Origin of the sequence: Erwinia phyllosphaerae (genome assembly GCF_019132875.1) — a bacterium.
Classification (GTDB): Bacteria; Pseudomonadota; Gammaproteobacteria; order Enterobacterales; family Enterobacteriaceae; genus Erwinia; species Erwinia phyllosphaerae.
Genome location: NZ_JAHSPF010000004.1, coordinates 57,112 through 287,797 on the forward strand (window position 1 = coordinate 57,112; position 230,686 = coordinate 287,797).

Genomic DNA, 230,686 nt, shown 5'->3' on the forward strand with positions numbered 1-230,686 from the left:
CGCGATGAATGGCGTCATAGGTTGCCAGCATGCGTTTAGGGTTTACGGTATTACCGTAGTGGTGCACCAGCGCCAGCGAGGCATCCAGCCGGTCGTCACTGCCGACATAAAACAGATAGGCCTGGCGCTCTTCGGACCAGCAGTGCTCTTCAATCCAGTCGCGGATTCGATCGCGCTCGCGCTGCCAGCGATCAACCCAGGTCGGTTCGATATGTTTGCCATCGGCCATCGCTACGGCCCGATCCAGCGCCAGCCAGCAGGCCATTTTCGAATGGGTATAGTGCTGCTCTTCCGGCAGTTCCCAGATGCCGGAATCCTTCTGGCGCCAGCTGTCGGCGCAGCAGTTTGCCAGCTCGCCAAGCATGCGCGAGGTGGCGATATCCAGCACGTGACCCGCTTCGATAAACAGGAGCGCGGTGGCGAGCATGTCGCCGTACATACTGAGCTGAACCTGATCGCGCGCATTATTACCCACGCGTACGGGCAGCGAATCCTCATAGCCACGCAGCGGCAAATAAGTCTCTTCCGGCACTACGTCACCTTCGAGCGTGTAGCAGGCGCGCAGTTTGACGCCGTGGCGAATAATGGTGTGGGTCAGCCACGAGAAGGCGGCTTTACAATCCTCCAGTGCGCCAAGATAGACGAAGGATTTAATAATCAGGCAGGCGTCGCGTACCCAGGCATAGCGGTAGTCGTAATTTTTTTCGCCGCCAATACCTTCGGGCAGTGAGGTGGTCGCCGCCGCAGCCAGCGCGCCGGTTGGTGAATACCAGAGGAACTTGAGTGACAGGGCGGAACGTTTTACATGCGGCGTAAAAAGGCCTTTATAAGAGAGGTGACCAACCCAGTCGCGCCAGGCGGCATGGCTGGTTTCAATCCTGTCGTCAATGTCGGCCAGATTAGGCACGGCCAGCGGCTCTTTCTCGCTTGCCAGTAGCGCTACCATCGAATGTGAACCGGGCGAGGTGGTTAACCGGCCGCTGATAGCTTCATCGGAACGATGGGTAATCTTAACGTCCTCGCTGGTTCGCAGCATGGTCATCAGATCGCCAATATGGAAAACCGTACCCTGATTCGTATCTGCTGCCCATGGCGAACGGGTTTCCGCTACGGTACCAAGCTTAAGATGCAGCTTCAGCTTAACTTTGCCATCAATGCCGTCAATGCGACGTGCCAGCTCGCTCCAGGGCAGACGCCCGGCCGCCGAACTGTTCAGCGATTCAGTGAGCCGCACCGAGCCGGTTTCAGTAGTAAAAACCGTTTCCAGCACGTTGCTGTCTTCGCGATAATGACGCTTAACGCTGTAGTCGTCCTCAGGTTCCAGCTGAAAAAAGCCACCGATCCCGGGATCCAGAATACGATCGAAAAGCGGTGGCGAATCAAGGTTAGGCGCACACCACCAGTCAATAGAACCGTCTGGCGCAATTAAGGCAACAGATCGTCCTTCACCGATGGCGGCATAGTCGCCCAGACCAGCAAAACCTTCTTTGCGCACGGGGGAATGGTAGGTTTTATTTTTCACTCAACGTCCCTTGTTATATATGGAAAGACGTAGCCTGAATCGATTAATCAGGCTGCTGACTGAAAAGTATAGATAAAGTTTGGCGTTACGCAGGGAAGGAGAAGAATGCGTTAAAGAATGACAGGCCGTAAAGGAGCAAAAATAAGAATTTCCGCAGAACAAAGCTGGCCGTTAAAACACCACAGGCGGACGAGAAACTAACATTTCAATCGGGACATCCAGCGCATTAGCCAGATTATTTAGCGTCAGCAGGCTGATATTCCGTTTACCGTTTTCAATATCGCTGAGGTAGGTTCGATCAATGCCGCTGCGTTCGCTGAGAGCAACCTGGCTCAGCTGTTTACGTTTACGATAGAGGCGAACGCGTTCGCCAACGCTGATGAGCAGACCGTCTTGCAAGGGCGTTCCTCCAGTTTTTACGGTCAGATTATTCCCGAATTTATATAATAACCGGCTGATTTAAAAGCTCTGTTACTTTTTTAAGACTATTCCTGGTAAGGGCGGGCTTTTTATATTGTTACAACAGTTTATTTTACATTGCAGAAAATGTACCCATATTTTCAGCGGTAATAATTTTAAAAGCGACGTTACCATCCTGATAAAGGTCGGGCTGATAACCCACTTCAAGATGACGAAGTAATAAATCCAGCGCCAGTCTTGCATGCGCGGGCGCATTCTGATCAAGGGTATAAGAAACCATATCGGCCTGAAGCATCTGCCGGGTGACGGAATAAAGTTCGTGCGTAATAACCGTGCTGCGTAAATTATGACGTTGTAGCAAAGCTTTAATTTCGCTATTGCCGACCCCCGTATTATAAATACCCACCACGTTTTGCGTTTTACGCAATGCCTGTTCAAACAAAACGCGAATAACTTCGCGCCGATCGTGGCCGGAAAGCACTTCTTTCAACTGAATTTGCGGCGCGCGTTGCGCCATAGCCTGGCGAAAGCCTTCAATACGCTGGCGATGGGCGCGATAATCAATACGGCCGCTAAGCATAATGACTTCTCCGGCGTCGTGCAGCGATTTACTCATCAGCAAACCTGCGGTTCTGCCTGCTTGATACTGATCGATACCAACATGACAAAGGCGCTGCGCCTGCGGAATATCGGTTGCTAACGTGATTACCGGTACGCCTTTGGCACGGCAGCAGGCCAGCGCATCGTGGATCGCCGGATAATCGTGCCCAAAAACAATCAGGCCGTCGCGGTTTTCACAGGCGTCCATCATACGCTGCGCCAGCCTTTCAGGCTGTGATTCTGCGATATAGGTACGGTGTAGCGTCAGGCGCTGATAGCCCAGCTGGCTTGCTACCGTAGAGAAATCGCTGGCCAGCGTATCGAAGAAAAAAGAGGGATTGCCGCTGAGAAAGACCTCAATTTGCCAGGGCTGGCGATACTCTTCCGGTAATAGCCGCTTCAGGCCAGCCTCACGCGCAGCTTGTAAAACTTTGCGCGTGGTAGCAGGCGATACGCCGCCACGATCGTTGAGTACCCGATCGACGGTGGCAACGCCAACGCCCGCCAGCTCGGCCAGCATCTGTAATGTTAACTTCTTCATCGTCCACCCATCAGCGGTTCCTGTCCGCACGCTGCGGAAGGCGGCATAGTATGCGCAGCCTGACGCTTCTGGCAAGCTGGAAAAAACCGGAAGCGGACTCCGTTTATTGTCACTAACGCACCGGACGGAATGCAGGCAGGGCGCGGTTCTTTGCGCTATTACGGTGAAGAAAACGACGCTTTGCTGAAAAATAAGACGCTCATCTTAATATGATGTAAAACCATCAACGCAATCCTTTTCTGGGCTGCTGCAAAAAATTATCCTGCCGCCGATGTTAATTATTTATTAAATACATTCTTGTCGTGTAAACAAAAAGCCTCTGATTTGATAATTACATTAAGCAATTATCAAAAAAAATTATTCTAAAAACGATATCGCAATGTGATCAACTTATCCGCAGGGAATTTATGAAAAGAAGAGAGTTCCTTACCTCAGTGGTTGCGCTGGGTGTAGCCTCATCTATACCTCGCGCGCAGGCCGAGGTGATTAGCGGCGGCCAACCGTGGCAGCCGGGCAAAGTTCACACTCCGCCAACCCCGCCAAAACAGGGGGGCCTGCAATACTTTACTCCGCACGAGTTCGCTACCGTGGGCGCTATTGCTGAACGCTTTATTCCTGCAGACGAAAGCAGCCTGAGCGGAAAGGATGCGGGCTGCGCTACCTTTATCGACAGGCAGCTGGCCGGTGATTACGGTCGTGCCGCCGCGCTTTATCGGCTTGGGCGCTTTGTCAAAGGAACGCCGGAACAGGGGACGCAGTCACCGCTGACGCCTGCGGAACGTTATCGTCAGGGGCTTGCTGCTCTGGATAGCGCAACGCAAAAGCAGTACGGCAAAAACTTTATCGATCTTGCGCCGGATATGCAGGAAACCGTTCTGCACGCGATGGAAGCGGACAAGTTCGATATGGGAAAAGAGGTGGATACTAAAGTCTTTTTTGAACTGCTGCTGCAAAACGTTCGGGAAGGTTTTCTTTCCGATCCGATTTACGGCGGAAATAAAGAGATGACCAGCTGGAAGATGATCGGCTTTCCCGGCGCGCGCTATGATTTCCGCGACATGCTGAGCAAGAAAGGCAAGAAGCTGAATATTATTCCCACCAGCCTGATTGATAACACCCTCTGAATTAAGAGTTAATAAATGAATAATGTACGTCCAAAAGCTGATGTTGTTATCGTCGGCCTGGGCTGGTGCGGCTCTTTGATCGCTGAAGAGCTGACCCGCGCCGGATTAAATGTGGTAGCCATTGAGCGCGGCCCGTGGTTTGAAACCGCGACCGATTTCCCGCCTTCTGTAGATACAGATGAACTGCGCTGGGATACTCGTCGCAGCATGCTACTGCCGCCTGCCGTAGAAACCACTACTTTCCGTAATAATCGTACTCAGCAAGCGCTACCGACCCGCGACTGGAACCTGAACGAGCTGGGTTACAACGTTGGCGGCTCCGGTACGCACTGGGCAGGTATGGCATGGCGCTTTACGCCATGGGACTTTCAGCCCTATAGCCAGACCGTCGAGCGCTACGGTAAACAACAGATTGCCGAAGGGTTAATCCTGCAGGACTGGGGCGTCACCTATGACGAGCTGGAACCTTTCTACGATCGCTTTGAAAAAATCGCCGGCGTTTCCGGAAAAGCGGGCAAGCTGAACGGCGAGATCGTGCCGGACGGTAACCCGTTTGAAGGCAACCGCAGCAGTGATTACCCGCTGCCGCCGCTGGAAAGCATGCGCCTGACGGATATTTTCCGCGACGCGGCTAAATCCCTCGGCCAGCATCCTTTTATGGTACCGGCCGGGCAGGCTTCCCGCGCCTACGTCAATCCGCTTGGCGTGCGGATGGGGCCCTGTACCTATTGTGGCTACTGCCTTTATTACGGCTGCGGCAACTTTTCCAAATCCAGCCCGAACGCCTGCGTCATCCCGGCGCTGATGCAGCGTGAAAACTTTACCGTGCTGACCGATTCTGCGGTCGTGCGCGTCAATAAAGCGGAAGATGGCAAAACGGTAACGGGCGTAACCTATATCGATCGTAATAAAAAAGAGTGGGAGCAGCCAGCCGGTATTGTGGTGCTGTCCGCTTTCCAGATGCAGAACGTGCGCCTGCTGCTGCTTTCTAAAATCGGCAAGCCTTACGATCCGGTGAGCAAAACCGGCGTGGTAGGACGTGCCTACAGTTTCCAGACCGTTTCTGGTGCAAGTCTGTTTTTTGAAAATGAGTATCTGAATCAGTATATCGGTGCCGGTGCGCTTTCTCAGCAGGTTGACGATTTCAACGGCGACAACTTTGACCATAGCGGTATGGGCTTTATCGGCGGCGCGGGCATTCTGGTAGTAGCACGCGGGGCTCGTCCGATCGGTAACGCCGACGTGCTGCCGCCAGGTACGCCGCGCTGGGGCAAAGAGTGGAAAAAAGCCTATACGCATGCTTTCCAGAACGGCACCTTCATTTTTGGCCAGGGAACCAGTTTTTCTCATGAAGATTACTACCTGGACCTGGATCCGGAATACGTTGATGACAACGGTAATCCGCTGCTGCGCGTGACCTTCGATTACAACGAGAACGACCGCCGTTCCGCGAAGTTTATCGAAGAGAAAAGCGTGGAGCTGGGTAAAGCGATGGGCGCCAAAACGGTGATCGGCACCAATTCCGCCTCCGGCAACTATTCGCCGTATAACTTCGCCAGCGACCATACCATCGGCGGCGCGGTCATGGGCACCGATCCGAAAACCAGCGTACTGAATCGCTACCAGCAGAGCTGGGACATGCACAATCTGTTTGTGCTGGGTGCTTCCTCGTTCCCGAACAACGCGGGCTACAACCCGACGGGCACCATAGGCGCGCTAAGCCTGTGGACGGCAAAAGCGATTATTGAACAGTATTTGAAAAATCCAGGCCCGCTGGTAAAGGTGTGAGATGAAAAAGACAACAATGCTGGGCGGCGTGGCGTTTATCGCCGCTGCCGTGGCGGCCGGCCTGCTGTGGCAGAACGGGGACGCCAGTGCGGATGATGTGGCAGATAACCAGACGTTGACCAGCCAGCCGCCGGGCGCGGCCGATGCTGACGCAGTGGCGCGTGGGAAGTATATCGCTATTGCCGGTGACTGTGTTGCCTGCCATACCGCACCGGAAAGTAAAGATGCGTTTGCCGGAGGCTACGCAATCAGTACGCCTTTTGGCGGCATTTTCGCCAGTAACATTACGCCGGATAAGGAAACGGGGATCGGCAACTGGACCGAGCGTGATTTCTATCGCGCCGTGCGCCACGGGAAGGGCAAAGAGGGCGAGAATCTTTATCCTGCTATGCCTTATAACGCCTATGTAAAGGTCAGCGACCGGGACATGCACGATCTGTGGATGTATATGCGTTCTGTTAAGCCGGTTCACTATGCGGTGCCGGAAACCGATCTGGGCTTTCCATATAATATTCGTCTGGCAATGATGGGCTGGAACCTGCTGTTTTATAAGAACAGCGGCTTTAAGCCTGATGCGGGCCGTTCGGCACAGTGGAATCGCGGCGCTTATCTGGTCGAAGGACTGGAACACTGCGGTGCCTGCCATACGCCGAAAAACCTGCTTGGCGGCGACCGTGATGCCTGGCTACAGGGCAGTAACCTGTCAGAGTGGCATGCGCCGGATATTACGTCCAACAGGTATACCGGCATTGGCGGCTGGAGTGTCGATCAGATTACCGATTACCTTAAGCTGGGCAGCAACCATGTCGCTGTCGCTTCCGGGCCCATGGCAGAGGCGGTAACCAATTCGACGCAGCATTTGACGAGGGAAGATCTGCAGGCGATAGCGGTTTACCTGAAGTCGCAGCCAGATTCAGGGACGCAAAAACCTCAGCCGCTGGCGGCTGACGATGCGCAAATGAAGATGGGCGCGAACGTCTACTCTGCCAACTGTGCGGCATGTCATAACAGCGATGGAAAAGGTATTCCGAATCTGGCCGCCAGCCTTGCCGGAAACCCTGGGTTGCAGGCGGAAGATGCCTCTTCAATCATTTCTACCATCCTGCAGGGCGGGCGTGGCGCGGTGACCGAGGGCAACCCGACCAGCGGCGCGATGCCGGCGTTTGCGTGGAAGCTGTCGGACGAGCAGGTAGCAGCCGCGGCGACATATCTGCGTAACAGCTGGGGCAATGCGGCATCGGTTGTGAAACCGGAAGCCGTGGCTGGAAAACGGAAAGTATTAAATATGCCAGCGCAGATGCCAGCGCATTGAGGGCGACGTTGAAAGTTACTGTGGGCCTGGCGTAAGGCATCAAGGGCAGCTCGAAACAGGGAGACGTTGTAAAATCATTCCTGACGGCTCGGTGAAGCAATCATGCGCCAAACGGTCCGCCTGTTCGAGCAGCCCTTGCTATTACTAAGCAGCTGATAAAGACGCCGGAGGCGGTGAAGGCTGGCGAAAAACCGCGCGTCCGGCGGGCTTCGGCCCGCAAATTCTCCGTGAGTTGTTACACTCAATACTGGTGTATCAACAGGAGAAATCATGAAACTGGGCTTTGCTTGTAAATTTTTTAACGCTGATGCTAAACAGCCTTTTCCATTCAGAGCCACCACGCGCACCCGATTTTTGAGCCTGAATAAAGAAGAGCGGCTCAGGCTTATCAGCGAGATTTCGCATAATAATTTAAACCATCTTTATCTGACGCTGGAAGCGCTGCAGCAGCAGCCGGAGGCGTTGAGAATGATGCGTCTGGGGAGCGATCTGCTGCCTTTATATACGGTCCCGGAAGCCGGGGAACTGTATGAAGCGTTTTTGCCGGATCTGTATCCGCTGTTTAAAAAGTGTGGCGACTTTGCCAGGAATAATGCTATCAGACTCTCTTTCCATCCCGGCCAATATTCCGTGCTGGCGTCCGATAATCCGCTGGTGGTGGAGCGCGCTATTGAAGATGTGGAATACCACGCCTTGTGCGCCAGCCTGATGGGGTACGGTAAGCATTTTCAGGATTTCAAAATCAATATCCATATGAATGGCAAAGGGGGCTTTGAAGGTTTTAAAGCCGCTTTCCAGCAGCTTAGCCCGCAGGCTAAAAATATGCTGACGGTGGAAAACGATGAAATTTCCTGTTCGCTGGATGATGTTTTACAGGCAAAAGATCTCTGTCCGATAGTGCTGGATATTCATCACCATTGGGTAAAAGAGAATGAGTTTATCAAGCCGGACGATCCGCGCATTGCGCAAATCATCGCTTCCTGGCGCGGCGTTCGCCCGGTATTACACTATTCCGTCTCGCAGGAAGGTATTATTCCTGAGACGGGATTTCCCGATCAACATGAATTAAGCGTAGCGCGGACTAAACTGCGCGCGCATTCTGATTACTATTTTAACGACACGCTGAACGACTGGGCTTTGTCTTTTCGCGATTTCGATATTATGTGTGAAGTAAAAATGAAAAACCTGGCCAGAGATAAACTTTATCAGCATGCCGGGAAGAAACTTTAATGGCGGGTGGATCTCTTTAATAATCCTCAGCGCTGGCCACTATTTCTAATGGCCAGCATATCATTCAGAGCTTGCCGCTGCGGGTCTGTTCCGAAGTGGTAAAACGCGTCTCTCCGTGTGCAATATCGCCCCCGCCTTTAACGCTTTTTAACTGTACTGTGTCACCTTTTTCCCAGGCATTGGCACCGGCGGCCACCGGATGCGCAATAATATCTTTGCGCGATTCCCGAATTTTTTTGCTATCCACATCAAAGCGCTTATCGCGATCGGTTAGCAAACGCGGATCCATCTGCCCATCGGCGGTAAAGCCCATCATCAGCGCCGGAATGCCGAGCGGCAGCGTTTTGTCGCGATCCGTATGCCATGTATGCCAGGTTTTGCCGTAGGTATTAACGATACGCTTCATCAGCGCTTTCTCCGCAACCGGCGGCAGGCCGGGCGCTATCAGCGTGCCTGATTTCACCTCATACTGATGACTGTGCCAGTACTTTTTCTCTTCCGGCGGCAGCGTCTTAAACAGCCTTTCGCTGATGATATATTCAACGCCCATAAGTTTTGCATCACGGGTATTGCCATCATAAATAACCGCCTGCATCACATCATCGTTTAAAATAGTCACGTAGTGGTGCGCTTCCATCTGGCCATTATGATCGCCATTGTAAAAGTGAAAACCATCCAGATAAGCATTAATGGCGTCAATGGGCGGCCGGGATTGTAGCGCTGCCGCGCCGGTATCCAGCAATTGCTTTTGCGGAGAGGTGGGTGCGCCAGGCGCGGTAACTTTGGAAGGGGAATTATGTGCGCCGCAGCCGCACAGCAGCAGCGCCAGCAGAGGTAAAGTTCCTTTCATCATGACTCCAGGTTGTCTGAAATTGTGTCGTACTGATACAAAATAGTAACAACAGCCTGGCAGCTGACGATGAATTCGTCATGGAAGAAGGCGTAATCTCGTCAACTTACTGCGACAGAACCTATACTGTTTTGCAGTCTTATATAAAGGAGGTAACGTGTCGGAACACAATAAATCCAGGCAAGAGATTGAATCTTCAATGCTGCTGCAAACCAGCGAGGCCTGGAACGGGACGCCCTACGAGGCGTATCCCGAAGGAAAGCCGCAGCTGACGGTAATGAAAATGACCATACCGCCACATTCTTTCTTGCCGTGGCACTCGCATCCGATGCCTAATATCGCTTATCTTCTTTCTGGCGAGCTGACCGTTGAGGATCGAGAAACGGGCAGGAAGCACCTCGTCAGCGCTGGCGAAGCGCTAAACGAATCCACAGGCGATATCCATCGCGGCTACACCACAGAGCAGGCGGCGGAGATGGTTATCTTTTATGCGGGTGCGGAAGGTATGCCGCTTTCTGAACCGCTGCCGGGCGAACCCTCGGAGTTTTAATAATGAAAAAAATTGGTTTTCTCTCTTTCGGACACTGGACGCCTTCCGCCCAGTCAGCCACGCGTTCGGCGGCAGACGCGCTGCTGCAATCAATCGAACTGGCCGTTGCGGCGGAAGAACTGGGCGCGGATGGCGCTTATTTTCGCATACACCACTTTGCCCGCCAGCTTAGCGCGCCTTTCCCGCTATTAGCGGCGGTCGCTGCTCGCACCAGCAAAATTGAAATCGGCACTGGCGTGATCGATATGCGCTATGAGAACCCGCTTTATATGGCGGAAGAGGCGAGCGTAGCCGACCTGATTAGCGGTGGGCGACTGCAGTTAGGCATCAGTCGAGGTTCACCTGAGCAGGTGATTGAGGGCTGGCGCTATTTTGGCTATAACCCGCAAGAAGGCGAGAGCGACGCGGACATGGGCCGCCGGCATACCGAAGCGTTGCTGGAAGTGCTGCGTGGTGAAGGTTTTGCAAAGCCGAATCCGCAGCCAATGTTTCCTAACCCGCCGGGTTTATTAAGGCCAGAGCCTTTTTCTCAGGGATTGCGCGAGCGTATCTGGTGGGGATCGGGTTCTGACGCCACGGCCGTTTGGGCGGCGAAGCTGGGGATGAATCTGCAAAGCTCCACGCTGAAAGATGATGAAACCGGCGAGCCTTTCCATATTCAGCAGGCAAAGCAGATCCGCGCTTATCGTGCGGCCTGGCAAGAGGCAGGGCATCAGCATCAGCCGCGGGTTTCGGTCAGCCGCAGCATTTTTGCTCTGGTTAACGAGCAGGATCGCGCATGGTTTGGCGGTAGCGGGCAGGGTGGCGATCAGATTGGTTATCTGGACGAAAAGACGCGCGCGATTTTTGGGCGCAGCTATGCGGCGGAACCGTCCAGGCTGATTGAGCAGCTGGCAAAAGATGAAGCCATCGCCGAAGCAGATACGCTGCTGTTGACCATACCTAACCAGCTTGGCGTGGATTACTGCGCGCATGTTCTGGAAGCAATTCTGAAGCACGTCGCACCAGAACTGGGCTGGCGCTAGTCGACTCACGCTATAAAACAGGAAACCGCAGAGGCTTTCGGTTTCCTGTTTCTATAACTAATAATAGTTACAACATGCAATAAGTTAAACTAACATTCTGACTTTTGGCAACGGTTACTTTATGGTCCAGCAGGAAAATTCTGGTGACCTCTGACCGAAAGGGAAGGGGAGACAGGCCCGGTTAAGGGCCTGAAAGGGAACTATTTTTTCGGGCGCCAGCGGTTCTGAAGATAGTGTACTGCTTCGGCCGTTTGCGGCTGGTTCAGAAAGCCCTGGCGAAAAAGAATGGTGCCTTTCACTTCTGGCAAGGCATCGTTAATGTCCAGTTGCCTCTGCAGTTCAGGTACGCCACCTGCAATCGTCCAGTCCGGTTCAGCGGCTGAAGGCATACCAATCTTATACAGGGCGACACCGATATATAATTTGGTATCGGTATTTTTCACCACATCTGCCCACCAGTGGGCCAGCACGTCATAGCGAACAATTTTCCTGGCGACCGGCCAGTAAAGCTGGGGGGCGATATAATCCAGCAGCCCCAGCTTTACCCACTGACGTGTATCGGCGTAAGACGCATCATAAGCTGTGCCACCTCGGGTAGCAGAGCCAAGCGGATCCTCACCCTTATTACGCCAGACGCCTGCCGGGCTGATACCAAATTCAATATCCGGTTTTAATTTTTTAATTGCGGCAGAAATTTGTTTGACCAGTAACAGCGTGTTATTTCTTCGCCAGCGGGCCTTGTCGGCGAATCCGCTGCCATATTGTCGCCAGGTAGCGTTATCTTTTAGCGGGGAGTCGGGCGTTTCGTAATAGAAATAATCATCAAACTGCACGCCATCAATATCGTAATTATTCACCAGCTCGGTGACAACGTTCGTAATCCAGTCACGTACTTCAGGCAATCCCGGGTCGAGAACAAAGCGATCGCTGGCCGTGCGTATCCAGTCAGGATGTAGCACAAATACGCTGGCTGGCGATGAGGAAAGGGTAGCGTGCAGCGCCCTGACTGTTTCTGGCTTTGTATTCATCGAAACCCGGTAAGGATTAAGCCATGCATGTACCTTAATTCCACGGCGGTGCGCCTCCTGCAGCACAAAAGCTAAAGGATCATAACCGGGATCTGCGCCGATAACGCCCGTCAGCATATCTGACCAGGGCAAAATAGCGGAGTGCCACAACGCCGTGCCATCCGGCTTCACCTGAAAGAACAGGGTGTTAATTCCGCTCTCCTTCAGCTCATCCAGTGCCTTTATCAAAGATTCCTTTTGTAGACGGATTCGCTCGATTTCTGATGATGCCTGAAGAGAGGCCTGCGGCGGCCAGTCGAGTCTGGATACCGTAGCCAGCCAGATCCCTCGCATGGGTTCCGTAACTATGGGTTCTGTTATCGGTTTCTTTACTACCGGCACCAGCTGATGCCTTATCTCGGGCTCCTGCTTATGTGAACAGCTGGCCAGACCCAGCGAGCAAATTACTGCCAGTAACCAACCGTTCATTGTTCTTCCTGACCGCATCCACAGCTCCTTTAATTAAAATCCTTGTTCACTAAACGGTATTTTTCTACCAGCGCGGCATAGTGTAATACAACAAACCTTTAGTCTCGCAACAAGGATTGTTCGCCAACCGTTTAATCAAAAATTGCGTGCTAAATGGCATAACAAAACCCTTACGTATCGATGCCTGTCAACGCTGGCATGGTCACTATTTTCTTCCAGCTCCTTGCTACGCCCATTTTTTCGCTTCGCTTACTCGACCCGCGCGCCTTTCTGACAAAATCTACCATAAAATTAGTGCGTTTCAGCGCAACGGTAAGTACGCATCGGCAGATTTATACTTTTTTATACACAGGTAATCCCCATTTTCTGTGGATAAGATGGTTGGGCGTCAGGTTGTGATGGTCAAAATAACGACCATGCTTTTGGTAAGCTAGCTTACTTGTTAACTAATTGATTATAAATATAAATAATTGGTTAAAGCGTAAGTGTCAGGGTTTGTTAGCAAGGTTGATGACGCCATATGGACAAAACAGCTGAGGCCTCTCTTATTGTTGGGCATTCTTCCAAAAAACGGCTCTTTGGGCAATTAATTGGCTAAAAAAAGAGGAATAAAGAGTAAGCGTTTCCGTCCGGTAAAACGTTATTTAGATATGGTAAGCAGTTATCAGCATAATTAATCCGCTTAACATTGCTTAAAATAATAAGATAATGTTTGTACGGGATTTTGTATGTGGTTTGTAAAAGAAGCTGTCCAGGCAGGCTTAGCTCGTAATTTACTTTTAATTCAGCATGCCGGATGAAATGGCGCGCGTAGAGTTGAATCATTATTCAGGGGAATAGATTGTGATGAGAGCGGTATTGGTGCTGTTGGCGGCAAGTTGGGTGGTGCAGGCGGATGATAGTGTAGTGTTAAAAATCGCCGATCAAAAAGGCAATATGCATGCCCAGCTGGAGGCTGCAGGGCTACTGAATAATTTACCTTACCGTATTGAGTGGACCGAATTTCCTGCCGCCGCGCCGCTGGCGGAAGCGCTCAATGCGGGTGCCGTCGATGCGGGTATTATAGGTGATGCACCGCTACTGTTTTCAATCGCAGCGGGTTCCCGGGTAAAAGCCATTGCCGTAGATAAATCCGATCCGGTTGGTACCGCGATAGTAGTGAATAAAGACTCTCCGTTAAAAACCGCTGGCGATTTAAAAGGCAAAAGTATTGGCACCGGTCGCGGTTCAATTGGGCATTTTATTGCTTTGAAGGCGCTGGAGCAGGCAGGGGTTAAAGCGGATCGGGTTCATTTTCGCTATTTAACGCCCGGCGATGCGAAAATTGCTTTAGCAAGTGGCGCAATCGATGCCTGGGCAACCTGGGATCCTTATACCGCGCTGGCGGAAACTTCCGGCACGGGGCGCGTGCTGATAAATGGACGAGGGCTGATATCGGGCAACAGCTTTCTGGCCGCTACCGATAGCGCGCTTGGCGACGATAAAAAACGGCAAGCCCTGCAGGATTATGTTAATCGACTGGCTCGAGCAGAGCGGCAGGCCTATGCCAGTCCCGATGCTTATTCCCTGGTACTGGCAAAGATTATCGGTTTCCCTCAGCAGGCGGTCAAACTTGCCTTTGGCCGCAGAAAATCGCACTGGCAGGCCATCGATCGGGAAACGATAGCCCAGCAGCAGGCTACGGCCGATTTTTATCACCAGCAGGGTCTAATCGCCAGCCCTTTGCAGGTTGAACCTACCTTTTATCGTGGCGTAGCAATTAAACCGGCTGATTAAAAAGAGCCGGAAAAAACGGGGAAAGGCAGCGTTTTACTGCAAAGCTGCTGTAAATGTCTTTCCCCTGTATCTGTTTCTTCACGCAGCAGCTCGATTAATTCGCTTAGTCCCTGCGGCATTGTCCGGTTTTTGGGATAGTACAAATGCAGGGCAGGTTCAACCGGCGACCAGTCGGAAAGAACGGTACGCAAGCTCCCTTCCGCCAGATGCTGAGAAACCTGTTGTTCAAGACACCATGCGATGCCCGTTCCGGCAAGAGCCAGCGCTATCGCCAGCGTCGCGTCATTGACGCAGATCTGTCCCGGTACATCAATAATCCGGCGCTCGCCGTCTTTGCTGAAGTGCCATTTACGAATAATGCCCTGGCCCGTACGTAGCCGAATACAGGCGTGGGTTCTCAAATCTTCTGGTTGTTCAGGCTGCGAGTGGTAATAAAGATAGCGGGGCGAAGCGACTGCAACTCTTCTCCATGCTTTCTCCAGCTTTATCGCCACCATATTTCCCGGCATGTTACTGCCAGAACGAATATCTGCGTCAAAGCCTTCCGTTACGCTATCGGTCATGTGGTCGCTGACGCTAATGTCGACCTCCATTTCAGGATACCGCCGTAAAAATTCAGGTAAATGACGCGCAATAATCAGGCTTGCGCCATCCCTTTGTACGTTAAGACGCAGGCGGCCGGCAGGGCGAACGCGTAAGTGGTTAACGTTATCCAGCGCTTCACTGATTTCTCTGAAACCAATATTTAGCCGCAAGGCCAGGCTTGCTCCCGCTTCCGTCGGTGAAACGGTGCGGCTGGTCCTGTTCAATAGCCTGACGCCAAGGCGCGTTTCAAGATTACGTATGGCATGGCTAAGGGCAGAAGTGGTAATGCCAAGCTCTACGGCCGCTTTAGTAAAGCTGCGCTGACGCTCAACCGCGCGAAAGGCATTTAAATCAGCCAGATCGCTACGGGAAAGGTGGGCTGCGGAATGAGTTGTCACGACGAATACTCATAGTTGAGTAAAATTCAATGTTCTCTAAAACTCTCTGCTATGTCAACAGGTTAAAAAACTTGTCGTAATAAAATGATATTGCTACGCACGGTATCCCGAAGGCTCTGCTGCCCATGGAATTACCGTAACGGAGTGTTTTAAGGAGGAGGAGGATACTCAATTTCAGGGTTGTGCTATATGTTGGTAAATGGCCGCAGGCGCGGCCATTTCAGGGAGTTGTTGAGTGCTATACCGTGCTTACGGCAAAAATGTCCGCAATCAACTTTATACGCGGTTATATTACAGCTGCTCCCATTCCGGAAGGTCGTTGGCTTTTTTCCGCCAGCGCTGGAAAGCGGCCATCGCGATGCCAAAAACAAAACCGGCAATCCCTGCTGTTACCAGAGCGTAAATAGCGCTTTCACCCTGGGATTTCCAGAAAATAAACCACATTACCGCGCCCCAGAATGGCGTATAGATAGCGGCAAAGCTGAAAAAGTTCGTCCAGAAATGAGAAAAAGGCGGCGGTGGAACGTGGATGCCCATTTTCCATAAGAACACATGGCACGGCGGGGCGTAATTGCTGCGCCACATGCCTTTTCCCGCCATGATCTCTATCGCGCGGTTTTTTTTACGTTCAAAAATTGGGTCCTTAGTCATTTGGGCATCCCCCTCTTTTTTCCTGTAGCGTAATTATAACGGAAGGGAAGGAAAAATTATTTTTTTCGGATTTATTTGGAAATTTAATGAAACAGGCGTGCTTATTTTACCGTCAGAAAAATCCTGTGAATGATTCATGCAGGTAAAAGCAGAGACAGCCATCGGTAACAAGCGAACCGGCAAGCGCATCGTGCCGCTCGCCTTTTTATAAAGGTTGTTTAAAGCCGAATCCAGCGGCGCCCTGTCAGTATGGTAACCACAATCAGGGTTACGCCCGCCGCCAGGTGCATGGCAAAATCGAGCAGATGAAGATGTGTGTCGTGGCATAACGAAAGCAGCATAGAAGACATAAAGGCTATGCCACATCCTGCCAGCGCCAAACTTTTTGCAGGCCAGAGTGAACGCGAGCGCCGCAGGCCGATAAGAGAAATCACCACCATCGGTAAGCCAGCGGAAAGCATAAACAGGTAGCAGTGAATGCCTTCGCCGAACTGATGCGAACCCGCAGGCGAGCTGGTAAATGACATATTATTCAGGTTGAGTATCAGCCAGGCCAGCGACAGCCATAAAGACCATTTCAGGCTGGCAGGCTGGCGACCCGCTATGCTTAAAGTAAACGCAGCGGCAATAGCACCGCTGCCAATAATAAAAGCCAGCAGGAGCGTAACCAGCGCGGACAAGGCGCCCGGCTGGGACCAGTCGGTGAACCGGCCATGGAGAGCCCAACTGCTTAGCATGCCGCTCGGCAGCACGGCCGCCACCCACGCAATAACGCGCCAGGTCGTTGGCCAGAGACGCTTTACCGGCTGCGCGGATGCGCTGAGCCGGTCTATAAACTGGTCATGATTTCTCATGATTACCGCTTCCATATTTACGAAGGTTAAGCATCGCACGATGCAAAAGGGATTTAACGGCGGCAACGGACAGGTTAGTTTCCGCTGCCGCCTGCGCCAGACTTTGCTCGCGCAGGTGAACTGTTTCCACAATCTCGCGCTGGCGCGCCGGTAAACTTTCCAGGTAACCTGTTATTTCAGCCTGGCTATCTGAATCGTCGTTTCTGGCAGGATGCAAATTCAGCGCAAAGTCGTCCTGAACTTCCTGGTTTCGACCGCGCTGCCGTAAAGCATCAATTGCCCTGGCAGAAGTAATGGCTGCTACCCACGGCAGCATCGGACGCTGGGGATCGTAGGTATGCCGCACGCGATGAATTGCCAGTAGCGTCTCCTGCACGACGTCATCGATCAGCGCTTCATCACTGATTTTTTTACGCGCAAAAGCCCGAATGGCTGGCACCATCGCTTTCAGAAGCTGGTTATAAGCTTGTCGATCGCCAGCCTGCGCACGGGCCATCAGCGCGGGCCAGCGTTCGTTTGCTTCAGCGCCGGTCATTATCTGTGTAAAGCATGGCAAAGAGAGTCACGTTGTCTGTTCACGTTTTTTTTCCGGTTGCGCGATCGAGCGCGGCAATAACGATTTGTGGTGTTAAAACCTGCGGCAGCACCGTTGGCTTGCCGCCGTTAGCCGGGTAAACCACATATAACGGCAGGCCACCACGGCCGAAATCGCTCAGTGCCTGCTCGACATCAGGATTATATTTGGTGGAATCCGCTACCATATAAATGGTGTTGGTACGCGCCATCGCCGCCTTAACCGCCTGTGTTGACAGTGAAGTACGATCGTTAACCTGACAGGTAATGCACCACGATGCGGTAAAATTCACCAAAATCGGTTTACCCTGGCCTTTAATGGCATCCACGTTTTGCGGTGTCCAGGCGACCGCCGCCGCGGCCGTTACAGCTTCTGCTGTTTCCGATGAACCGGAGGTAGCTTTAAGGTTTGCCAGCGGTACCAGTACCGGCAGCAGAAAAGCTATGGTAGCAACATGTAAAGCCAGATGGCGTTTGCCCATCATACGGCGTTTTTGCGCCATGCCATACAGCCATGCGGAAAAACTTAACAGCAGGCAGCAGGCCAGAATGGCCGCCAGCGCAGCTGAACCTGCCTGACGCTCCAGCACCCAAATCAGCCAGCCAACGGCACCGAGCATCGGGAACGCCAGACCATGTTTCAGCGTGTTCATCCAGGCCCCGGGCGCAGGCAGCACGCGTGCCAGAATCGGGAAAAAAGCAATCAGGGTAAAAGGTGCCGCAAACCCTAACGCCAGGGAAATAAAGATTACCAGGCTGATGGCAGGCGGTTGGGTAAGCGCATAACCGATGGCGCTGGCCATAAATGGCGCGCTGCACGGCGTGGCAACGATGATGGCTAAAGCGCCAGTCAACGCAGAACCGACCAGGCCGTCTCGTTGACTGCCCACGCCGCCGATTCGCTGGGCAAAAAGGCCAAATTCGAAGAGGCCCAGCAGATTCAGTGCCGACGCGAGCATCACCAGGATCAGCAAAGCAATAACCAACGGCGACTGTAGCTGGAACCCCCAGCCGACCGACGTGCCGCCAGCTCGGGCAAGCAGCAGCGCGCCTGCCAGCACAACCATTGTTACCACTACCCCAAACAGAAACGCCAGGCCTTCAGCGCGGGCATGGGCAGTTTTATCATGATGGCGGATCAGACTCAGCGCCTTAAGTGAAATAACCGGAAATACACACGGCATCAGGTTAAGAATGATACCGCCCAGAAAAGCGGCAGCAATAGCAGTCAACATAATAAACCTGCCTGATTAAAAAGATTGCGGGAAATGCCGACCGGCGAGGCGGTCAGCATTATAAGCCTGACGGATTCAAATCAAGCCGGATTGGCCTGGCGATATTTTTTTACCGCGTCCATTGCTTTTTGAATGTGGGCATCCGGATTTTTATCGGTATAGCTAAGAAGAATTTTGCCGTCTGGCGCAATTACATAGGAGGTGCGGTCAGAATAAGTTTTCCCTTTCATTTGCAGCGTGTTTTTATATTCGGCAGCGACTTTGGCACCCGGATCGGCCGCGACGGTAAACTTATCGCGACATTCAAGCTGCGAGAATTTAGCAATCTGATCGGTATTGCCGGCCGTTACGCCGATCACGGTCGCGCCTTGTTTTTTAAATTCATCGGTAGCTTCGGCAAAATCGTGTGCTTCCAGCGTACAGCCTGCGCTAAATGCCGCCGGGAAGAAATAAAGTACTACCGGACCTTTCTGTAACGCCTGCTGTAGTGAAAAAGTGGTCGCTTTTCCGGCCAGCGCGGCTGAAAGCTGGAAGTCGGGCGCTTTTTCGCCGATCTGAAGCGCAGCGAAGGCGCTGGTGGCGGGCAGACTGAGAGCCAGAAGAGTTGCAGCAGCCAAAGTTTTCAGATTTTTTTTCATACGCATTCATTTCTCCATTAGGCGACGAGTACAGTAATTTTATTCGTTCAATGAGAAGTTCGCCGAATGCGTGGCAAAAGTTTCGGTCCCGTAAAAAAATAATTTGGGTTTTTATTGCGATTTCTTTTTTGCCCCCGGTTTCCCGGAGGCAGGCGGGGCAATTAATGGTGAATCTGTGCCAGCTCTTCTTCCGTCAGGCGGGTAGCTTCCAGCACGGTTTCGCGTGAGATACCCATTTTTAACAGGCTACGAGCCACGTCCAGACGACCTTCGACATGGCCTTTGACCAGCCCTTGTTCGATGCCTTGCTCGATGCCTTTTTCCATCCCTTGCTGAATACCTTTTGCTAAGCCTGTTTCCATCCCTCTACGCTCAAGCTGTTGTGCAATAGTCATCAGTTCCTCCTTATGCTTTGGCACCTGCTGTGCCAGTCTGTTGACAAAGGCGTATGCATTTGGGGTTTCTCCCATAAGCACCAGATATTCTAACAATGAAAGCATTTGCTGTCTCGTTAACTGCCCGGCGTTTAATATTATCGCAAGCCTGTCCACAAATTTGGTCATATCGCGCTGGTAAATATGTTTTTGTAACAGCGTCAGTGCCGCCATACTGCGATGATGCATAATCTCATCATCGGGAATAACGGAGACGTCTACCAGAAGGAAAGGCCCTGCGTAAAGCTCTTCGGCCAGAGCCGGATTGACGAAGCTATCCAGCCAGCAGGTAGAATAGGGGTACGGACTTCGCTTACCGGCATAAAACAGAATTGGAATGACCAGCGGTAGCTTTTTATATCCGGCGTCTATATGGCGCTGCATTGACGCTATCGCATAACGCAACAGTCGAAAAGCCATATGTTCATCCGGCGAGGACTGATGTTCAATCAGCACGTGAATAAAGCCGTCTCCCTCCGACGTTTTCAGGCTGTAAAGCACGTCGCTGTAATAGGGCCGCAAACTTTCTTCAACAAAACTGCCCGACTCCAGTTTAAGCGTGGTGAGATCGCAAATAGCCTGTAGCTTTGGCGGCAGGTGTATCTGCAAAAAGTCGCGGGCAGTTTCCGGGTGCGTCAAAAATTGTTTAAACACAGAATCGTGCGGCGTGACGATCTGACTTCCGTGATGAGTTCCCTCTGTTTCCATACGTATTTTCCTTGCCATCCAGGCAATAATTAAGGACAGAGGGATTTTATGGAAAAATCAGGCTGAAAAGTTTTAAAAGCTTCACAAAATAGGTAAAAACCTATGATGACTCATATCAGAATGTGTAATTCAGCGACAGCCAGTAATTCCGCCCGGGCGTTATATATCCTGTGGTAGACGCAAGCGTCTGAAAATAATCGCCAGCGTAAATCGAACTACTACCCGCGCGGTACAGCGATACTTTAGAAAAGTCTTTGTCCAGTACATTATTAATGGTGCCGTTAAGCGTCAGCTGTGACGTGAGTTTCAACGATGCGCCCATGTTAACGACCGTCCATGCTTTGAGATAAGTGCCGCGCTCGTCCGCCACAACTTTTTCAATTGCGCTCAAATTATTATAGCTGGTGATATACCTTGGGGTTTTACCATGGTATTCCACTGCCATCCAGCTACTCAAATCTGGCGTCATGTTCCAGTTCAGGCGAGCATTAGCCATTTGACGCGCAGTGTTAGTTAATGGCGCTCCCGGGTTATCGCCGCCGCGCTGTTTGCTATCGGTATAGGTGTAATTCAGATTAAGGGCGACATTGGCCGCCAGCGGCAGTGAAGTCGCCAGCTCAATCCCCTGCGTAATCGCTTTACCAACATTGCGATAAGAATTTGTTGAATCATCAATTGCCTCTGATTCAATCGCATTACGGTAATCATTGATAAAACCAGTAACGTTCGCCTTAACGCCGTCACGATTATCATAGTAGAGACCTGTTTCATAATTGACGCTCGTTTCCGGTTTAAGGTCTGAATTACCAATAGTGGTAACCAAACCGTTGCCTGCAACGCCGCTGACGCCGTTATGTAACTGGCTGAGCGAAGGCGTTTTATAGCCGGTACTCACGCCGCCTTTCATCGTCCAGCCGTCGTTAATACTCCATACCAGGTAAGCGCGTGGGCTGATATGACCGCTGAAGCTATCATGTTTTTCATAACGCGCCCCCCAGGTTAACGATAGCGGATCCAGCAGCTGCCAGTCGTCCTCGGCAAATAGCGCCCAGGTTTGCTGCTGAAAGGTTTCACCGCTGTTGGCCAGAACGACGCCGTCTTTTAACCGCGCGTCCCAGTATTGTCCGCCAACCTGCAACAGATGATCTTCGTTCAGCGGCGTGACCAGACTGGTATCCAGAATCGTATTCGTATTTTTTAATATACGATCTTTACCGCTCAGGTTCTGATTAGCGCTTGATAGAGTACGAGGCGTCAGAATCCGGCCTTTATTTTCCGTTTCTGCCCATGACAGGCTGGAGCTCCAGCGACCAAAAGTTAAATCGGTATCATGACCTATAACTACTTTGTTGCGCTGATAGCGAAGTTCATTGCGATAGCCACCACCGCTGGTGCCAACTGGCCCAAGCTGGCCATTTCTGTTGTCATAGGTTTGACGAGAAACTTCACCGTCAATCCATAACGTATTTTGTTCGCTGGTTTGGTAGTTAAGACGACCGCCAAGAGTGTAATTCTCCGTTCTGGTCGGATAGGGTATGCGCGTATTGCTGCCGCTATCGCTAAGACTGGTAACGCTGGAACCCTGCGTATGCTGAATATTGCCACGCAAAGCCAGACTCAGCTTTTTATCGATTAACGGTCCGCTGGTATTAAAGCCAAGCGTAGAGCTATCGCCCCATTTGCTGTGTTCCTGCACGGAATGAGAGAGATTCAAACCGCCGTGCCAGGCGTTCGTATTTTTTCTGGTAATGATATTAATTACGCCGCCCATCGCATCTGAGCCATAAAGCGTAGACATGGGGCCGCGAATAACTTCTATATGGTCAATAGCCGATAGCGGCGGCATCATGGCCGTATTCAACGTATCAAATCCGTTTGGCGTGGCGTCTGCACTGGCATTCTGGCGCACGCCGTCAATCAGAATTAGCGTATAGCTACCTGGCATACCGCGAATACTGATATCCAGCCCGCCGGTTTTACCGGTTCCGCCACGCACGTCAACACCTTCTACACCGCTTAATGCCTGACCCAGGTCAGTATAATTTTTCTCCTGCAGCTCTTTGTCATTAATGACGGAAACGGAAGCAGGCGCATGAGTAAGCTTTTGTTCATAGCCGCTGGCTGTTACCACCATGTCATCCTGGGCGAAAGCAGAAGCGGTAAAGGTTGAAAGAAGCGCCAGGGTGATTGCGTTGATATTCACTATTATTTTCCGTTTTAAAGTTATCGTTGTTAACGGATGGTAACAATAGACAACGCTATCTAAACCGCATCTAAACGATAATAAATATTATTATTATTTCTATTATCAATAAAGATCCCGTTCGTATTCAATAATTTCCCTGATTTTTATCAGCGCGAGCCGCAGCTTCTCCGTACTCACCGAGCCCAGCGCAAGCCGTATTGCATGAGGGACATTTTGCGTAGTGCAAAACGGTTCAGCCGTAGAGACCGAGATGCCTTCCTCTGCCAGTTTACGGACGATATTTTCGGCTCTTATTTCGTCTGGTAAAGGAAGCCAGAGGAACCAGGCTCCGGGATGGCTTATAAACTTGAGCGGGCTTAATAGCTCTCGTGCTACAGCCTGACGCCGGCGCGCCTCCCGACGTTTAAGTCCTTCCAGCCTTTTAACTGTGCCATCCTGTAGCCAGCCGCATACAATTGACGTCATTACAGAAGGTGTATTCCAGGTAGTTGCCCTGATCGCACGCTCCAGTGATTGCCGGAAGGGCGCTGGGGAGACAACCGCACCAACCCTGAGACCCGTCGCAATATTTTTGGCGTAATAAGAGGAGGTGAAAGGCTGCCTGTGGCATTCTGGATTTTTTCCTGTACAGGTAGCCTGTTGGTCGTCGAATTTGCGCTGACGCAAAATGTGTCGTTATCTTTTACGGGAGATATATTGATGCTGACAGCCGTAGCGGTCTGCGGCCTTGGTTATGCAGAAGGCGCCAGGCTGTCGCGGGAACTGGGCGGATGGCCGGTAATCGGCTGGGCGTTGGTTGGTTCGCTGCCTCTTATGCTGATTGCCTCTTTCATTACCTTACCGCCAGCATTGAATAATGTCGGTCTTCCCGCCTGGATAGCGCTCGGCTACGTTTCACTTTTCAGCATGCTGATTGGCTTTATTTTCTGGTACAAAGCACTGGCGAAAGGCGGGGTCGCGACCGTTAGCCAGTTGCAGCTATTACAGCCGTTTTCAGGCCTGGCACTTTCTGCGCTGTTTTTGCACGAAGCCGTCAGTTCGTTAACGGTAGCAACCACGTTTGGCGTCATTTTGTGCGTGGCAGGCTCACGCAAATTTGCCCGTTAAATTCACCTGTTACGCTGTTCTACTAAAGGAATAATCATGTTTAAAGGTCTTAGCGCTTTTCCTCTTACACCCATGATAAATGGAGAAGTTGATGAAAAATCGTTTATTACACTCCTTGACCGCCTGGTCGATGCAGGTGTTGATTCCATTGGCGCGCTGGGTTCAACGGGAAGCTACGCTTATCTGACGCGTCAACAGCGTTACCGCACAACGCAACTGGTGGTACAGACCACCGCAGGCATTCCGGTGATGACCAGCATTGGCGCAGTACGGAGCGAAGAGGTGCTAAAGCTGGCAGAGGATGCTCAGAAGGCTGGCGTCAGCGCGGTTCTTCTCGCACCGGTCTCTTACCAGCGGTTAAATAGCGAAGAAGTTTACGATCTCTATGAGCGTATAATGCGCGAGCTGTCGGTGCCTCTCTGTATTTATGACAATGCCATCACCACTGGCTTTCAATTTACCGACGAGCTGCTAATCGCCTTATCCCATCTTCCGGGCACGGGGGCAATCAAACTCGGCGCTCTCTCGCCGGTTCCTTCCGAAGCCGCAGCAAGAATCACAAAACTGAAAGATAACCTGCCTGAAGGCGTAAGCCTGGGAATCAGCGGCGATACCCAGGCGCTGCATGGATTGCTTGCTGGCTGTGAAGGCTGGTATTCCGTGCTCGGTGGGCTTTTCCCACATTTTTCTCTGGCGCTGGCAAAAACGGCCCTGTCGGGGGATAAAGAAGCAACGCTTGAGCATGATGCTGCCCTTAGTCCGCTATGGGATTTCTTCCGTCGTCACGGTAGCCTCAGAACGATCGCCACCATGGCAGAGCTTATGGGCACCATCTCTTCGCCTTCACTGCCGTTTCCCCTGCGGACGATAAGCGGAGAAGAAAGAAAGCAGGTAGAGCGGATGATAAGCGATCTTAACTGGATCGATTGACGGCCTGCGTTGGGGGGCACCTGTACAGATAATGGCGCGGATTTCTCTGCGCCATTTGCAAGCTTTATCAGATCGTTTTTTATGCCGCAGATGCCAGCTTCGTACTCGCTGCCAGCGCCAGGTTTGCCAGATAGAGAGCCGCAGGTAACAGCGCCTCATCGTCAACGCGAAACTGGGGATGGTGTAAAGGCCACGGGCCGCCAGAGCCGACCATGACAAAAGCGCCGGGAACCTGCTGTTGGTAAAAGGCAAAATCTTCCCCGATTGGGCTGGCCTCTACCGTTCGCGCTTCCAGTCCGCTGGCGCTGGCCTGCTCAAGAGCAAAAGCGGCCCAGCGTTCATCGTTACATACGGAAGGTGGCCCGGCCTGCCAGTCGAGCGTCACAGAGGCGTTAAAAGAGATGGCCAGGCCGTCCAGTAACTGGCGCAGTCGTTTTTCCAGAAGATCCCGGCTTGCCGCATTAAAGGTACGCACGGTGCCTTCCAGCCAGGCTTCCTCGGGAATGACGTTCCAGGTTGTGCCGCTATGAACCTGAGTTATGGATACCACCGCGTTTTGATCGGAAGGCAGATTACGCGCAATAAGCGTTTGCAGTGAGGCGATAAGCTGTCCGGCAATGATAATAGGATCGTTACCTTCATGAGGACGCGCGGCGTGAGTGCCGGTGCCTTTAATACGAATAGCAAAGCGATCGACGCCTGCCGTTAACGCGCCTGCTTTACTGCCGACTACGCCAACGGGTAAACCCGGGTCGTTATGCAGACCGAATATGACGCTGGCATTCTGTAACGCGCCGCTTGCCAGTACCGCTGGCGCGCCGTTGCCATTTTCTTCGGCAGGCTGAAACAGAATACGTACTCGTCCTGCCAGTTCTGCGCGCTGCCGCTGAAGAAAAATTGCCGCACCCAACGCGGCCGATGCATGAAAATCATGGCCGCAGGCGTGCATGACGCCTGGATTTTGCGAACTAAACGCCACGCCGGACTGTTCTTCAATAGGAAGGGCATCGATATCGGCGCGCAGCACCACCAGTGGACCGGGTTTACCGCCGGTAATTTCCGCGACCAGGCCAGTAGCCAACTGTAGATCCAGGATGGCAATATCTTCTCGCGCCAGCTGTTCACGAAGATAAGCCGTAGTGGCAAATTCCTGATTAGAAAGTTCAGGAAAACGGTGCAGATGGTGACGAACTTCACGCAGATAGGCCGTTAGTTGTGGAATATGTTTAGTCATAGTTTTGATCCTGAGACAGGCTTTGATAATAAGGATGCTATCAGGATTAATGAAAGAGCTATATCTGCATTCCAGTAATCCTTGTGCGAAAAAGGTAATTAAAAAAGTAACTTAGAGGATTGTCAGCCACAATGGCGAGGGATCTGCTTTTTGTATGGCTGAAGGGGGCAAAGCAACAACAGCTTTATGCAGATAAAATCGTTTTTCCTGAAGCTTTGTTAGAGGTAAAGGTGCCGCTGCGTTTGGCAACGGCATAGAAAATCAAAATTCCTTGCTGGCGCGCCTTCAAAAATGGGCAATGCCTGGGTAATTAAAGGTGACAATGTTCGGAATGATTAAAGCGGCCAGTCATCATAAGCCAGACTGTCATTGATATTATAAAGTGTGGCGGTGGCAGCGAGTACTGACTGCTCATCGTTGCCTGGCTTATGGGATTCCACGTTAGTGATGTGGTAGCCGACGGCACCTGCGGCTAGTGCCTTTTGAACCAGTGCATCGTGCAGCTCTTCGAGCGAAGTCGCCCAGCTGACAGACATAATACCGACAGGCTGGATTGAGGCTTTTTCACGATGAGACAGCCCGGAACGAACCAGTACCGGCTCGATCGACTTAGGTGAAAATATAGATAAAACATCCTGAACCAGTGCTTTCATCGTTTCACTCCTCATAAACAGAAACCGTCCCGGCTGCCGCAGCTGGCCGGTTCGCTTGTTGATAATTATCATCAGTTGTTAAATAAAAGTAACAACCACGAGGTAATAAAATACCTTTTTGCGCCCGGGCTTTTAGCTTTTACTGCTAATTCGGCCCGAAGAAAACTTCAGTCACATTTGAAAGGCGAGAAGGGAAAAATATCGCATTTGATTACATTTGTAGAAGTTTTGATATTTCTATACGGCTGAAGATGTTGCCTGATAGGGTGTTTACATTTATTTTACATTAATGATATATAAGAAATGCCCGTGGACTGGTCGGTTTTTCACAGGTTTTTACTCTGGTTATCGCTGGCCCGATCGCTGACTGCTGCTATCTGATGCAGAGTCAAACTTATCCTTTGCATACCTGGTTGATCGGCCCAGCATCAAAGGGCATAGCCTCGGTCATAAAAATAATCTTAAGGAAAAGCAGTGACTATTTTTTCCCGCTTCTCTATTTAATCATGGGCTGGTTTATCGGCAAAACGACGCAGGATATTAAGACGAGCCGTTCGGCGCGTACAATTTCCTGCGGTACCTGTATCAGCATTATTGCTATTGCTCTGTATGCCTTTGCGATTATGGCGAGCCGCTTAATTTGAAAATGCTATGGCTGTTTTAGCGCGCTGGTGGGCAACCCATCCGGAGCGAGGGAAGATGATGCAGTTATGGAATACTTTAATTCATTGTCGTAATGTGCGGCCAACGCCTTTTTTCCGGCACCCGTGAAAACAGCGTCATCCTGCGGCGTATGAATGCGGCCGCACAATACATTGCGTAAGTGTCGTTCGAGCGGGTTAGCTCGCGTTAACGCGTGGTTACCAATATGCTTCACCATTAGCTCAACGCTGCGAATAGCATTGTTCGTTACAACCTGCTTTAACTTTGGGGCGTCTTCTGCGGAAATCAGGCCAGCTTGCGCTCCATCCAGCATTGTCTGGCTGGTGAACAGCAGCGTCTCGATCTGGCCGACCAGTTCCTGAAAGCGCGGCAAGGTCGCCAGCGGTTGTCCCAGGTTTGCAGGCGTACGCTGTTGTAAAAAGGTAATTAACCAGCGCTGGGCCGCACGTGCAATAGCATCGTAGAGCGCCGCAAGAAGCACGTTTGTCCACAAAATATCTTCATCATCGGGCGTCGGGCGTGGCTCACTCCACGGGCTTACCTTGACGGCATTTTCCCGAGGGACCCAGACATCCTCCAGCACTACGCGATGGCTACAGGTGGCGCGCATACCAAGATGATCCCATTCCTCAACAATGCGGATGCCGGGGGCGGAAGCGGGTACCAGATAGCTACCCACCAGCGGATCGGCATCGTCGCTGCGCGCCCAGACCAGAAACCAGCTCAGGCCAACGCTGCCGGTAGAGTAAATTTTTTCGCCGCTGATGCGCCAGCCGTCAACTTCTCTACGCGCTATGGTTTTTGGCAGGCCGCCGCGTGCTGGCGTACCAAGCTCTGGCTCCACGCGTAAAGCATTAATCAGCGCGCCATCCTCCCGCACGCTTCGTGCGACACGCTCATAAACGGCGGTAGGCCAGCCAGAATTCTTATCAAGACGGCGTGAGTTAAGATACTGCATGACCAGAATCAGCGCGGTGGACGGCTCGCTTTGCGCGATAGCGCTGATAATAGCGCGGCATTCTGCCAGACTGCTTCCAAAGCCGCTGGCGGCAACGGGCAGGGCGCGGCTTAACAAACCGTGCTGATGCAACAGAGCAAAATTGCGCCAGGGAAATTTGCCCAGCCGGTCGACCTCTGCCGCATTTTCCGCCAGCGCCTGACTAACAGCAGGCAAAAGCTCATCCAGAAATAGCGTAAGCGCCATATTCTTTCTCCAGTTAATGCGCGATAACTACGCGCCAGCACGTTTTTGACTGCCATGATTTTTCATTGTTGGCCCTCTAATGTAAAAGCAATAAAGCAGATATCTTCAGACGAAATCGGCATAGTTTACCGACCGGTTACCGTGTTAATTACTATTACTCAGCTTTCGCCTCATTCCTTATTTTTTTAAAAAGAATATTTATTTCAGGGGGTAGTGTGACTCTATATTCAGGTTTATCACGTCGTCGGTTTCTTCATTATTCTGCCGCCGCTCTGGCGACAGGCGCATTTTCTCCAGCTCTGTTTGCAAATGCGATGCCGGATATGACGATGCCGCGCGATTTAGTACAGGGAGGGGCGGGAAAATGGGCTTTGGCGCAGCCAACAAAAGTGCGGCTTGCGGTTAACCTGAACGCTATTTGCCTCGCGCCCGTTATCGTAGCTGACCAACATCAGTTTTTTAAAGCGCACAATCTTGACGTGGAGTTTGTGAATTTTGGCAATTCCACCGAATTACTGCTGGAGGCTATCGCCACCGGCAAAGCGGAAGCGGCGGTTGGCATGGCGCTACGCTGGCTCAAGGCGCTGGAGCAGGGATTTGACGTGAAGCTTACCGCCGGCACGCACGGCGGCTGTATGCGGCTGGTAACGCTTGATAACGGCCCCGCTACGCTGGAGGCGCTGAAAGGTAGAACAATTGGCGTCACCGATATGGCTGGCGCAGATAAGAACTTTTTTTCGCTGTTATTAAAGCGGCACGGTCTCGATCCCAATAGCGATGTTAGCTGGCGCGTTTATCCGCAGGATTTACTGCCGATGGTGCTAAAAAAAGGAGAAATACAGGCAGCGAGCGGGTCGGATCCGGTGATGTGGCGATTGACGCAGCAGCCGGGCTATCGTGAGGTTGCTACTAATCTTTCCGATACCTACGCGCACCTTAGCTGCTGCGTTATTGGCGCACGCGGCAGCTTAATTCGCGACAGGCCGGAAGTAGCGGCGGCCATCACCCACGCTATTTTGCAGGCGCACGCCTTTGCTGCTCAGCATCCTGACGCGATCGGCCAGGAATTTAACAGTAAAGCGCTCAATACAAATCCACAGGAGATAGCCAGCGTGTTGAAAACGCATACGCATGGCCACTATTCGGTGGGCGAAGCTTTTGTAAAAGAGATTGATATTTACGCACATGACCTGAAAGCCATTAACGTACTGCGCCCGGAAACCGACCCGCTGCTGTTTGCCAAAGGCATTACTGCGGATGTGCTGGTGTAACAGCTGTTCAGTCAGGCAGTAATGGAAGGCCTGGCGCATGGACGCGCCAGACTAATCATCAGGAAAGGGTTATAAAAGCTGCTGAGAGGTTTGCACAGCGGTGGCATTTTTCAGCTCTTCCACAGGCTGCTGATGGTTAAACAGATCGGTGGAAAGGTAGTTTGCGCCGCCGTCGGCCAGCAGCAGAACAATCCGCTTACCGTGATTTTCTGGCCTTGCCGCCAGCTGTTGCCCGGCCCAGAGCACCGCACCGGAAGAGTCGCCAACCAGCACGCCTTCCGCCAGCGCAAACTGCCGTGCTGCCTGATAAGCCTGCCAGGTTTCCACTGCAATAACTTCATCACAGATCTGCGTATCCAGATTAGGCGGAACGCGTTCTGGCGGCTGATTACTGAAGGCGTGGACGCCGGTTATTTCCAGCGGCTCCGGCTGCCGCTCGCTCGGCTGCGAATCAACTCCCGGTTCCACTGCCACAACGCGGATCGCCGGATTTTGCGCTTTCAGATAGCGGCTGGTGCCGGAAAGCGTGCCGCCAGTACCGACAGACGCGACAAAAATATCCAGTTCACCGTCGGTATCACGCCAGATTTCTGGCCCGGTGGTCAGTTCGTGTATCCGTGGATTTGCCGGGTTTTGTAGCTGCTGCAAAAAATGAACGTGCGGTTCGGCCTCTGTTACCTGGGCGACCAGCCAGCGCGTGCCGGCAACAAAGTCGCCATCACTGGCCTCATAGAATTCGGCAAAGCCCGGCACGGTGCTGAAAGGTACGACTTCGGCACCGTAAGCCTGAATGATTTTGCTGCGTTCAATGCTGACAAAATCGTTAATATAAACGCGAAAACGGTAGCCTTTGGCCGCCGCAAATGCCGCCACGCCAATACCGGTATTGCCACTGGTGGTTTCGGCAATAATATCGCCAGGCTTAAGCAGGCCATCGCGTTCAGCCTGTTCAATCATGGCCAGCGCAATTCGGTCTTTTACGCTGTGGTTAGGATTAAACAACTCAAGCTTGCCGATTAAGTCAGCCTTAAGATGTTGTTGCTGGCTAAAGCGCGACAGGCGTAACAGCGGCGTCTGGCCGATCAGTTCAGCAATCGAGCCATAGATAGATGCGGCCATAAGCGATACCTCTAAAAAAGGCGGGCGGTCTGCCCACAAGAAAGGGAATTACCATTTCACCGCGTTGCGCTGCCAGGCGAGCGTACGGTCACGCAAAATAAACAGCAGCGTAATCAGCGACGAGAACAGCACGGCCATGACAATCAATGCGGCATACATATTGGCGTAAGCTGCCCAACCTTGCGCCCACTGCAAATACCAGCCAAGCCCGGACTTCACGCCCATCATCTCTGCCGCAACCAGCACGGAGAAGGAGGCACCCAGTCCCATAAACAGCCCGACAAACAGATGCGGTAGCGAAGCGGGAACGGCCACGCGCAGAACCAGAAACAGTGAATTTGCGCCCAGCGTTCTCGCCACGTCGTAATAGCGATTATCCACGCTGGACACGCCTGACCAGGTCAATACCGTTACCGGAAACCAGGTTGCCAGCGCAATCAGAAATATTGCGGCGGAAAAGCTCGAAGGGAAGAAATAGAGCGACAGCGGTAGCAGTGCGGTAGAGGGCACCGGGCCAAGAAACCGCAGGACCGGATGAACCCAGTAACCTAAACCGCGCGACCAGCCAATCACCACACCGGTGATAAATCCCGCCAGGCTGCCAAACAGAAAACCGAACGCCAGCAGGCGAAGAGAATTAAGTACGCTGTCCAGCAGCCGCGGCCAGTCGGTCGCGTAAGCTTCTATCAGCGCGCGAGGTGGAGCAAAGAAGGGGGCGGGCAGCAGCGCCAGCTTGGCGGTAACGTATTCCCAAAGACCGATCAATATCGCCAGCGCAATCAGCCAGCGCCCGCTGCGTTTTAGCGGCTGCCACACGGCCAGATTTGGCGTCAGGCTGGAACCCAGTGCCAGTACGCTAAGCAGCGTAGCCAGGCCAGCAAAAAGCTCGTGGGTTTGTTGTACAAAGCGTGGTGCGGCAAAACCTTGCGGCTTATCCGGTACGATAACCATCAGCGCGACCAGCGCCCACCAGAAAAATATTGCTCCCCACAGCGCAGGCGCAATACGACGCGCGGCGCCAGAACGGCGTAATAACAGAACTTCACTGGCCATGCTTGTCTCCCTGCCCGAATTTTATGGCACTATCGCAAAGAGGCTTCATACGGCCAAATAACAAATGCGTATGAGTTCATGCAGTATTTACTTATGTCTTTTAGCGAAATTGGTTGCCGCTATTCGCATATTTCCTTTTATCGCTGCGTGTTATTTATGAGTATAAATTGCAGTTTTTAAGGAGGATAAAACCATGAGTAGAGACGTTGGTGTCAATATTGCCATTGAAAATGTCAGTCACCATTTCACTTTAGAAGGCAGTGAACTTGCCGTACTGGAAAATATTAATTTGCAGGTGGAGGCAGGTGAATTTGTCGCATTGCTGGGGCCATCCGGCTGCGGTAAATCCACGCTACTGCGCCTGCTGGCAGGCCTGGAGCAACCGGCAACCGGCGCGCTGGTCGAAGAAGGCCAGGCTATAACCGCGCCGCATCCTTCACGCGTGGTGGTTTTCCAGGATCCGACGCTTTATCCGTGGCGTACGGTTTACGACAATGTGGGGCTGGGATTACAAATTCGTGGCGAAAGCAAAAAAGCGGCAGAAGGGCAAATTCATGCCATGCTCGACCGTGTTGGGCTGCGCGAGTTTGCCCGTGCATGGCCGCATCAGCTCTCCGGCGGTATGGCTCAGCGCGCTGCGCTGGCTCGGGCCTTAATTAACCATCCGCGCCTGCTGATACTTGATGAGCCGCTGGGTAAGCTGGATTCATTAACGCGCCTGCGCATGCAGCAGGAAATTGTCGATTTATGGCAGGAAAAACGTTTCACCACGCTAATGGTGACGCACGACGTCGAGGAAGCGCTGATAATGGCGAACCGCGTGGTGGTCTTTAGTCCACGCCCGGCACGCGTGCTGGATATTATTACCGTCAATTCGGCTTACCCACGTCGCCGCGATGACGCCCTGCTTATTGCATTACGCAGTCGTATTCTGGCGCTATTAGAGCATGACCGTGCGGTGGCGTAGGGCATTACAGCCAGGAAATATGCTGGCGGCATTACCTGGTTCAGTTTTATGACGTTCGATGCCTCTTTACGCGCACTATTTGCTCTCGTCACGCAAAGGGGAACGGCCGTTCTGTGCAATAACCTGTTCATTTAACGTGTTGATGTATAAGTAAAATTTATTGATCGCCGCTCTTTTCTGTGTCAGCATCTGGTCGTTGATAATAACCAAGGCACAGGAAGGCCCACGATGAAAACCAGTACCCCTACGCCGCACGACGCGGTGTTTAAAACGTTTCTTTCGCACCCGCAAACCGCGCGAGATTTTCTTGAATTACATCTTCAGCCTGACCTGCTGAAAATCTGCGACCTCAATACGTTAAAGCTGGAGTCAGGCAGCTTCATTGAGGAGGATTTGCGGCCTTACTATAGTGATGTGCTCTATTCGTTACGTACGACGAAAGGCGATGGCTATATTTACGTTCTGATTGAGCACCAGAGCAAGCCGGATAAGTTAATGGCTTTTCGCCTGATGCGTTATTCTGTTGCCGCAATGCAACGCCATCTGGATAGCGGGCATGACTTTTTACCGCTGGTAGTGCCCGTACTGTTTTATCAGGGAGGGAAAAGCCCTTATCCTTATAGCCTGAACTGGCTGGATCTGTTTAGCGAACCCGAGCTGGCCGCCCGCCTGTACGGTGGCGCTTTTCCTCTTGTTGATATCACGACTATCTCTGATGATGAAATCATGAAGCATCGCACTATGGCCGTGCTGACATATTTGCAAAAGCACATTCGACAGCGTGATATGCAGGAGTTAAAAGATCGCCTGATCACGCTATTACTGTCGGAATTTATTACCGGACAACAGTTAACCGCACTGATAAACTATATGCTTCAGGCGGGGGAAACGCCGAATGTGAAAGGCTTTATTCACGAACTGGCACGGCAAATGCCGCAGCATAAGGATGAACTGATGACAATGGCAAAAAGACTGGAGCAGATAGGCCGGGAACAGGGCCTGAAAAAAGGCATGGCGGAAGGCATGGCTCAGGGCATGGTTCAGGGCATAGAGAAAGGACGCGAACAAGGCGTCCAGCTTGGCGAGCGCGAAGCCAGCGCGAAAATTGCCCGCAACATGCTGGCTAAGGGCTTCGAAATCGCTGCGGTGAGAGAATTAACCGGCCTGTCCGAGCAAGATCTGCAGCAGATCTGTCATTAGCTACGCAGCCAACGGGCGGCCTGATGCTGCCGCCCGTTGGCATCTTCTGGAATACCGACTTCATACTCTACCAGGCTTCAACCTTTTCAGGCCAGGCGACCGCAGGAATACCGTTCAGCTCCGGTGCGGCAAATAATGCCCCCTGGAAGTGACAGACGCCTGCTGACTCCAGCCACATCCACTCTTCCGGTTTCGTTACGCCTTCGGCAATCACGGTAATTTGCAGGGAAGAGCAGCACTTAAGAATAGCCTGGACGATAGCCTGCTTCGGGCCGCTTTTATGCACATCATGGATGATATTGCGGTCAATTTTAATTTTGTCCGGCTGAAACTGCGCCAGCAGCAGCAGGCCAGCAGAGCCAGCGCCAAAGTCGTCAATGGCGAGGCTAATACCGGAGGCCTTTAGCTTCCTGATGGCGGCGGCAAACTCGTCGGCGCGGGCAATTGCGCCATTTTCCGTTACTTCAACCACAATTTGTTCCGGTACCAGACCGTTAGCGTGGATCTCCTGCAGCAGGAAATCGACCGCTTCTGGCACTACTACCAGCGACATCGGCAGCAGATTGATTGACAGCGTCAGGCCATCAATGCCCAATTTTTTCGCCAGCGCGAAAGCCAGTTTCTTCGACTTAAGATCGACTTCATAGCGTTCTTCACGCGGAAGTTGCGCCAGATACTCAGACGATGAAACGCCGCTGGCAGGCTGCATCACGGCTTCCAGTGATACTACCTGACGAGAGAGCGGGTCGATAATAGGCTGAAAGACGAAACTGTAATCATCCGTGGCCGCAACGGCTTCTTTCAGGCTCCTTTTGCTGCTTTCGGCGATAAACTCCCAGGCATCACCAGGCGGGATTTCAAAATAATTTTCCCTTTCCGTCGCTTCAGCGAAAACGCGTAAAAATTGCAGAGCCCGGTCATCATAAGTTAGCTGATATTTTGAAGTTCCTTTATCCAGCACGGCCTGTAGCACTTTCGCCTGGTCATACTCACGCAGATCGAAAAGCTCCATGCCTACGTTGCCGAAGCGGCGGGCCGGAGCGTAATCGCGCATGAGTTCAACCAGGTTGTGATGGCGCGGATCGCGGCAAATACCGTCATAGATTGCGAGCACGGCGTCTTCTGGCCCTTCCAGTAGCTGAAAGAAGTGCGTGCCGTTAAACAGCAAAATACCGGTAACGTTGTGCGATTCGTTGACTTTATTGGCCTCAACTGCCAGCTTCGCCAGCGTCTTCAGAGGGACTTCATCAGAGATATGGCTACGATAGATGATTGTTGACAGCATCGAGGTTTCCAGAATATGTGCTAATTGTTGCATACCTTACCAGAAGAGTTTGCAGGGTTGTCCAGCGTATTTTCAAATCAACGGTAAAGTCAGTGCAAATACTCACTGAATTTCAGCCGTATAGTCATCAACCGGCGTGATTTTCTTGATCAGCCTGTTGGTAAACAGAAACTGCTCATAGTGCTGATAGCGCTGCCGATCCAGACGGGCCGGATCGCGGGCAAACAGCGGTAGTGTTTTCACCCATGCCTGTCTGTTTAGCTCGGTATCAAGTTCAGGGTGCGCTTTGGCAAAAGCCAGCCAGCTCTCCTGCGGATGCGCCTGCAAATAGTCGCTACCTTGCTTTAAAGCTGCCAGAAACTTTTTGATCGCGGGCCTTGCGACCTCATCACGCCTTGCAACGATAATCAGCTCGTCGTAGGCCGGCACACCGTAATCTTCTACGTTAAACACATGCGGTTCGTGACCCTGTAACTTTACCTCCAGTGCTTCTATATTGCGGTAGCCGCCAATTACTGCATCGACTTTGCCCGTCAGCAGCGCGCTGGTTAGCTGGAAATTTACGTTCACCAGCTTTACGTCGTCTGCTTTCAGGTGCTCGTGCTCAAGCATAGTGGCGAGCGTAGCTTGTTCAATGCCGCTTACGGAGTAACCCACGGATTTTCCTTTAAGATCTGACAGTGAGTGAACATTTTTATCCAGCGTCATCAACGTATTAAGCGGTGAGTTTATTAATGTTGCTACTCGTACCAGCCCCAGCCCCTGGTCGGCAAAAAAATGCAGCTGCGGCTGATAGGTAACGGCAAGATCGGCCTTATGCGCTACCACCAACCGGGGCGGCAAGGCCGGATCCGAAGGCGGTATAATATCAATATCCAGCCCCTGAGCTTTAAAAGCTCCGATTTGCTGTGCGACCATAATCGGTGCATGGTCAGGATTAACGTACCAGTCGAGCATTAGCGTGAGTTTTTCCGCCGCGTTTGCCTGAGCGATGCACGCGAAACCGGGCAATAGTAAAGACAGAACGATTTTTTTCATCATTGTTTCCCTTAGCGTTTAATTATGTTCGGGCGTCCAGTCAATCAGCCGCCGCAATAAAGCATCCGTTGCCGCCCAAAGCGAAAGCGTCATCACAATCAAAATCAGCAGCGCCGCAAAGCAGAGATCGCTTTGCATACGAGCATTGGCATTCAGCATCACAAAACCCAGCCCCTGCGCGGAACCTACCCATTCGCCAATAATGGCACCAATCGGCGCTACCGCCGCGGCCATGCGCAAGCCGGAACCGAAAGCGGGTAGTGCCGCCATGAGTCGGACATGGCGCAGTATCGCCCAGCGGGAAGCGCCCATGGTGCTGGCCAGATCGAGGTAGTCCTGGCTGACCCGCCGCAAGCCGTCAAAAAAGGCAGAGGTGACCGGAAAAAAAATCACCAGCACGGCCATTACTACTTTGGCGCTCATACCAAAACCGAACCAGAGTACCAACAGCGGCGCGAGCGCAAAGACGGGGATGGCCTGGCTGGTTAACACCAGCGGCATCAGCCAGCGCTGCAGACGAGGCGAGAAGATCATTAATAACGCCAGCAGAGAGCCAAGGACGACGCCCACTGCCATGCCGCAGGCGATCTCCGCTGCGGTAGTCATGGTGTGATAAGCCAGATAGTCCCGATTAATCCATAGCGCCCGGGCCACGGAGGCTGGCGAAGGCAGTAAAAAAGCGGGAATAGTGCCGAGCGTGATCAGCCACCACAGGGTTATCAAGCCGACAAATACCGTCAGGGTGCGACGCAATGAGGCTTTCATCTGGTCGTCTCTGTTAACTGCTGCATAAGCGCGGCCTGACTTTGTAATAAAGCAGGATTATCAAGTGAACGGGGGAGTTCGTCGGCGCTCAGCAGTACCTCGTTAAGGCCGGAGGTGGAAAGCACCAGCAGGCGATGGCTGAGTCGACAGGCTTCGGCAGGATCGTGCGTAATTAGCAGAACGGTATGCTGCGCGAGAAGCTCGACAGCCAGCTCCTGAACGGCAGCCCGGGTAATGGCATCCAGTGAGGAAAAAGGCTCATCCATCAGCACAACTGGCCTGCGCTCATACAGCGTGCGGGCGATCGCGGCCCGCTGGCGCATTCCGCCGGAAAGCGTCGCGGGTCGGGCGTGGTGAAGGTTTGCCAGGCCTACGCGCTCCAGCAAATGCTCAGCCCATTGCCGATCGGCTTTTTCACCGCGCAGACGTGCGCCCACGGTCACGTTATCGATAACGTTCAGCCATGGATAGAGCAGATCTTTTTGCCCCATCCAGGCAATGCGTTTAACAATGGGCTGACCGTCGCTACCCATCACCGTTCCGGCTGTTGGCGCGGTAAGTCCGGCTATTACCCGCAGCAGACTGGTTTTTCCCACGCCGCTGGCACCCAGCAGCGACACGAAACTTCCGCCAGCGACAGTAAAATTCAGATTGCTAAAGACGGTTTTCCCTGCAAAGGCCAAGCTAAGGTCGTTTACGATGATGCCGGGCGTCATGGCTGCTCCGGCGAAGCGCAGGCGTTCAGGCCCATTTGCCAGAACGCCGCTTCCAGACGGGTTGCCGTGGTAAAAATCTCTGCCAGCGCCGGAAAGCGGCTTTCCCCTCCACGCTCAACGGCCAGTTTCTCAAACAGCGCCAGCGAGGCCTGTACGCCGTTCAGATACTCGACGTCGCCATAATTCTTAATCCATGGCGCATAAGGATTATCAATAAGGACGGTTTTTTTGTCGTTCAGTAAACCAGCGCCGATCTCTGCATAGCCCGCCACGCAGGGTAGCAGCGCGGTAAGTAGCTCTAGCGCATCACCAGAATGGCCGATATCAAGCACATAACGGGTGTAGTTAAGCGTTTCCGGCGCTTCGGTTTCCTGCGCCATTTCTTCCTCAGGAATTCCCCAGCTCGCACAATAGCTTACATGTAAGGGCAGCTCGCTAATAATGGCATTAAGAGAACGGCTGGCAGCACGCAGTTCGGGTAGCGAATGGCATTTACTGGCCAGCAAAGCATAAGCGCGCGCAAAGTGGATGAGAAACAGATAATCCTGAGACAGATAGCGGCGAAACGCGGTGGCGGGAAGCGTGCCGTCAGCCAGCTGACGGAGGAAAGGATGAGCGACATAGTGCTGCCAGTGAGCACCAGCCTGCTGGCGTAATCGTTGGTATAAATCCACGGAACCTCCTTAAACATGGAGATCCGGGCAGGCGCGGGAACAGGCGTTGTCTGGCGATGTGGAGACCAGTCCGTCCCTTCGCTGGCATGACCCAGATCAGGTTCAAAGGGTTCGGCTTGCGCCATCTCAGCCCGTTAAAGGACACCCCTCGGTGGTGAGTGTTATACGTCATTTACTTTTGATTTACAACGCAGCGCCACAAAGAGGGCAAGCTTTGCGATAATGTCCGCGCAGGAAAAAATATTAATTAAATTTTCACTGATGTGCTTAAAAGATAATAAAGAAAAGGCTGTAAGATTTTAAGTTATGCTGTGACGATCGGGCTGAAGTTATTTTTGTCTTTATAAGTATGCGCGTTTAATTTTTTAATTAAATATAATCGCTATCTTAAGTCGTATTGAAAATATCAGAAAATAAAAACTTCATTTAAATTATAAAGCTAAAGATTAAAATTATAGACATTAACCCTCTTTTCAAAGAAGCTAATACCACAATAGATATCACCCAAGCAGTAATACAACTGCGTTTCAGCTGGCTGGAAAGCCAGAGGCCGGAGATTAAAGCAGACAATAAAAAATATTGTCGTTTCTGTGCTTCGGGATTCAGTGTTGCACAGATTCTCGCGCGGCATTAGCAATTATCCGGCCAGACATTTGCCATCAACTCATATCTGGAAAAAAGAAAATGGATAACACCCAACATAAACTGGGAAAAGCACGGCCTCCGCGAGTGCAAATCACCTATGACGTAGAAACTGGCGGCGCGCAATCGCAAAAAGAGCTGCCGCTGGTGATTGGTGTCGTTGGCGAGTTTTCGCAGGATGAAACACCGCTGCGTGACCGGCGATTTGTTCATATTGATAAAGATAATTTTGACGAGGTGATGGCTGGCATGACGTTAAGTCTGGAAATGCTGGTGGATAATGAACTTAATGACCAGGAAGGCAAGCTCGCCGTCGCGCTTAATATTAATTCAATGGAAGACTTCTCTCCGGAAAGCGTTGCCATGCAGGTTGAACCTCTCAGGAAATTACTGGCGCTGCGTGAGCAATTAAGCGATTTACGCAACCGTACGGCCAGCAACGATCGCCTGAAGGAACAGCTGGCGGAATTGTTGGCGAGCCGGGCGGCAGAGCAACCGGAAAACCTGGATAATAAAGAAGGACAAGAGTAATGAGCGTTCAGGAAATGCAGGAAAGCGCCGCTGCTGCGGGCAATGCCGATTATCTCGATCAAATTATCGACCGTACCCAGGCCGTTCGCCGTGAAGCTGACCGCGATAAATTGAAAACGCAGCTTGATAGCTTTTTGACGGAAGTTGCTTCAGGCGCCGTGATTGTCAGTAACGATCTGGTTGGCAGCATTGAAAGCCGTATTGCAGCCATTGATGACATATTGTCGGCGCAGATCAGCAAGATTATGCAGCACAGCGCGTTCCAAAAACTGGAGTCTTCCTGGCGTGGCTTACATAAGCTGGTACAAACCAGCGTAACGGAAAATACGCGTATCCGCTTATTTAACTGTTCAAAAAAGGAGCTACTTAAGGATTTCAAAACAGCTTCAGATTTCGACCAGTCCGTTTTATTTAAAAGTATTTACGAAAGCGAGTACGGTACCTTTGGCGGCGAACCTTATTCGGCTTTTGTCGGTGATTTTGAATTTGATGCCATGCCGGAAGATCTCTATCTGCTGGAGCAAATTTCACACGTGGCGGCAGCCGCCCATGCTCCTTTTCTGACGGCGGTTTCCAGCGGCATGTTTGGCATGAACTCCTTCCAGGAGATGCCTCGTCCGCGCGATCTTGGCAAAATGTTTGATACTTCGGACTATATTCGCTGGCGTTCTTTCCGGCAAAGCGATGATGCTCGCTACGTCGGACTTACGCTGCCTCGTGTTATCGGACGACTGCCTTACGGGGCTAAAACTACGCCGGTTGAAACGTTTTGTTTTGAGGAGCGAATTGATGAAGAGAGTCAGGGAGCCAGCTATCTTTGGGTAAATGCCGCCTACGAACTGGCGGGCCGCATTGTTTGCGCCTTTGAAGAGTATGGCTGGTCAGCGGCGATTCGCGGCGTAGAAGGCGGTGGCCTGGTGAAGTCCATGCCGGTTTATAATTATGTTTCCCGTACCGGAGAAAAAATTACCCACTGTCCGACGGAGGTCGCTATTTCCGACCGCCGGGAAAAAGAGCTGGCGGAGTTAGGTTTCATTCCGTTGGTTTACTGCAAAGGAACCGATTACGCTGCTTTCTTTGCCGTACAGTCGGCTAACAAACCGCGCAAATATGATTCCGATCTGGCAAACGCTAATGCGCGTCTTTCAAGCCAGCTTCAGTATATTTTAACCACTTCACGCTTTGCCCATTACTTAAAAGCAATAGTAAGGGACAAAGTGGGGAGCTTTATGTCCCGAACGGAATGTCAGCAATTTTTACAAACCTGGATAAACCAGTATGTTGTTGGTTCTGACAATGTTGGTATGAATATTAAAGCCAGCCATCCATTACGCGAAGCCAGAATAGACGTGGTTGAAGTGCCTGGCAGTCCGGGAACTTATCGAGCAATCGCTTATCTGCGTCCCCATTTCCAGCTGGAAGGTTTGGGCATGTCTCTTCGTCTGGTTGCAGAGTTGCCTGCTTCCGCTGGCGGTTAAACTGTTTTAATCAGGTAGTATCCGTATCCCTGTCCGCAGGTAGTTAATAATCTTTAAAAGGAAAATGCGATGTCAGAAGTTAATCATTTATTTATGCAGGTTGACGGTATTAAAGGATCTTGTAGCGATAAGGATTACAAAGAGTGGATTGTTATTGAAAACTTCAGCATTCAGTCAATGAATGAATCTAATATTGAGTCGGCCAGTGGTCAAATGAAGGGGAGTAACCCTTATTTTTCGCCAATCAGCATCAGTAAAGGGATTGATGCGACGTCAACTTCCTTTTTTACCAGTGTCCCTAAAGGTACAAATATTAAAAAGATCGTCTTTGTACACACCGAGGTAATCAATGAGAAACGCAGTGAAAGCATGCGTATTACCATTGAAAATTGTGTTATATGCTCTCACAACATTGACGTGGGAAATACGGGAAGAACAGGTTCTGAGTCACTGGTTTTTGCCTACGGCACCATTAAATATGAAACCAACATGGCAAAATCAGACGGTAAGATTGGCAAGCAGGGACCTGTAGGCTGGGACCGCGTAGCGAATACTTCATTATAATTAACGGCTGAGAGCACAAAAGGCATTCTATGTTGTTAAGTATGCTGGCGGATAACGATCCTAAAAATCAGAGTACGCATGAACCCGGTCCAAAGCTGGATTTAGCAGAAGAAATTCTGATGCTTTTATCGAGCCGCCCGCGTGATTATCACGTCAATGATTTGCCTGAAGTGTGCCGTTCAGTCATTAATTATGGTATTAGCGATATTTTCCCTGATGGCCTGTCAAAAACAGAACGTGTTGCAATAATGCAGGCCCGTCTGCTTAAAACGCTACGGCTTTTTGAACCAAGGTTTAAAAATATTTCCGTAACTCAGGGAGATGAAAACCAGGGCTGTAGCGTTTTTATTATTACTGCAGAAATGAATGGTGACGGCGTTTACTTACCTCTTGAGTGGGACGATCTGCTCGGCAACTTTTCAATACGTGCATAACAGGAAGAAAGATGCTGGCGAAAAAACTGCTTTCGTATTATCAAAACGAACTGAGCTATCTGCGCAAATATGGTGAACGCTTTGCCAGCCATTTTCCGAAGATTGCGCGCAGGCTTGGTTTGTCCGGCGGCTATTCTGAAGATCCTCACGTTGAGCGCATCATTGAATCTTTTGCGTTAGTGACCGCGCAAATTCAGCAGAAGCTGGATGAGGATATGCCGGAGGTAACGGAAGCGCTTTTAACCGCCCTGGCTCCGCAGTTTCTGCGTCCCTGGCCGTCTGTCTGTATTGTGCAAATGAACGCGGACAGCAAAACCAGCGGTCTGAAAACCGGTAGCGAGCTAGCCGCCGGAACTCCGTTGTATTCACGTGATACGAGCGGCCACACCTGTCGTTTTAAAACGTTATATCCCGTTATGCTGCAACCGCTAACGACCGAAGCGGCGGCGTTACAGTATGATACCCATACTATGCAGTGGCATCTGACGCTGCGTCTTAAAGTCTGGCCCGGCGCAACTTTTAACGCATCCTCTTTTCGTCTTTTTTTGCATGGCGGCAATATGGCCGTCAGCCTTCTTTATAGTCTGCTGTGCGATGGCGTAGAGCATTTTTCTTTGCTGTGTGCTGAGCGTTATTTTCCACTTGGCGCGGCGGATATTCAGCCCGTGGGTTTTCAAAAAGGCGAGGGTATTCTTGAAGCCGATCCGGGCATTTCACCGGTTTATACATTATTGCAGGACTATTTTTTATATCCGCAAAAATTTCATTTTCTGGATTTCAGGTTACCCTCTGGTTTCTCTGCCGGCAGTCAGGAAACGATAACGCTGTCATTTCGCTTTCGCCAGGACGCGATGCGCCATAAGCCAGAAAATATTGCGCCCGCGATCGATAAAACCTTTTTCCGCCTGCACTGTACGCCAGCCGTCAACCTTTTCTCCTTGCGTGCTGAACCGATTATTCCGCATCTACAGAATGCTGAATATCCCGTTATTCCCGATGTACGCTGTGCCGATAAAGTTGCCGTGTGGTCAATCGATAACGTTTCCGCCATGCATAAAGAGGGCAATGAAAGTCTGCCTCGACGCATCGCACCGTTATATGGCCTGGATCGTTCTGCCAGCGACAGGGAACCAGACATTTTCTGGCAAAGCATCCAGCGTCAGACGTTGACGAACAGAGGCGAAGCTTCGGCAATGTTTATCGCCTTTTCCGACCGCAGCGAGCGTCCGCTTGCGCCGCAAAGCGATTTAATTGGGCTGGAATTAACCTGTTATGACCAGGATATTCCCGCCAGCATGAAAAATGGACATCCGCAGGGCGATTTTGATGCTGAGCTGCCGGTGGCGGCAGTTAAAATTGTCGCCTTAACCCGGCCTACGCTTTCTGTTCCCCGGCCGTTAAAGCAGGCTTCGCGCTGGCGGTTAATTTCACATTTATCACTCAACCATATGCTGATCAGCGGCCCAAACGGCGTAGCGGTGCTGAAAGAAACGCTGTCGCTCTACAGCGCCGGTGCCAATCCCGATAACGATCGGCTCATTGACCTGATTAAGCAGATAGAAGTTACGCCGGTGATGGCTCGGCTAATCAGTCACGATCCGCGATCGCTGGCCCGTGGGATTGAAATCGAAGTTACTTTCTACCGAGCGGCAGCGGATGAGCTGGGATATTTCCTGTTTTGCCGTTTTATTGAGCATTTCCTGGCTCTCTACGCGCCGGTCAATAGCTTTTCTAAAGTCATTACCACTATCGAACATCATGAAGATTTCCGGCGCTGCTGGCCCGTACGTGCAGGGAGGCTTTCGTGGATTTAAGCCAGGTCTTAAGTAAGCACCACTTTTGCCAGCAGGTGCGCCTGATGTTACGCCAGCTTTCTCCCTGTGCAGGTTCGCAACGCCTGGCGGCACTAAAAAGCCGCCTCTGGTTTACGTCGCCGCTGTCGCTGGATGCGCCGGAAGGTGAAACAGGCGCAATAACGAAAACAGCGGATGGTCTGTGGCAGATTGAAGTGCAGGTTCACGGGCTGACTGGCGCGCTGGGCGCATTGCCTGCGGTTTATACCGAATGGCTGATCGGACGTTATTACCGCTACGGCGACACGGCGGCTAAAGCCTTCCTGGATATGTTCAATAACCGCCTGTACCAGCTGCGTTATCAGGCCTGGCTGAAATATCACTTTTGCGCGAGCTACGAAAACAGCGATCGGCTGCCGTTAAGCGAAGCGATCCGCGGGCTGGCTGGCGTTATGCAGTCTGCGCCAACGCTTCAGCAGGAGGCCTTTGCCGGTTTTTTTGCTAATCCGCTGCGTTCGCTGGTTCATCTGGAAAACTGGCTAAGCACGCGTTATGCCGTGCCGGTCAGCGTGACGCCTTTTACCGGTGGCTGGCAAGAAATGTCGCCAGAGCAGTGCTGCTGCCTGGGCCGTCCTGAGCAAACGCTGGGGCAGGCCCCGATGATCGGCAGAGTGTGTCTGGATATGGCGGCCAGCTTCACCGTCACGCTGGGACCGCTACGCGATGCGGACAGGTTTTTACCGGAAGGTGACCGCTACAACAGTCTGTGGCAGAGCATCCGGGACTACGTCGGTCCGGGACTGAAAATTATTATCGACGTGCTGATTGAAGGTGGAAGGCAAAACAGCATCGGGCCGGGAAACGGACAACTCGGACGGGATCTCTGCCTGGGCCAGCCCGGCGCAGGCTATCACCGTATTCGCTTACCTGCCTGGCAGGAAAAGGAGCAAAAATGTCATTAATGGCAAAAGATCGTTTTCTGCGCTTTTGCAGCGCTAAGGCACAGTCACTGGTCATTCTCTCTGCGGAAGGAGAAGAGCGGCTTGCAACGCCTTATCAGTGGCGAATCAGTTTTTATTCCGCCTTGTCGCTGGAAGAGACTAAAGCGCTTTTAGGCACCGAACTGGCTTGTCAGATCGGCGAAGGCAACCACTCCCGCTATCTGCATGGTGTGCTTACCGATCTGGCGATGGTTACCGATGATGAGGCGGCCTGTTTGTATAGCGCAACGCTACAGCCGCATTTAGCATTGTTGCAGCATGGCTGCAATCTGGCCGTGTTTCAGCATATCAGCGTGCCCGACCTGGTTTGCCAGATATTGCGCCGCAATAATATTAAAAATATTGAGCTACGCCTGCAGGCAAGCTATCAGCCCCGCGAATATTGTATTCAATATCGTGAATCCGATTTTGCTTTTATCAGCCGCTTACTGGAATCGGAAGGGATCTATTACTTCTTCAGCCATACGGCCAGCCAACATACCTTAATTCTGGTCGATCACCCCTCCGGCCATCACGCCGCGGCCATCGCCGCATTGCCCTGGCATCAACTCGCAGGGAGCGAGAATAACGGCGGTATCCTTAGCTGGAAAGGCGCAATGTCGCTAACGGCGGCTTGTGTACAGTACAAATCTTTTAATGTCGAGCAGGCAAAAGCGGTAGAGGGCGAATGCCAGGGCAATAAAAACGGCGTTGACGGCGTCAGCTTTATTGATGCCCATGGTTTGAGCAAACGCGATGAGCTGCAGGCCGCCGCACGTTTGAAGATGGAACAGCTTGAGGCGCAAACCCAGCACAGCGAAGTCCAGCTTCAGGCCTGGTGGCTGAGCTGCGGTGAAAAAATCTCCCCGGTCGGACATCCCTCTGTCAAAGGCGAATTCAACATCAGCAGCCTTTGGCTGTCGGTCAGCAATAATCTGGAAAACCAGACCCACAGACTGCACTGTCACGCCACGGTTTTTGACAGCTCGCTGACCTGGCGTCCACCTTGCCAGACGCCCGTGCCGCAAATCGCTGGCGTGCTTACCGCGACCGTGGTGGGCCCGGCGGCAGAAGAGATTCATACTGATAAATATGGCCGCATCAAAATTCAGTTTCCCTGGGACGCTGATAACAACTATGACGACAGCAGCTCCTGCTGGGTTCGCGTATCTCAGCCCTGGAGCGGCAGCGGCTTTGGGGCATTGTTTATTCCGCGTATCGGCAGCGAAGTGCTGATCGGTTTTATACACGGTAATCCGGATTACCCGGTGGTGACCGGCACGGTTTACAACGGCAAAAACCAGCCGCCTCTGGCGCTACCGCAGGAGAAAAACCAGGCCGGCTTCATCTCACGTAGTTCCCTGGACGGCAATGCAGAAGAGGGACATCAGTTGCGCTTTGATGACAGCAAAGGTGAGGAAAAGCTGCTGATCGTTTCGCAAAAAGATCTGCTGTTAAAGATCAAAAACGATCTGATCGCAGAAATCGCTAACGAGGTCAAAAACACTATCGGTGCGGGCCGTACTACGGAGATCAGCAAGGGCGATGAAAGCCTGACGCTATGTCAGGGAAACCATCAGCTGACGCTCGAACAGGGGAATCTCTCGACCGAGATCAAGCAAGGAAAGATGGTCCTGAAGCTGGATAAGGGGGACTACAGCCTGGAGGTGAAAGGCAACCAGAAAGAGAGCCTGAGCGGCGGCAATCATAGTCTGAACGTTAGCGGCGGCGGCAGCACCGTTAAAGCAGATAAAAGCTGCGTGATTGAATCAACGCAGTCCATCGAGTTAAAAGTCGGCAGTAACAAGATATCTATTACGCCCGCGGGCATTACGCTGAGCGGCACCGTACTCAAAATTGAAGGCAAAGGCACGGCGGAGCTTGGGGGAGCTATGGTCACGGTGAAAGGAAGCGGCATGACTCAGGTCAAAGGCGGCGTGGTCATGATTGGTTAAGGAGAGCGTGATGACGATGATATCACCCGGAGGGCTTGCTCTCCTTGAGCATGCGGCCGGTTTTAAAGGAAACATTGCCATGCTGCTTTCGACCCGGCGCTGGGAAGATGCGCTGGCATACTGGGTTGAGAATGTGCCTGTACAGGAGCTGCTCGAAAAAGTCTTGCCCATTATTGTGGATGGCGCAGATAGCGAAGAGCAGACCTGCGTCAACGCTATTCGCGGCTGGCTGAAGGAGCGCAATGATGCTGCTCGCCGTCATATTTTTGAGCAGGCTGAATCGTTAGGTTTTGCGACGCCTCTGGGCGCCATCGGCCTGGCGCTGTTCTGGATGGACGGTAGCCTGACGCCACCGGAATGCGAACCGGTCTATGCCGAAAAGCACCTTGCGCCGCTAATGTTGTGCACCGCAGTCAAACTACTCAGCGTTTCACTTGCCGCAGATAATCCACCGGTTGCAGGAGCAAAACTGCTTTTTTCCCGTGGCTATAACATGGAGGTGGCGTAATGGGACTTCCTGCAGCCAGAGTCGGCGATATGCACGTTTGCCCTATGATGACGCCAGGCGTCCCGCCCATTCCGCACGTCGGCGGGCCCATTCTCGCCCCGGCGTCGCCGACCGTGCTGATAGGCGGTGTACCGGCAGCGGGTATGGGATCGGCCGCGGTTTGCGTTGGGCCGCCCGATAGCGTTGTTGTCGGAAGCGCTAAGGTGCTTATCGGTGGCAAACCCGCAGCCCGCATGGGCGATAGCTGTGCGCACGGCGGCACCATTGTCGCTGGCTGCCCAACCGTACTGATCTCCTGATGGACCGCTAATGAATAACGATTTGGATTTACTGTTGGCCCCCGTTTCGGGCAGTGCGCCGGCAGGGATAAATGTTGAATACGAGCAGGTATACGAAGACATTCGCCAGGCGCGCGAAAGCGATCCCGATTATTTACCGCAGGATGAGTGGAGCACCACCTTGCGTAAGGCGGACTGGCCAAAAGTTATCAGGCTCAGCAGCCAGGTGTTGCGCGACAGCAGCAAGGATATGCAGGTGGCCTGCTGGCTGGTTGAAGGGCTGGCGCAACAAAACGGGATTGCCGGCGCGGCGCGCGGCTTTTACTTTTTAGCGCGTTTTATCGAAGGCTACTGGGAGAGCGGCTGGCCGGAAAACAGCGAGGATAACATGGCGATACGCCACGCTATTTTCAGTCGGCTGGACCGGCAGCTGGCGCAAATGCTGGTCACCAGACCACTGCTGGAAAAGCCAGAAAGCTCGCTCGAGTACTGGCAGAAGGTCCTGGCCCACGAGCATCTGATGACGCTGAAAGAGGCAAGTGACGAGGAGGAGGATGATGATTATACGATGGAGAATTACCAGCGGTGGGTAAGCCAGCTTTCGCCGGAAAGGATTGCCGCGCTGGATGCAGATCTTCACCAGCTTGATGATGGGCTGCACCATTTTATCGCCAGTTATCAGCATGTCGGCAGGCTGGAACACGCCGCCATGCCGCACATGTGCCAGATCCTTGAAGAGTTACAGGCGCTGACGGGACGACTCTATAAGCATGTTGCCCCCGTTACCGATGACGCTGACATTGACGACATCATGCAGCAGAACGTACTGGCTGCCAGCGGTGAAGAGAATTGCGCGGTACCGCTGGCCGGGAGCGTTGCCAGCCAGAAAATGTCTCGCGATCTTGCTATCACACAAATGTTAACCATCGCCCATTTTTTTCGCCAGACGGAGCCTTCCAGTCCCGTTCCTTTTTTAATGGAGCGTGCGGCGCGCTGGGCAAATATGACGCTGACCGAATGGTTAGAGGAGATGCTGCGGGACGACGGCACGCTGCAAACTATTCATAACGTTTTAACCGGGCCGGAAAAAGAATGAGCATTAACTTCCCGCTGAACATTTTACTGCTGCTGGCGCTGTCCGGCTGTGCCAGTAAGCCGGAGCCTACGCCGCCGGTCGCAGACGCCGTTTTTGCCAGCAGTGCTATTACGATAAAACTAAACGCTCGCCCCGATTTAAATAAGGTTAACGAGCTGGCCACCAGCTGTACCGTTCTGGTTCTGCAAGCGGCAGATGAACCAGCCTTACATAAGTTACTGGAAAACCCCGCCATGCTGAAAGGGCTGTTTATGGGCTCCGATGCCGGTGAGGCTCTGCTGAACATTGACCGCTACGTCATGATGCCGGGCCAGACCGCCACCTTGCATATCGACAGGGTAATGAACGCCCGGCATATTGCGCTGGTCGCAGGCTATTACCCGTTTCCCGACAGGCAGCACGCCGTCACTTTTACTCTTCCCGAGCGCATTTACACCACGGGCTGGTGGCAAAAAGTGAAGCATGCCGAACTCTTGCCGCTTACCGTTTCTGTCACGTTGGGCAGCCGCAGCATTCTGCGTAATGAAATAATCAGCCCGGCGGGCCACGGCAAGGAGCAGTAATGTATCCGGAACAGCAGCAAATTTACTGGCACTCAGGCCTTTATTTACAGCCACAGCATTTTCAGTCTTTAGACCTGCATAATGCCTGGCTGCATGCCCGCTACAACCAGCTGGCCCGACCCTATAACGTGGGGATTATCGAGGTGACTATAAATAGTGTAGCGCTGGAAGACGCCGTCCTGAGCGTTGATAATCTTCGGTTTTTGATGCCTGGCGGCGATTATCTACAGTATCCGGGCAACTGTCAGATAGCAAAAAGGGACTTCCGCGACCTGTGGCAACATCGCGATCGGCCGCTGACCTTCTGGCTGGCCCTGAAGCGTTTTGATCCCGTGCATCGCAACGTAACCCTGCCGGGAAAGGAGGGCGAACGTGCCGGTACGCGCTGGCTGAGCGGTGGCGAAGCCACGATGATGAAGGATGTTTACGATCACGCGCCTGACGCGGCAGTTACCCGGCTGAGCTATAACGTGCAGCTGCTGACGGATGCGGAAAAAGAGAGCGCGGTGGACTGCGAATATCTGCCGCTGATCCGTCTCAGCCACGATGGTGAAAAAGTGATTTGCGATCCCGACTTTTCGGCCCCGGCCGTTACGCTACGCGGATCGCCCACGCTCGCCTACCTGATCGATTCACTCTATTTTGAAATTAGCGCCCGCACCAAAAAGCTGGAGGAGTATAAGCGTACCGCGCATCTCAATAGCCGCCGTGAAAGCGGTAATCAGCTAATCCAGCTGCTCGCCATCCGTTCACTGAACCGGGCGCTGCCGATATTAAAAAACTATATTGAGGCGCAGCAGGTTCATCCGTGGCAAATCTACAACCTGCTTTGCCAGCTGACGGGCGATCTCTCTTCTTTCAGCGACAGCTGCTCCTGCCTGGGAGAATGGCGGGGAGAAGAGCACGCAGCGCTGCGCTACGATCACTATCAGCTTTGTCATAGCTTCAGCCGCGTGCGGCAGACGTTGCTTGCGCTGATCAACGATCTGGTACTGGAAAACAACACTTATATCAGGCTGGGTCACGAAAAAGGCATTTACAGCAGCGCGCTGGAAGAGGTCGCAGCAGGTAAAAAAGGCCAAATTTTGCTGATGCTGCGATCCTCGCAGATTGCTTTTGATGATAAACGATTCAGCCAGACGGGCAATTTCAAGCTTGCTGCACGAGAAGCCATTGACGATCTCATCCAGCATGCGCTACCGGGTATTCCGATTACGCGCTGCGCGGAAATCCCTCATGGCGTGCCAAACCGTAACGATACCGCCTGCTATTTTATCCGGCGCGATGGCGAACTCTGGCAGCAGGTCGAAACGAACCGCAGCATTGCCTTTTACTCCCCCGATATGCCTGATGATTTGCTGGTACAGCTTGTCTGTATGGAGGGCGAATGAAATCGTTACTGAACTGCTATTTGCCGGTTTTTAAAACGGGCGTAAGTTTTAAATTAGCGCCGGAAAAACATCCTGAATTTACTCTTTTCCAGCAGCAGATAATGACGGATATTTCCCGCTCCATGGCTGCGGCTGAGCAATATTTTGCTCAGGGTGATTGCCGCAGTGCCTGTTTTGCCGTGGTGGTTTGGTTTGATGAGCTGGTATTGCAGTCATCGCCAGAATGGATTGACAGCTGGCGAAGGAATCTTCTGCAAACGCGATTATTTGATACGGCCATTGGCGGCAGTGATTTTTTTTCCCGCTTTGAAAAAATCAATAAAAAAAACTGGCCGCTGCGCCAGGTTTATCTTTTTTGCCTGTTGCTGGGGTTTAAAGGCATCTATGCCTGGCAAGATAAAAACCTGTTGCAACAGCGCATTGCGGCAGAGCGTGACTGTTTTCCTGAGGAGTGGCAAGACGCCGGCGCAACCCGACTGATAAATGTTACCGCCAGCGAAGGTGAGTCACGCCTGACGCGTTATGCTTTTTTTCTGAACAAGCCCGTTCTCGCGGGCAGCGTTATTTTTATTTACCTGATAATGGTGATGTCAGGCTTATATCTGTTGAAGGGAGTCTGATCTTTTGAAAAAAGCACTCTGTTTATTAGCGTGGGCTTTTTTTCTGTGCCTGCTTTTTTCTCTTTGCTTTTATTTTGCGCTCTGGTCTGGAAAGGGCCTGCTTAAAGCAGCGTTGCTCTGGCTTTTCTTTATTGTGATCCTTTGCCTGTTCTTTTTAATTCGAGCAGCGCTAACGGTTGTTAATGAAAAAAAATTGCTTGGTAAGCTACTGCCCCGGCACGCGTTTACCCGCACGGAACACCTGCTGTTTGGGCAGTGGAAGAAAGGCCTGCACCTGGTAAAGCGGGTTTATAAGAAAAAACAGCTTCCCTGGCTGATATTAACCGGCTCCGCCAGCGGTAAATCAACGCTGATGACCCACGCCGGCATGGCGCAGTGTCTGGACAACCTCGAAAACAACGTGCTGCCTACGCGCACGGTGCGATGGTGGCACTTTCGTCACGCGGCTTTTCTGGAGCTATCCAGCCGCTTTCTGATTGCTGGCAATCCGTTAGCGACCAGCTGGCCGCGCCTGGTGGACTGGCTTCGTTCGGCACCTACGCCCGCCGGTATCGTCGTGACGGTTTCCGCCGGGGAGCTGTTCAGCGGCGAGCCGCAGCCGGAAAGGCTGGCCCAGCTGGTACGGATGCAGCTGGCACCGCTATTGAAAAAGTTACAAAGGAGACTGCCGGTTTATGTGATCGTGACCGGTTGCGATGGGCTTGCTGGTTTTAGCTCATGGGTAAAAAAACTCTCTACGCTACAGCAACAGCAGGCGTTGGGACGCCACTGGCGGCAGTCACCGTTGCCAGACGAGAAAGACCCGGGCCTGCTGGATTCGCTGTTTCTGCCGCTTAAAGAGGGGCTGGACAGAGCGCGTCTCGGTCACTTGTCGGGGCAGGTTGCCGATGAAAGCCTGCCCGATCTGCTGGCGTTTCCTGAGGAAATGATGCGCCTGCAGCAGCCCGTGCAGCGTTATGTCGCCACGCTTTGCGCCACGGACTCCTTCTCAGCGTCAGGGCAGCTGGCAGGGATCTGGTTTACCGCCGCACTGCCGGACGGCCCAAACCGCCTGCGCGGTTACTTTATGGATGAACTGCTGACGCTGATACCTGAATTAAGCCAGCAGCGGGAGCCGGTATACAGTGGTTACTACCGACGCTATGCCCGCTGGGGAGGCCTGGCCGCTACCGCTTTGGTGCTGACACTGTTACTGGCCAGCGCTGGCAGTACGCTACAGCTGATTACTGGCGACAGCAACAGCCTGACGGATGACGTTAGCCGACTTTTGCGCATCGAGACCAGTGCCGATCGTTTCCGCTATTTGCCGTTCCGTATGGTGCTCAGCCACTATCAGCAGCGTCTTGCAGAAAAGCTTGTGGCTGCCGCTGCTGTACGGCCCATTGATATTAACAAAGCGACAGAGCAGTACACGTCCTTGTTTGACAAAGCCAGTGCCGAACAACAGCGTAAGCTGATTATCGCGCTGGCTGAGGCGATAGCCAGCAAACAAGCGATGCGTAACAACGCTCCGCTGGCTTCTCTTGCGCCGGTTTTACCTTCGCTGACGATGTTTGCAAGCTCTGGTCCGCTCTCACCCACACATAGCCTTATTGTACAGCGTGCTTTACTGAACGGGCCACAGGGCGCCGCGCAGCTTCAGCATCTGCGTCAGCTGTTGCAGCTGTTGGTTAATCGCGATCCGCAATGGCAGTGGCTGCTTGCTCCCGTCGCTGAGCTACCGGCTATTCGGCTGGCGGATTTTTTACCCGCAACTACGAATGCGATAGTTATTGAAAGTAGCTGGACAGTGCAGGGACGCCAGCAGCTGCAGGCCTGGCTGGAGCAAATCCGCATGGCGGCGGGTGAACGGCTTCCCGCGCTGGACAAGTTTGAACAGCACTATAACGCGCTGAGACAGGCGGCCTGGCAGAAATTTATGGTTGAGCTGTCCCGACAGGCAATCCCTTTTTATAGCGCCGGGCAATGGACAGATATCCTGCTGGCGATTGGTGATGAAAAAGGGCCAGCGCTGCGCTTTGTTACCCTTGCAGAACAGCAGCTTAGCGATATCAGCGCGCAGGAGGCCGCGCCCTGGCTGAGGCAGCTTCGTCGGCTGAGTAAGGTGCAGACCACGGCGAAATTGCAAAAATGGCTGCGGCAGAAAAGCCTGCTGGAGAGCGAGCTACGTCAAAAGATCGCCGGACCGCAAGCCAGTCCAGGGATTTCCATTGCGCAAGTGGAGGCCTGGCATGCCTGGCGCAAAAGCGCTCAGCTTGCCGTGTCTGCTGCGCTGGGTGCGCCTGCAAACACACTGCTGACGGCAGGACTTTTCCAGAGTGCTACAGATAAGGCCGAAAACCCATTGCGGGCGCTTCGTCTGCCGCAAAACAGCCTGCGCAAAGAACTCCTGATTGCTGACCCGGCTACCGACAGGTTCTGGCTTCTGTATGCACTGGAAGAGCGGCTGCTGGTGGCGCATGCCATGCAGCAAACCGGCTGTTGGCTACAGCAGCAGTGGGAAAAAACCGTGCTTTGGCCGCTCGATAAGCTGAAGTCGCGCTTGTCGTACGATGAACTACAAGACCGTTCCCGGCTTTACCTGTCAGCCTTTATGCGTGGCCCGGCGAAAGAGGTGCTGGTAGCCGACAGTCGCGGGGTGACAAGCGGGACTTATGCAGAACAGCAGGTACCGCTAACCCCCTCGTTTTTACTGTTAGTCAACGAAATGCTACGACCCGATGATCTGCTGGCGCTGCCTGAACGTCAGTCTCTCCAGCTGGATGCAAGGCTGTCGCGGCTGCGGGAACAACAGCAAGTGTTAAAAGAAGAAAAGGCGACGCTGGAGGCCCGCTCGGCCGAACTGACGTTACAAAGCCTGCCGGCGACTATTCCCGGCGGCGCACGTCTGATGCCGACAGGTACCACGCTGACGCTCTTTTGCGGCGATCGACAATGGTCGCTGGACAGTATGAATTTCAGCGACCGGGCGACTTTTCTCTGGCGTCCCGGCCATTGTCAGCGGGTCACGCAAACTATCAAATTCCCCGGCTTTCAGCTTGCTTATCACTATAAAGGCGACGGCGCATGGCCGGAATTTTTAAACGCTATCGCTAATGGGCAGCATAGCTACAGTGCCGACGACTTTCCTGAGCAGGCCGATTTTTTACGGGCGCAAAACATTCATACCGTGCTGGTGCGCTACCAGGCCGGGCCGCTGGATGAAGTATTAGATCTCTGGCAGCAATGGCAGGAAACGGCGCAGGCTTTACGTGACAACGTCACCGATCGGTACGATCTTGCTCAAGAAACTTTTGATGATGAAAACCAAAAAGAAGATTTATCCGCTTTGCCGGTGACCATTGCAGCTTGTCACCAGCACTCTTTCTCCTCTGTTCGCCAGGAAACACCATGAGTCACTATCTGAAGAAAATTGTCGAATTACTTACCAGCGATGGCCGCCAGTGTCTGGATGCTGCGATCAGCCTGGCCGTTAGCCATAACCACCATGAGGTCGGCATTGAACATCTGTTGCTTAGCACCCTTGCGGCACAGCCCATGCTGGTCGAGGAGCTTTGCCTTAAAGCCGGACTGCGCGGCGATCGGCTGGTTGACGCGCTGCAGCTTACGCTGCAACAGCAGCGCCGTGGTAACACCAGCGGGCCGGTTTTTTCGCTCTCATTAGTTAACTATCTGGAAATGGCCTGGCTGCATGCCAGCGTTGTCTGGCAGCACGAGCGGCTTGCCGCCTCCGCTTTTATTGCCTGCCTGCTGGCCCACAGATCCGATCATGCCTTTGCACAGGCGCAGGCTATGAGCACGGCCCTGCAATGCGATGCTGAGCTGGCCGACGAGCTGCTCTCTGCCGCCGCGAAAAGCACCGGCGTCGGTCAGATTGCCGTCAATGCATCTCAGGAGAATACGGCGTTAAAAAAATATACCCACAACCTTACCGAGCGCGCGCGTGAAGGAAAGCTCGATCCGGTATCGGGGCGCGAATATGAAATTCGCCAGATGACCGATGTGCTGTTGCGTCGTCGGCAGAATAACCCGGTACTGGTTGGCGATCCTGGCGTCGGTAAAACCGCGCTGGTGGAAGGCCTCGCCCAGCTTATCGTTAGCGGCAATGTGCCGCCACGGCTGCAAAATATGGCGGTACTGGCGCTGGACTTAACATTACTGCAGGCGGGTGCCAGCGTGAAGGGCGAATTTGAAAAGCGCCTGCAGGCCGTACTGAAAGAGGTAAGGACTTATGCTTCACCGGTTATTTTATTTGTCGATGAAGCCCACATGCTGATTGGCGCGGGCGGGCAGGCTGGACAGAATGATGCGGCCAACCTGTTAAAACCGGCGCTGGCGCGTGGCGAAATTCGTCTGATTGGGGCCACCACGTGGGCTGAATATAAAAAGTACTTTGAAAAAGATGCCGCGCTGGCGCGGCGTTTTCAGCGTATTCAGGTTGAAGAGCCGGATACGCCAACGGCCATCACCATGTTGCGTTCTCTGGCGGGCCGCATCAGCCAGCATCACGGCGTACCGATACCGGACAGCGCTATTGTCGCGGCGGTAGAGCTGTCGCAGCGTTATATCACCGGAAGGCAGCTTCCCGACAAGGCTATAAGCCTGCTGGATACGGCCTGCGCCAGAGTGTCGCTATCGCAGTGCCATCAACCGCCGGAAATTGAAAATCTTAATACCCTGCTGCACAACATCGCGCTGGAACGTCAGAGTATCGCCGACGAGCCGCAAAGCGCGACGCGGCTTGATGAGCTTGCAGAACACGAGGCGCAAATAAGGCAAGATCTGGCCGCGCTGGCACCCGTCTGGCAAAACCAGCACGAGCTGGTCAGGCAGATCCTCGCCTGTGAAGATCAAACAGAAAAACGCAGCCTGCGTCAGCAGCTAACGGCAATGCATCAGGACAGCACGCTGGTGTACGAACGGGTCGATCCGCCTTGCGTGGCGGAGATCATAACCGGCTGGACAGGGATCCCGGCCAAAAATATGCTCGGCAAAGCGTCGCAACAGCTCGACTGCCTGACGGCGCAGCTTGAACAGCGCGTTATCGGGCAATCGCACGTTATCGAGTCCATCGTGCAGCAGATCCGTATTAGTAAAGCCGATTTGAGCGACCCGGAAAAACCTTGTGGCGTATTTATGCTTGCCGGGCCGTCAGGCGTGGGGAAAACAGAAACGGCGCTGGCGCTGGCCGATCTGCTGTATGGCGGCAGGAGCAATATGATCGCCATAAATATGTCTGAATATCAGGAAGCGCATTCGGTCGCAGGACTCAAAGGATCGCCTCCGGGTTACGTGGGCTACGGTCAGGGAGGCGTACTGACCGAGGCGGTGCGCCGTCAGCCTTATAGCGTGGTGCTGCTGGACGAAGCGGAAAAGGCCCATCCGGACGTCATGGAGCTGTTTTATCAGATTTTTGATAAGGGCATGATTGAAGACAGCGAAGGGCAAAAAATAAATTTCCGCAACACGCTGATTATTTTAACCAGCAATCTGGGAAGCGAGCTGCTGATGGCCGCACCGGATAACCAGGATAGCGTGGCGCTCACCAGACTTATTCGCCCTGAGTTTGAACGCGTGTTTCGTCCTGCGCTGATGGGCCGACTCACTTTGCTTCCCTGCCTGCCATTACAGGGTGAAACGCTGAAGCGGATTATTGAGCTTAAGCTGGGCAAACTTTGCCAGCGCTTCGCCGGTGCCCGCCGCCATCGCTCGCTGAGCTATAGCCGTAGCGTCATCAGCTATGTGGCCGATCGTTGCCACGTTCAGCAGAGCGGAGCGCGCGACATTGATGCGGTGCTGGCGAGAGAACTGTTGCCGTTACTCACCGATCGGGTGCTCAGTGCAGGCGATGATGACCTGCATCTTCGCGCAACGGTTTCCGGGCAGCAGCTGGTCCTGAATAAGCGTGCATAAAGGGGCAAGGATGAATGAGCTTTTCAATAAAAAAACGTTAAGGATCAACGGCAACGATCCACGCAGGAGCAGAGCTTTTCTGGCGCTAAGCGAGGTAATGAATATGCCGGATCGGCTCCCGTCTGGCGAAAAAGACTGGCAGGCGCTGGAAAAAACGTACCAGCAGCATCTTCGCCACTACGGGTTTGACCTGCAAAGCGGCTGCTGGTTTTGCCTGATTAATTTACAGCAGCATGGCTGGCAAGGGCTGGCCCAGGCTTTATCTCTGCTGGTCTGGGCCTGGAGTGAGCCGGACGGCAGAAGCTGCTGGCCTGCGGGTGATGACATGCGTGTCTTGCTGCTGGAGTGGTTTAACAGCCATGTCGTGACCCGTATTTACACGCTGGAGAGCGAGGTTGCAGGTGGCGAACTGAAGCTGATTGCCCAGGATATTGCGCAGCTTCAGGCACAGGCAGAGAAAGCCAACGCCCGCTGTCGCCATGCTTTGCGCAACATTCACTACTTTCTGCAAATTCGAGGGCAGCGGCCTGTGGCGGAAGCCGCGCCAGCCGTGCAACCTGAACAGCCAGCGGTAAAAGAGGATGCCAGCAAGCCTCGACGACGACGTGACGCCCTGGTCTGGTCTCTTGCTGGTGCGGCCAGCGGCGTAGCGATAACGTTGCTGACCGTTACGCTAATGCATAAACCCGTGAAGGGGCTACAGGACAATGCGCTTGCTCAGCGCCCGGCGCTGATCTGGCCAAACAATGAAGCCAGCCAGCGGTGGCAACAATTGTTACAGGAGAGAGCGGCCAGCCTGCCTTCTACGGCAGGTTACGGCCGGGTTCTCGCCAGGCTGGATGAGCTGGATGCGCAGCTTCTGGCCGCAGAACAGCGAAAGGGAAGTTATCTCACCATTTCAGAACTGAAAAGCATCTCCTGGACTTTGCGTCGTGAACTGGAAAGCGCCGGGCCGCTGCCGGAGCAGCTGTTACAACAGGCAGGATCCCTGGCCCAGCTGCAACAGATAGCAGAGCGTCTGGATGCGCTGACCGCGTTCTATTTGCTCAGGCAGCAACAAATACTGGCACAGGAAAACGGTGCAAGTCCTTCGTAAGTTGTCGACAAACAGATTGCCTTACATTTGTTACCGCGCAACCGCCGGAGCCTGTTCTAAGCTAAAAGCTGGATTAAGCAAATGTGACGCGGAGTGGTATGAAACAGGAAAATAAAACAATCGGTATTGCGCCCTATGGCGGTTCAGCCGGCGGCTGGGGTGCACTGAAAGCCGTTGCCGACGCGCTGCGTGGCCAGATGTCTGTAAAGCAGGATGTCATTGCTCTTTTTAAAGTTAACCAGCCGCAGGGGTTTGACTGTCCGGGCTGTGCATGGCCCGATCCTCGCCACGGCTCCTCTTTCGAATTTTGTGAAAATGGCGCGAAGGCCGTCTCCTGGGAAGCCACCAGCAAGCGCACCACGCCCGAATTTTTCTCTGCCCATACCGTCAGTGAACTGTGGCACCGCAACGCTTTTGAGCTGGAAGGCGAAGGCCGCCTGACGCATCCTATGAAATATGATGCGGCAACCGACACTTATCAGCCTATCGAATGGGAAACCGCCTTTCGTGAAATAGGCGAAAAGCTGCAAAGCTATGACGATCCGGACAGCGTGGAGTTTTATACCTCTGGCAGGGCTTCCAACGAAGCGGCCTTCCTGTGGCAGCTCTTTGCGCGCGAATACGGCACCAATAACTTCCCGGACTGTTCCAACATGTGCCACGAGCCGACCAGCGTGGGCCTGCCGCAGTCAATCGGCATCGGTAAAGGTACCATTGAGCTGGAAGATTTTGACCATTGCGATCTAGTTATCTGCATTGGCCACAATCCCGGTACCAACCATCCAAGGATGCTGGGCACGCTACGGGAAGTCTCTAAGCGTGGCGCAACTATCGTCGCAATTAATCCGCTGCGCGAGCGCGGTCTGGAACGTTTCACCTCGCCGCAAAGCCCGGTTGAAATGCTTTCGCTCAGCTCCACCGAGCTGGCTTCCACCTACTATAAAGTGCGGGTAGGTGGCGATGCGGCGATGCTGAAAGGCGTCATGAAATGCCTGCTTAGCATGCACGATAAAGCACTGGCAGCCGGTCAGCCTGGCGTGCTGGATGAAGCGTTTATCAATGAGCACACGCAGGACTTTGAAGCGCTAAAAGCCGATCTGGAGAGCACCGACTGGCAGCATATCTTCAAAGTTTCCGGGATGTCGTTTGAAGAAATTCAAAAAATTGCGCGGCTCTATGCCGCTTCTGAGAGAACCATCATCTGCTACGGCATGGGGATTACGCAGCATCAGTACGGCACGCAAAACGTTCAGCAGATTGCTAACCTGCTGCTGATGCGCGGCAATATCGGAAAAAAAGGCGCCGGAATTTGCCCGCTGCGCGGTCATTCTAACGTGCAGGGCGATCGTACCGTCGGCATTACCGAAATTCCGCCGCAGACGCTGCTGGACAGCCTTGAGAAGGTCTTCGGCTTTAAGCCGCCACAGCACCATGGTCACGGTGCCGTGCAGGCGATTCAGGCGATTCGTGACGGTCATTCGAAAGCGCTGCTTTGTCTGGGCGGTAACCTGGCGGAAGCCATCTCCGATCCGCAGCAGACTTTCGAAGCGATGCGCAAGCTCGACCTGGTGGTGCATATGGCGACCAAGCTGAATCGTTCACATCTGCTGCTGGGCAAACACAACTATCTGCTGCCGGTGCTTGGCCGTACCGAAATTGACCGACAGGCTTCTGGCGAACAAAGCGTCACCGTCGAAGATTCTATGTCAATGGTGCATGCTTCCCGCGGATCGCTGAAACCCGCCTCGCCATGGCTGAAGTCAGAACCCGCTATCGTGGCCGGGCTGGCGAAGGCAACGCTGCCTGACACTAAGGTGAACTGGGACAGAATGATCGGCGATTACAGTTTTATTCGCGAAGCCATTGAAGCAGTATTTCCGGCGTTTAAGGACTTTAATCGCAAGATCCTGCAACCGGGTGGTTTTAGGCTTTATAACGCGGCGTCCGAACGTAAATGGCTGACGCCATCCGGACGGGCGGAGTTTAAGGTGATGCAGGGCATTAATGAAGATCCTCGCTCGCTGAAATGCCACGATCTGGTGCTGACCACGCTGCGCAGCCACGACCAGTACAACACGACGCTCTATGGTTTAAACGATCGCTATCGTGGGGTAACCGGCAGGCGAGATGTTCTGTTTATTTCTGCTGAAGAGGCGGAAAGCCGTCAGCTGCGCGTGGGGGATAAGGTAAATATGGTTGCGCTCGATCCGGAAGGCAACAAAACTTCGCGACGGCTGGATAACCTGACGATAGTGGTGTACGACATGGCACCGGGTTCGGTCGCCGCCTACTATCCGGAAGCTAACGTGATGGTGCCGCTGGACAGCTTTGACACCGAAAGCGGGATCCCGGCCTATAAAAGCATTCCGATTGTGCTGGAGCATGCAGAGGCAACGGAAACGTCGGGGACGCTACGCTAAGAGAACAGAGGTAACCGCGTTGTTGGGCGGAACATTTTCTATACAGGGGGATCGTTTCAGACGCGGGTGCAAAAGAAAAAGGGCGGCTACCAGCCGCCCTTTATTTTTAGCTTTCTCACGTATAAAGCGAAGCTTACAGCGCCATATCGTGTTTGGCCGGGGTTTTCTCCGCCTGGCCGGTAATGGTTGACTGTGCAGGTTCCTGAGCAGGCATGTTAATGACCGGTGGTTTGGTCAGCTGTAAGGTTTCTGCCGTGTCATCCCAGACTTTCTGCGTCAGCGCGGTGTTGCCGTTCAGCGTCTGGCCGTAAGTCGGCACAACTTTATGGATCTTTTCCTGCCATTCAGGTGAGTTAAACTGCTCCGGGAACAGCTTCTTCATCACGTTAATAGCGATAGGGGCCGCGGTAGAAGCACCCGGCGAGGCGCCAAGCAGGGCCGCAACGGTTTTCTGCTGGTCGGTAACGATTTCCGTTCCCAGCTTCAGCACGCCGCCTTTATCCGCGTCTTTCTTGATAATCTGTACGCGTTGACCTGCCTGAATCAGCTTCCAGTCTTCTTTCTTCGCGTCCGGATAGTACTCTTTCAGCGAAGCGAAACGGTCGTCGTCGCTCAGCATAACCTGACCGATCAGGTATTTCACCAGGTCAAAGTTATCCAGGCCAACGTGCGTCATCGGCATAAAGTTGCTGGTGGTAGTGGTGCCCAGCAGATCGAACAGCGAACCATTTTTCAGGAATTTGGTAGAGAAGGTCGCGAACGGCCCAAACAGCACTACACGCTTACCGTCCAGGTTACGCGCATCCAGATGCGGTACGGACATTGGCGGCGCGCCTACGGAAGCCTGACCGTAAACTTTTTCCAGGTGACGGCTGGTAATGGCCGGGTTTTCAGTGACCAGGAACGAACCGCCAACCGGGAAGCCCGCATAGTTGTCTGCTTCCGGAATACCGGTTTTCTGTAACAGCTTCAGCGCGCCGCCGCCAGCGCCGATAAAGACATATTTCGCGTCGATAGCGCGCTCGCTGCCGTTTTTCACGTCTTTGATCGTGACGTGCCAGGAGTTGTCGCCGTTACGTTTGAAATCGGTCACTTCTGACGACGTTTCCAGCTTAAAGTTGCTGTTTTTCTGCAGGCTGGCGGTCAGCTGACGAGTGATTTCACCGTAGTTTACGTCGGTGCCGACTGGCGTCCAGGTCGCGGCAACTTTCTGCTTAGGATCGCGGCCTTCGATAATCAGCGGTGCCCACTGCTTGATCTGATCCTGATCGGTAGAGAATTTCATGCCCTGGAACAGGGTGGTTTTTTGCAGCGCGGCGTAGCGCTTGCTGAGATAGTTAACGTTGTCGTCGCCCCAGACAAAGCTCATGTGTGGCGTCGAGTTAATGAAAGAGTGCGGGTTGTTCAGCACGCCGCTTTTTACCTGAGAAGTCCAGAACTGGCGGGAAATCATAAAGGCTTCGTTGATTTCCAGCGCTTTGCTGACGTCGATAGTCCCGTCGGCGCGCTCAGGCGTATAGTTCAGTTCCATGTTGGCGGAGTGGCCAGTACCGGCGTTGTTCCAGCCGTTGGAAGACTCAAGCGCCACGGCATCCAGTTTTTCCACCATGATCTGTTTCCAGTCTGGCTGCACGTCTTCCAGCATCGTACCCAGCGAGGCGCTCATGATGCCGCCGCCGATCAGCAGGACGTCGGTTTTCTCTGGTGTAGTTTCAGCGTGGATCGCTGAAGAAATCAGTAAAGTTGACAGCGAAAGCGATGTAAGAAGCTTTTTTGATTTATTCATGGCAGGTCACAAGTCGGAATTTGACATTAGTTAAAAAGTGGTTGTAAATATTAAAATATTGTTATGCCGAATGGCACCTGTTTTTAGTTACAAAACTAAAAAATGTCATATTTAAGTTAATTTAGTTACAAATGACGGGTGGCTGGCGGGTTGATTGTTACATAACTTACCAAAAATAGTGCTTTCACTCTCTGCGCACGGATGCCAGCAATAACTACAGAGGGCAGTATTGTTAAATTACTTCGCTATGTTGAAAGGCAAAAAGCGGGGTCGGACGTGCGGTAAAATGACGCCGGTCTGCAAAGACCGGCATCTGAGTTAACGACTAAGCAAAATCAGCGGCGAGCGGCAGTCGAGACCGTTCAGATTAATGCTGCTTTCCAGCGCCAGTTCTTCGCCGCTGAGAACATTGTAATAGCGGCGATGGGCAAGCTGTGACGGTAACGCGATGTCGGTATCCTTCCAGTGGCCTTGCTGCATTAAATCCAGCACAAGCCTTGGCGTAATAACGATTAACGCGGCATCATCACCCGTTCGCGCATACGCCACCACATTCTTAGCTCGGATGCCGCTTACCGTCAGCGGCAGATAAGCGCCTTTGCGAAACAGTTCCGGCTGCTGATGACGTAAAGGCAGCACGCTGGCAATAAGATGCTGCTTCAAACGGCCATCCAGCCAGTGCTCTTCGCGGCTGAAGTCTACGGATGCGGTATCTTGCAGCAACTTCTCCAGCGCGGCGAAATCGGGTTCGCGACGGTTGTCAGGATCGACCAGGCTGAAATCCAGCGTTTCGCTTCCCTGATAAATATCCGGCACGCCAGGCGCCGTCAGCTTTATGGCTGTCTGGGCAAGGCTGTTAACCAGGCCCGCGTGAATAAACGGCTGTAGCGCCGATGTGAAATCCAGCAGAAAAGCCTTATTTTCCGGCGAGAGCAGGTGACGGACATAGTCCAGCACGGCATTCTCGTAAATTTCGTTGCTGTCTGCCCAGTCTGTACGCAGCTTCGCTTCGCGTAGCGCTTTCTCGACAAAGCCCAGGAATCGCTCCTCCAGCGCTTTTAATCCTGCGGCGTCATCGGGCTGAAGCTGAGGTGGCCAGACGCCGGCCAGCGCCTGATACAGCATCCATTCTACCGCCGGTTTAGGCGCCGGGCCGTCCGTCAGCTTCATCACCTTAACGTGATTCATCTGCCGCCAGCGGTTAACGTGTTCAGCCCACTTCTCCGGCGCTTCGGTCAGCGTATAAAGCCGTGCGCGGGCATCTTCGCCGCGCTTGGTATCGTGGGTGGTGGTGCCGGAAAGCCCATCCGGCTGCCGTTCCAGTCGCGTTTGCATTTCCGCATGGAAGCGTGCCAGCGAAAAGGTATCCGGCATCGGTTCGGCACCCACTTCGTTCAGCGCCAGCGCAAGATGCAAACGGAAGAACAGCGTGTCTTCGACCGATTTTGCCATCAGCGGCCCGGTCAGCTGCTGGAAGCGCGTACGGAAAACGGCGGCTTCCTGCTGTGCCGCCGCTGAAACTTCGCCAGCCAGCACGCGCGTCAGGAAGCCCAGCGTTTCACGATCGGCCGTCTGTACTTTTTCCACGACTTTCAGCAGAAGATCGGCATCGGCCGCCGGTAACCCTTCGGCTGTACCATAAGTACGATAAACAGGGAAGGCCACCAGCAGCTCACGCAGCGCTGAGAGCAAGGCTTTTTCATCCGTGTTTTCGTTATCGCGACGGGCAATGGAAAGCGCCAGCTGTAATAGCCTGTTTGCCTCTCCGGCAAAATTGCGTGTCGCCATCAACATTTTGGCCGCGCGCAGTTCAGCATCGACATCTACCGGCTTGCCCAGGATCTCTTCATAGGTTTTGCGCAGCGTCCGGATTTTGTCGCCATCCACCAGCGCTTCCGCCAGAGTGGCGATAAACTCGTAGCCGGTGGTGCCGGAAACGGGCCAGTCCGCCGGCAGCTGCTCATCTTTGGCCAGAATTTTTTCGACCGTAAGGTAGCAATTTGGGCCCACGGCCTGACGTAAACGCTCCAGATACCCTTTGGGATCGGCAAGGCCATCGACGTGATCGAGACGCAGCCCGTCAACCGCCCCGGAATGCACCAGCTCTAGCGCCAGACGATGCGCATCGTTGAACACGGCTTCGTCTTCAACCCGCACGCCAGCCAGCCCGGTTATTTCAAAAAAGCGGCGATAAGAAAGATCGCGCGGCGCGTCACGCCAGCTCATCAACTGATAGGGCTGCTGCTCGTGCAGCTCCGCTATTTTTGCGCTGTCGGTCAGCTGAAGCACTTCTTCTTCACGACCCTGCCAGCTGTCGGGCGTCAGTGGATAAAACGTTTCGTAATAGGCCAGCGCCGGTTTGCCGGTTTGCGGATCGGGCCGAACGGTGATCGCACCATTTTCCAGCTCGGTGGCAAAGTCATCGCCAAGGAACGGCAGCGTCAGGCGGCGCGACCAGTCGATATCAAAGTAACGGGCGTAACGGCTTTTTTCACCATACTCAACCACGTCGCGCCACCAGGCGTTTTCCAGCGAAGAAGCCATATGGTTTGGCACAATATCTAAAATCAGGCCCAGCCCGGCGTCCTTCAGGGCTTTTACCATGCGCTCAAAGCCCTGACGGCCACCGATGGCGGGGTCGATCTCGTTGGCGTCGGTGACATCGTACCCGTGCGTGGAGCCGGAAAGCGCCGTAAAGATGGGTGAAGCATAAAGATGACTGATGCCAAGCGCCTTAAAATAAGGCACCAGCGCGGCGGCACGATCAAAGGTCATACCGTTACGAAACTGAATGCGGTAGGTCGCTGCGGGAATATTCACTTTGGCTCTCTCGTGGCAAGACGAACAATAATAGAATTTTGCACCAGCTCTTTAGCTTCCTGCGGCCAGCTGAACAGAGTCTCGCCCGGCAATTGAGGCTGCGGCTGCGTTTTTTCACCGATATTCAGCGCAAGAGAAAGCGTACCATCGGGGAAAGTCCAGCTGACGGCGAAGAAGCCCGGCGCGGTATTAATTACCTTACCGCTGTGGCCGCCAGCGTTTGCCAGCAGCGGAACGATATGTTGCTGGCGCAGCGTCAACAGGCTTTTGCTGAAGGCCAGCCAGGCTTTGCCTTCTTCGCTTTGCAGTTTGTTCCAGTCCAGCTTTGAGATATGAAAAGTGTTTTCCGCGTTCGGATCGGGCACGCTTTCATCTTCATGTCCCGCATGGCCCTGAAACTCTCTGGCCCGGCCTTCACGTACCGCTCTGGCAAGATCGCCATGGAAGTCAGTGAAGAACAGGAAAGGGTTGGTTTCGCCATACTCTTCGCCCATAAACAGCAGCGGAATATGCGGCGAGCACAGCAGCGTGGCCAGCAACACTCTGGTACGTTCTGCACCGGCGAGCTGAATCAGCCTTTCCCCCTGCGCGCGGTTACCGACCTGATCGTGATTCTGGATAAAATCGACGAAGGCGACCGGCGGCTGGCCCGCGCTGGCTACGCCGCGTTTTTCGCCGGACTGCGCCGAGACTTCGCCCTGATAAGCAAAACCTTCCGTCAGGATACGGGCAATCAGTTTTTCCGGCTCTCTGGCAAAGTCCTGATAGTAGGCATGCGTTTCGCCAGTCGCGAAAACGTGTATAGCGTTATGAAAATCATCATTCCATTCGCCGGTAAACAGCGGCGCAGAACCATCTTCCTTACGCGGATGCAGGAAAATGACGTTGCGGCTGTCTTCGGTGGTCAGGTGCGCTGGCCGGTCGGTAATTTCGCTGCGGATGCGCTCGGCGATTTCAATCAGCGCGTGTTTTGCTGAAATATCTTCAATCTGATCGATAGCGTCAAAGCGCAGTCCGTCCAGGTTGAACTCTTTTAGCCAGTAGAGCGGGGCTTCCACAATATATTGGCGGGCCGCTGCGACATCGTAAGCGATACCCGCTCCCCAGGGCGTGACGCGCTCCTTATGGAAAAAGTCGGGCGACAGCAGCGGCAGATAGTTGCCTTCCGGTCCGAAGTGGTTGAGCACGATATCCAGCACCACCGACAGGCCATGACCGTGCGCGGCGTCAATAAAGGCTTTAAAGTCATCCGGCGTGCCGTAGACGGAATGCGGTGCGTAAAGCAGCACGCCATCGTAACCCCAGCCACGGTTGCCACCAAACTGCGAGACGGGCAGCACTTCCAGCATCGTAACGCCAAGCCCGGCCAGATAAGGTAATTTCTCAATGGCAGCCTTAAAAGTGCCTTCCGGCGTGAAGGTGCCGATATGCATTTCATAAACGACGGACTCTTCCCACGCGCGACCTTGCCACGGGTGCTGCCAGCTATAACTTTCCGGGTTAATGACTAACGAGGGGCCATTAACATCCGCTTTCTGGCCACGCGAGGCCGGATCGGGTATCACCAGGCCGTCAGGAAGCACAAAGTTATACTCGGTGCCCGGCGCAATGCCGCTTATTTCTGCTGTGAACCAGCCGTCTTCATCCCGGGTCATCTCGCGATCGTGGCCAGCGAGCCGTAGCTTTACGCTTTGTTGTCCCGTTGCCCATAAACGAAAACGGACCGTGTCGGCGGCCACGTACTCCGCGCCCCAGGTTTTGCTAAATGTTGATCCCATTCCATAGCCTCGTTTATCACAGCGTGAGGCACCGCGCGGCCTTTCCGGCGATGCAAGCTTTTGATGAAATCATAGACTATTGCGCGGGGAGCGTTGCCTCTGTGGGGCAACGCACTGAAGCTTGATGCTAATCAACCTGTTTCCACCTGAGTCGAATAATATCAAACGTCCTTTTTTATATTTAAGCGACACACGCAGCGGGAAATAAATTTGAAAAAGAATTCTTATACATTAAAGCATAATAAAACGCCGGATGACATTAAGAAACATAAAGCATTACGCGGTTTGCGATGCTATGTTTCTTCATATTTCCACCATAAGCACAGGATACACCCTGACAGTAATACCTGTGAGCGCATTACGGAGGTGATAAATAAAATGTCTTCATCAGGAAAAAACGTCGCCCTGTTAAGTTATTGTAAAGCAAGGCATAGTGCAATAATATTTTGCGAGAGAGATACCTGGAGTATTGTTTCGGCATATGGCGATGGGGTGGTATATTATGGTGATTTATGCCATGAACAGCTGGTGGATATAATATACAGGGAATCGACCGGCTGGAAAGACACAATAAAAATGTCAAATGTGGTTTATATCGGCGGTCTGAATATTATCAGCATGGAACAATATATTAATGAATTTGCATCGGTAAATAAATTTAAGATTTTCACTAATAATTGCTCACGATTTGCCGCGAATGTTTTGATTGCAGGAAGCGGTCAGCAAAAAGGTTTTTTTACACATGACAGACCCTGCCAGATGCCTGCAAATACCTTAGAGTTAGCAAAGGAAATAGACCGCTTCTTACAAAAAAGAAGGGGCATCGTCCGCTAAGAGAGTAAACCGCTTCTTTTGAGGGGTGCCGGGGCGGCCCTTCAGGGCGCAAGGACCAGCGTCCAGCTTCCATCGCCCAGCGCTTCCTGGGCCGCCTTACCAAGCTGGGTATCGGTGATAATGCTGTCAAAGCAGCTCAGCGGCAGCGCCAGAAAGGTAGCAATTTTATTGAATTTGGAGCTGTCACTAAGCAGCACGCGTTTGCTGCTTACCTCACAGACTGTTTGTTTCACCGTCACTTTATCTTCGTCCGGTGTAAAAAGCCCGCGCGGCCCCCAGCAGGAGGCGGAGATAAAGGCGATGTCGATCGCCAGATTGCGCAGGCTGCGTGCGGCATTTTCACCTACGCAGGAGCGATTCTCACGGCAGACTGTACCGCCGGTATGAATAATTCGGCAACCGCTGGATTCCATCAGTAAATTAGCCACCATAAAGTCATTGGTCACTACCAGCAGATCCTCTCTGTCAACCAGCTCACGCGCCAGCGCCAGCGTCGTTGTTCCTGCATCAATATAGATACAGCTGTTGCGCGGGATCTGCTGTGCGGCATAACGGCCAATCGCATTCTTTTCCGCATTGTACAGGGCAGTTTTGGTCAGATGCGAAGGTTCCGATGCCAGCCTTTCAGCAGAGCGTACGCCCCCTGAGACGGAAAGAAGCGCGCCTTGTTCTTCCAGTTTCTGTACATCACGGCGAATGGTCATATGGGAAACGCCGAGCCGTTCCGTCAGTTCACTAAAGCTCACTACGCCGCGCTCGGCAACCAGCGCCAGGATCTGTTGATGTCGTTCGACCGGGATCACAATCACTCCTGTGAAATTTATCAATTTTTCACATTGTAATGGAAATGCAGCAGCAGGCGAATAAAAAAAAGCGTGCGTAGCGTGGCGAAACGCGTGCCGTTTCAGGACTGGTGAGGATGTGAAAATTTGTTCGCTATCACACGCAGAATCATTTTTGTGATGCGTGGCACATTTATTCAGCAGCCAGGCTGGCAAGATTAACAACATCGAACAAATAATCACTTAATTTAACACCGGAGGCCAGCGTGCCACTTTCAAACGTTTGTGTGATTGGTTTAGGTTCTATGGGTATGGGCGCGGCGACGTCGTGCATTCGTGCAGGTCTGAATACCTGGGGAGTGGATCTCAATCCCGCCGCGCTGGAAACGCTGCGTCAGGCTGGCGCACGTGATGCGCAGACGTCTGCCGACAGCTTTGTCGGTAACCTTGAAGCCGTGCTGCTGCTGGTGGTGAATGCCGCTCAGGTGAACGCAATCCTGTTCGGCGATAACGGCCTGGCCGCGAAACTGAAGCCGGGCACGGTAGTGATGGTGTCTTCAACTATCTCCGCCCGGGATGCGCAGCAGATTGAGCAGAAATTAGCGCAGCACCAGCTGCTGATGCTGGACGCGCCAGTTTCCGGCGGTGCGGCAAAAGCGGCTACCGGTGATATGACGGTCATGGCCTCCGGCAGCGACGCCGCATTTGAACGTTTACAGCCGGTGCTGGATGCGGTTGCCGCCAAAGTCTATCGCGTAGGTAGCGAAATCGGGTTAGGTTCTACCGTAAAAATTATTCATCAGCTGCTGGCCGGCGTGCATATCGCAGTGGGCGCAGAAGCGATGGCGCTGGCGGCCCGTGCCGGTATCCCGCTGGAGACGATGTATGACGTTGTCACCAACGCGGCAGGCAATTCATGGATGTTTGAAAACCGCATGCGGCACGTTGTGGATGGTGACTACAGTCCAAAATCTGCCGTCGATATTTTTGTTAAAGACCTCAACCTGGTCAGCGAAACGGCAAAATCACTGCATTTCCCGCTGCCGCTGGCTTCAACCGCGCTGAATATGTTTACCGAAGCCAGCAACGCAGGCTATGGCCGGGAAGACGATAGCGCAGTGATCAAAATTTTTAGCGGTATCACGCTGCCGGAAGGCAAGGAGCAAGCATGACGCGTTTAGGTGTTATCGCCGACGACTTCACCGGCGCGACCGATATCGCCAGTTTTCTGGTGCAAAACGGGCTGGCGACTATTCAGTTCAACGGCGTGCCTCAGCAGCAGGAGACGCCGGGCGCGCAGGCAATCGTGGTCAGCCTGAAATCCCGCTCCTGTCCGGTGGATCAGGCCATCGACCTGTCGCTGGCCGCGCTGCGCTGGCTACAGGAGCAGGGCTGCGATCGTTTTTACTTTAAATATTGCTCAACCTTTGACAGTACGGAACAGGGCAATATCGGCCCGGTAACCGACGCGCTGCTGGCTGAGCTTGGCGAAACGCAAACGGTTATTTGTCCGGCGCTGCCGGTAAACGGCCGAACCGTTTATCTGGGCCATCTGTTTGTCGGCGAGCAGCTGCTGTCAGATTCCGGTATGCGTCACCATCCTGTTACGCCGATGACGGACAGCAACCTGCTGCGTCTGATGGAGCGACAATCGCAGGGGAAAGCGGGCCTGATTGCCGCTTCGGTACAGGATCAAGGCGCGGAGGCTATCCGTACAAAACTGAATGAGCTTGCCAGTCAGGGTGTGAATTACGTGGTGCTGGATGCGCTTAACGAGCAGCATTTACTCATCCAGGGCGAAGCGCTGCGCGATATGCGTCTGGTGACCGGCGGTTCCGGGCTGGCGACAGGACTGGCGCGGCAGTGGTCAACATCCGCTACGCAAGAAGATGCCGAAACAAAAGGGCGGCCGCGTGGCGATCGCGCAATCATTATCTCCGGTTCCTGTTCGCAAATGACTAACCGGCAGGTTAACGCTTATCGCCAGCTGGCACCATCTTGTGAAGTGGAAGTGACGCGCTGTCTGGAGAATGTGCAGGCGTATGCAGGGCAGCTATGCGACTGGGTGGCTGATAACAGCGACCAGCCGCTGGCCCCGCTGCTTTATGCCACTGCCGACGCGCAACAGTTACAGGCTATTCAGCAGAAATATGGCGCACAGCGTAGTAGCGCAGCGGTGGAAGAGTTGTTCGCGCTGGTTACTCGTGAACTTAAAGCGCGTGGCTGGCAGCGCTTTATCGTAGCGGGCGGCGAAACGTCCGGCGTGGTGGCGCAAAGCCTTGAGGTAACCGCTTTTCATATTGGGCCGACCATTTCGCCCGGCGTTCCGTGGGTGCGCGATATCCACCAGCCGTTATCGCTGGCGCTGAAGTCAGGCAACTTCGGTGACGAACAGTTCTTTCGCCGTGCACAGGAGTTTTCATGATGACTGAACAGCAAGCACGGCAGGAGATGGTAAAGCTGGGCGCTTCATTTTTTACACGCGGCTATGCAACCGGCTCGGCGGGTAACCTTTCCCTGCTGCTAGAAGACGGCAATCTGTTGGCCACGCCTACCGGCTCTTGTCTGGGCGAACTGGATGGTGACCGTCTGTCGAAAGTGACGCCGGAAGGCGAATGGCTTTCCGGTGATAAACCTTCTAAAGAGATCGCTTTTCATCGCGCGCTCTATCTAAACGATCCTGAGTGTAAAGCGGTAGTCCATCTGCACAGCCACTACCTTACCGCGCTTTCCTGTCTGCAAGGGCTGGATACGCAGAACTGCATTCGTCCCTTCACGCCTTACGTGGTGATGCGCGTCGGTGATGTACCTGTGGTGCCTTATTACAAACCTGGCGATATGCGCCTGGCGGAAGATCTGGCTAAGCTGGCCGGTCGCTATCGCGGCTTTTTGCTGGCTAACCACGGCTCGGTCGTCGTCGGGAAATCACTGCGGGAAGCGGCCGATAACACGGAAGAGCTGGAAGAAACGGCTCGTCTGATTTTTACGCTTGGCGATCGCTCCATTCGTTACCTCAGCGATGCCGAAGTTACAGAATTAAGGAGTCGATAATGCCGAAGTTTGCCGCAAATTTGTCTACCCAGTTTAACGAAGTGCCTTTTCTGGAGCGCTTTGCCGCTGCGGCTAGCGCCGGTTTTACAGCGGTAGAGTTTCTGTTTCCTTATGACTATCCCGCGGCGCAGCTGAAACAACTGCTGGATGATAATCAGCTTAAGCTGGTGCTGTTTAATACGGCGGCGCGTAACGTTCAGGCCGGTGAGTGGGGCGTTAGCGCCATTCCGGGCCGTGAAGCGGATGCACGGGCAGATATTGACAGCGCGCTGGAATACGCGCTGGCGCTGAACGTGCCGCAGGTCCATATCATGGCCGGTGTGGTACAGGAAGGGATGGATCGTCAGGCCTGCGTGGATACTTTTATCAGCAATATTCACTATGCAGCAGATCGTTTTGCACCGCACGGCATCAATATCTTGCTGGAGGCGCTTGGCCCGAAGATCAAACCAAACTACCTCTATGCCAGTCAGCATCAGACGCTGGAGATGATGCAGCAAATCGATCGGCCAAACGTCTTTACGCAGCTCGATCTTTTTCACGCGCAGCTGGTTGACGGCAACCTTAGTCAGCTAATCCGCGACAATGTCGGTCGCTATCGTCATGTGCAGATTGCCTCTGCGCCAGACCGACACGAACCTGATGAAGGCGAAATCAACTATCCATGGTTATTTAACCTGCTGGACGAAGTGGGCTACGACGGCTGGATCGGCTGCGAATATATTCCGCGCAACGGTACGCTGGAAGGCCTTGGCTGGTTTAAACCCTGGGCTAAACACGCCTGATCCTGTTTCCGGTGCTGTGGCACCGGCTTTACCTGCACCCTCCCGATAAAAAGATAAAAACTATCCGAGGCTTACTATGTCCACCGCTTTGCTGTTAGCTATCGCGACCGCCAGCATTGTTATTTTGCTGCTGCTGGTTATTAAAGCCAAAGTCCATCCGTTTGTTGCGCTATTGATTGTCAGTCTGCTGGTCGCGGTGGCTACCGGTATTCCGTCCGAAAAAATCATGGAAGTGATTATGAGCGGGATGGGCAGCCTGCTTGGCCATATCGCCATTATTATCGTGCTGGGCGCTATGCTGGGCGCGGTTATCGAAGCTTCCGGCGGCGCGGAGTCGCTGGCCCAGCGCTTCAGCAAAACGCTGGGCCTGAAGCGTACCGTTGCGGCGCTAACGATGGCGGCGTTTATTCTCGGGATCCCGGTATTTTTTGAAGTCGGCTTTATTATCGTGATCCCGCTGATTTATGGTTTTACTAAAGTTGCCCGCGTTTCGCCGATAAAGTTTGGCCTGCCGATGGCGGGCGTGATGTTAACGGTGCATGTGGCACTGCCTACTCATCCGGGGCCAGCGGCGGCGGCGGGCATTCTGCATAGCGATATGGGCTGGCTGATGCTGCTGGGCCTGGTGATTTCCGTACCGGTCAGCGTGGTGGGCTACTATGTGGCGAAAGTAATGAATAAGCGTCGCTACCAGCTTTCGGTAGAGGTGCTGGAAAGCTTACAGATGGCGAAGCCGGAAGGCACAGAGAAGAAGAACGAACCTGCACCGCCGGGCGCGCTCACCATTTCCGGCCTGATCATCGTACCTATTGCGTTAATCGTTCTGGGGACGCTGGCGCATTCGCTGCTGGCGGAAGAGAGCGTGCTGCGCAAAATCATGATGGTTATCGGCACGCCGCCAATTGCGTTACTGATTGCGCTTGGACTGGCCGCGTGGCTGCTGGGCGTACGTCGCGGCTGGAGCAAGGATAAGCTGGAAGATCTGACTGGCCGGGCGATCCCCGGCTCGGCAAGCGTGATTCTGGTAGCCGGAGCGGGCGGCGCGTTCGGTAAAGTGCTGGTGGAATCCGGCGTGGGTAAAGCTTTGGCAACCGCGCTGGAAACGCTCCATCTGCCGCTGGTTCCGGCCGCGTTTATTCTGTCGCTGGCGCTGCGTGCATCACAGGGTTCTGCTACCGTAGCGATTCTGACGACCAGCGGTTTACTTACTTCTGCTGTTGGCGGAGCAGGTGACATCCAGCGCGTGTTAGTTACGCTGGCTGCCTGTTTTGGCTCGTTAGGGCTGTCGCACGTTAACGATGCAGGCTTTTGGGTAGTAACGCGCTATCTTGGCTTGTCGGTAGCCGACGGACTGAAAACCTGGACCGTGCTGACCACCATTATGGGCCTGACCGGCTTTGCGCTAATCTGGCTGATTTGGGCGCTGGTGTAAGAGAGGGATTCAGGCCAGCCGGAGCAGATACGGGCCGGCTGGCCTGAGGCGTTTAGCGACGGTGGGCCAGGCGACGAACCAGCCTATCGCCCGACTTTTGTACCAGAAACACCAGCAGCAGCAAAACAACAACCGTGGCTACCATAATTTGATTATCAAAACGCTGATAGCCATAGCGGATCGCCAAATCACCCAGCCCGCCGCCGCCAATAACGCCCGCCATGGCAGAAAAACCGATCAACATCACGATGGTCAACGTGACGCCAGCAAGCAGTGCTGGTAACGCTTCTGGCAACAGCACCCGGCTAATAATGTGCCAGCTGGTGCCGCCCATCGATACGACAGCCTCCACGCGACCGTTATCAACCTCTGCCAGTGCGCTTTCAACAATCCTGGCAAAGAAAGGAAAAGCACCAAGCGTCACCGGCACGATAGCGGCAGTGCTACCCAGCGTAGTGCCAACGAGCAAACGGGTGAAAGGGATGGCGATAATCAGTAACACCACGAAAGGTAACGCTCGTCCAATATTGACCAGCGCGTTTAACACACCAGAGACGGCACGGTTAGGAAAAAGCCCCTGCTGGCGGCAGACAAACAGCGCAACGCCAACAGGCAAACCAATTAATGTGGTAAACACCGCGGCTATTGACACCATATAAAGCGTCTCAAGCGTAGCGTTAACCATTAATTCCTGAAAGCTCGTCCATGCTACGCCACGCATTTTGTCTGCCCCACGCTATATTTTTGCATAAAAATGCGCTCGGTCTCACCGTCCTCAATCAGCAGCTGTCGCAAGGATGAACGAGGGTTGGCCATAATGTTTGCCAGACTGCCGCTTTCAATCAGTTCCCCTTTATCCAATAGCGCTGCGCCGTGGCAGACTCTTTTTACCACGGCCATATCGTGCGTAATCACCACCACGGTGATAGCCAAATCCTGCTGCAGTTCGACCAGTAAATCCAGGATAGCGAGGGTTGTTTCTGGATCAAGCGCACTGGTCGCTTCATCGCATAGCAAATAACGTGGTTCAGCGGCCAGCGCACGTGCAATACCCACACGTTGTTTTTGCCCGCCGGAAAGCTGTGAGGGCCAGGCGTTTGCTTTGTCGGCCAGTCCCACGCGTTCCAGCAATTGCACTACCCGCAGCCGACGCCGGGCGGCCGGGATACCGGCAATATCCAGCGACAGCTGAATATTCTCCGCAACCGTGCGCGAATGAAGCAGATTGAAATGCTGAAATATCATACCCATTTGCTGGCGCTGACGGCGTAACTGGCCGGGTGCGAGCGCAGTGATATCCTGCCCATCAATCCAGATATGTCCTGAAGAAGGACGTTCCAGCAGATTCAGTGAACGCAGCAGCGTACTTTTCCCGGCACCGCTACGGCCAAGGATACCGAAGATTTCACCCTGAGGGATGGTCAGAGAAACGTTGTTCAGGGCGGGAGACGAAGCGCCCGGGTAACTTTTAGTGAGCTTTTCAATTTTAATCATGTCGCTTATCCGTAACAGGTATCACCGAACCGTGGTATTGCTGGCGAATGAAGCTGGCAACCTGAGGCGAGGTCAGATCTTTGGCGAGGCGTAAAATACGAGGATCTTTTGCCAGCGCAGGCGTCGTGACCAGCAGGTTTGCATAAGGATTATGCAGTGCGACCTCCAGACCCAGCGCATCTTTCGCCGGTTCCAGTCCCGCTTCCAGCGCGTAGTTGCCGTTAATCACTGCTGCATCTACATCATCAAGCGAGCGGGGAATTTGCGGTGATTCCACCTCAATAATCTTGATTTTTTTCGGGTTGCTGCTGATATCGGCTGGCGTGACCAGCGTAGATTCGGCGGAGCGAGTGCCGTTCAGCTTAATCAGTCCCTGGTCTTGCAGTAACCAAAGCGCCCGACTCAGATTTGTAACATTATTGGGCACGGCAATCGTTGCTGCCTGCGGCAAGTCATTCAGCGTTTTGAACTTATGAGAATAAATGCCCAGCGGTTCAATGTGCACAGCTGCCGCCACGACAAATTCTTTATGCAACGCTTTTTCCTGGTCATGCAAATAGGGCAGGTGCTGAAAATAATTCGCCTCGACATCGCCAGCCGCCAGCAGTTCATTCGCATTTACGCCGCTGGTAAGCTCGACGATGTTCAAATCAAGTCCCGGATCTATTTTCTTCACATAATTGAGTATTTCGGCATGAGGTACCGGATCGGCAGCAACGCGTAGCGGGGCGGCCAGCAGTGAATGTGAGACCAACAGAGACAGCCCGGCCAAAAATAGTGCAGATTTACGCATTTAATGCTCCCTTTTTCGGATGGAATTAAAGATCGGCATAAAAACGCCGGGCAACGTCTGGATGAGAACGTAGTCGTCCTTTCAGATAATTAAATCCAACGTCACGCAGCAAAGGATTGAGCGGATCGCTCGCCGGGCCGTGTGCCAGCTGGGCCAGTTCTGGCGGCAATGGATAAACGGGTACCGTAGCGCTGAGATCGGCCCCCAGGAAAAAGGCAATGGAAAGTCGCTCAGTACCGGGCGGCGGCGAGAGCACACGGTGCACGGTCGCGCGCAGATAACCATTGGTAGCCAGCTCCAGTAGTTCGCCAATATTTACGACCAGCGAACCGGGCAGAGGCAGCGCATCTACCCAGCGATTGGGCTGGACTTCCACCTGTAGACCACGCTGCTTATCCTGCAACAAGAAACTGAGAAAACCGGAGTCTTTATGCGAACCTACTCCCTGGCGTGTACCTTCCGTTGGCTGACCGGGATAACGGATCAGCTTCACATGCTCGTTAGGCAGCTCGCCGTATAGCGGATCGAAAGCCGTGGCTGGCAATTGCAAAGATTCAGCAAATGCTCTTAATAGCGTCAGCGCTACCTGATTCATCTGCTGCTGCCAGCGAGTTATCACCACCTTGAGTTCCGGCAGCGCGTCAGGCCACTGGTTAGGCCCTTGTAAACGTTGCCAGGGGAGAGCAGGGTCAACGGGGAGCGGTGGCCGATCTGCGCCGATATCGAACTGCTCACGATAATCCGGTGCGTTACGGGTAATTTCTGAACCGGCAACGTTATAACCACGAAAATGCGGCGAATTCTCCATTCTGACCTGCCACTTTTCCTGCTCTGGCAAGGCGAAAAACTGATGCGCAACACGTTGCACATCATCCAGCAAGCCCTGTTCAATACTGTGGTTAATCAAATAAAAGAAGCCGGTTTCGCGCGCCGCTTCATTAAGCTTATCCAGGGTAGCGTGGCGCAGCGGACTGCTTTCCCGTAATCCGGCGCAATCTATGACGGGTAAAGAGAGCGTTGGTGAAGCGGACATAGGAGATACCTTTTTTTATCAGATATCAAAACCCTGCCAGCGATGATGATGGATGGCTACTAACTAAAATCACTGTGAAATTGCAGAAAGCGCATTAGCTGAGGGGATAAGAGAAAGGACGGACTCACTCTGGATAAAAAATAGAGCGACTTCTTATCGAACACGAGCGCTTATAGTTACAACATACAATATTAAATCATATAAACAAAGATTACATCTGCATTGGCAAATAAATATCAGGCTTAACAGGGTTAAAGATGTTTATATCGCCCGGAAGGCAAGGGGAACCTTAGCGCTCCCCCGTTCCGGTTGTTAGACATCCAGCCGATGGATCACGCTGACAAACTGATGCACACCGCTGTTGATTTCCCGCAGGCTGCGCGAAAGCTCGCTAATTTTGTCCTGTTCGGAAACCACAAACTGTTTTACCGCATCCAGCTGCTCGTGCATTTGCTGAATCAACTGCGTATTGACCTCTACCACAGAGGTAATTTTTTGCGTAGCGGTGGCGGTGGAGGCAGCCAGACGGCGAACTTCCGCCGCCACTACGCTAAATCCGCGTCCGGCCTCGCCAGCGCGGGCTGATTCTATCGCTGCGTTTAGCGCCAGGATATTGGTTTGTGAAGCAATGACGTTAATAGTTTCAACGACTTCCCGGATACTTTTTGCCGACGCGTTCAGCTGCTCGCCAATCGCCGCCGCGGTGGTTACCTGACCGGAAACCAGCCCGGAATTGCGTACGGTTTCATCCAGGACTTCATTGGCATTATGGGTAATTTGCGACGTTTCTTCCGAAGTGGTGACCGCAATATCCGCCACGCGTTTGGCTGCCTCAACGCGTGCAGTAATATCAGAAGCAATTTTGATGACTTTGCAAACTCTGCCATCGGCATCGTAAACCGGGTTATAGCTGGCTTCGAGCCAGATACGTTCGCCGCTGGCGGTTTTGCGTTCAAAGCGGCCCACAAAGTGCTGGCCCTTGCTGATTTTCTGCCAGAAGTCGGGATTTTCACGATAGAAGGTGTCATAGCAGAAAATGCGATGGTGCTGCCCGACAATATCAGATAACGCATAGCCCATATGGGTCAGGAAATTATTGTTTGCAGTAATAATTTTGCCGTCGGTGGTGAATTCGATAACCGCCATCGAACGATCCAGGGCGGTAATCACGGCTTCTTTACTCTCCAGCTCCTGATGGCGCTCGGTGATATCAGTAGCGATCTTGATAACCTTATAAACCTTGCCTTTATCGTCGCAGACCGGGAAGTAGGTGGCACTAAGATAGAAACGCTGATGGTTTTTGCTAAAGCGCTCAAAAATGCCCGTCACCGATTCGCCGGTAGCCAGCGTCTGCCAAAAACTGCTGTAGGCAGCCGTGCGGCAATATTCCGGATCGCAGAAGATCCGATGATGCTTGCCCTGAATCTCACTGAGCGAATAGCCCGTCACATCCAGAAACTGCTGATTGGCGCTGAGAATCTCTCCATCAGGCAAAAATTCAATCCATGCCACATGTTGTTTAATGGCATTGATATCCTTAACGATGCCGTTGCCTTTGGATAAAGGCAGAGAAAGATTCGATTTTTTCACACCAAACATAGAAACCTCAGGAAGTTATCACTCTCTCATTGATTCAACGACGGGCAGCTTTTCGCTCTGAGCCACGACAGCTGAATTTGTACAGTAACCCTGACGGGCCGCATAATTTCTCCGGCTGTGGACGCTTTATCATCCGCGTACGGATGACAGCCTCTCTTTACGCATTCGAGTGCGCGGGCCGGGAACTGTCTTTAACTTACCTGATGTATAAAAAATAAAGGGACAGGCCAATCAGCCCGTCCATATTCCAGATATCGGCAAAAAAGCCAAAAGTTTGAGAGAAATATGTAAATGTGTGACCGCGTGTAAACGCGTCCGTAAGGCAGGTTATTCAGATGATTGATTACACAGGCTAAAGCCTGACGGAGCAAAAGGATGCCAGTGGCCCGGTGCTAAAATGCAGCACGGCATTGTGCGCAGCATCGTGTATCCGTATCGCCCAGCACGCGTCGCAGGAAATCCTGAGTACGCGCTTCCCGAGGCTGCAACAGGATCTGCTCAGCGGGGCCTTGCTCTACTATCTGCCCACTGTGTAAAAAGCAGACGCGATCGGCAACCTGGCGAGCAAACTGCATCTCATGCGTCACCACAATCATCGTCATGCCTTCATCCGCCAGGTTACGCATTACCTGAAGCACTTCACCAACCAGTTCCGGGTCGAGGGCAGAAGTAGGTTCATCAAACAGGATTGCCTTCGGCTGTAGCGCCAGCGTGCGCGCAATCGCCACGCGCTGCTGCTGCCCACCAGAGAGCTGCCCCGGCCATGCGTTAACCTTATCCGCCAGACCGACCAGCGCCAGCAGGGATTTGGCGCGCTTTTCAGCCTGGCTGCGCGGCTCGCCGTTAACGTGGATAGCACCTTCCATCACGTTTTCCAGCACGCTACGATGCGGAAAAAGGTTAAAGCGCTGAAAGACCATGCCGATCTGCCGACGCAAATCGTTAATGTTTTTATGGCGATTGTTCACGCGCTGGCCCAGCACTTCAATCTCTCCGCCTTCGTAGGTTTCCAGGCCATTAATGCAGCGTAAAATCGTCGATTTACCAGAGCCTGACGGTCCGATCAGGCAAACCACTTCGCCAGGCTCAACGCTGAAGCTGACGCCTTTTAGCACTTCAACTCGCCCAAATTTTTTATGTACGTCGCGGATCTCAATCATCTCAGGCTCCTTTAATCTGGCGTTTTTCCAGCTTTTTGGTCAGGGCCATTAGTGGCATACACAACAGCAGATAAAGCATGGCCACCAGGGTATACACAGTGGTGTTATCAAAGGTAGAGGCGGCGATAAGCTGCCCCTGACGGGTCATTTCCGTTACGGCGATGGTTGAGGCAAGCGCGGAATCCTTCAGCATCATCAATAGCGTGTTGCTGTAAGGCGGCAACGCAACATGAAAAGCCTGCGGCAGAATGATGCGGCGCATAGCCTTAGTGAAACTCATCCCCATGGAGCGCGCTGCCTCAAGCTGGCCGCGATCGACGGATTCAATCCCGGATCGAAAAATTTCTGCGATATAGGTCGAAAAACAGAAGGCGATACCCGTCACGCTGGCCTGAAAAGAACTCAGCGTGATGCCAATATCAGGAAATACAAAGTAAATATAAAAAAGCACCACGATCATCGGCAGGCCACGCGTAATGTTAATAATTACCGCAACGGGCCAGGAAATAATTTTCCATGGGCACATTTTTGCCGCCGCAAATAACAGACCCAGCGGGGTGCTGATGACCAGTGATAATAGCGTGATAACAATTGTCATTTCGGCCCCTTTAAGCAAAAAGGGCAGATAGGTATGAATGCTGCTCCAGTCCATCTTAAGCTCCTCATCAGGCCGCGCAACGCAGATCGGGGCGGGGAATTTCATTATAATGAATATCTTTAATGGCGAAGCCTTGTCAATAATTACCATGACGACAAAGATAGCGAATAGTTATTACCGGCATAAGCATTTATTATTGCTGCGCGCTCAATGAAAAGGAGAGTTAATCAATTATAAATAAATTGAGGTGATTTAAAATTAAATATTGACAGCTGCCGCGTTAATTTCATTATAGTGAAAACACCGTTCGCCCTTTTCTGACTGATACAGGAGTGAATTATGTCCTTTGCCCGTAGCAAACTCTTTTTAAATCTCTCTCTGACGATGATGTTGACGACAGCTTTTGCCGCGCAAACGCAGGCGGCGATGCTGACGGCCGGTTCGCCACCTTCCAGCGCACCGACCACTTTTCTGAACACACAAAACGGAAAAATTGAAGGCTTTATGCCTGACGTGGCGGCAGAAGTCGCGAAACGTCAGCATCTGGGCGTCAATTTTACCGCCGTACCGTTCGCCACTCTCATCCAGTCGGTGATTGCCGGAAAGATCGACATGATTGTGGCGGGCATGACGCCTACCCCTGAACGTGCCAAACGCATTGGCTTTTCGCAGGAAGTAACCGCTTTCGGCGCGGGCCTGGTCGTGCGTGACGACAACAAGAAACCTTATCACTCCTGGCAAGATCTCAAGGGGGAGGTCGTTGGCTCTATGGCAGGCACGGACTATACGCAAAGCCTGATGCAGAGCGGCATCGCCAAAGAGGTTAAGGTTTACGACAGTCCGGCGGATATGACGCGCGATCTGTCGCTGGGGCGTATCGCAGCGGGCATGAATGATTATCCTATCCTCATGGCCCAGCAAAAGGCGGGCGGGATGAAAGGAATGCACGTCGTTGAAGGCTACCGTCCGGAACATGTTTCACCGATGGCGTTCGGCGTCAAAAAGGGCAACGATAAACTTCTGGCGGAGATTAACAGCGCCTTAACGTCCATGAAACAGGACGGGACGCTGCAGACCATTAAAACCAAGTGGGGAATGCCGTGAGCCGCACGGCAGCCGCGATAGCAAAGGAACAGCCTGTGAAAAAAGGAGCAGTAAACAAGGCGGAGCAAGACATCGCCGAAACGGATATCGGATCGCGCCTGAAAACGCTGCGTAAAGCGCGCAAGCTGACCATTACCGAGCTGGCGCTGCTGGCAAACGTTTCTGCTGGCGCTATCAGCCAGATAGAGCGGAACCTGACCAATCCCACCGTGCGGATGCTGGAGCAGCTCCGGCTCGTGCTAAAAGTACCGCTGTCGGCCTTTCTGGAAGAGGATCGCTTCTTATTGCGCGGCGCTGAGCACTATGTACGTCGGCGTGAGGAAAGACCGCATTTTAATGTGGGCAAGCGTGGCATTGCCAAAGAGATGCTGTCGCCTTCGGGCGATCATGATATGCAGTTTATGTATATCCGCATTCCGCCCGGCGTTCGCTCCGACGAGATGCTGATTGGTCAGGGAGAGAAGGCCGGCCTCGTGATTGAAGGCGAGCTGACGCTGGAAGTCGGGGGGGAAACGCTCTCCCTGGCAACCGGCGACAGCTTTCAGTTTAAAAGCCATCTGCCGCACACTATTTTTAACCATACGGATAACGACGTCAGGGTGCTGTGGATCATGCATATTTCGCCCGGGCAGCATCTTTGAATACTCTGTCATTTAAAAGGTTTTCTCTATGCGCATAAAAATTAACAGCGTTATCGACAGCCCCACGTTACCCGAACAGGTTGATGTCATTATCATCGGCGGCGGCATTATCGGTACGTCGGTGGCTTATGAGCTGGCGAAGCAGGGGGTGACCGTCGCGCTGCTTGAAAAAGGCGTTATCGGCGGCGAGCAGTCCGGGCGCAACTGGGGCTGGGTAAGACAGCAAAACCGCGATCTCTATGAGCTACCGCTGGCCATGCGCAGTCTGCAACGCTGGGAAGAGCTGGGTAGTGAGATCGGCATGGATCTTGGCTTTCGCCGCAGCGGCATTTTGTACGGCTCACAAAACGAAGCAGACGTGGCGCGCTGGGAAAAGTGGGGGAAGCAGGCAAAACAGGTGGGTTTTACCAGTCATCTGCTTTCGGCTAAAGAAGCGCAGGAGCGGCTGGGAAACGGCACGCGCTGGACGGGTGGCGTCTGGTCGCCAACGGATGGACGAGCGGAGCCAGGCCTGGCCGCACCGGCCATTGCTACCGGCGCACAAAAACTTGGTGCTTCCATCCATCAGCAGTGCGCCGTACGGGGCCTGGATATCAGTGCCGGCAGAATAACCGGCGTCTGGAGCGAACGCGGACGCGTGCGGGCAAACCGGGTAATCTGCTGTGGCGGCGCGTGGAGCTCACGTTTCTGTAAGCAGTACGGTATTGACCTGCCCAGCGCCAACATTCTTGGTACCGCCTTTAAAACCACGGCCGCACCGGAAGTGATCAAAGGCTGCCTGAGCATACCGGAACTCTGCATACGCCGCAGGCTGGATGGGAGCTATACCGTCGCCGTTCCCGGACTGGGCAGGCTCGACCTTGCACCGCAAAACATCCGCTACGCCGCGAAGTTTTACCCGATGTACCGCAGCAAAATCGCCAAAAAGCTAAAGATTCGTCTCAACGGCTCTTTTTTTAACGGGCCGGAAGCGGCAGGCCGCTGGTCCGTTGATGCGGTTTCGCCATTTGAAAAAATCCGCGTGCTCGATCCCAATCCAGAGCAGCAGATTGTGGATAATGCACTGCGCACGCTGGTCACTGCTTTTCCGGCATTGAAAGGGATTGCGGTCGATCATGCGTGGGGCGGCTGGATTGATACCACACCGGATCTAGTGCCGATCATTGATGAAATGGCGACGTTGCCCGGCTTATTTATTGCCTCAGGCTTTAGCGGGCACGGGTTTGGCATTGGCCCCGGCGCGGGTATGCTCTGTGCGCAGCTGGTTAACAACCACCAGCCGTTTACCGATGTTACGCCTTATCGCCTGGCGCGTTTTGCCAAAGGCAATGCCATTCGTGAACCACAGATGATGTAAAGCGCCCGTGCATAAAACAGGCGGGAAAGATAAAACCTTTCCCGCCTTGTCACTTAAACAGAACCGATCAAACCACCATCCACGCGGATCACGCTGCCGGTGATATAGCTGGCAGGTTGACCAGCCAGGAAGGCTGCGGTAGCGCCATACTCTCGCGCTTCGCCGTAGCGTCCGGCAGGAATAGCCTGGCGGCTTTTGTTCGCGACCTCTTCGGCACTGCTGTTTTCGCGCGTAGCCTTGATAGCATCCAGCTGGCTAACACGATCGGTGGCGATGCGTCCGGGCACCAGCACATTGACGGTGATCCCGTCTGCCGCAACCTCTGCCGCCAGCGTTTTTGACCAGCCGAGCAGGCTCATCCGCAGCGCGTTAGACAACGCCAGATTAGCTATCGGCGCGATAACCCCGGAGGAGGTTGACGTAATAATCCGTCCCCAGCCTCGCTGGCGCATAGTGGGCAATACTTTGTCGGCCAGTTGAATAAGCGACGCCACCATCACGGAAAACTGCTGCTGCCAGACGGCACTCTCCGTCCCCTGGGCCTGAGCAGGCGGCGGCCCGCCTGAGTTGTTCACCAGAATATCCACATCGCCCCAGTGCAGGCGAATAGCGTTGAGCACCGCATCAAAAGTTTGCGGCGCGGCCAGATCCAGCTGAAAAGCCTGCGCTTCGCCGCCCTGGGTTTCGATCAACGCAACCGTGGCCAGCAGTTTTTCCATGTTCCGCCCGGTAACCGCCACCCGGCATCCTTCCTGCGCCAGCGCAACGGCCATCGCCCGACCTAATCCGCTGCCGGCACCGCATACCAGCGCCACCCGACCTTCTATTTGCAAATCCATTCTTTTCTCCTGATTGTATTTTCAGGATCTGAATGTGCAAAAACGGTGCCGACTATGCACCGGGTTTACGGATGTGCACCTGATCGAAGGCGGATTGCAGGTGCGCGGTCATTAAATTTGCGGCCCGCTGCGCATCGTTTTCGCGCAGTGCATCAATGATGGCGACATGCTCTTCGCACCATTCCTTAACACGACGCTTATTGTGATAGCTGCCGAACTCCAGCAGGCGGCGCAGGCGATTCTGCTGCACAATCGCCTGTAGTACAAAAAGGTTGCCGCTGGCCTCGGCCAGGACTTCATGGAATGCCGCGTCGGTTTCGAAAATTTCCTTCGCCGGAACCTGAGTAATATCCGTATGGGTAATTAACCGCAGATGCTGCGCGCGCAGACGCTTTAACAGCTGGCGATCGACGCGCAGCTGCGGGCTAAGCAGCGCCGCAGGCTCAATCATCAGCCGAAAACCGTAGCTGTTGCGCAGCGCCACCGTGGAATTAAGCGTCTGCTGAAAACGCCAGCCGTGCCCGGCATTACGCGCGATTAAGCCATCTTCCGACAGCTTTACCAGCGTACGCGTCAGCACGCCGCGATCCACATCGTAGCGCTGGCTGATTTCTGTCTGGGTAAACGATTCCGCCAGGACGCCAGCAATGCGATCGCGCACCAGCAGTTCATACAGCGTTTGATCGTTGCTCTGGGGCGGCTCTATCTCAAGGTGCCGCAGCTCTTCAACGCTTTTCAGCATAAAGAAGCCCTGATTGGGCCGTGCCTCTACCGCGCCAAGCCGGGTAAGTTCCAGCAGTCCGGCACGCACTGGCGTACGCGAAACGCCAAGGGCGTCGGCCAGATGTTGTTCACGTAAATGGTGACCTGGATCGAATCTTGCTTCAAAGATAAGGTCAAGCAGTCGACGCGCGATGCGGCGGCGGCTGGCAGAAGAGTCAGTCTGCATAGGGAAGGATTCTCTGAAAGTATTATTGTGAGCTAAATATACAATAACACGTACTGCAGATTGCCGCGATACCAGGCAAAAGTTGCACGTTGACCGGGCAGGATGCACCAGAAGGGAGCAATTTTCCATTTTCATTATTGTATTTTTTGATTCAAAAAAATCAATTTAACTCAAACCAGGAGAGCCAGATGATCAGTCATTCCCTGCGCATGTTTCGCTTATTGGGCGTGGTTTCCACCCTTGCCGCTATGCCATTTGCCAGCGAGGCGGCTCCGACAGGCGTTGAGGCCGGCAAGCTAACCTATGGCACCGCCGCCACCTTTATGCCGTTTGAGTTTGTTAAGGACGGCAAGCTGACCGGGTTTGATATCGACCTGATTACCGCGCTCAGTAAAGCTATCGACCTGCAACCGGCTCCGATGCCGATGGAGTTCAAAGGGCTGATTCCGGCGCTGCAAAGTAAACGTCTCGACATCATTAACTCGGCAATGTACGTCAATCCAACCCGCGCTTCCCAGGTGGACTTTGTGCCGTATCTGAAAATCGGCAGCCGCGTGGTTGTGCGCAAGGGTAACCCGGAAGGCATTACCGGGCGCGATCTGTCTCTGTGCGGCAAAAACGTAGCGGTAACGCTGGGCGGCATTGAAGAGAGCCAGGCGCGTGCTGACAACCAGAAGTGCCTCGCGGCCAAAAAGACCGCTATCAACGTGCTGACCTTTCCAGCGGCGACCGATTCTGCCGTCGCCGTTGCACAGGGCCGGGCTGACGCTGAATTCCTTTCCACGCCGGGCGCCGTAGCGCTGTTTAGTGAAAAACCCGGCCTGTTCGAAGCGGCAGGCGCAGAGTTTGAAGCGGACACCCATATCGCCTTCGCGGTACGTAAAGGCGATAGCGAAACCAAAGCACAGCTGGAGAAAGGGCTGCAAAGCCTGGTGAAAGACGGCACCTACCGGCAACTGATTGAGAAATGGAATTTCCCGGCCTCCGTTGCCCTTTTTTAACCTGCTGACCGGAGAAAGCTATGTCGATCGATTTAATGTGGCAGTACGTCATCTCACCCGAGTTCCTGCAAGGCGCATGGATGACGCTGCTTATCACACTGTGCTCGCTGTTGTGCGGCGTGGTGCTGGGACTGGTGCTGGCGCTATTACAGGAAGCGCCATTCCGTGCCGGTAAAGGACTGGCGTTCGTTTACCTGTGGCTCTTTCGCGGTACGCCCGTGCTGTTCCAGATCATCTTTGTTTACAACGTGTTGCCCGGTTTCGGTCTGCGCTTTTCCGCATTTACCTGTGCCGTGATGGCGCTTTCACTCAATGAAGGTGCCTATATGGCCGAGATTTTGCGCTCCGGTTTGCAGGCGGTAAAAAGCGGGCAGCGCACCGCGGGAATGGCGTTAGGCATGACCAATTCGCAGATCATGCGCAGAATCGTACTGCCGCAGGCTGCGCGCATCGTCCTGCCGCCGATGGGTAACCAGATGATCAGCATGCTGAAATCCAGCGCGCTGGTCTCGGTGATTGCCGTACAGGAGCTGTTGCTGGTCGCGAATCAGACCGCCAGCGCCAGCTTTCGCTACTTCGAAGCGCTCTGTGCTGCGGGCATTTATTACCTGCTGCTGACCAGTCTGTTTATGGTCTTCCAGTCATGGCTGGAGCGCTCGCTGGATCCAAAAATGCGCCGCAGCAAATTTCAGAAAGTCCGCTCGCGCCAGGGCAAGCTGGCCAAACCGGGGAAAGCCGCAGGAGACCTGTCATGAACGATAAGAAAAATCGCCTGCTGGAGATGATCGGCATCGACAAAAGCTTTGGGCGGCAGCAGGTACTGAAAAACTGCTCGCTCAGCGTGCAGCGCGGTGAAACCGTGGTGCTGATTGGCCCCTCCGGCTCTGGCAAGTCGACGCTGTTGCGCTGCGTCAATCTTCTGTCGCCCGCCGACAGCGGAGATGTGTTTTTTACGCAGCAAAATATCAGCCGTGGCGAAGTCCCGCCGCCTCTGCTGCGTCAGCGTATTGGCATGGTATTTCAAAACTACGAGCTGTTTTCTCATCTGACCGCGGCGGAAAACATCATGCTGGCACCGATGACGGTGCTGGGCGTGAACCGCATCGACGCGCGTAAACAGGCGGAAATGTTGCTGGCAAAGGTACGTATGCCGGATCGCGCTGACCATTTCCCCGATGAGCTTTCCGGCGGGCAACAGCAGCGCGTGGCGATTGCTCGTGCGCTGGCGATGAAGCCGGAGCTGATGCTGTATGACGAACCGACCTCGGCGCTCGATCCGGAAATGATCCGCGAAGTCCTCGACGTCATGGCCGAGCTGAGTGCTGAAGGCATGACCAGCATGGTCGTGACGCACGAAATGGGCTTCGCACGCCGCGCGGCCAATCAAATTTTGTTTATGGAAGAGGGCGAGATCCTTGAACGCGCCAGCGCCGACGATTTTTTTACCGGCCAGGTCAGCGAGCGCGCCAGGCGTTTTCTCGACCAAATCCTTCACTGATTGCGGAGTAGCTATGACGACTTACCCGATTGACAGCGTACGCATGAAGCGCGATCTCGCGATGCTGGTTGCTATTAACACTGAAAACCCACCGGGACAGGAGCGCCAGGCTGCCGAATGCGTGGCGGGCTGGCTGCGCGACGCGGGTTTCGATCTTTCGTTCAGCGAATATGCGCCGGGACGTACCAACGTGATTGCGGTGCTGAAAAATGGTCAAGGCCCCGTTTTTGCCTTTAATACCCATCTGGATACCGTACCGGCTGGCGGCGGCTGGAGCAGCGATCCTTTTACGCTGACCGAGCGTGAAGGGCGGCTATACGGACGCGGCGCGTGCGATGCTAAAGGGCCGCTGGTCGCGATGGTCGAAGCATTACGCCAGCTGGCGGCGCTGCGTCACGCCTGGTCCGGTACGCTAATGGGCGTCTTCACCGCCGATGAAGAGGTCGCCAGCGAGGGCGCTAAATTCTACGTCAAAGACGCCCCGCCTACGATTGATTTTGCGGTGATTGGTGAACCCACTTCCAACGCAACTTTCTCGGCGCATAAAGGCAGTCTGCGACCACGCGTCAGAGTGAAGGGCGTGAGCGCGCACTCCGGCACGCCAGAGCTGGGCGTTAATGCCATCTATCAGTCGGCGAAACTGCTGGGCCTGATTGAACAATCGCATCAGCAACAGGTGCGCTGCCGCTGTCACGCTTTGGTAGGTAACGCCAGCCTGACGGTAACGCGTATCCACGGCGGCCACGCCGACAACGTGGTGCCGGACAGCTGCGAACTGCTGCTCGATCGCCGCATGGTGCCTGGGGAAGATGAAGCCGTCGTGAAAGCAGAGCTGCAACAGCTGCTTGACCATGCGCAGGCTGCATCCGGCGTCGAGGCTGAAATCATCGCCTGGCAGCCGACTACCGGCGGCGCAACCGAAACCGACAGCGGCGAAGCGATTGTGCAGCACAGCCTGGCAGCCTGTCATCGTCACGGGCAGAGTGAACCCGGCCCGTTTGGCTTTCAGGGTGGTTGCGACCTGGTGCATTTCCGTACGCTGGGCGCAAAAGGCGTGGTCATTGGCCCCGGTAGCCTGGCCGTAGCGCATAAGCCGGATGAGTTCGTGCCGGTAGAAGAGTTTATCGCCGCCGCCGCCATCTATCTTGATATCGCGCTGGCGATGCTGCCGCAGGAGAAATCAGCGTGAAAGCAACTTTGTGGCGCGGCAGTCTGCACTACGACGGGGTGACTTTGCATACCGCCGCTTCGGGTGCGGTTAACGCGCTGGATACGCTGTGGCTACAGCTGGACGATGGCCGCTTTGAAGGTATCGGCGAAGTCCGGCTGAATATTCAGTATCTGCATGGCTACAGCGTCGAGCAGGTGCTGGATAATGTTACTGAGACGCTGGCGCGCCAGGACTGGTCGCTGCCGCCGCAGGTCATGCTCTCAGGCGTGCATACCGTTGATTCCACGCTGCTGGCCCCAACGCGCATGCTGATCGATATGGCGCTGCACGATCTGTTGGCAAAGCGCGCGGGTTCCACGCTGGCGCACTGGCTGGGCGCACCAGCTTCCACACCTGCATTTCGTACTAACCAGACGCTGTTCTGGGCCAGCGAAGCGGAAATGCTGGCACAGGCGGAAGGCTACGTCAGGCGCGGCTTTACCCACCTGAAACTGCGTACCGGCGTAGCGGATATCGCTACCGATCTGGCACGTTTGCAGAAGCTTCGTGACGCGTTTGACGACACCGTTTCGCTGGCTATTGACGTCAACGGCCAGTGGTCGCTTCAGCAGGCTCACTCTGTTTTCCCGCTGTTGCGCGAGCTTGGCCTGAGCTATGTCGAGCAGCCGCTGGCGGTGGCGGACGATGGTTTGCTGGCACAGCTCAGCGAATACGGCGTACCCATTATGCTGGATGAAAGCCTCAACAGCCCGGCGGCCATTGAACGGCTGATTACCGCTAACGGCGCGCTGTGGGGCCATCTCAAACTGGTCAAGCTTGGCGGCATTGCGCCAACCTTTGCGGCGGCACAGCGTCTCCAGGCGGCGGGCATTCCTTTTATGATCGGCCAGATGAATGAAGGGCATGCCGCGACGGCAGCGGCTCTGCAACTGTGCCGTGTGCTGCGGCCCGCGTTTGCCGAACTGTATGGCGCAGACGGCCTGATCGACGATCCGGTCAGCGGCTTAACCTATCAACACGGCGAAATTTTCGTTACTGATTCTCACGGCCTGGGCGTGCATTTCGATGCCGCGCGCGCCATTTTCCTCCAGGAGTTTAGTCATGCAACAGCTGAATAACGTTATTCAGGGCAGCGAGTCCGCCTTTCATCAGGAAGAGTACGCCGGACGCATCCATCGCACGCGTGAACGTCTCAACGCGGCGGGCGTGGATGTGATGATCGTCACCGGCCCGGAAAATATTTTCTGGCTGACCGGCCAGCAAACGCCGGGCTATTACACCTTTCAGGCGCTGCTGTTGCCGGTCGAAGGGGAGCCGGTGTTTGTTATTCGCCAGCTCGAATATTTTAACTTTATCGCCAACACCTATATTGCCGACGCCGCTATCTATCAGGACGGGGACAATCCGGTCGACTTTCTTGTCGGCATGCTGCAACAGCGCGGCTGGCTGAATAAGCGTATCGGGCTGGATAAACGCGGCTGGTTCCTGCCGGTTGCAGTATACGAAGCGCTGCAAAGCCAGCTTGGCAACATTGCCGATACCGCCGGAGTTATTGAGCCACTGCGTGCCGTGAAGTCTGCCGCAGAAGTAGAGAAGATCGCCGCCGCCGCACGCTATGTCGATGCCGGTATGCGGGCCGGTATGGCCGCAATCCGCACCGGGGCCGATGAAAATGCGCTTGTTTCTGCCATGATGGGCGCGGCAATTGCTGCCGGTTCGGAATATGTTGGCATGGAACCGCTGGTCTCCAGCGGCCCACGCAGCGGCGTGCCGCACGGCACCTGGCGTCGGCGAGTGATGCAGGATAACGATCCGGTATTCCTGGAAATGGCCGCCTCGCACGATCGCTACCATGCAGCGTTGATGCGTTCGGCGTGGATTGGCCGACCACCGGCGATTGCGCTGGAAATGGAGAAGGTATGCCAGGAAGCCTTACAGGCCGCGCTGGATGCGATTCGTCCAGGCGCAACCTGTGCGGAACCGCATATCGCCTGTCAGCGGGTCATCGATCGCGCGGGCTTCACCGATAACTTCAAAAAACGTACCGGCTACTCTATCGGCGTTTCCTTTGCGCCGGACTGGGGCGAAGGCGGCATTCTCAGCCTCTACAGCGGCGTGACTACCGAGCTACAGCCGGGCATGACCTTTCACATTCCGCCTGCGTTGCGCATCTATGGCGAATTTACCGTCGGCGTCAGCGAAACCGTTGTCGTGACCGAAACTGGCTATCGCCAGCTCGGTACCCTGGCTCGCCCTTTAACACTTTTATAAGGAAAACAGATGAAAGATATCAACGAATGTCGTGAACGCCTGCGCGGCATTTTCAACATCACCGTGACGCCGTTTACCGCAGCGGGCGAGATCGACTTCCCGGCGCTGTACGAAAATATTGAGCGCGCGATCGGGCTTGGCTACGACGGTTTGCTGATTGGCGGCACCTACGGTGAATTTCCCGTGATGTCGCTGGCCGAACGCCGCGAGCTGTTTAACGCGGTTATGGAGCGCGTGCAGGATCGCGTCGCCGTCATGCTGTGCAGCGCCAGTTCCGATCCGCGTGATGCACGGGAACTGACCCGGCTGGCAGGCAATCTCGGCGGCCTGCCGATGGTAACGGCACCGTTCGTCAGTGAAATCACCGACTCGCAGATCCTTGCCTTTTTCCGGGAAATGGCACCGCTGTCTAAAACCGGCATCCTGGTTTATAACGCGCCGGGCATTGGCATCACGCTATCACCGGCACTGCTGGAAAAGCTGGCGGAGATCCCGGGCGTGGTAGGCATTAAACAGGGCGATCTTAATCCAACCGCCATTGACCAGATCGCTAATCGGTTACGCGGCAAGCTGCGGCTGTTCTGCGCCTCCGATCTGGCTTTTCTCGGCCCGATGATGGCCGGTTTTGACGGCATCAGCACCACCAACAGCGGCGCTTTACCGGAACTGATCCTTGCTACCTATCGGGCGCTGGAGCAGGGAGACGCCGCCACCGCGCGCGATTTGCATCAGCTGTGGTTTGATTACCGCACGCTGGCACGTCAGCACGGTCAGCCGCAACTGGTAAAAGCGGCGATGGCGCTACGCGGCTTCAACGGTGGTACGGTACGTGCGCCGCTACAGCCCATCACCGAAGAGGCGCTTACGGAACTGACCAGCGTGATGCAACGGCTGGCCAGCAACAAGCGCAGCGGCGTTACCCTGGCAGCGCCTGTAAAAACGCCATAAATAGCGGGTGCGGGGCATCCGGACGCGACAGCAGTTCCGGATGTCCCTGAACACCTTGCCAGAAACGGCAGTCGGGCAGGGAAATGCCTTCGATGATGTCCTCGGTTTGCGCAGTGATCTGCACGCCGCTGGCCAGCAGCAACGGCAGCAAAGCCGGATTAAAACGGTAGCGATGGTTATAGGGCATCCGGTTAAACGGTGCGGCGGCAGGAAAGGGTAGCAAACCGCAGCGATGGCGGCGATCGGCAAAGGGAATGAAGCTGTGAATCTGCGCCTCCGGAGCCACTTCCGCCAGCATTGCCTGCTCAAACCCGGCGTGACGTTGTAACGCAGCGGTGCACATGCTTTGCATACCCAGGCACAGGCCAAGAGTGGGGATGTTACGTTGCCAGCTGGTATGCGCAACGGCAATTTGCCCCGCAACCGCCGCCATTGAAGCGCCGCCCGGCAGCACCACGCCTTGTACTTCGTCGAGTTCGTGCAAATCCGTGGACAGCTCGCCAGGCGAAAAAAAGCGGATATCGAGCGATAAATTCAGCCTGGCCGCTGCCGTGTTTAAGGCATCAAGAGTAGCCGGATAAGCGTTGCGCTGATCGTGTTCACGCGCAATTAGCCCGATTCGCAGCACATGGCCATCGGGCAGCGGATGGCTGGTATCGTGCTCGAGCAGCGTAGCTTCACCTTCCTGCAAATATAAAGGAAGGTTGTTTGAATGGCTGTACAACCGCGGGCCCGGCAGATGCGCAACCCTTGCCGCATCGGCAAGCGCCAGCACGATGACCGCATCACGAGTCGGCAGCCGATCGACGTCGCTGACCTCGTGCTGCAAAGTATCGCTGCGATACAGGCCGCTGGTTACACAATAGCCAGCCTGCGCCACGTGCTGATAGCTATCGGGAAAATCGTCCGGAAAGCTCGGGCGCAGGCTCCATAACGGCAGTGCATGCCGGTTCGCCCACAGGCTGGCGAGCAGACCGAAGCGCGCCGGAACGCGAGCATCATCGAGAATAAAAGTAGGTAACACGGCAATTTTCCTGCTGTTGTTGGGACATTAATTGTATTGGTTGAATCAATAAATACAAAAGAGGATTTATGAATAGTCAGCAACTGGCCAGACGTATGCAGCGAGTGCGGCCTTCGCCAACCGCCGCCATTTCCGATCGGGTACGCGCACTGGAGGCGGAAGGTAAACAAGTGATTAACCTGGGCGAGGGCGAGCTGGATTTCGCTACCCCGGAGGCGATTAGCTATGCAGGGATCGCCGCCATTGTGCAAAAGCAGACGAAATACACGGCGGTAGCAGGCACGCGTGAACTCAAAGCTGCGATTATCAGCAAGTTTGCGCGTGACAATCAGCTTCATTTTTCTCCGGAACAGGTTATTGCGGGAAGCGGTGCTAAGCAGCTGATTTTCAACGCGATGCTTGCCACGCTGGATGTCGGTCAGCAGGTTATTATTCCCGCGCCATACTGGGTTTCCTATCCGGATATGGTCACCCTGGCGGAAGGCGAACCGGTGATGGTTTCCTGCGAAGAGCGGCACGGCTGGAAACTGCGTCCGGAACAGCTGGCCGCGGCGTTAACGCCCGCCACGCGCTGGGTGATTCTCAACTCGCCGGGCAATCCAACCGGCGCGGTCTACAGCGAACAAGAGTTACGGGCGCTGGCAGATGTGCTGTCCGATCATCCGAATGTGCTGATTATGGCGGATGATATCTACGAGCCGCTGCGCTATGACCAGACGCCGTTCAGAACTTTTGCTCAGGTTGCACCGCAGCTGGCCGAGCGCACGCTAACGGTAAATGGGGTATCGAAAAGCCATGCGATGACCGGCTGGCGTCTTGGCTACGCGGCAGGGCCGACCTGGCTAATTGACGCTATGCAGATTCTGCAGTCGCAAAGCACTTCCAATCCGAGCAGTATTTCCCAGGCTGCCGCAATCGTCGCCTTGCAACAGCCTGCGGAATTTCTTCAGGGCTGGCTTGAAATACTGGATCGCCGGCGTCGGAAGGTACTGGCAATGATTGCCGACGGCAGTGGATTAAGCGCCAGCGCGCCACAGGGTGCATTTTATATCTTTGCTAATTGCCAGAAACTGCTGGGCCGCGAGACGCCCCAGGGAGAAATATTGTTGAACGATCAGGCGCTGGCCAGCTGGCTGCTGCAGGATGCACAGGTAGCGGTGCTGCACGGTTCGGCCTTTGGCGCGCCGGGCTATTTGCGGATTGCCTATGCGGTAGCGGACGATTTGCTGGCTCAGGCATGCCTGCGTTTGCAGGCATCTTTAGCAAAACTTGCTTAAAAGACAGGCCGCGAAAATGCGGCCTGTAAAAGATTATTCCTTTCCGTAAACACTCCCGGTTTGCACCTGAGTACGTCAGCCAGTATGGTAACGCCATTATTTTTGCTGAGAGAAAAAGAATGAGTAATCCTGGTTCAAAAGATCCGCTGCATGGCGTCACCCTGGAAGCCATTATTAACGCACTCGTCGCACGCTACGGTTGGGATGAGATGGGTAAACGCGTCAATATCAACTGTTTTAAAAGCGATCCCAGCGTTAAATCCAGCCTGAAGTTTTTGCGCCGTACGCCGTGGGCGCGTGCAGAAGTCGAGGCACTCTATATTGCATCGCTGAGCGATGCCGTGCCCGCCAAACCTGAACCTTCTGTCGACAGCCCGTGGGCCAACTGGAAAGGGAAAAGGGAGGAATAAAGCAGAAAAGGGCACGTTTATCTGTGATCGACCCTGCATGATCCGCTGCTGCGCGTAACGTGGTGTATCTGAAATGTGACCGGTAACGCATCGAAATCTCGCTTATTTACATAAAGTTAAAATTCTTGATGAAAGTTGACTTAGGGCGAGGAGAGACGGCATGAAAGCCAATAAAGTTTCAGGGAATAAATTTACGTGGTTCGTCTGTATGATGGCGGCGCTTTCGGGCCTGCTGTTTGGGCTTGATATTGGCGTTATTGCAGGCGCGCTGCCTTTTTTAGCGAAAGATTTGCATATCAGTAATCACGAGCAGGAATGGGTAGTCAGTTCGATGATGTTTGGTGCCGCCATTGGTGCGCTGGCCGCGGGCTGGATGTCATCAAAGCTGGGCCGCAAGAAAAGTATGCTGGCCGGAGCCACGCTGTTTATTATCGGCTCGCTATGGTCGGCGCTGTCGCCGGACGTGGAGTCGCTGATTTTCTCCCGCGTTCTGCTTGGCCTGGCCGTGGGCGTGGCATCCTATACCGCGCCTTTGTACCTGGCAGAAATTGCGCCGGAACGCATTCGCGGCTCCATGATCTCTATGTATCAGCTGATGCTGACGACCGGCATCGTAGTGGCTTATCTGTCTGACACCGCCTTCAGCTACAGCGGCAGCTGGCGCTGGATGCTGGGCGTTATTGCTATTCCGGCAGGGATCCTGTTTGTTGGCGTACTGTTTCTTCCCAACAGTCCGCGCTGGCTGGCTTCGCACGGGCGTTTTAACGAGGCGCAGCGCGTGCTCGATCGTTTGCGCAATACCAGCGAGCAGGCAAAGCAGGAGCTGGACGAAATCCGTGAAAGCCTGATGGTTAAACAACACGGCTGGTCGTTGTTCAGAAACAACAGCAACTTTCGCCGTGCGGTGTGGCTGGGAATGTTGCTACAGCTGATGCAGCAATTTACCGGCATGAACATCGTCATGTATTACGCGCCGAAAATTTTTGGCATCGCCGGTTTCTCCAGCACCAGCGAGCAGATGTGGGGAACCGTGATTGTCGGACTGGTCAACGTGCTGGCAACCTTAATTGCCATTGGCCTGGTCGACCGCTGGGGACGTAAACCTATGCTGACGACCAGCTTCCTGGTTATGGCGATTGGGATGGGCGTTTTAGGCACGTTACTGCATCTCGGGGTCGAAACCGATTTCCGTAAGTATTTCGCTATTGCGATGTTGCTGATCTTTATTGTTGGTTTTGCAATGGCTGCTGGTCCGGTAGTTTGGCTGCTGTGCTCTGAAATCCAGCCGCTGAAAGGGCGTGACTTTGGCATCACGGCATCTACAACTACCAACTGGGTAGGAAACATGATTGTTGGCGCAACGTTCCTGACCATGCTGGAAAAGCTGGGCAACGCCAATACGTTCTGGTTCTACGGCGCGCTAAACCTTGTGTTTATCCTGCTGACCATCTGGCTGGTACCGGAAACCAAACACGTCACGCTGGAGCATATTGAACGTAACCTTATGAAAGGAAAGGCGTTACGGGATATCGGCTCCTGATGTTGCCAGCATACTGAAGAGACAACGCTACGTGAATTCTGCAAGGCTCAGCCCTTGCTGATGCAACAGATTTCACGTAGCGCGATCGTTTTTGTTAGCGCCGGGAAGAAGAACAGGCTGCTTTTGTTAAAGTACAGCAAGGGTCAGCGCTGGACGAGTTTTGTTTACGTGGTGCCGTAGCGACAGGAGTTAGCAGGGGATGGGGCTAAGCCTGGCGAATTTGGCTCAACGTAGTGGGATCGTGGTAAGTGCTAAAGCTACTCCTGCACATTCATACTTCATTTAACATAATATACATTATGCGCACCTTTATCATAAAGGCAGCCTGAACCGGAAGCCGTATGCGTTGCTGCTAAGTGGATCTGAGTCAGATGACATTTAAGCTTTGAACCTGCCTTGTATAAGCGAATCGCCGCTACCTTGCATAAGAACATTATTGAAATTAAGCATCTTCTGAAATGAGATTAGATGATTTGCAAGCGCCTTGCTGTCTGAATTTTAACCGATATACACAAAAAGGTACTCCTGTGACCCAACGCAAACCCGTTTTCCCCGCTAACCGCCATGCTCTTTATGAGGAGCACGGCTATTCTGCCGCGATCCGTTCAGGCGATATGCTGTTTGTTTCCGGCCAGGTCGGCAGCCGCGCGGATGGCACGCCAGAGCCAGATTTTGCTGCCCAGGTGCAGCTGGCTTTTGACAATCTGAGTGCGACTCTTGCCGCGGCTGGATGTACGTTTGACGACCTGATTGACGTCACAACTTTTCATACCGATCCAGAAAACCAGTTTCCCGTCATCATGCAGGTGAAGCAGTCAATTTTCCCGCATCCCCCTTACCCAAACTGGACCGCTGTTGGCGTTACCTGGCTGGCTGGATTCGATTTTGAAATCAAGGTTATTGCACGTATCCCCGAGGAATCGCTGCAAAAAGAATGATTTATAAAGTTAATATCCCGGATGTTTCATGCAGATGACGCCATCTTACCTGCCCTTCACTTCCCGTTTCAAAAACAGCAGTTGAGAAACGCAGTGTGCCAGGCTGACCAGGAAGCTGCTGTCTTTCCTGATAAGTTACCGTTGCACCTGCGCTGCTTTCAGCAATAATCTGCATGTTCTCAATCTCAATTTCTAATCCGGCTTTTGCGCCACGTTGCGTACGAAAAAAAGTGCACAACGTGGCGTAGTTAAGCTGCGTGCCGCCTGGCATCACCATGGAATAAGCTGGACTAAAGCGAGCCAGCAGATTTTCACAAACGGCATCAGGCGTACTGGCGTCGCCCAGCCAGCGGCGGATAAGCTGGTGAGCGTCTAATATTTCCTGAAAATAGATATTCATCGTTTCTCCTGATTGATTGCGTAACGCCCGTTGCGCCTGGCGAGGCGAAAGCTGAACATAATGGGAATGACCACGCTGGCGGCCGCTAAAATAAAACAGAGTCGATAAGCCTGCCCTGGCGCAAGACCCGAATTTAAAAACACGTTGAGCAACAGACCGATAAGCGTTACGCCAAAGCAAAAGCTGAGCTGGCGGTTGATGTTCCATAAAGCGCTGGCGTCAGCCAGATCTCTGCTGTTTATTGCAATAAAGGCTGAACTCTGCGCCGTGCTGCTGCATAAGCTACTGCCGAACCCCATCAAAACAAAAGCAGCCCCGACAATCACATTGTCGCTGGCGTTGTCGATTTGTGTCAGCAAGGCTATACCTGCCCCTTGTACCAGGCTGCCGCTAATAAATAACCGGCGCGGCCCTGTGCTGTTAAACTTTTTTCCGGTCAGGCTGATAGCGACAAAGGCCGCTGCCGCCCAGGGAAACATCATTGCGCCAGCACTGGCTGCTGACATACCAAGCTGATTTTGCAGATAAAGCATGGTAATCAGGTTTACCCCGGTAAACACGCCGGGAATAAACTGGTAGATCAACATGGCCGTTTGCAGCATTGGCTCTTTAATGAGTCGTATATTCAGTAATGGCTCGGGCTTACGTAAGGCGCCGTACGTATAGAATGACGCCAGCGCTATTCCGCCCACCAGCAACAGCGCTGCTTTGCCTGGCGCATCTTCTCCCAAAGCGGTCAGCCCCAATAAAATAAGCGTCAAGGCCGAGCAGCTGGAAATCAGCCCGCTAAGGTCAAGCCGTGCAGCCCCTCTGTTTTTCAGATCCGGCTTTAACCAGCGGCCCGCCAGCAGTAATGTGATAAAAGCCACCGGCAGACTGACTAAAAACACCCAGCGCCAGCTAAGGCTGTCGGCAAGCATGCCGCCAATAGCCGGCGACAGTGCCGGAGCCAGCAGCCCCACCAGCATCACCGCAGCGGAAAGCTTCGCTCTTTCGTCGCTGTGATAAAGAGCATACGTCATTGTTTGTCCTGCCGGAATTAACAGGCCGCCACCCAATCCCTGTATCACCCGCCAGCTAATCAGCTGCTCTGTTGAGGCAGCGCTACTTACGCCAATGATAGCGATAATAAAAATAACCAGCGAAAGCATAAACAGGCGTTTCATGCCGATACGCTTCGCCAGCCAGCTGCTGAGCGGGATTACCAACGTCAGCCCCAAAACGTAACCGTTGCTTATCCAGGCCAGCTGGCTTACCGAGGCGGAAAAGTAGTGACTTATGTCAGGATAAGCCACGTTAGCGATAAACATGTTAACCAAATCGATAAAGAAGCCCAGCAGATAAATCGTGGCAACACGCATTCGATAATTCATGCTTTTTCCATAAGAAACAATATTATGGCCGCAGTATAGGGAATGAAAAACCGGCGATAAATCCCCTTTTTGTCGCTATACTGTCAAACTTATTTTGACAATAATCAGCAGGATAAAGGAATTATGTTAAATATGCAGCGGCTGGAGATGTTTGTGGCCGTGGTAAAAGCGCGGAGCTTTACGGGCGCAGCCCAGACGCTAGGTCTGACCAGAGCCGTCGTCAGTTTTAATATCAAACAGCTGGAAGAAGAGCTTGGCGTATCGTTACTGACGCGCAGCACCCGCAAAGTTGCCGTCACCGATACCGGCGAGCGCTTTTATCTGCAATGTTTGCAGCTTCTTCAGGATGCAGAAAGAGTGTTCGATGACGTACGTGGCGATCATTCAGGCCTGAGCGGTACACTGCGTATCACTACTACGCCAGAATATGGCGCTCGGGTCGTTGTCCCCGCCCTTGCCGCTTTTGCCAGCCTTCATCCACAACTGCGTATCCAGCATATTTCCTCATCCAGAAATGACGATCTGATAGCAGAACGTTTAGATGTGGCGATTCGTCTTGGTCAGCTGGCCGACTCAACTCACCATGCCAGACTTATCGACAGTTTTGATATTTTTCCCGTTGCTGCAAAGAGCTTTTTAGCGCGGCACCCGGATGGGATAGTAGACGATCCGGAACGGCTTCAGTCCGCGCGCTGGATTGCCCATAGTCGCCTGACAACGCCTTTAAGCTGGCAGATTCTGACGCCCGCAGGCGATAACTTCCTTTTCAAAGTAAGCCACCCGGCAGAGCTGATGGCAGATAGCGCCGCTTCGCTGTTAGCGTTTGTCCAGAATGGCGCTGGTGTAGCCTTGTTGCCCGCCTGGCTGGTGCAGGATGATATTGCTAAAGGCGATCTGGTTAAGCTTCTTCCTGATTACCGGTTTCCTCGCCAGGGCATTTATGCGCTCTACCCTAATACGCGTCACGTTCCCAAAAAGGTGCGATTGTTTATCGATTTTTTGCAAAGCCGTATAAAAAACCCGGATGAGGAGACAACATTACCGTTGTAGCCATGGCCGGGAATTTCGCATTTTGTTCCCGACGTAAAGACAAGCAAGCTGAATAAGGGCAATGCTATTCACTGAGTTGCGGGATCCTGTCCACAGTGCTAAAAATCGGCAGCCCCTGTTCCTTACCGATTCGTACATCGTTATCCGCGCCGTTAGATGCGCCAGGGATACGTAAAATCGCGTCGCAGCATTGCAGCAGACGATGCGCCACCGGATACAGAAAACGTTCGCTGATTTCATCACCAATCTTTTCTGAGCCTGCCGCTTCCGCCAGCGGTAAAGCCAGCCATTCACCGATAACGGGAACGTGGCCTTTGGCATAAATAGCAAGGGCAAACTGCGCCATTCTGTCCAGGTTCTGTTTGATTAACGCTTCCTCTCCATTTGTTCCGCTTCTGACCGGCCCCGCAATTAAAATCAGCATTCTTTTCATCCGTTCGTCCTTAATAGTGCATTCATTGCCAGATACTGCAGCAGCATAATGGTTTTAGCATCCTGGATTTCGCCGCTTTTCACCGCTCCCAGCGCCCGTTCGAAGGGCCATTCCAGCACTTCAATATCTTCGCCTTCATCAGCAAGTCCTCCGCCATCGTTACTGCGCTGCCGATCGGAATAGTCGGCGATAAAGAAAAAAAGCTTTTCCGTGACCGACCCGGGACTCATATAAGCTTCAAAAACTTTTTCTACAGTCGTGACTTTAAAGCCTGTTTCCTCTTCGGCTTCGGCAATAATGCGTGACTCAGGTGAGGCGTTATCCAGTAATCCGGCGGCAGCCTCAATCAGAAAACCGTTACCGTTACCAAGGTAAACAGGCAGACGAAATTGCCGGGTCAGTACCACGGTGTTTTTCACTTTGTTATACAAAAGAATGACCGCGCCGTTACCGCGATCGTACGCTTCCCTGCTCTGTTCCTGCCAGCGGCCGTCCCGGCGTAACAGTTCAAACGTATATTTTTTTAGCGTATACCAGTTGTCGGAGAGCAGCTGGTCTTTAAGATTCCTGATATGTTGTGCATGTTTATTCATGTTTTAGCCCATTCAAGGATGACAAAAAACACCATACCATGCAAAATAACGCATTAACAAGCATGTTCGTGAAGGGGAAATGATGCTTTCAGGCCAGAGAAAACAGGCAATCCTGGATATCCTTGCCCGGGAAAAACAGGTTATGTCGTCAGAATTAAGCCAGCGGTTTGCTATCTCGGAAGATTCGGTTCGTCGCGATCTCAGAGAGTTAGCGGCGGAAGGACTGTTGCAAAGAGTGCACGGCGGTGCGTTGCCGGTATCAAGCGCTATCGCCACGTTTGAAACCCGAAAAAACCTGCAAATAAGCTCAAAGCAGAGCGTGGCGCAAAAAGCGGTCAGGCTTATCCAGCCAGGTCAGGTGGTGATAATTGACGGCGGCACAACGACAGGTGAATTGATTAAGCTCCTGCCGGACAACCTGCCCTTTACCGTCGTCACCCATAGTCCGGGTATTGCCGTCGGGCTTGTTAATCTGCCTCTGGTCGACGTCATTATTATTGGTGGCCAGCTTTATAAGCATTCCGTGGTAACGGTCGGCGCTGCAATGACCGAATCTATTCGCAGAATCAATGCCGACCTCTTTTTTATGGGCGTCACCGGCGTGCACAAGAGCGCCGGGTTCACGACCGGAAATTACGAAGAAGCCTGTGTGAAAAGAGCCTTATCGGAAAGAGCCGCAGAAACGGTGGTGATGGCTTCGCAGGAAAAGATCAACTCTGCCTCGGCTTTCGCCATCGGTGAGCTCGCTTTAGCCAGTACCCTGGTAGTTGATTGCGATCTGGATGACGAAATGCACCAGTTACTGACCAGCCAGCACATCACGGTGCTTTAAACAGAGGAAAAAAAGCCCGGATTAAGCGCAATCAGACGGCAAGTGCCTGCAGAAAAAGATCAAGGATGGTATTAGAACGACGACCCTTATGCGTTACAACGGCGATATTGCTGTTGTAAAACAAACGCTGAGGCGCGATGGCCCTCATCATCTTTTTCTCGGTCCACTGGCTGGCATAGTGATCGGGAAGAAAGCCTACGAAGCGGCCGGTGAGGATCAGAAACGCAATGCCCTCGCGGTCAGACGCCGTTGCGGTGCAGTGCAGCATCTGATGCATACCGATGGTTTCAGCCGTCATGCGAAAAGACGGCGCAATCGCATCATAGTGGATAAGCTGGTCGTCATCAGGTTCGCCATCTCTGTCAAAAAGCGGGTGCTTGTTGCTGCAGTAAAGATATGATTTTTCGTCATAAAGCGTCTGATATTCCAGACCTGAAATCGGTGAGGTCAGCGGCAGAGCACCCACGTGCAGGCGTCCATCCAGCAGGCCACGCTCAATTTCTGCGGCGGTGGTCATGCTAAGGTTCAGGCGAATATCCGGCCCCTTTTCACGTAGCCGTTCCAGCGCATGGGTGATTTTCATCATCGGCTGCGTCACCAGGTTGTTAATGATGCCGATGTTAAATTCGCCGCGCAGCTGCTTGTGCATCTGGTTCACCTGCTGACGAAAAGTTTCAACCGCGGCCGTCAGCGTCTCGCTATGGCGAAGGATTTCCCTTCCTTCATCGGTTAAGGCAAACCCTGACCGCCCTCGCTGGCATAAGCGCATGCCGAGCCGTTTTTCCAGATCGCTCATGTGCAGACTGATAGCGGAACGCGTAATGCCCAGCAGGCTTTCCGCTGCGGAAAAGCTGCCGCAGTCAGCTACTGTTTTAAAAATTCGTAACAGCTTCAGGTCAAAGTCCGTTACCTGCTCTAATGATTTGGTTTTCATTCAGGTGAGTTTTTCCACAAGTAAATGTTAGTTAATTAGCATTTAACTTACCCAACGGATGAATGCAAACTCTTAACACACCGTCTGGAGGAAATATCATGTCCCAAGTCAATACTGCCGAGCTGAATCTGCAGGCGCACTGGATGCCTTTTAGCGCCAACCGAAATTTTCAGCGCGATCCGCGCTTTATCGTTGCTGCCGAAGGCCGCTGGCTGACCGATGATAAGGGCCGCCAGATTTTTGACAGCCTTTCCGGCCTGTGGACCTGCGGTGCCGGGCATACGCGCAGCGACATTCAGAGCGCCGTTTCTCGCCAGCTGGGCACGCTGGATTATTCACCGGGCTTTCAGTATGGCCATCCGCTCTCTTTCCAGCTGGCAGATAAAATCGCACAGAAAATGCCGGGCGATCTTAATCATGTATTTTTTACCGGTTCCGGTTCTGAATCGGCAGACACGGCGGTAAAAATGGCCCGCGCCTACTGGCGGATCAAAGGCCAGCCCGCCAAAACCAAACTGATTGGCCGCGCGCGTGGCTATCACGGCGTGAATATCGCGGGCACCAGCCTTGGCGGTATCGGCGGAAACCGTAAGATGTTTGGTCAGTTTATGGATGTCGACCACATTCCGCATACGCTACAGCCAGGCATGGCCTTTACGCGCGGCATGGCGGAAACCGGTGGCGTCGCGCTGGCTGATGAGATGCTCAAGCTGATTGAGCTGCATGACGCCTCGAATATTGCCGCGCTGATCGTCGAGCCGCTTTCCGGATCTGCGGGTGCAATTATTCCGCCGCAGGGCTATTTGCAGCGGCTGCGCGAGATATGCACGCAGCACAACATCCTGCTGATTTTTGATGAAGTGATTAGCGGTTTTGGCCGTATGGGTCGCTGGAGCGGCGCGGACTATTTTGACGTGACGCCGGATATCCTTAACTTTGCCAAACAGGTGACCAACGGTGCGATCCCGCTGGGTGGCGTGGTCGCCAGCAGCGAAATTTATCAGACTTTTATGGCGCAGTCGCTGCCGGAACACGCGGTAGAATTCAGTCACGGCTATACCTATTCCGCGCATCCTGTCGCCTGCGCAGCAGGTCTGGCAACGCTAAATCTGCTGGAGGAAGAATCATTGATCGAGCGGTCGGCGGCGCTGGCTCCGCATTTTGAGCGCACCCTGCACGGCCTGCAAAATTGTCCAAACGTTGTTGATATTCGCAACTGCGGGCTGGTGGGCGCCATTCAGCTGGCTCCGCGCGACGGCGACGCCACCATCCGGCCATTTGATGCTGGTATGGCGCTGTGGAAAGCCGGCTTTTACGTACGTTTTGGCGGCGATACGCTGCAGTTTGGCCCAATGTTCAACACCGAACCGGCCGAGCTGGATCGCCTGTTTGACGCCGTGGGCGAAGCGCTACACCATATTAGTTAGAGCAGATTTCTGGGCTATCGGTATCGCTATTGATAGCCCGTTTACCCCGTCTTATCGACCATCGCAACACGAATGGCGTTCAGGCTTTCATCAATACCCATCGATATTGTTATATTGGAATCTTTGCCGATCCAGCAGCCCCATTGATATTGCACCTTTCTGTTTTTTTATACTCACTTTTTTCCAGGTAAGCCCCGTTAGCGAATTCCATGCTGAGATATTGCACGCCCTAAAAAAGCCCATTACGCATATCATCAGAATGGCCAGCATAATTTTTAGTGGCCTCTTCATATACGCGGTTCTCCTCTGCCAAACGGTCACTTTAGCTTTTCTGCTTTTATAAGCTTTTCCCCGCCACAAAACATCAGATCCGCTTCATATCGATGGATGGATCAGGCCAGACAACAAGGTTGTCAATTATTAATCTATTGATTAATATGATATTTTTATCAAGGTGCGGCATCATCTGTTAATTTGATTTATCTCACAGCATTAGCCCTGATAAGGAATTGAGTATATTCCTATAATTTCCACTTAAGTCAGTTATCCGATATTAATGCGCTTACAAATCCTTTACCCTCCGCCCGCACATCGTTTACAAAAAGTTGCACTGGAGGATTAAGATGGCAACATCGCGCGGTTGGTCAAAGGAGCTGGAAGGCCTGAGAGGGCTGGCTTCACTCTGGGTTCTGCTGGGACATATCTGTATCCTGGCGGATTGTCATATTCCCCTTATTTCGTCACCGGGCATTGGCGTCGATTTGTTTATTCTTCTTTCCGGCTATTTAATGGCAAAAAACTATATCGAACGTCGGGATGTAGAGCCCTGGGATCACGCCACAACCATTAAAAAATTCTGGTTACGTCGATTTTTTCGCATTGCGCCGCTTTACTATATTTTGCTGATTGTCGCTATAGCGGCAGGCCCGTGGTTTGGCGAAATGAGAGATATCATCTCGCAGTTTTTCCCCAAAACGGCTACTGAAGCATCACGCTATTCCGACCAGTCTTTAGCCAACATTGTCAATCATGTGACCTTTGTTTATGGTTTTCTGCCCCATTATGCTTTTAATACCGTGCTGCCTGACTGGAGCATTGGGCTGGAGATGCAGTTCTATCTGCTGTTCCCCTTTATTATGTTAATAACGGCGCGTTTTGGTTATGGCAAAAGCCTGCTGGCTATTATGGTGCTGTGCTGCATCGGCAGGTTTGTTTTCCATAATTATTACGAAGCGTTCAGCATGCCGTCGCTGATTCTGATTAAGCTCAATATCTTTATTTCCGGCATGCTGCTGGCCGAGGCCGTGCGCAGAAAGTCTCTGCTCTTTATCCTTCTGGCGCAGGCTGGCCCGGCGGCGAGTTTTGTGATTGGCCTGGGGATGATGAAGTATCAAATCCCTATGGATGTGCTGATGATTTTAGGCATGGCGCTGGTACTGTGGAAATATCCGGAAGGCGGCAAAATGGCATCGTTAATCTGGTGGCCACGTAAAATGCTTAATAACCGTTTTAACGCCTGGCTGGGCGACGTTTCTTACTCGGTTTACCTGCTTCATTTGCTGATTGTTATCCCGGCGACCGCGCTGCTGCTGCAAAACTGGAACCTGATCAACTATGCGCCATTGGTACGTTTTGCCATCGTTTGCCTGCTGGTTATTCCACCTGTCTATCTGATCTCCACCCTTCTCTATAATTTTGTTGAGAAAAGCGGGATCCGCATGGGCAAAGCTGTTCTTGCCCCACGGCCACAACCGTCTAAGGCATAGTGCACCTCTCGCGCTATGGAAGGCGCGGGCCAAAGAAGCACGGAAGCTTCTGGTTTTTAGTCGCTTTACGATGACTCCAGCTTAAACGGCGCGAATAACTTTTTAACATTTGCGGTAAAAGTTGTTAAGCTCTCTTTTTTCTGCACTGGAATCCCACCTTTGCCAACGCTACATCGCCTGTCTCAACGCCGTATACCAGCCCTGATTGCCTTTCTGGCAATTATGCTGCTGTTTATCGCGCCTTGGGTATCCAGGACGCTGGAGCACAGGCAGATAGCCCAGGAGGGAACCGCGGCTGAAATGGTGATGCCGGGAATGAATATGGCGCCAGCGCATCACGGCATGCCGGATGACGGCGATCGTTCCGCCATGCATCAAGCTCCGGCGATGTCCGAAAGCATGGGAACCATGGACGATATTGCCTGCGGCTACTGCCAGCTGCTGGTGCATTTCCCGGTGCTGATATGGCTAGTCCTTGCCGTTATTCTGCTGCTGTTTACTGTTTCCCGCCCCCGGCTCGTTCGCTATGTTCCCGTCGCGCCCGTCAGGTTATTTCCCGGCGTTTCTCAGCCGCGTGCCCCACCCGTCTGTTAATTTATTTCCCTGGCCATCGTCTGGTTGTATAGCGATAACCTTTGAAAATAAATATGTGCTTTGCGCAGGGTTTGCTTCGCCTTAAATAAGGCCCTCACCTGCATAAAGCGCCATCATTTTTAACAGCAGACCGGAAATTTTATGTCATCTCATGCCGTAAATACTGCCCCTGTCACGGGCGCGGTAATGAATCTTGTTCGTCGCCTGCATTTCTATATCGGCCTTTTTATTGCTCCTTTTATTTTTGTCGCCGCGCTTACCGGGACGCTATATGTCCTGACGCCGCAAATTGAGAATGCCCTCTATGCCGATGCCCTGACGGCGCAACCAGAGGGGATAGCGAAACCCTTGTCGGCGCAAATCGATGCGGCGCGTCACCACGCGGGGGAAAGGGTCAGGATCTATGCCGTGCGCCCCGCCGCTGGCGAAACGGAAACCACGCGCGTGCAGTTTATCGATCCGGCGCTGGGCGCTTCTGAATCCCGTTCGGTGTTTATCGATCCTTATAGGCTACGGGTTAAAGGTGATATGACGGTCTACGGCACTTCCGGCGTGCTGCCGCTGAGAATGTGGCTGGATCAGCTGCATCGTGGGCTATTGCTGGGCGACCCAGGCCGTATTTACAGCGAGCTGGCGGCCTCGTGGCTGTGGGTTGCCGCACTCGGCGGCGTCGCGCTGTGGGCCGGAAAGCGTCCTCGCCGTAATAAAAAGCCGGCTGGGAAATTTGCCGTTACGCGTCACTGGCACATTACGCTGGGCCTGGTGTTGCTGGGCGGGCTGGTGTTCTTTTCCGTAACCGGCCTGACATGGTCGCAGTGGGCAGGCAGCAATATCGATAAGATGCGCAGCGAGCTTAACTGGCTGACGCCGCAGGTCAATACTTCGTTGAACGCCTCTTCTGATGCACGACCCGATCCCCATGCAGAGCATGCCGCTATGGATATGTCCGCAATGGGGGCGCATACTTCGGCAGCGGCAATGAATCCGGCGAACGGCGACTGGGACCGGGTATTGCAGACGGCAAGAGCTAACGGCATTACCGCAGCGAAAGTTGAACTGCGTCAGCCTAAAGCCGCTGGTAAGGCCTGGACGGTAACCGAGATCGACCGCAGCTGGCCGACTCGCGTGGATGCCGTTTCGGTCGATCCGCATAGCTTTGGCATTGTTGACCGGGTGCAGTTCGCCTCTTTCCCGCTGGTGGCGAAACTGACCCGCTGGGGCGTAGATGCGCATATGGGCGTGCTGTTTGGCCTGCCGAACCAGCTGATTCTGGCGGCGTTCGGGCTGGGTTTGTGTGTAATGATCGTGCTGGGCTATCGGTTATGGTGGCTGCGCCGTCCCGCCGTGACGGACTCTGCCCAAACGCTACTGGCAGCCTGGCAGGCCGTTTCGCCGACGGGTAAAATCGTCAGCGGGCTGGCGGCACTGCTGCTCGGCTATGCGCTACCGGTGATGGGCCTTAGCCTGCTCGTCTTTTTATTAATTGATGTTGTACGCGGGCAGCGCCACGCACAGCGAATGAAGCAAGGGTTTAACGCTATGAAAACATCTTCCGTGATGCGGAAAGAGAAAAAACAGTTTATCGCGGCGGTTCTTGTCGTTCTGGCAATTGCGTTGACGGTGATGTGTAAAACAATGATTGGCGGCGCTATCGACGAATACCATATTCCTCTGCACGACTGGTCGGCAGAAATGTTGGTGACGCAGTTCTTTATGATCGCCGTTTACTCCATGGTCTTTACCGGTCTGCTTTCCATTCCGCTGTGGTACTGGTTTCTGGGAGAAAACGACGCCGGGCGGCGCTAAGGTTTTACTGCAAAAAACCAAATAGCGCAGTCTGAAAGCCCGGTCAAAAACCGGGCTTTTATCTTTTACCCCTGAAAAACTGGTAGCCAGCCCAGCCAGCTGAGGAACCATGCCAGAACGTTAAGCACGCCAAACAGCATAACCAGCGCAATAGCGGCGATTTGTCTGCCAGTATGCACGGTGGGATCGGCGAATTTGTGCTGCGCTTTTAACGCCAGCAAGGCAGGAACGAAGACGGCCCACAGCGTGGCGAACAGTCCGGCAAAGCCTATCGCCGCGATAAAGCCGTTGGGAAACCAGAGAGAGGCGCACAAAGCAGGTAAAAACGTCAGGCAGGCGGTTTTGAAACGGCCCGCACGCGTGTCGGCCATCTTCAGCCGGTCCGCAATAAAATCAAACAGCCCCGCCGTTACGCCAAGGAAAGAACAGATCACCGCAAAATGCGAAAAGAGATCCATCAAAAACGCCAGCGCGCTAACGTGCAAATAGTGGCGTAGCGCGGACATTAACGCTTCGATATCGCCGCCAGCGCCAATAATGGCGGGAAACGAAGCGCGCGGCAGATTTCCCATTGTGCCGGTCATCCAGAACAGATAGATCACCAGCGCCATAAAGGTGCCCAGTATCAGCGCGCGATTAACCTGCTTTTTATCGCCGACGTAATAGCTAATCAGTCCGCTGATGTTGCCGTGATAGCCAAAAGAAGCGAGACAAAACGGCAGCACCGCAAGCGTATAGGGCCAGTAGGACTGCCCCGATACGCCGCTGTTCAGCAGCGTGGAAAGATTCAGCTGCGTCAACAGTCCGCCAAAGAGCATCACCAGCAGCAAAATTTTTGCCAGCACGCAAAACGTCATAAGCCGACTTACGCCTTTCGTACCCAGCCAGACCACTACCGCCACGCACAGCGTCAGAATGATTTTCGCTTCCGCCACGGAAAGATGCAGGCCGGCGCGATTGAGCGAGCTTTGATAAACCGGCCCGCTGGCAGAAATATAGGCATAGGTAAGGATGCCGAGAACAAACAGAATGCTCACGCCGTTGATGGCTGCCCAGGCCCGTCCCAGCAGGTCGCGCGTGATGGTATCAAAACCCGCGCCCAGCGGATAATGCTGGCTGGCCCGGGCAAAAAGCAACCCTGACAGCAGCATACAAAACCAGCTTACCAGCAGGATCAGCAACGACCAGCCATACCATGCGCCCGCCATCACCACCGGCAGCGTAAACATTCCTGCGCCAACCACGGTACCGCAAATGATCATCGCGCCCCACCAAACGGAAGGCCGACGTTGCAATGCACTATCCTTCATAATTTCCCAGCTAAACAAATGACAGAGTGCCGGCGATTCTAAAGCAATTGCCGCGCTATCACCTGATATAATTTCGTATTACTGCCGTTTTATCAGATGGCAGAAAACGGATCGCGGTGCTTATTGTTGAGCAAAATTCAAATTGCTCTTTATATATCCCCGGAAATTTTCAGACTTTGCTTTTTATCAGTTAGTTTTATTCAATACTTCCCTCTGCGGATTAGTCGGATAACACCTTATATATTCTTCGGCCCGGCCCGCAACCTGATGGTTAAATATTAATCATCCGCGTCGGCAACACGTGCCGGAAACTTTTCAACCAGCCAGTCAATAAAGACGCGCAGGCGATGCGTAACGTGACGAGTTTGTGGATAAACCAGATGAAAAGGATAAGCCGCCGGCCGCCACTCTTTTAATATTTCCACAAGCTCGCCCTTTTTTAGCGCGCTTCTGGCGGCATAGGTAAAGGTTTGCACGATGCCTAACCCGGCCAGCGCCGCTGCCAGATGCGCATTGCTTTCGTTTATGCCCAGGCGATGTTCAGTTTTAATTTCCAGCTTTTCACCGTCTTTTTGGAAGCGAAACGGAAAACCCCGGCCGCTTTGCGAAGAAAGATAGCTGACCAGCCGGTGCCCATTATTTAACTCCTGCGGGTAAGCCGGTATGCCAAAAAGCTTCAGATATTGTGGCGTGGCACAGGTAATTAACGTCGCAGAACCGATCTGGCGGGCAATCAACGAAGAATCTGAAAGCGGGCCTCCGCGAATAACGCAGTCAACGCTATCGCCGATTAAATCGATGCTGCGATCGGACACGCCCAGGTCGATACGAATATCCGGATAACGCGCCATAAAATCGGGCAGCATTGGGATCAGTACATCGCGTGCGGTCGATCCGCCAACGTCAATACGCAAATGCCCGTGCGGCTGACCGCGTACGGCGTTGAAAGAGGTATCGATATCTTCCAGATCTTTCAGGATGCGGGCGGTTTTCTCATAGTATTCCTGCCCTTCTGGCGTCACCGTAACGCGTCTGGTCGTGCGCTGTAGCAGGCGGATATGCAGATGCGCTTCCAGCTCCTGCACCAGTTTACTTAGCGTCGCATTAGGCATAGAGAGCGAGTCGGCCGCGCGCGTAAAGTTTCCTGCTTCCACTACGCGCGCAAAAGCTCTGATTGCTGCCAGCTGATCCATACATCACTCCGGTATCGTTAATTATACATGGCTGTGAATAGTCATTTCCATTTTACAGTATTTATCAACAAATGGCGTGCCGCTACAGTGAATTCATGCCCGGATACGCCGGGCCCTATCGGAGAGAAAAAATGACTTCACTTAATGGCAAAATCGCACTGGTTACCGGCGGCACATCGGGTATTGGTCTGGCAGCGGCACATGAACTGGCCGCTCAGGGCGCGAAAGTATTTATTACTGGCCGTCGCCAGCCGGAACTGGATGCTGCCGTTGAGGCTATTGGTGCGGCGGCAACAGGTATTCGGGCCGATGCCTCTGTCCTTGCCGATCTGGATACGGTCTACGCGCAAATAGCCAAAAGCGCAGGACGCCTTGATATTCTGTTTGCCAATGCGGGCGGCGGCGATATGCAGGCGCTGGGCGCGATCACCGAAGAGCATTTCGATCGCATATTCGGTACTAACGTGCGTGGCGTGCTGTTTACGGTGCAAAAAGCGCTGCCGCTGTTAAAAGATGGCGCGTCGGTCATTCTGACGGCTTCCACCACTTCCGTCCAGGGTACGGCAGGCTTCAGCGTTTATAGCGCCAGCAAAGCGGCGGTCAGAAACTTTGCACGCTCGTGGGCGCTTGACGTGAAAGATCGCGGCATCCGGATCAACGTTGTCAGCCCTGGCCCGGTGAAAACGCCAGGCCTTGGCGGTCTGGCCAGCGAAGAGGAGCGTCAGGGATTATTTGACTATCTGGCCGCGCAGGTGCCGCTGGGCCGACTGGGCGAACCGCAGGAAATTGCTAAAGTCGTGGCTTTTCTGGCCTCCGACGCTGCCAGCTTTATTAACGCAACCGAGCTGTTTGTTGATGGCGGCATGGCGCAGGTGTAACGCCGTGGGAGAATTCTTCCCCGGCGAAAGAACTTTCACATATAAAAACGACGGCGTAAAAGCCGTCGTTATAAGCTGCTGGCATCCCTGTGCTTATTTCAGCGCAATACGTACCACGCTGTCTTTGCCTTTGGTGGAATCATCTTTATTAAAGGCTTGCTTAACGGTGACGTACAGCGTCTGCCCATCTGGCGAAACCAGCAGGCTGTTCGGGTTACTGTCGAACGACCAGCTGTTTTTCACCGCGTAGCTGGTGGCGTCAAGCTGCAGCACTTTCTTCGCTTCGCGCTGGCTGATGTAGATTTCATTGCGCTTCGCGTTGAATTTTATGCCCAGCGCATCGCCTTCAATACGCTTAATCACTTTTCCGCTGCGCTCATCGAACACCAGCGTGGTTTTAGCTTTGGAATTATCGGTGACAAACAGGCGGCCTGTTGCCGGATCTTCCGCCATATTCAGCAGCAGATACTCTTTGCCGTCGCCAGCCGTCCAGCGTTTTTCGATTTTATGATTATGCGGATTGATAACCAGCACTTCGCCGCCGCCGTTGGCCGCATAAATGCGATCGGTGACCGGGGACCAGATAATGCCGGTTACCCACTTACCTGCATTTTTAATGGTTTTAACCAGCTTCATGGTGTTGGCATTCACTACCCAGATTACGCCAGGATCGCCCACGCCGCCGATGTAAAGCTGTCCTTCATGCCACAGGATCTCACGCGCGCCATAAGGCGAACCATCTTTGCCTTTTTCGCTAAATTTCAGGCGTTCCAGCACCTTACCGCTCTGCGCATCCACTTTCGAGATACCGCCATCCAGCGAGTTCGTGGTGTAAAACACCTTGCCATCCGGATCGGCAGCCATGCCAAAGTTCTTCAGATCGGTATGGGTTTCGCCAGTTGTCGCCAGCGTGGTCGGGTCAAGACGATAAAGCACCCCGCCGTTAACGTCTTTGAAAGACTGCGCGCTGGCAACGTAGAGCGCTTTTGGCGTCCAGGCCATTTCATACAGGCCGTCACCTAACTCGCGCTGGTTGAGCTGGGTGTTTGGCGTTGCCGCTGCGGCAGTGTTGACCGGGGCTTCAGGTTTTTTAGCAGGTGCCTGGCAGCCAGCCAGCCCCAGAGCAACAACAACCGCCAGGGCGGCCGGACGTAAAGATTTCATGCAGCACTCCATCAATGGATAAACGGCGCATAGCCGATAAAAAGAATGAGAATCATACGCATTAGCATGCGCGAAGTAAATCTGCATGCGCTATGCGGCAAGGCGCTGCGCTGCCGATTGCCCGGATTAATTAACAAGTTGTTACACTTTATGGCGCATACAGCAAGAGACTCGTTAAAAGCAAATACTTATCATTAACATTCTCACTGCGATCCCCTCTTGCCTGTTAATAAGCTTTTTTGGCCGGGTCGTCGAGAATGCGCGTCCTCTTCAGGACAATAACAAGAAATGCCTATTCGAGAACTTTATGTCTTTTAATCGCAGGGAAAACGGCGCGCGTGCGCCGATAAAAACATTTATCGTCTCGCTGCTGGCGCTGGCGATTCATGCTCAGTTCAATCCCGCTTTTGCCGCAGAAACCAACAAGGCAACCGAGCAGGATATGGTGGTTGACGCGACCACTGCCAGCGACGGTAACGAGCAACAGGATTACAGCGTTAAAACTACGCGGGCCGGAACCAAAATGTTGATGACGCCGCGCGACGTGCCGCAATCGCTTAGCGTGGTCAGCAAGCAGCGAATGCAGGATCAGAATCTTCAGTCGGTCAGCGAGGTGCTGGATAACACCACCGGCATCGCGTCGGAATCTTATGACAGCGAACGTTCGGCTTACTATTCCCGCGGTTTTCAGATTACCAGCTTTACCTATGACGATATCCCCACGACAGCTGGCGATGCCTGGAACTTTGGCGACGCAGCGGAAGATACGGCAATTTACGATCGTATCGAGGTCGTCCGTGGTGCCACCGGCCTGATGACCGGCGCGGGCAGTCCGGCGGCTTCCGTTAACATGGTGCGCAAGCATGCCGACAGCAAGGATTTTACCGGCAACGTTTCCGCCAGCTATGGCAGCTGGAACAAGCAGCGTTATGTCATGGATGTTTCCGGCCCGCTGAGCGAATCCGGCAACGTGCGCGGCCGGGTAATAGCGGGCTATCAGGATCAGGACAGCTGGCTGGATCGCTACCACAAAACGAAGAAATTCCTGTACGGCGTTATTGACGCTGACCTGACCGACAGCACGACGGTTTCGCTGGGCTATGACTATCAGCAAACCAATACCGGCAACCCTACCTGGGGCGGCCTGCCCACCTGGTACAGCAACGGCACACGCACCCACTACAGCCGTAACACCAGTGATGCAGCAGACTGGACGCGTTACAACGTCACTTCTCGTAAGGTGTTTGCTAACGTTACGCACAACTTTGATAACGGCTGGACGTTCCGCGTCAACGGTACACATGGTGAAGAAACCTTTAACGACAAATTACTCTATCTGGAGGACGCACCGGATGAGCAAACGGGCGAAGGTACCTTAGGTATTGGCAGCAAGGACAGGGGCAAGCGCAAGCTGGATTCGATTGATACCTATGCCAGCGGCCCGTTTGAACTGTTTGGCCGCCAGCATGAGATGGTGGCCGGCGTGAGCTACAGCCGTCAGCATAATGCTACCTATAGTTCGGATGGTGCTTATGACGAAGGCCAGATGGGCAGCTTCCACGATAGCTGGGACGGCGACGTAGCCGAACCGGAATGGGGTGACTGGTATCAGAATGCGGACGATGTAGTCCGGCAAAAAGCAGTTTACAGCGCAGCACGCTTCTCCCTGGCCGATCCGCTGTCGCTGATTGTTGGCGCACGCTATACCCAGTGGAGCACCATGGGCAGCAGCGGCAACGAGAAAAAGAATAACGTCACGCCATACGGTGGCCTGGTGTATGACATTAATGATACCTGGTCAGCCTATGCCAGCTACACCTCCATTTTCCAGCCGCAGACCTACCGCACTAAAAGCGGCGCCTATCTGGCACCGGTTACCGGTAAAAGCTATGAAACCGGGCTGAAATCCGCCTGGGACGATGGTCGTCTGACCGCCACTATCGCGGTATTCCGTATCGAGCAGGAAAACGCAGCCGAGAGCGACGGCGACAATTATGTCAATAACTCCAGCGAGCAGGCTTACGTCGCCACCAAAGGCGCGACCAGTAAAGGCGCGGAATTTGAGCTGAACGGCGCGGTCACGGATAATTTACAGATGACCTTTGGGGCAACGCGCTTTGTGGCAACGGATTCGACGGGGCGTTATAACAGCCAGATGCCGCAAACGCAGCTGAAACTGTTTACGCGCTATCGCCTGCCGATGCTGCAGCAGCTGACCGTGGGCGGCGGCGTTAACTGGCAAAACCGTACGTTCCAGGACGCGACCGCACCAGATGGAGAAACCAAACGCCTGTATCAAAGCAGCTACCCACTGGCTAATCTGTTTGCACGCTATCAGGTTACGAAGCAGCTGGCGGTACAGGCCAACGTCAACAACCTTTTCGATCGCACCTATTATACCTGGCTGAGCGATTCGGTGGTTTATGGCGCACCGCGTAATTATGAAGTGAATGTTTCTTATAATTTCTGATTAGCTGTCCCGGCCGCTGGCCGGGATTTTCTTGATCATCGATACGTTAGGGTTTATACAGATAGCTATCCTTATCCTCTTTTAGTTAACAGTGGACAGGATTTATTAAAACCACACACAGGGATAACTGGACAGCAATAAGGCGTAGCTTAATAAAAACACCTTTTTTAGTACAGGGGACTGACATCGACCATTTTCGCATGAGAAACAGAATATTCAGAAGGTCTTAGCGCTATTCTCTTCCTTGCTAAATTCGCAGCTGGTTGACTACACCCCATAAAATTCCTCGGATCTTGACCTTCTGTTATCCCACAACCTTTCCGATAATGAAAATTAAATGTTTTGGGAAAAACTCCGGAATAAAAATCATTTGAATATTCAGCTAACCCTCCCAGTGCTGTTATGAAATTAACAATTTCATTCCCTATATGACTAGTGGGCGAGGAACACCGAAGATAACTCTGCTTTCCGTCCCCACCAAAAACAGTAGCTTTGAGACTACTAATGCTTATGCCTTTTAGCTCTAGTGCGTGTTTAATGTCCATTAAGTTTTGTTGCAAACCCAATATTGAATCAAAGTGTGCACAGACAAGATAATCATGTTGCTCTGATAAAGCATAAAGTCCCAGGCAGGTTTGTATTGCTGGCATAGACAAATCAAGCCCTTCTTTTTTGAAAATGCCATACTGGCCTTGAAATATGACAACCCTCATGTAAGTAATTACCTCATTTGTTGATTGCAATTAGATATAGAGTGAAACAATACAGTTATAGAGTGAAGTGAAAGAATAATAATTGTTAATTAAGATACTTTAAAACAGAAAAATCAGTCGGTAATTTACACCGCAAACCTTTAACCCTGGTAATTCCGTCTATAACAATGGACTTAACTATACTTAAATAGTTAAATCCTTCCAGCGTTATTTTTGTTGTGAACGATATGAAATTATTTAGAATTACCTGGTCCGCCGAACCGGCAGCCTTTAACCGGTATAGAGCCTGCATGAATAGCGCCCTCAGGCGCTATTCATGCAGGCCAGCGAAATCAGAAGCTATAGCTGGCGGTCAGCGAGAAATTACGCGGTTCGCCATAGACAATATAGTTGCCGATATTAGTGTCATATTCTTTGTCGAACAGGTTATTCAGGTTACCTTGAATGGTTAGCTGTTTCGTTACCTGATAACGGCCAAACAGGTTAACCAGCGCATAGCTGCCCTGCTCTGCATGCCAGGTGCCGTTGCCTTCCGGTGCGCCAACCTCATCCCAAACTTTGGTTTGCCAGTTGACGCCGCCGCCCACGGTCAGCTGTTGCAGCATTGGCAGACGATAGCTGGTGAAAAGCTTCAGCTGGGTACGCGGCAGTTGTGGGTTAACCGCTTCGCCTTCGCTGTCTTCAGCAATATAATGCGTGCCGCCGACGGTCATCTGCCAGTTGTCGGTTAGCGCGCCGTTTACTTCAAACTCGACGCCACGGCTTACCGTTCCGTTCTTACCTACGTAGGCGGTATCGGTTGAACCCGCAACGCTGCGGCCCGTGCTTTCCGCCACGTTATCCTGTTCAATCCGGAACACGGCCAGCGTCGTGGTCAGGCGACTGTTCATCCAGTCTGACTTCAGGCCAGCCTCATAGTTTTTCCCGACAACCGGCGCCAGATAGCTACCGTTGACGTCACGATAGGACTGCGGCTGGAAAACCGAGGTATAGCTGGCATAGGCCGACCAGTTTTCATTGATATCGTAAATGAGTCCGCCATAAGGCGTAATGTTGTTCTTTTCAATATTGTCCGTAAGCGTATCGGTACTCCAGCGCGTATAGCGTGCGCCCAGGATCAGATGCAGCGGATCGGCCAGCGTCACGCGAGTGGCGAGATAGGCAGACTTCTGGCGAGTAACGTCACGCTGCGACAGCGAGCGTTCGCCCCAGTCCGTTTCGGGATACTGGCCGTTATAAGCATTGAAATCGCCCAGCTCTTCAGGCGTGATATTGGCAAAGGTACCGTAATAGGTATTTTGCTGTTTGCTGTAGCTCACGCCTGCCATTAACTCATGCTGGCGACCAAACAGCTGATAAGGCCCGCTGGCGAATGTATCAACAGAGTCGACCTTGCGCTTGCCTGTGTTGTAACCGGTGCCGCCGACGACGGGATAATCAGCGTATGGCGATACGCCAGCCCCGGTGTTTTTATCAAAGTAGCCGCTGATATAGAGCTGGCGGCTGTCGAGGAAGGTTTCGTTATGGGTGCCGTTCAGCGTGAGCTGCCAGCCGTTGTCAAAGTTCTGCTTCAGGTTAACGAACAGCTTTTTGCTTTCTTTATCGTTATAGGCCCAGTCCGGCGCGGTGTTAAAGCCGCGACGATAGCTGGTTGCGCTGCCGTCCGTGTACCAGCGCGGCAGGCCGCCCCAGGTTGGGCTGTCGGCATTGGTTTGTTGAAACTCATAGCCGACAGAAAGCGTGGTCGAGTCCGTCAAATCGGCATCAACCACGCCGTAGACGAATTTCTTCTCTGCGCTATAACGCTCAACAAAGCTGTCATTATCCTGATAGCCTGCCACGAGGCGGCCGCGCACGTTGCCGGATTCGCTTAACGGCGCAGAGAGATCGGCGACGTAGCGCTGTTTATTCCAGCTGCCGTAAGTTGCCGATACGTTACCGGTGAACTCTTTACTGTCGGCGTGCTTGCGTACCATGTTAACGGAGGCAGATGGGTTGCCCGCGCCGGTCATCAGGCCGGTTGCGCCACGCACCACCTCCACGCGTTCATAAAGAGCCGTATCTGACTGCGCATCGCCCAGGTTCCACTGTCCCTGAAAGGTGGTCGGGATGCCGTCGACCATGTAGTTATCAATCAGGAAGCCGCGTGAGTAATAGGTGCGGCGATCCATATCCGCTACGTTTTCCATAACGCCAGTCGTATTGTTCAGCACGTCGCCCAGCGATTGCAGCTGCTGATCTTCCATACGCTGTTTACTGGTGATGCTTATCGACTGAGGAATGTCACGGGAAGTCAGCGACATTTTGGTTCCCGCATTAGTCACGGGGACGCTGTAATCCGTTGCTGCCGTACTGTCAGCACTATCGGCGGTGCCGCTAACCGTCAGCGTTTGTTCTTTCGCTGCATCCGCCGCGTGAGCCTGCGGGATGTAAATGGCCAGCGCGACCAGTGCGGCAACGACCGTATAAGAAGTCTTGATATGGGCAGCGCCCTTTTCCCTGTTAAAACGTTGTGCAAAAGACATCCTGACCTCGATCTTTATGTTTTTTATGAACAGGCAACGCTGTTCAGCCACTGTTGTGATGCACTGCGGAACGCCGCCACAGGTCGCTTTTTAAGCGCTATGAAACGGCTGTATACAAATGAGAATGAGAACTATAATTTTTTTTATTTAACATGTAAAAGACTATTAATGACCTTTTCAGGATTTTGTAAGTCATGTATGAAGATGATGCGCAACGTAAAAAAATGGCCTGACCGGCTCCTCTTACGTTGGGTTGTTATGACTTTGTCGTTAGCCTTTACTTTTGGCGGCCAACGCCGTTAACATAACGTCCAGACAGCAAAGCCCGGCTTTGTTGCGTAAGCGTTAACGTCAACCAACGCACTTTCAGCAGGCCGTGCCTGCTCCGGTGCGATATCTAATGCTTATGAACCCACGCTCTCTTTTTGCCCGTTCTGGTTTTTTCCTGTTTGTATTGCTCACCACCGCTGCCAGTCTGCGCGCGCCGCTAACGGCAATCGGGCCGGTGTTGGAAGATATTCGCGCCACGTTTAACCTGTCTGCCAGCGCTGCTGGCCTGCTCAATTTTATTCCGCTTATGATGTTCGCCCTGCTTGCGCCGCCCGCAGCCTGGGCTGGTAACCGCTTTGGCCTGGAGAAAACGCTCTGGTATGCCGTCTGGCTGATTATGCTGGGATCGCTACTGCGTGTGGGCGGGGTAACGGGTCTGTGGCTGGGAACGCTGTTGTTGAGCGCAGGTATTGCGGCGGCTAACGTATTGCTACCGCCGTTGATCAAAAGAGATTTTGCCGGACATGCCGCACGCTATATTGGCCTTTATGCTGGCGTGATGGCCGTGACTGCCAGCCTGGCTTCAGGGGTTGCCGTTCCGCTGGCTCAGGCAACGAAAACCGGCTGGATTTTGTCGCTGGGCATATGGTTTCTCCCGGCTGTAGTGGCGTTAGTAGTCTGGCTACCGCTATTAAAATATTCCCGAAGCGCGAGCAATAATAAAAATGCCGCTTCCCGACTACGGTCGCCATGGCGTTCCGCGCTGGGCTGGCAGGTATCGCTGTTTATGGCATTGCAGTCAATGGTGTTCTATACGCTTATCGCCTGGTTTACGCCCTGGGCTGAGGCACAGGGTTTTAGCCAGCTGTCTGCAGGCTGGCTGCTGTTTGTTTATCAGATTGTTGCCGTGGTTTCGAACCTGAGCTGTATGGTCGCGTTAAAAAAGCTGTCCGATCAGCGCATCATCGGGTTTCTGGCTTCGCTGGCTATTTTTATCGGGCTGGGTGGTCTCTATTGTTTTCCGGCACTGGCCATACTGTGGTTGATAACGGCCGGGCTTGGCGCAGGTGCCTCAATGGTAATCTGCCTTTCGCTGTTTGGTTTACGCTCCGGCGATCATCGGCAGGCTTCGCAGCTTTCCGGCATGGGCCAGTGCGTAGGCTATGGGCTGGCCGCGCTGGGCCCGCTGGCTTTTGGCATGATCCATGAGCACTTTAATAACTGGTCAACTCCATTGCTGGTACTGATAGCAATGAGCCTGCTCCAGGTATTTATTGCGCCGCTGGCAGGCAGAAATCGGACGATTGGCTGACGCCCGCCCGCTCCTTTTGGGTAGCGAAAACAGAGGCCGGTGCATTTTTTGCTGATTGGCCAATTCTATCGCTAATGTTAAAGGTTACTTTTACTGTTAGTTTATTTAGTATGATGTAACTAAAGTGCAGCATTGCTACACCACAATACTGAATCACGTGAAACATCTCCCCCTTACGCAATCCATGCGAAATAACGCGTGGAAACATTTTTAAGATGAGACCTGACTGTTTTTGACGACCTGGAGGCGCTAAAATAGCGTATTAAAAGCCGCTTGTAGAGTGAGGTATAATGATCTGTCGTTTCACCCTGGCCGTTGCGATGGCCGCCATAACCCTGACCGGCTGTGCCGCCCATAAAAAAGACGAGCCGGCATCCACGTCGTCAATCACCGCTTCGGCCGCTAATTTATTTAAGGGCCCGGCAGAGATTTCAGCGGAAGACTTTTCGACTGGACCAACTCAGGTCAACGTGTCGCACGAGATTAGCCGCACCGACGATGGATCCCCTGTTTACGTTACCGTCGATGGTAAAGATGCGGGCGCGCTGATCCGTGGTCAAAGCTTGCAGCTTCACCTGCCGGCTGGCGAACACCAGGTGGGTGGCTACGTCCCTACCCTGCTCGGCTTTGGCCGCGTGACTATCCCGGCAGTGAAGGTGACAACTGCACCGGATAAGGTAAAACAGGTTGCCTATTCCACGGCCAAAAACAAACCGGCGTTTACCGAGACCGATGCGAAACAGGGTTAACCGTTCGCTAAAGAGTTAACGAAAAAAAGGCGACCGATGCGGTCGCCTTTTTAGTCATATCGTACTTATTACGCAAGGGAGATCGGGCCGCTTTCCTTGCAAAAAAAGCCCTGCTTTAAAAGCCAGGGCTTAGAAAATTCTGTAGCGATAAATCAGAAATCCGCTTTCAATACCACACGGTAATTAGCTTTACCGGCGCGGACATGATCCAGCGCATCGTTAATTTTCGACATGGGGAAATATTCTACTTTCGGCGCAATATCGCGGCGCGAAGCCAGTTTCAGCAGCGAACGCAGCTGGCCCGGCGATCCGGTAGAAGAACCGGTCAACGCTTTGTCGCCCATAATCAGCTGAAACGCAGATACTTCAAACGGCTTCATTACGGCACCCACGGTATGGAATTTACCTTTTGGTGCCAGCGCGTCAAAGTAAGGTTTCCAGTCCAGATCGACCGCGACGGTGCTGAGGATCAAATCGAAACGGCCAGCCTGCTTTTTCAGCTCTTCCGCATCGCGGCTGTTAACCACTTCGTCCGCACCCATTTCCAGAATGGACTGCTTTTTATCCGGCGTTGAGCTGAAAGCAACCACTTCTGCACCCATCGCGCGCAGGATTTTGATGGCGATATGGCCCAGGCCGCCGATACCGATAACGCCCACACGGCTGGTCGCCGTGATGTTGCTCATCAGTAATGGTTTAAATACGGTGATGCCACCGCACAGGAGCGGGCCCGCCGTTGAGGCATCCAGGCTTTCCGGCAGCGGGATAACCCATTGCCAGTCGGCGCGCAGCTTCTCGGCGAAGCCACCGTTGTTCAGGATAGTTGGGACAGAGCCTTGCTCACAGTTAACCTGCTCGCCATTGATGCAGGCATCACAGTGCTGGCAGCTTTTGGCCGTCCAGCCAATGCCCACGCGCTGCCCTATCGACAGCCCTTTGGTTTTTGCCGCTTCGCCCAGTGCCGATACGCGACCAATGACTTCGTGGCCTGCAATGGTCGGATAGTGCGAGATGCCCCATTCGTTATCGATCATCGACAGGTCGGAATGGCATACGCCGCAGTATTCCACTGTTACTTCGACTTCTTCCGCGCTCAGCTCAGGCGCGTCATATTCATACAGTTCCAGCGCCTTGCCGGCTTCCATTGCTGCGTAACTTTTAATTTTCATTCTTCTACCTCAGATTTCAATAACCGTCTGAGTTTAGCAAAGCTGCGTGAACACCCCGGCAGCGAAATGGGCCATCACCGTTGAGGAGTGTATCAGGATGTAAATTCTGCTCAGACCTTCTGCAATCTGCCTGTTATTAACCCAGCCTGACGAAAGCCTGTCGGCGTATGCCGTAACCTTTTGGCCTGAATAGGATATTAGTCACAAAAGTTCTGGCGGCCCGCAATTTTGAAAATTAGAGGTAAGTTTTTTCCACTGCCTGAAATTTCGCCATTTTTCCTTTGATTTTAATGTGTTCCTGACTTTTTGCCGCTTCATGGCGTAAGCAAACCCCGCTTTACCCTCTTATTTTCGCATTTGATTTAAGGCCACTCGACTACAGTAAATAGAAATTTGGATTAAAACTTATTGAATCCTGACTAAAAAGGTCTGATTTAGTGGCTAAACAATTTCTACGCAGCGGAAGCCTGGACGCGGTTCTGCCTCTGGGCGAGAACGGTCAACCCGTTTACCTGTCAGCCCTGCAGCTGCGCGAGACGCTGCGCCTGCGCAAGCAGCAGCAGATTGCTGACTGCCTGGCTATTCCTCAACCCAACGATGCTGGCGATCGCCTGGACTGGTACTCGCCCGTTTCCGGCAAAATCACCTCCTGGGCCGCCGCCAGCGACAGCGCCCGTACTCATGCATTAAATCATCTTATTGCCTGTCAGCAGACGGTTGCGGAGATCTGCCAGCGCGCGCAGCAGTCTGAAAAAACCAGTCAGAAACGATTTGGCGCACTGCTGGCCAAGGCGCTGCAGTTCCCCGATCAGAACTTTGTTTATCTGGTTGGCGGCAAGCCGGTACTGACCTTCTGGGGATTTGTTAGCCTGGATAAAAAGACGCAGCAGGATCCGCTGGATTGCCTGCGTGCGGTGGAAGAAGAGCTGCCGTTGACGCTATCGAAAATGACTGCCGCCGCGCCGCTGGTGACCGCCTCGCCTGCCATTGCGGCTTATCAGCCCGAGCCGGAGCCCGTTGCGCCGGAAGTGCCCCCGCAACCCGAGCCGGAAACTAAAGCTGAGGTTACGCCCGAACCCGTTAAGCCAGAGCCTGCACCGGTCAAAAATAGCCCTGTCAAACGCAATCTTCTGCGCTATGGCTGGATAGTCCCTGCCGCCGCGCTGCTGGTTGTTTTTGGTGTGCAGATGAAAAACTCTTTCTCTACTCCGGAGCAGAAGCCCGCTTCTTCCGCTGCGGTAACTAACCCGCAGCCAACGCCGACGCCAGCCGAACCGGTAAAAGAATCCGCATCCGCGCCGCAGGAAATGGCTAAGCCATCTGCCGCGCCGCTACAGGAAACAGCCTCTGTGGCGCATCAGGCCACTAAGCTTCCGGTAACGCCAGCCACCGTTGCTGCTGCTTCCACGGCAAATAAACCAGCCGAGGAGCCGGTAACCGAAACGTCAGCAGCAGCGCCAGCCGTTGCCGAACAACCTGCCGTTCCGGCCGGAAAAGATGATCTAGTGCTGCCAGCTGACGCCGTGAAAATTGGCTCCACGCGTTTCCTTAACGGTAACTGGCGTGTGATTGTCGGCATTAAAACGCCGTTGACCGGCAAGCCACCCGTGCTGCGCTATCAGCTGCGCAATGGTAAAGGCCAGGCGCAAATGACCCAGGGCGACGGTACCGTCTGCCGCGTGGATGTTTATGCCGGCCTGATGAAATCCGGCAACCTGGTGATTAACAGCCGTACCAGAGCGAAATGCAGCGACGGGTCACGTTACAAAATGCCGGAACTGGTTTGCGTTCAGGGTGCCGAAGGCACGGCCGCCGCCTGTAACGGCCAGTACGATGCCGAAACCGTATTACCGATGACGATGAAGCGCGAGAGTAAACAATGATGCTGGCGACTATCGCTGATTTAAAACCGACAATGACGCTGATTCAAAACAGCGGCATTCAGTTTCTCGATTTTGCCCTGACGCCGGATCCAGAGAACGATCTGCCCGGAAAATTTGTGCGCCAGACGGCTAACGGCCCGCTGCTGCGCCTGAATTTTAATGCGCAAACCGGCAAGTATCTGCTGCCCATCGCCGTGGGCGGCATGCCGGAAGTGGTCAAGCCTGAGTTCAGTTTTCCGCTGTCGCAGTCGCTGGCATTATTGAACGGCGTCTGGCTGCCGCTGCCTTTTTTACGTTTTAATCCGCCGCGCACTTTTATTGGCGGCCCCGATAACTGGGCGCGCGTGCAGATTGTCGAGCTGGATAGCCCGGATCAAAACGGCAAAACGCACCGTATTTGCCTGGCGTTTGAAACCCGCACCTGGGCCGAAGGCGAAGATGAAACGCTGGCGCTGAACGAGAGCGACGTAAAAAACGGCGTCAGCTTCGCGCTGGCTTACCGCAGCAACGAGCTGGGCGAATTTCTCGACCACACGTGGATTGACGGCTGGCTGCGGGAAGTTTTTAGCCAGCAGGCCGCCACGGTCGAACAGCGTCCGCAGGTAAACATTCGTACCGCACTGCGTGAGTTCGAGTACCAGGCGCATTATCTGAACATTTTGCACATGCTCGGCCACCAGCTGGCGCTGCCGGAACTGAAAATCAGCGCTGCTACCCTACAGGAACCCGCTATTCCCGTTGATTTGATTCTGGACGTGGGCAACTCGCACACCTGCGGCATCATGGTTGAAGATCACGTAGACGATCACCACGGCCTGAAGCATACCTATGAGCTACAGCTACGCGATCTGACTTCGCCGCAGTACCTTTACAACGAACTGTTTGAAAGTCGCGTAGAGTTTGCGCAGGCCACTTTCGGCAAGCAAAATTTCTCGGTGGAAAGCGGTCGCGATGACGCTTTTATCTGGCCATCTATTACGCGCGTCGGTCGCGAGGCCAGCCATCTGGCTCTGCAGCGACTGGGCACCGAAGGCGCAACCGGCATCTCCAGCCCGCGCCGCTATCTGTGGGATGAAGAAGCCTATACGCCAGGCTGGCGCTTTAGCCGTACGCCAGGCAACGCCGCACAGGAGCCGCTGGCTACCGCCGCGCCGCTGACCAACCTGGTTAACGATGAAGGCGAGCCGCTTTACAATCAGCCGCTGGAAGAGAGGCTGCCGGTGTTTTCCCCGCAGTACAGCCGCAGCTCCGTAATGACCTTTATGCTCGGCGAACTGTTGGCACAGGCGCTGATGCAAATGAATAGCGCAACGCAGCGCCAGAAAATGTTGCACAGCAGCGCGCCGCGTCAGCTACGCAATATTATTCTGACGTTGCCGTCCGCGATGCCCAAGCCCGAGCGCGAGATTTTTCGCCGTCGCATGATGGAGGCGATTGCTTTGATCTGGAAAGCCATGGGCTGGCATCCGGCCGATGACGATTTTACCAGCGCCAAAGACAAAGCGAAAAGCAGTGTGCCGGTGCCGGAAGTGCAGATGGAATGGGACGAGGCCACCTGCGGGCAAATGGTCTATCTCTATAACGAAACCCAGGTGAACTTTGGCGGTCGCGCCGAAGCCTTTTTTATCAGCATGGCGCGTCCGGATCGCGTTCGCGCGCCGGATGAACCCGTGGGTAAAACGCTGCGCATTGCCTCCATTGACATCGGCGGCGGCACCACCGATCTGGCGATCACCCAATACCGCCTGGATGATGGCGTCGGCAACAACGTTAAAATCATGCCGCGCCTGTTGTTCCGCGAGGGCTTTAAGCTGGCCGGTGACGATATCCTGCTGGACGTCATTCAGCTTTACGTGCTGCCCGCGCTGCAACACGCGTTTAAAGAAGCGGGCATGGTTAATCCGGAAGGCGTGATGACGCGGCTGTTTGGCCACGAAGGCAGGCTTGACGGGCACTCGACGCTGCGCCAGCAGATTACGCTGCAGATTTTTATTCCGGTCGGCCAGGCGATCCTCGAAGCCTACGAAAGATTCGACCCGCTGGAACTGAATGCCGAAGTGGATGCGCGGTTTGAAGAGCTGCTGGCGCAGGCACCCACGCAGAAGCTATTAGAGTATATCAACCGTGAAATTCAGCGCGAGTTGCCGAACGAAGCGGAAGCTTTCGATATTTTACGCGTGCCGCTGGTGGTTAAGCTCGGCAAGCTGCACGCCGAGTTCCTGTCGCCACGCATGAATATTACGCAAAGCCTGCGCTCGATGTCGGAAGTGGTCGCCGTTTACGACTGCGACGTCCTGCTGCTGACGGGTCGTCCTTCGCGTTTTCCTGGCGTGCAGGCGCTGTTCCGCCATCTGCAACCGCTGCCGGTCAGCCGTATCCTTTCGCTGGATGGCTATCATACCAACGACTGGTATCCTTTTAACAAACAGGGCCGTATTGAAAATCCGAAATCTACCGCCGCAGTGGGTGCCATGCTGTGCCTGCTGTCGCTGGATTTAAGGCTGGCTAACTTCTGGTTTAAGGCGGGCGATTTCCAGCCTTACTCCACTATTCGCTATCTGGGTATGCTGGACGGCAACGGCGCGCTCAGCGCTGAAAACGTCTGGTACGCCGATATCGATCTGGACGACGAGCGCTTCAAGCTGGACTCGCGCGAGCGCTTTCAGGTTCGCGGCGCGCTAACTTTAGGCTTCCGCCAGCTCGATAACGATCGCTGGCCCGCTTCGCCACTGTATACGCTGTCCATTGCCGATCCACAGCTGGCGCGCAGCGTTGCCGGGGACAAGGTGCTGAAAATCAGGCTGGCGGTGGCAAAAACCGAGGGTGAATTCGGACCGGAACGATTTGAAATTGCCGAGGCGACGCTGGACGACGGCAGCCGCGTTCCGCTGGAGCATCTGCGGTTAAAACTTAATACTCTGGCCAGCAGCGGCTCAGGCCTGACCCATTACTGGATTGACAGTGGGAGCGTATACAAGAAATGAAAGCATTGACGCCTAAACAGCTGTCGGGACAGTTCGGCAAAAAACTGGAGAGCGTGGTAAAAGGCATCGACCGGTCACTGCTGTGGCTGGAGAGCGCTCGCCAGAATGCGCCGCGCCTTGATATGGAAGCAGACCGTCTGCGCACCAGGCTTCAGTCTCAGCACAACAAGGCCAGCTGGCTAATTGAAGCCTCGGGCAAAGAGTGTGCCGTTGGCTTTTTTGGCCTGGCCCAGGCGGGCAAAGCGTGGCTGATTGCCGCGCTGGCCGCCAGTGAAAAAGGCCGTATGGAGCTGGCGATCGGCAATGCAACCTTCGACTATTCCCAGCTCAATCCTCAGCAGCAGAGTGCGACGCTGGTGATGCGATTTAGCGGCCAGCAAACCCGTACGGATAACGAGTGGCCCGTGCAGCTGGCGCTAATGAGTGAGGAAGAGATCGTCGGCGTCATCGCCGATATCTGGGCAAAGCGCAGCGGCAAACCGGGAATGGATGAGCAGCAGATCGCCGAGCGCATGAGAAACGTTGCCGTGTTCCGTCAGCCGCAGCCCGTTGACGGCATGAACAGTCATAACGTGGTGGCACTCTGGCAGCGTCTGAATAACGCGCAGGTTTGCCGCAGCAAGGCGCTGGAAAGCCATTTCTGGCCGCAGGCCGTGGAGCTTGCGCCGTTTTTAGGCGTGGACGATCGCGCCCGGCTTTTTTCGCTGCTGTGGAACGAAGATCGCGAGCTTTCCGCGCTTTATCGCCAGCTGGCGCACGTGCTGCATCATCTCTCTAACGTGCGTCGCGTGCTGGCACCGATTACCGTCATTGACGATGCCGGGCTTAGCGTGCTGAACAGCAGCAGCCTGCGCTATTTTAACGCCTCATCCGACCGGGTGATTCAGGTGGTGCCGCAGCATAACGGCCGCAGCCTGAAACCGGTTACGCTGGCGCTGGGCGAGCTGAACCTGCTTAGCCGTGAAGTGCTATTGCCATTTTACAGCGCGCCGAGAGAAAGCCTGTTCGAACAGGTTGATCTGCTCGATTATCCGGGTTTTGAAGAGCCGTCAATATTGCCGGACGATCCTTACCATGAACTGGCGCTGGCATTTACCACTGCCAAACGCCCTTTTCTGCTGACCCGCGCCGCCGAAAGACAGGATGTCGATCTGCTGATGGTTTGTAATGCTTCCGGCCAGCGTGCCGATGCGCAAACCGTGGGCCGCGTGCTGGATAACTGGGTAAAACAGACCCAGGGCGAAAACACCCAGCTGCGCAACGGACGCAAGCCAGGACTGATCTGGGCGTTGACGCCCTTCGACCAGCGTATTACCCGTGGTCAGAATCACGATGCCGCCGTCCAGCGTTTCGTAGGTAATCCGGGCGACACCTGGGGAACCATGCTGGCAATGGACGATAAAGGCGTCAAGCGTATGGCGGGCTGGCTAACGACCGAAGTCAAGCGCGAAGGTAAAACGGCGCGTTTGCAGGAGCAGCTTAACGAAATCCGCCGCGAGCTGAGCGACAACCTTCTGGGCCGCTGGTATCTGGCCGCCGAAAAAGAGGAGCCGCAGGCTCGCCTGCGCATTGCGGAAAGTTTGCTGAAGGCTCTACAGGCCAGAACCGGCGTGCATGGTGAACTGCTGGAGCGGCTACTGCCAACGCGCGAGACGCTGCGCCATCTTTTTATGCAGCAGCAGCATCCTGCCGAGCGACGCGCCAGCGAAGAATTTGCGCTGACGGAAGAAGATCCTTTTGGTATTGGCATCAGCATCGATCTGTTAAGCGACGAGCCGCTGCCTGCTTTGCAGACCCTTCCGCAGGATACGCAGGATGAAGAGGCAGAAGCGGGCTTTGCGCAGCTGGTTTACCGTTACTGGATTAATCTGCTGGTGCAGCTGCCTGAACAGGCCGCCTTGCTGGAGCTGTTAGGGGTCACGCGCCCTACGCTGGAAATGCTGACGGAAGAGCTGGCCACCGCCAGTATTCGCCTGAACATTGAAGACGCGCTGGTGAAGATCCTGACCGATCAGGATGCGGCCAATACGCCTGCCGAGCTGCTGGCAGATCGCCAGGTTTCCCGTGCGCTAAGCGTGCTAGGTGATTTCGTCGCGTGGCTAGGCTTTCAACATCTGCCCGAAGCCGAACGTCCGGACAGCAAAATTAATCGCGGACAGAAAATTTTTGCCCGCCCGGAAACGCAGGCGGCGAGTCTTGGGCCAACCCAGCGCCTCACCCGCCTGTCGCTGAAGCCGAATAACTATGCGGCCTGGTATATCTACGACTGGCTGGTAGGGCTGAATGAAACCATTATGCTCAACGCAGGCTATTCTGCCGCTCGTGAGATTGATGCCGAACACCGCGAGCAGCTTGCGGCTATCTTAAAGCAGCTTGGCTAACGCAGCGCCGCTTTGTCGACAGCCGTTAATCCTTATGCCAGCGAATGGCAAAGCTACAGGGAAAAATCCCGGCGATAAGCCGGGATTTTTTTGCCTGTTCCTCCCCGTTTAAACATCGCTTTTAGCGTTGGCTAAACAGCCAGTCAATAGTCGTTCAGATAAACCCATGGCTCGCCAAAAGGCGCTGAATTGGTATCTGGTGCTTTATTGATGGAATAGAAGTTCTGGCGGTAAACCTTTCTCTTATACGTTACTTTTTCACCGTAGGTACTGTAGGTTTTGGTCGCCGACCAGGCAGGATATGGCGCTTCCGGCTCTACAGGTTCATCCGGCGTTTCCGGTTCTACAGGTTCATCCGGCGTTTCTGGTTCTACTGGCTCATCCGGCGTTTCTGGTTCTACTGGCTCATCCGGCGTTTCCGGCTCTACGGGTTCAACCGGATCTACCGGCTCTATCGGCTCATCTGGATCGTCCGACAGCGTATTATGTGCCGACAGGTAAAGGTAATATTGCGCGCGTAACGTATCGCGTTGAGGGTTATCCAGAGCCATTATCGCCAGATAAAGATCGTCTTTCAGGGGGGCGTAATCGGCCTCTACCATCGCTACATTGCGCGCAACGACCTGCGCCGCGGCATCAATTCTTGCCACTAAGTCACTCTTCGGATCGTTGTTTGTCCGCTTGTTTCTCAGGCCCCAGGCGGTAATTTCATAGACGTTGCTTTTACTACTGGTATCAACCATGTCATTACTCGCAGAGGAAACGCGTAAGCGCGAAGGTTCCTGATGGATAATTTCGATTGTATCGCCTGGCGTAAAGTCAATCAGGTCTGAAAACATGGTGTTATTCGTACCCTTGATTAACTTCCTGTAGCGCTCAGCATTGCTTTTATTGCGAATAACTATCTCAACATAATTTTCATTTGGAAAATAAGAATGAGGCGTTTCATCAGTTAGCTGTACATGGATACGGCTGTTCTGGTATTCCACAGTAGCGGAACCAAACGCCTTATCGGAGATGCCTAAAAAAGTCAGCGTCTGATTTATCACGGCCGGTGCCGCTTTAGGTGTAAAGCTTATCTGTTGTAGCTTGCTATCGGTTTTGACTACCAGGTAATTGATCTGCGGCGTATATTTTTTACTTTTCCCGGTTGGCAGACGTAACGCGTATACGCCGATGGGCATATCGCTGAGCGTCACCTGCTGGCTGGTAATTTTCAGCTGGCGGACGACAGTTGCGCCATCCAGCAGCGCCAGCGTTTCGCCACGGATTTGAGCAAAGTCGTCGAGGGTAAACGACAGCGTCATTGTGCTTTTGAGCCCCGTGCTCTTCAGCTGCTGGCAATCCACCAGCGTAAGTGGACTTTGCAAGCGCAGCTGCGACTGCACGGAACTTACCTGGCTTGCACTCACCAGCTGGTTGAGCGGATAAACGGCCTTCTTACCGCTGAACTGATTCATCATGCACTGCCTTTCGGTAATCGGTAAGCCCAGCAGCTGCATATAAGGCGTAACGTCAACACCCTTTTCACCGGTCATAAAACTTTCTGACAGCAGGTCTGGCAAAACATAGTTTGAAGCTATAAAACCGTCAGTATTTGCCAGCTGGCGATAGCGCTGGTTAAAGTGGGTAAAACACTCGATCCCGCCTTTATGTATCAGCTGCATATAAAAGTAGAGTCGGCAGGCAACATCCAGCGAATTTAGCGGCGTATTGTTTTTGATCGCGTCGTTAATTCGCCCCTCAATGACGCTTTGACGGCCATAGAGCCAGCCCTCTTTATATTGCCGCTCGCCCATTCTGGTATGCTGGTACCAGGCACAATAAATATTGTTCCAGACTTCAGAAACGCTTTCATTCATAAAATGGCCCTGGTAACCATGGGCAATCTCATGCAGCCCACCCCAGCCTAATTCCCTGTACTGATTGCAATCCAGATAAAAACCCGCAATTGAAGCCGTACTTTCAGCTATCCAGTTTAAACCGTAATAACCGCCGCCTGCCCCGTTTTTATCGGCTCTGGCAAAATATCGGCTTGGTATATTACGATCTGTTGCGCTTTCAGCGTTAAACGAGATGCCGGCGATGTCATTATAAAACTCAAACAGTTCGTTATAAACCTTAATCAATTCCTCGACGGGATTGGTTGCGTAGAGCGTTCTTAAAGCTTGTTTGTCAACAGCAGGGACTAATAAATTAATATAAGGTGATTCAATTAGCGCAAATTCAGCGCTTTGGCTATCCCACAGTTTAAAGAAATCACTCTCACTATCGCCAGAGTTAAACACGGGTAAAGTTTTAGCCGAATCGTCATATTGAAACTCAATAATCGGCTCAGATCTGTCATAGAGCGTATCGATAAAGGGAACAGACGCAGCGCTTGCCGTGCAGGTTACCCAGGCATTGCCAACCGCTGCGGAAATTTCCGTACCACAGTAATCATTCATCAAACGTAAATTTACCGGTCCCGCCAGCGGGTTGTTCTGGCGGATGCGGATAGTCTGGCCTTTAGCCAGAATAATGCCCAGATGCTGTCTGTCATGCCGTATGCCCATATTCAGATTCGCCGCCTCAAACCATGTTGGTCTTTGCAGCGTATAAAGCTGTTTGCTTTTCGTTACCGTTGCCATCATTCCCTCTCTATAGATTATTTTTGTAGCGGAAAAATGCTAACAGTAAATAAGGAAGGGACACATCGTAATTATTGGTAAGGAAGATCCAAAAATTAATCTTATTACGAAAGGTAAAGAGAGGGTTCGTTTAATTATTTGGCCGCTTGAAATAAAACGCCCAAGATTGGTCGTAAATAAACACTATCAAAAGTTAATATCGCACCACGGCTTTACACCATATTTTCTGGCGCTATTTACCTGAAAGCCTCATCTTTCCTGATAAACCAGCATCGGGAAAATAATTTTTGAGATAAAATAATGTGAACTGGCAGCGAACGGCCATTGCAATAGTTTTGATAGCACCTTATTTCAGGTCCTTCAGGAAGCGTTACCGGCAGTTTACAGGCTGAAGTTTAAACGGCTCCGTGAGGAGCCGTCAGGTTTGACTAAAAGAGCTTGTCGGGATCAGATCAGCCGCGCGTGGCGCAACTCGCTCTTCAGATAAGCATAGAACACCGGGGCGGCGACCACGCCCGCCAGGCCAAACGCGGATTCAAACACCAGCATCGCCAGCAGGATTTCCCAGGTTTTGGCATTAATGCGGGTGCCGAAAATTCGTGCATTGATAAAGTATTCCAGCTTGTGTACCAGGATCAGGAAAATCAGCGCGATCAGCGCCGCCTGCAGCGAGATGGAAAGCCCGATCAGCAAAATCACCGTATTGGAGATCAGGTTGCCGATAACCGGCAGCAGTCCGGCGATAAAGGTCAGAACGATAACCGTTTTGGCGAAGGGAAAATGCAGCCCAAACATCGGCAAAATGGCATATAAAAAGCCGCAGGTCAGCAGCGTGTTAACCAGCGCCACTTTGATTTGTGCAAAAACGACATCGTGGAAAGACGCGGCCAGCCGCGACAGGCGTCGTAATAATGCCTGCTTGAGCGGCGCATCGTTATTATCGCTGTCGCTGATGCGCAATGAAATAATAGCGCCCAGCAGCATGCCTATCAGCATTGTTGCCACGGTATGCGCGGCGGTGCGGCCCAGCGTCTGTACGATAATCAGATGCTCACGCAGCCAGGCCATCGCCTGATGCTGCAATTCATCGATATCCGCTGGCAGGTAGCGGGCGACAACCGGCGAGAGCGTATTCTGCGCATCTTCCAGCAGCTTGCTGGCCGCCGCGTGAAAAGCTGCCGTGCTATGAAAATCATGCAGGAGAAAGCCGATAAGCTTGGTGATACCGGCAGCCAGCGCCAGCACGATGATAACCGCCAGGAAAAAAATAGTGATCCAGCGGGCCAGCGGGCCCTTCACCAGACGTCCCACCCACGGTGTTAACGCCAGAATGGTTTCATATACGATAAATCCGGCCAGGAAACAAGGCAGCAGGCGCAAAGGGAAAATAAGCATTAGCGCAAAAAAAATCAGCAGATAGCTGACGGCTTCGCACATATTCTGTTTTTTGAAATTCCGTAACTCCATGGGGATTCCTGTCTGTCAGACGCCAAAAAGCATTACAATTCAGACAGTATACAATCCCTTGCCCACTTTCAGGTGCGATTTACCCCACCTGTTGAGTGAAAATAGCGTTATCGGGTGTTTTTACAGCGGCTACGGCGGGCCGTTACGCCCGCTGTCGCAGCGAATTCAGGCGCTAACCTGAACCTGACGGCGCCATGCGCCCGGAGACTGGCCGAACTGACGCTTAAAGCTGCGGTTGAAAGACTGCTGGGAATCGAATCCAAATGAGATAGCCACGTCCAGAATAGGTTCACCGCCCTTCGCCAGGCGCTCAGCGGATTTTTTCAAACGACGTGCGCGGATATATTCGCCCAGCGCATGACCGGTATGCTGTTTAAACATGCGCTGCAGATGCCATTTGGAATAGCCTGCGCGGCGGGCTACGGTATCCAAATCCATCTTGCCTTCAATATGTGTATCAATCCACGTTACCAGATCGCTGATAAAATCGTCATGGCTCATTGTCTTCCCCTTAGAATTTTAACCTGCTCTTGTTGTTGACCTCTTCCGCCGCGCGGGGTAAAAGGTAACTTTAATGAGTGCACTTATTTACGGTAAAGCACCTGCCCGCTTAATGCAAGTTTAATTGTTGCATTAAATGCGATTGGTTTACGCAGGATGCTCACGAGCAGTATCAAAAAACAGGGAGAGCGGCGTAGGCTAACGCCAGGCGTTCTTACCGCTTTCGAACCAGAAGAAACCATCAATGCTGTAGAAACAAAAAAGCCGGACAGAAGTTTGCCCGGCCCGTTTGCGCTTTGCCTTATTGTTACGTATCGGCATTTTCATGCGCCTTCATGGCTTCACAGCTTCCTTCCGGATAGCGCCGGTCGCGCTCGTAAATTTCGCGCAGCGCGTCGGCTACGGTGCGCTTAGCCAGAACGCTAAGCGAAGCCTGCTCGGCCTCATGCGCCAGCTCCTTAAAGAACCAGCAGGTATTGGCGCTGACCAGGCAGCGCGCCGGCACTTCCGGACGGCCTGCCAGCAGCGGCTTATCTTCCAGTACGGAAGTGTAGATATCACAAAGCGTGATCTCTTCCGCCGGACGGCCCAGCCGGATAGTCCCGGCTCTGCCTAATGTCGATACGATAATGCCGTCGCGGGTCAGCGGCACCATCATTTTACGGACAAAGCTGGGGTTAGCTTCAAGGCCCGTAGCCAGAATTTTGCTGGTGCTGCGTTTACCTTCCCGCTCCGCCTGGGCCACGCAGAGCACCATTTGTAAGGCCGTAGGAAAACGAATATCAAGCATGTTCAGATCCTTGCTTTTAGCGATACCTCACCGTTTCAGCGGTGGTGATAAAAAGCATTAAAAATCAGTCAACTATAAAAGTACAGAGATAATTAATATAACAAATAGTGTTGCATTTTAGAAGAATAGCGTTAAGCACTTCCTGCTATTTACGCTATAACCCTGAAAAACAGAGGGATTATTCCTCTCTGTTTTCCGGTTTTTATGCTGTTTTTACTGCTTTTTATCGCTCAGGTAACGATAAATCACTGACAAATCCTTCTCACCATATCCCGCATCAACGGCTTCCTGCCACAGGCCAGCGATCTGCTGCAGACCGGGAAGATGGCTTTTTTCGGCGGCGGCAAGCGCCAGCCTGGCATCCTTCACTGCCCACGTCAGGTGCATTTGCGGCTCGTATTCACCTTCTTTGATCATACCCAGCTTCGATTTCGCATAAGGTACGGCCAGCGGGCCGCCGTCCAGCACATCCCAGAACTGATCGGGCGTGAAGCCAAACTCTTCCGCCATTTGCGTACTTTCCGCCAGGCCCTGCACCATTGAGATTAGCCAGGCGTTCACCACCAGCTTCATGCGCGATGCCGCACCGGCTTTACCTAACCATTTGGCCCCTTTCGAAATCGCAGCGAACACAGCTTCAACCTTTTCCGCCCGCTCACGATCGCCGCTGGCCAGGATTAAAATCTGCGCATTTTCCGCTGGCGCTTTGGTGCCGGACACGGGCGCGTCAAGGAACACAATATCCGGACGCTGTTCGGCAAAATCCGCTATCAGCTTTTCCGTGGCTTCCACGCCAATGGTGCCCATCTGCACAACCACCGCGCCCTGTTTCAGTTCTGCCTGAGCCTTCTGCAATACCTCCTGAGTGATTTCTGCATTGGCCAACATACTGATCACCACGTCAGCCTGTTTGACGGCCTCCTCTGGCGTATCGGCCAGTTGCAGTCCGGCGCTTTGCAAATCCTCACCTCGCGCTTTGGTACGGTTCCATCCCCAGGTGTCAAAACCGTTTTTCAGCAGGTTGGCGGCGAAAGCATGGCCCATCGCGCCCAATCCCAATACCGCTACAGAGGGACGTTGATTCATATTGGTATCCTTTTGATTAAACAGAATGGCGACCCGTGCCGCCGTCAACTTCCAGGGTAGCGCAATGTGAGGACAAATGTGTATTTTCGCGCAGCGATTACACTAAAGATTACGTAAAAAGGTATGAATATTTGCAGGAGTAAGCGATGAATCAAGCCAGAAAAGCCGACTTTCCCGTACACAACGTTCGTCATTTTCTTGAGCCTGGCCCGGTGGTGCTGGTGTCGTCTGCATACGGTGCAGAAAAGGACGTAATGACGCTGGGCTGGCATACCGTTCTGGAATTTTCGCCATCGCTGATTGGCTGTATGATTTCGGCGGGAAACCATAGCCATGCGCTGATCAAAAAAAGCCGCGAGTGCGTGATTAATCTGCCGACCTCAGATTTGCTGGATACGGTAGTCGCTATCGGCAACTGTAGCGGCGAAGAAACAGATAAATTTGAGCAATTTTCTCTGGCGACAGAACCCGCTATCAAGGTAGCCGCCCCGCTGCTGACGGCCTGCCATGCCTGCTTTGAGTGCCGGATTTATGACGACTCGCTGGTAAATAAGCTTAATTTCTTCGTTTTTGAAGTGGTCAAAGCGCACGTCGCGCCTTCGCCCCGGCACCCGGAAACGGTGCACTACTGCGGCGACGGCGAGTTTATGCTCTCCGGCAAACACCTGAGCCGCCGCTCGCAGTTTCGGCCTGACATGCTTTAATGACCGCCGCCGCGTTTGCCGGGGATAATAAGTGACAGCGTCACAAACCAGGGGGGCGAATCAACAAATCTGGCGCATCCGATAAATAGCGTTATACTCAGCAGCCGACAGATGTTTTGCTCTTAAATCAACAACCCAGAGAGGAAAGTCGAGCTGGTCGCGCTGATTGTTCTGATTTAGCAATAAACGCCGCTTTTTGATGTCATCTGCCGGATAAATAAAACACAATACGTATTCCTGGTTTCGCCTGGCGAAGAGTCTCTCTAACAACAAGTCCTTAATTCTGATGCAATCAACTACCGTTTCACGTAAGACCGCATGGCTACGCGTCGTGATGCTGGCCATCGCCGCGTTTATTTTTAACACTACCGAATTCGCGCCGGTGGGCCTGCTTTCTGATATTGCCGCCAGCTTCTCTATGCGCACGGCACAGGTCGGGCTGATGCTGACAATTTATGCCTGGGTTGTGGCATTGATGTCTCTGCCGATGATGCTGCTGACGCGCCAGGTGGAGCGGCGCTTTCTGTTAATCGCTATCTTTCTGCTGTTTATCGCCAGTCACGTGCTTTCATCCTTTGCGTGGAGCTTTAATATTCTGGTGGTTTCTCGCATCGGTATCGCGCTGTCGCACGCAATTTTCTGGTCAATCACCGCTTCCCTTGCGATTCGCGTCGCGCCAGCGGGCAAGAAGACCCAGGCACTGAGTATGCTGGCGACCGGCACCGCGCTGGCCATGGTACTGGGCTTGCCGATTGGCCGCCTGATTGGGCAATATCTTGGCTGGCGCATCACTTTTGGCGTGATTGGTGCAGTGGCGCTGATAACGATGTTAACGCTGGCCAGACTGCTGCCAAAACTGCCCAGCGAGCATACCGGCTCGCTGAAAAGCGTGCCGATGCTGTTCAGACGCCCTGCTCTGGTTTCGCTGTATCTGCTGATCGTGACTATCGTGACCGCACACTATACCGCCTACAGTTACATCGAGCCCTTCCTGCAGGTAGTGGCGACCATGGGCGGCAATTTCACCACCTTTTTGCTGCTGATTTTTGGCGCGGCGGGCATTATTGGCAGCCTGTTGTTTAGCTCGCTAGGCAATAAGTTTCCAGCCCTGTTCCTGCTCGGCGCTATTACGCTGGTTTCGGCCTGCATGCTGGCGCTGTTTGTGGCCGCAACAAACAGCCTGGCCATTTCAACGCTCTGCGTGATTTGGGGGATGGCGATGATGATTATTGGCCTGGCGGTGCAGGTACGGGTACTGACGCTGGCTCCGGATGCCACCGATGTGGCCATGTCGCTGATGTCGGGGATTTATAACCTGGGTATTGGCGCAGGCGCGCTGTTGGGCAATCAGGTCAGTCTCTTTCTCGGCATGGAGTATATCGGCTATGCGGGCGGCGCTATCGGTTTGCTGGCGCTGGCGTGGTGCGCATGGAGCATGAAGCGCTATCCGCAGCTACGTATTAACTAAGAATAAGGCTCATCGCATGATGAGCCTTTTGCTTTATTGCAGATAAAAAACTTCTTTTAGCTCCTCGCTAACCGGACTTGAGTCCGGGTTTGCGGGCATCAGTTCGCACATCGATCGCCACCAGCGCTGGCAGACCTCGGTACTGGCGATGGCATTCCAGCGCGCTTCTGACTCAATCTCTACCGTGGCAAACAGCAGATTGCGCGACGTATCCAGAAAAATGCTGTAGTGGTGTGCGCCGTGCTCTTTCAGCGTCTGCGCCAGTTCGGGCCAGATGGGATTGTGCCGCTGCTGGTATTCCTGATGCTTATCGGGATGCACCTGCATAACAAAAGCTTTACGCAACATAGGGGTGGCCTGCATCCAGCGCCGCCTGCCACGGCTTAACGTTAAAACGTTTGCCCAACGCCACCAGCTCTGCGGTAGTGATGCTCTGACGCATGCCGCCCATCGACAGCACTTTAACCACCACTTCCGAAGATTTCTCGGCGGTATCGATCAGGCCGAAGGTTTCATCCAGCGTCGGCCCGGCCCCAAAAATACCGTGGAAAGGCCACATCACCAGGCTGTGCGAGGCCATTTGTTGCGCCGTTGCCTCACCGATTTCATCCGTGCCGGGCACCATCCACGGCACAATCCCAACACCGTCCGGGAACACGACCAGACATTCCGTGCTGCCTTCCCACAGCAGACGCGTAAACAGCGCAGGATCCAGCTCGACCACGTAGCTCAACGACATAAAGTTAGTCGCATGGCAGTGCATGATGACGCGATCGGCACCGTTAGTGACCTTCATTCTTACGCTGTGGGACTGGAAATGCGAAGCCAGCTCGGAAGTAGGCAAACCGCCGTTGGCCAGGCCCCAGTAGATGCTGTAGGCGCTGCCGTCATTGCTGACGCGCAGCAGCGCCAGGCTGTCCGCCGGATCCAGCTGCACATTGCGGAAGAACTTGCCGGAACCCGTCACCAGAAACCAGCAGTTAGCCAGTTCAGGGGCGGGCTGAGTCAGCTCAACCGTTCGCGGCTCAGGGTAAAAGTCCTGCGCAAACGGCTGGACTTCTTCCTCCAGCAGGCGATAACTGACGTTGCCGCCGTTGCGCTCGTCCCATCCTTTCAGCCACATGTCAGCGGTGGCTTTGACCATTCCCTGGACGAACCATGAAGTCAGAATATGTTGCATATTGCATCCTTAGCGTTTGCTGAGAGTCTGTTTTTCGTAATGGCGTACATCTTCAAGCCAGCTGGCATCTGCGGGGACATCGTGGCGCAGGCAGTACGCTTCCCAAACCGCCTGCCACGGCAGCGACTTATGTTCTTCCAGCAGAGCCAGGCGGGCGGTATAGTCGCCTTCCTGCTCCAGCGTTTTCAGTTGCTCTACCGGCTCCAGCAGCGCGCGCAGCAGCGCTTTTTTGGCGTTGCGCGTACCGATAACCCAGGCGGCAATACGGTTGATTGAAGCATCAAAGAAGTCGAGACCAATATGCACTTTATCGAATAGCTGCTGGCGCACGATCTCATGGGCGATGGCCTGCGTTTCATCATCCAGCAGCACAACGTGATCGCTGTCCCAGCGTACCGGACGCGTAACGTGCAGCAGGAGCCTTGGTACATAAAGCATGGCGGTGGAGATTTTGTCGGAGATGGTTTCGGTTGGATGAAAATGACCGGCATCCAGGCATAGCGCCGTCTGGCGGCTGGCGGCATAGCCAAAGTAGAATTCATTGGAGCCTGCGGTATAGCTTTCCGCGCCGATGCCGAACAGTTTGCTTTCTACCGCATCGATATGGTGTGCGGGACTGAGTTTTTCGCTGATAATTTCATCCAGCGAGTTCAGCAGGCGCTGGCGAGGCGCGAAGCGGTCGATGGGCAGATCTTTCATGCCGTCAGGGATCCAGATATTCATCACGGAAGGCGTGCCCAGCTGTTCGCCGAACCAGGCGGAAACCTTGCGGCTGGCCTTGCAGTGATCGATCCAGAACTGGCGAATTTCGTCGTTGGCGCAGGCGAGCGTAAAACCGTTCTCGCTTAGCGGATGCGAAAAACAGGAAGGATTGAAATCCAGTCCCAGCCCGTTGGTTTTCGCCCATTCTACCCAGTTAGCAAAGTGCCGGGGTTCGATTTCGTTACGCCCTACCGGCGTATCGCTTTCCAGATAGATAGCGTGAAGATTCAGCCTTTTGGGGCCGGGGATCAGCAACAAAGCCTGTTCAAGATCGGCACGCAGCTCCGTGGCGTTTCTGGCTCGTCCCGGATAATTTCCCGTCGCCTGAATGCCGCCGGTCAACGCACCCTGCGGGTTTTCGAAACCGCGAACATCGTCTCCCTGCCAGCAGTGCATGGAAACAGGCAGTTTGTCCAGCCGGGCCATTGCGGCATCGACATCCACGCCGATTTCCGCAAAACGCATCCTTGCCAGTTCAAACGCTTGCTCTATTGTTCGGGTCATACGCATAGCTCCTTAGCGGTGTGGGTCAGTGACTGAAAAAGTGGCCAGCTGCGGCTGTATGCGTCACTGAAGTGGGGAGTAAAAGTTGTTAAAGGAAAGTTCTGAGCGACCAGCTGGCGGAAATGCGGCACGTCCCGCACGCAGCCGTGGGCAATCAGCTGGCTGCCAATGTTGCCAAGCGTGGAGGCTTCGACCGGACCGGCGATAACCGGAATGCCGCAGGCGTTGGCGCAAAGCTGGTTCAACAGTGGATTCTGACAGCCGCCGCCAACGATATGCAGCTGGCTGAACGGCCTGCCGCGGACTTCTGTTAGCTCTTCCAGCACAAAGCGATAGTAGAGCGCCAGGCTGTCGAAAATGCAGCGTGCAAGCGCGCTGGCCGTCGCTGGCGTCGGCATGCCTTGTGCGGCGCAGGCATCCTGAATTTCGCGTACCATATTGACCGGGTTGATAAAGCGTTCGTCGTTGGGATTGATCAGCGAACGACAGGCTGGCTCAGCCCCGGCGTCTTTTACCAGCGCGGCCAGATCGGTGATATCCAGCTCGCCGCAGATCCGCTGCAGCAACCACAGGCCCATAATGTTTTTCAGGACGCGGTAGCGCCCTTCCGCGCCGCCCTCATTGGTGATATTGGCGGCCAGCGCCGCTGCATCGTTAAAGGGGTGCGGGCTCTCAAATCCCATTAGCGACCAGGTACCGGAGCTCAGCCATGCGACATCCGCTTGCATAACCGGCGCGGCCAATACGGCGCTGGCCGTGTCGTGCGTCGCAACAGCAATAACGGGTATGGCAGTGCCGGATGCGCTTTGCCAGTCGCCCACTTTGCGGCCCGGCGCGGAAGGTTTACCAAACCAGGCAGGATCGGCCCCTGTCCACCGCAGCAGCGATTCGTCCCAGTCGCTGCTGTTGATATTCAGCAGTTGCGTGGTGGTGGCGTTGGTGTATTCCCAGTTAAGCTTGCCGGTAAGGCGATAGTGGAAGTAGTCCGGGATCAGCAAAGCGTGACGGACATCCTTCAGCCATTCGGGCTGTCCGTCGCACAGCGCGCGGAGCTGATAAAGCGTATTAAAGGGTAAAAACTGGATAGCGGTACGTTGATAAATAGTCTCACGGCCCAGTTCTGAGGCGGCTTGTTGCATCAAACCCCAGGTACGATCATCGCGATAGGCAACCGGCAGCCCTATGCGCTGGCCCTGACTATCCAGCAGAACATAATCCACACCCCAGGTATCAATTCCGATGCTGTCGGCGGCGATCCCCTTAAGCTGAAGCTTGTTTAACGAGTCCAGGATAAAGCTTTCCAACGCGTCGACATCCCAGCACTGCCGCTCTTCCTTCACCACCAGATGGTTTACGCAGCGCGCGACCTCATCCAGCCTCAGTTTGCCGCTTTGGGCATCAAAATGGGCCAGCATCACGCGTCCGCTGGATGCGCCCAGGTCAATGGCAACACAGTTCATGCTCATGGCTTTGGCTTCCTGTCAGTTTCAGGCTTCCAGTCTAAAAGCCGCTGTTTTCGGCGCCTTCCTGCCAGTGCCAGCGCCCAGAGCCTGCTGGCAATCCCGCAAAGATGAACGTGAAGCAGCTCACAAATCCCCGTTTGCTGCTGTCGGACGGGGATGTGACGCATGGCGCAATTCCCGTCTAATCCACGCATATTCTTGAAAAATAAGCGGCATCGGTGCGTTTTAATGTCGAAAAATTAAGGCAGGCGCAGAGAAGGCGGCGGTAGACTGCCCGGAAAGTTAGCAGGAGACTGGATAATGACCATATTACACAGCGTGGACTTTTTCCCCGTCGGCGGCCTGCCCGTCGCGATAGAACCGCGGCTGCCGCAGAGCGCTTTTCCTGAACACCACCACGAAGATTTCCATGAAATCGTACTGGTCGAACAGGGTGCCGGTATCCATATTTTTAATGGCGAACCCCGCACGCTATGCGGCGGTTGCGTCTGCTTCGTGCGTAACCACGACCGCCACATGTATGAAAAAACGGAACAGCTAATCCTGACTAACGTGCTGTACCGCGGGCCGGAAGCTTTCCGCTTTATCACCAATTTCCAGTCGCTGCTGCCGCAGGAAAAAAATGGTAACTACCCTTCTCACTGGCGCATCGGCACCCGGGTGATGGAGCAGGCTAAAACGTTGATTAAAGGACTGGAGCTTTCTGCTGAGCCTTCGCCTATGGAAGCGCGGGCAGAGCAGGAACTTCGTTTTATGCAGCTGCTGGTGCTGCTTCGTCGCGGATGCAGCGAACAGCCGGGCGACGATCAGGATGGCCGCATGCGCGGCCTGCTGGACTGGCTGGCAGAACACTATAGCGAGGAAATTGACTGGGAGGCTCTGGCGGATAAGTTTTCGCTGTCGCTGCGTACCCTGCATCGCCAGCTGAAGCAGCAAACGGGCAGCACGCCGCAGCGCTATCTGAACCGCTTACGCCTGCTGCAGGCGCGACATCTGTTACGCCACAGCGAGATGCGCATCACCGACATCGCTTACCACTGCGGTTTTGGTGACAGCAATCACTTTTCCACCCTCTTTAAGCGTGAATTTGGCTTATCTCCGCGTACCATCAGGCAAAATGATCTGTGAGGTGCAACGTGAGCAAGCCGCTTTGTCTGGCAAAGACCGACTATTTCCCGTCTGAACTGCTGCCGGTCGCCGTCGCCGACCGCGCACCGCAGCAAACTTTTCCATCGCATATTCACGAGTTCAACGAACTGGTGATTGTCTGGCGCGGTAACGGCCTGCACATTATGAACGATCGTCCCTGGCTCATTACCTGCGGCGATCTGTTTTATATCAGGCCGGAAGATTGCCACAGCTACGAATCGGTCAATAACCTGGTGCTGGACAATATCATCTACTGCCCCGAACGCTTCCGGCTTGGCGTGGACTGGTCACAGTTTTTGCCGCAGGAAAGCGCCGCGTGGCGTGTAACCACGCGAGGAATGGCGCTGGCGCGCAGCGTAATTCAACAGCTGACGCAGGAAAGTACGAAAAGCGACAGGCTCTCGCGCCAGCTGTCGGAAGCGCTATTTTTACAGCTGCTGATGATTTTGCAGCGCCATCGCTATGCGGCTAACGAAGCGCGGCAGCTGCCGGAAGGCGAACAGCTGGACTTACTGATGTCGGCCATTCAGGGGCAGCTGGCCAGCCATTTTGATTTAGCGGAGTTTTGTCGTCAGCATCAGCTGTCTGAACGCGCGCTCAAGCAGCTGTTTCGCCAGCAGACCGGCATGATGCCCGGCCAGTATATACGGCAGCTTCGCATGTGCAGGGCCAAATTTCTGCTGCGCAGCACGCCTTCCCTGATTGGCGACGTCGCTGCGCTATGCGGTTTTGATGACAGCAACTATTTTTCGGTGGTGTTTACCCGCGAAACCGGGCTGACGCCCAGCGCTTTCCGCCAGCAGTTTGAACAGCACAGGCAGCGGAAAACGATGACGCTATAAGGCAGAGCCACATCCCGTGGCTTTATGCATCAGAACATCATGCCCAGGCCAACGATATTGGCAGCAAGAATAATCACAAAGCACCCGCCGCACAGCACGCTGACGGGACGCTTTCCTGCATTTTTCCACTCTTTCAGCAGTAACCCCACCAGTCCGCCACACAGGACATAAAAACTCATGTGCAGCATCCAGCTGATAAAGTCATACTGCGCCGGGATACGCGCGTGACCCCATGCGTAGAAGAAGAATTGCAGATACCACATGGTGCCGCCAAGCAGCGAAAGCAGGACGTTGCTGATAAGCAATGATTTGCCCACGGAAAAATCCGCCCTGGCAGAAAGCGTTGATTTGGTTGCCAGACGGATAAAGCAGAAGCCGAGGTTAACCAGTGCGCCGCCGCCCATGATGACAACATAGCTTGGCAGCGCCGAATAGAGCGGGTTGACGCCCAGCGCCAGCGCCGCATCCTGCATAGGTTTAGCGGCGTTCATCGCAAAAGACATCCCGGCAGAAAAAACGCCACAGAAAACGGCCAGCAGCAAACCTTTTTTCAGGTTGAACTCTTCGGCCGTAATTCCCATTGCGCGCTCTTTCAGCAGGCCCGCGCGGGACACAATAGTCACGCCCGCCAGCGCCACCAGCACGCCCAGCAGCGTTAGCCTGCCGCCGGTTGAGCTAAACAGCTCGACAAAACGGCCCTGCAACAGCGGCGTCATCAGCGTACCGACCACCAGCGTGATGCCAATCGCGATGCCAATGCCCATCGACATCCCCAGATAGCGCATAGTCAGACCGTAGTTAATGTTACCGATCCCCCACATCGCGCCGAACAGGAAAACCGGCAGCAGCTGGGCAAGGGAAAAGGAGCTGTAGAAAGCCCAGAAGTTTGGCAAGAGCGCGGCGCTGACCGCCCACGGCAGGATAATCCACGACATTACGCCGCCGACGGACCACATCGTTTCCCATGACCAGTGACGTACTTTTTTAAAGGGAGCATAAAAGCAGGCTGCACTGGCCGCGCCGACCAGATGCCAGAGAATGCCTGAAAAGATGAGTTGGCTCATTTATTGTTTTCCTTCATAGGGGTTAAGGCTTGAGTCTACGAAGGAAGCTTTCAACCCCACCTTAGCCTGGCTGCCCTGCCCGGTCTTAAAATGGCAAAATTCAGCGTCTTATCCTGTTTGCGATCACAGATATCTTTTCTTCTCGCGTTCACCTTAAAACCAGCCGTAATAAAGCGCCTTAGCGCTGCCTCGCCCGACCTTTCCGGGTTGCTTCATTGTCCCGATGCTGGTTTTTTTGCCACTTTTCACCGCCCGCTGACCTTCACAGAAAGGCAGTTGCCGTGCCGTTGCAGCAGCATACACGCAACATCCTGTTAACTTAAAATCAAAATAACCTCCGGAGAAGCGACTATGTCCCTGCGCCAGTACCTTTGCTATGTAGACGGTCAATTTATTGAAAACCAGAGCGGTCGCTGGATCGACGTGATTAATCCCGCCACGGAGGAGACGCTTTACCAGATCCCGCAAGGCAGTAAAGAAGATGCCGAACGCGCTATTGCCGCCGCTAAAATCGCTCAGCCGGGCTGGGAGGCGTTGCCGGCCGTGCAGCGAGGCGGCTGGCTACATCAGCTTGCCGCAGGCATACGTAGCCGCGCGGCAGAAATTGCGGCAATAATTGTGGCGGAAGGAGGAAAAACGCAGCCGCTGGCCAAGACAGAAGTGCTGTTTACCGCAGATTATCTGGACTACATGGCTGAATGGGCGCGTCGCTATGAGGGTGAAATTCTCCAGAGCGATCGCGCCGACGAAACCATTATGGTGTTCAAAAAGGCTATCGGCGTAACGGCAGGCATTTTGCCGTGGAACTTTCCTTTCTTCCTGATTGCGCGCAAAGCCGCCCCGGCGCTGCTGACCGGCAACACTATCGTCATTAAGCCAAGCGAATTAACGCCCGCTAATGCCATGATTTTTGCCGATATCGCTCACCAGATTGGCCTACCGGCCGGCGTTTTTAATCTGGTTACCGGCTTTGGCCCGGAAGTAGGCCAGGCACTGGCCGCCAGTCCGGAAGTCGGCATGGTCAGCCTGACGGGCAGCGTCGGTGCCGGGATCGCCACGCTGGAGACGGCCGCGAAAAACGTTACTAAAGTGTCGCTGGAGCTGGGCGGCAAGGCGCCCGCTATCGTGATGAACGACGCCGATCTGGATCTGGCAGTAAAGGCCATTGTGGCTTCACGCATCATCAATACCGGTCAGGTCTGTAACTGCACCGAGCGCCTTTACGTGCAGGAAGGCGTTTACGATGAAGTGGTCCAGCGCCTTACCGCCGCTTTTCTGGCCGTCACCAGCGGCGATCCGGCCCTGCACGAGACGGTCGATATGGGGCCGCTGATTTCTGCCGACGCGCTGAAACGACTGGAGGATAAGGTTGCCCTGGCCGTGCAGCAAGGCGCGACCGTAGTGACCGGCGGCAAGCGTAAAGACAGCCGTGGCTTCTTTTTCGAACCCACCTTATTGACCAACGTTCGCCAGGAGATGGCTATCGTCCAGCAGGAAACCTTTGGGCCAGTCCTGCCGGTTATCGCTTTCCGCACGCTGGACGAAGCTATCGCTCTGGCAAACGACAGCGAATACGGTCTGACCTCTTCCCTGTTTACCGAGAATTTAAACACCGCTATGCAGGCGCTGAAAAAACTCAGGTTTGGCGAGACTTACGTTAACCGGGAAAATTTTGAAGCCATGCAGGGTTTTCATGCGGGCTGGCGCAAATCCGGAATCGGCGGTGCCGATGGCCGCCACGGGCTGGAAGAATATCTGCAAACGCACGTCGTTTATTTGCAGGCTCACTAAGCCAGCGTCCCAGGGGCGTTACGGCTGACGAATTAAGAGCCGCCTGTTCCATGCTGAAATAGTGAGGGACAGGCGGCTACACGTTTTTCAAATGATGCGCCCTACTTATGGCTCCTGTAAGCGCCGCTGGCTTTTCAACAGCGCGACTCCGCTAATTAATGCCAGCATCATCAGGTAATAGCCCGGTGCCAGGCTGCTGCCGGTGGCGCTGATAAGCAATGTACAGATCAACGGTGCAAAACCGCCGAACACCGTTACAGCGATGTTGTAACTAATAGCCATTCCGCTGGCTCGCGTGGTGATGGGAAACAGATCCGCCATCATCGACGGCACGGTTGAAAAGTAAATTGATTTTAATAGCGCCATCCAGCCTACCAGTATCAGCAGCCTTCCCGGCGTAGGATGATTAACCACCAGCGCAAAAGCCGGGTAAATGGTTAACAGCAACAGGATTAACGATCCCCACATCAGCGGTTTTCGGCCGACCTTTTCCGACCACAGCCCCATTACGGGCGTGACAAGCGTTAAGATGATCCCCGCCAGTAGCGTGGCGCTGAAGGCGGCCGAGCCGGGTAAATGCAGCGTTTTGGTGGCGTAAGTGGGCACATAGTTCAGCATATAATTGATGCCGGTAGAAATAATCATCAGGCCAATCGCCAACAGCATCAAACTTTTTTGCCTGGCGACCAGATGCTTTAACGGCGAATGCACCTTTTCTCTGGCAACGAAGCTGGCTGGCTCATGGACGTGCCGACGGATGTAAAGCCCGACCGGCCCGATCAGCAGACCAAAAGCAAAAGGGATGCGCCAGCCCCACGCCTCGGTTTGCGCCTCGGTTAAATAGTGCGTTAAGCCCAGGCCAAAAGCCGACGCCATCAGCGTGCTGGCCCCCTGCGTGGCAAACTGCCAGCTGGCGATAAAGGCGCGGCGCTGTGGGAAATGCTCTACCAGAAAAGCCGTGGAGCTGCCAAACTCGCCACCGGCAGAAAAGCCCTGAATCAGGCGCGCTAACAGGATCATTACCGGTGCGGCCAGGCCGATAGTGCTGTAAGCGGGCATAAATACGATAATGGCACCGCCCAGCATCATCAGCGAAATCGACATCAGCAACGCTTTTTTACGGCCCACGCGGTCGGCATAAGCACCTAACACAATCGCGCCCAGCGGCCGAATCAAAAACGAAACGCCGAAACTGCCAAAGGTTAGCAATAGCGAGACGGAGGGATCGGCAACCGGGAAAAAAGCGTGGGCGATATAGCTGGCGAAGAAACCGTAAACCGCGATATCAAACCACTCCAGCGCGTTGCCGATACAGGTAGCAAACAGCGTTTTGTAAAGGCTGGGCACGGTGGCGGTGGCCTGGCGTTCAATAACGGCGCTCATGGCCTGGCCCCTTTTTGCTGCTGATAGTGACGATGGCTGGCAAGCAGCTCGCTGCCCTTTTCGCCCAGCTCCCACAGCAGGCGCGTCATGATTTGCAGGCCCTCGCGCGCGATTGATATCAACAGATGCTCGTCGGCCGCATGCTGACCGCAGGCCGGGTAAGAATGCGGCACCCAAAGCGTCGGCAGATTTAAAATATGTGCAAAGACGTCGTTAGGCAGTGAACCGCCCAGGTTGGGTAATAGCGCCGGTTTTTTTCCGCTGGCCTGCTGCATGGCTTCCAGCGCCCAGCCTACCAGCGGATTACCGGGATCGAGTCTGGTTGCAGGCGTGCCGCGCAGCATCTCGACCTTCACCTGATGAAAACCGCGTTCGCCAAGGTGTGCCGTCAGGTGGTGGGCAATATTTTCCCAGTCGGTTCCCGGCACAAAACGCAGCTGGCAAACGGCCGTCGCGCTGCCCGGTATCGCATTCATCGGGCGCGCCGGATTGCCGGTTAAAAAAGAGAGAACTTCCAGCGTGTTCCAGCCATACAGGCGTTCAACCGGCGTCAGGCCCGCTTCGCCCCACTCCGCATCAATTTGCGGCCCTGTGGCGTCCGGCGGTAAAACAATTTCGCCGAGGATGGTGCGCACTTCTTCAGTCAGCGCCGGAGGCTTGAGCGCGCTGACCTGAAGCTGACCGTACTGGTTGACCAGGCTGGCAACGGCATTAGCCAGCTGCGTGCCGGGGTTGGAAAGCAGCCCGCCCCAGTTGCCGGAGTGATAATCGCGATCCCGCGCCTCAATGCTTAACCGGACGTTTACCGCACCGCGCGATCCTAAAAACAGCGTAGGCTGCTCTGCACTTAGCCTCGGGCCGTCTGAGGCGATAAAAATATCCGCGCCCAGCAGCTGCGGATTTTCACGGCAAATTTGTGCCAGGCCCGGTGAGCCAATCTCTTCGCCCATCTCAAACAGAAACTTGCAGTTGAACCCCAGCGAGCCGCCTCGCGCCGCAAAAATCTGCTCCAGTGCGGCGATGTTCACGGCGTGCTGCCCTTTATTATCGGCGCTGCCGCGACCATACCAGCGATCGCCCTCCTCCCTGAGCTGCCAGGGATCCAGGCCTGCGCGCCAGTTTTCATCATCACCAAAGACTACATCGCCATGGCCATAACACAGCAACGTCGGCAATGCGCTATTTTCAATACGCGTCGCCAGCAAAAACGGCCGCAGCGGAGCCTGGGGGTTGGCAATCTCTGTCAGTGCAAAACCCAGTGCCTGCATGGCCGGAGCAATCTCCTCGTGCAGGTAGCGCTGGATCTCGCTTTCGCGGTCGTCACGCTGGCTTTCGGAACGAATAGCGATGCGACGTGACAGAATTTGTTTGAACTCGCCGCTGTCAAACCAGGCATCCGCCCGCGTTAATACTTCGTTGATAGACATAAGATCCCCTGTGTTTGCCATTTATGTTGTTATGGCAACCATCTAAGCTAAAATCCTCCTTTGCCACAATTATAAAAATATCAAAGCCTCTTTGCTTTTAAAGCAAAGCACCGTTGCACAATTAAGCGGCATGCACCAGATAAGGGCAGACCAATGCTGAGTCCTGAAGTTCGTTATTTTCTGGCCGTTGCCAGTACCGGTTCGCTTAGCGCCGCCAGTCAGCAGCTGTTTGTGGCCGTTTCCGCCATCAGCCGCCAGATTCAGCGGCTCGAAGCGGAGATAGGCGCGCCTTTGTTTGAGCGCCACGCGCGCGGCATGACGCTTAATGAAGCCGGGAAGATTTTTGAAAGCCACGTGCGGCGTAGCCTGCTGGGTATGGAACAGGCGCGGGCGGAAATTAAGGGCTTAAAAGCGATACGGCGCACGGCGCTGCGGGTGGCCTGTACCGACGGCATGGCTTTTAGCCTGCTGCCTACGCTTTGCTCGCAGTTTCGCCAGCTTTATCCTGCGGTCAGCTTTAAAGTGATTGTAGGAAGCACTCAGGAAGTAGCGGAAACTTTGCATCAGGGAGAATGTGACGTCGCTTTGCAGTTTAGCCTGCATCCCGAACAGGGGGTTGAAGTGATGGGGTCGTGGCCCGCGCCCGTTCTACTGGTGATGCGTAGAGATCATCCTCTGGCGCAAAGGCCCGCGCAGCTGAAAGATCTCTCCGCCTACCCGATGGCGCTACCCGATAGCGGCACCACGGTTCGACAGCTTTTCGATCTCTCCTGCCAGATGAACGGTATCTTTATTGAGCCGGTGCTGACCTGCAATAACTTCAGCACGCTGTACGCTTTTTTACAGCAAAACCCGTTAGCCGTTACGCTGTGCAGCCGGTTTAGCGTGCTGTATCACCATGATGATTCTGGCCTGGCGCTGCGTTCGGCAGGCGTCGATCGGCTGACGCAGCGTACGCTACAGGTGCAAACGGTCGCAGGCCGCCAGCGCTCGGCGGCGCTGAATCTTTTTCTTCAGTTTGTTTGTGAGCAGATGGAGAAAGCGGTAACGGCGGAAGATCCGGAAAACCAGCAGCCTTCACTTTCATAAGGACTGCCGGTTAGTCTTTCGATAAGCCTATTTCAGATCGACCTGATAAAAATCATGTTTACCGAAAGGATCGATTTGATAGCCGATGACCTCTTTGCGTACCGGCTCAAAAATTGTCGAGTGCGCAATCATCACCGCTGGCGCCTGGTCATGCATTATCTGTTGCGCCTGACGATAAAGCTCGACTCGCCGGTGATGATCCTGCTCGGCCCGCGCCTGGCTAATCAGCTGGTCAAAGGGCTTGTAACACCACTTTGAAGAATTCGAGCCGCCCTCGGCCGCGGTACAGCTAAACAGCGGGCCGAAAAAATTGTCCGGATCGCCCGTAGCGGTCGTCCAGCCCATCAGCGCTGCCTGATGATCGCCCTCTTTTACCCGCTTAAGATATTCACCCCATTCATAGGTAACAATGCGCGCGTTGATACCCACCTTTTGCCAGTCGGCCTGAATCATTTCCGCCATCCGGCGCGCGTTCGGGTTGTAAGGTCTTTGCACCGGCATCGCCCAGAGATCGATGGTGGTGCCTTTGGCAATACCGGCCTGCTGCAGCAGAGCTTTGGCCTTATCGGGATCGTAACCGTAATCCTTGAGTTCACCGTCGGCGCTCCAGACATCTGGCGGCAGCAGGTTTTTAGCAACGGTGCCCGTTTCCTGAAAAATAGCCTGCATGATGGCTGGCTTGTTGATAGCCATCGTCAACGCCCGCCGTACAATCACGTTATCCAGCGGCGCTTTTTGCGTATTAAAAGCCAGAAAACCGGTATTCAGCCCCGCTTTCTGCATCACCACCAGGTTGGGGTTGGCTTTCATCCGCGGCAGATCGGCAGGATTAGGAAAAGGCATAACCTGACATTCGTTTTTTTCCAGTTTGGCAAAGCGCACCGAGGCATCCGGCGTGATAGCAAAAACCAGCCTGTCCAGCTTCGCTTTGCCTTGCCAGTAATCCGGAAAAGCCCGGTAAAGAATGCGCGCGTCTTTCTGATACTGCACCAGCGCAAACGGCCCCGTGCCGACAGGCTCTCTGTCGACTTTTTCCGGCGTTCCCGCTTTAAGCATATTATCGGCATATTCCGCCGAGAGAATAGAGGCGAAATACCAGGCCAGATCGGCAAGGAACGGCGCTTCGGCGTGGGCCAGCGTAAAACGCACCGTATTATCATCCAGCTTTTCAATATTCTTGATCAGCGAACCAAACTGGAGGCTGTCGAAATTAGCGTAGGTGCCGTTGGAGATATTATGGTAGGGATTGTGCGGATCTTTCTGGCGCATAAAAGAGAAAATGACGTCATCAGCATTGAAATTGCGCGTAGGGTGGAAATCTTTATTACTCTGGAACTTTACGCCCTTGCGTAAGTGAAAAGTATAAACCGTGCCGTCGGCGCTAATATCCCAGCTTTCGGCCAGGCTCGGGATAAGTTCTGTGGTGCCGTTCCTGAAGTCGACCAGGCGGTTATAGATCGTTACCGCGCTGGCATCAACGCTGGTACCCGACGTATAAAGCTGAGGATTAAAATTTTCTGGCGAACCTTCCGAACAATACACCAGCGTTTTTGCTGCTGCACTCATGCTCGCTGTGGCTATCAAAGCCGCAATCATTCCTTTCAATGCCCTTTGCTTCATTGCCTTCTCCTGAGTTTAAAAGAGGAGCAGCCCACCTTTTTCCGCAGAACGTGGTCGCTTGCTTTTATATTTACTCAGGATGAGTGGATTGGCAAAGATAATACCCTGCCGGACGGCAGGGTAGAATGGCAAGAAATCAGTTTAGCTTATAGTCCAGCGTAATTTCCGCGTTCATCAGCTGGGACACCGGACAACCGGCCTTGGCCTGATTAATAATTTCATCAAACTTAGCGCTGTCCGCGCCCGGTAGTTTAATCTGGCTTTGCAGCGCAATTTTAGTAATTTTAAAACCGTCGCCCGCTTTATCAAGCGAGACATCTGCGGTGGTATCAATGCTTTCCGGTACGTAACCTTCGTTACCTAACATTAGCGACAGCGCCATCGAGAAACAGGCAGCGTGCGCCGCGCCAATCAGTTCTTCCGGGTTGGTGCCAGGCTTGCCTTCAAAGCGGGTATTAAAACCGTAAGGCTGCTCTTTCAGCGCGCCGCTTTCGGTGCTGATGGTACCTTTACCCTTTTTAATATCGCCTTCCCAGTGTGCCTGACCTTTCTTATGAATAGTCATTAATATCCTCCCGTTTACTTGTGGTGTGCCTTGAGTATAGTGGCTTTTCAGCGGTTTGCTGGCGACCGGCTTGCAAATGCTTAGTTACTGACCATTAATAAAAAGGCAAAGAGGAGAAACCTATGTTTAAAACTGACGACGTTGTGCAAAGTAAAACCGGCGGGCCCAAAATGGTTGTGTTACAGGTTAAAGGCGAAATGCTGTATTGCGCCAGGGTAGATGACGTAGAGCAAAAAGAGATTGAAGTCCCTGCCAGCTCGGTCAATCTTTATCACGAAGATGGTGATTTCGGCGTCTGCTGATCTTAAAAAGCACCCACGTAAAAAGGAGCAAAAATGGATCAGCAACTGGCCAGCCAGCTTACCCACCGTTTTTTTCGCTATCTTGCCGTCACCAGCCAGAGCGATGCGGCCGCAACCAGCCTGCCCAGCACGCCGGGCCAGCACGAAATGGCGGCTCTGCTGGCAGCCGAACTGCGCGCTATGCAGCTTCAGGATGTGGTGATTGACGACTGCGCCACCGTCACGGCCACCCTGCCCGGCACCCGCGCCGGCGCACCGCGCATCGGCTTTATTACCCATATCGATACGGTTGACGTTGGGCTTTCTCACCATATTCATCCGCAGCTGTTGCGCTTTGAAGGGCAGGATCTTTGCCTTAATCCGCAGCAGGATATCTGGCTGCGGGTGGCTGACCACCCTGAAATTGTTCCTTATCAGAACGAAGAGATCGTTTTCAGCGACGGCACCAGCGTCTTAGGCGCGGATAATAAAGCCGCGGTTACCGTGGTGATGACGCTGCTGGAAAATCTTAAAGGCGATCATGGCGATATCGTGGTGGCTTTTGTACCCGATGAGGAAATCGGCCTGCGCGGCGCCAAAGCGCTGGATCTCGAGAAACGGTTTAACGTGGACTTTGCTTATACCATTGACTGCTGCGAGCTGGGCGAAGTCGTTTTCGAGAATTTTAACGCGGCGGCGGCGGAGATCGTTTTTAAAGGCGTGCCTGCCCATCCCATGTCGGGAAAAGGCGTGCTGGTCAATCCGCTACTGATGGCCTGGGATTTTATCAGCCACTTCGATCGCCAGCAGACGCCGGAACATACCGCCGGGCGAGAGGGCTATACCTGGTTTAATGAGATGACGGGCAACGCCAGCGAAGCCCGCCTGAAAGCGTCCGTCCGCGACTTTGACCTGGCCAGTTTTGGCCGCCGAAAACAGCAGATTGCTGAAGTCGCTTCGCTGATTGCCAGTCAGTATCCAACCGGCAAGGTCGAGGTCACCCTTAGCGATATCTACAGTAATATCAGCAACGCTATTGGCGAAGATCGGCGGGCAATCGATCTGCTGCTGAGCGCGCTGGAAAAGCTGGATATCGTTCCCAAAATCACGCCAATGCGTGGCGGCACCGATGGCGCAGCGCTGTCGGCCAAAGGATTACTGACGCCCAATTTCTTTACCGGCGCGCATAATTTCCATTCACGCTTTGAGTTTTTGCCGGTTTCCTCTTTTATAAAGTCTTATCAGGTTGCCCGGGAGCTGTGCCTGCTGGCCGCCTCGCAGGCATAAAAAAAGCGCCGGGTAGCGGCGCTTGAGGTCTTTAGCAAACTGACATTTAAACATCAGATCGCGTTCAGGCGGGTGAACAGCAGCAATATGAAGCGCCGGTTAGCAGCGCTTCAGATCAATTTTTCCGATTAAAAAGAAACCCAGTCATCGGCAGAGGCCGTGGCTTTTGCCGCTACCGGTCTGGCCGCAGGGGCAGCTTTGTAAGGTGCCGGCGACGGACTGGCGCTTGACGGTGACAGGCGGAATTTAGAGACGGACAGCGTCAGCTCTTCGGTCTGGCGTTCAAGCGCGCTGGCGGCGGTGGAAACTTCTTCCACCAGCGAGGCGTTCTGCTGCGTCACGCTATCCATTTCCGTAATCGCCGTACCAATTTGCGAGATGCCTTTGCTCTGCTCTTCAGAAGCGGACGCAATCTGCTTCATAATTTCGACCACTTCAGCCACGGCCTTCAGCATATCGTCCATCGTGCTGCCCGCCTCATTCACCAGCTTAGAGCCCTGGTTAACGCGCGTAACGGAATCCGCAATCAGCGTTTCGATCTCTTTGGCTGCGCCTGCGCTGCGCTGCGCCAGATTACGGACTTCGCTGGCCACCACGGCAAAACCACGGCCCTGCTCGCCAGCACGCGCTGCTTCTACCGCAGCGTTGAGTGCCAGAATATTGGTCTGGAAGGCAATGCTGTTAATGACGCTGGTGATCTCCGCAATTTTCTGTGAACTACCGGAAATACCCTGCATGGTATTCACCACGTCATTGACCAGCTTGCCGCCTTTGCTGGCCGTTGAAGAGGCGCTTTGCGCCAGGTCGCTGGCCTGACGGGCGTTGTCGGCGTTAAATTTCACCGTGGCCGTCAGCTGTTCCATACTGGCCGCCGTTTGTTCCAGCGCCGCAGCCTGCTGCTCGGTACGGGAAGAGAGATCGTTGTTGCCGGAAGAAATTTCCGCCGCGCCACGATAGATATTATCGGTGCCGCTACGAATAGCGCTAACGGCTTCACGCAGGCTGTCCTGCATGGCCCGTAACAGCGGAACCAGTCTACCGACGCAGTTACGACCAATGTCCTCCAGCGGGTGGCTGAGATCGCCTTCGGCAATACGGCGGAAATGCTCACGCATGCCGTCGAGCGGACGAACCAGCATTTTCACCAGATAACGGTCGGTAAACAGCAAAATCAGCAGGCCCGCAATGACCGCAATAACGATAATTACCTTGGTCATATTGGTCAGATGATCGACGGTGACGCGCGTGGCATCAAGCTTGTCGCCTGCCGCCGCGTTAAATTTATCGACGCTGGCACCAAAGGCACGGCTAAGCGGCGGCGTAACGTTAGCGGCATGGCGACGAAAATCGTCCAGTACCGGCTGCTGCGCCAGGCGCATCTGCGGCATAACGCCTTCATCCAGCAGCTTCTGCCAGCTTTCAATTACCGCGTTGGCATAACTGGCTTCCATCGGACCTGGCGCTTCAGCTTTAAAATCCGCCAGCAACCTGGTCATGTTATCCAGCGCTTTTTGCACGGAAGCCATATCGGCTGCGGCCGTCGGGCTGTTTGCCTGGCGTGACTCAACGGCGCGAGTCAGGCGGGTAATAAAACGAAAATATTGATCGTTACCTTTACTGAGCGTCGTCATCTGGTTAACCAGCTGACGATCGACCTCATTGCCTTTGCCCACCGAGTTCAGTGCGCAAACGCTATAGATACCGACTGCCGTCCACAACAGACAAAAAAGGCCGAGACTCCACAGCATAACGCTGCGAATGGTAAAGTTTTTTAGCACATTCATAACTACTCCGTAACGATGTGAGAATCAGTTGGCTCGTCCTGAGAGGTGGACGTCTGACTGAGTTATCGGCATCGCTGGCGGGAACATGAATAGTTATTTTCTTATTAATTCAGGATGTTACAAAAATAACACCACCTTAACCTTTTGCTCTGTAACGCTTTTTCATTAAACGCCGGTCGCTAAATGAAACTATTTTGTTAAAAACTTATTTTCTTAACCGCACCATTCCCTTCATTAACAGGCGGAAAAGCTGCATTCGCCTGCGCATAAAGTTTTTTTCAAGCTTAAGGACGGGGCCCGTTTCACCAAAGCGCATCACGTTATCCGCGCGCGGTTGCCATGCGGGCCAGTTAATCTCGCCTTCCAGCTGTTGTGAGAAAACGCTGGCGTAACGGGCAAAGTTCACCCAGTAGCCGCTGACCTTTTGCGCGAATTCGCGATCGGTAGCGGTGAAAGGACGCTTGCCCATCTGCTCGCTCAGCTCATCCAGCGTGTTTAGCGTGTAGGGAATTTCATTGCCGTGCCAGGTACCATCGGGATAAAGATCGCGGGAGTTTTCCGAAACGTAATCAAAGTAGTAGCGCCAGGCCGGTACGCCATTGCGATACTGTGACAGCGCGGCGATATAGCCCATCGCGGTGAAGGTCATGTCGCGAGCGACCTGCCTTCCCAGCTTTGCATCGTCATAGATGCCGTCATACAGCAGATGGATCATCTTCATGCGGATGCCGATCCGCTGCGTGTTACGCAGCTGTTTGATAATCGCCGCCGGTTCGACGCCAAAGTAGTTAAGCACGCTGGCTTCATCACTGTTACTGCCAATCATCAGCGGCAGCTTATGCTGCCTGACGCTGTTAAAAACGGTAAGCACCGGCAGCGGCAGCACTCTGTCACCCGCAATGGCTACCGGGCCGTTGGCCAGCGAAGTATCCAGCGGCCAGAAGGCATCCGCCGGCAAAGCGCGCAGCTGTTCTGCCGTGGCGTCAGCAAGATTAAAATGACGAGCGATTTTTATGCCGTTCTCCAGCGCCTTTTCCCGCGGAATATCAGGCAACGCATAAGGACTCTGCGCAATGCCCTTGTGAAACAGGCCAAAGGAAAGCGGCGAGGCAAACAGCGACAGTACGCTGCGCGCGCCGGAGGATTCGCCAAAGATAGTCACGTTATGGCGATCGCCGCCAAAAGCGGCAATATTGCGCTGTATCCACTGCAGCGCGGCTATCTGATCGAGTAGCGCAAAGTTATTGACCACTTCGCCAGGCGGATACTCTTTATCCAGCGCCGGATGGGCAAAAAAGCCCAGGTGGCCTAAACGATAGTTAAGCGTGACCACGATCACGCCCTGCGCGGCCAGCGGCTGACCAATATAGGGCGCAAGGCCGCCTGCGCCAATGGTAAAACCACCGCCGTGGATCCAGACCATAACCGGCAGCGGTCTTGCGGGTGCCGTTTCCGGCGTCCAGATATTCAGATAGAGGCAGTCTTCGCTGAACGCGCCGGGGTCGCCGCCGCCGACGGCCATGCAGTATTGCCGGTTTTGCCAGCTGGCCGCGCCCCAGGCTGTTGCATCCCTTTCATCCTGCCACGGCGGCACCGGTTTTGGCGGCTGCCAGCGCCTGGTGCCCGTGGGTGGTGCGGCATAGGGTATTCCCCTGAAAACAAACACGTCCTTTTCTACACTTCCGCGTACCGTTCCTTCTGCTGTCCTGATCCTCACCACACGTTCGTTTTTCATCGCTGCGTCCTGAAGAGTCTGCCCTCATTATTTGCACTGGCGCAATTTCTGTCCACTGGCGCGCTTAATTTACAGAAAATGCTTACGATTTCTTAACGATTGAAAGGAGAGAAAATAAGGCCCGCCTGGTTACTGGCCGGGAAAAGCGGCGTGGGATAAAGCGCTGCGCCTGCTGGCCCTTGTCGAAAAGCCAGCAGGCGCGGGGAAATTAAGAAGTGATGCTACTGCTGCGAGCGGCAATGACCGTAACGGAACTTGGCAACCAGCATTAGCGAAGTCAGCACGGCCGGAATAGCCAGGCTGGAGAAGACTTCCGTAATATGCCAGCCCATCGCTAACATTTGCGCACCGGCAAAAGCGCTGAGAATGGCCCCTATCCGCCCTACGCCGTGCATCCAGCTCGACCCCGTCGCACGCGCATGGGTAGGATAATAGCTGGCCGACAGCGCATTCATGCCCGTATTGGCACCGTTAAGGCAAAAACCGCTGCAGAAAGCCACCGTCCCTAAAATCAGCGTATCTGCGGGCGCGTAGCCTATCGCTACTGTGGCAATCGCCCCCGTAAAGTAGATGGCGGCCAGCGCCAGGTTGGCATTAAAGCGATCCATTATCCAGCCGGCAAACAGGGAACCAATCGTGCCGCCCGCCTGGTACATTGCCGTCACCAGCGCCGCCTGAGTTACCGTCATCCCCATGTCTTTGACTAATGACGGAAGCCAGCTGCCGATCAGGTACACCAGGAACAGCCCCATAAAATAGCTGCCCCACAGCAGAACGCTGCCGGAGAGATAAGGACGCGTCAGCACCAGCTTTACCGCCCCGTGCCGCTGCGCTTTTTCATCCATAGCAAAACGGCTGCCCTGCGGTAGCTGGCCCGGCGCCATTTTTTCGACGATGCGCCGAATTTGCTCCACGGGCGCCTGACGCGACAGCAGGAAGCGTACGGACTCGGGTAGCCATTTCAGTAACATCGGGACAATCAGCAGCGGCAGGAGTCCGCCAACCACCAGCACGGAGTGCCAGCCCAGATTAGGGATAAGCCACGAAGCCGCAAACCCCCCGCCGGCCGCACCAAAGGTAAAGCCGCAAAAAACCACCGTAATAATAAAGGCGCGTTTGCGTTCAGGAGAATATTCCGCCACCAGCGTACCGACGTTGGGCATCGCCGCGCCCAGACCCAGCCCGGTAAGAAAGCGGAACAGCAGCATTTGATCGACGCTTTGTGAAAAGGCGGTCGCCAGCGTCAGCAGGCCAAAGAAAAAGACGCTGCTGATAATAATTACGCGGCGTCCAAAGCGGTCGGCCAGCGGGCCAGCAAACATCGCCCCCAGCGCGAGGCCAATCAGCGCGGCGCTGATCACCGCGCCCAGCTGTTGGGTACTGACGCCCCAGGTTGCCTTTAGCGCTGGCGCAATAAAGCCCATCAGGGCGATATCCATGCCGTCCATGGCAACCACGGCAAAACACAGGGCAATAATACGTTGCTGATAGCGAGTAATGCCGCCTTCGTTAATTAAGGCACGCACGTCTGTCGCAGCGATACTCTCCACGTTAGCGCTCCATGGCCAGCGTTTTTTTCACAGGCTGGCATCGATTCCGAAAAAAAAGTGTCGGTTATCATAACGGATTGCCATGCGGTTGACCCAGCAAAATAGTTGCTTTTCTGTAGCGAATTTCACGGAAAAAGCAAGCATCCGCAAGGAAAATGGGGGCTTTTATCAGAAAAACTGATATCGGGCAGGCAATAGCCCAACGGAAAGTAATGGAAAAGCGGGTTAATGTTAATTAAATTTTGCAATAAGGTTAACAATTATCTTAAGCGGGGCTTGCCTGACAATAGCCTTGCTGACTACGCTGGATTATGGAAAAAAATTATCTGTTTAATCAGCGCATTCGTCTGCGTCATTTACATACTTTTGTCGCCGTGGCCCAGCAAGGTACGCTGGGGCGCGCCGCCGAAGTGCTGTCGCTTAGTCAGCCAGCGTTATCGAAAACGCTAAACGAGCTGGAAGAGATGACCGGTGCCAGGCTGTTTGAGCGAGGCCGCCTGGGTGCCCAGCTTACTACCGCTGGTGAACAGTTTATGACTCACGCGGTGCGTATTCTGGATGCGCTTAACCACGCGGGCCAGTCGCTCAGCCCCGTCGCCGAAAAGGATCCTGCCGTATTGCGCATAGGCGTACTGACTACGGTGGCGCTTGGCATGCTCCCTTCCATTCTTGAACGCTTTCACCAGCAGCAGCCAAGAACCGTGGTACAGGTTGCCACGCTGCACAATAACGTTCTGATCGCCGGGCTGCGGGCGGGCGAATTTGAAGTGGGCATTGGCCGCATGGCCGACGCCACCATGATGACCGGGCTGAATTATGAGCTGCTTTTTCTGGAGTCTTTACGGCTGGTCGTCCATCCCCAGCACCCGCTGTTAAGTGACAACGTCACTCTGTCGCGCGCGCTGACCTGGCCAGTGGTAATATCACCGGAAGGCACGGCACCCAGACGGATTGCCGATGCAATGCTGAAGGAACACGGCTGTCAGCTGCCCGATACGCTGGTGGAAACCTCAGCCACTTCGCTGGCGCGCCAGCTGGCCATGCGCTGTAACTATGTCTGGTTTGTGCCGTCCGGCGCTATTAAAGAAGATTTATTGCATAACGCTCTGGCGGCTTTACCCATTGCTTCACATGGCGCAGGCGAACCGGTAGGCATTATTACCCGCTCCGGTTCTCCCCTCAGCCGCAGCGCGGAGCTGCTGATGGCCGTGACCCGTAAGTCGCACTCCGGCTAGCGGCTGCGTTTGGCATGGCGCTCACGGTTTTCTGCCCGCGCCTGTTCGCTTTTTCTTAACGCCACGTAGCAGGCTCCGCTGCCGCCATGATGCGGCTGGGCGCTGCAAAACGCCTGTACCTGCTCAAACTGCTGCAGCCAGCGCGCCAGATAGCTGCGCACGATATTAGCGTGCGCATCATCTTCTTTACCCTTGCCGTGAATAATCAGCAGATTACGAAAGTTTTCATGCTCTGCCTGCAACATAAAGCTGTATAAGGACTGGCGGCAGGTTTCGACCGGCTGCCGCAGAAGATTCAGGCTGGCGTTCGGCTGGTACTTGCCCAGGCGCAGCTTATCCAGCACGCCCTGCTGGATCCCCTCGGCTTTATATTCCAGCGGCACTTCACGCGGAATAATCGTTAAAAAACCGCTGGTCAGCGGATTATCCAGCTGCAACTCTTCCTGACGCTGGCGTGGGGATTTGGTAGAAGGGGATTTTAGCCACAGAATATTGCTACAGTCCTTCAGCGGCGTGACGTCTTCCATCGCGTCTTTGAACAGGTCTTCATCGTTAAAGTTCATCATGCGAATTCCCCGGTGGCAGCAAAGATAATGATGTAATGGTATCTCCACCGGGCTGGTCTGGCAAAAATTCACCGGGGTTAAACGCTATTCTTCCTGTTGCAGCGCAAAACGCGCGCTGGCTTCATCCGTCACCAGGCCGCTGATCCAGCCGCCCTTTAATACGGCGGCGATAGCCTGGTGCTTTTCGTGGCCGCCCGCGAAGGCAACAATCTGCCGCCGGGTATGCGCCGTCAGCCTGACGCTGGTCAGGCGCTCGTCCAGCTCGCTTGCTGCCCGTTCCCCCTTCTTATCGATAAAGTGACCGATCATTTCTGCTGCTACCTGCTGCGACATTAATGTGGCCACCTCCGCGTCGCTGATAAAACCGTCCGCATTAAGCGGGCAGCCTGGCGCAACCTGACCGATGCCCACAAACATCACGTCAGCCTGCGCCGCTTTTTCCGTCACGGTGCGGTAGATACGATGATTGCACCAGAGATCGCGGTCTGCGGCGCTGTCGGCATAAAGCGGCGCGGGCAGAATAAAATAGCGCCCCTGGGTTTTTTCCGCCATCCATAACGGCACGTCGTAACGGGTACAGGAACCATCGCTGGCGATAGCGCCTATTAGCGAGACGCAGCTGTGCTGCGGCCGCTCAAACTCCGGCAGCTCGCTAATGGTTGCGCGTAATGTTCTGCCGGAGCCGACAGCGATAATCTGTGCCTGTGGATTTTTTAGCGTTTGCGCCATGACTTCCGCGCCCGCCACGGCGATCATCTGCTGCAGTCCGACGGCTTCTACCCCCTCAGAAGGGACAACCTGGCAAAGCGCCAGGCCAAAGCGCTGCTGTAGCTGTTGCGCCAGCGTCATGCATTCCGCTACCGGATGATTGACGGCCACGCTGACCAGCCCCTGCTCTGTGGCCAGCGCCACCAGCCGCTGCGCCACCTGGCGAGAAACGCCAAGCTTGTCGGCAATATCGTGCTGGGTTTCACCGGCAACGTAATACATCCAGGCCGCCCGCGCTGCCTGATCTAACTTTCTGTCGTGCTTGCTCATCATCCTGCCCATCTGTTTTGCACAGCTTACTGTGAATAATTGCCCGACCGGCGAGCAAAAGCAAATTTTGTGATCGCTCCCGCAGACAGTCGCGCGTAATTTCACCAGGCTGTAACACACTCAAGCAAAAGCCCTAACAAAGAGCAAAAGCCCAAATACTGGAGACCACCATGACCGCTTCTTCTGCCTCAGTCTGGCTGCACATCGGTGCAGGATCTTTCCACCGCGCGCATCAGGCCTGGTATCTGCACCGTCTGTTACAGCAGGGCGATACGCGCTGGGAAATTGCCCTTAGCAACATTCGTAACGACGCGGTGCCTTTACTGACGGCCCTTGCCGCGCAAAACGGCGAGTACGTGCTGGAGACCGTCACGCCTGAAGGCGAGCGCGAGTATGAAAAAATCACCTCGATCAAACATATTGTTCCCTGGGACGCGGAGCTGAAGGCGCTGACGGCCAGAGGCGCAGAGACGGCAACGCGGGTTATCGCCTTCACCGTTACCGAAAGCGGCTACTATCTGGACAGCGAGCACCAACTCGATCAGCAACATGCGGATATCAAGGCCGATATAAACGGCGAGACGCGTACGCTTTACGGAGCACTCAGGCGTATTTTGCAGGCGCGCGTTGAAGCGCATGGCGATCCGGTCACGCTGTTGAGCTGCGATAACCTACGGCATAACGGCGAACGTTTCCGTCAGGCTTTTCTGGCCTTTTTGCAGTTGTGCGGCGACGAAAAGCTGCTGGCGTGGGTGGCTGAGCAGACGAAATCCCCTGATACGATGGTCGATCGTATTACGCCGCGTCCTACAGCCGATATTGCCCCGCGCGTGCTGGCCGCAACCGGTTTTGCAGACAGCGCACCGGTGATGGGCGAGGCTTTTATTCAGTGGGTGGTGGAAGATGATTTTGCCGCAGGCCGTCCGGCGCTGGAAAAGGTGGGCGTCACCCTGGTCGATTCTGTCCTGCCGTGGGAAGAGGCGAAAATTCGCATCCTGAATGCCAGCCATAGCTGCATCGCCTGGGCCGGAACCCTGGTGGGGCAGGACTTTATTCATCAGAGCACCCGCACGCAGGAAATCAAAGAGATGGCCTGGGAGTATGTTACTCAGGACGTGATCCCTTCGCTTTCGCCCAGCCCGCTCGATTTGCAGGAGTATCGCGACGTCGTGCTGGCGCGCTTCGCCAACCCTTTTATCCGCGACACTAATCAACGCGTCGCGGCGGATGGTCTCTCCAAGATCCCCGGATTTATTACGCCGACCCTGACAGAAAGCTATGCGCGCGGCGATATCCCACGGGCAACCGCCGTTCTTCCTGCCCTGTTCTTTCTCTTTTTGCAGCGCTGGCATCAGGACGAACTTCCGTACGCTTACCAGGACGGCGCGCTGGACGCTGCAGGCTGGCACGCCGTAATGGCGAAGCCAGACGCCCTGGCAAACTATGCCGCTAACGAGACGCTGTTTGGCCCGCTGGCTAAAGACGCCAGGTTTGCCGCGCTATTGACCGAAACCGTTTCTGCGCTGGGCCAGTGGGCAAAAGTGCCGCAGCCGGTAAATGAATAAGGAGCAAGATATGTATCTGGGTATCGATCTTGGCACCTCTGAACTTAAAGCGCTGGTGCTTGCCGAAGGCGAAATCGTGGCAACCTGTAGCGCAAAGCTGAGCGTGCAGCGCCCGCATCCTCACTGGGCGGAGCAAGCGCCGCAGGACTGGTGGCAGGCCCTTGAGCAGACTATTGGTGAGCTGCGCCAGACGTTGGGCGAGCGCTGGTCTGCTATTCGCGCTATCGGGCTTTCTGGCCAGATGCACGGTGCCGTCCTGATGGATAGCCACCATCAGGTGCTGCGCCCCTGCATTTTATGGAACGATACCCGCAGCGCGGCGGAGTGCAGCGAACTCACTGAACGAGCCAGCGATTTACACAGCGTTTCCGGCAATCTCGCTATGCCCGGCTTCACGGCGCCGAAACTGCTGTGGGTAGCGCGTTATGAACCAGAGATTTTTGCCCGCCTCGCCACGGTGTTATTGCCCAAGGACTATCTGCGCTGGCGTATGTCCGGAGAAAAAATCGCCGACATGTCGGACGCCGCCGGGACGCTCTGGCTTGATGTTGCGCGTCGTGACTGGTCAGACAGCCTGCTGGCAGCCTGTGGCCTGACCAGAGATCAGATGCCGCGCTTAACGGAAGGTTCGCAGCCCGCAGGCAAACTGCAAAGCGACGTTGCACACCGCTGGGGCCTGCCGGAAGGCATTATTATTGCGGGCGGCGGTGGCGATAATGCGGCCAGCGCGGTTGGGCTGGGCGCGGTTGAACCCGGCGATGCCTTTATTTCACTGGGTACCTCCGGCGTGCTGTTTGCCGTCAACGATCGCTTTCGTCCTGCGCCGGCTTCAGCCGTTCATGCTTTCTGCCATGCACTGCCCGCACGCTGGCATCAGATGAGCGTAATGCTGTCGGCTGCCTCCTGCCTGCGCTGGCTTTGCGAACTGCTTAACGCGTCTGAAAGCGAATTGCTGGCGGAAGTGGCTGCTTTGAGCGAAGAGGCGCAGCGTACCGCACCGCTGTTTCTGCCCTATCTGGCTGGCGAACGCACGCCGCATAACGATCCGCAGGCCAGTGGATCTTTTCATCATCTGACTTTATCCACGCAGCGCGCCGCGCTTGCCTATGCCGTGCTGGAGGGCGTTGCCTTTGGGCTGGCAGACGGCCTGAAAGCGCTGAACGAGGCGGGGACGGAACTGGACTGCTGCTCCCTGACCGGCGGCGGCGCACGCAGTGCCTTCTGGGCGCAGCTGATTGCGGACACGCTCGATTTACCCATCGTGACCCACCAGGGAGGAGAAACCGGTGGTGCGCTGGGCGCGGCACGCCTGGGCTGGCTGGCCAATGGCGGCGAGCCGCAGCGGGTCTGTCAAAAACCGGCCGTCCTCAAACGCTACCTGCCTGACGCGACTCGCCATCACCAGCTACAGCGGCGGCTCGATTATTTCCGGCTGCTTTATCAACAGCAGCGAGAAGCGCGCGGCGCTTTCTGAAACATAAATCGGGCGCATCGGGCGTCCGTTACCTGACAACAGAGGAATTATGATGAAATCAGCCACTAACTGGTTCGGCCTCCCCTTGCCTTTACTCTGGGGCTATATCGCCATCGCCGTATTTATGAGCGGGGACGGCTTTGAAATGGCCTTCCTGTCAAAACATATTACCGATCTCGGTTTTACCCCTTCGCAATCCGCGCTGGTGTTTACGCTTTATGGCGGCGCGGCGGCGCTGGCCGCATGGAGCTCTGGCGTGGTAGCGGAAATTATCACGCCGCAGCGCGCAATGCGTATCGGCTTCATACTGTGGGTAGTTATGCATGTCCTGTTTATGACGTTGGGACTGGGTCTGCGCAACTATCCGCTGATGCTGCTGTTTTACGGCATTCGCGGTCTCGCCTATCCGCTGTTTATCTACTCTTTTGTAATGCTGGTGGTGCAAAACGTTCCCAAACAGCAGCTTTCTTCGGCTATGGGCTGGTTCTGGGCCATGTATTCCATTGGCATTGGCTGTGTGGGCAGCTATTTGCCCAGCTTTACCATCCCGTGGATGGGTGAAACCGGCACCTTGTGGTTTGCCATTGCCTGGGTTGCCGCTGGCGGCCTGATGGCGATGTTCCTGTTACGTAATGTCGGCGGCGAAAGTGAAAAAGCGCAGCTTTCGACCCGTGAAAAAATGACCGAGCTATCGCGTGCCGTTACCATTCTTTTTACCAACCGTAATATTTTTCTCGCCTGTATGATCCGCATTATCAACACGCTTTCGCTGTTTGGCTTTGCGGTGGTGATGCCAATGCTGTTCGTTGGCCGGTTAGGTTTCAGCATGTCGGAGTGGCTGCAAATCTGGGCGGTGTTCTTTTTCGTCACCATTTTTACCAATATTATGTGGGGCGTGCTGGGAGAATATATCGGCTGGATCCGTCAGGTACGCTGGTTTGGCTGCCTGGGCTGCGCGCTCTCCAGCCTGGCCTTTTATTATCTGCCGGTAACCTTTGGGCATAACTTTTGGGTCGCGCTGGTGCCAGCCGTTATGCTGGGGATTACCGTTGCCGCCTTTGTGCCTATGACAGCGGTGTTCCCGGTACTGGAGCCAAAGCATAAAGGGGCAGCAATCTCGATTTATAACCTGTCCGCAGGGCTGAGCAACTTCCTCGCACCCGCTATTGCTTCACTGGTTTTACCTTTTTTTGACATCAAAGGCGTGGTCTGGACCTACACCGCGCTCTACCTCGTTGCGGGCGTGTTAACGCTGATTATTCGGGTAGAGCAACCTTCCAGAAAAGTAGCGGAGAAAAGGATCAATCACTACGCTACGAAGCCCGCGACATCAGATAAAACGCCAGTTTGATTTTTGACGCTTTATAAACGGGAGGTCACCAAAAGTGACATCCCTGTTTTTTATGTGGCTAAATTTCTCCGCATGAGTTCCCTTCATCGCGCAAAAAATGTTAAAATTGACCTCAATCAATAATCACTCGAGCCAACACTATGATCCCGGAAAAGCGTGTTATCAACAGACGTATCCAGTCTGGCGGTTGTGCCATTCATTGTCAGGATTGCAGCATCAGTCAGCTCTGTATTCCTTTCACGCTGAACGAGCATGAACTCGATCAGCTGGACAATATTATCGAGCGCAAAAAACCTATCCAAAAGGGCCAGACGCTGTTTAAAGCAGGCGATGAGCTAAAGTCGCTCTACGCCATTCGCTCCGGGAGCATTAAGAGCTATACCATCACTGAACAGGGTGACGAGCAGATTACCGGTTTTCACCTGGCTGGCGACCTGGTAGGCTTCGACGCCATCAGCGTGGGCGAGCACCCCAGCTTCTCGCAGGCGCTGGAGACCGCAATGGTCTGCGAAATCCCTTTTGAAACTCTTGATGACCTTTCTGGTAAAATGCCCAGCCTGCGCCAGCAGATGATGCGCCTGATGAGCGGCGAAATTAAGGGCGACCAGGAGATGATCCTGCTGCTGTCGAAGAAAAATGCCGAAGAGCGGCTGGCGGCCTTTATCTATGGGCTATCACGCCGCTTTGGCGAGCGCGGCTTTTCCCCGCGCGAGTTCCGTCTGACCATGACCCGGGGCGATATCGGCAACTACTTAGGCCTGACGGTAGAAACCATCAGCCGCCTGCTGGGCCGCTTCCAGAAAAGCGGCATGCTGGCGGTAAAAGGCAAGTACATCACCATTGAAAATCATGAGGTCCTGTCGCAGCTTGCCGGTCAAAGCCGCGCTATCGCCTGATTTTTAGCTGGCCGGCTTTGTCCGGCCTTTCCTCACGTCCTTTATATGTTGCGCTTTTAATGACGCTTCTTCTGCTGTCCGCGCAGTCCCGCCGTCGTATTTGTTAAAAGGTTGATCTGGCAATAACTTTTTTCTTTTTTCCGGACGATGATTGGGCTATCTTTTAAGCTACTCAGCGTAGGAGGATCCGTTATGGCTAAGTATCAAAACATTCTTGTGGCGATCGACGCGCAACAGGACGACCAGCCAGCGCTGCGCCGTGCTGTCTATCTCAATCAGCGTCTCGGTGGCCAGATCACGGCATTTCTGCCAATCTATGATTTTTCATATGAAATGACGACGTTACTGTCGCCTGATGAACGGGTGACCATGCGTAAAGGCGTGGTCAGCCAGCGTACCGAATGGATCCGCGAACAGGCTAAAGCCTATCTTGCCGCGGGCATTAACATCAATATCAAAGTGGTCTGGCATAATCGCCCCTATGAAGCAATTATTCAGGAAGTGCTGGATGGCGGTTACGATCTGCTGCTGAAGATGGCGCACCAGCACGACAGGTTGCAGGCGGTGGTGTTTACGCCTACTGACTGGCACCTGTTGCGTAAATGCCCTTGCCCGGTGTGGATGGTTAAAGACCAGCCGTGGCCGGAAGGCGGCAAAGCCGTGGTGGCGGTGAACCTGGCCAGCGAAGAACCGCATCACGATCCGCTTAACACGCTGCTGGTGAAAGAGACGCTGGAGCTGGCCGAACAGGTAAACCACACTGAGGTGCATCTGGTCGGTGCCTATCCCATTACCCCAATCAATATCGCCATTGAACTGCCGGATTTCGATCCCGGCGTCTATAACGACGCTATTCGCGGGCAGCATCTGCTGGCGATGAAGGCGCTGCGGCAAAAATTCAGTATCGACGAAAAATACACCCATGTTGATAAAGGCTTGCCGGAAGAAGTCATTCCAAACCTGGCCGAGCAGCTTGACGCGGGTGTCGTGGTATTAGGCACCATTGGCCGTACCGGCCTCTCGGCTGCCTTCCTCGGTAATACGGCTGAGCAGGTTATTGACCATCTGCGCTGCGATCTGCTGGCCATCAAGCCGGAAGGGTTTGTCTCGCCGATTGAGCTGGATACAGACGAAGAGGATTAGCCAGAGGTCATGAACAGTAAAGGCCGGGAAATCCCGGCCTTTTTATTGCGTCGCTAAAAATTCAACGACTACAGCGCTTTCAGAATCGCATCTACGGTCGCTTTCGCATCACCGAACAGCATCTGCGTGTTCTCGCGGAAGAACAGCGGGTTCTGTACACCAGCGTAGCCGGTATTCATTGAACGCTTAAACACCACCACGTTTTGCGCTTTCCAGACTTCCAGCACCGGCATGCCCGCGATCGGACTACGCGGATCTTCCTGTGCCGCCGGGTTAACGGTGTCGTTAGCGCCAATCACCAGCACGGTATCCGTCTCGCTAAAGTCATCGTTGATTTCGTCCATTTCCAGCACGATATCGTAAGGCACCCGCGCCTCAGCCAGCAGGACGTTCATGTGGCCAGGCAGACGTCCGGCGACGGGATGGATGCCGAAACGCACCTTAATGCCTTTTGCACGCAGCTTCTCGGTGATTTCCGCAACCGGATACTGCGCCTGCGCTACCGCCATGCCATAGCCGGGGGTAATAATGACGCTGCTGGAATTTCTCAGCATCTCGGCCGTGCCCTGCACGTCAATTTCGCGGTGCTCGCCCTGCTCTGCTTCTTCGCTGCCAGAGCTGCTGTCCGTACCGAAACCACCGGCAATCACGCTGACAAAGGAGCGATTCATCGCCTTACACATAATGTAAGACAGAATTGCGCCGCTTGACCCCACCAGCGCGCCGGTCACAATCAGCAGATCGTTGCCGAGCATAAAACCAGCCGCTGCCGCTGCCCAGCCCGAGTAGGAGTTAAGCATTGAAACTACGACCGGCATATCCGCACCGCCGATAGAAGCCACCAGATGCCAGCCAAACGCCAGCGCGATAACGGTCATCAGCAGCAGCGCAAAGACCTGTGCGCCCACGCTTTCGGTACGTACAAAGATAATCAGCAGGCACAGCGACACCACCAGCGCCAGCAGATTAAGCTTGTGGCGATGCGGCAACGCCAGCGGTCGAGAAGAGATTTTCCCGCACAGTTTGCCCCAGGCGACCAGCGAGCCGGCGAAGGTCACGGCACCAATGAACACGCCGATAAAGACCTCGGTCAGATGGATATTTTCCATCACCACATCTGTACCCGGCACGTGATCGATATAGCTGTTGTAGCCAACCAGAACAGCGGCAAGCCCCACAAAGCTGTGCAGAACCGCCACCAGCTCCGGCATTTCGGTCATCTCAACCTTTTTCGCCAGACGAATACCGATAGCGCCGCCGATGACCATGGCCACCAGCACCCAGCCGATTTTGCTGCTGTCAGGCCCCATCATGGTTGCCAGCAGCGCGATGGTCATGCCGCTGATGCCAAACAGATTGCCTTGTTTAGAAGTTTCATGTTTCGACAGCCCCGCAAGGCTGCAAATAAAAAGAATTGCGGCAACAATGTATGCTGCAGTCACTAATCCGCCAGACATTGATTATCCCTCAGTTCTTACGAAACATTTTCAGCATGCGCTGAGTTACGGTGAAGCCACCAAAAATATTGATGCTGGCTATCAGCACGGCAACAAAGGAGAAGAAGCTCACCCAGCCGCCGTGACCCATTTGCAGCACCGCGCCGACCACGATAATGCCGGAGATGGCATTGGTGACCGACATCAGCGGTGTATGCAGCGCATGACTGACGTTCCAGACCACGTAGTAACCCACCACGCAGGAGAGCGCAAAAACGGTAAAGTGCGTCAGGAAAGCGGGCGGCGCGACGTTAGCCAGCCAGCCGAACAGGATAATCGCCAGCGCGAACAGCGCGTACTTACGCCACGGCGAAGCAGGTTTTTCCGGTGCTTTTTCGGGCGCTTTTGCCGCTGCCGGAGCGGCTTTCGGCGCTGCAGAAACCTGGATAGGCGGCGCAGGCCAGGTAATCTCGCCGTCGCGAATGACGGTAACGCCACGGATCACCACATCGTCAAAGTCGATAGTGATTTCGCCGTTTTTCTCTTTGCAGAGCAGTTTTAAAAGGTTGACCAGATTGGTGCCGTAGAGCTGGGAGGATTGCGTTGGCAGACGGCCCGGCAAATCGGTGTAGCCAATGATTCTTACGCCGTTTTCGGTGGTGGTGACCTTGTCCGCTACGGTTAGCTCACAGTTGCCGCCGGTTTGCGCCGCCAGATCGACAATCACGCTGCCCGGCTTCATCGAAGCCACCATCTCGGCGGTGATCAGCTTTGGTGCCGGTTTGCCGGGGATCAGGGCGGTAGTGACAATGATATCCACTTCCTGCGCCTGGGCAGCGAACAGCGCCATCTCGGCCTTGATAAAGGCTTCGGACATCACTTTGGCATAGCCGTCGCCGCTGCCCGCTTCCTCTTCAAAGTCCAGCTCGAGGAACTCCGCGCCCATGCTCTGCACTTGTTCTTTCACTTCCGGGCGGGTATCAAAGGCACGTACGATAGCGCCAAGGCTGTTGGCCGCGCCGATAGCAGCCAGACCGGCGACGCCCGCGCCAATTACCATCACTTTTGCCGGCGGTACTTTACCCGCGGCGGTAATCTGACCGGTAAAGAAGCGGCCAAACTCGTGAGCGGCCTCAACGATAGCGCGATAGCCAGCGATATTGGCCATGGAGCTTAACGCATCCAGCGACTGCGCACGGGAAATACGCGGCACCGCATCCATCGACATCACGGTAATTTTGCGTGCCGCCAGCTTTTCCAGCAGCGCCGGGTTTTGCGCAGGCCAGATAAAGCTGACCAGCGTTGTGCCCTCACGCGCCAGGTCGATTTCATCGTCCAGCGGTGCGTTAACCTTTAACACAATATCCGCCTGCCAGACGGCAGCGTTATCCACCAGCGTGGCCCCTGCGGCAGCATAAGCCGCGTCATCAAAGCTGGCCAGCTTGCCTGCGCCCTGCTCGACCGCCACGCTGAAGCCCAGCGCCAGCAGCTGCTCAACCGTTTTCGGCGTCGCGGCGACTCGCGTTTCGTTGGGCAACCGCTCTTTGGTAATTCCAATCAGCATAGTATTCCCTTTCATCAGAGGTGAGATGATCCCGTTTTTATGGCAAAAGGCCAGGCCCTTTACCCTTTATCTGTCTGCCCTATAACCTACTGAAAACAGCGCTGCCATACTACTGTTGCCAGGCCATTTTGCAGTTTTATATCTGAAAAGTTCGATACGTCTGGCAAAAATATGATTTTAAGCGTTTATCCGGCTACTGCCCGAGAATAATTCGCTAAGAAAAGGGATTAAAGCAGTGATACTTTCGCAATAAAAGTCCAAATTTAACAATCCCTTAATCCTATTATCGATAATATTTAGTGGCTTAAGTGGTAAAGCCAGCGCCAGGCGCATGATTTAACATTTCTTTAATAACCTGACACGCCGTGGCGCTTTGTCCTGCCGGACGGGGCGTAAAATGGCTGAGACAGAAACCATTATTACATGCAATAATCGACAGCTAATCTGTTACACATCAAGAGTCCAGCACGTTTTTGTACTCATTTTTTGCGCAAGGCGAAGGATTATTTTTATGAAGCTTAAGAATACCATTCTGGCATCAGCCCTGTTGTCACTGACTTCTCTCTCCGCTTATGCGGCTCAGGAACTGACGCCCGAAAAAGCGGCATCGCTGAAACCCTTTGATCGCATCAGTATTACCGGCCGTTTTAACGCCATTGGCGACGCAAACGACGCCATATCAAAACGTGCTGACGAGCTGGGGGCTAAGGCTTATTACGTACAGGGCATTAACGACAGCAATGGTAACAGCGGTAACTGGCGCGTGGTCGCCGATCTCTATCGGGACGATGCGCCGCCAGCGCCAAAGCATGAAGACCGCGTGATCAACGGCGTGCGCGAACTGACTAAAGGGGAAGCCTATAAGCTGGAGCCGTTCGATACGGTTTCCATTAGCGGTTTCTACCATAGCCAGCCGGATGTTAACGACGCCATCACTAAAAAAGCCGCAGAGAAAGGCGCGGCCTCGTTCTTTATTATTCGTCAGATTGACGCCAACAGCGGCGGCAACCAGTACATCACCGCCTATATCTACAAGGCCGATGCCAAAGAACGCAAGGTGCAGTCACCGGATCTGATCCCGGCGGATTCGCAGGCAGGTAAAGCAGCCCTGGCCGCAGGTGGCGCAGCAGCGAAAACCGTGCAGATCCCGGGCGTAGCCTCTTCCGAAACGCCGGACGCGAAAGTTGGCCGTTTCTTTGAGACGCAGTCCTCCACCGGCCAGCGCTATACGGTCAGAACGCCGGAAGGCAAAAGCGTGCAGGAAGTCAGCGCCGTTACCGCTGCGCAGATGCAGCCGTTTGACAGCGTGACCTTTACCGGTCACTTCGGCACGCCAACGGAAGTTTCTGATGCCGTCGGCCGCGCCGCCATTGAGAAAGGCGCGAAGTATTATCATATTACCCGTCAGTGGTCTAACCAGAGCGGCGGCAACCTGACCGTCTCTGCCGATCTGTTTAAGTAAGCAGCACGGAGACGGCGGTCGGCCGTCTCCTCCTTGCATAACACCCCGCCTTTCTTTGCATAGCCAATCACTTTTCGCCCTGTTACGCATTGCATCTCACCATATCACTCCGTAAAATCGCCGCCGGTTTCAGGAGATCTTTTCGAATTGCGACGTCGCAGGCGTACAAATTGCGAACAACTCACCCTGTCATGGTTTTTTATTCTGGTTTTGGGATGCTTTTTTGGACAAAAAATTAGGTCTTACCGCCCTGACGGCGCTGGTACTGAGTTCAATGCTTGGCGCAGGCGTTTTCAGCCTGCCGCAGAATATGGCGCTGGTTGCCGGTCCGGCTGCGCTGCTGATTGGCTGGGCCATTACCGGCGTCGGCATCATTATGCTGTCACTGGCGCTGTTGCTGTTAACCCGTCTTAAACCGGAACTCGACGGCGGTATTTTTACCTATGCGCGCGCCGGATTTGGCGAGCTGACAGGTTTCTGCTCCGCCTGGGGCTACTGGCTGTGCGCGGTCATTGCCAACGTGTCTTATCTGGTGATCGTGTTTTCCGTCCTGAGCTTTTTCACCGATTCACCGGGGCACGTTGTTTTCGGCAACGGTAATACCTGGCAGGCGGTTCTGGGCGCTTCCGTCCTGCTCTGGCTGGTACACTGGCTGGTGCTGCGCGGCGTACAGACGGCGGCGAGCATCAATCTGGTGGCCACTTTGGGCAAGCTGGTGCCGCTGGGCCTGTTTATCGTGCTGGCTATTGCCGCCTTTAACCTCGACCGTTTCCGCTTCGATTTTTCCGGTGTTGAGCTGGGCGTGCCGGTCTGGGAACAGGTTAAAAACACCATGTTAATCACCCTGTGGGTCTTTATTGGTGTCGAAGGCGCAGTAGTGGTTTCGGCGCGCGCGCGCAATAAAAAAGATGTGGGTAGCGCAACGCTTTTGGCCGTGGCCGCCGCGCTGATTGTCTATCTGCTGGTTACGCTGCTGTCGCTGGGCATTGTGCCAAGAGCGGAACTGGCGCAGATGCGCAATCCTTCTATGGCGGGTTTGCTGGATCGCCTGATTGGTTCATGGGGAGACGTAGTGATTGCGCTGGGCCTGATCGTTTCCGTCAGCGGCGCTTACCTTAGCTGGACGATTATGGCGGCAGAAGTGCCAATGCTGGCTGCCGAACACGGTACCTTTCCGCGCTCGCTTGCCAGACAGAACGAGCGCGGCGCGCCTTCTGCTTCACTGTGGCTGACCAATCTTAGCGTGCAGGCCTGTCTGATTATGATTTGGCTGACCGGCTCCGATTACAATACGCTGCTGACTATCGCCTCGGAAATGGTGCTGGTGCCCTATTTCCTGGTTGGCGCCTATCTGTTTAAGGTCGCGCGCAAGATGAATAAGCCAGGCGCGCTGGTCATTGCACTGGGCGCCAGCGCTTATGGCCTGTGGCTGCTGTACGCTTCCGGCCCGCTGCATCTGCTGCTTTCTGTGGTGCTTTATGCGCCGGGCATGCTGCTGTTTTTATGGGCGCGTCGCAAAAACCAGGGAAGTGGCAAGCTTAACGGCATAGAAAAGATAGGTATGGCGGCGCTAATTGCCGGTTCCGCTCCGGCAATGTGGCTACTGCTGCGCTAGTGGGAAAAGGCTAACATGCTGACGGCCAGACGGTCGTCATGCTGCTCCAGCGTCAGCGGCTTGACGTACTCTTCGCGAATCACGTCAAGCTGCTGCTGCGAAAGCGGATAAGGCAGCAAAATTTCAAAGCGTTCGATATGCTGTTGTTCAGCAAGCGTTATCAATCGGGCAATATTTATCTCGTCGCTGACCTGGGTAGAAATAATCTGAAGCGCCAGCGCTTTGAGTCTTTCTGAAGGGGCGGCCGGCAGATCCGGCGAGTTTTTAGTCACCATGCCAAAGATAGGCATTACGCCGTAAATAGCGTCAACAAAGCTCCAGCGTTTTTTGCAGGATGACGAGAGAAAATCAATGTAATTCAGACAGATATAGCTATCCCTTTCCTTCAAAGCCAGCTCTTTATCAGTCACCCTTTTCTCTCCTTTCTCCGTTAAACAACGCGCTATGCCGTCAGGTAACAACCCTGATGAACATAATGGCATATTTTACGCCATTTATACTATACATCGAGAGTTATTTAGCCCGAACTCATAGTAGTTCGCGTAAACATTCGGTAATCTTGTTTTTCCTTCGTTGAAAAATGTGGCTATGAATAAAATCGTATTCGTCGAGGACGATCAGGATGTTGGCGAACTGATTGCCGCCTATCTGAGCCGTCATGATATTGAAGTTATTGTTGAAAGCCGCGGCGACCGTGCCGAAGAAGTCATTAAAGCGACCATGCCCGACCTGGTGATGCTGGATATTATGCTGCCGGGAAAAGACGGGATGACGCTCTGCCGCGATCTGCGTACCAGCCAGCAGTGGAAAGGCCCTATCGTGCTGCTAACCTCGCTGGACAGCGATATGAACCATATTTTATCGCTGGAGATGGGCGCTAACGATTATATTTTAAAAACCACGCCGCCTGCGGTGCTGCTCGCTCGCCTGCGGCTCCATCTACGTCAGGCCGCCACGCAGAGCGGCGAAGAAGCCCCTGTGACCGCCAGCGTCAGTGCGCAAAAAGCGCTGCGCTTCGGCACGCTTTCGGTCGATCCGGTTAACCGCCAGGTTACACTGTCCGGTGAGATTATCGCCTTATCTACGGCCGATTTCGATTTACTGTGGGAGCTGGCAACGCATGCTGGTTCCATCCTGAACCGTGACGCCCTGCTGAAAACGCTGCGCGGCGTTAGTTATGACGGAATGGATCGCAGCATCGACGTAGCAATCTCGCGGCTACGCAAAAAGCTGCTGGATAGCGCGACCGAGCCTTACCGGATTAAAACTATCCGCAACAAGGGCTATTTATTCGCGCCCCATGCCTGGGAAACGTAAGCTGCGATCGGGATGTGGCTTTATGGTTTGGCGCATGGAAGCGCCAACCGAGCCATAAGAGACGATTTCACGGCGAGTCCGTGTTTCGAGCTGCCCTTGATGCTTTACGCCGTACCGATAGCGACTTTAATAGCGCCCAACAGCCCTCACTGCCTTACGCCGATCCCACAACACCCTTAACAGCGACTCAACCGCTCAGCCAGCAGCAAGGGCTGCTCGAAAAAGCGGACCGTTTGGCGCATGGACGCGCCAACCGAGCCATCAGGGATGATTTCACGGCGAGTCCGTGTTTCGAGCTGCCCTTGATGCCTTACGCCTATCCCACAGCGCTTTAAATCAGGACTCGACCCATACCGTCTGCGCGTTAGTAAATTCCCGAATGCCAAAGTGGGACAGCTCGCGACCGTAACCGCTCTGTTTTACCCCGCCAATCGGCACACGCGGATCGGAGAAGCTCGGCGTATTGATAAACATACCGCCGGTTTCCACTCTTGCTGCCAGACTGCGCGCCTTCGGCAGATCCTTACTCCACAGGCTACCGCCCAGACCGAACTCGGAATCGTTCGCCATGGCAATGGCATCGTCCGCATCTTTCGCCACGATCAATGAAGCCACCGGGCCAAACAGCTCCTGCTTAAAGCTGGTCATGCCTGGCTTCACGTTGCTCAGCACGGTGGGTGCATAAAAGTTCGCTGTGCCCTCAATCACATGACCGCCCAGCAAACATTCCGCGCCCTCGGCAATGGTTGCCTGCACCTGCGTATCCAGCTCGTCACGCAGATCGTAACGCGCCATCGGGCCAATATAGGTCGCTTCATCACGCGGATCGCCAACCACCATCTCTTTTACCGCCGCCACAAATTTATCGCGGAATTCGGCAAACACGCTCTCTTCAACAATAATACGCTTCGCCGCCAGACAAACCTGGCCGCCGTTCATAAAGCGCCCCGCAACCGCGCCTTTAACCGCTGCGTCGATATCCGCGTCGGCCAGCACGATAAAGGCATCGGAACCACCCAGCTCCAGCACGCTTTTTTTCACTGCCGCCCCGGCCAGCGCCGCAATGGCTCCGCCAGCCCGCACGCTGCCGGTCAGGGTTACGGCTGCGATACGACGATCCTTAATGAGGGTAGCGACCGCATCGTTATCCGCATTCAGAACTTTAAACAGCCCTTCCGCCACGCCAGCTTCCGCCAGCACCGACTGCAACAACAGCGCGCTACCCATAATGCTCGGCGCTGGCTTCAGCAGATAGCTGTTACCCGCCATGATAATCGGCACGGCACCGCGCAAAACCTGCCATACCGGGAAGTTCCACGGCATCACGGCCAGGATTGCGCCAATCGGCAAATAGTTAACGTAAGCTTTTTCGTTCTCAACCATGGTGGCTTCTGGCGCAAGAAACGCCGGGCCTTGCTCCGCATACCATTCACACAAACGCGCGCTTTTTTCTACTTCGGCCAGGCTCTGGGTAATCGGCTTACCCATTTCGTCGGTCATCATTTCCGCCAGCGCGCGGGCGTGTTTACGCAGGCTGCCAGCCACGTTCTGCAACAGCTGGCTGCGGGTATGGATGTCGCTATGACGCCAGTCCTGAAACGCACGGTCGGTCTGTGCCAGCGCGGTTTCTACTTCAGCCGCTGTGGCAAACGGCGTCTGACGAATAATTTCGCCGGTAAAAGGATTGCGGGAAACAGCGCCCGCCTGAGCAGCAGATAAAGTCGTCATAAATTCTCCTGTAAAGCGTTTTCGCTTAGCGTGTTATTCGTTGTTGGTAACATCATAGCCTTGCACAGCTTTCCTGAAAAATGAATAATAATGAAAATATCCTGCTCAAAAAGAGAATGTATATGGATCTGACCCAGCTGGAAGTCTTCCGCGCTATTGCTGAAGAAGGAAGTGTTACTGCCGCCGCCGGAAAGCTGCACCGCGTTCCTTCTAATATTTCCACGCGCTTGCGCCAGCTGGAGGAAGAGCTGGGCACGGAACTGTTCAGTCGGGAGAAGCTGCGGCTGCATATCACCGATGCAGGCCGCACGCTGCTCGATTATGCCCAGCGCATTCTGGCGCTGACCGAAGAAGCGCGTATCCAGGTTTCCAGCCAGCATCCGGCAGGCGTTTTTACGCTTGGCTCAATTGAAAGCACCGCCGCCGTTCGGCTTCCTCCCTTGATTGCGCGTTACCATCAGAGCTGGCCAGAGGTGGAGCTGGGTCTTTCAACCGGCCCTTCCGGCGAGATGATCGATGGGCTGCTGGCCGGCAACTACAGCGCCATCTTTATTGACGGGCCGCCGAAACATCCGCAGCTGGAAGGCATTGCCGTTTTTGCCGAAGAGCTGGTGCTGATCTCCTCGCTGAACCATCCACCCGTTACCAGCGCCAAAGCCATTTCCGGCGCGACCATTTACGCTTTTCGCGCTAACTGCTCCTACCGTCGCCTGTTCGAAAACTGGTTTGCTCGTGAAAACGCCGCGCCGGGCAAAATTTTTGAGATGGAGTCCTATCACGGCATCCTGGCCTGCGTTAGCGCCGGAGCCGGACTGGCGCTGGTCCCCAAAAGCATGCTGGAAAATATGCCGGGCAAAGACAGCGTCAGCGCCTGGCCGCTGGCGGATAGCATGGGCAAGCTGGCCATCTGGCTAATCTGGCGCAAGGGCGGCGGCTCGGCCAATCTGCGAGCGCTGGTAAACCTGTTAGAAGTGCAGGAGTAAGCGTGCTGAACTACGCTTAAGCCACCTGTTAGCAAGATGGAAAAAATTATGCTGTGGCTGTACAACACATTGATCGTGCTGGGAACTATTGCCGCGATGGAGCTTATCGCCGCGCTTTCGCATAAATATATTATGCACGGCTGGGGTTGGGGCTGGCACCTCTCCCACCATGAACCGCGCAAAGGCTGGTTTGAAGTCAACGATCTTTACGCCGTCGTCTTTGCGGTGCTTTCTGTCGTGCTGATTTATCTGGGAAGCATCGGCTACTGGCCTTTACAATGGATCGGCGCGGGCATGACGGCATACGGCCTGCTCTATTTTATGGTGCACGATGGTCTGGTTCACCAGCGCTGGCCGTTCCGCTATGTGCCGCGCAAAGGCTATCTGAAACGTTTGTATATGGCGCACCGGCTGCATCATGCCGTACGCGGCCGCGAAGGCTGCGTCTCTTTTGGTTTTCTCTATGCGCCGCCGGTCGCTAAACTTCAGGCAACGCTGCGCCAGCGACATGGCCGTCGTAAGCGCGCGGACGCTGCCACAGCGCCGCAGGACGAGGCGGAGCAGACGCAGCCAGTCGTGAAGCGATAGCCTTGCATCCTCCCGCCGCCAGCAGGCCCAGCTTTTCTGCCTTGCTGGTGCCCTGCCGCCGCTCCCAGGCGGCGGTTCCCGCTTTGCGAACCTTCACACCAATTTCCCGATAGACGCCGCGCGCGGTGGCAATAGCCCAGGCCGAACGCAGCGGCAGACCCGCCAGCCCGGCATCCGCCGAAAGATAGTAAGGTTCAGCGGCCGCCACCAGCCGATCGGCCACGCGCGCCAGCCGTTCACGGTTGACTGGCTCAGCATAGTTTTTCAACGTCAGCCCCTCTTCTTCCAGCCAGTGGATCGGCAGGTAGCAGCGACCGGTTTGGGCATCCTCAACGATATCGCGAGCGATATTGGTCAACTGAAAAGCCAGCCCTAAATCACAGGCGCGATCCAGTACCGCCTCATCGCGCACGCCCATCACCCGCGCCATCATCAGGCCAACCACGCCTGCAACGTGATAGCAGTAGCGCAAAGTATCATCCAGGCTGTAATAGAGGTCGCCGCGCACGTCCATGGCGTAACCTTCCAGATGATCGAACGCCTGCTGCTGCGGGATAGCGTGTGCCAGAGCCACTTCCTGAAAAGCGGCAAAGGCCGGATCGCTCATCGACTCGCCCATACAGGCGCGAATAGTCAGCGCCTTTAACATTTGCAGTCGTGCTTCTGGCGTGGTCTGCGCGCTGTTTTCCTGTCTGAAACCTAACTGCTGGTCGTCAATCACATCATCGCAGTGGCGACACCAGGCATAGAGCATCAGCGCGCTGCGGCGGGTTGCCGGATCGAACAGCTTCGCCGCCGTCGCAAAGCTTTTGGACCCCACCGCCATTGTTTCCGTGGCGTGACTGAGCAACGGCTCGTTCATCGTATAATATCCTCCAGGATCAGGCTGGCGGTCACTTTGGCAGAAGCAATCACGCCCGGAATGCCCGCGCCAGGATGCGTCCCCGCGCCGACCAGGTAGAGATTTTTGATTTTGCTGTCGCGGTTGTGCGGGCGGAACCAGGCGCTCTGCGTCAGCAGCGGTTCAACGGAAAAAGCGGAACCCAGATGCGCGCCCAGCTCGTCACGAAAATCAAACGGCGTGAAGATTTTTTCCATCACCAGCTGCTCGCGCAGGCCCGGCATATAGTGCTCTTCCAGATAGGCAAAAATACGCTCTTTCAGCTTTGGCCCTTCCACTTCCCAGTCGATATCGGCCACGCCCAGGTTAGGTACCGGTGCCAGCACGTAAAAGCTACCGCAGCCTGGTGGTGCCAGAGAAGGGTCGGTGACGCAGGGCGAATGCAGATAAAGCGAGAAGTCATCAGCCAGCTTGTCGTGATGAAAGATATCCTCAATCAGTTCTTTATAGCGCGGCCCAAAGCAGACCGTATGGTGCGCCAGCTGGCTGTGCGGATTGTTCAGCCCAAAGTAGATAACGAACAGAGAATTACTCATGCTTTTACGCTTGAGCGCTTTGGCCTGCGCTGCGCCGTGCGGATGGTGACCAAGCAGCTTGTCATAGGTTTGCACTACGTCAGCATTAGAGGCCACGGCTTCCACTTCAATACGCCGCCCGTCCGCGGTGCGTACTGCGGTAATACGATCGCCTTCCGTTTCCAGCTTACTGACCGGCGTGTTTAGCTCGATTTCGCCGCCCAGCTCGCGAAAAAGCTTTACCAGCCCCTGAACCATTGCGCCGGTACCGCCGCGGGCAAACCAGACGCCCCACTGGCGCTCCAGCGCATGGATCAGGGTGTAAATAGACGAGGCGGCAAAAGGATTACCGCCGACCAGCAGCGAATGAAAGGAGAAAGCCTGGCGCAAGTGCTCATCTTTAATAAACTTTGACACCATGCTGTAAACGCTGTTCCAGGCCTGTAACCGCACCAGCTGCGGCGCGGCGCGGGCCATATCGCGCACGGAAAGAAAAGGTACGCTGCCAAGCTTCAGGTAACCCTCTTTAAACACCTCGCGCGAGTAGGCGTGAAAGCGACGATAGCCCGCCACGTCGTCAGGATTGAAACGGGCGATCTGCTCTTCTAACTCCTGCTGATCGTTGTCGTAATCCATGACTTCGCCGGAGTCCCAGCACAGCCGATAGAAAGGTTTGACCGGCAGCATATCGATAAACTCGGCGGTACGTCTCCCGCCCAGCGTAAACAGTTCTTCGATTGCCGACGGATCGGTAATCACCGTTGGGCCTGCATCAAAGGTAAACCCCCGATCGTGATAGACATAAGCGCGGCCGCCGGGCTTGTCGCGCGCTTCCAGCAGCAGCACGGGAATGCCCGCGGCCTGAAGACGGATAGCCAAAGCCAGGCCGCCGATACCGGCGCCAATTACAATTGTTTTTTTCATCAGAAAGCTCGCAGCCGGGGAGTTTTTTTGAGCACGGCCAGCAATGCCTCACCGACCGGTACCGGGGGCTTGCCTGTAAGGATCCGTGCCATATCTGTAGGTTTGAGACGGCCGGCGTAAAACCTGGCGATCAGCCCGTCGTCCAGCTGATAAAAACGCTGCATAACCTGCCAGCGCCGTTCCGGGCGACCGGCAAGAAATAACATGCGGTTGAGTATGCGAAAGAATCGCTGGCGCTGCCACTCACGGGCGGCAAACTGCGCTATCAGCTCTTGCAGCTGTCGGTGCGAGGTTAAGGGCGTAGCGGCGATTTTATCGGCCAGCGTTGCCGCCAGCGGCAGTGAATAGCCGGTTGTCGCATGAAACAATCCGGCACGCAGGCCGCTATAAATGCGTTCGCCCTGCTGCTGGCGAAACGCTTTTGGCTGCCCCTGCAACGTAATCGGCAGGCTTCCCTGCTCCTCGCGCTGTAAATGTGCCAGCTTCCAGCCCTGCGCCTGCGCATAGTCGGCGATGCGCTGCCGCGCCATTTCGCTGTCCAGCACGCTGCTGTCCTGATAGTGGGTATCTTCAATCAGCAGCGTATCGGCAGAAAGCGGCAGCGTGTAGACAAAACGGTAGCTTTGCTGCTGGTCTACCGTGGCATCCATCAGGATCGGCCGCGTCAGCCCGTGCGGCTCCGCCAGCTGCCACTGCTGGCCTAAAAATGCCTGCAGGCCGACGGTTAAATAAGGGCTGGGCTGATAGCCTCGTCCGTCAATAACCGCTCTGGCATGCAGCGTCCGGCCATCGCTTAGCGTCACGCTCTGCACGCCGACCTTGCTCACTTTTATCAGCGTTTGCAGCTTGTTTCCTAATGCCTTTTCCAGCGGTGCAGCAAAGCTTTCCGCCGTCACGCTCAGATAGTCACCGGACAGCGTGCGCCGAAAGCGCGGGAAACGCACGTCGTAACCCTGCCAGCGATGCGCCACCATTGGCCGCAGCCATTCATGTTGCTCTGACGTTAAATCGTGCTGATGAAAGGACCAGGTGTGATTGCCGCCTGCCCGCTCGCCCGCTTCCAGCACCAGCACGTTTAACGAAGGCTGCTGCTGCTGTAGCCGCCAGGCGATCAGTCCATTAGCCAGGCCGCCGCCGACCAGAATGAGATCCCATTTTTTCATCCCGCTGCTCCAGGCCTGAAGGCCTTTGCGGCCAGTGCCTGCTCCACAATATCTGCCGCCTTCGGCGCGCCGCCCGCCTGCCGCAGCTGGTTTTGTGCGGTCTGCATGGCGGATGAATTGTCCTGGTTGTGCAGCAGCAGCGCCAGATTCTGCGCCATTTTTTTGCTGCTGGCGAAACGGGAAACGCGACGGCCAAGGCCGTTCCACGCCACGCGCGCCGCCACTCCGGGCTGATCGAAAGCGATTGGTACGACCAGTACGGGGGTGGATGTACTGACGGCATCCGCGACGGTATTTAATCCGCCGTGGGTAATGACCGCGTTGGCCTGCTGTAGCACGCTAAGCTGATCGGCAAAGTCTGTTACCCAGTAAGCGCCGCAGGCTTTTAACTCCGCTTCCTGTTTGGCAGATAAACCGCCGCAGTGGGCAATCAGAAGCTGTACGTGCAGACGGCTACAGGCGCGAGCGATAGTTTTAAACAGCCGAAAACGGTGTCCCTGCAGCGTGCCCAGCGAAGCAAAGACGAAAGGCCGCGCTGACCACAGCGGCCAGAAGCGATCTTCCGTTTTCCCGGGGCGCAGCGGCCCAACCTGGTAGAAATGCGCAGGCAGATGTCGACGAGGAAGATCGAGGGCAGGCACTGTCTGGCTGATTTGCGCCAGCGGCGAAAGGCATTCGTGCAGGCTCTGGCGCGGCGGCAGGCCAAATTTTGCGGCGTTGCGGGCAATCACGCGTCCGTGGCTGCGCATTATCCAGTCATAAATGCGCTGGCTGGTACGAAAGCGTTTTTGCGCCGCCTCGTCCGTGCCGTAAGAGAAAGGCATTACCGGCAGCGGTAGTCCTTCCTCGCGATTAACCGGCAGCGCGCAGGCTACCGAGACAAAAGGTAGCGCCAGCGCTTCGGCGACCAGGCCGCCGGCGGCTTCCATCTGATCCACGATTAATCCATCAACGTTGAGCTTGTCCAGCACCGCGGGTAGTTCACGGCACAGCATCTCGGTGGTGCGGGACATATCTTTTATCAGCGCCAGCAGCGAAAAACCGGCGGGCCTGGCGGCAAGTTTTAACGTGCGGGCCAGCGAGCCGGGCGGATGCGAAGCCGCGCCGACGGCATAAAAAGCGATACGCTTATCGTTGAGCAGCTCGGCCGCTTCGGCCTGATGAATAAAGGTCACCTGATGACCGCGCTCAATCAGCTCCTGCGCCAGCGCCTGTAAAGCATACCAGTGGCTGTAAAGCGGCGGCGCGATCACCGCGTAGTGACTCATCCCTCGCTCCTGGTATAGTGCAGTTTTGCCTGACGAAGCTCGCTAAGATTGGCGCTACCGGTGCAGAAACAGACGATGCGTAGCTGTTCGATTAAGGTACGAAAATGCTCGACGGCTGCCTCGGCTGACGCGCTGGCGCTGTTAAGCACGGCGGCCGCCTGGCCAACCAGGCTGGCCCCCAGCGCCAGCGCTTTAGCCGCATCAATGCCATCGGCAATACCGCCGGAAGCAATCAACGGCATCGCGGGTAACCCGGTATGAATAGCGCGTAGCGTTTCAGATGTAGGAATGCCCCAGTCGGCAAAGGCCATCGCAATACGCCGCTGCGCAGGATGTTCCGCCCTTTCCGCTTCGACCGCCGCCCAGCTGGTGCCGCCAGCGCCCGCCACGTCAATCATGGCAACCCCGGCTTCGCTCAGCTGCCGCGCCACGTTAGTTGAAATCCCTGCGCCGACTTCTTTGATCACTACCGGCACCGTAAGCCGTTTAACCAGCTGGCCAATAGCATCAAGCACGCCGCGCCAGTCGCGATCGCCGCCGGTTTGCAGGGCTTCCTGTAAGGGATTGAGATGCACGATAAGCGCGTCGGCATGGATCATCTCGACCGCACGCCGGGCATAGTCCAGCCCGCGCGCGCCGCGAATTTGCGCCGCGCCCAGATTAGCTAATAAAGGGATATCGGGTGCAATTTCCCGCAGCTCGCTGTTCAGGCCAAAGCTGGCCTCGCTTTCCAACGCCACGCGCTGCGAGCCAACGCCCATCGCCAGCCCTAACTGCTGGGCGGTTTGTGCCAGATGTCGATTGATATGGCGAGCGCGAGCGGCCCCCCCGGTCATCGAACTAATCAGCAGCGGAGCCTGCAGCTTTTTACCAAACAGCGTGCTGCTAAGATCGATGCCGTCCAGATCCAGCTCTGGCAGCGCGCAGTGCTCAAAGTGCCAGTGTTCAAACCCCGTTCGGGCTTTAGGCACGTTGAGCGCCGGGTTGAGGACAATATCAAGATGATCGTTCTTACGCTGTACAAGGTTCGCGTCCTTCATTCACTCTCCGCATCTCAACAATCAGCTAAAGGTTGCCAGCTGCTGACTGAACCAGCTATGCATAAAGCGGCGCGTTGCCAGACCGTGCTGGCAGGCCCATGAGAGATGCTGATCGGCGCTGTGCAGATGCGCATGCAGGCGCTGCTGTACTGCTTCAGCCCCCAGCAGGGCTACCAGCGTCGATTTGCCTTCATCCTTATTAAGATCTTTACCTGTACCGCTGTGACCGTCTGCTAAATCGTCGAGCAGCTGAAAGGCCTGTCCCAAATCGCGGGCGAAAAAACCGAGCTTCTGGCGTATCTCAGGCGATGCGTCTGCCGCCAGCGCCGCCATTTGCAGCGTTGCGCTGAATAACATGCTGGTTTTCAGCTCGTTAGTATCGGCTATCGCTTCTTCACTGCGCGCTACGTTGCCTTCATTCAGATCGCGGAACTGCCCCTGAACCAGCCCCTGTAGCCCAACGGCAGCGGAAAGCTCCGCTACGGCCTGGGCTCGACAGGCATCGGACAGCCCTTCGGCAGCGGCCACCACGCCAAAAGCGTTGCTGAGCAGTGCCACTGCCGCAAGGATCGCCACATCCTGCCCGAACTGGCGATGGATGGTAGGTCGGCCGCGGCGCAGCGCCGCGTTATCCATACAGGGGATATCGTCCAGCACCAGCGAGGCGGCATGCACCATTTCCACAGCACAGGCAAGATCGAGCAGGCCCGGATGGTTTTTGTCGCAGCCGAGATCGCAAGCCGCCAGCATCAGCAGCAAGGGACGAATGCGCTTGCCCGGTGCCAGCGCGCCTTCACGCATTGCCGCGCTGACCCGATCGCGCTCGCCACCAGCGGGTAACAGCTGGTCGAGCCGACGATGTAGCGCATCACGCAACGCGCGCAGTTCGCTTTCCTGACTCAATAATTCTTTAGCGTTGGTCATGGTTGCCGTCACTGGTTTTCCCATCATAACGAGTAAAAAAGAGAGGTCGCCGTTGCCGTAAAGCCTTTCTGGCTTGCTTCGCCCGGCGCAGCGCAACAGGCCGGTTGAGAGCGGTTTTACTCGTGAAAACTAACGTTGTTTCAGTTAAGCCTAGATTATCCTTAACAAAAAGACAGAAATTATGGAAATTTAACCATTAAACAATAAATTACCTTTGAGGCGGCGTTTTCAGGATGTTAATACTCGCCAGAGTGCTTCCCTGTTTTCATGTTAAAAAACATAAAGATAAAAAAAGACGCTGGCGAGGTGGCGTATCTTAATTGCGCGTTATCGGCGGGAGTTGCTCAAGGTCGGCAAGCAGTCCCGGCCCTGTCGGCCGCCACGCAAGACGTTCCCGGGTCAATACGCTTGACGCAGACATATCGTGGGCAACAAATCTACTCATCCAGCCAAAATGAGCAGAGGCTTCGACAGCGTCAAGGCGCGTGACGGGAAGATTTAAAACATGCCCAATCGTTTCGGCAATCTGCCGCAGCGTAACGCCTTCTTCTGCAACAGCATGATATCGACTTCCCGGGGTATTTTTTTCCAGAGCCAGCACGTAAAGCCGTGCCGCGTCGCTGAGATGGACAGCGGACCAGCGGTTCTGCCCCTCTGCAACCCAGGCTGAAATACCCTTCTGCCGGGCGACATCAATTAATGGCGTGATAAGTCCTTGCTTAATCGGGTTATGCACCTGCGCAAGACGAACCGTAGCAACGTTGATGCCTTTCTGTAACGCAGCCTCGCCTGCCAGTTCTGAGGCTTTACGTGGATTAGGATGCGCAGGATTAAAATGATCCTCCACGGCCAGCTGATTTGGCCCTGCCGCCCCCATCCCCACGCCTGAAGTAATGATTAAAGGCCGCTGCGAGCCTTTTAACGCGTCGCCCAGGGCCTGAATAACCAGCCTGTCCTGCTCACAGTTCGCCACGAAGGTAGAAAAGTCGTGGTTAAATGCGGTATGGATTACCCCATCGCATGCCTCCGCACCCCGCCGCAAACTATCAACATCTTCAATATCGCCAAAATGTGCCTCGGCGCCTGCTGCTTTTAACCTGTCAGCACCCTGCTGGCTTCTGGTCAGCCCGACAACCTGATGCCCGGCCACCAGTAGCTGGCTGACAATCTCTGTACCGATAAATCCGGTCGCGCCGGTAAGAAAAATACGCATAATAGAACCCTCAGAAAGTAGCGATCGCTACGGCCTTATTGAACCGCCACTGTATTGGCTTTATTGGATACGATCTATGTTGTAAAGTCGCTGTTTTATGTCCGATCGTCCGGGGTGATTATGGATCCGCTCTCGCAGTTGCTGTCGCTGCTGAAGCCTGAAAGCTATGCGTCTGGCGGCGTCCTGCTGCCTCAGGGATCAGCCGTGCAGTGGCCGTTCCATGACGGGATTAAATGTTACGCCGTGGTATCTGGAGAGTGTTGGCTATCGGTTGAGGGCGTTACCGAACCGCTGCGGCTTACTGCGGGAGATTGTTATCTGTTGCCGCCCGGCCCACCTTTCCGGCTGGCAACAGATTTGATGTCGGAACCCGTGGACTTTCAGCAGGTCCGCACGTCGATGGTGACGGATATAGCGGTAAACATGCATAGAAACCCCGGCTGCTTTCTGGTCGGCGGCCATTTTCTTCTGGCTGGCCGCCCTGCCAGCATGTTGTTAAGCTCGCTGCCGCCGGTGGTACATATTCGTAAAGAAGCCGATAAAGCCGCTATGCGCTGGGCGCTCGATCGCATGGTGCAGGAGGTGCAAACCGCCCAGCCTGGCAACGGGCTGATTATGCAGCAGCTGGCTTTTATGCTGTTGATTCAGGCTTTACGACTGCATATCAACGACACTCCCGGCACGGGCGTGGGCTGGCTTTTTGCCCTGCGGGATAAGCAGCTGAGCGCCGCGCTGGCCTGTATTCACGACCAGCCCGGCTACAGGTGGACGCTGGAAAAACTTGCTGGTCAGGCAGGAATGTCTCGCTCGGCGTTTGCAAAACATTTTAAGGTGACGGTAGGCACGGCCCCCATCGACTATCTCACTCAGTGGAGAATGCTGCTGGCCTGTGACCGCTTACAAAATTCAGGCGATTCTATTCAACAGATTTCACTCTCATCAGGTTATGAATCAGAAAGCGCGTTTGCAAAGGCATTTAAACGCGTTATCGGCTGTTCGCCCGGGCAATTATGCGCCAGAAAAAAATGAGATTGCTCTTTGTTCAGGAAACGCCTTCCTCCAGCAGCGTCTTTAACAGCGCCATTACCTGCTGATTTTCAGCCGCGGTTAATGCGCCCTCATGGGCGAAGCGTACCTTCCCCTGGCTATCCAGCACCACGACCGCCGAGCCGCCCGCTTTAAGCTGCCAGGCTTTTTTGACGCTGCCCTGACCGTCGATAATAAACTGCGCCCAGGGCGACGCCTCTTTGGCCGATTTCAGGCTGGCGCGAACAAAGATTGCGCTACCCGGGATAGCGTCGTCGGTATTAACAATAGTGGTAGTCTGATAGCGGTCATGCGGCAGATCGGCTTTGCTTAACATCTCAATCAGCGCGGCGTTTTCATCTTTTGCTGAAATTCTGCCTGCCATATGCAGCAAAACGCGAATTTTGCCGTGTAGCTGCGCGCTGTTCCAGGGCCGTGTTGAAAGGGTATGGTGATTAACAAGCAGTTCGCCCTGTACGCCGACGCCGACTGGCGGCACGCGCTGATTAATAACGAAATTGCTGGCTGAGACGTCAAGACTGACCAACAGCAGTAATAAGGAAGCAAGGCGCATTGTTTCTCCGTTGGCATAGTGTCCGGCTGGCTTACAGAGTGTATCCTGCAAATAATGACTTACCTCATTTTTACAAAAAGAGATCTTATGGCGGCCCTTGATCACCCCGTTGTTCTGCAACTGCAAACGCTTAATGAAACATTCTGGCTGAACCCTGACGCTGCCAGCGCCGAAGAAGGTTTAGCGCTGGTTGGCCTGACGCTGGCTGACGTTAACGAGGCCGCAGCAAGACTTGAGCGTTTCGCCCCGCTGCTGGCTAAGGCTTTTCCGGAAACCGCCACCGCGCACGGAATCATCGAATCGCCGACCGTTGCCATTCCCGCCATGCAGCGGTGGCTGGAAGAAGAGGATAAGCAGCCGCTTACCGGCACTTTATGGCTGAAGAAAGACAGCCATTTGCCCATTTCCGGTTCAATTAAAGCGCGCGGCGGTATTTATGAAGTGCTGACGCATGCAGAAAAACTGGCGATCGACGCTGGTTTGATCGCCAGAAATGACGATTACAGCGTGCTGCTCGCTTCCCGTTGTAAAGCATTTTTTAGCCAGCGGCGCATTGCCGTCGGTTCTACCGGCAATCTGGGCCTCTCTATCGGCATCATTAGCGCAAAGCTGGGCTTTGACGTGACCGTGCATATGTCCGCTGACGCGCGCCAGTGGAAAAAGGAGAAGTTGCGATCCCACGGCGTTAAGGTTGTTGAGTATCAAGAGGATTATGGCGTTGCCGTGGCGCAAGGACGTCGCGCGGCCGAAAGCGATCCCCACTGCTTTTTCATTGATGATGAAAATTCCCGCACGCTGTTTTTAGGTTATGCCGTGGCCGGACTACGTCTGCGCGCGCAGTTTAACGAACTGAAGATTAAGGTAGACGACGCGCACCCGCTGTTTGTTTACCTGCCGTGCGGCGTGGGCGGAGGTCCCGGCGGCGTCGCTTTCGGCCTGAAGCTCGCCTTTGGCGATAGCGTGCACTGTTTTTTTGCCGAGCCGACCCATTCTCCCTGCATGCTGCTGGGCATGAGTACGGGGCTGCACGACGCTATTGCCGTCACGGATATCGGTATTGATAATAAAACGGCGGCGGATGGCCTTGCCGTCGGTCGTGCCTCCGGTTTTGTGGGGCGGGCGATGGCAAAGCTGATTGACGGTTGCTATACGCTTAGCGACAAGACGATGTACAGAATGCTCGCCGCGCTGGATCGCAGCGAAAATATTCAGCTGGAGCCATCCGCGCTGGCCGGAATGGCCGGGCCGATGCGCATATGTTCCAGCCAGGCCTGGCAGCTAAAACACGGGCTGACGCCAGACCAAATGGCGCAGGCCACGCACCTGGTCTGGGCCACGGGCGGTGGCATGGTGCCGGAAGAAGAGATGCAGGCTTATCTGGCAGAAGGCCGACGCGCGCTATAGCTCCCGCACCGGTTTCCCGTCGAGCCAGCCGTTAATATCTTCAATCGCCTGAGTAAAATAAGTGCGGTAGTTACTGTCGCTAACGTAGCCCAGGTGCGGCGTTGCCAGCAGGTGATGAGACTGACGATACGGGGAGTCCGCTGCCAGCGGCTCCTCTTCAAAAACGTCCACCGCCGCGCCAGCGATAACGTTATTTTCCAGCGCCCGCAGCAGCACGCCCTGCTCGATCAGCGCCGCACGTGAAGTATTAATCAGGTAAGCCGAGGGCTTCATCTGTTGCAGATCGTTCCAGCCAATAATCCCCTGCGTGGCAGGCGCGCAGACCAGATGCAGCGTGACGAAGTCACTTTGGGCCAGCAACGCCGATTTTTCCGCCACGAAAGTTACGCCCGCTTCCTGCGCACGCTGCGCGGTAAGATGAGGGCTCCAGGCGTAAACGTTCATCTCAAAAGCCTGCGCGTAGCGGGCAATCCTCTGGCCAATTTTGCCCAGTCCGATAATCCCGATGTTTTTTCCGGCCAGCGTAGTGCCGAGCGAAGACTGCCACGGGCCATTACCGGTCAGATTATGCTGTTCGGGCAGCAGATTTTTTGCCAGCGCCAGCAGCAGGCTCCAGGTCAGCTCCGCCGGTGGTTCGCTGCCGCTGGCGGTACCGCAGACGGTGATGCCCTTCTCTTTCGCCGCCGCAATATCAATAGCCGCATTGCGCATCCCGCTGGTGACGATCAGCCGCAAGTCGGGAAGCTGAGCCAGCAGTTCGCGGTCAATAACGGTACGTTCGCGCATGACAACGATAACCACTGCCTGCTGTAGAGCCTCGACTAACTGGTGGCGGTCGCGGAGATGATGATGCAGGCACTCAATCGTCAGGGATTTGTCCAGCGTCTGCCAGTCGGCCATTTTTGTCGCAACGTTCTGGTAATCGTCAAGAATGATGCATTTATCCGCCATAGCTTTTCCTCTTTCAGACGACTGGACTTTGCAAAGACAAGCGTAGTGCAATCCTGCTGCGGCAAACTGATTTTGTGGCTAAAACGTTTTGCCGCTGCTGTATGCTGGCCCGGCAAATATTTTTACTTTGGGTTAGCTTTCCGTACTTATAAAATCAGGCCTGACGTTTAAAACCCTGCGATAACCAACTAAAAGGATGTTGAATGCGGCTCGCACCCCTTAGCCTTTCTCTGCTTATCTTAACTGCCAGCTTTTTCTGTCATGCCGATAACACCCGCTATCGTAACGCGGTGCAAAAAGCGCTGGATGGCGAACCAGCGCTTTGCCTGGGAGAGACCCGTTGGCCGGTAATTGTTGCGCACGGTCGCGACGGTTGGGTAACAGCCAGAATGGCTGCGCTGGCCGATGCCGGCCTGATTCATCCCCGTCGTTTTCCGGCGGAAATCCGCTGGCAGCTTACCGATTACGGTAGACGGGAGTTTCGTCAACACCATGATTTTTGCTATGGCCGCATGCGGGTAAAAACCATTCAATCGATAAGTATCAAGGAAAACGGCGATGTAGCCGTCGTTTTCACTTACGACATTGCCCGCCTGCCCCTGTGGGCCAGAAACTGCGCGGTGCGCGTTGCCAATAATGATGTAGACAATCTGATTATGGGCATCGACAAAGTACGCTGGCGAGCCGATTTTTCCGCCCGCTCACTGCAGCTAATCAATGAGCCTGAGCAGCTGGACCTGCTCTATTAGCGATTAGCGCCTGATAGTAATCAGCAGCGATTTATCCGGCCAGCGCTGTAATGGGTAGAGCGACAGGCGAATATTAAACAGATAAAACAGTGGTGCAAACACGGCTTCATCCTGTCTCGCCAGCGCTTCCAGCCTGAGCAGCAGCAGGTCCAGCTCGTCCTGCAGATCTTTATGCGGCTGGGTTTGCAGCGATTTCATACGCCGCTTCAGATACAGGCCCAGCTCGTGAAACATTTGCCCGCTATCGATGCTGTACTTTTCCAGTATTTGCCGCTGCCGAGCGTAGTAGTCATAACAGTTTGCGCCCAGCCAGGCCTCCGTTAGCAGGTTACCGCCCGACAGCAGGTCAGGGTGCGGATCGAGCCGCGTTCTGGGCAGAATAATATTTACGCGGTCCAGGGTGCGGGCGATAAACTGCTGACGAGCCAGCAGCGAAGAGCCGTTACGTTCAATTTCCTTCACCAGCCGCAGCAGATCGCGCAGCCCCGTGCGCAGCGCGCGTTTGGCCGTCCAGGCTGGACGCTTATTACGGATAATTGCGGTAATAGCCACCGCCACGATAATTCCCACCATCGATGAAATCGCCGTATTAATCAGCGAGGTCAGATTAGGCGTAAAATGGTGGCTCATGCCCAGAAAAGCGGGGATCTGCGTCGCCACGCTGATGCCGATCAGATTGGTCGACGGCCTGGCAATCACCAGACCAAGCAGCAGCAGTCCCGGCGTCAGGCAAAGCAACAGCGCTTCAAAAGTATTCGCCTGCGGGATGAGGAAAGCGATATAAAACAGGCTGATCGCCAGTGCAATTACCACGCCCTTAATAAAGCGCTTCATCGGCACCAGCGGCGTATCCATACCGGCAAAGAACGAAGCGACAATCGCCGCCATCATGGGCGCGGTGGCACCGTCTGCCCAGCCGCTGCCAATCCAGAACAGGCAGGAGATAAACGTTGCCAGAAAAGCCGTCGTGGCCGACAGCAGCAGCAGACCTTTATCAATATGGCGATGCGCTCGCGTATCTTTCGCCAGGCTGGTATCGCCGGAAAGATCGCTGACCAGCACGCTAACGCTGTGATAAGCGCCCGCAATACGCACAAAGTCCGCCAGCCGCTCCAGCAGCCCAATCAGCAAAATGCTCTCTTCGGTCGATAGCTCCCCGCTTTGCCAAATCTGCTTTAGCTGCGCCTGCGTTGCGCTAAGTCGCTGCTGCATGACCACAGGTTCGCTGATTTCCCCACCGTTCAGCCACACCAGAAACTCGCTAAAAACATCCGCCACGCATTGCGGAAAGCGAATTTGCTGTTCGCCCAGCACGCCCAGCCGCGCTTCAATCGCGGTCAGCGTGGGGATCAAATAAGAAAGGTGCTGATACTGCACGCTGACCAGCCGGATCAGTTTTCGCGCCGCGTCACCTTCATACACGCAGTGGGTAATCAACGTTTCGACGTTTAGCGGAAAATTAGCCATCTGGATCAGAATATCTTCCCGCTCCAGCGACTTATCCTTTGGCAGCACGGTAATCAGCTTGGCGCACAGTTTCCGGCCATTCTGATACCAGATGCTGACGCTCTGCTCCAGCAGGCTTTTCATCGATACCGGCAGGATCAGCTGGTGTACCAGGCTGCTACAGATTATGGCCAGGGTAATCTCTTCTATGCGTGACACGACGATGTCGGTGATCGAAAAAGGTGATACCACGCCGGGAAATCCCATAATCGCAGCGCTGTAGCCGGCCAGCATAAAGACATAGCTTTTGGGCGTGCGGTCGTGCAAAGAAAGATAAAGGCATACCGCAACCCACAGCGAGACGCACAGGCTGAACAGGAGCGGATACTGCACCGTTTCCGGATAAATCAGAAAGATAAACAGCCCGCCAAGCAGCGTGCCCATCAGGCGAAATACTGACTTGGAGATCGTTGACGCGCTATAGAGCTGCGACGCCACAAAGACGGTTGTCAGAGACCAGGCGGGTTTTTCAAAATTGAGCTCAAGTGCGATATAAAGTGCCAGAAAGGCGGCCAGACAGGTTTTAGCGGAGAAGAGTACCGCGTTTTTGGTAAACCACTTCATGGAAATTTTTAAACCAGATGCACACTGCGTGGATGCGTATCCTGCCAGAAGCCCGTTATGCGCGCCCGTCAATTAGTACTACAAATTATTAATGACCTAACTAAATGATTAACATAATAAACTTGTTTAAAAACGCCTTAAAAGCGGCCTGAAACGCGCAAACTGGTTGTATTTTAAGCAGAAAAATTATCGCCTTTTGTGCGGTATTGCTTTTTTCGCATCATGTTCTGCTTAAGTCAGGATAATTAGTAAGAAATTCTTCTCAATAATAACCATTCAACGACTATGCTTATTAGTCTGCTTTCGTTACTTTTTTGAAGGATACTTCTTATGACACATGCTATGCACGGCGTTATGCTTTTTATGTCCCTGCTCCACACCTTCTTTCTGCTGGCCGCTGGCAGGGTGGCATTCTGGCTTTTAAGATTAAATATTTTTAAGATTCCCGTCGCACTTTCCTGGCGCATCGCCCATATCCTGCATATTTTATGGGTAGCAGTCGCGGTTATGCCGATTTTTTACTGCCTGGCGGCATGGCAAACCGGCACCACCACCGATGACCAACCTTCGGCACCGGTAGCGCTGTTAGCGTTTCTGGCTTCGCCGGGTTTTGCTGCCGTTGCCGCTGCGCTTATCTTAGCGGCGGGACTGCTGTTTGCATTACGCGGCAACTTTGCATGGTCATCAGCCGAAAAAGCGCGCAATTAATCTACCTCACTCCTCAGCCCGTTTAGTCTGACGGGCTTAATCAACCTCTCTTTTTCAACTAACCTTCTATCAGTACATTCTGCCTGGCTGCGGACGCGGCGTTCAGGTCTTCCTATGCAAGGGCAAATTATGACTGATATCTATCAATGCGGCTCACGGGCTTCTTATGCCGGTCCGGCGGACTGGTTTACCGGTACTGTGCGCATCGACCCCCTTTTCCCTGCCAGTGAGCCTGCTCGTGCCAGCGGCGGTAGTGTAACGTTTGAACCTGGTGCACGTACCGCCTGGCATACGCATCCGCTTGGGCAGACGCTGATTGTGACGAGCGGATTTGGCTATGTACAAACCTGGGGTGAGCCAGCTCGTGAAATCCGTCCCGGTGATGTGGTGTGGATCCCGCCTTTCGAAAAGCACTGGCATGGCGCAAGCGCAACGACTGCGCTGACTCATATCGCTATTCAGGAAGCCCAGGATGGCAAGGTTGTGGAATGGCTGGAAAAAGTCACCGATGAACAATACGGAGAAAAAGCATGAGCAATAACGTGGCAGGAAAAGTCATTGTGATTACCGGTGCCAGTAGCGGCCTGGGCGAAGTGACCGCGCGGCATCTGAGCGCGCTGGGTGCAACAGTGGTGCTGGGCGCACGCCGTGCCGATCGGCTGGCAAAGCTGGTGGCAGAGCTGGAAAGCAACGGCGGCAAAGCGCTGGCGGTCACTACCGACGTGACGAACAAGCAGCAGGTGATAGCGCTGGTCAAAACCGCCGTTGATAAGTTTGGCCGTATAGATGTGCTGCTGAACAATGCCGGCCTGATGCAGCAGTCGCGGCTGGACAGTCTGAAAACGGATGAATGGGATAATATGATTGACGTCAACATTAAAGGCACGCTGTACGGTATCGCCGCCGCGCTGCCTTTTATGCAGGCGCAGAAAAGCGGTCATATTATTAATGTTTCTTCCGTAGCCGGCCATAAGGTTACGCCGTCCGGATCGGTTTACTGCGCGACCAAGCATGCCGTCCGCGCTATCAGTGAGGGACTGCGCTCGGAAGTGAAAGAGTGGAACCTGCGCACTACGATTATCTCGCCTGGCGCAGTAGCGACCGAGCTGACCAACCATATTTCGGATAAAGAGATTAGTACGCGTATGCAGGATTTTTATAAAACCCATGCCGTTCCCGCCGACTCTTTTGCGCGCGTGGTCGAGTTTGCTATCAACCAGCCAGCAGAAGTAGATATTAACGAAATCCTTTATCGCCCCACCAGCCAGCCACACTGATTTTTGACGCGGTGCAGGTATTTGCCTGCCCCGCTTACTCTTTTATAAATTCCAGAAAACGGTTCTTGTTCTCCACCAGCCACGCGGGTAGCTCATGTTCATTAACAGGAACAATTCTCATTTTTCTGGGACGGTTCCAGATATCAATATTGTTTTCTACGCAGCGGCGAATATGATCCGGATTATTAAACTCCGGCAGATCGTGTTCGGTATGGGAAATAGTCGACATTTTTTCACTAATCCGCGCATCCGTCATTACCCAGGAAAAATGCCAGCCGCCGTTTTTAACCACTTTGGTGCAGTATTTTAGTAAGGTCCAGCGTAGCCAGCTATCTCGGATCGGGGTCCCTTTACGTTTCACGTTTCTTAACAGCTCGGGCTGCGCAAGAAAAAATCCTTTTAAATTCTTGTACGTCACCATTTTCGGCAGCTTGCATAACCGGGGAGTGCCGTTGTCATTCATTACCTGTAAATTAAATTTAAAATTATAGAAATTTTGGTAAATCGTGGTGCAAAGATGCCAGCGGCTAAACTGCTTAATCGCATCAGGATGCGGGATCTCATCAACATCAGACACTATAATAATGTCATCATCTTTTGCGTCGGCCAGCCCCTGCATAATAAAGTTACGTGCATAGGCTTCGTTGAACCATGGATCGGTTTCACCAGCGTTTACTGTTGAACCATTTGAAAGAAATGCCTGTTGATGAATTTTCGGCTTACGATCGTTAACAACATAGATAATTTGCTCTTTAAAATGCGAAAATTTTTCAATATCAAAATGCAGGCGCTCTCGTTTTTTACCGGTAAAGGTATAAAGCGACTCAACGATAACGAATTTGTCGACGTATTTATGCAAGGTATTCAGCCGAATTTCCAGCAGCATATCTTCGTCATAGTATAAAAAGCAGTCGTAAATCAAGGCGCCAGCATCCATGTTAAAAAAAACAGGGCCATAATTTAACAGCATTTGTAACAGCCACGCAATATTTCAGCCGTTTTATGTAAGGAAAAACTAAAAAGTGTGACTAACGCTCCTCTGGCTCACCCGCGCTATCCCAGCCGCCTTTAAGCGTAAAAGAAAAAAGATCGTCGGAGGCAATGGCAGAGCCGGTATAGATCCCCAGCAGGTCTTGCTGCGCGTCGTCATAAAAAAGCACGCCGGTCAGGGCAAGGTTCGCAGCCACAAACAGATGACGAGTATCGCTAAACAACCTGTCGTAATCCGCGCTGGCAATCGTGCCGGTACTGGCCAGATGATGCGGTAGGGTTTCTGGTTCGAGGCTGCCGCGGCAAACGTTGTTATAGCCTTCAATGATGGCGCAGCGCAGCGTCTGTGGCTGCTCTGTTTCAGAAAGGGAAATTTCCGTGTTCAGCTCTGGCGGCGGCTCGGTGGTCAGAATGGCGCTAATTTTCTGCTCCATATCATCAGGAAGTTCAGGGAAATGCTTACGGAAAAGAGTAAGGATTTCATCAGCCTTAATATTTAACAGATTGCTCATACTTATCCCCTGCTGATGGAAAGAAAAGAATAGCTACCCTGAGTACAGACTATGATTTAGCTCGGAGCGAGAAAATTGTTTTATTATCACGCGGTGTCAGGGTGGGCTATAATTAAAAACAGCAGGTTAGCTTTAAAGGCTGGCCTTTTTTTAAGATTAATCCCGACAGATATTTAAAGCGAAGCGGTTATTAAACGGGCCGTTTTATCACTAAGCTTAATTAATGCCTGTCGCTTTTCCCGCTGCGCTTAAATTTGCCATTAGCCAGCGCTTATTTGGGTTTAACAGGTAGCGTTTAGCCTGTGCCATTAAAGGCTTTGGCAGTGGCCACCCGACAAAAACCCGCCTTTTTTGTGCTTTGTTGTTGAATTGTTAAAGCAATGACAGCTTTGCTGTCGCTCACAAAATCAACAACTTATTGATTATTAAAGGAAAATAGTAAGTAAATCTTAACAAAATTAATCATTGAGTCGCGGGCTGAAAAGTCCTATATTGGCCGCGCTTTTTTACAGCGCATAACTTTTTATTCAACTTATTCAACCACGGCGTTATCAACACCCCTGGTTGTAGGAGAGATATGATGACGGATAAAGTCCGTATTGATAATTTTGCTGCGAATTCATCAGGAAACAATGAAGCGTTTTTGGCCAGACAGGCTGAATATGAATCGAATGTCAGGAGCTATCCGCGCAAACTGCCGTTCGCCATTGCTAAAGCACAGGGTGTATGGATTACAGATGTTGAGAATAATCAATATCTTGATTGCCTTGCCGGTGCAGGTACGCTGGCGCTGGGCCACAACCACCCTGATATGCTGCAGAGCATCCAAAATGTCATTACCAGTGGCTTGCCGTTACATACGCTTGACCTGACAACGCCGTTAAAAGACGAGTTTTCCGCTTACCTGCTCTCTTTACTGCCGGGCCAGGGCAAAGAGTACTGCCTGCAGTTTACCGGCCCTTCCGGTGCGGATGCAGTCGAAGCCGCGCTGAAGCTGGCGAAAAAATACACCGGCCGTACCGGCGTGATCAGCTTCTCCGGCGGTTATCACGGCATGACCCACGGCGCGCTGGCGGTTACGGGCAACCTGTCGCCAAAAGAAGCGGTTAACGGCATGATGCCGGAAGTTCAGTTTATGCCTTACCCACATCTGTACCGCTGCCCGCTGGGCATCGGCGGTAAAGCGGGTGAAGACGCGCTGGCTTACTACTTTGAAAACCTGATCAACGACGTGGAAAGCGGCGTGCGTAAACCTGCGGCCGTTATTCTGGAAGCGGTTCAGGGCGAAGGCGGCGTGAACCCGGCTCCGGTCGAGTGGCTGCAGCGCATCCGTAAAGTGACTCAGGAACACGGCATTCTGCTGATCCTGGACGAAGTGCAGGCTGGCTTCGCGCGTACCGGTAAGTTCTTCGCCTTTGAACATGCGGGCATTGAGCCAGACATCATCGTGATGTCTAAAGCTGTAGGCGGTGGTCTGCCACTGGCCGTACTGGGTATCAAGAAGCAGTTTGACGCCTGGGAACCAGGTCACCATACCGGTACCTTCCGTGGTAACCAGCTGGCAATGGCTACCGGCCTGACCACGCTGCGCCACCTGAAAGATAACAACATCGCAGCCAGCGTTGCTGAAAAAGGCGAGTGGCTGAAAGGCCAGCTGGCCGAGCTGCAAAAACGTTATCCGGTTATCGGCCACATTCGCGGCCTGGGCCTGATGCTGGGTATTGAAATTGTGAAGCCAGATCAGCCACAGGACCACATGGGTTGCTACCCTGCCGATGGCGCGCTTTCTGCCCTGCTGCAGAAAAAATGCTTCGAAGCGGGTCTGATCCTGGAGCGCGGCGGTCGTCACGGCTGCGTGCTGCGTCTGCTGCCTTCACTGCTGATCAGCAAAGAAGAGCTGGGCGTGTTCCTGGATAAATTTGAAGGCGCCATGGTGGCTGCCGGCGTTAAACCTGTTTCTGCGGAGTAAGTTGATGTCCAGGTCCAACCCTATTCTGGCAGCTTCGGCGCAGAGCACCGAAGCCTACCAGCAGGCTATTGAGCAAACCAGCCAGGCCGTCGTGCAGTGGCTGCAGCAGCCTGAAATGTATCAGGGCAAAAGCGTTGCCGAGCTGCGCGAGCGCATCTCGCTGGATTTCAATGCGGAGGGCCTGGGCAACCAGGCCGCCATTGAGCGCGCGATCGAATACTTCCTGAAAGACAGCCTGTCGGTGCATCACCCGCAGTGCGTGGCGCATCTGCACTGCCCAAGCCTGGTGATTAGCCAGGCGGCGGAAGTCCTGATCAACGCCACCAACCAGAGCATGGACTCCTGGGATCAAAGCCCGTCGGCCACCATCATTGAGATGAAGCTGATCGAATGGCTGCGCGCTCAGGTTGGCTACCAGGCCGGTGACGCTGGCGTTTTCACCAGCGGCGGTACGCAAAGTAACCTGATGGGCCTGATGCTGGCGCGCGACGCTTTCTTCGCGCGTCTGGGGCATTCGGTACAGCAGGATGGCCTGCCGGGCGATTTGAGCAAGATTAAGGTATTCTGCTCTGAAAACGCGCATTTCTCCGTGCAGAAGAACATGGCGCTGATGGGTCTGGGCTACCGCTCCGTCACGCTGGTGAAAACCGATAACTTTGCGCGCATGGACGTTAACGATCTGACCGAGAAGCTGTCGCAGGCGAAAGCCAACGGCGAGCAGGTTCTGGCGATTGTCGCAACGGCTGGCACCACCGACGCAGGCGCTATCGATCCGCTGCGCGCGATTGCAAAAATTGCTGCAGAGTATGAAACCTGGCTGCACGTTGATGCAGCATGGGGCGGCGCACTGCTGCTTTCGGAAAAATATCGTGACTATCTGGACGGCATTGAACTGGTGGACTCCATTACCCTGGATTTCCACAAGCAGTTCTTCCAGACCATCAGCTGCGGCGCCTTCCTGCTGAAGGAAGCGCGTCACTACGAGCTGATGCGCTACCAGGCGGCTTACCTGAACTCCGAGTTCGACGAAGCGGCTGGCGTGCCAAACCTGGTGTCTAAATCGCTACAGACTACCCGCCGTTTCGACGCGCTGAAAATGTGGATGGGTCTGGAAGCGCTGGGCCAGAAGCAGTATGCCGAAATCATCGACCACGGCGTGACGCTGGCGCAACAGGTTGCGGCTTACGTGACCGCCCAGCCATCGCTGGAGCTGGTGATGGAGCCACAGCTGGCGAGCGTGCTGTTCCGCTTCCGTCCACAACAAGGTGACGATGCGGCGATTGCCCTGCTTAACCAGAAAATTGGTGATGCGCTGCTGGACTCCGGTCGTGCCAACGTCGGCGTGACCGAGCACAACGGCATAACCTGCCTGAAGATGACGCTGTTGAACCCAACCGTTACGCTGGAAGATATCAAGCTTCTGCTGGCGCTGGTTGAGCGCACCGCTGAATCACTCGCGTAATTTTCTTTGCGAGAACGAAAAAGCCGGTAATGAAAATTACCGGCTTTTTTATTAACTATCCTCAGCGCGTTTTCCCGCAGCCTGGCGACCTGAGTTGCATAGCGAGAACAGCAAAAAAAAAGCGCCCCGCAGGACGCCTTTTAAATACTCCTGGTCAGATGATTACATCTGTACCAGATTTTTGATTTTCACGTCCGGGTTCACATCAGCGTCATAGTCTACGCCGTTCAGGCCAAAGCCGAACAGGTGCATAAACTCAGCTTTATAGCCGACGAAATCGGTCAGTTCGTTGAGGTTTTCGTTGGTGACGGTCGGCCACAGCTTAACCACTTCGTCCTGCACTTCTGGCTGCAGCTCTTTATAGTCCGCACGCAGGCGGCCCGTTTCGTCCAGAATCGGTGAAGCGCCGTACAGGCTATCTTTAAACAGGCCGTAGACCTGCTCGATGCAGCCTTCGTGCGTGCCTTTTTGCTTCATGACTTTAAACAGCAGTGACAGGTAAAGCGGCATTACCGGAATAGCGGAGCTCGCCTGGGTCACCACGGCTTTCAGTACGGAAACGCGCGCGTCGCCGCCCTTTTCAGCCAGCGTTTCACGGATATTCAGCACGCGCTTATCCAGATCTTTCTTGGCTTCGCCGATAGAACCGTTCCAGTAAATATCGTGAGTGATCTTCTCGCCCAGATAGGTGAAGGCGGTGGTTTTCGCGCCGTCAGCCAGGACGCCTGCCGCTTTCAGATCGTCAATCCACATCTGCCAGTCTTCGCCGCCCATTACCGCTACGGTGCCGTCGATCTCTTCCTGAGAAGCAGGCTCCAGCGTGATATCGGTGATGGTTTCTTTATCGGTGTTCAGGCCGCGCGTGGTCAGGGTCTTACCCACTGGCTTCAGCGTAGAGTTAAATACTTCGCCGGTTTTTGGATGGGTACGGCGCGGCGCGGCCAGGCTGTACACGACCAGGTCAACCTGACCCAGATCCTGTTTGATCAGCTCAATAGTCTTTTGCTTAACTTCATCAGAATAGGCGTCGCCGTTGATGCTTTTCGCATACAGGCCTTTTTCTTCCGCAAACTCTTCAAAAGCCGCAGAGTTATACCAGCCAGCGGTAGCCGGTTTGGTTTCTTCACCCGCGCGCTCGAAGAACACGCCCAGCGTGTCGGCTTCGCAGCCAAAAGCAGCAGAGATACGCGCCGCCAGGCCGTAACCGGTGGAAGCACCAATCACCAGCACTTTTTTCGGGCCGTTGGCAATTTTGCCCTGACGCGTAACGTAATCAATCTGGTTTTTTACGTTAGCCTTACAACCCGCCGGATGGGCGGTAACACAGATGAAGCCACGAATGCGTGGTTTAATAATCATGTCGACCTCAATCACTGCCTTATTAAATATGGGCAGTAGAATACCTGCTTGTGGCGCTTCAGGCAAAGTTGGCAGTCGCTTATTGTCTTCGGGCGCTTTTAACACGACCGCTTTGCGCATAATTTATGCGTAATAACACGGCGACGGCCAGGCTGAAACATTTTTTGGCCGGGAGATAGCCAGGGAGAACCTGTCTCCCTGGCCTTTATTGCTAAGACTTCACGTGACACCAGTTACGCAGCTCGTTAATCCCGCCGTTCGGCGAGGTAAAACCGGCACAGCCCAGCACGCTGTCATACAGTTTTTCGTGGAAAACCGGCGTTTTATCTTTTGCCATTTCCCTGAGCTGATTAAAGGCGGCAGCATGATCGGGATGCTGTAAAAACTTATCTGATGCCCATACCATAATCGGTACCGTGCGCTGCGCCATCGGTGCCTGATTACGCGGCGTGCCGTGGAAATGCATATTTTGCGAAATCGATTCGCCATGATCGGAGGCGTAAAAGACGATGGCATTACGGTTGCGCAGCTGGTTAAAGACCTGCTCAAGCACGTAATCGGTATAGAGCAGGCTATTGTCATAGGAGTTGATCATCTGCTGCGTGGAACAGTTGTCATCAATTCCCATACATTCCGGCTGATAGCGGGCAAAAGAACGCGGATAACGTTCGGTATAAAGATAGTGTGAGCCTTTGGTATGCAGAATAATCAGGTGCTTGCCCTGCGGATGACGCTCAATAGAATCTTTTAGTTCGGCAACCAGCGCCATATCGTCAATCGGTTTGCCGACGTTGCGTTTTTCCGACTGAATGGTTTCGCGCAGCGCATAGTCATCGGCCAGCGCTTTGTTATAGAACCACGCCTCGCTCTGCATAGAGAAGAGCTCCGAGGAAAAGCCCTGCTTTTTCAGGACGGAGAAAACGTTCATCTCTTTTAACGTTCTTTCCGGCGCTTCGGACGCGCCGCCTTCCCGCACAAACATGCAGCGTAGCGAAAGCTTGGTTGAGGTATCGCAGGAGTAGCCCTGTAGCGCGGCCAGATTGGTTTCTTTATCCAGATAAGGCGTGTTGTCATGCTCATAGCCGTAAACGCCCATGTGATCGCGTCGCGCGCTTTCGCCAATCACAAAAACGACATACAGGCTGTCGGCATCCTTTGGCGGCGTGTAGGTAAAGTGCGCGGCAGGATCGAACAGATTATGGCTGTCTTCCGCCTGGCTCCAGCTGCTGTAAGCTAACAGCCCCATGCCCGACAGCCAGTTGGATGGCGAATAGGTGCCAGCCACTACGCCACCATAGCTGGCCATCATGCGGTTTTGCTGGCGGTCGAGATTATCCTGATGTTCGCCCATCACCTTTAGCGGCAGCCAGCAGCAGAGTCCGGCGGCAATCATTACGCCCGCTCTGCGCGCCATTGCCCCACGGTTACGTCTGTGCAATGCCGCTTCCGGCAGCGGTGCCAGCCACAGAATTAACAGGGGCAGCAGGCTGACCAGAACCAGCCAGAAAACAAAGTTTAACCCTACCGACTCTTTTGAGAGATCGAAGCTGTCGGTGGTCACGACGGCAGCAATAATACCGTAGCCAATATCCACGTTAAAAAAGATCATGTAATAGCTGGCCGCAACGGAAAACACTACCAGCAGCGAGGTCAGAATGCGGAACAGCAGCCGACCGGCCATCGAGGCCAGCAGCGTGGTAAACATAACCAGAGCAAAAGCCGCGACGATTTCGATCGTGACGGACAGGGCCGCATCAGAGTGAAGATGGTGAAGGCGGCGAAGGAAAACAGGCAGGTTTAATAAAATCCCCAGGTAAAAAGCGATAAAGCAGCAAACCCGATATTGCGTCAAAAAAAGCAGTTTTTTCATCTGTCTCGTCGTTATGGTGAAAGGTGAAGGTCATCTCCGGTCAAACCGGCTGTCTCATTTTTCAGGTGAGAACAGCTAGGACAAGGTAAAGAAGCGTAAGTTTACCGTTGGCACTGAAAAACATCACGTTATAATGTAACAAAAAGTGGATTTTCCGATAAATCTGGCGGCGGGCGTTCGTTTCGTGCCTGCAAATTGAAAAGTTGATCGCTTTCAAACTTTTGATAAATAAAGGCAAAAAACCCCTATTCATGAAAGGTGAATAGTTATGCGACAGCGACAACGCCTTTTTAATCTTCGCTATAAAACATTAATTATTTATGCGGTTTATTCGCATCGGCTCGCCGTAATCGGCGGTTTTTAACAATAATTTAATTAATTAAAAACAATCCGATAATGTTAGATTATTCCGCGTTCCGGTCATAAGCACTGGCTCCCTCAATATTTCTTAGCATTTCTCACTGTCAGGAAGGCATTGATATGGATAAGCTATCTTACGCTTCAGCAAACCCTGGTACCGCCTGGTCCACCTACTTGCAGCAGATCGATCGCGTTGCGCCTTATCTGGGCGAATTAAGCCGCTGGGTTGATACGCTGCGTCGTCCCAAACGCGCGCTCATCGTCGATATCCCGTTGCAGATGGATGACGGCACAATTCGCCATTTTGAAGGGTTTCGCGTGCAGCACAACCTGTCGCGCGGGCCAGGCAAAGGCGGCGTTCGTTATCATCCTGATGTCGATCTCAATGAGGTTATGGCGCTCTCGGCCTGGATGACCGTCAAATGCGCGGCCGTTAACCTTCCCTATGGCGGTGCGAAAGGCGGGATCCGCGTCGATCCCTTTAAGCTTTCCGAAGGCGAGCTGGAGCGCCTGACTCGCCGCTACACCAGCGAAATCGGTTTAATTATCGGGCCGCAAAAAGATATTCCGGCTCCGGATGTTGGCACCAATGCGAAAGTGATGGCCTGGATGATGGATACCTACTCCATGAACCAGGGCACGACCATTACCGGCGTCGTGACCGGCAAGCCCGTGCACCTTGGCGGTTCGCTGGGGCGAGAAAAAGCGACCGGACGCGGCGTCTACATTACCGGACGAGAAGTCGCCCGTCGGCTAAATATTGAAACGGACGGCGCCAGGATTGCGGTTCAGGGTTTCGGCAACGTAGGTAGCGAAGCTGCTCGTCTGTTTGTCGACGCGGGCGCGATGGTGGTGGCTATACAGGATCACTCCGCTACGCTTTATAATCCTGAAGGAATTGACCTCGTCGCCTTAACCGAATGGCAAAACGCGCATAAGAAGATTGCTGGCTTCAGCGGCGCGCGCGAAATTGGCAGCGACGAGTTCTGGCAGGTGCAGATGGATATCCTGATCCCTGCCGCGCTGGAAGGCCAGATTACGCGCGAACGCGCGGAAAAACTTAGCTGTAAGCTGGTTCTGGAAGGCGCCAACGGCCCAACCTATCCGGATGCGGACGATATGCTGGCATCGCGCGGCATTACCGTGGTGCCTGACGTTATCTGTAACGCGGGCGGCGTAACGGTCAGCTATTTTGAATGGGTTCAGGATATGGCCAGCTTTTTCTGGAGCGAAAGCGAAATCAACGAGCGTATGGACAAGATTATGTCCGAGGCGATGATTCATATCTGGGAAAAGGCGCGTGAAAAAGAGTGCAGCCTGCGTACCGCTGCCTATATCGTGGCCTGCGAGCGTATTCTGATGGCGCGCAAAGATCGCGGTATTTATCCGGGCTAGCTCGTTAGTCTTAACAAGGAACAACGCCCGGTAAGCAACACAAAGTTGCTGTATCGTGACGTGCAATCGTTACCGGCCGCGCCTGAGTTCCACACAAAAAACGCCGCTTGTTAAAAACGGCGTTTTTTTACAGTGCAAGGCATCCTGAACAGGATCGTTACCCCTGCCCGGCGATTAAATAACCGGCGCGCTGGCTAAGACGGGTTATCGATATACTTTTCTACCAGCGCTTTGGCAATCGCTTCCGTCTGCGCATCCGCCTGGCCGCTTATATTGGCTGGCCGAAAATGCATCTGAAACGCGGCAATAGTTGTTTGGGTGGCCTTATCAAAAATCCCCGTCAGCGGAATGCCGCTATAGCCATACCTGCTTAACGTTTTTTGCAGAGTAAGCACATCAGCCGCCGCTTCCGGCGATCGTCCGGCAAGATATTTATTGACCGTTTCGGCATCAGGCCATGCGCCAACGCCTTTTTCAGCCAGGCGCTGCCACGGGAAGAGTTTGCCCGGGTCCTGTTTTCTTAATGGCGCAATGTCGCTGTGTCCCAGCACGTAATTTGGCTTAATACCGTGGCGTTTTACAATATCTTTCGTTAGCCGGATAAGGGCCTCAACCTGACTTTCCGTGTAGGGGTACCAGCTTCTTACGCCATTATTATCGGTAAATCCTTTATTCACGATTTCAATACCGATGGAGCTGTCGTTAAGACTGGTTCGTTCCTGCCAGCTGCTGACGCCTGCATGCCACGCTCTGCGATCTTCAGGGACCAGCTGCGTCACCACGGGTTTTCCTTTATAGCTTTCAGGCAAGGTAGTGACCAGATAGTGCGCGCTGACGCCCTTTTTTGATAAGGTTTTCAGCGAGTCGACATCGTTTTCAACCGTATAATGCAGAATAAGAAATTTTGCACGGCTGTCCTGGCTAACGGCTGAAATTGCATTATCGGCATAATAGTCGCCTCGATCGCTCATGCTTTTTGCTGCTTCCGTTGCCACGTTCGAGCCTGAACACCCGGCAAGGATTAATATGCCAGACGCTATCGCTGTTTTTAGTCGTACAGATTTCCCTTTATTTTTTCTCATCGTATTTCCTTATTGACCCTATAAGACAGTCTCGATTATATGCGTTCAGGTTTTACCCAACGCAAAACGGAATCGCCACTCTGTTATTCCTTGGTGTTCTCGCTGTGCTTACCAAAAAATGGGCGAACGTTGCCTCTGAGCGCAAGAAGCGCAATACAGATAAAAAGATTATTAACCACGCAGCTCCAGTCAATATGCCTGACCTCTCCGGTCAAAATGCGCATCACTATCGCGGCATTGCTAAGGATCAGCATATAGGTGACAACTGCAAAGAACCAGCTGTGAGCATAATTGAACTTTTTCCTTTCGAAAATAATTAACTTAATGGCTATTATGGTGCAGATTACCGCATTAACGCTCAGCAATATGCCATCCATTCGCGTCATTTATTTACTCCCCTGAAACGAGACAAAAATGCGATTCCCTCTTTTCCACTGGCGGCCAGCAGTATTCTGACGATCATCGCGGCCGAAAACACCGCGCCAACACCGTTATGAACTTCACTCCCCGCTGGCAAGAGGGCTTTTATCAGTCCGGTGGCTTCAGGCGCGCAGATATAGCCGCTTACCAGCGCCACTGAGCCCAGCAGCACCCGCTTCAACCAGTGAAAATCGTTAGCCGATAAAACAAACACCACGGCTCCGGCAATGGCTCCCGTAAGCGTTGTGCTGTCAAGGTGGCTTAATAAGCCATACAGCCCTATGCCAATATCTTCCGTGGCCAGGTTTGCTTGTGGCGCAGCACTATCCATAGTCACCTCTTGTTATATCCATTGGGAAGGACTCATTAATTTTATGCTTTTAAAACAGGCCAGCCAGATAAATTATCGTTATCCGCAATAAAAAGAAAGGTATCATATTAAGGCATCCTGCCCTTAAAAATAATGGCTATCTTCTTAAGTAAAGGGATTAATATGCCTGAAAATTTATTTCGCAGGAAAATAAAAACCGGCACGGAGCAACCCGATGCCGGTTATCTGTTATTATTTTACTGGTTTTAATAAAACGCTTTCATTTTTTTACCACACACAACAAAGCATTTACTCATAATTAACCCAGACGGCCCCGCCATCGGCGGAACGGACACAGTTCTCTACCCAGCGCACCCCTTCCAGTCCGGCATTAATATCCGGATAAATAAGCGTGGCCAGGCCTGCTTCGTCACCTCGGTTTTTAGCATCTATAGCCAGTGCGAACCTGAGATAAATATTGGACCAGGCATCCGTTAATCCTTCCGTATGAAGTGCCCCCAGGCGATCGTCCGTCAGCGCTGTTTCACTCAGGTAGGGCATGCCGTGATGGAGTAACTGCGCGGGCTGATTCTGCACCTCATATTTCAGTTCGTTCGGCTGATAGTCTGCCCATTGCAGGCTTGCCTTAGATCCTATCACGCGGATCTGCTGAGCATTCATACAGCCTGCATTAATCGATGATGTCCACATTCTGCCCACCGCGCCACCGTGGTAGTGCATCAGCACCATGGCATTGTCTTCCAGTGGCGCGCGCGAAGGAATAAAGCTTTGCCGGTCACAGAGAAGCGACCTCAGTTTTAGCTCGGGTAAAACCAGCTGCGAAATATAAAAAGTATGGGTGGAGAGGTCGCCCAGCACAAAGCTTGGCCCGGCAATTTGCGGATCGACACGCCACTTTTGCGCCTCAAACTTGTCCGCGTTGTCGCTGGCGCTGAAGCCGTGCGTATACTGCATTTCGACCATACGCACCTCGCCAATATCGCCGCTGGCAATCATCTGCCGCATCTGTAGCAGCATCTGATGACCTGAATAACCATAGGTTACGCCGACAATACGTCCCTTCTCTGCCGCCAGCGCTTTAATTTCTTTCGCCTCCTGACTGCTAAAGAAAAGCGGCTTCTCGCAAATTACGTGCAGGCCAGCTTCCAGGGCCGCTTTGGTGATTTCATAATGCGTGCCGTTAGGCGTGGCGACTGTGACCACTTCGATTCCGTCGGCACGCTGCGCTTCATGCATAAAAAGCTGCTGGTAATTGTCATAGCAGCGCCCGGCTTCCACGCCAATGTTTACGCCAAAATCGCGACCGCGTTCAGCATCAATATCAAACGCGCCCGCCACCAGCTGAAAAGCCGTGTTATCGCGTAATGCACCGCTGCGATGCTTATAGCCCACCTGGCTTAGCCTGCCGCCGCCAACCATTGCCCAACGTAACGGGCGCGCGATTTTTCTCTCTCCATTTACCATAGCTACCTCGTGTTCAGTATTATCGGGGACCGGCATTGCAACCGGTTGCAAATTTTTTGGTAATAGCGTGAAGCTGAGGAGACTTTCAGAGAGATTTGCTCCTGCGTCAAATTGATCTAACGCTTTTTTACCCGCGAGATCACAACAATAATAATTTTTGCAACCGGTTGCATTACACGGAACATTTTATGCATTACACTCAGGGTTTTCCTGTTAGCGGTCACCAGCATGAACGAAAAATCACCCCAGCAGCCCTCATCCCGCAAGATTACCGCCAGCGACGTGGCCCAGCTGGCCGGCGTGTCTAAATGGACAGTTTCACGCGCCTTCACCGACGGCGCATCAATCTCGGCACAGGCGCTGGCCCGCGTGCAGCAGGCGGCTAAGCAGCTGGGCTATCGCCCTAACCTGTTGGCCAGAGGGCTGGCCCGCCAAAATTCAGGGCTGATCGGCGTCATGGTAGACGAGATGCAAAATCCCAACCTGCTGACCTTGCTGGATGAGGCGACCAGCCTGCTTCAGCGCCAGGGCTATACGGCGCTGCTGCTCAACATCAGTACGCAAGGCTCGGAAGAAGCGATGCTGACCATGGCCGATCAGCTCCAGGTCGATGGCCTGTTGTTTTTAGGCACGCTGCTTAGCGACAGGCTGATAGCGCTGGCACGCGATATTCATCAAATCCCGCTGGTACAGCTTTGCCGCAATGACGACAATCCCTATATCCAGACGATCAACACCGATGGCTATCAGGCTGGCCGTCAAACGGCCATGCTTTTACATCAGCAGGGTTATCAAAAGTTTGGCTATATGAAGGGCCCGGACACGGAATCGACGCAGCTCCTGCGCTACGAAGGCTACTGCGACCGCCTGCGTGAATCCGGCGTGCCGCAGCAGGATATTGTCTTACTCAAAGCCAATCACTATAACCGCGCCAGCGGCGAGCGTGCTTTCAGCGACTATCTCACGCAAACTCCCCAGGCCCACTGGCTGGATGCGCTGTTTTGCGAAAACGATATTCTGGCTGTCGGCGCGCTGGACGCCCTGGCCGCACTGGCACCGGGACATCATCCGGGGATTGTCGGCTATGACGATATTGAACTTGCCGCCTCGCCTCGCTATCAGTTAACCACGCACGCCCAGCCGCTTCGCGCCATGCTGGAAGATGCGATCCGTCGCCTGACTTCAGACGCAACAATCCAGCCCACAGAGCATCAGGATCTGCTGCGACTCAGGCAGTCCCATTTGCGCCGCTAATCCCTGGCGCACATCACTATCAAACCTGGAGGAATTGCCATGTACGCAATAGCGAATGCACCTTGTAGCTGGGGAGTAGACGATCCAAACAATCCTTACCTGCCGCCGTGGGAGAAAGTTTTGCGCGAGGCGCGTCAGGCTGGCTATCACAGCATTGAACTGGGGCCGTGGCGCTATCTGCCGACCGATGCGGACATCCTGCGGCAGACGCTGGAAAGCCACGAACTATCGCTGGTGGCGGGTACGCTATTCGACGATCTGGTATCGGAAGCCAATTTTCCCGCCATGGTAGCCATGACGCATGCTATTTGCGCTAACCTGCAAAAGGTGCCGGTTGCCGTGGCCGAAGGTGCAGTGCCGCCGCCCTACCTGGTGATTATCGATTTCGGCGACGCGGAACGCGCCCGCTGGGCAGGCCAGTCCGAGCGGGCAAAACGGCTGGATGAAACAGACTGGCAGCGCATGATCGGTCATATCCGTGAACTGAGCCGCATCGCCCGGCACGAATATGGCGTGCGGCCGGTGATCCATCCGCATGCCGGTGGATTTATCGAATTCGGCGACGAGATTGACCGGCTGGCGCAGGCTATGCCTGCCGAAGAAGCCGGTCTTTGTCTGGATACCGGCCATCTTTATTACGCCGGACTGGATCCGGTCAGCTGGCTACGGCGTCATGCTGCACGCCTGGACTACCTGCACTTTAAAGATGTAAACAAAAGCGTTTATGACGCTGCAATTGCCGGAGATCTGGATTTTTTCAGCGCCTGCGCGGCAGGCGTGATGTGCCCATTGGGTACGGGCGCTATCGATTACCCGGCTATTAAAGCCCTGCTTGCCGAGCTGAACTGGCACGGCTGGATAACCATTGAGCAAGAGCGGGATCCGCGCGACGTGGCGGGAAGCCTGGCTGACGTTACCGCCAGCCTGCGTTATCTGCGCAGCGTGGGCTTTTAATCAAAGGGCGGCGGCCTGATATTCCGCGTTGAACATCTCGTTTTCTTCCGTCAGGCGGATGGCAGCCGTAATCATCTCATTCTGCATCAGCGAAGTTGCCCCTTCGCTGGTGCGCCAGTGGATATAGAGCACGCACAGCGCCGCAACCTGCAGCTTTTCGTTTTCTGCATCGCTGCCGTCAAAACCATACTCTTCGTCGCACCAGCGATAAACGTCAGCGACGAAAGGCATGGCGCCATCTTCACTTAGCGGAGGCAGACCGGTAAACAGCTCGACCATTTCCGGCGTGGCGACGTAGCTACTGCGCCCGACCGCATCGAGCTGCTTACCGCGCGCCCGAGCGTTATTAGCCTGTTTAGCTTTGAGTTTGGCGCGCTTGTTGCGCTTGTCCTGCTTATTGCTCACCGGTTTCTCCTGGCGAAAAAAAAGAGCGCAATCATAGCAGGGAAGCGGCCAGCGAGCCGCTACATTTTGCCGAGAAACAGCGAAACCAGCCCGGCCGCAATCAGTGGCCCGACCGGCACGCCGCGAAACAGCGAAACGCCAATAATGGTGCCAATCAGCAAACCGCCGACGATAGTAGGTTGCGAACTCATCAGGCTGACGCCGCGGCCGCCTACCCACGACACGAATATCCCGACCGCGATAGCCAGCAGCGATTTCCAGTTCATAAAAGAGTGCAGTAGCGTACTGGTCGGCAGCGCGCCGCTGGCGATAGGGGCCATAACGCCGATGGTCAGAATCACGATGCCAACGGTAACGCCCTGCTTTTCTATCCAGGGAAACAGCGTATTAAGCGGCGTCATGCGTATCACAATCAGCGCGAGCAGCGCCATGGCAACGGTAAGGTTGTGGCTGAAATAGCTGAGAGCCGCCAGAAACAGCAGAATAAACAACGTCAAATCGAACATAGTGTTTTCCTGTAAGGAAAAGGCTACATCTTAAAACGCTTTGCCGTTGCGGTCTGGTTTTTTTCTGTTTACGCGTTTAAAAAATTGCGTCGATAGCGGCCTGCAGGCTGGTTTGCGGGCCGGTCAGCACCGACAGCGTGGTATTAATATATTTTTCCGCGCCCGCCATAGAGCTTTGCGCCAGCACAATACAGCCCAGCGCGCACTCATGGCGCTGCTGGATATACCCGGCAATTTGCTGGTGATAACCGACAATATCGTTCTGGTTAAAACTGGCCCAGGCACGCGGCACCAGCTCCACCGCCAGCCGACTGCCGGGAATAAAAGCCTCAAAGACGCGAGTGGTCATGGCCAGCGTTGAGTGTGCCGTACAGAGCACCAGCACCGCGCCCTGATAGTGGGAAGCCGCTTTGGCCAGCGCCGCATCCACGCGAATAACGGGTTTGCTGAACGCCTTTGTATCCAGCGCAGCCGCGCCCAAAGTGGTGCAGGTAATGATAACGGCGTCAGCATGCTGCGCCATCTCGCCAATAATAGCGCGCACCGCAGCCGTCATCTCTTCGCTGACCTCGCCCGCCTCGATGACTTCGCTCAGCAGTTTATCTTCCACGCGATGCAGCAGCTGAATTTCATCAAAATCGAGCTGCTGAAGCGCATCCTCAAAGCGGGCTATATTACTTTCTGCCGCATGCAGACAGGCTATCGTTGCCATGTTGCGTTCTCCGGAAACAGATTTGCGATCACTGTGGCAAATTCTTCCTGATATTGCCAACTTTTTAACCTGGCGGCTTCAGCTTGCTCACCAAAAAAGTGCAATGCCTCACTATGAGGCAGGCTCAGGAAGAAACTATTGTTTCACCGCGTGCCGATTGCCCGTTTCATGCCGCTCTCCGGTTATTTATTCCTGGTACAAAAGTTGCAGCACCAGTGATAAAGCTCAAGGAGAAACAGATGAAAGCGATAATCATTGGCGCAGGTATTGGTGGCATGTGTACGGCGATCGCGTTAAAGCGTTGCGGTATTAAAACCGAGGTTTTTGAGGCGGTTAAAGAGATAAAACCGGTTGGTGCCGCAATCTCCATCTGGCCTAACGGCGTAAAATGCCTTAACTATCTGGGGATGAAAGAGCCGCTGCGGGCGCTGGGCGGCCAGATGCGCTCGATGGCCTATTGCGATTTTCAGTCTGGCAGCGTGCTAACGCAGTTCAGCCTGCAACCGCTGGTAAACGAAGCCGGTGAGTATCCTTATCCCGTTGCGCGGGCCGAATTGCAGGCGATGCTGCTGGATGGCTATGGCCGGGCTGACGTGCAGTTCGGTAAGCGCGTTGCCAGCGTGGAGCAAGACGCTCACGGCGTAACGGCATACTTTACCGACGGCAGCGAGGCGCGAGGTGATTTACTGATTGCCTGTGACGGTACGCATTCGGCCATCCGTCCTTATGTGCTGGGTGAAAAGGTTGAGCGGCGCTATGCGGGCTATGTTAACTGGAACGGGCTGGTGACGATTGATGAAACTATTGCCCCTGCCAGCCAGTGGACAACCTTTGTGGGCGAAGGCAAACGCGTTTCGCTGATGCCGGTTGCCGGTAAGCGGTTCTACTTCTTTTTTGACGTGCCGCTGCCTCCAGGGCTGGCGGAAGATCGCACGACTCTCCGCGCAGATTTACAGCGCTATTTCAGCGGCTGGGCCGCGCCGGTGCAAAAGCTTATCGAACAGATCGATCCGGAAACGACCAATCGAATTGAGATCCACGATATCGAACCTTTTGCTCAGCTGGTTAAAGGCCGCGTGGCGCTACTGGGCGATGCGGCGCACAGTACCACGCCGGATATCGGCCAGGGTGGCTGCGCGGCAATGGAGGATGCCGTAGTACTGGCGCACGCGCTGCAAACCAATTCGCTGGGTATCGAAGATGCCCTGTTACGCTACCAGCACAAGCGCGCTGAACGAGTGAAAGATCTGGTCTTAAAAGCGCGCAAACGCTGCGACGTGACGCACGGGAAAGAGATGGCGGTAACCCGCCAGTGGTATCAGGAGCTGAGCAGCGAGACCGGCGAACGCATCATCCACGGCATGCTGGATACCATTCAGGGCGGGCCGCTGGCGTAAGCGGCAAGCGCGATAGCCGTGGCGCTTGCCAGCACGTCCTGACGGGATTTCGCCGCTTTCTCGTGCTGCGTAAAATAGATCGCTAAAACCAGCGTCGGCGCAGCCGGACGCCACAGCACGGCAATATCGTTGGTGGTGCCGTAGTCGCCGCTGCCGGTTTTGTCGCCCGTGGTCCAGTTCGCAGGCACGCTGGCGGCAATCGCTTTTTTACCCGTGGTGTTACCTTTTAGCCACCTTGTAAGCTGCTGGCGCTGTTCGGTTGCCAGCTCCAGAGCGTTCCCCGTCCGATTTCCATCACTCAGCGCCAGCCGCGCCAGATTGTGCATCATCTGCAACGGCGTACTGGTATCGCGCAGGTCATTTGGTATCGCCGTGTTGAGTTCTGGTTCATTTCTGTCCAGCTGCGTGACGCTGTCACCTTTTTGCCGCAGAAAAGCCGTCAGTCCGGCCGGGCCATGCAGCTCTTTTAACAGCAGGTTCGCCGCCAGATTATCGCTGTATTGCAAAGCGGCGGCGCAAAGTTCCGCCACCGTCATTCCCGTTGCGCGATGTTTAGCGGTCACCGGCATCCATGCCAGCTCCTCCGTCGCCTGCCAGCGCAGCCGCTTTTGCAGCAGTTCTGGCCGTATGGCGCACTTATGCAATACGGCTGCAACAGCCAGCACTTTAAAGGTGCTGCACAGGGGAAAACGCTCCTCACCGCGATACTGCAAAATCTTACCGTTCCCGCTATCCAGTAAAGCCAGCCCAAGGCGTCCGTTGGCTGCCTTTTCCAGCTGAGACAGCTGCTGGTGCAGGCTGGCCGTTTCTGCCCGCGCCGTAAAGGGCAACAGGCTGGTCGCCAGCGGCGAAAGCACGGCTGCTAACAGCAGCCGTCGACGTTGCAAAGAAACACTCATTCCTCTTTTAATCCCCGATTGATCAGCATCGCTTCAATTTCCGGATCCCGGCCGCGCCAGCGCGCGTACAGCGCTTTGAGATCTTCGCTGTTGCCACGTGAGAGAATTTTTTCACGGAAAATCTGGCCGTTTTCGCGCGTCAGGCCGCCGTGCTCCTCAAACCACTCAAAGCCATCATCCGCCAGCATCTGCGTCCAGAGATAGGCGTAGTAGCCTGCGGCATAGCCGCCGCCCCAGATGTGCTGGAAGTAGCTTGAGCGGTAGCGCGGCGGAACGGCAGGCAGATTAACCTTTTCTGCCGCCAGCGCCTGCTGTTCAAAACTCGCCACGTCCTGCTCCGGCTGGTCGGCGGCAAGGCTGTGCCAGCGCATATCCAGCAGCGCCGCCGCCAGCAGCTCGGTCATGTCATAACCTTTATTAAATTTGTTGGCGTTAATGATTTTATCGTGCAGCTCGGTGGGCATTGGCTCGCCGCTCTGATAGTGGCGGGCGAAGTTTTTGAACACCAGCGTATTGCTCGCCCAGTGTTCGTTAAACTGCGAAGGAAACTCCACAAAGTCGCGCGGCGTTGCGGTACCGGACAGGCTCGGATAACGCTGATCGGCGAACATGCCGTGCAGCGCGTGGCCGAATTCGTGGAACATGGTGATCACATCGTCCCAGGCGATCAGGGCTGGCTGGCCCGCCACGGGCTTCGGAAAGTTACAAACATTATAGATAACGGGTTTGGTGCCGAGTAATGCTGACTGGTCGACGAAGTTACTCATCCAGGCGCCGCCCGCTTTGTTATCGCGCTTGAAGTAGTCGGTGTAAAACAGCGCCAGCGGTTCACCGTTGACGTCCGTTACTTCGTAGACGCGCACGTCAGGATGATAAACCGGGATATCGCTGCGGGCTTTAAAAGTGATGCCGTAAAGCTGTGTTGCGGCCCAGAAGACGCCGTTTTCCAGCACGTTGGTGATTTCAAAGTACGGCCTGATCTGGCCTTCATCCAGATCGTAACTGGCTTTACGCACCTGTTCAGCATAAAAGAGCCAGTCCCAGGGCTGAAGGGTAAAACCGCCCTGCTGCCGATCGATAACCGCCTGAATATCTGCCGCTTCACGCCCGGCGCTTGCGGTGGCTGCCGGTACGATCTCGCGCATAAAGTCGAGCGCGGCCTGCGGCGTTTTCGCCATCTGATCCTGAAGTTTCCATTCGGCATAGCTGGCAAACCCCAGCAGCTTAGCCTGACGTGCCCGAATGCTGGCCAACTGCGCAATCAGCGTGCGCGTATCGTTGGCGTCGCCTTTTTGCGTGCGGTTCCAGGCGGCGTTAAACAACGCCTCTCTGGTGTCACGATTGCTGAGCGTTTGCAGATCGGGCTGCTGCGTGGTGTTTTGCAACACGATCAGCCACTGGTTTTCCAGCCCTTTTTCTTTGGCCGCTTCGGCCGCCGCCGCCAGCTCTGCATCACTCAGGCCCGCCAGCGCGGCCTGCTCTTCGACCACCAGTCCGCCCGCTTTGGTAGCGGCCAGCAGCTTGTTGGTGAACTGCGTGGTGAGCGTAGCGGCCTGCTGATTTAACACCTTCAGCTGCGCCTTTTGATCATCGTTCAGGCTGGCGCCGGAAAGCTGAAATGCCTGCCAGGTCACCTCTACCAGCCGTAGCGATTCGCTGTCCAGCCCCAGGCTTTCCCGCTGTTGATAGACGCTGTCCAGACGTGCAAAAAGCTGCCCGTTAAGCCGGATATCATCCTCCAGCGCCGTCAGCTTTGGCGACATCTCCTCATCCAGCTGCTGTAATCCATCGCTGGTATTGGCTGAAGTCATACCGTTAAAAACGCTTTCAACGCGTTTTAACAGTTGTCCACACTGTTCCAGCGCCTGATAGCTGTTAGCAAAGGTGGGCGACTCCGGGTTGGTGGCAATGCGTTCCACTTCTTCCCGCTTTTGCCGTATACCTTCTTCCAGCGCGGGACGGTAATCCGCTTCGGTAATTTGATCAAAAGGGGGGGCCTGAAACGGCAGCGAACTGGGTTGGCTGAAGGGATTTTGCATAGCATTTCTCCTTAATGGATTCGGCACGAGCGCATCGTTAGCCGTTTTGTCTGAGCAAGGTAGTCAGCGTCTGGAGCTGGCGATCGGCAAGACCTTTTTTCACGATCAGATGTAAGGGTGTAGCACGTCTGACGCCATGCGTCATGGGAAGAATTTTCAGCGTTCCGTCAGCCAGATAAGATTTTATCCTCTCCTCCGGCAGCCAGCCGTAGCCGACCTGGCTGACCACGGCTTCTATCGCCGTTTCAATAGTAGAGAACGTCCAGCACTCCGCAAACGCCGAGCTGGCGTCGTCGGCTCTGGCTTCACGTCCGGCGATGCAAATCAACGGATACGCGGCCAGCCTCTCCTCGCTTAGTGATTCTGCCTGCTGCTGAAGCGGATGGTCACTGTGCGCTACGGCCACAAAATCGATATTCATTAACCATTCGCCCCGCCCCGTAAGATCCTGACGGCGCGTCAGCACCATGACGTCTGCTTCAGCCGTATCACTACTGGCGCTCTCCAGCACTTCGGTCAGCCGAACCTGAGTATGGGGATGCTGCTGCTGAAACTGCTTTAGCGCGGCAAACAGGCGCTCACGCGGGAAAATCGTATCGACCATCAGATCCAGCCGCGTGCGTACGCCATCCTTCAGTAAGGCAGCGTGCGCTTCCAGATGGTAAAAATCCTTCAGCAGCGGTCGTACCCGCGTCAGCATCTGCTCGCCCGCAGGCGTCAGGACGGTTTTACGCCCTTGCGGCTCCAGCAGCGCGACGCCAAGCCGCTCTTGCAGGAGAGCAAGATTGTAGCTTACCGAAGACTGGCTACGGCTGGTCGCCTCTGCCGCACGGGCGAAGCTACCCAGTTCAATAACCTTTGCCAGTAGCTCCCACTGCTCCAGCGTCGTTTTCAGCATGATTGATGTAATTTTTCGATAGGTTTCATCTAAAAGTAGCGCTTTTTATCGAAAAAGTTAACTGATAGCTTTAGAAAAAACAGGAGGAAATGATGACTTTTGATAAACACGATCTGAGCAATTTTGTCGGTAAACACCTGGTTTATACCTATGACAACGGCTGGAATTACGAAATTTATGTGAAGAACGAGCAGACGCTGGATTATCGTATTCACAGCGGGCTGGTGGGCAATCGGTGGGTAAAAGATCAGCGGGCTTATATCGTTCGACTGGGTAAAGATATCTATAAAATTTCCTGGACCGAGCCGACCGGCACCGACGTTAGCCTTGCCGTTAACCTGGGCGATCGCCTGTTCCATGGCACCATCTTCTTCCCGCGCTGGGTAATCGATACCCCGCAGAAAACCGTCTGCTATCAGAATGACCATATTGCCGAGATGGAAAGCTATCGCGCCGCCGGCCCGGCTTATCCGACCGAGGTGATCGACGAATTTGCCACTATCACTTTTGTCCGCGACTGCGGCCGGGATAACGAGAGCGTCATTGCCTGCGCGGCAAGCGAGCTGCCGGACAACTTTCCTGATAATCTGAAATAAATCAGAGAGAGACGGATAAGCGCGAGGGGGTGTTGTGGAAACAAAGGACGAAGTCAGGCCGGAACTGGAATTCAGCTTTTCGGTGAAGGTGGTGGTGGAACAGCCGATTGTGGTCGAAAACAGTCGCGAAAGCGGCAAGCGACAGCTAATCCCCATCAACCAGGGCGTGGTCAGCGGCAGGCTGACGGGGGAAGTGATGCCCGGCGGTATCGACAGCCAGATTATCGAGCCGGATGGACTGTGTCGCCTGTCGGCTCGCTATGCGCTGCAAACCGATCAGGGCAAGGTCTATATAGAAAACAACGGTATTCGTCGCGTTCCGGAAGCCTTCAGGAAAGATCTGTTTGGCGAAAATATGCGTTTTTTCGATGCGATTGCGCCTCAGGAGCTCTATTTCCGCACCGTCCCGCAGTTTGAAATTTATGATGCGCGCCTGAACTGGCTAAAAGAGTCAATCTTTATCAGCACCGGCCAGCGCACGCAGCACGGCGTGACCCTTAATTTCTATCGCGTGACCTGAAATCCGGCCAGCCTACGCTGGCCGTTCCTGGCTGTAGCTGGCGATGATTTCTCCCGCCACCGCCACCGCAATTTCCGCAGGCAGTTTGCCTTTTACATCCGGCAGGCCAATCGGGCAACGCATGGTTGCCAGCTGCTGCGGGCTAAAGCCTTTGCCCGCCAGCCGATAGTCAAAGCGCTGTCGCTTGGTCTGCGAGCCGATAACGCCGAAGTAGTGATAGTCACCGCGCTTGAGAATCGCCTCGCACAGCGCCAGGTCGCGCGGATGATGATGGGTCATCACCACGTAGTAGCTCTGTGGCGGCATCAGCTTGACCTGGTCGCAGGGATCTTCCTGACAGCAAAGCGTGACGCCAGCCGGGACGCTGGAAAACTGCTCCTGGCGCTCGTCTACCCAAAAAACGTGACAGGGTAACGTTGCCAGCAGATTGACCAGCGCCTGCCCCACGTGGCCCGCGCCAAACACCGCAATTTGTGGCTGCGCCTGGATTAGCGGCTCAAACAGGACGGTGGTCATGCCGCCGCAGCACTGCCCCAGACGCGCCCCCAGATTAAAATGCTCGCTGCGCGGCTCGCAGCTATGGGTTTTCAGCATCTCACGCGCAATGGCAATGCACTGATATTCCAGATGGCCGCCGCCGATGGTGAGAAAGCTTTTTTCCTCCGTCACCACCATTTTGCTGCCGCGATCGCGTGGTACCGAGCCTTTTTCTTCCAGCACGGTGAGCAGCACGCAAGGCTGGCGCTTTTCTCTCAGAGCTGCCAGCACCGTAATCCAGTCGTCAGGACTCATACGCTTTCCCTCAACTTCTCCACGCCCCAGAACACTCTTTCCGGCGTGGCTGGCGCGTCGAGCAGCGGATGCTGCTGATAGTCTTTGACGCTGGCAACCGCATCCTGTAGCGCGCACCACGCGGAAATCCCTAACATAAACGGCGGCTCGCCAACGGCTTTTGAGTGAAACACCGTTTCTTTGGGATTTTTACGGTTTTCCACCAGCGTGACGCGCAGGTCCGCCGGTACGTCGCCAATCGCCGGGATTTTGTAGCTGGCGGGGCCATCGGTCATCAGGCGGCCCTGCGCGTTCCACACCAGCTCTTCGCAGGTCAGCCAGCCAACGCCCTGCACAAAACCGCCTTCCACCTGGCCGATATCAATGGCCGGGTTCAGCGATGCGCCAACATCGTGCAAGATATCGGCGCGCAGCAGGCGATACTCGCCGGTTAAGGTATCAATGATGACTTCTGAACAGGCCGCGCCAAAAGCGTAGTAATAAAACGGCGTGCCGCGCCCCGCTTCGCGATCGTAATGGATACCCGGCACTTTGTAATAACCGGTGGCCGACAGCGGGACCTGGTTAAGCCACGCCATTTGCGCCACGTCCGGAAAGGTGAAGTGCTTTTCGGCAACTTTAACGATGCCGTTGCTGAAGCTGACCTGCTCCGCCGGACAGTTGTGCAGGCGACAAAGCATTTCCGTTAGCCTGTCGCGCAGGATCTGCGCCGCGTTTTGCGCTGCCTTGCCGTTTAAATCGGCACCGCTTGAAGCCGCGGTCGGCGAGGTATTCGGCACTTTTCCGGTATCGGTAGCGGTGATCTGAATCTGATCCACGTCGATTTGCAGCACTTCCGCGACTACCTGAGCGACTTTGGTATTCAGCCCCTGGCCCATCTCCGTGCCGCCGTGATTGAGCTGCACGGTGCCGTCGGTATAAATCAGGATCAGCGCACCCGCCTGGTTAAGAAAGCTGGAAGTAAAAGAGATGCCGAATTTCACCGGCGTCAGCGCCAGGCCACGCTTCAGGAACGGGCTGCTGCGGTTAAAAGCAGTAATCGCTTCGCGCCGCGCCGCATAATCCGCGCTCGCTTCCAGCTGTGCGGTCATTTCATCCAGCAGATTTCCCTCAACCTGCTGATGATAATGCGTAACGTTGCGGGTTTCTTTACCGTAGTAGTTGCGTTTGCGCACCTCCAGCGGGTCGAGGTTCAGCTCGCGCGCGATGTGATCCATGATCTGCTCAATCGCCACCATTCCCTGCGGCCCACCAAAGCCACGATAGGCCGTATTAGATGCCGTGTTAGTACGGCAGCGATAGCCGACGATCAGCGCATCGCCCAGGTAGTAGGCGTTGTCGGCATGAAACATGGCTCGATCGACAATAGAACCAGAGAGATCCAGCGAGTAGCCGCAGTTTCCAGCCAGCTCGATTTTTACGCCGCTGAAACGCCCTTCTTTATCAACGCCCACGTCATAACGGATATAAAAAGGATGTCGCTTACCGGTAATCCGCATATCGTCACGGCGAGCCAGACGCATTTTTACCGGTCTGCCCGTCTGCTGCGCCGCGACCGCACATAAACAGGCTACGCCAGCCGCCTGCGTCTCTTTGCCGCCAAAGCCGCCGCCCATGCGCCGCATATCAATGGTGACTTTGTTCATGGTGAGACCCATCACCGAGGCCACCAGCTTCTGCACCTCCGTCGGGTTTTGCGTAGAAGAAAAGACCTGTAGCGAACGATCCTCACCGGGCACCACCAGCGCGATTTGCGTTTCCAGATAAAAGTGTTCCTGGCCGCCAATATGAAACTCGCCCTGCAGACGGCGATCGGCACGGGCCAGCGCGGCCTGAACGTCTCCGCGCTGGTGAACGTGGGGCTGCTGCACAAAATGCTCTTTTTCCAGCGCCTCTTTGACGTCCAGCATTGGCGTCAGCAGTTCATATTCAATTACCGCCAGCTCTGCCGCCTGCCGCGCGGCCTGCGGCGTTTCAGCCGCGACGGCCAGAATCACCTGTCCGGCATACTCAACGAGATCCTTTGCCATGAGCGGATCGCCCGGCTCGAGCGGGCCAATATCGCCTTCTCCCGGCACGCTTTGCCAGGTCAGTACGCTAACCACGCCGGGAACGCTGTAGCAAGGCTGCGTATCAATACTGATAATGCGGGCGTGCGCATGTTCGCTGAGCCGTGGACAAAGGTGCAGCATGCCCGGCAGCTCAAGCCTGTCATCAATGTAGAGCGCCTCGCCGGAAACATGTTTTGCCGCGCTTTCGTGCTTGTTGCTTTTGCCAACGCCGCTTTGAATGCCTTCGGCGTATTGCCTGGCGATCACCTCTTCCGCGACTACAGGACGATTACTGGACATAGGTTGCTACCTCCAACAGCGTGGATTTATCGGCAAGCGAAACGTAATAGCGGCGCAGCAAATTTTTGGCAACCTGCATGCGGTAGCCTGCGCTGGCGCGAAAATCGCTCAGCGGCGTAAAGTCCTGTTCCAGCGCGCGGCAGGCCAGCTCCAGTGAGGTGGTGGTCAGGGGCTGGCCAACCAGCTGCTGTTCACATCTGGTCGCTCTTTTAGGAATTGCCGCCATGCCGCCAAAAGCAATACGCGCCCTGGTAACGATGCCGTCGCTGTCCCGTTCCAGCATGAAAGCAGCAAAAATGGCCGAAATATCATCTTCCAGCCGTTTGGAAACTTTCCATGCCTGAAAATGTTGTGACGCTGTCACCTCAGGAATCACGATAGCGCGGATAAATTCGCCGGGCAGCAGCGCCGTTTTACGGTAGCCCAGGAAAAAGCTTTGCAGCGGCAGGCGACGAATCTTACTGCCCGACTGCAGCTCAAGCGCAGCATCTAACGCCAGCAGCATCGGCGGCGTATCACCGATTGGCGAACCATTAGCAATATTGCCGCCCAGCGTGCCGCGATAGCGAATCTGTAAAGAAGCGAAGCGCTCCAGCATCTCCGCAAAGGCAGGAATATGGCGTTGCAGAATCTGATAGCAATGGTGGAGCGAAGCGCCCGCGCCCAGCGTTATCTCTTTATCACCAATGTGGCACGCTTTCAGTTCCGTTATCTGCTCCAGGGAAATAACCAGCGGCAGCGACTTGTAGTGCTGCGTAACCTGAAGCGCCAGATCGGTGCCGCCCGCCAGCAGCTTCGCCTGCGGATGTTCAGCCAGTAACGTTGCCAGCTGTTCAGACGTTTTTGGTAACAGGCAGCGCTTACCGTTGAGCGCTATCTCCTGTACTTCTTGATTTTGCAGCGCGTTTAAACGCTGAACCGTTTGCGCTTCATTTTGCGTAAAAGCATCCTGCTGCGGCTGCCGACAAGCCTGACGTGCCGCATCAACAATTGGCCGATAGCCTGTGCAGCGGCAGAGATTGCCCGCCAGCGCCTGCTCCGCCGTTTTTTGCTGCCAGCCATCACTGTTCTTTTGCAGCGTAAACAGCGACATAACAAAACCTGGCGTACAAAACCCGCACTGCGAAGCGTGGCAATCAACCATCGCCTGCTGTACGCCGTGCAGTTCACCGTTCTGCGGCAAATCTTCTACCGTAATCAACTGCTTGCCCTGCAGGCTGCTGACAAAGGTGATGCAGCTGTTGGCGGTTTCATAGACCATCTTCCCGTCCTCAACACGTCCCAGCGTCACGGTGCAGGCCCCGCAATCGCCGGAGGCGCAGCCCTCTTTCGTGCCGCAGCGCCGTTTGTTCTGGCGCAAATAGTTCAGTACGGTAGTGTCGGGATCGAGCGAGGTTTCGCTAATCAACGTCTGGTTAAGCAAAAACTGAATCATGCGCTTTCTCCTCGTTATGCTGTTGCCAGACGCATTTGCCGTTTACCCAGGTGCTGGCGATATTGCGATCGTCGCCCAGCGTCATTAATACAAAAAGCTTTTCCCAGATGTCACGGCTGTTGGCGCAGCGCATTTTTTGCAGTGCGGAAACTGCGGGATCGAGCACCACAAAATCGGCCTCTTTACCCGGATTGAAATTGCCGATCTGCTGATGCAGATCCAACGCCTGCGCGCCGCCCAGCGTGGCGTGATAAAAAGCTTCGCTGGCCGCCATTTTATAGTGCTGGAGCTGGCCGACCTTGTATGCCTCGCCCAGGGTTTGCAGCATGTTAAAAGTTGTTCCGGCCCCCACATCTGTTCCTATGCCCGTCTTCACGTTTTTTTCCCAACAGTGGTTTAATTTGAACAGCCCGCTGCCTAAAAACAGATTGGAGGTCGGGCAAAACGCTACGGAAGAGTCGGTATCGTGCAGGCAGTCCCACTCCTCTTCTTCCAGATGAATGCAGTGGGCAAACAGGCTGCGCCGTCCGGTCAGCTGATAATGGTGATAAACATCCAGATAGCCGCTGCGCTCCGGGAAAAGCGCTTTTACCCAGGCGACCTCCTGCGGGTTCTCGCTCAGATGGGTATGCAGCCATGTATCGGGATACTCTTTTTTGAGCTGCTGAACCTTTTGCAGCAGCTCGGGAGAAGACGTTGGCGCAAAACGCGGCGTCAGCGCATAGCTGAGGCGGCCACGGTTATGCCAGCGTTCAATCAGCTCACGCGTTTGCTGATAGCTCTGTTCCGGCGTTTCGGTGAGATAATCCGGCGCGTGCCTGTCCATCATCACCTTGCCGGCAATCAGCCGCATGCCCAGACCCTCTGCCGCGCTGAATAAGGCATCTACGGACTGGGGATGCACCGTTCCAAATACCAGCGCGGTTGTGGTGCCGTTGCTCAACAGCTGATGTAAAAAGAAGGCGGACATCTTTGCCGCATGCAGCGGGCAGTGATACTGACTTTCAACCGGGAAAGTATATTGCTGCAGCCATTCGAGCAGCTGTTCGCCGTAAGCGCCTATCATTTCCGTTTGCGGGTAGTGAATGTGACAATCAACAAAGCCCGGAACGATAAGCTTACCGCGATAGTCGACTACCGCCGTTTCATCGCCCAGCTGGTGACGTCCCTCTTCCCAGGCCTGTAGCGAAACAATTTTTCCTTCGTTCAGCAGCAGTAATCCGTCTTCAATATAGCGAGCCCGTTCAGCCAGCTGCTGCGGATCGCTAACCGTCGCGGTAATATCAAAAAAGCTGCCGCGCACGGCACGGGTAAAGGTGGGTAACATAGCGCTTCCTTTTATCGACGGACGGCTGACAATTCATTATAGAAATAAATAGCAATTGTTATGCCAGGTCGGGAACATATAAATATTGCTTTATTTTCAATGAATTAAATAAAGAGCGCGCAAATACATTTTCATAAAGAGTCGCAATCGTATGCGCAAACGATTGCAAATATTAGCAACCGTTTGCCTGCCATTTTTCAGCGTCTTTTTTACTTTTTACTTCCTGCCAGTCATTTCTGCCTGCACCCTTTTCAGGCAACCTTGCCGCAGGACGCGCCAACATTGTGCAGATTAAGTTATTAATCAGAATTAATCCGACTTATCAGCACGGCACCGAGATGTTATGGTGGTTTAAACCCAAAAAGCGTTGAGGAACAGTGAGATGATTGTATTTGTTACTGGAGCCACTGCCGGTTTCGGCGAAAGCATTACCCGTCGTTTTATTGCTGAAGGCCATAAGGTAATCGCTACCGGTCGCCGTGAAGAGCGTCTGAAAAAGCTGAAAGAAGAGCTGGGCGCTAACCTTTATACGTTGCAGCTTGACGTGCGCAACCGCGCCGCCATTGAAGAAGCGCTGGCGCAGCTGCCGACGGAATGGCGCAATATCGACGTGCTGGTTAACAATGCGGGACTGGCGTTAGGTATTGAACCGGCGCATAAAGCCAGCGTGGATGACTGGGATGCGATGATCGATACCAATAATAAAGGCCTGGTCTATATGACTCGCGCCGTACTGCCCGCCATGGTGGAACGCAATGTCGGCCATATTATTAACCTGGGTTCCATTGCCGGTCTGTGGCCTTATCAGGGCGGCAACGTCTATGGTGCTACCAAGGCTTTTGTACGCCAGTTCAGCCTGAACCTGCGCACGGATCTGCACGGCACGGCACTGCGCGTGACCGATATCGAGCCGGGCCTGGTAGGCGGAACAGAATTTTCTAACGTTCGTTTTAAAGGCGATGATGCTAAAGCAGACAGCGTATATGACGGCACCGAGCCGTTAACCGCCGAAGACGTTACCGAAGCGGTCTGGTGGGTTGCTACGCTGCCGAAACACGTAAACATCAATACGCTGGAGATGATGCCGGTTGCCCAGACGGTAGCCGGACTGAAAGTGCACAAGGCGTAAGACTACGCTTTTTTGCAGGTTACAAGCTGATGGTGAAGGGTTACCATCAGCTTTAAATTCCAGAATGTTGTAGTTAGCTGTTTTAATGCTGCCCCGCTCCAGCCGCTGCCTGCGTCACCTCTAAATTTTTTTAAAATCAATACTTGCTTAAGTGATATAAGAACATATCAATGTGAGAATTTTGGGAACTGTGCGCCTGATGTCCAGGGCAGGATAGTTAATTTATTGATTTCAGGTAACAATTCATGCGAAAGCTTTTTATTCAGTTTTATCTGCTGCTGTTCGTTTGCTTTCTGGTGATGGCGATGCTGGTTGGGCTGGTCTATAAATTCACCGCCGAACGCGCTGGTCGTGAGTCAATGGATGACCTGATGAAAAGCTCGCTTTATTTAATGCGCAGCGAACTACGTGAAATTCCTCCGCGCGACTGGGATAAGACCATCGATAACCTGGATCTTAATCTCTCTTTTAAGCTGCATATAGAGCCGATGAGCAAGTATCAGCTCGACCCTGCCACTATGCGCCGTTTACGCGCTGGTGGTATTGTCGCGCTGGACGACGAATACACCTTTTTACAGCATATTCCGCGCAGTCACTATGTGCTGGCCGTCGGGCCTATCCCCTACCTCTTTTTTCTGCATGAAATGCGCATTCTGGATATCGTGCTGCTGGCTTTTATCGGTATATCGCTGGCGCTGCCGGTGTTTATCTGGATGCGGCCCCACTGGAAAGAGATGCTGCGGCTGGAGTCGGCCGCGCAGCGTTTTGGTCAGGGGCATCTGGACGAGCGTATTCACTTTGACAGCGCCTCCAGCCTGTTTCGGCTTGGCGTTGCCTTTAACCAGATGGCCGATAACATCAATACGCTGGTCGTCAGCAAAAAACAGCTGATTGACGGCATCGCGCACGAGCTGAGAACGCCGCTGGTGCGTCTGCGCTACCGGCTGGAGATGAGCGACAACCTTACCGACAGCGAAGCCGCCGCGCTGAACCGGGACATTGGTCAGCTGGAGTCGCTGATTGAAGAGCTACTGACCTATGCCCGCCTGGACAGGCCGAAAGTCGACCTGAACCTGCAGTCGCTGGATCTGGCCGCGTGGCTGAGCGAAAGGCTGGATGATATCCGCTCGGTGCATCCTGACTTTACCGTCGAGCTGGATACGCCACAGCGGCAAAACATGGGCGTGGCGGATACCCGGCTGATGGAGCGCGTGCTGGATAATCTGGTGAATAATGCGCTGCGCTATGCCGACCGGCGCCTGCGTGTTGGACTCTGGTTTGATGGCAATACGGCCTGTCTGCAGGTTGAAGACGACGGCCCCGGCATTCCGCAAGCCGAGCGCGAGCGCGTATTTGAGCCTTTTGTCCGTCTGGATCCCAGCCGCGATCGCGCAACCGGCGGCTGCGGGCTTGGGCTGGCAATTGTTCATTCCGTGGCGCAGGCCTTTGGCGGCTATGTACTGATTGATACCAGCCCGCTGGGCGGCGCCAGCGTTCGCTTTTGCTGGCCGGTTGATTTACCCTTATCTTCTCCCCGCGCTGCCTGACGGCGCCACGACAACGTAAAGGATCACTATGTCATCCGCTTATGCAGATTTGACCCGCACATTTACCCGGCTTTCCCGCTTTAGCCATCTTTCCGCGATTACCGGCTGGGATATGATGACCATGATGCCGCCAGGCGGCAGCAGTGCACGCGGCGCGGCGCTGGCCGAGCTGAGCGTACTTAAACATGAAATTCTGACCGATAAAAAAGTGGCGCAGTGGCTGGAAGCGGCCGCCAGTGAGAATCTGAATGATGTTGAGCAGGCAAACCTGCTGGAGATGCGCCGTGCTTATCAGCAGGCCGCGCTGCTCCCGGCTTCGCTGGTCGAAGAGAAATCCATCGTCGGTTCCCGCTGCGAACACGCCTGGCGGGAGCAGCGCCCGGCCAATGACTGGCAGGGTTTTGCCGCTAATCTGAAAGAAGTAGTCAGGCTGAGCCGCCAGGAAGCGGAGCTACGTGCGCAGGCGAACGGCTGCTCGCGTTATGATGCGTTACTGGATCTCTACGAGCCGGGAATGACCAGCGCTAAGCTGGATGCCACGTTTGGCGAGCTGAAAGAGTGGCTGCCTTCGCTGCTGAACCGCATTGTTGAAAAGCAGGCCAGACAGCCTGTTGACGTGCCTGTTGGACCTTTTGCCATTGAGTCGCAAAAGCAGCTGGGCCAGACGCTGATGAAGCTGCTGAACTTCGATTTTAACGCCGGTCGTCTGGACGTCAGCGCGCATCCTTTCTGCGGCGGCGTGCCGGAAGATGTTCGTATTACCACGCGTTACAATGCCAACGAATTTATCAGCGCGATGATGGGCGTCATCCATGAAACCGGTCACGCCTGCTACGAGCAAAACCTGCCAAAGCAGTGGGCTGGTCAACCCGTCGCGCTGGCCCGCTCAACGGCCATTCACGAGTCGCAAAGCCTGTTTTTTGAAAAACAGCTGGGTCGCAGCCGGGAGTTCCTGAGCCTGCTGCTGCCGCAGGTAAAAACGTTGATGGGCGACCAGCCCGCGCTGGAAGAGGCGAACTTTATCGCGCTCAACCAGCGCGTTAAGCCAGGCCTGATCCGCGTTGATGCGGATGAGGTAAGCTATCCGGCGCATATTATCTTACGTTATGAGATTGAACGCGCGCTGATCGAAGACGACATCGAAGTGGACGACATCCCGGCGCTGTGGCAGGAAAAAATGCAGGCATTGCTGGGGCTGGATACCAGCGGCAATTACCGCGACGGCTGCATGCAGGATATCCACTGGACCGACGGTGCCTTTGGTTATTTTCCTACCTATACGCTGGGCGCAATGTACGCGGCGCAACTTTTTCAGAGCGTGAAAAAGGCGCTGCCGCAGGTTCAGAGCGAGCTGCGTGAAGGCAATTTGCAGCCGATCTTCGACTGGCTACAGCAGAATATCTGGCAGCACGGTAGCCGCTTCAGCACAAGCCAACTTATTGAAAACGCTACGGGTGAGGCACTTAATCCGGCCTTTTTCCGTCAGCATTTAGAAAGCCGCTACCTGGCCGACTGATCCCGTCCCGTCAGGCCCGCTCCGTTATGTAGCGGGCCTTTGTACAATCGGTAACACGCCGATACCAATCACTCACGGAAAGCCGTGCGCCCTTCCCTTATAGTCTCTTCACCGGCCCCGCAGTGGGCTGACAATGAAAATAAACTTTGAGGGTTTTGCAATGAAAAAATTATTCGCTCTGGTTGTAGCCGCTGCTATGGGTATCTCTTCAGTTGCTTTCGCTGCTGAAACCACCGCCGCGCCAGCCACTACTGCACCAGCTGCTACTACTACCGCTGCGCCAGCTCATGCTGCCAAGCATCACAAAGCACATAAAAAAGCGGCTCAGAAAGCGCAGGCTGCCAAAAAGCACAAAAAAGCAGCTAAAAAACCTGTAGCGCAGAAAGCTCAGGCTGCTAAAAAAGTACACCACAAGAAAGCCGCTGCACAGAAAGCTCAGGCTGCTAAAAAAGTACACCACAAGAAAGCCGCTGCACAGAAAGCTCAGGCTGCTAAAAAAGTGCACCACAAAAAAGCCGCTGCACAGAAAGCTCAGGCTGCTAAAAAAGTGCACCACAAGAAAGCCGTAGCGCAGAAAGCTCAGGCAGCTAAAAAAGTGCACCACAAAAAACCTGCTGCACAGAAAG

200 protein-coding genes, 1 pseudogene and 1 riboswitch (2 of these 202 running past the window's edge) are annotated in these 230,686 nt (G+C 54.1%); of the genes and pseudogenes, 101 read left to right on the forward strand and 100 right to left on the reverse strand.

Features of this window, described 5'->3' with window-relative positions:
* The 3 genes from KUE00_RS08605 to KUE00_RS08615 form a co-directional block, all read right to left on the reverse strand.
* Window positions 1–1,522, reverse strand: partial view of a glycoside hydrolase family 15 protein gene (locus KUE00_RS08605; protein WP_246759370.1) — the 5' portion only. The gene continues 296 nt to the left of window position 1, outside the view; the window shows 1,522 of its 1,818 coding nt (coding positions 1–1,522); its start codon is at window positions 1,520–1,522; the stop codon falls past the left edge of the window.
* 171 nt (window positions 1,523–1,693) lie between these two features.
* Window positions 1,694–1,921 carry a helix-turn-helix domain-containing protein gene (locus KUE00_RS08610; RefSeq protein WP_246759371.1) on the reverse strand — a complete coding sequence of 76 codons (228 nt, stop codon included), beginning with the start codon at window positions 1,919–1,921 and terminating at the stop codon, window positions 1,694–1,696.
* 133 nt (window positions 1,922–2,054) lie between these two features.
* A complete protein-coding gene (locus KUE00_RS08615) occupies window positions 2,055–3,083 on the reverse strand; it encodes a LacI family DNA-binding transcriptional regulator (protein WP_246759373.1) in 1,029 nt (342 codons plus the stop codon).
* A 407-nt stretch (window positions 3,084–3,490) separates the two neighbouring features.
* Between KUE00_RS08615 and KUE00_RS08620 the strand changes: the two genes are divergently transcribed.
* The 4 genes from KUE00_RS08620 (at window position 3,491) to KUE00_RS08635 (ending at window position 8,537) form a co-directional block, all read left to right on the forward strand.
* The gene (locus tag KUE00_RS08620) at window positions 3,491–4,207 is read left to right on the forward strand and encodes a gluconate 2-dehydrogenase subunit 3 family protein (RefSeq protein WP_246759374.1); all 717 of its coding nucleotides are present in this window, start codon (window positions 3,491–3,493) and stop codon (window positions 4,205–4,207) included.
* Between the two features lie 15 nt (window positions 4,208–4,222).
* Window positions 4,223–5,995 (forward strand): GMC family oxidoreductase, encoded by a 1,773-nt coding sequence (locus KUE00_RS08625; protein ID WP_246759375.1) that lies wholly within the window; start codon window positions 4,223–4,225, stop codon window positions 5,993–5,995.
* A gap of 1 nt (window position 5,996) precedes the next feature.
* Window positions 5,997–7,307 (forward strand): c-type cytochrome, encoded by a 1,311-nt coding sequence (locus tag KUE00_RS08630; RefSeq protein WP_246759376.1) that lies wholly within the window; start codon window positions 5,997–5,999, stop codon window positions 7,305–7,307.
* 270 nt (window positions 7,308–7,577) lie between these two features.
* Window positions 7,578–8,537: an apurinic/apyrimidinic endonuclease family protein gene (locus KUE00_RS08635; RefSeq protein ID WP_246759377.1), complete on the forward strand. Its 960-nt coding sequence runs from the start codon at window positions 7,578–7,580 to the stop codon at window positions 8,535–8,537.
* A gap of 64 nt (window positions 8,538–8,601) precedes the next feature.
* On the opposite strand, the gene KUE00_RS08640 is transcribed toward KUE00_RS08635, so the two are convergent.
* Window positions 8,602–9,387, reverse strand: coding sequence for an OBAP family protein (locus KUE00_RS08640; RefSeq protein ID WP_246759378.1), 786 nt, complete (start codon window positions 9,385–9,387; stop codon window positions 8,602–8,604).
* A gap of 199 nt (window positions 9,388–9,586) precedes the next feature.
* On the opposite strand from KUE00_RS08640, the gene KUE00_RS08645 reads away from it, so the two are divergent.
* Window positions 9,587–9,937, forward strand: coding sequence for a cupin domain-containing protein (locus KUE00_RS08645; protein WP_246759735.1), 351 nt, complete (start codon window positions 9,587–9,589; stop codon window positions 9,935–9,937).
* A gap of 2 nt (window positions 9,938–9,939) precedes the next feature.
* On the forward strand, window positions 9,940–10,962 hold the full coding sequence (locus KUE00_RS08650) for an LLM class flavin-dependent oxidoreductase (protein WP_246759379.1): 1,023 nt from the start codon (window positions 9,940–9,942) through the stop codon (window positions 10,960–10,962).
* 200 nt (window positions 10,963–11,162) lie between these two features.
* Here the strand turns inward: KUE00_RS08650 and KUE00_RS08655 are convergent, their stop codons facing one another.
* Window positions 11,163–12,458, reverse strand: a complete 1,296-nt coding sequence (locus tag KUE00_RS08655) for a glycoside hydrolase family 10-like protein (RefSeq protein ID WP_246759380.1) — start codon at window positions 12,456–12,458, stop codon at window positions 11,163–11,165.
* A gap of 846 nt (window positions 12,459–13,304) precedes the next feature.
* On the opposite strand from KUE00_RS08655, the gene KUE00_RS08660 reads away from it, so the two are divergent.
* Window positions 13,305–14,234: an ABC transporter substrate-binding protein gene (locus KUE00_RS08660; protein ID WP_246759736.1), complete on the forward strand. Its 930-nt coding sequence runs from the start codon at window positions 13,305–13,307 to the stop codon at window positions 14,232–14,234.
* Here KUE00_RS08660 and KUE00_RS08665 read toward each other — a convergent pair.
* The 9 genes from KUE00_RS08665 to KUE00_RS08705 all read right to left on the reverse strand — a co-directional run bounded on the left by KUE00_RS08665 (window position 14,231) and on the right by KUE00_RS08705 (window position 23,182).
* Window positions 14,231–15,217, reverse strand: coding sequence for a LysR family transcriptional regulator (locus KUE00_RS08665; protein WP_246759381.1), 987 nt, complete (start codon window positions 15,215–15,217; stop codon window positions 14,231–14,233). The genes KUE00_RS08660 and KUE00_RS08665 overlap by 4 nt on opposite strands.
* Before the next feature lie 291 nt (window positions 15,218–15,508).
* The gene (locus KUE00_RS08670) at window positions 15,509–15,868 is read right to left on the reverse strand and encodes a DUF6404 family protein (protein WP_246759383.1); all 360 of its coding nucleotides are present in this window, start codon (window positions 15,866–15,868) and stop codon (window positions 15,509–15,511) included.
* A 218-nt stretch (window positions 15,869–16,086) separates the two neighbouring features.
* A complete protein-coding gene (locus tag KUE00_RS08675) occupies window positions 16,087–16,722 on the reverse strand; it encodes a DUF1109 domain-containing protein (RefSeq protein WP_246759385.1) in 636 nt (211 codons plus the stop codon).
* Complete coding sequence (locus tag KUE00_RS08680; protein ID WP_246759386.1) at window positions 16,709–17,257, reverse strand: sigma-70 family RNA polymerase sigma factor; 549 nt, start codon at window positions 17,255–17,257, stop codon at window positions 16,709–16,711. Before KUE00_RS08680 ends, KUE00_RS08675 begins: the two co-directional genes overlap by 14 nt.
* 40 nt (window positions 17,258–17,297) lie before the next feature.
* A complete protein-coding gene (locus KUE00_RS08685; RefSeq protein WP_246759388.1) occupies window positions 17,298–18,530 on the reverse strand; it encodes a protein-disulfide reductase DsbD family protein in 1,233 nt (410 codons plus the stop codon).
* A gap of 80 nt (window positions 18,531–18,610) precedes the next feature.
* Complete coding sequence (locus KUE00_RS08690; RefSeq protein WP_246759389.1) at window positions 18,611–19,174, reverse strand: peroxiredoxin; 564 nt, start codon at window positions 19,172–19,174, stop codon at window positions 18,611–18,613.
* A gap of 155 nt (window positions 19,175–19,329) precedes the next feature.
* The gene (locus KUE00_RS08695; protein WP_246759390.1) at window positions 19,330–20,310 is read right to left on the reverse strand and encodes an Rpn family recombination-promoting nuclease/putative transposase; all 981 of its coding nucleotides are present in this window, start codon (window positions 20,308–20,310) and stop codon (window positions 19,330–19,332) included.
* Between the two features lie 115 nt (window positions 20,311–20,425).
* Window positions 20,426–22,513: a TonB-dependent receptor gene (locus KUE00_RS08700; RefSeq protein ID WP_343215882.1), complete on the reverse strand. Its 2,088-nt coding sequence runs from the start codon at window positions 22,511–22,513 to the stop codon at window positions 20,426–20,428.
* Between the two features lie 105 nt (window positions 22,514–22,618).
* On the reverse strand, window positions 22,619–23,182 hold the full coding sequence (locus KUE00_RS08705; RefSeq protein WP_246759391.1) for an aminotransferase class I/II-fold pyridoxal phosphate-dependent enzyme: 564 nt from the start codon (window positions 23,180–23,182) through the stop codon (window positions 22,619–22,621).
* On the opposite strand from KUE00_RS08705, the pseudogene KUE00_RS08710 reads away from it, so the two are divergent.
* A pseudogene (locus KUE00_RS08710) lies at window positions 23,084–23,623 on the forward strand (DMT family transporter); the annotation flags it as partial. The gene KUE00_RS08705 and the pseudogene KUE00_RS08710 sit on opposite strands and share 99 nt — an antisense overlap.
* A 36-nt stretch (window positions 23,624–23,659) precedes the next feature.
* Window positions 23,660–24,553: a dihydrodipicolinate synthase family protein gene (locus KUE00_RS08715; protein WP_246759392.1), complete on the forward strand. Its 894-nt coding sequence runs from the start codon at window positions 23,660–23,662 to the stop codon at window positions 24,551–24,553.
* A gap of 79 nt (window positions 24,554–24,632) precedes the next feature.
* On the opposite strand, the gene KUE00_RS08720 is transcribed toward KUE00_RS08715, so the two are convergent.
* The gene (locus tag KUE00_RS08720) at window positions 24,633–25,787 is read right to left on the reverse strand and encodes an amidohydrolase (protein WP_246759393.1); all 1,155 of its coding nucleotides are present in this window, start codon (window positions 25,785–25,787) and stop codon (window positions 24,633–24,635) included.
* A gap of 131 nt (window positions 25,788–25,918) precedes the next feature.
* Between KUE00_RS08720 and KUE00_RS21845 the strand changes: the two genes are divergently transcribed.
* On the forward strand, window positions 25,919–26,044 hold the full coding sequence (locus tag KUE00_RS21845) for a hypothetical protein (RefSeq protein ID WP_281434550.1): 126 nt from the start codon (window positions 25,919–25,921) through the stop codon (window positions 26,042–26,044).
* 78 nt (window positions 26,045–26,122) lie between these two features.
* Here the strand turns inward: KUE00_RS21845 and KUE00_RS08725 are convergent, their stop codons facing one another.
* Window positions 26,123–26,440, reverse strand: a complete 318-nt coding sequence (locus tag KUE00_RS08725) for a YdgH/BhsA/McbA family protein (protein ID WP_246759395.1) — start codon at window positions 26,438–26,440, stop codon at window positions 26,123–26,125.
* A 380-nt stretch (window positions 26,441–26,820) separates the two neighbouring features.
* Between KUE00_RS08725 and KUE00_RS08730 the strand changes: the two genes are divergently transcribed.
* Complete coding sequence (locus KUE00_RS08730) at window positions 26,821–27,084, forward strand: hypothetical protein (RefSeq protein ID WP_246759396.1); 264 nt, start codon at window positions 26,821–26,823, stop codon at window positions 27,082–27,084.
* 5 nt (window positions 27,085–27,089) lie between these two features.
* Here the strand turns inward: KUE00_RS08730 and KUE00_RS08735 are convergent, their stop codons facing one another.
* Window positions 27,090–28,307 (reverse strand): acyl-CoA dehydrogenase family protein, encoded by a 1,218-nt coding sequence (locus KUE00_RS08735; protein WP_246759397.1) that lies wholly within the window; start codon window positions 28,305–28,307, stop codon window positions 27,090–27,092.
* A gap of 215 nt (window positions 28,308–28,522) precedes the next feature.
* Here KUE00_RS08735 and KUE00_RS08740 point away from each other — a divergent pair, with 215 nt between their 5' ends.
* Window positions 28,523–29,578: an ABC transporter substrate-binding protein gene (locus tag KUE00_RS08740; protein ID WP_246759398.1), complete on the forward strand. Its 1,056-nt coding sequence runs from the start codon at window positions 28,523–28,525 to the stop codon at window positions 29,576–29,578.
* A 69-nt stretch (window positions 29,579–29,647) separates the two neighbouring features.
* Here KUE00_RS08740 and KUE00_RS08745 read toward each other — a convergent pair whose 3' ends face one another.
* Window positions 29,648–30,697, reverse strand: a complete 1,050-nt coding sequence (locus tag KUE00_RS08745; protein ID WP_246759400.1) for a PLP-dependent cysteine synthase family protein — start codon at window positions 30,695–30,697, stop codon at window positions 29,648–29,650.
* A gap of 48 nt (window positions 30,698–30,745) precedes the next feature.
* On the reverse strand, window positions 30,746–31,750 hold the full coding sequence (locus KUE00_RS08750) for an ABC transporter permease (protein ID WP_246759402.1): 1,005 nt from the start codon (window positions 31,748–31,750) through the stop codon (window positions 30,746–30,748).
* Window positions 31,751–31,943: 193 nt separating this feature from the next.
* Between KUE00_RS08750 and KUE00_RS08755 the strand changes: the two genes are divergently transcribed.
* The gene (locus tag KUE00_RS08755; RefSeq protein ID WP_246759404.1) at window positions 31,944–32,717 is read left to right on the forward strand and encodes an ABC transporter ATP-binding protein; all 774 of its coding nucleotides are present in this window, start codon (window positions 31,944–31,946) and stop codon (window positions 32,715–32,717) included.
* A 228-nt stretch (window positions 32,718–32,945) separates the two neighbouring features.
* A complete protein-coding gene (locus tag KUE00_RS08760) occupies window positions 32,946–33,917 on the forward strand; it encodes an Rpn family recombination-promoting nuclease/putative transposase (protein WP_246759405.1) in 972 nt (323 codons plus the stop codon).
* Window positions 33,918–33,984: 67 nt separating this feature from the next.
* On the opposite strand, the gene KUE00_RS08765 is transcribed toward KUE00_RS08760, so the two are convergent.
* The 5 genes from KUE00_RS08765 to tenA form a co-directional block, all read right to left on the reverse strand.
* Window positions 33,985–35,202 (reverse strand): diguanylate phosphodiesterase, encoded by a 1,218-nt coding sequence (locus KUE00_RS08765; protein WP_246759739.1) that lies wholly within the window; start codon window positions 35,200–35,202, stop codon window positions 33,985–33,987.
* Window positions 35,203–35,304: 102 nt separating this feature from the next.
* Window positions 35,305–36,243: an ABC transporter substrate-binding protein gene (locus KUE00_RS08770; protein WP_246759407.1), complete on the reverse strand. Its 939-nt coding sequence runs from the start codon at window positions 36,241–36,243 to the stop codon at window positions 35,305–35,307.
* A gap of 15 nt (window positions 36,244–36,258) precedes the next feature.
* A complete protein-coding gene (locus KUE00_RS08775) occupies window positions 36,259–37,005 on the reverse strand; it encodes an ABC transporter permease (protein ID WP_246759408.1) in 747 nt (248 codons plus the stop codon).
* Window positions 37,002–37,721 carry an ABC transporter ATP-binding protein gene (locus KUE00_RS08780; RefSeq protein ID WP_246759409.1) on the reverse strand — a complete coding sequence of 240 codons (720 nt, stop codon included), beginning with the start codon at window positions 37,719–37,721 and terminating at the stop codon, window positions 37,002–37,004. The genes KUE00_RS08775 and KUE00_RS08780 overlap by 4 nt, the downstream gene beginning before the upstream one ends.
* Complete coding sequence (gene tenA, locus KUE00_RS08785; RefSeq protein ID WP_246759410.1) at window positions 37,718–38,395, reverse strand: thiaminase II; 678 nt, start codon at window positions 38,393–38,395, stop codon at window positions 37,718–37,720. The genes KUE00_RS08780 and tenA overlap by 4 nt, the downstream gene beginning before the upstream one ends.
* Window positions 38,396–38,451: 56 nt before the next feature.
* Window positions 38,452–38,554: riboswitch (TPP riboswitch) on the reverse strand.
* A gap of 525 nt (window positions 38,555–39,079) precedes the next feature.
* Between tenA and tssB the strand changes: the two genes are divergently transcribed.
* The 17 genes from tssB to KUE00_RS08870 all read left to right on the forward strand — a co-directional run bounded on the left by tssB (window position 39,080) and on the right by KUE00_RS08870 (window position 60,657).
* Complete coding sequence (tssB, locus tag KUE00_RS08790; RefSeq protein ID WP_246759411.1) at window positions 39,080–39,568, forward strand: type VI secretion system contractile sheath small subunit; 489 nt, start codon at window positions 39,080–39,082, stop codon at window positions 39,566–39,568.
* A complete protein-coding gene (gene tssC, locus KUE00_RS08795) occupies window positions 39,568–41,046 on the forward strand; it encodes a type VI secretion system contractile sheath large subunit (RefSeq protein WP_246759412.1) in 1,479 nt (492 codons plus the stop codon). Before tssB ends, tssC begins: the two co-directional genes overlap by 1 nt.
* Before the next feature lie 69 nt (window positions 41,047–41,115).
* Window positions 41,116–41,610 (forward strand): Hcp family type VI secretion system effector, encoded by a 495-nt coding sequence (locus tag KUE00_RS08800; protein WP_246759413.1) that lies wholly within the window; start codon window positions 41,116–41,118, stop codon window positions 41,608–41,610.
* A gap of 29 nt (window positions 41,611–41,639) precedes the next feature.
* Complete coding sequence (locus KUE00_RS08805; protein WP_246759415.1) at window positions 41,640–42,044, forward strand: GPW/gp25 family protein; 405 nt, start codon at window positions 41,640–41,642, stop codon at window positions 42,042–42,044.
* A gap of 11 nt (window positions 42,045–42,055) precedes the next feature.
* Window positions 42,056–43,858, forward strand: a complete 1,803-nt coding sequence (gene tssF / locus KUE00_RS08810; protein ID WP_246759416.1) for a type VI secretion system baseplate subunit TssF — start codon at window positions 42,056–42,058, stop codon at window positions 43,856–43,858.
* Window positions 43,849–44,799, forward strand: a complete 951-nt coding sequence (tssG, locus tag KUE00_RS08815; protein WP_246759418.1) for a type VI secretion system baseplate subunit TssG — start codon at window positions 43,849–43,851, stop codon at window positions 44,797–44,799. Before tssF ends, tssG begins: the two co-directional genes overlap by 10 nt.
* Window positions 44,790–46,772, forward strand: coding sequence for a type VI secretion system Vgr family protein (locus KUE00_RS08820; protein WP_246759419.1), 1,983 nt, complete (start codon window positions 44,790–44,792; stop codon window positions 46,770–46,772). The genes tssG and KUE00_RS08820 overlap by 10 nt, the downstream gene beginning before the upstream one ends.
* Before the next feature lie 10 nt (window positions 46,773–46,782).
* Window positions 46,783–47,280, forward strand: coding sequence for a DUF6931 family protein (locus tag KUE00_RS08825; RefSeq protein WP_246759420.1), 498 nt, complete (start codon window positions 46,783–46,785; stop codon window positions 47,278–47,280).
* Window positions 47,280–47,579, forward strand: coding sequence for a PAAR domain-containing protein (locus tag KUE00_RS08830; RefSeq protein WP_246759421.1), 300 nt, complete (start codon window positions 47,280–47,282; stop codon window positions 47,577–47,579). Before KUE00_RS08825 ends, KUE00_RS08830 begins: the two co-directional genes overlap by 1 nt.
* Window positions 47,580–47,589: 10 nt before the next feature.
* Window positions 47,590–48,654: a type VI secretion system protein TssA gene (tssA, locus tag KUE00_RS08835; RefSeq protein ID WP_246759422.1), complete on the forward strand. Its 1,065-nt coding sequence runs from the start codon at window positions 47,590–47,592 to the stop codon at window positions 48,652–48,654.
* Entirely contained in the window at window positions 48,651–49,217 is a 567-nt protein-coding gene (locus KUE00_RS08840; protein WP_246759424.1) for a type VI secretion lipoprotein TssJ, read from the forward strand. Before tssA ends, KUE00_RS08840 begins: the two co-directional genes overlap by 4 nt.
* Window positions 49,217–50,608, forward strand: a complete 1,392-nt coding sequence (gene tssK, locus KUE00_RS08845; RefSeq protein WP_246759425.1) for a type VI secretion system baseplate subunit TssK — start codon at window positions 49,217–49,219, stop codon at window positions 50,606–50,608. The genes KUE00_RS08840 and tssK overlap by 1 nt, the downstream gene beginning before the upstream one ends.
* Complete coding sequence (locus tag KUE00_RS08850; protein ID WP_246759426.1) at window positions 50,605–51,228, forward strand: DotU family type IV/VI secretion system protein; 624 nt, start codon at window positions 50,605–50,607, stop codon at window positions 51,226–51,228. Before tssK ends, KUE00_RS08850 begins: the two co-directional genes overlap by 4 nt.
* A gap of 193 nt (window positions 51,229–51,421) precedes the next feature.
* Window positions 51,422–54,622 carry a type VI secretion system protein gene (locus tag KUE00_RS08855; protein WP_246759427.1) on the forward strand — a complete coding sequence of 1,067 codons (3,201 nt, stop codon included), beginning with the start codon at window positions 51,422–51,424 and terminating at the stop codon, window positions 54,620–54,622.
* Window positions 54,619–57,141, forward strand: coding sequence for a type VI secretion system ATPase TssH (gene tssH, locus KUE00_RS08860; RefSeq protein WP_246759428.1), 2,523 nt, complete (start codon window positions 54,619–54,621; stop codon window positions 57,139–57,141). Before KUE00_RS08855 ends, tssH begins: the two co-directional genes overlap by 4 nt.
* 10 nt (window positions 57,142–57,151) lie before the next feature.
* The gene (locus KUE00_RS08865) at window positions 57,152–58,237 is read left to right on the forward strand and encodes a VasL domain-containing protein (RefSeq protein WP_246759429.1); all 1,086 of its coding nucleotides are present in this window, start codon (window positions 57,152–57,154) and stop codon (window positions 58,235–58,237) included.
* A 98-nt stretch (window positions 58,238–58,335) separates the two neighbouring features.
* Window positions 58,336–60,657: an FdhF/YdeP family oxidoreductase gene (locus tag KUE00_RS08870; RefSeq protein WP_246759430.1), complete on the forward strand. Its 2,322-nt coding sequence runs from the start codon at window positions 58,336–58,338 to the stop codon at window positions 60,655–60,657.
* 133 nt (window positions 60,658–60,790) lie between these two features.
* Here the strand turns inward: KUE00_RS08870 and mqo are convergent, their stop codons facing one another.
* The 3 genes from mqo to treZ all read right to left on the reverse strand — a co-directional run bounded on the left by mqo (window position 60,791) and on the right by treZ (window position 67,041).
* Window positions 60,791–62,443, reverse strand: coding sequence for a malate dehydrogenase (quinone) (mqo, locus tag KUE00_RS08875; protein WP_246759431.1), 1,653 nt, complete (start codon window positions 62,441–62,443; stop codon window positions 60,791–60,793).
* A 318-nt stretch (window positions 62,444–62,761) separates the two neighbouring features.
* Window positions 62,762–65,263 (reverse strand): malto-oligosyltrehalose synthase, encoded by a 2,502-nt coding sequence (gene treY, locus KUE00_RS08880; protein ID WP_246759432.1) that lies wholly within the window; start codon window positions 65,261–65,263, stop codon window positions 62,762–62,764.
* A complete protein-coding gene (gene treZ, locus KUE00_RS08885; RefSeq protein WP_246759434.1) occupies window positions 65,260–67,041 on the reverse strand; it encodes a malto-oligosyltrehalose trehalohydrolase in 1,782 nt (593 codons plus the stop codon). Before treZ ends, treY begins: the two co-directional genes overlap by 4 nt.
* 210 nt (window positions 67,042–67,251) lie before the next feature.
* On the opposite strand from treZ, the gene KUE00_RS08890 reads away from it, so the two are divergent.
* On the forward strand, window positions 67,252–67,875 hold the full coding sequence (locus KUE00_RS08890; RefSeq protein WP_246759435.1) for a hypothetical protein: 624 nt from the start codon (window positions 67,252–67,254) through the stop codon (window positions 67,873–67,875).
* 41 nt (window positions 67,876–67,916) lie between these two features.
* Here the strand turns inward: KUE00_RS08890 and ygbI are convergent, their stop codons facing one another.
* The gene (gene ygbI, locus KUE00_RS08895) at window positions 67,917–68,678 is read right to left on the reverse strand and encodes a DNA-binding transcriptional repressor YgbI (RefSeq protein WP_246759436.1); all 762 of its coding nucleotides are present in this window, start codon (window positions 68,676–68,678) and stop codon (window positions 67,917–67,919) included.
* 245 nt (window positions 68,679–68,923) lie between these two features.
* Here ygbI and ltnD point away from each other — a divergent pair, with 245 nt between their 5' ends.
* The 5 genes from ltnD (at window position 68,924) to KUE00_RS08920 (ending at window position 73,925) form a co-directional block, all read left to right on the forward strand.
* Window positions 68,924–69,829, forward strand: coding sequence for an L-threonate dehydrogenase (gene ltnD, locus KUE00_RS08900; protein WP_246759437.1), 906 nt, complete (start codon window positions 68,924–68,926; stop codon window positions 69,827–69,829).
* Window positions 69,826–71,082 carry a 3-oxo-tetronate kinase gene (otnK, locus tag KUE00_RS08905; protein ID WP_246759438.1) on the forward strand — a complete coding sequence of 419 codons (1,257 nt, stop codon included), beginning with the start codon at window positions 69,826–69,828 and terminating at the stop codon, window positions 71,080–71,082. Before ltnD ends, otnK begins: the two co-directional genes overlap by 4 nt.
* Window positions 71,082–71,708 (forward strand): 3-oxo-tetronate 4-phosphate decarboxylase, encoded by a 627-nt coding sequence (otnC, locus tag KUE00_RS08910; RefSeq protein WP_246759740.1) that lies wholly within the window; start codon window positions 71,082–71,084, stop codon window positions 71,706–71,708. Before otnK ends, otnC begins: the two co-directional genes overlap by 1 nt.
* Window positions 71,708–72,493, forward strand: coding sequence for an HPr family phosphocarrier protein (locus KUE00_RS08915; RefSeq protein ID WP_246759439.1), 786 nt, complete (start codon window positions 71,708–71,710; stop codon window positions 72,491–72,493). The genes otnC and KUE00_RS08915 overlap by 1 nt, the downstream gene beginning before the upstream one ends.
* 76 nt (window positions 72,494–72,569) lie before the next feature.
* Window positions 72,570–73,925 carry a GntP family transporter gene (locus KUE00_RS08920; RefSeq protein WP_246759440.1) on the forward strand — a complete coding sequence of 452 codons (1,356 nt, stop codon included), beginning with the start codon at window positions 72,570–72,572 and terminating at the stop codon, window positions 73,923–73,925.
* A gap of 52 nt (window positions 73,926–73,977) precedes the next feature.
* Here the strand turns inward: KUE00_RS08920 and KUE00_RS08925 are convergent, their stop codons facing one another.
* From KUE00_RS08925 to KUE00_RS08955, 7 genes are all read right to left on the reverse strand, one after another.
* Window positions 73,978–74,646, reverse strand: coding sequence for a methionine ABC transporter permease (locus KUE00_RS08925; protein ID WP_246759442.1), 669 nt, complete (start codon window positions 74,644–74,646; stop codon window positions 73,978–73,980).
* Window positions 74,634–75,419, reverse strand: coding sequence for a methionine ABC transporter ATP-binding protein (locus KUE00_RS08930; protein ID WP_246759443.1), 786 nt, complete (start codon window positions 75,417–75,419; stop codon window positions 74,634–74,636). The genes KUE00_RS08925 and KUE00_RS08930 overlap by 13 nt, the downstream gene beginning before the upstream one ends.
* Window positions 75,412–76,212: a MetQ/NlpA family ABC transporter substrate-binding protein gene (locus tag KUE00_RS08935; protein WP_246759444.1), complete on the reverse strand. Its 801-nt coding sequence runs from the start codon at window positions 76,210–76,212 to the stop codon at window positions 75,412–75,414. The genes KUE00_RS08930 and KUE00_RS08935 overlap by 8 nt, the downstream gene beginning before the upstream one ends.
* Window positions 76,213–76,237: 25 nt before the next feature.
* A complete protein-coding gene (locus KUE00_RS08940; protein WP_246759445.1) occupies window positions 76,238–77,245 on the reverse strand; it encodes an isopenicillin N synthase family dioxygenase in 1,008 nt (335 codons plus the stop codon).
* A 312-nt stretch (window positions 77,246–77,557) separates the two neighbouring features.
* The gene (locus KUE00_RS08945) at window positions 77,558–78,844 is read right to left on the reverse strand and encodes a methyl-accepting chemotaxis protein (RefSeq protein ID WP_246759446.1); all 1,287 of its coding nucleotides are present in this window, start codon (window positions 78,842–78,844) and stop codon (window positions 77,558–77,560) included.
* Between the two features lie 392 nt (window positions 78,845–79,236).
* Window positions 79,237–80,004, reverse strand: coding sequence for an amino acid ABC transporter ATP-binding protein (locus tag KUE00_RS08950; RefSeq protein ID WP_246759447.1), 768 nt, complete (start codon window positions 80,002–80,004; stop codon window positions 79,237–79,239).
* 1 nt (window position 80,005) lies between these two features.
* Window positions 80,006–80,656: an amino acid ABC transporter permease gene (locus KUE00_RS08955; RefSeq protein WP_246759448.1), complete on the reverse strand. Its 651-nt coding sequence runs from the start codon at window positions 80,654–80,656 to the stop codon at window positions 80,006–80,008.
* Between the two features lie 285 nt (window positions 80,657–80,941).
* Here KUE00_RS08955 and KUE00_RS08960 point away from each other — a divergent pair, with 285 nt between their 5' ends.
* Genes KUE00_RS08960 through KUE00_RS08970 form a run of 3 tightly spaced genes read left to right on the forward strand, consistent with a single transcriptional unit; the run spans window position 80,942 to window position 83,704 of the window.
* Window positions 80,942–81,706: an ABC transporter substrate-binding protein gene (locus tag KUE00_RS08960; protein ID WP_246759449.1), complete on the forward strand. Its 765-nt coding sequence runs from the start codon at window positions 80,942–80,944 to the stop codon at window positions 81,704–81,706.
* Between the two features lie 35 nt (window positions 81,707–81,741).
* Window positions 81,742–82,347 (forward strand): cupin domain-containing protein, encoded by a 606-nt coding sequence (locus KUE00_RS08965; RefSeq protein WP_246759450.1) that lies wholly within the window; start codon window positions 81,742–81,744, stop codon window positions 82,345–82,347.
* 28 nt (window positions 82,348–82,375) lie between these two features.
* A complete protein-coding gene (locus KUE00_RS08970; RefSeq protein ID WP_246759451.1) occupies window positions 82,376–83,704 on the forward strand; it encodes an NAD(P)/FAD-dependent oxidoreductase in 1,329 nt (442 codons plus the stop codon).
* A gap of 53 nt (window positions 83,705–83,757) precedes the next feature.
* Here KUE00_RS08970 and KUE00_RS08975 read toward each other — a convergent pair whose 3' ends face one another.
* Window positions 83,758–84,543 (reverse strand): SDR family oxidoreductase, encoded by a 786-nt coding sequence (locus KUE00_RS08975; protein ID WP_246759452.1) that lies wholly within the window; start codon window positions 84,541–84,543, stop codon window positions 83,758–83,760.
* 52 nt (window positions 84,544–84,595) lie between these two features.
* A complete protein-coding gene (locus tag KUE00_RS08980; RefSeq protein ID WP_246759453.1) occupies window positions 84,596–85,492 on the reverse strand; it encodes a GntR family transcriptional regulator in 897 nt (298 codons plus the stop codon).
* A 248-nt stretch (window positions 85,493–85,740) separates the two neighbouring features.
* Here KUE00_RS08980 and KUE00_RS08985 point away from each other — a divergent pair, with 248 nt between their 5' ends.
* Genes KUE00_RS08985 through KUE00_RS09015 form a run of 7 tightly spaced genes read left to right on the forward strand, consistent with a single transcriptional unit; the run spans window position 85,741 to window position 92,381 of the window.
* Window positions 85,741–86,493 carry an ABC transporter substrate-binding protein gene (locus KUE00_RS08985; protein ID WP_246759741.1) on the forward strand — a complete coding sequence of 251 codons (753 nt, stop codon included), beginning with the start codon at window positions 85,741–85,743 and terminating at the stop codon, window positions 86,491–86,493.
* Window positions 86,494–86,513: 20 nt separating this feature from the next.
* The gene (locus tag KUE00_RS08990) at window positions 86,514–87,248 is read left to right on the forward strand and encodes an amino acid ABC transporter permease (protein WP_246759454.1); all 735 of its coding nucleotides are present in this window, start codon (window positions 86,514–86,516) and stop codon (window positions 87,246–87,248) included.
* Window positions 87,245–87,991, forward strand: a complete 747-nt coding sequence (locus tag KUE00_RS08995; protein ID WP_281434551.1) for an amino acid ABC transporter ATP-binding protein — start codon at window positions 87,245–87,247, stop codon at window positions 87,989–87,991. Before KUE00_RS08990 ends, KUE00_RS08995 begins: the two co-directional genes overlap by 4 nt.
* Window positions 87,992–88,004: 13 nt before the next feature.
* Window positions 88,005–89,180, forward strand: coding sequence for a M20 family metallopeptidase (locus KUE00_RS09000; RefSeq protein ID WP_246759455.1), 1,176 nt, complete (start codon window positions 88,005–88,007; stop codon window positions 89,178–89,180).
* The gene (locus tag KUE00_RS09005; RefSeq protein ID WP_246759457.1) at window positions 89,177–90,280 is read left to right on the forward strand and encodes a mandelate racemase/muconate lactonizing enzyme family protein; all 1,104 of its coding nucleotides are present in this window, start codon (window positions 89,177–89,179) and stop codon (window positions 90,278–90,280) included. Before KUE00_RS09000 ends, KUE00_RS09005 begins: the two co-directional genes overlap by 4 nt.
* Entirely contained in the window at window positions 90,264–91,433 is a 1,170-nt protein-coding gene (locus tag KUE00_RS09010; protein WP_246759458.1) for a M24 family metallopeptidase, read from the forward strand. Before KUE00_RS09005 ends, KUE00_RS09010 begins: the two co-directional genes overlap by 17 nt.
* 9 nt (window positions 91,434–91,442) lie before the next feature.
* The gene (locus KUE00_RS09015) at window positions 91,443–92,381 is read left to right on the forward strand and encodes a dihydrodipicolinate synthase family protein (RefSeq protein ID WP_246759460.1); all 939 of its coding nucleotides are present in this window, start codon (window positions 91,443–91,445) and stop codon (window positions 92,379–92,381) included.
* Here the strand turns inward: KUE00_RS09015 and KUE00_RS09020 are convergent.
* On the reverse strand, window positions 92,350–93,405 hold the full coding sequence (locus tag KUE00_RS09020) for a glutamine amidotransferase-related protein (protein ID WP_246759461.1): 1,056 nt from the start codon (window positions 93,403–93,405) through the stop codon (window positions 92,350–92,352). The genes KUE00_RS09015 and KUE00_RS09020 overlap by 32 nt on opposite strands.
* 68 nt (window positions 93,406–93,473) lie before the next feature.
* Between KUE00_RS09020 and KUE00_RS09025 the strand changes: the two genes are divergently transcribed.
* From KUE00_RS09025 to KUE00_RS09040, 4 genes are all read left to right on the forward strand, one after another.
* The gene (locus KUE00_RS09025) at window positions 93,474–94,682 is read left to right on the forward strand and encodes a pyridoxal phosphate-dependent aminotransferase (protein WP_246759462.1); all 1,209 of its coding nucleotides are present in this window, start codon (window positions 93,474–93,476) and stop codon (window positions 94,680–94,682) included.
* A 119-nt stretch (window positions 94,683–94,801) separates the two neighbouring features.
* Window positions 94,802–95,092, forward strand: a complete 291-nt coding sequence (locus KUE00_RS09030) for a VF530 family protein (protein ID WP_246759463.1) — start codon at window positions 94,802–94,804, stop codon at window positions 95,090–95,092.
* Between the two features lie 160 nt (window positions 95,093–95,252).
* Entirely contained in the window at window positions 95,253–96,632 is a 1,380-nt protein-coding gene (locus tag KUE00_RS09035) for a sugar porter family MFS transporter (protein WP_246759464.1), read from the forward strand.
* A gap of 527 nt (window positions 96,633–97,159) precedes the next feature.
* Window positions 97,160–97,570, forward strand: a complete 411-nt coding sequence (locus tag KUE00_RS09040; RefSeq protein WP_246759465.1) for a RidA family protein — start codon at window positions 97,160–97,162, stop codon at window positions 97,568–97,570.
* 1 nt (window position 97,571) lies between these two features.
* Here the strand turns inward: KUE00_RS09040 and KUE00_RS09045 are convergent, their stop codons facing one another.
* Both KUE00_RS09045 and KUE00_RS09050 read right to left on the reverse strand, forming a co-directional pair.
* Entirely contained in the window at window positions 97,572–97,970 is a 399-nt protein-coding gene (locus KUE00_RS09045) for a DUF4440 domain-containing protein (RefSeq protein WP_246759466.1), read from the reverse strand.
* Window positions 97,967–99,343, reverse strand: coding sequence for an MFS transporter (locus KUE00_RS09050; RefSeq protein WP_246759468.1), 1,377 nt, complete (start codon window positions 99,341–99,343; stop codon window positions 97,967–97,969). Before KUE00_RS09050 ends, KUE00_RS09045 begins: the two co-directional genes overlap by 4 nt.
* A gap of 123 nt (window positions 99,344–99,466) precedes the next feature.
* Here KUE00_RS09050 and KUE00_RS09055 point away from each other — a divergent pair, with 123 nt between their 5' ends.
* Entirely contained in the window at window positions 99,467–100,393 is a 927-nt protein-coding gene (locus KUE00_RS09055; RefSeq protein ID WP_246759470.1) for a LysR family transcriptional regulator, read from the forward strand.
* Window positions 100,394–100,457: 64 nt separating this feature from the next.
* On the opposite strand, the gene KUE00_RS09060 is transcribed toward KUE00_RS09055, so the two are convergent.
* Together KUE00_RS09060 and nudK are read right to left on the reverse strand one after the other, a co-directional pair.
* On the reverse strand, window positions 100,458–100,826 hold the full coding sequence (locus KUE00_RS09060; protein ID WP_246759472.1) for an NUDIX hydrolase: 369 nt from the start codon (window positions 100,824–100,826) through the stop codon (window positions 100,458–100,460).
* Entirely contained in the window at window positions 100,823–101,419 is a 597-nt protein-coding gene (nudK, locus tag KUE00_RS09065) for a GDP-mannose pyrophosphatase NudK (protein WP_246759473.1), read from the reverse strand. The genes KUE00_RS09060 and nudK overlap by 4 nt, the downstream gene beginning before the upstream one ends.
* A gap of 82 nt (window positions 101,420–101,501) precedes the next feature.
* Here nudK and KUE00_RS09070 point away from each other — a divergent pair, with 82 nt between their 5' ends.
* The gene (locus KUE00_RS09070) at window positions 101,502–102,251 is read left to right on the forward strand and encodes a DeoR/GlpR family DNA-binding transcription regulator (protein ID WP_246759474.1); all 750 of its coding nucleotides are present in this window, start codon (window positions 101,502–101,504) and stop codon (window positions 102,249–102,251) included.
* Between the two features lie 31 nt (window positions 102,252–102,282).
* On the opposite strand, the gene KUE00_RS09075 is transcribed toward KUE00_RS09070, so the two are convergent.
* Window positions 102,283–103,185 carry a LysR family transcriptional regulator gene (locus tag KUE00_RS09075; protein WP_246759475.1) on the reverse strand — a complete coding sequence of 301 codons (903 nt, stop codon included), beginning with the start codon at window positions 103,183–103,185 and terminating at the stop codon, window positions 102,283–102,285.
* Window positions 103,186–103,283: 98 nt separating this feature from the next.
* On the opposite strand from KUE00_RS09075, the gene aptA reads away from it, so the two are divergent.
* The 4 genes from aptA (at window position 103,284) to KUE00_RS09095 (ending at window position 108,778) form a co-directional block, all read left to right on the forward strand.
* Window positions 103,284–104,612 carry an omega-aminotransferase AptA gene (gene aptA, locus KUE00_RS09080; protein ID WP_246759477.1) on the forward strand — a complete coding sequence of 443 codons (1,329 nt, stop codon included), beginning with the start codon at window positions 103,284–103,286 and terminating at the stop codon, window positions 104,610–104,612.
* Between the two features lie 623 nt (window positions 104,613–105,235).
* Complete coding sequence (locus KUE00_RS09085) at window positions 105,236–106,378, forward strand: acyltransferase family protein (RefSeq protein WP_246759479.1); 1,143 nt, start codon at window positions 105,236–105,238, stop codon at window positions 106,376–106,378.
* Between the two features lie 159 nt (window positions 106,379–106,537).
* The gene (locus tag KUE00_RS09090; protein WP_246759480.1) at window positions 106,538–106,972 is read left to right on the forward strand and encodes a DUF2946 domain-containing protein; all 435 of its coding nucleotides are present in this window, start codon (window positions 106,538–106,540) and stop codon (window positions 106,970–106,972) included.
* A 141-nt stretch (window positions 106,973–107,113) separates the two neighbouring features.
* Window positions 107,114–108,778, forward strand: coding sequence for a DUF2534 family protein (locus tag KUE00_RS09095; protein ID WP_246759481.1), 1,665 nt, complete (start codon window positions 107,114–107,116; stop codon window positions 108,776–108,778).
* Between the two features lie 65 nt (window positions 108,779–108,843).
* On the opposite strand, the gene KUE00_RS09100 is transcribed toward KUE00_RS09095, so the two are convergent.
* Window positions 108,844–110,088 carry an aromatic amino acid transporter gene (locus KUE00_RS09100; protein WP_246759482.1) on the reverse strand — a complete coding sequence of 415 codons (1,245 nt, stop codon included), beginning with the start codon at window positions 110,086–110,088 and terminating at the stop codon, window positions 108,844–108,846.
* Window positions 110,089–110,366: 278 nt separating this feature from the next.
* A complete protein-coding gene (locus tag KUE00_RS09105) occupies window positions 110,367–111,281 on the reverse strand; it encodes a LysR family transcriptional regulator (RefSeq protein ID WP_246759483.1) in 915 nt (304 codons plus the stop codon).
* A 131-nt stretch (window positions 111,282–111,412) separates the two neighbouring features.
* On the opposite strand from KUE00_RS09105, the gene KUE00_RS09110 reads away from it, so the two are divergent.
* Window positions 111,413–112,159, forward strand: coding sequence for an SDR family NAD(P)-dependent oxidoreductase (locus tag KUE00_RS09110; protein WP_246759484.1), 747 nt, complete (start codon window positions 111,413–111,415; stop codon window positions 112,157–112,159).
* 93 nt (window positions 112,160–112,252) lie between these two features.
* On the opposite strand, the gene KUE00_RS09115 is transcribed toward KUE00_RS09110, so the two are convergent.
* A complete protein-coding gene (locus tag KUE00_RS09115; RefSeq protein ID WP_246759486.1) occupies window positions 112,253–113,323 on the reverse strand; it encodes a YncE family protein in 1,071 nt (356 codons plus the stop codon).
* Between the two features lie 307 nt (window positions 113,324–113,630).
* Here KUE00_RS09115 and fhuE (KUE00_RS09120) point away from each other — a divergent pair, with 307 nt between their 5' ends.
* On the forward strand, window positions 113,631–115,793 hold the full coding sequence (fhuE, locus tag KUE00_RS09120) for a ferric-rhodotorulic acid/ferric-coprogen receptor FhuE (protein ID WP_246759487.1): 2,163 nt from the start codon (window positions 113,631–113,633) through the stop codon (window positions 115,791–115,793).
* A gap of 167 nt (window positions 115,794–115,960) precedes the next feature.
* On the opposite strand, the gene KUE00_RS09125 is transcribed toward fhuE (KUE00_RS09120), so the two are convergent.
* The gene (locus KUE00_RS09125; RefSeq protein ID WP_246759489.1) at window positions 115,961–116,506 is read right to left on the reverse strand and encodes a hypothetical protein; all 546 of its coding nucleotides are present in this window, start codon (window positions 116,504–116,506) and stop codon (window positions 115,961–115,963) included.
* A gap of 332 nt (window positions 116,507–116,838) precedes the next feature.
* Window positions 116,839–119,031: a ferric-rhodotorulic acid/ferric-coprogen receptor FhuE gene (gene fhuE / locus KUE00_RS09130; protein ID WP_246759490.1), complete on the reverse strand. Its 2,193-nt coding sequence runs from the start codon at window positions 119,029–119,031 to the stop codon at window positions 116,839–116,841.
* Between the two features lie 400 nt (window positions 119,032–119,431).
* Between fhuE (KUE00_RS09130) and KUE00_RS09135 the strand changes: the two genes are divergently transcribed.
* Entirely contained in the window at window positions 119,432–120,613 is a 1,182-nt protein-coding gene (locus tag KUE00_RS09135; protein ID WP_246759491.1) for a CynX/NimT family MFS transporter, read from the forward strand.
* A 290-nt stretch (window positions 120,614–120,903) separates the two neighbouring features.
* Window positions 120,904–121,362 carry a hypothetical protein gene (locus KUE00_RS09140; protein WP_246759492.1) on the forward strand — a complete coding sequence of 153 codons (459 nt, stop codon included), beginning with the start codon at window positions 120,904–120,906 and terminating at the stop codon, window positions 121,360–121,362.
* A gap of 152 nt (window positions 121,363–121,514) precedes the next feature.
* On the opposite strand, the gene ahr is transcribed toward KUE00_RS09140, so the two are convergent.
* Entirely contained in the window at window positions 121,515–122,531 is a 1,017-nt protein-coding gene (gene ahr / locus KUE00_RS09145) for an NADPH-dependent aldehyde reductase Ahr (RefSeq protein ID WP_246759493.1), read from the reverse strand.
* Window positions 122,532–122,968: 437 nt separating this feature from the next.
* On the opposite strand from ahr, the gene KUE00_RS09150 reads away from it, so the two are divergent.
* The 3 genes from KUE00_RS09150 to KUE00_RS09160 are packed head-to-tail and all read left to right on the forward strand — an operon-like array spanning window position 122,969 to window position 129,779.
* Window positions 122,969–124,414 (forward strand): SrfA family protein, encoded by a 1,446-nt coding sequence (locus KUE00_RS09150; RefSeq protein WP_246759494.1) that lies wholly within the window; start codon window positions 122,969–122,971, stop codon window positions 124,412–124,414.
* A complete protein-coding gene (locus KUE00_RS09155; RefSeq protein WP_246759743.1) occupies window positions 124,414–127,398 on the forward strand; it encodes a virulence factor SrfB in 2,985 nt (994 codons plus the stop codon). The genes KUE00_RS09150 and KUE00_RS09155 overlap by 1 nt, the downstream gene beginning before the upstream one ends.
* Window positions 127,395–129,779 (forward strand): virulence factor SrfC family protein, encoded by a 2,385-nt coding sequence (locus KUE00_RS09160; RefSeq protein ID WP_246759495.1) that lies wholly within the window; start codon window positions 127,395–127,397, stop codon window positions 129,777–129,779. Before KUE00_RS09155 ends, KUE00_RS09160 begins: the two co-directional genes overlap by 4 nt.
* A gap of 143 nt (window positions 129,780–129,922) precedes the next feature.
* Here KUE00_RS09160 and KUE00_RS09165 read toward each other — a convergent pair whose 3' ends face one another.
* The 5 genes from KUE00_RS09165 to KUE00_RS09185 form a co-directional block, all read right to left on the reverse strand.
* Complete coding sequence (locus KUE00_RS09165) at window positions 129,923–132,412, reverse strand: putative mucin/carbohydrate-binding domain-containing protein (protein WP_246759496.1); 2,490 nt, start codon at window positions 132,410–132,412, stop codon at window positions 129,923–129,925.
* A gap of 444 nt (window positions 132,413–132,856) precedes the next feature.
* On the reverse strand, window positions 132,857–133,876 hold the full coding sequence (locus KUE00_RS09170; RefSeq protein ID WP_246759497.1) for an AI-2E family transporter: 1,020 nt from the start codon (window positions 133,874–133,876) through the stop codon (window positions 132,857–132,859).
* Between the two features lie 165 nt (window positions 133,877–134,041).
* The gene (locus tag KUE00_RS09175; RefSeq protein WP_246759499.1) at window positions 134,042–134,377 is read right to left on the reverse strand and encodes a helix-turn-helix domain-containing protein; all 336 of its coding nucleotides are present in this window, start codon (window positions 134,375–134,377) and stop codon (window positions 134,042–134,044) included.
* A 307-nt stretch (window positions 134,378–134,684) separates the two neighbouring features.
* A complete protein-coding gene (locus KUE00_RS09180) occupies window positions 134,685–135,167 on the reverse strand; it encodes an RrF2 family transcriptional regulator (RefSeq protein ID WP_246759500.1) in 483 nt (160 codons plus the stop codon).
* Between the two features lie 213 nt (window positions 135,168–135,380).
* Window positions 135,381–136,253: an NAD(P)-dependent oxidoreductase gene (locus KUE00_RS09185; protein ID WP_246759501.1), complete on the reverse strand. Its 873-nt coding sequence runs from the start codon at window positions 136,251–136,253 to the stop codon at window positions 135,381–135,383.
* A gap of 146 nt (window positions 136,254–136,399) precedes the next feature.
* On the opposite strand from KUE00_RS09185, the gene KUE00_RS09190 reads away from it, so the two are divergent.
* Together KUE00_RS09190 and KUE00_RS09195 are read left to right on the forward strand one after the other, a co-directional pair.
* Window positions 136,400–136,957: a flavin reductase family protein gene (locus KUE00_RS09190; protein WP_246759502.1), complete on the forward strand. Its 558-nt coding sequence runs from the start codon at window positions 136,400–136,402 to the stop codon at window positions 136,955–136,957.
* Between the two features lie 286 nt (window positions 136,958–137,243).
* Window positions 137,244–138,425, forward strand: a complete 1,182-nt coding sequence (locus KUE00_RS09195) for a sugar transporter (protein ID WP_246759503.1) — start codon at window positions 137,244–137,246, stop codon at window positions 138,423–138,425.
* Between the two features lie 33 nt (window positions 138,426–138,458).
* On the opposite strand, the gene rhaM is transcribed toward KUE00_RS09195, so the two are convergent.
* Genes rhaM through rhaB form a run of 4 tightly spaced genes read right to left on the reverse strand, consistent with a single transcriptional unit; the run spans window position 138,459 to window position 142,337 of the window.
* Window positions 138,459–138,773: an L-rhamnose mutarotase gene (gene rhaM / locus KUE00_RS09200; protein WP_246759745.1), complete on the reverse strand. Its 315-nt coding sequence runs from the start codon at window positions 138,771–138,773 to the stop codon at window positions 138,459–138,461.
* Complete coding sequence (gene rhaD, locus KUE00_RS09205) at window positions 138,763–139,605, reverse strand: rhamnulose-1-phosphate aldolase (RefSeq protein ID WP_246759504.1); 843 nt, start codon at window positions 139,603–139,605, stop codon at window positions 138,763–138,765. The genes rhaM and rhaD overlap by 11 nt, the downstream gene beginning before the upstream one ends.
* Window positions 139,606–139,614: 9 nt before the next feature.
* On the reverse strand, window positions 139,615–140,871 hold the full coding sequence (locus tag KUE00_RS09210) for an L-rhamnose isomerase (RefSeq protein ID WP_246759505.1): 1,257 nt from the start codon (window positions 140,869–140,871) through the stop codon (window positions 139,615–139,617).
* Window positions 140,868–142,337 carry a rhamnulokinase gene (rhaB, locus tag KUE00_RS09215; RefSeq protein ID WP_246759506.1) on the reverse strand — a complete coding sequence of 490 codons (1,470 nt, stop codon included), beginning with the start codon at window positions 142,335–142,337 and terminating at the stop codon, window positions 140,868–140,870. The genes KUE00_RS09210 and rhaB overlap by 4 nt, the downstream gene beginning before the upstream one ends.
* A 297-nt stretch (window positions 142,338–142,634) precedes the next feature.
* Here rhaB and rhaS point away from each other — a divergent pair, with 297 nt between their 5' ends.
* Both rhaS and rhaR read left to right on the forward strand, forming a co-directional pair.
* On the forward strand, window positions 142,635–143,462 hold the full coding sequence (gene rhaS / locus KUE00_RS09220) for an HTH-type transcriptional activator RhaS (RefSeq protein WP_246759507.1): 828 nt from the start codon (window positions 142,635–142,637) through the stop codon (window positions 143,460–143,462).
* Between the two features lie 8 nt (window positions 143,463–143,470).
* On the forward strand, window positions 143,471–144,325 hold the full coding sequence (gene rhaR / locus KUE00_RS09225; RefSeq protein WP_246759508.1) for an HTH-type transcriptional activator RhaR: 855 nt from the start codon (window positions 143,471–143,473) through the stop codon (window positions 144,323–144,325).
* A gap of 29 nt (window positions 144,326–144,354) precedes the next feature.
* On the opposite strand, the gene rhaT is transcribed toward rhaR, so the two are convergent.
* Window positions 144,355–145,389 carry an L-rhamnose/proton symporter RhaT gene (rhaT, locus tag KUE00_RS09230; RefSeq protein WP_246759509.1) on the reverse strand — a complete coding sequence of 345 codons (1,035 nt, stop codon included), beginning with the start codon at window positions 145,387–145,389 and terminating at the stop codon, window positions 144,355–144,357.
* Window positions 145,390–145,740: 351 nt separating this feature from the next.
* On the opposite strand from rhaT, the gene aldA reads away from it, so the two are divergent.
* On the forward strand, window positions 145,741–147,180 hold the full coding sequence (gene aldA, locus KUE00_RS09235) for an aldehyde dehydrogenase (RefSeq protein WP_246759510.1): 1,440 nt from the start codon (window positions 145,741–145,743) through the stop codon (window positions 147,178–147,180).
* Window positions 147,181–147,285: 105 nt separating this feature from the next.
* Here the strand turns inward: aldA and KUE00_RS09240 are convergent, their stop codons facing one another.
* Both KUE00_RS09240 and KUE00_RS09245 read right to left on the reverse strand, forming a co-directional pair.
* Complete coding sequence (locus KUE00_RS09240; protein WP_246759511.1) at window positions 147,286–148,563, reverse strand: MFS transporter; 1,278 nt, start codon at window positions 148,561–148,563, stop codon at window positions 147,286–147,288.
* Window positions 148,560–149,990, reverse strand: a complete 1,431-nt coding sequence (locus tag KUE00_RS09245; RefSeq protein ID WP_246759513.1) for a M20 family metallopeptidase — start codon at window positions 149,988–149,990, stop codon at window positions 148,560–148,562. The genes KUE00_RS09240 and KUE00_RS09245 overlap by 4 nt, the downstream gene beginning before the upstream one ends.
* Window positions 149,991–150,143: 153 nt before the next feature.
* On the opposite strand from KUE00_RS09245, the gene KUE00_RS09250 reads away from it, so the two are divergent.
* Window positions 150,144–151,079, forward strand: coding sequence for a LysR family transcriptional regulator (locus KUE00_RS09250; RefSeq protein WP_246759514.1), 936 nt, complete (start codon window positions 150,144–150,146; stop codon window positions 151,077–151,079).
* Window positions 151,080–151,106: 27 nt separating this feature from the next.
* On the opposite strand, the gene KUE00_RS09255 is transcribed toward KUE00_RS09250, so the two are convergent.
* Both KUE00_RS09255 and KUE00_RS09260 read right to left on the reverse strand, forming a co-directional pair.
* A complete protein-coding gene (locus tag KUE00_RS09255; protein WP_246759515.1) occupies window positions 151,107–152,699 on the reverse strand; it encodes an ABC transporter substrate-binding protein in 1,593 nt (530 codons plus the stop codon).
* A 136-nt stretch (window positions 152,700–152,835) separates the two neighbouring features.
* Window positions 152,836–153,264 carry an OsmC family protein gene (locus KUE00_RS09260; RefSeq protein WP_246759516.1) on the reverse strand — a complete coding sequence of 143 codons (429 nt, stop codon included), beginning with the start codon at window positions 153,262–153,264 and terminating at the stop codon, window positions 152,836–152,838.
* A 122-nt stretch (window positions 153,265–153,386) separates the two neighbouring features.
* Between KUE00_RS09260 and KUE00_RS09265 the strand changes: the two genes are divergently transcribed.
* The gene (locus tag KUE00_RS09265; RefSeq protein WP_246759517.1) at window positions 153,387–153,566 is read left to right on the forward strand and encodes a DUF2158 domain-containing protein; all 180 of its coding nucleotides are present in this window, start codon (window positions 153,387–153,389) and stop codon (window positions 153,564–153,566) included.
* A 33-nt stretch (window positions 153,567–153,599) separates the two neighbouring features.
* Window positions 153,600–154,832, forward strand: coding sequence for a peptidase T (pepT, locus tag KUE00_RS09270; RefSeq protein WP_246759518.1), 1,233 nt, complete (start codon window positions 153,600–153,602; stop codon window positions 154,830–154,832).
* 128 nt (window positions 154,833–154,960) lie between these two features.
* Here pepT and KUE00_RS09275 read toward each other — a convergent pair whose 3' ends face one another.
* The 3 genes from KUE00_RS09275 to KUE00_RS09285 form a co-directional block, all read right to left on the reverse strand.
* Window positions 154,961–156,616 (reverse strand): methyl-accepting chemotaxis protein, encoded by a 1,656-nt coding sequence (locus tag KUE00_RS09275; protein ID WP_246759519.1) that lies wholly within the window; start codon window positions 156,614–156,616, stop codon window positions 154,961–154,963.
* A 205-nt stretch (window positions 156,617–156,821) separates the two neighbouring features.
* Window positions 156,822–158,351: a carboxylesterase/lipase family protein gene (locus KUE00_RS09280; protein ID WP_246759521.1), complete on the reverse strand. Its 1,530-nt coding sequence runs from the start codon at window positions 158,349–158,351 to the stop codon at window positions 156,822–156,824.
* A 221-nt stretch (window positions 158,352–158,572) separates the two neighbouring features.
* Window positions 158,573–159,901 (reverse strand): MFS transporter, encoded by a 1,329-nt coding sequence (locus KUE00_RS09285; RefSeq protein ID WP_246759522.1) that lies wholly within the window; start codon window positions 159,899–159,901, stop codon window positions 158,573–158,575.
* Window positions 159,902–160,212: 311 nt separating this feature from the next.
* On the opposite strand from KUE00_RS09285, the gene KUE00_RS09290 reads away from it, so the two are divergent.
* The gene (locus KUE00_RS09290) at window positions 160,213–161,136 is read left to right on the forward strand and encodes a LysR substrate-binding domain-containing protein (RefSeq protein ID WP_246759523.1); all 924 of its coding nucleotides are present in this window, start codon (window positions 160,213–160,215) and stop codon (window positions 161,134–161,136) included.
* On the opposite strand, the gene smrA is transcribed toward KUE00_RS09290, so the two are convergent.
* The gene (gene smrA / locus KUE00_RS09295) at window positions 161,133–161,699 is read right to left on the reverse strand and encodes a DNA endonuclease SmrA (RefSeq protein ID WP_246759746.1); all 567 of its coding nucleotides are present in this window, start codon (window positions 161,697–161,699) and stop codon (window positions 161,133–161,135) included. The two genes, KUE00_RS09290 and smrA, sit on opposite strands and share 4 nt — an antisense overlap.
* An 87-nt stretch (window positions 161,700–161,786) precedes the next feature.
* Window positions 161,787–162,740, reverse strand: coding sequence for a sugar-binding transcriptional regulator (locus KUE00_RS09300; protein ID WP_246759748.1), 954 nt, complete (start codon window positions 162,738–162,740; stop codon window positions 161,787–161,789).
* Window positions 162,741–162,910: 170 nt separating this feature from the next.
* Between KUE00_RS09300 and dalD the strand changes: the two genes are divergently transcribed.
* From dalD to uspE, 5 genes are all read left to right on the forward strand, one after another.
* Window positions 162,911–164,305, forward strand: coding sequence for a D-arabinitol 4-dehydrogenase (dalD, locus tag KUE00_RS09305; RefSeq protein WP_246759525.1), 1,395 nt, complete (start codon window positions 162,911–162,913; stop codon window positions 164,303–164,305).
* Between the two features lie 10 nt (window positions 164,306–164,315).
* Window positions 164,316–165,779 carry a xylulokinase gene (gene xylB, locus KUE00_RS09310; RefSeq protein ID WP_246759750.1) on the forward strand — a complete coding sequence of 488 codons (1,464 nt, stop codon included), beginning with the start codon at window positions 164,316–164,318 and terminating at the stop codon, window positions 165,777–165,779.
* A gap of 52 nt (window positions 165,780–165,831) precedes the next feature.
* Window positions 165,832–167,130, forward strand: coding sequence for an MFS transporter (locus tag KUE00_RS09315; RefSeq protein WP_246759526.1), 1,299 nt, complete (start codon window positions 165,832–165,834; stop codon window positions 167,128–167,130).
* A gap of 140 nt (window positions 167,131–167,270) precedes the next feature.
* Window positions 167,271–168,026 (forward strand): fumarate/nitrate reduction transcriptional regulator Fnr, encoded by a 756-nt coding sequence (gene fnr, locus KUE00_RS09320; protein ID WP_246759527.1) that lies wholly within the window; start codon window positions 167,271–167,273, stop codon window positions 168,024–168,026.
* Between the two features lie 192 nt (window positions 168,027–168,218).
* Window positions 168,219–169,169, forward strand: coding sequence for a universal stress protein UspE (uspE, locus tag KUE00_RS09325; RefSeq protein WP_246759528.1), 951 nt, complete (start codon window positions 168,219–168,221; stop codon window positions 169,167–169,169).
* Window positions 169,170–169,237: 68 nt separating this feature from the next.
* On the opposite strand, the gene pntB is transcribed toward uspE, so the two are convergent.
* Window positions 169,238–170,626 carry a Re/Si-specific NAD(P)(+) transhydrogenase subunit beta gene (gene pntB / locus KUE00_RS09330; protein ID WP_246759529.1) on the reverse strand — a complete coding sequence of 463 codons (1,389 nt, stop codon included), beginning with the start codon at window positions 170,624–170,626 and terminating at the stop codon, window positions 169,238–169,240.
* A 10-nt stretch (window positions 170,627–170,636) separates the two neighbouring features.
* Window positions 170,637–172,169: a Re/Si-specific NAD(P)(+) transhydrogenase subunit alpha gene (pntA, locus tag KUE00_RS09335; RefSeq protein ID WP_246759530.1), complete on the reverse strand. Its 1,533-nt coding sequence runs from the start codon at window positions 172,167–172,169 to the stop codon at window positions 170,637–170,639.
* Between the two features lie 511 nt (window positions 172,170–172,680).
* Here pntA and ydgH point away from each other — a divergent pair.
* Window positions 172,681–173,631 (forward strand): DUF1471 family protein YdgH, encoded by a 951-nt coding sequence (gene ydgH / locus KUE00_RS09340; protein WP_246759532.1) that lies wholly within the window; start codon window positions 172,681–172,683, stop codon window positions 173,629–173,631.
* A 223-nt stretch (window positions 173,632–173,854) separates the two neighbouring features.
* On the forward strand, window positions 173,855–175,246 hold the full coding sequence (locus tag KUE00_RS09345) for an amino acid permease (RefSeq protein WP_246759534.1): 1,392 nt from the start codon (window positions 173,855–173,857) through the stop codon (window positions 175,244–175,246).
* On the opposite strand, the gene KUE00_RS09350 is transcribed toward KUE00_RS09345, so the two are convergent.
* Complete coding sequence (locus KUE00_RS09350) at window positions 175,243–175,656, reverse strand: hypothetical protein (RefSeq protein ID WP_246759535.1); 414 nt, start codon at window positions 175,654–175,656, stop codon at window positions 175,243–175,245. The genes KUE00_RS09345 and KUE00_RS09350 overlap by 4 nt on opposite strands.
* Window positions 175,657–175,834: 178 nt before the next feature.
* Here KUE00_RS09350 and rstA point away from each other — a divergent pair, with 178 nt between their 5' ends.
* Complete coding sequence (gene rstA / locus KUE00_RS09355) at window positions 175,835–176,563, forward strand: two-component system response regulator RstA (RefSeq protein ID WP_246759536.1); 729 nt, start codon at window positions 175,835–175,837, stop codon at window positions 176,561–176,563.
* 336 nt (window positions 176,564–176,899) lie between these two features.
* On the opposite strand, the gene KUE00_RS09360 is transcribed toward rstA, so the two are convergent.
* Window positions 176,900–178,291: an NAD-dependent succinate-semialdehyde dehydrogenase gene (locus KUE00_RS09360; protein ID WP_246759537.1), complete on the reverse strand. Its 1,392-nt coding sequence runs from the start codon at window positions 178,289–178,291 to the stop codon at window positions 176,900–176,902.
* A 122-nt stretch (window positions 178,292–178,413) separates the two neighbouring features.
* Here KUE00_RS09360 and ptrR point away from each other — a divergent pair, with 122 nt between their 5' ends.
* Together ptrR and KUE00_RS09370 are read left to right on the forward strand one after the other, a co-directional pair.
* Window positions 178,414–179,274 carry a putrescine utilization regulator PtrR gene (gene ptrR / locus KUE00_RS09365; protein WP_246759538.1) on the forward strand — a complete coding sequence of 287 codons (861 nt, stop codon included), beginning with the start codon at window positions 178,414–178,416 and terminating at the stop codon, window positions 179,272–179,274.
* A 48-nt stretch (window positions 179,275–179,322) separates the two neighbouring features.
* Complete coding sequence (locus KUE00_RS09370; protein WP_246759539.1) at window positions 179,323–179,862, forward strand: sterol desaturase family protein; 540 nt, start codon at window positions 179,323–179,325, stop codon at window positions 179,860–179,862.
* On the opposite strand, the gene crtB is transcribed toward KUE00_RS09370, so the two are convergent.
* The 7 genes from crtB to KUE00_RS09405 all read right to left on the reverse strand — a co-directional run bounded on the left by crtB (window position 179,753) and on the right by KUE00_RS09405 (window position 187,810).
* Window positions 179,753–180,724 carry a 15-cis-phytoene synthase CrtB gene (crtB, locus tag KUE00_RS09375; protein WP_246759540.1) on the reverse strand — a complete coding sequence of 324 codons (972 nt, stop codon included), beginning with the start codon at window positions 180,722–180,724 and terminating at the stop codon, window positions 179,753–179,755. The two genes, KUE00_RS09370 and crtB, sit on opposite strands and share 110 nt — an antisense overlap.
* Entirely contained in the window at window positions 180,721–182,202 is a 1,482-nt protein-coding gene (locus KUE00_RS09380) for a phytoene desaturase (protein WP_246759541.1), read from the reverse strand. The genes crtB and KUE00_RS09380 overlap by 4 nt, the downstream gene beginning before the upstream one ends.
* Window positions 182,202–183,365, reverse strand: coding sequence for a lycopene beta-cyclase CrtY (gene crtY, locus KUE00_RS09385; RefSeq protein ID WP_246759542.1), 1,164 nt, complete (start codon window positions 183,363–183,365; stop codon window positions 182,202–182,204). Before crtY ends, KUE00_RS09380 begins: the two co-directional genes overlap by 1 nt.
* A complete protein-coding gene (locus tag KUE00_RS09390) occupies window positions 183,362–184,633 on the reverse strand; it encodes a glycosyltransferase (protein ID WP_246759543.1) in 1,272 nt (423 codons plus the stop codon). Before KUE00_RS09390 ends, crtY begins: the two co-directional genes overlap by 4 nt.
* Entirely contained in the window at window positions 184,630–185,673 is a 1,044-nt protein-coding gene (fni, locus tag KUE00_RS09395) for a type 2 isopentenyl-diphosphate Delta-isomerase (RefSeq protein ID WP_246759544.1), read from the reverse strand. Before fni ends, KUE00_RS09390 begins: the two co-directional genes overlap by 4 nt.
* 21 nt (window positions 185,674–185,694) lie before the next feature.
* Complete coding sequence (locus KUE00_RS09400) at window positions 185,695–186,597, reverse strand: polyprenyl synthetase family protein (protein ID WP_246759752.1); 903 nt, start codon at window positions 186,595–186,597, stop codon at window positions 185,695–185,697.
* 316 nt (window positions 186,598–186,913) lie between these two features.
* On the reverse strand, window positions 186,914–187,810 hold the full coding sequence (locus KUE00_RS09405) for an SDR family oxidoreductase (protein ID WP_246759545.1): 897 nt from the start codon (window positions 187,808–187,810) through the stop codon (window positions 186,914–186,916).
* Between the two features lie 120 nt (window positions 187,811–187,930).
* Between KUE00_RS09405 and KUE00_RS09410 the strand changes: the two genes are divergently transcribed.
* Window positions 187,931–188,839 (forward strand): AraC family transcriptional regulator, encoded by a 909-nt coding sequence (locus KUE00_RS09410; RefSeq protein ID WP_246759546.1) that lies wholly within the window; start codon window positions 187,931–187,933, stop codon window positions 188,837–188,839.
* Window positions 188,840–188,852: 13 nt separating this feature from the next.
* On the opposite strand, the gene KUE00_RS09415 is transcribed toward KUE00_RS09410, so the two are convergent.
* Window positions 188,853–189,410 carry a YtfJ family protein gene (locus tag KUE00_RS09415; RefSeq protein ID WP_246759547.1) on the reverse strand — a complete coding sequence of 186 codons (558 nt, stop codon included), beginning with the start codon at window positions 189,408–189,410 and terminating at the stop codon, window positions 188,853–188,855.
* An 87-nt stretch (window positions 189,411–189,497) separates the two neighbouring features.
* Here KUE00_RS09415 and dsdA point away from each other — a divergent pair, with 87 nt between their 5' ends.
* Complete coding sequence (gene dsdA, locus KUE00_RS09420; protein WP_246759548.1) at window positions 189,498–190,814, forward strand: D-serine ammonia-lyase; 1,317 nt, start codon at window positions 189,498–189,500, stop codon at window positions 190,812–190,814.
* Here the strand turns inward: dsdA and KUE00_RS09425 are convergent.
* Window positions 190,809–191,765 (reverse strand): D-2-hydroxyacid dehydrogenase family protein, encoded by a 957-nt coding sequence (locus tag KUE00_RS09425; protein ID WP_246759549.1) that lies wholly within the window; start codon window positions 191,763–191,765, stop codon window positions 190,809–190,811. The two genes, dsdA and KUE00_RS09425, sit on opposite strands and share 6 nt — an antisense overlap.
* Window positions 191,766–191,968: 203 nt before the next feature.
* Between KUE00_RS09425 and KUE00_RS09430 the strand changes: the two genes are divergently transcribed.
* Window positions 191,969–192,514 carry a CpmK protein gene (locus tag KUE00_RS09430; RefSeq protein ID WP_246759550.1) on the forward strand — a complete coding sequence of 182 codons (546 nt, stop codon included), beginning with the start codon at window positions 191,969–191,971 and terminating at the stop codon, window positions 192,512–192,514.
* 3 nt (window positions 192,515–192,517) lie between these two features.
* On the opposite strand, the gene KUE00_RS09435 is transcribed toward KUE00_RS09430, so the two are convergent.
* The gene (locus KUE00_RS09435; RefSeq protein ID WP_246759551.1) at window positions 192,518–194,584 is read right to left on the reverse strand and encodes an FUSC family protein; all 2,067 of its coding nucleotides are present in this window, start codon (window positions 194,582–194,584) and stop codon (window positions 192,518–192,520) included.
* Window positions 194,585–194,914: 330 nt separating this feature from the next.
* Between KUE00_RS09435 and KUE00_RS09440 the strand changes: the two genes are divergently transcribed.
* The 3 genes from KUE00_RS09440 to KUE00_RS09450 all read left to right on the forward strand — a co-directional run bounded on the left by KUE00_RS09440 (window position 194,915) and on the right by KUE00_RS09450 (window position 196,569).
* Window positions 194,915–195,292: a hypothetical protein gene (locus tag KUE00_RS09440; RefSeq protein WP_246759552.1), complete on the forward strand. Its 378-nt coding sequence runs from the start codon at window positions 194,915–194,917 to the stop codon at window positions 195,290–195,292.
* 129 nt (window positions 195,293–195,421) lie between these two features.
* Complete coding sequence (locus KUE00_RS09445; protein ID WP_246759553.1) at window positions 195,422–195,826, forward strand: (R)-mandelonitrile lyase; 405 nt, start codon at window positions 195,422–195,424, stop codon at window positions 195,824–195,826.
* On the forward strand, window positions 195,823–196,569 hold the full coding sequence (locus KUE00_RS09450) for an SDR family oxidoreductase (protein ID WP_246759554.1): 747 nt from the start codon (window positions 195,823–195,825) through the stop codon (window positions 196,567–196,569). The genes KUE00_RS09445 and KUE00_RS09450 overlap by 4 nt, the downstream gene beginning before the upstream one ends.
* A gap of 34 nt (window positions 196,570–196,603) precedes the next feature.
* Here KUE00_RS09450 and KUE00_RS09455 read toward each other — a convergent pair whose 3' ends face one another.
* Complete coding sequence (locus tag KUE00_RS09455) at window positions 196,604–197,491, reverse strand: glycosyltransferase family 17 protein (RefSeq protein WP_246759556.1); 888 nt, start codon at window positions 197,489–197,491, stop codon at window positions 196,604–196,606.
* A gap of 106 nt (window positions 197,492–197,597) precedes the next feature.
* Window positions 197,598–198,071: a hypothetical protein gene (locus KUE00_RS09460; RefSeq protein WP_246759557.1), complete on the reverse strand. Its 474-nt coding sequence runs from the start codon at window positions 198,069–198,071 to the stop codon at window positions 197,598–197,600.
* Between the two features lie 577 nt (window positions 198,072–198,648).
* Between KUE00_RS09460 and KUE00_RS09465 the strand changes: the two genes are divergently transcribed.
* Both KUE00_RS09465 and KUE00_RS09470 read left to right on the forward strand, forming a co-directional pair.
* Entirely contained in the window at window positions 198,649–200,040 is a 1,392-nt protein-coding gene (locus KUE00_RS09465; protein ID WP_246759559.1) for a diaminobutyrate--2-oxoglutarate transaminase, read from the forward strand.
* Between the two features lie 4 nt (window positions 200,041–200,044).
* On the forward strand, window positions 200,045–201,502 hold the full coding sequence (locus KUE00_RS09470) for a pyridoxal phosphate-dependent decarboxylase family protein (RefSeq protein WP_246759561.1): 1,458 nt from the start codon (window positions 200,045–200,047) through the stop codon (window positions 201,500–201,502).
* Window positions 201,503–201,664: 162 nt separating this feature from the next.
* Here KUE00_RS09470 and fabV read toward each other — a convergent pair whose 3' ends face one another.
* Entirely contained in the window at window positions 201,665–202,861 is a 1,197-nt protein-coding gene (gene fabV, locus KUE00_RS09475) for an enoyl-ACP reductase FabV (RefSeq protein ID WP_246759562.1), read from the reverse strand.
* Between the two features lie 211 nt (window positions 202,862–203,072).
* Window positions 203,073–204,731 (reverse strand): kdo(2)-lipid A phosphoethanolamine 7''-transferase, encoded by a 1,659-nt coding sequence (eptB, locus tag KUE00_RS09480; RefSeq protein WP_246759564.1) that lies wholly within the window; start codon window positions 204,729–204,731, stop codon window positions 203,073–203,075.
* Window positions 204,732–205,211: 480 nt separating this feature from the next.
* On the opposite strand from eptB, the gene KUE00_RS09485 reads away from it, so the two are divergent.
* A complete protein-coding gene (locus tag KUE00_RS09485) occupies window positions 205,212–206,486 on the forward strand; it encodes a Glu/Leu/Phe/Val family dehydrogenase (protein WP_246759566.1) in 1,275 nt (424 codons plus the stop codon).
* Window positions 206,487–206,680: 194 nt separating this feature from the next.
* On the opposite strand, the gene KUE00_RS09490 is transcribed toward KUE00_RS09485, so the two are convergent.
* From KUE00_RS09490 to KUE00_RS09505, 4 genes are all read right to left on the reverse strand, one after another.
* The gene (locus tag KUE00_RS09490; RefSeq protein WP_246759568.1) at window positions 206,681–207,568 is read right to left on the reverse strand and encodes an N-acetylmuramoyl-L-alanine amidase; all 888 of its coding nucleotides are present in this window, start codon (window positions 207,566–207,568) and stop codon (window positions 206,681–206,683) included.
* Between the two features lie 83 nt (window positions 207,569–207,651).
* The gene (locus tag KUE00_RS09495; protein WP_246759569.1) at window positions 207,652–207,954 is read right to left on the reverse strand and encodes a phage holin family protein; all 303 of its coding nucleotides are present in this window, start codon (window positions 207,952–207,954) and stop codon (window positions 207,652–207,654) included.
* Window positions 207,951–208,319, reverse strand: a complete 369-nt coding sequence (locus KUE00_RS09500) for a putative holin (protein ID WP_246759570.1) — start codon at window positions 208,317–208,319, stop codon at window positions 207,951–207,953. The genes KUE00_RS09495 and KUE00_RS09500 overlap by 4 nt, the downstream gene beginning before the upstream one ends.
* 288 nt (window positions 208,320–208,607) lie before the next feature.
* Entirely contained in the window at window positions 208,608–209,783 is a 1,176-nt protein-coding gene (locus KUE00_RS09505; RefSeq protein ID WP_246759571.1) for a Gfo/Idh/MocA family protein, read from the reverse strand.
* A gap of 228 nt (window positions 209,784–210,011) precedes the next feature.
* Between KUE00_RS09505 and KUE00_RS09510 the strand changes: the two genes are divergently transcribed.
* Entirely contained in the window at window positions 210,012–211,037 is a 1,026-nt protein-coding gene (locus KUE00_RS09510) for a LacI family DNA-binding transcriptional regulator (protein WP_246759572.1), read from the forward strand.
* Between the two features lie 39 nt (window positions 211,038–211,076).
* Complete coding sequence (locus KUE00_RS09515; RefSeq protein ID WP_246759573.1) at window positions 211,077–211,991, forward strand: TIM barrel protein; 915 nt, start codon at window positions 211,077–211,079, stop codon at window positions 211,989–211,991.
* On the opposite strand, the gene KUE00_RS09520 is transcribed toward KUE00_RS09515, so the two are convergent.
* The 3 genes from KUE00_RS09520 to KUE00_RS09530 all read right to left on the reverse strand — a co-directional run bounded on the left by KUE00_RS09520 (window position 211,992) and on the right by KUE00_RS09530 (window position 213,614).
* The gene (locus tag KUE00_RS09520) at window positions 211,992–212,396 is read right to left on the reverse strand and encodes a hypothetical protein (protein WP_246759574.1); all 405 of its coding nucleotides are present in this window, start codon (window positions 212,394–212,396) and stop codon (window positions 211,992–211,994) included.
* A 59-nt stretch (window positions 212,397–212,455) separates the two neighbouring features.
* A complete protein-coding gene (locus KUE00_RS09525) occupies window positions 212,456–212,902 on the reverse strand; it encodes a DUF441 domain-containing protein (protein WP_246759576.1) in 447 nt (148 codons plus the stop codon).
* 76 nt (window positions 212,903–212,978) lie between these two features.
* The gene (locus tag KUE00_RS09530) at window positions 212,979–213,614 is read right to left on the reverse strand and encodes an aspartate/glutamate racemase family protein (RefSeq protein WP_246759578.1); all 636 of its coding nucleotides are present in this window, start codon (window positions 213,612–213,614) and stop codon (window positions 212,979–212,981) included.
* 239 nt (window positions 213,615–213,853) lie between these two features.
* Between KUE00_RS09530 and hpxO the strand changes: the two genes are divergently transcribed.
* Entirely contained in the window at window positions 213,854–215,011 is a 1,158-nt protein-coding gene (gene hpxO / locus KUE00_RS09535) for an FAD-dependent urate hydroxylase HpxO (RefSeq protein ID WP_246759580.1), read from the forward strand.
* Here the strand turns inward: hpxO and bla are convergent.
* From bla to KUE00_RS09550, 3 genes are read right to left on the reverse strand one after another with little or no spacing between them, the layout of a single operon-like run.
* The gene (bla, locus tag KUE00_RS09540) at window positions 214,990–215,910 is read right to left on the reverse strand and encodes a class A beta-lactamase (protein ID WP_246759581.1); all 921 of its coding nucleotides are present in this window, start codon (window positions 215,908–215,910) and stop codon (window positions 214,990–214,992) included. The genes hpxO and bla overlap by 22 nt on opposite strands.
* Entirely contained in the window at window positions 215,907–217,949 is a 2,043-nt protein-coding gene (gene dcp / locus KUE00_RS09545; protein ID WP_246759582.1) for a peptidyl-dipeptidase Dcp, read from the reverse strand. The genes bla and dcp overlap by 4 nt, the downstream gene beginning before the upstream one ends.
* A 37-nt stretch (window positions 217,950–217,986) precedes the next feature.
* Window positions 217,987–218,847, reverse strand: coding sequence for a LysR family transcriptional regulator (locus KUE00_RS09550; RefSeq protein WP_246759583.1), 861 nt, complete (start codon window positions 218,845–218,847; stop codon window positions 217,987–217,989).
* 89 nt (window positions 218,848–218,936) lie between these two features.
* On the opposite strand from KUE00_RS09550, the gene KUE00_RS09555 reads away from it, so the two are divergent.
* Together KUE00_RS09555 and KUE00_RS09560 are read left to right on the forward strand one after the other, a co-directional pair.
* On the forward strand, window positions 218,937–219,443 hold the full coding sequence (locus KUE00_RS09555) for a phenolic acid decarboxylase (RefSeq protein WP_246759584.1): 507 nt from the start codon (window positions 218,937–218,939) through the stop codon (window positions 219,441–219,443).
* A 34-nt stretch (window positions 219,444–219,477) separates the two neighbouring features.
* Window positions 219,478–219,963 (forward strand): DUF3237 family protein, encoded by a 486-nt coding sequence (locus KUE00_RS09560; protein ID WP_246759585.1) that lies wholly within the window; start codon window positions 219,478–219,480, stop codon window positions 219,961–219,963.
* A 12-nt stretch (window positions 219,964–219,975) separates the two neighbouring features.
* On the opposite strand, the gene xdhC is transcribed toward KUE00_RS09560, so the two are convergent.
* From xdhC to guaD, 4 genes are read right to left on the reverse strand one after another with little or no spacing between them, the layout of a single operon-like run.
* On the reverse strand, window positions 219,976–220,755 hold the full coding sequence (gene xdhC, locus KUE00_RS09565) for a xanthine dehydrogenase accessory protein XdhC (RefSeq protein WP_246759586.1): 780 nt from the start codon (window positions 220,753–220,755) through the stop codon (window positions 219,976–219,978).
* Window positions 220,752–223,106: a xanthine dehydrogenase molybdopterin binding subunit gene (gene xdhB, locus KUE00_RS09570; RefSeq protein ID WP_246759587.1), complete on the reverse strand. Its 2,355-nt coding sequence runs from the start codon at window positions 223,104–223,106 to the stop codon at window positions 220,752–220,754. The genes xdhC and xdhB overlap by 4 nt, the downstream gene beginning before the upstream one ends.
* A complete protein-coding gene (gene xdhA, locus KUE00_RS09575) occupies window positions 223,096–224,541 on the reverse strand; it encodes a xanthine dehydrogenase small subunit (protein WP_246759588.1) in 1,446 nt (481 codons plus the stop codon). Before xdhA ends, xdhB begins: the two co-directional genes overlap by 11 nt.
* On the reverse strand, window positions 224,522–225,868 hold the full coding sequence (gene guaD, locus KUE00_RS09580; protein WP_246759589.1) for a guanine deaminase: 1,347 nt from the start codon (window positions 225,866–225,868) through the stop codon (window positions 224,522–224,524). Before guaD ends, xdhA begins: the two co-directional genes overlap by 20 nt.
* A gap of 382 nt (window positions 225,869–226,250) precedes the next feature.
* Between guaD and ydfG the strand changes: the two genes are divergently transcribed.
* From ydfG to asr, 4 genes are all read left to right on the forward strand, one after another.
* Window positions 226,251–226,997 (forward strand): bifunctional NADP-dependent 3-hydroxy acid dehydrogenase/3-hydroxypropionate dehydrogenase YdfG, encoded by a 747-nt coding sequence (gene ydfG / locus KUE00_RS09585; protein WP_246759590.1) that lies wholly within the window; start codon window positions 226,251–226,253, stop codon window positions 226,995–226,997.
* Between the two features lie 245 nt (window positions 226,998–227,242).
* Window positions 227,243–228,544: a two-component system sensor histidine kinase RstB gene (gene rstB, locus KUE00_RS09590; protein ID WP_246759591.1), complete on the forward strand. Its 1,302-nt coding sequence runs from the start codon at window positions 227,243–227,245 to the stop codon at window positions 228,542–228,544.
* A 28-nt stretch (window positions 228,545–228,572) separates the two neighbouring features.
* Window positions 228,573–230,060 carry a carboxypeptidase M32 gene (locus KUE00_RS09595; RefSeq protein ID WP_246759593.1) on the forward strand — a complete coding sequence of 496 codons (1,488 nt, stop codon included), beginning with the start codon at window positions 228,573–228,575 and terminating at the stop codon, window positions 230,058–230,060.
* A 160-nt stretch (window positions 230,061–230,220) separates the two neighbouring features.
* Window positions 230,221–230,686, forward strand: the 5' portion of a protein-coding gene (asr, locus tag KUE00_RS09600; RefSeq protein WP_246759754.1) for an acid resistance repetitive basic protein Asr. Its footprint extends 56 nt past the window's final position; only the first 466 of its 522 coding nucleotides appear in the window; the start codon lies at window positions 230,221–230,223; its stop codon lies beyond the right edge, outside the window.

Excerpts from the sequence above, each read along its gene's own strand:
- KUE00_RS08615 (WP_246759373.1), bottom strand. The coding sequence starts at position 3,083 with ATGAAGAAGTTAACATTACAGATGCTGGCCGAGCTGGCGGGCGTTGGC.
- KUE00_RS08620 (WP_246759374.1), top strand. The coding sequence starts at position 3,491 with ATGAAAAGAAGAGAGTTCCTTACCTCAGTGGTTGCGCTGGGTGTAGCC.
- KUE00_RS08625 (WP_246759375.1), top strand. The coding sequence starts at position 4,223 with ATGAATAATGTACGTCCAAAAGCTGATGTTGTTATCGTCGGCCTGGGC.
- KUE00_RS08630 (WP_246759376.1), top strand. The coding sequence starts at position 5,997 with ATGAAAAAGACAACAATGCTGGGCGGCGTGGCGTTTATCGCCGCTGCC.
- KUE00_RS08635 (WP_246759377.1), top strand. The coding sequence starts at position 7,578 with ATGAAACTGGGCTTTGCTTGTAAATTTTTTAACGCTGATGCTAAACAG.
- KUE00_RS08640 (WP_246759378.1), bottom strand. The coding sequence starts at position 9,387 with ATGAAAGGAACTTTACCTCTGCTGGCGCTGCTGCTGTGCGGCTGCGGC.
- KUE00_RS08645 (WP_246759735.1), top strand. The coding sequence starts at position 9,587 with ATGCTGCTGCAAACCAGCGAGGCCTGGAACGGGACGCCCTACGAGGCG.
- KUE00_RS08650 (WP_246759379.1), top strand. The coding sequence starts at position 9,940 with ATGAAAAAAATTGGTTTTCTCTCTTTCGGACACTGGACGCCTTCCGCC.
- KUE00_RS08655 (WP_246759380.1), bottom strand. The coding sequence starts at position 12,458 with ATGAACGGTTGGTTACTGGCAGTAATTTGCTCGCTGGGTCTGGCCAGC.
- KUE00_RS08660 (WP_246759736.1), top strand. The coding sequence starts at position 13,305 with ATGAGAGCGGTATTGGTGCTGTTGGCGGCAAGTTGGGTGGTGCAGGCG.
- KUE00_RS08670 (WP_246759383.1), bottom strand. The coding sequence starts at position 15,868 with ATGACTAAGGACCCAATTTTTGAACGTAAAAAAAACCGCGCGATAGAG.
- KUE00_RS08675 (WP_246759385.1), bottom strand. The coding sequence starts at position 16,722 with ATGAGAAATCATGACCAGTTTATAGACCGGCTCAGCGCATCCGCGCAG.
- KUE00_RS08680 (WP_246759386.1), bottom strand. The coding sequence starts at position 17,257 with ATGACCGGCGCTGAAGCAAACGAACGCTGGCCCGCGCTGATGGCCCGT.
- KUE00_RS08685 (WP_246759388.1), bottom strand. The coding sequence starts at position 18,530 with ATGTTGACTGCTATTGCTGCCGCTTTTCTGGGCGGTATCATTCTTAAC.
- KUE00_RS08690 (WP_246759389.1), bottom strand. The coding sequence starts at position 19,174 with ATGCGTATGAAAAAAAATCTGAAAACTTTGGCTGCTGCAACTCTTCTG.
- KUE00_RS08695 (WP_246759390.1), bottom strand. The coding sequence starts at position 20,310 with ATGGAAACAGAGGGAACTCATCACGGAAGTCAGATCGTCACGCCGCAC.
- KUE00_RS08715 (WP_246759392.1), top strand. The coding sequence starts at position 23,660 with ATGTTTAAAGGTCTTAGCGCTTTTCCTCTTACACCCATGATAAATGGA.
- KUE00_RS08720 (WP_246759393.1), bottom strand. The coding sequence starts at position 25,787 with ATGACTAAACATATTCCACAACTAACGGCCTATCTGCGTGAAGTTCGT.
- KUE00_RS21845 (WP_281434550.1), top strand. The coding sequence starts at position 25,919 with ATGGCGAGGGATCTGCTTTTTGTATGGCTGAAGGGGGCAAAGCAACAA.
- KUE00_RS08725 (WP_246759395.1), bottom strand. The coding sequence starts at position 26,440 with ATGAAAGCACTGGTTCAGGATGTTTTATCTATATTTTCACCTAAGTCG.
- KUE00_RS08730 (WP_246759396.1), top strand. The coding sequence starts at position 26,821 with ATGCAGAGTCAAACTTATCCTTTGCATACCTGGTTGATCGGCCCAGCA.
- KUE00_RS08735 (WP_246759397.1), bottom strand. The coding sequence starts at position 28,307 with ATGGCGCTTACGCTATTTCTGGATGAGCTTTTGCCTGCTGTTAGTCAG.
- KUE00_RS08745 (WP_246759400.1), bottom strand. The coding sequence starts at position 30,697 with ATGGCCGCATCTATCTATGGCTCGATTGCTGAACTGATCGGCCAGACG.
- KUE00_RS08750 (WP_246759402.1), bottom strand. The coding sequence starts at position 31,750 with ATGGCCAGTGAAGTTCTGTTATTACGCCGTTCTGGCGCCGCGCGTCGT.
- KUE00_RS08755 (WP_246759404.1), top strand. The coding sequence starts at position 31,944 with ATGAGTAGAGACGTTGGTGTCAATATTGCCATTGAAAATGTCAGTCAC.
- KUE00_RS08760 (WP_246759405.1), top strand. The coding sequence starts at position 32,946 with ATGAAAACCAGTACCCCTACGCCGCACGACGCGGTGTTTAAAACGTTT.
- KUE00_RS08765 (WP_246759739.1), bottom strand. The coding sequence starts at position 35,202 with ATGCTGTCAACAATCATCTATCGTAGCCATATCTCTGATGAAGTCCCT.
- KUE00_RS08770 (WP_246759407.1), bottom strand. The coding sequence starts at position 36,243 with ATGATGAAAAAAATCGTTCTGTCTTTACTATTGCCCGGTTTCGCGTGC.
- KUE00_RS08775 (WP_246759408.1), bottom strand. The coding sequence starts at position 37,005 with ATGAAAGCCTCATTGCGTCGCACCCTGACGGTATTTGTCGGCTTGATA.
- KUE00_RS08780 (WP_246759409.1), bottom strand. The coding sequence starts at position 37,721 with ATGACGCCCGGCATCATCGTAAACGACCTTAGCTTGGCCTTTGCAGGG.
- tssB (WP_246759411.1), top strand. The coding sequence starts at position 39,080 with ATGGATAACACCCAACATAAACTGGGAAAAGCACGGCCTCCGCGAGTG.
- tssC (WP_246759412.1), top strand. The coding sequence starts at position 39,568 with ATGAGCGTTCAGGAAATGCAGGAAAGCGCCGCTGCTGCGGGCAATGCC.
- KUE00_RS08800 (WP_246759413.1), top strand. The coding sequence starts at position 41,116 with ATGTCAGAAGTTAATCATTTATTTATGCAGGTTGACGGTATTAAAGGA.
- KUE00_RS08805 (WP_246759415.1), top strand. The coding sequence starts at position 41,640 with ATGTTGTTAAGTATGCTGGCGGATAACGATCCTAAAAATCAGAGTACG.
- tssF (WP_246759416.1), top strand. The coding sequence starts at position 42,056 with ATGCTGGCGAAAAAACTGCTTTCGTATTATCAAAACGAACTGAGCTAT.
- KUE00_RS08820 (WP_246759419.1), top strand. The coding sequence starts at position 44,790 with ATGTCATTAATGGCAAAAGATCGTTTTCTGCGCTTTTGCAGCGCTAAG.
- KUE00_RS08825 (WP_246759420.1), top strand. The coding sequence starts at position 46,783 with ATGACGATGATATCACCCGGAGGGCTTGCTCTCCTTGAGCATGCGGCC.
- KUE00_RS08830 (WP_246759421.1), top strand. The coding sequence starts at position 47,280 with ATGGGACTTCCTGCAGCCAGAGTCGGCGATATGCACGTTTGCCCTATG.
- tssA (WP_246759422.1), top strand. The coding sequence starts at position 47,590 with ATGAATAACGATTTGGATTTACTGTTGGCCCCCGTTTCGGGCAGTGCG.
- KUE00_RS08840 (WP_246759424.1), top strand. The coding sequence starts at position 48,651 with ATGAGCATTAACTTCCCGCTGAACATTTTACTGCTGCTGGCGCTGTCC.
- tssK (WP_246759425.1), top strand. The coding sequence starts at position 49,217 with ATGTATCCGGAACAGCAGCAAATTTACTGGCACTCAGGCCTTTATTTA.
- KUE00_RS08850 (WP_246759426.1), top strand. The coding sequence starts at position 50,605 with ATGAAATCGTTACTGAACTGCTATTTGCCGGTTTTTAAAACGGGCGTA.
- tssH (WP_246759428.1), top strand. The coding sequence starts at position 54,619 with ATGAGTCACTATCTGAAGAAAATTGTCGAATTACTTACCAGCGATGGC.
- KUE00_RS08865 (WP_246759429.1), top strand. The coding sequence starts at position 57,152 with ATGAATGAGCTTTTCAATAAAAAAACGTTAAGGATCAACGGCAACGAT.
- KUE00_RS08870 (WP_246759430.1), top strand. The coding sequence starts at position 58,336 with ATGAAACAGGAAAATAAAACAATCGGTATTGCGCCCTATGGCGGTTCA.
- mqo (WP_246759431.1), bottom strand. The coding sequence starts at position 62,443 with ATGAATAAATCAAAAAAGCTTCTTACATCGCTTTCGCTGTCAACTTTA.
- treZ (WP_246759434.1), bottom strand. The coding sequence starts at position 67,041 with ATGGGATCAACATTTAGCAAAACCTGGGGCGCGGAGTACGTGGCCGCC.
- otnK (WP_246759438.1), top strand. The coding sequence starts at position 69,826 with ATGACGCGTTTAGGTGTTATCGCCGACGACTTCACCGGCGCGACCGAT.
- otnC (WP_246759740.1), top strand. The coding sequence starts at position 71,082 with ATGACTGAACAGCAAGCACGGCAGGAGATGGTAAAGCTGGGCGCTTCA.
- KUE00_RS08915 (WP_246759439.1), top strand. The coding sequence starts at position 71,708 with ATGCCGAAGTTTGCCGCAAATTTGTCTACCCAGTTTAACGAAGTGCCT.
- KUE00_RS08920 (WP_246759440.1), top strand. The coding sequence starts at position 72,570 with ATGTCCACCGCTTTGCTGTTAGCTATCGCGACCGCCAGCATTGTTATT.
- KUE00_RS08925 (WP_246759442.1), bottom strand. The coding sequence starts at position 74,646 with ATGCGTGGCGTAGCATGGACGAGCTTTCAGGAATTAATGGTTAACGCT.
- KUE00_RS08930 (WP_246759443.1), bottom strand. The coding sequence starts at position 75,419 with ATGATTAAAATTGAAAAGCTCACTAAAAGTTACCCGGGCGCTTCGTCT.
- KUE00_RS08935 (WP_246759444.1), bottom strand. The coding sequence starts at position 76,212 with ATGCGTAAATCTGCACTATTTTTGGCCGGGCTGTCTCTGTTGGTCTCA.
- KUE00_RS08940 (WP_246759445.1), bottom strand. The coding sequence starts at position 77,245 with ATGTCCGCTTCACCAACGCTCTCTTTACCCGTCATAGATTGCGCCGGA.
- KUE00_RS08945 (WP_246759446.1), bottom strand. The coding sequence starts at position 78,844 with ATGTTTGGTGTGAAAAAATCGAATCTTTCTCTGCCTTTATCCAAAGGC.
- KUE00_RS08950 (WP_246759447.1), bottom strand. The coding sequence starts at position 80,004 with ATGATTGAGATCCGCGACGTACATAAAAAATTTGGGCGAGTTGAAGTG.
- KUE00_RS08955 (WP_246759448.1), bottom strand. The coding sequence starts at position 80,656 with ATGGACTGGAGCAGCATTCATACCTATCTGCCCTTTTTGCTTAAAGGG.
- KUE00_RS08960 (WP_246759449.1), top strand. The coding sequence starts at position 80,942 with ATGTCCTTTGCCCGTAGCAAACTCTTTTTAAATCTCTCTCTGACGATG.
- KUE00_RS08970 (WP_246759451.1), top strand. The coding sequence starts at position 82,376 with ATGCGCATAAAAATTAACAGCGTTATCGACAGCCCCACGTTACCCGAA.
- KUE00_RS08975 (WP_246759452.1), bottom strand. The coding sequence starts at position 84,543 with ATGGATTTGCAAATAGAAGGTCGGGTGGCGCTGGTATGCGGTGCCGGC.
- KUE00_RS08980 (WP_246759453.1), bottom strand. The coding sequence starts at position 85,492 with ATGCAGACTGACTCTTCTGCCAGCCGCCGCCGCATCGCGCGTCGACTG.
- KUE00_RS08985 (WP_246759741.1), top strand. The coding sequence starts at position 85,741 with ATGCCATTTGCCAGCGAGGCGGCTCCGACAGGCGTTGAGGCCGGCAAG.
- KUE00_RS08990 (WP_246759454.1), top strand. The coding sequence starts at position 86,514 with ATGTCGATCGATTTAATGTGGCAGTACGTCATCTCACCCGAGTTCCTG.
- KUE00_RS08995 (WP_281434551.1), top strand. The coding sequence starts at position 87,245 with ATGAACGATAAGAAAAATCGCCTGCTGGAGATGATCGGCATCGACAAA.
- KUE00_RS09000 (WP_246759455.1), top strand. The coding sequence starts at position 88,005 with ATGACGACTTACCCGATTGACAGCGTACGCATGAAGCGCGATCTCGCG.
- KUE00_RS09010 (WP_246759458.1), top strand. The coding sequence starts at position 90,264 with ATGCAACAGCTGAATAACGTTATTCAGGGCAGCGAGTCCGCCTTTCAT.
- KUE00_RS09015 (WP_246759460.1), top strand. The coding sequence starts at position 91,443 with ATGAAAGATATCAACGAATGTCGTGAACGCCTGCGCGGCATTTTCAAC.
- KUE00_RS09025 (WP_246759462.1), top strand. The coding sequence starts at position 93,474 with ATGAATAGTCAGCAACTGGCCAGACGTATGCAGCGAGTGCGGCCTTCG.
- KUE00_RS09030 (WP_246759463.1), top strand. The coding sequence starts at position 94,802 with ATGAGTAATCCTGGTTCAAAAGATCCGCTGCATGGCGTCACCCTGGAA.
- KUE00_RS09035 (WP_246759464.1), top strand. The coding sequence starts at position 95,253 with ATGAAAGCCAATAAAGTTTCAGGGAATAAATTTACGTGGTTCGTCTGT.
- KUE00_RS09045 (WP_246759466.1), bottom strand. The coding sequence starts at position 97,970 with ATGAATATCTATTTTCAGGAAATATTAGACGCTCACCAGCTTATCCGC.
- KUE00_RS09050 (WP_246759468.1), bottom strand. The coding sequence starts at position 99,343 with ATGAATTATCGAATGCGTGTTGCCACGATTTATCTGCTGGGCTTCTTT.
- KUE00_RS09055 (WP_246759470.1), top strand. The coding sequence starts at position 99,467 with ATGTTAAATATGCAGCGGCTGGAGATGTTTGTGGCCGTGGTAAAAGCG.
- KUE00_RS09060 (WP_246759472.1), bottom strand. The coding sequence starts at position 100,826 with ATGAAAAGAATGCTGATTTTAATTGCGGGGCCGGTCAGAAGCGGAACA.
- nudK (WP_246759473.1), bottom strand. The coding sequence starts at position 101,419 with ATGAATAAACATGCACAACATATCAGGAATCTTAAAGACCAGCTGCTC.
- KUE00_RS09070 (WP_246759474.1), top strand. The coding sequence starts at position 101,502 with ATGCTTTCAGGCCAGAGAAAACAGGCAATCCTGGATATCCTTGCCCGG.
- KUE00_RS09075 (WP_246759475.1), bottom strand. The coding sequence starts at position 103,185 with ATGAAAACCAAATCATTAGAGCAGGTAACGGACTTTGACCTGAAGCTG.
- aptA (WP_246759477.1), top strand. The coding sequence starts at position 103,284 with ATGTCCCAAGTCAATACTGCCGAGCTGAATCTGCAGGCGCACTGGATG.
- KUE00_RS09085 (WP_246759479.1), top strand. The coding sequence starts at position 105,236 with ATGGCAACATCGCGCGGTTGGTCAAAGGAGCTGGAAGGCCTGAGAGGG.
- KUE00_RS09095 (WP_246759481.1), top strand. The coding sequence starts at position 107,114 with ATGTCATCTCATGCCGTAAATACTGCCCCTGTCACGGGCGCGGTAATG.
- KUE00_RS09100 (WP_246759482.1), bottom strand. The coding sequence starts at position 110,088 with ATGAAGGATAGTGCATTGCAACGTCGGCCTTCCGTTTGGTGGGGCGCG.
- KUE00_RS09105 (WP_246759483.1), bottom strand. The coding sequence starts at position 111,281 with ATGGATCAGCTGGCAGCAATCAGAGCTTTTGCGCGCGTAGTGGAAGCA.
- KUE00_RS09110 (WP_246759484.1), top strand. The coding sequence starts at position 111,413 with ATGACTTCACTTAATGGCAAAATCGCACTGGTTACCGGCGGCACATCG.
- KUE00_RS09115 (WP_246759486.1), bottom strand. The coding sequence starts at position 113,323 with ATGAAATCTTTACGTCCGGCCGCCCTGGCGGTTGTTGTTGCTCTGGGG.
- fhuE (WP_246759487.1), top strand. The coding sequence starts at position 113,631 with ATGTCTTTTAATCGCAGGGAAAACGGCGCGCGTGCGCCGATAAAAACA.
- KUE00_RS09125 (WP_246759489.1), bottom strand. The coding sequence starts at position 116,506 with ATGAGGGTTGTCATATTTCAAGGCCAGTATGGCATTTTCAAAAAAGAA.
- fhuE (WP_246759490.1), bottom strand. The coding sequence starts at position 119,031 with ATGTCTTTTGCACAACGTTTTAACAGGGAAAAGGGCGCTGCCCATATC.
- KUE00_RS09135 (WP_246759491.1), top strand. The coding sequence starts at position 119,432 with ATGCTTATGAACCCACGCTCTCTTTTTGCCCGTTCTGGTTTTTTCCTG.
- KUE00_RS09140 (WP_246759492.1), top strand. The coding sequence starts at position 120,904 with ATGATCTGTCGTTTCACCCTGGCCGTTGCGATGGCCGCCATAACCCTG.
- ahr (WP_246759493.1), bottom strand. The coding sequence starts at position 122,531 with ATGAAAATTAAAAGTTACGCAGCAATGGAAGCCGGCAAGGCGCTGGAA.
- KUE00_RS09155 (WP_246759743.1), top strand. The coding sequence starts at position 124,414 with ATGCTGGCGACTATCGCTGATTTAAAACCGACAATGACGCTGATTCAA.
- KUE00_RS09160 (WP_246759495.1), top strand. The coding sequence starts at position 127,395 with ATGAAAGCATTGACGCCTAAACAGCTGTCGGGACAGTTCGGCAAAAAA.
- KUE00_RS09165 (WP_246759496.1), bottom strand. The coding sequence starts at position 132,412 with ATGATGGCAACGGTAACGAAAAGCAAACAGCTTTATACGCTGCAAAGA.
- KUE00_RS09170 (WP_246759497.1), bottom strand. The coding sequence starts at position 133,876 with ATGGAGTTACGGAATTTCAAAAAACAGAATATGTGCGAAGCCGTCAGC.
- KUE00_RS09175 (WP_246759499.1), bottom strand. The coding sequence starts at position 134,377 with ATGAGCCATGACGATTTTATCAGCGATCTGGTAACGTGGATTGATACA.
- KUE00_RS09180 (WP_246759500.1), bottom strand. The coding sequence starts at position 135,167 with ATGCTTGATATTCGTTTTCCTACGGCCTTACAAATGGTGCTCTGCGTG.
- KUE00_RS09185 (WP_246759501.1), bottom strand. The coding sequence starts at position 136,253 with ATGAATCAACGTCCCTCTGTAGCGGTATTGGGATTGGGCGCGATGGGC.
- KUE00_RS09190 (WP_246759502.1), top strand. The coding sequence starts at position 136,400 with ATGAATCAAGCCAGAAAAGCCGACTTTCCCGTACACAACGTTCGTCAT.
- KUE00_RS09195 (WP_246759503.1), top strand. The coding sequence starts at position 137,244 with ATGCAATCAACTACCGTTTCACGTAAGACCGCATGGCTACGCGTCGTG.
- rhaM (WP_246759745.1), bottom strand. The coding sequence starts at position 138,773 with ATGTTGCGTAAAGCTTTTGTTATGCAGGTGCATCCCGATAAGCATCAG.
- rhaD (WP_246759504.1), bottom strand. The coding sequence starts at position 139,605 with ATGCAACATATTCTGACTTCATGGTTCGTCCAGGGAATGGTCAAAGCC.
- KUE00_RS09210 (WP_246759505.1), bottom strand. The coding sequence starts at position 140,871 with ATGACCCGAACAATAGAGCAAGCGTTTGAACTGGCAAGGATGCGTTTT.
- rhaB (WP_246759506.1), bottom strand. The coding sequence starts at position 142,337 with ATGAGCATGAACTGTGTTGCCATTGACCTGGGCGCATCCAGCGGACGC.
- rhaS (WP_246759507.1), top strand. The coding sequence starts at position 142,635 with ATGACCATATTACACAGCGTGGACTTTTTCCCCGTCGGCGGCCTGCCC.
- rhaT (WP_246759509.1), bottom strand. The coding sequence starts at position 145,389 with ATGAGCCAACTCATCTTTTCAGGCATTCTCTGGCATCTGGTCGGCGCG.
- aldA (WP_246759510.1), top strand. The coding sequence starts at position 145,741 with ATGTCCCTGCGCCAGTACCTTTGCTATGTAGACGGTCAATTTATTGAA.
- KUE00_RS09240 (WP_246759511.1), bottom strand. The coding sequence starts at position 148,563 with ATGAGCGCCGTTATTGAACGCCAGGCCACCGCCACCGTGCCCAGCCTT.
- KUE00_RS09245 (WP_246759513.1), bottom strand. The coding sequence starts at position 149,990 with ATGTCTATCAACGAAGTATTAACGCGGGCGGATGCCTGGTTTGACAGC.
- KUE00_RS09250 (WP_246759514.1), top strand. The coding sequence starts at position 150,144 with ATGCTGAGTCCTGAAGTTCGTTATTTTCTGGCCGTTGCCAGTACCGGT.
- KUE00_RS09255 (WP_246759515.1), bottom strand. The coding sequence starts at position 152,699 with ATGAAGCAAAGGGCATTGAAAGGAATGATTGCGGCTTTGATAGCCACA.
- KUE00_RS09260 (WP_246759516.1), bottom strand. The coding sequence starts at position 153,264 with ATGACTATTCATAAGAAAGGTCAGGCACACTGGGAAGGCGATATTAAA.
- KUE00_RS09265 (WP_246759517.1), top strand. The coding sequence starts at position 153,387 with ATGTTTAAAACTGACGACGTTGTGCAAAGTAAAACCGGCGGGCCCAAA.
- pepT (WP_246759518.1), top strand. The coding sequence starts at position 153,600 with ATGGATCAGCAACTGGCCAGCCAGCTTACCCACCGTTTTTTTCGCTAT.
- KUE00_RS09275 (WP_246759519.1), bottom strand. The coding sequence starts at position 156,616 with ATGAATGTGCTAAAAAACTTTACCATTCGCAGCGTTATGCTGTGGAGT.
- KUE00_RS09280 (WP_246759521.1), bottom strand. The coding sequence starts at position 158,351 with ATGAAAAACGAACGTGTGGTGAGGATCAGGACAGCAGAAGGAACGGTA.
- KUE00_RS09290 (WP_246759523.1), top strand. The coding sequence starts at position 160,213 with ATGGAAAAAAATTATCTGTTTAATCAGCGCATTCGTCTGCGTCATTTA.
- smrA (WP_246759746.1), bottom strand. The coding sequence starts at position 161,699 with ATGAACTTTAACGATGAAGACCTGTTCAAAGACGCGATGGAAGACGTC.
- KUE00_RS09300 (WP_246759748.1), bottom strand. The coding sequence starts at position 162,740 with ATGAGCAAGCACGACAGAAAGTTAGATCAGGCAGCGCGGGCGGCCTGG.
- dalD (WP_246759525.1), top strand. The coding sequence starts at position 162,911 with ATGACCGCTTCTTCTGCCTCAGTCTGGCTGCACATCGGTGCAGGATCT.
- xylB (WP_246759750.1), top strand. The coding sequence starts at position 164,316 with ATGTATCTGGGTATCGATCTTGGCACCTCTGAACTTAAAGCGCTGGTG.
- KUE00_RS09315 (WP_246759526.1), top strand. The coding sequence starts at position 165,832 with ATGAAATCAGCCACTAACTGGTTCGGCCTCCCCTTGCCTTTACTCTGG.
- fnr (WP_246759527.1), top strand. The coding sequence starts at position 167,271 with ATGATCCCGGAAAAGCGTGTTATCAACAGACGTATCCAGTCTGGCGGT.
- uspE (WP_246759528.1), top strand. The coding sequence starts at position 168,219 with ATGGCTAAGTATCAAAACATTCTTGTGGCGATCGACGCGCAACAGGAC.
- pntB (WP_246759529.1), bottom strand. The coding sequence starts at position 170,626 with ATGTCTGGCGGATTAGTGACTGCAGCATACATTGTTGCCGCAATTCTT.
- pntA (WP_246759530.1), bottom strand. The coding sequence starts at position 172,169 with ATGCTGATTGGAATTACCAAAGAGCGGTTGCCCAACGAAACGCGAGTC.
- ydgH (WP_246759532.1), top strand. The coding sequence starts at position 172,681 with ATGAAGCTTAAGAATACCATTCTGGCATCAGCCCTGTTGTCACTGACT.
- rstA (WP_246759536.1), top strand. The coding sequence starts at position 175,835 with ATGAATAAAATCGTATTCGTCGAGGACGATCAGGATGTTGGCGAACTG.
- KUE00_RS09360 (WP_246759537.1), bottom strand. The coding sequence starts at position 178,291 with ATGACGACTTTATCTGCTGCTCAGGCGGGCGCTGTTTCCCGCAATCCT.
- ptrR (WP_246759538.1), top strand. The coding sequence starts at position 178,414 with ATGGATCTGACCCAGCTGGAAGTCTTCCGCGCTATTGCTGAAGAAGGA.
- KUE00_RS09370 (WP_246759539.1), top strand. The coding sequence starts at position 179,323 with ATGCTGTGGCTGTACAACACATTGATCGTGCTGGGAACTATTGCCGCG.
- crtB (WP_246759540.1), bottom strand. The coding sequence starts at position 180,724 with ATGAACGAGCCGTTGCTCAGTCACGCCACGGAAACAATGGCGGTGGGG.
- KUE00_RS09380 (WP_246759541.1), bottom strand. The coding sequence starts at position 182,202 with ATGAAAAAAACAATTGTAATTGGCGCCGGTATCGGCGGCCTGGCTTTG.
- crtY (WP_246759542.1), bottom strand. The coding sequence starts at position 183,365 with ATGAAAAAATGGGATCTCATTCTGGTCGGCGGCGGCCTGGCTAATGGA.
- KUE00_RS09390 (WP_246759543.1), bottom strand. The coding sequence starts at position 184,633 with ATGAGTCACTACGCGGTGATCGCGCCGCCGCTTTACAGCCACTGGTAT.
- fni (WP_246759544.1), bottom strand. The coding sequence starts at position 185,673 with ATGAAGGACGCGAACCTTGTACAGCGTAAGAACGATCATCTTGATATT.
- KUE00_RS09400 (WP_246759752.1), bottom strand. The coding sequence starts at position 186,597 with ATGACCAACGCTAAAGAATTATTGAGTCAGGAAAGCGAACTGCGCGCG.
- KUE00_RS09405 (WP_246759545.1), bottom strand. The coding sequence starts at position 187,810 with ATGCGTATTTTTCTTACCGGCGCGACCGGATTTATCGGTACAGAGATT.
- KUE00_RS09410 (WP_246759546.1), top strand. The coding sequence starts at position 187,931 with ATGGATCCGCTCTCGCAGTTGCTGTCGCTGCTGAAGCCTGAAAGCTAT.
- KUE00_RS09415 (WP_246759547.1), bottom strand. The coding sequence starts at position 189,410 with ATGCGCCTTGCTTCCTTATTACTGCTGTTGGTCAGTCTTGACGTCTCA.
- dsdA (WP_246759548.1), top strand. The coding sequence starts at position 189,498 with ATGGCGGCCCTTGATCACCCCGTTGTTCTGCAACTGCAAACGCTTAAT.
- KUE00_RS09425 (WP_246759549.1), bottom strand. The coding sequence starts at position 191,765 with ATGGCGGATAAATGCATCATTCTTGACGATTACCAGAACGTTGCGACA.
- KUE00_RS09430 (WP_246759550.1), top strand. The coding sequence starts at position 191,969 with ATGCGGCTCGCACCCCTTAGCCTTTCTCTGCTTATCTTAACTGCCAGC.
- KUE00_RS09435 (WP_246759551.1), bottom strand. The coding sequence starts at position 194,584 with ATGAAGTGGTTTACCAAAAACGCGGTACTCTTCTCCGCTAAAACCTGT.
- KUE00_RS09440 (WP_246759552.1), top strand. The coding sequence starts at position 194,915 with ATGACACATGCTATGCACGGCGTTATGCTTTTTATGTCCCTGCTCCAC.
- KUE00_RS09445 (WP_246759553.1), top strand. The coding sequence starts at position 195,422 with ATGACTGATATCTATCAATGCGGCTCACGGGCTTCTTATGCCGGTCCG.
- KUE00_RS09450 (WP_246759554.1), top strand. The coding sequence starts at position 195,823 with ATGAGCAATAACGTGGCAGGAAAAGTCATTGTGATTACCGGTGCCAGT.
- KUE00_RS09460 (WP_246759557.1), bottom strand. The coding sequence starts at position 198,071 with ATGAGCAATCTGTTAAATATTAAGGCTGATGAAATCCTTACTCTTTTC.
- KUE00_RS09465 (WP_246759559.1), top strand. The coding sequence starts at position 198,649 with ATGATGACGGATAAAGTCCGTATTGATAATTTTGCTGCGAATTCATCA.
- KUE00_RS09470 (WP_246759561.1), top strand. The coding sequence starts at position 200,045 with ATGTCCAGGTCCAACCCTATTCTGGCAGCTTCGGCGCAGAGCACCGAA.
- fabV (WP_246759562.1), bottom strand. The coding sequence starts at position 202,861 with ATGATTATTAAACCACGCATTCGTGGCTTCATCTGTGTTACCGCCCAT.
- eptB (WP_246759564.1), bottom strand. The coding sequence starts at position 204,731 with ATGAAAAAACTGCTTTTTTTGACGCAATATCGGGTTTGCTGCTTTATC.
- KUE00_RS09485 (WP_246759566.1), top strand. The coding sequence starts at position 205,212 with ATGGATAAGCTATCTTACGCTTCAGCAAACCCTGGTACCGCCTGGTCC.
- KUE00_RS09490 (WP_246759568.1), bottom strand. The coding sequence starts at position 207,568 with ATGAGAAAAAATAAAGGGAAATCTGTACGACTAAAAACAGCGATAGCG.
- KUE00_RS09495 (WP_246759569.1), bottom strand. The coding sequence starts at position 207,954 with ATGACGCGAATGGATGGCATATTGCTGAGCGTTAATGCGGTAATCTGC.
- KUE00_RS09500 (WP_246759570.1), bottom strand. The coding sequence starts at position 208,319 with ATGGATAGTGCTGCGCCACAAGCAAACCTGGCCACGGAAGATATTGGC.
- KUE00_RS09505 (WP_246759571.1), bottom strand. The coding sequence starts at position 209,783 with ATGGTAAATGGAGAGAGAAAAATCGCGCGCCCGTTACGTTGGGCAATG.
- KUE00_RS09510 (WP_246759572.1), top strand. The coding sequence starts at position 210,012 with ATGAACGAAAAATCACCCCAGCAGCCCTCATCCCGCAAGATTACCGCC.
- KUE00_RS09515 (WP_246759573.1), top strand. The coding sequence starts at position 211,077 with ATGTACGCAATAGCGAATGCACCTTGTAGCTGGGGAGTAGACGATCCA.
- KUE00_RS09525 (WP_246759576.1), bottom strand. The coding sequence starts at position 212,902 with ATGTTCGATTTGACGTTGTTTATTCTGCTGTTTCTGGCGGCTCTCAGC.
- KUE00_RS09530 (WP_246759578.1), bottom strand. The coding sequence starts at position 213,614 with ATGGCAACGATAGCCTGTCTGCATGCGGCAGAAAGTAATATAGCCCGC.
- hpxO (WP_246759580.1), top strand. The coding sequence starts at position 213,854 with ATGAAAGCGATAATCATTGGCGCAGGTATTGGTGGCATGTGTACGGCG.
- bla (WP_246759581.1), bottom strand. The coding sequence starts at position 215,910 with ATGAGTGTTTCTTTGCAACGTCGACGGCTGCTGTTAGCAGCCGTGCTT.
- dcp (WP_246759582.1), bottom strand. The coding sequence starts at position 217,949 with ATGCAAAATCCCTTCAGCCAACCCAGTTCGCTGCCGTTTCAGGCCCCC.
- KUE00_RS09550 (WP_246759583.1), bottom strand. The coding sequence starts at position 218,847 with ATGCTGAAAACGACGCTGGAGCAGTGGGAGCTACTGGCAAAGGTTATT.
- KUE00_RS09555 (WP_246759584.1), top strand. The coding sequence starts at position 218,937 with ATGATGACTTTTGATAAACACGATCTGAGCAATTTTGTCGGTAAACAC.
- xdhC (WP_246759586.1), bottom strand. The coding sequence starts at position 220,755 with ATGAGTCCTGACGACTGGATTACGGTGCTGGCAGCTCTGAGAGAAAAG.
- xdhB (WP_246759587.1), bottom strand. The coding sequence starts at position 223,106 with ATGTCCAGTAATCGTCCTGTAGTCGCGGAAGAGGTGATCGCCAGGCAA.
- xdhA (WP_246759588.1), bottom strand. The coding sequence starts at position 224,541 with ATGATTCAGTTTTTGCTTAACCAGACGTTGATTAGCGAAACCTCGCTC.
- guaD (WP_246759589.1), bottom strand. The coding sequence starts at position 225,868 with ATGTTACCCACCTTTACCCGTGCCGTGCGCGGCAGCTTTTTTGATATT.
- ydfG (WP_246759590.1), top strand. The coding sequence starts at position 226,251 with ATGATTGTATTTGTTACTGGAGCCACTGCCGGTTTCGGCGAAAGCATT.
- rstB (WP_246759591.1), top strand. The coding sequence starts at position 227,243 with ATGCGAAAGCTTTTTATTCAGTTTTATCTGCTGCTGTTCGTTTGCTTT.
- KUE00_RS09595 (WP_246759593.1), top strand. The coding sequence starts at position 228,573 with ATGTCATCCGCTTATGCAGATTTGACCCGCACATTTACCCGGCTTTCC.